The sequence below is a fragment of the Saccharothrix syringae genome (assembly GCF_009498035.1).
GTDB classification, from domain to species: domain Bacteria; phylum Actinomycetota; class Actinomycetes; order Mycobacteriales; family Pseudonocardiaceae; genus Actinosynnema; species Actinosynnema syringae.
On sequence record NZ_CP034550.1, the window covers coordinates 1 to 230686 of the forward strand.

Annotated in this window: 210 protein-coding genes, 7 tRNA genes and 2 pseudogenes (1 of these 219 cut by a window edge); 114 read left to right on the forward strand and 105 right to left on the reverse strand. The window is 73.2% G+C overall.

From position 1 onward, the window contains the following. The first annotated feature begins 44 nt into the window (after positions 1-44). From dnaA to EKG83_RS00050, 11 genes and pseudogenes are all read left to right on the forward strand, one after another. On the forward strand, positions 45-1724 hold the full coding sequence (dnaA, locus tag EKG83_RS00005) for a chromosomal replication initiator protein DnaA (protein ID WP_033428177.1): 1680 nt from the start codon (positions 45-47) through the stop codon (positions 1722-1724). 1164 nt (positions 1725-2888) lie between these two features. Further along, the gene (dnaN, locus tag EKG83_RS00010) at positions 2889-4022 is read left to right on the forward strand and encodes a DNA polymerase III subunit beta (protein ID WP_033428176.1); all 1134 of its coding nucleotides are present in this window, start codon (positions 2889-2891) and stop codon (positions 4020-4022) included. A 28-nt stretch (positions 4023-4050) separates the two neighbouring features. Next, a pseudogene (gene gnd, locus EKG83_RS00015) lies at positions 4051-4968 on the forward strand (phosphogluconate dehydrogenase (NAD(+)-dependent, decarboxylating)); the annotation flags it as partial. 4 nt (positions 4969-4972) lie between these two features. Continuing rightward, positions 4973-6088, forward strand: coding sequence for a DNA replication/repair protein RecF (recF, locus tag EKG83_RS00020; protein ID WP_033428175.1), 1116 nt, complete (start codon positions 4973-4975; stop codon positions 6086-6088). A gap of 58 nt (positions 6089-6146) precedes the next feature. After that, positions 6147-6707 (forward strand): DciA family protein, encoded by a 561-nt coding sequence (locus tag EKG83_RS00025; RefSeq protein ID WP_407690753.1) that lies wholly within the window; start codon positions 6147-6149, stop codon positions 6705-6707. Positions 6708-6947: 240 nt separating this feature from the next. Then, entirely contained in the window at positions 6948-8915 is a 1968-nt protein-coding gene (gene gyrB / locus EKG83_RS00030; RefSeq protein ID WP_033428174.1) for a DNA topoisomerase (ATP-hydrolyzing) subunit B, read from the forward strand. Positions 8916-8949: 34 nt separating this feature from the next. After that, on the forward strand, positions 8950-11475 hold the full coding sequence (gene gyrA / locus EKG83_RS00035) for a DNA gyrase subunit A (RefSeq protein WP_051764570.1): 2526 nt from the start codon (positions 8950-8952) through the stop codon (positions 11473-11475). A gap of 28 nt (positions 11476-11503) precedes the next feature. Next, positions 11504-12334: a DUF3566 domain-containing protein gene (locus tag EKG83_RS00040; protein ID WP_033428173.1), complete on the forward strand. Its 831-nt coding sequence runs from the start codon at positions 11504-11506 to the stop codon at positions 12332-12334. Between the two features lie 57 nt (positions 12335-12391). Then, a tRNA-Ile gene (locus tag EKG83_RS00045) sits at positions 12392-12465 on the forward strand. A gap of 35 nt (positions 12466-12500) precedes the next feature. Further along, positions 12501-12614, forward strand: a pseudogene (locus tag EKG83_RS47340) (DLW-39 family protein); the annotation flags it as partial. Positions 12615-12654: 40 nt separating this feature from the next. Further along, positions 12655-12727, forward strand: a tRNA-Ala gene (locus EKG83_RS00050). Between the two features lie 287 nt (positions 12728-13014). Here the strand turns inward: EKG83_RS00050 and EKG83_RS00055 are convergent. Then, positions 13015-13446: a DoxX family protein gene (locus EKG83_RS00055; protein WP_033428172.1), complete on the reverse strand. Its 432-nt coding sequence runs from the start codon at positions 13444-13446 to the stop codon at positions 13015-13017. A gap of 126 nt (positions 13447-13572) precedes the next feature. Here EKG83_RS00055 and EKG83_RS00060 point away from each other — a divergent pair, with 126 nt between their 5' ends. Further along, a complete protein-coding gene (locus EKG83_RS00060) occupies positions 13573-14124 on the forward strand; it encodes a DUF2020 domain-containing protein (protein ID WP_033428171.1) in 552 nt (183 codons plus the stop codon). A 737-nt stretch (positions 14125-14861) separates the two neighbouring features. Here EKG83_RS00060 and EKG83_RS00065 read toward each other — a convergent pair. Next, the gene (locus EKG83_RS00065) at positions 14862-15452 is read right to left on the reverse strand and encodes a hypothetical protein (protein ID WP_153277806.1); all 591 of its coding nucleotides are present in this window, start codon (positions 15450-15452) and stop codon (positions 14862-14864) included. Between the two features lie 105 nt (positions 15453-15557). Between EKG83_RS00065 and EKG83_RS00070 the strand changes: the two genes are divergently transcribed. Then, positions 15558-16115: a peptidylprolyl isomerase gene (locus EKG83_RS00070; RefSeq protein ID WP_170191762.1), complete on the forward strand. Its 558-nt coding sequence runs from the start codon at positions 15558-15560 to the stop codon at positions 16113-16115. Between the two features lie 69 nt (positions 16116-16184). Beyond that, positions 16185-17006: a rhomboid family intramembrane serine protease gene (locus EKG83_RS00075; RefSeq protein WP_228122459.1), complete on the forward strand. Its 822-nt coding sequence runs from the start codon at positions 16185-16187 to the stop codon at positions 17004-17006. 27 nt (positions 17007-17033) lie between these two features. On the opposite strand, the gene EKG83_RS00080 is transcribed toward EKG83_RS00075, so the two are convergent. Together EKG83_RS00080 and crgA are read right to left on the reverse strand one after the other, a co-directional pair. Beyond that, positions 17034-17447, reverse strand: coding sequence for a PH domain-containing protein (locus EKG83_RS00080; protein WP_033428169.1), 414 nt, complete (start codon positions 17445-17447; stop codon positions 17034-17036). Positions 17448-17663: 216 nt separating this feature from the next. Then, the gene (gene crgA / locus EKG83_RS00085; RefSeq protein ID WP_033428168.1) at positions 17664-17930 is read right to left on the reverse strand and encodes a cell division protein CrgA; all 267 of its coding nucleotides are present in this window, start codon (positions 17928-17930) and stop codon (positions 17664-17666) included. A 1102-nt stretch (positions 17931-19032) separates the two neighbouring features. Here crgA and EKG83_RS00090 point away from each other — a divergent pair. Both EKG83_RS00090 and EKG83_RS46685 read left to right on the forward strand, forming a co-directional pair. Then, positions 19033-19944: a class E sortase gene (locus EKG83_RS00090; RefSeq protein WP_228122460.1), complete on the forward strand. Its 912-nt coding sequence runs from the start codon at positions 19033-19035 to the stop codon at positions 19942-19944. Next, positions 19944-20102, forward strand: coding sequence for a hypothetical protein (locus tag EKG83_RS46685; RefSeq protein ID WP_170191761.1), 159 nt, complete (start codon positions 19944-19946; stop codon positions 20100-20102). Before EKG83_RS00090 ends, EKG83_RS46685 begins: the two co-directional genes overlap by 1 nt. A gap of 37 nt (positions 20103-20139) precedes the next feature. On the opposite strand, the gene EKG83_RS00095 is transcribed toward EKG83_RS46685, so the two are convergent. After that, a complete protein-coding gene (locus tag EKG83_RS00095; RefSeq protein ID WP_033428167.1) occupies positions 20140-21483 on the reverse strand; it encodes an FAD-dependent oxidoreductase in 1344 nt (447 codons plus the stop codon). A 66-nt stretch (positions 21484-21549) separates the two neighbouring features. On the opposite strand from EKG83_RS00095, the gene EKG83_RS00100 reads away from it, so the two are divergent. Further along, entirely contained in the window at positions 21550-22194 is a 645-nt protein-coding gene (locus EKG83_RS00100) for an aminodeoxychorismate/anthranilate synthase component II (protein WP_033428166.1), read from the forward strand. 61 nt (positions 22195-22255) lie between these two features. Here EKG83_RS00100 and pknB read toward each other — a convergent pair whose 3' ends face one another. From pknB to EKG83_RS00135, 7 genes are all read right to left on the reverse strand, one after another. Beyond that, positions 22256-24271 carry a Stk1 family PASTA domain-containing Ser/Thr kinase gene (gene pknB, locus EKG83_RS00105; protein WP_033428165.1) on the reverse strand — a complete coding sequence of 672 codons (2016 nt, stop codon included), beginning with the start codon at positions 24269-24271 and terminating at the stop codon, positions 22256-22258. Positions 24272-24337: 66 nt separating this feature from the next. Further along, a complete protein-coding gene (locus EKG83_RS00110; RefSeq protein WP_033428164.1) occupies positions 24338-25765 on the reverse strand; it encodes a serine/threonine-protein kinase in 1428 nt (475 codons plus the stop codon). Then, the gene (locus tag EKG83_RS00115; protein ID WP_033428163.1) at positions 25765-27234 is read right to left on the reverse strand and encodes a peptidoglycan D,D-transpeptidase FtsI family protein; all 1470 of its coding nucleotides are present in this window, start codon (positions 27232-27234) and stop codon (positions 25765-25767) included. Before EKG83_RS00115 ends, EKG83_RS00110 begins: the two co-directional genes overlap by 1 nt. Beyond that, positions 27231-28706 (reverse strand): FtsW/RodA/SpoVE family cell cycle protein, encoded by a 1476-nt coding sequence (locus EKG83_RS00120; protein WP_033428162.1) that lies wholly within the window; start codon positions 28704-28706, stop codon positions 27231-27233. Before EKG83_RS00120 ends, EKG83_RS00115 begins: the two co-directional genes overlap by 4 nt. Before the next feature lie 3 nt (positions 28707-28709). Next, positions 28710-30143 (reverse strand): PP2C family protein-serine/threonine phosphatase, encoded by a 1434-nt coding sequence (locus tag EKG83_RS00125; RefSeq protein ID WP_033428161.1) that lies wholly within the window; start codon positions 30141-30143, stop codon positions 28710-28712. Next, a complete protein-coding gene (locus EKG83_RS00130) occupies positions 30140-30604 on the reverse strand; it encodes an FHA domain-containing protein FhaB/FipA (protein WP_033428160.1) in 465 nt (154 codons plus the stop codon). Before EKG83_RS00130 ends, EKG83_RS00125 begins: the two co-directional genes overlap by 4 nt. Before the next feature lie 219 nt (positions 30605-30823). Beyond that, on the reverse strand, positions 30824-32005 hold the full coding sequence (locus EKG83_RS00135) for a DUF3662 and FHA domain-containing protein (RefSeq protein ID WP_033428159.1): 1182 nt from the start codon (positions 32003-32005) through the stop codon (positions 30824-30826). A 116-nt stretch (positions 32006-32121) separates the two neighbouring features. On the opposite strand from EKG83_RS00135, the gene EKG83_RS00140 reads away from it, so the two are divergent. From EKG83_RS00140 to EKG83_RS00155, 4 genes are all read left to right on the forward strand, one after another. Further along, positions 32122-32207, forward strand: a tRNA-Leu gene (locus tag EKG83_RS00140). Positions 32208-32599: 392 nt separating this feature from the next. After that, positions 32600-35302: an AfsR/SARP family transcriptional regulator gene (locus tag EKG83_RS00145; protein WP_033428681.1), complete on the forward strand. Its 2703-nt coding sequence runs from the start codon at positions 32600-32602 to the stop codon at positions 35300-35302. A 516-nt stretch (positions 35303-35818) separates the two neighbouring features. Next, positions 35819-36436 (forward strand): hypothetical protein, encoded by a 618-nt coding sequence (locus EKG83_RS00150; RefSeq protein WP_033428158.1) that lies wholly within the window; start codon positions 35819-35821, stop codon positions 36434-36436. A gap of 15 nt (positions 36437-36451) precedes the next feature. Continuing rightward, on the forward strand, positions 36452-37105 hold the full coding sequence (locus EKG83_RS00155; protein WP_033428157.1) for an NAD(P)H-binding protein: 654 nt from the start codon (positions 36452-36454) through the stop codon (positions 37103-37105). Here the strand turns inward: EKG83_RS00155 and EKG83_RS00160 are convergent. After that, positions 37039-38358, reverse strand: a complete 1320-nt coding sequence (locus tag EKG83_RS00160; RefSeq protein ID WP_051764565.1) for a D-arabinono-1,4-lactone oxidase — start codon at positions 38356-38358, stop codon at positions 37039-37041. The two genes, EKG83_RS00155 and EKG83_RS00160, sit on opposite strands and share 67 nt — an antisense overlap. 60 nt (positions 38359-38418) lie before the next feature. Here EKG83_RS00160 and EKG83_RS00165 point away from each other — a divergent pair, with 60 nt between their 5' ends. Then, on the forward strand, positions 38419-39600 hold the full coding sequence (locus tag EKG83_RS00165; protein WP_033428156.1) for an amino acid deaminase/aldolase: 1182 nt from the start codon (positions 38419-38421) through the stop codon (positions 39598-39600). A gap of 28 nt (positions 39601-39628) precedes the next feature. Here the strand turns inward: EKG83_RS00165 and EKG83_RS00170 are convergent, their stop codons facing one another. Continuing rightward, positions 39629-40243, reverse strand: a complete 615-nt coding sequence (locus EKG83_RS00170; RefSeq protein ID WP_228122461.1) for a TetR/AcrR family transcriptional regulator — start codon at positions 40241-40243, stop codon at positions 39629-39631. A 120-nt stretch (positions 40244-40363) separates the two neighbouring features. On the opposite strand from EKG83_RS00170, the gene EKG83_RS00175 reads away from it, so the two are divergent. After that, the gene (locus EKG83_RS00175) at positions 40364-41590 is read left to right on the forward strand and encodes a glycoside hydrolase family 1 protein (protein ID WP_033428155.1); all 1227 of its coding nucleotides are present in this window, start codon (positions 40364-40366) and stop codon (positions 41588-41590) included. A gap of 47 nt (positions 41591-41637) precedes the next feature. Further along, positions 41638-42810: an MFS transporter gene (locus EKG83_RS00180; protein WP_084716061.1), complete on the forward strand. Its 1173-nt coding sequence runs from the start codon at positions 41638-41640 to the stop codon at positions 42808-42810. A gap of 413 nt (positions 42811-43223) precedes the next feature. Here EKG83_RS00180 and EKG83_RS00185 read toward each other — a convergent pair whose 3' ends face one another. Together EKG83_RS00185 and EKG83_RS00190 are read right to left on the reverse strand one after the other, a co-directional pair. Beyond that, positions 43224-43586, reverse strand: a complete 363-nt coding sequence (locus tag EKG83_RS00185) for a hypothetical protein (RefSeq protein ID WP_033428153.1) — start codon at positions 43584-43586, stop codon at positions 43224-43226. A 13-nt stretch (positions 43587-43599) separates the two neighbouring features. Then, entirely contained in the window at positions 43600-43920 is a 321-nt protein-coding gene (locus tag EKG83_RS00190; RefSeq protein ID WP_033428152.1) for a hypothetical protein, read from the reverse strand. 273 nt (positions 43921-44193) lie between these two features. Between EKG83_RS00190 and EKG83_RS00195 the strand changes: the two genes are divergently transcribed. From EKG83_RS00195 to EKG83_RS00205, 3 genes are all read left to right on the forward strand, one after another. Then, entirely contained in the window at positions 44194-45516 is a 1323-nt protein-coding gene (locus tag EKG83_RS00195) for a helix-turn-helix domain-containing protein (RefSeq protein WP_228122998.1), read from the forward strand. Positions 45517-45532: 16 nt separating this feature from the next. Then, positions 45533-46423: a phosphotransferase family protein gene (locus EKG83_RS00200; RefSeq protein ID WP_033428678.1), complete on the forward strand. Its 891-nt coding sequence runs from the start codon at positions 45533-45535 to the stop codon at positions 46421-46423. Positions 46424-46513: 90 nt separating this feature from the next. Continuing rightward, positions 46514-46801, forward strand: a complete 288-nt coding sequence (locus tag EKG83_RS00205) for a hypothetical protein (RefSeq protein ID WP_228122463.1) — start codon at positions 46514-46516, stop codon at positions 46799-46801. A gap of 54 nt (positions 46802-46855) precedes the next feature. On the opposite strand, the gene EKG83_RS00210 is transcribed toward EKG83_RS00205, so the two are convergent. Further along, positions 46856-47653, reverse strand: coding sequence for an NmrA family NAD(P)-binding protein (locus tag EKG83_RS00210; protein ID WP_033428150.1), 798 nt, complete (start codon positions 47651-47653; stop codon positions 46856-46858). Positions 47654-47724: 71 nt separating this feature from the next. Here EKG83_RS00210 and EKG83_RS00215 point away from each other — a divergent pair, with 71 nt between their 5' ends. Next, positions 47725-50796 (forward strand): NACHT domain-containing protein, encoded by a 3072-nt coding sequence (locus EKG83_RS00215; protein WP_051764563.1) that lies wholly within the window; start codon positions 47725-47727, stop codon positions 50794-50796. On the opposite strand, the gene EKG83_RS00220 is transcribed toward EKG83_RS00215, so the two are convergent. From EKG83_RS00220 to EKG83_RS00240, 5 genes are all read right to left on the reverse strand, one after another. Next, positions 50793-51815, reverse strand: coding sequence for a copper resistance D family protein (locus EKG83_RS00220; RefSeq protein WP_033428149.1), 1023 nt, complete (start codon positions 51813-51815; stop codon positions 50793-50795). The two genes, EKG83_RS00215 and EKG83_RS00220, sit on opposite strands and share 4 nt — an antisense overlap. Further along, entirely contained in the window at positions 51812-52360 is a 549-nt protein-coding gene (locus tag EKG83_RS00225) for a copper resistance CopC family protein (RefSeq protein ID WP_033428148.1), read from the reverse strand. The genes EKG83_RS00220 and EKG83_RS00225 overlap by 4 nt, the downstream gene beginning before the upstream one ends. Then, a complete protein-coding gene (locus EKG83_RS00230; protein WP_033428147.1) occupies positions 52357-53112 on the reverse strand; it encodes a YcnI family copper-binding membrane protein in 756 nt (251 codons plus the stop codon). Before EKG83_RS00230 ends, EKG83_RS00225 begins: the two co-directional genes overlap by 4 nt. Positions 53113-53159: 47 nt before the next feature. Then, entirely contained in the window at positions 53160-53684 is a 525-nt protein-coding gene (locus EKG83_RS00235; RefSeq protein ID WP_051764562.1) for a hypothetical protein, read from the reverse strand. 141 nt (positions 53685-53825) lie between these two features. Beyond that, entirely contained in the window at positions 53826-54257 is a 432-nt protein-coding gene (locus EKG83_RS00240) for a DUF6474 family protein (RefSeq protein WP_033428146.1), read from the reverse strand. 107 nt (positions 54258-54364) lie between these two features. On the opposite strand from EKG83_RS00240, the gene EKG83_RS00245 reads away from it, so the two are divergent. Beyond that, positions 54365-55999, forward strand: coding sequence for a TM0106 family RecB-like putative nuclease (locus tag EKG83_RS00245; RefSeq protein ID WP_033428145.1), 1635 nt, complete (start codon positions 54365-54367; stop codon positions 55997-55999). Between the two features lie 184 nt (positions 56000-56183). Here EKG83_RS00245 and EKG83_RS00250 read toward each other — a convergent pair whose 3' ends face one another. Then, a complete protein-coding gene (locus EKG83_RS00250) occupies positions 56184-56936 on the reverse strand; it encodes an SDR family NAD(P)-dependent oxidoreductase (RefSeq protein ID WP_033428144.1) in 753 nt (250 codons plus the stop codon). Positions 56937-57225: 289 nt separating this feature from the next. Here EKG83_RS00250 and EKG83_RS00255 point away from each other — a divergent pair, with 289 nt between their 5' ends. Both EKG83_RS00255 and EKG83_RS00260 read left to right on the forward strand, forming a co-directional pair. Next, complete coding sequence (locus tag EKG83_RS00255; RefSeq protein ID WP_033428143.1) at positions 57226-58515, forward strand: UDP-glucose dehydrogenase family protein; 1290 nt, start codon at positions 57226-57228, stop codon at positions 58513-58515. Between the two features lie 84 nt (positions 58516-58599). After that, positions 58600-60387 carry a gamma-glutamyltransferase family protein gene (locus EKG83_RS00260; RefSeq protein ID WP_033428142.1) on the forward strand — a complete coding sequence of 596 codons (1788 nt, stop codon included), beginning with the start codon at positions 58600-58602 and terminating at the stop codon, positions 60385-60387. A gap of 262 nt (positions 60388-60649) precedes the next feature. Here EKG83_RS00260 and EKG83_RS47355 read toward each other — a convergent pair whose 3' ends face one another. Then, entirely contained in the window at positions 60650-60976 is a 327-nt protein-coding gene (locus EKG83_RS47355) for a hypothetical protein (RefSeq protein ID WP_033428141.1), read from the reverse strand. A 174-nt stretch (positions 60977-61150) separates the two neighbouring features. On the opposite strand from EKG83_RS47355, the gene EKG83_RS00270 reads away from it, so the two are divergent. Both EKG83_RS00270 and EKG83_RS00275 read left to right on the forward strand, forming a co-directional pair. After that, on the forward strand, positions 61151-61951 hold the full coding sequence (locus EKG83_RS00270; RefSeq protein WP_051764561.1) for a sensor histidine kinase: 801 nt from the start codon (positions 61151-61153) through the stop codon (positions 61949-61951). After that, the gene (locus EKG83_RS00275) at positions 61948-62607 is read left to right on the forward strand and encodes a response regulator transcription factor (RefSeq protein WP_033428140.1); all 660 of its coding nucleotides are present in this window, start codon (positions 61948-61950) and stop codon (positions 62605-62607) included. The genes EKG83_RS00270 and EKG83_RS00275 overlap by 4 nt, the downstream gene beginning before the upstream one ends. A 133-nt stretch (positions 62608-62740) precedes the next feature. Here the strand turns inward: EKG83_RS00275 and EKG83_RS00280 are convergent, their stop codons facing one another. Then, entirely contained in the window at positions 62741-63115 is a 375-nt protein-coding gene (locus EKG83_RS00280; protein WP_033428139.1) for a hypothetical protein, read from the reverse strand. A gap of 374 nt (positions 63116-63489) precedes the next feature. Here EKG83_RS00280 and EKG83_RS00285 point away from each other — a divergent pair, with 374 nt between their 5' ends. After that, complete coding sequence (locus tag EKG83_RS00285) at positions 63490-64779, forward strand: alginate O-acetyltransferase AlgX-related protein (protein WP_033428138.1); 1290 nt, start codon at positions 63490-63492, stop codon at positions 64777-64779. Here the strand turns inward: EKG83_RS00285 and EKG83_RS00290 are convergent. The 7 genes from EKG83_RS00290 to EKG83_RS00315 form a co-directional block, all read right to left on the reverse strand. Then, the gene (locus EKG83_RS00290) at positions 64745-66562 is read right to left on the reverse strand and encodes a glycosyltransferase family protein (RefSeq protein ID WP_051764560.1); all 1818 of its coding nucleotides are present in this window, start codon (positions 66560-66562) and stop codon (positions 64745-64747) included. The genes EKG83_RS00285 and EKG83_RS00290 overlap by 35 nt on opposite strands. Next, positions 66559-67098: a hypothetical protein gene (locus EKG83_RS00295; RefSeq protein ID WP_033428137.1), complete on the reverse strand. Its 540-nt coding sequence runs from the start codon at positions 67096-67098 to the stop codon at positions 66559-66561. Before EKG83_RS00295 ends, EKG83_RS00290 begins: the two co-directional genes overlap by 4 nt. Next, positions 67095-68987 carry a glycosyltransferase family 4 protein gene (locus EKG83_RS00300; protein WP_033428136.1) on the reverse strand — a complete coding sequence of 631 codons (1893 nt, stop codon included), beginning with the start codon at positions 68985-68987 and terminating at the stop codon, positions 67095-67097. The genes EKG83_RS00295 and EKG83_RS00300 overlap by 4 nt, the downstream gene beginning before the upstream one ends. After that, complete coding sequence (locus EKG83_RS47360) at positions 68984-69763, reverse strand: class I SAM-dependent methyltransferase (RefSeq protein WP_228122464.1); 780 nt, start codon at positions 69761-69763, stop codon at positions 68984-68986. The genes EKG83_RS00300 and EKG83_RS47360 overlap by 4 nt, the downstream gene beginning before the upstream one ends. A 10-nt stretch (positions 69764-69773) precedes the next feature. After that, the gene (locus tag EKG83_RS00305) at positions 69774-71375 is read right to left on the reverse strand and encodes a methyltransferase (RefSeq protein WP_228122465.1); all 1602 of its coding nucleotides are present in this window, start codon (positions 71373-71375) and stop codon (positions 69774-69776) included. Beyond that, positions 71375-72556 (reverse strand): hypothetical protein, encoded by a 1182-nt coding sequence (locus EKG83_RS00310; protein WP_033428135.1) that lies wholly within the window; start codon positions 72554-72556, stop codon positions 71375-71377. The genes EKG83_RS00305 and EKG83_RS00310 overlap by 1 nt, the downstream gene beginning before the upstream one ends. A gap of 83 nt (positions 72557-72639) precedes the next feature. Beyond that, complete coding sequence (locus EKG83_RS00315) at positions 72640-74307, reverse strand: DUF2079 domain-containing protein (protein WP_153277809.1); 1668 nt, start codon at positions 74305-74307, stop codon at positions 72640-72642. 372 nt (positions 74308-74679) lie between these two features. On the opposite strand from EKG83_RS00315, the gene EKG83_RS00320 reads away from it, so the two are divergent. Next, a complete protein-coding gene (locus EKG83_RS00320; RefSeq protein ID WP_033428134.1) occupies positions 74680-76434 on the forward strand; it encodes an ABC transporter ATP-binding protein in 1755 nt (584 codons plus the stop codon). A 29-nt stretch (positions 76435-76463) separates the two neighbouring features. Here the strand turns inward: EKG83_RS00320 and EKG83_RS00325 are convergent, their stop codons facing one another. The 5 genes from EKG83_RS00325 to EKG83_RS00345 all read right to left on the reverse strand — a co-directional run bounded on the left by EKG83_RS00325 (position 76464) and on the right by EKG83_RS00345 (position 78674). After that, complete coding sequence (locus EKG83_RS00325; protein WP_033428133.1) at positions 76464-77009, reverse strand: hypothetical protein; 546 nt, start codon at positions 77007-77009, stop codon at positions 76464-76466. Between the two features lie 57 nt (positions 77010-77066). Beyond that, positions 77067-77507 carry a hypothetical protein gene (locus EKG83_RS00330; protein ID WP_153277810.1) on the reverse strand — a complete coding sequence of 147 codons (441 nt, stop codon included), beginning with the start codon at positions 77505-77507 and terminating at the stop codon, positions 77067-77069. Positions 77508-77610: 103 nt separating this feature from the next. Next, entirely contained in the window at positions 77611-78036 is a 426-nt protein-coding gene (locus EKG83_RS00335; RefSeq protein WP_033428132.1) for an OsmC family protein, read from the reverse strand. A 127-nt stretch (positions 78037-78163) separates the two neighbouring features. Further along, positions 78164-78236: transfer RNA gene (locus EKG83_RS00340), tRNA-Gly, on the reverse strand. Positions 78237-78263: 27 nt separating this feature from the next. Next, positions 78264-78674, reverse strand: a complete 411-nt coding sequence (locus tag EKG83_RS00345) for a DUF7674 family protein (RefSeq protein WP_033428670.1) — start codon at positions 78672-78674, stop codon at positions 78264-78266. A gap of 250 nt (positions 78675-78924) precedes the next feature. Between EKG83_RS00345 and EKG83_RS00350 the strand changes: the two genes are divergently transcribed. From EKG83_RS00350 to EKG83_RS00370, 5 genes are all read left to right on the forward strand, one after another. Continuing rightward, entirely contained in the window at positions 78925-80343 is a 1419-nt protein-coding gene (locus EKG83_RS00350; RefSeq protein ID WP_153277811.1) for a sigma-70 family RNA polymerase sigma factor, read from the forward strand. A gap of 89 nt (positions 80344-80432) precedes the next feature. Further along, positions 80433-80867: a hypothetical protein gene (locus tag EKG83_RS00355; protein ID WP_033428131.1), complete on the forward strand. Its 435-nt coding sequence runs from the start codon at positions 80433-80435 to the stop codon at positions 80865-80867. Positions 80868-80927: 60 nt separating this feature from the next. Beyond that, complete coding sequence (locus EKG83_RS00360; protein ID WP_033428130.1) at positions 80928-81791, forward strand: Fpg/Nei family DNA glycosylase; 864 nt, start codon at positions 80928-80930, stop codon at positions 81789-81791. Between the two features lie 91 nt (positions 81792-81882). Beyond that, positions 81883-82269 (forward strand): hypothetical protein, encoded by a 387-nt coding sequence (locus tag EKG83_RS00365; RefSeq protein WP_033428129.1) that lies wholly within the window; start codon positions 81883-81885, stop codon positions 82267-82269. Positions 82270-82436: 167 nt separating this feature from the next. Continuing rightward, positions 82437-83696 carry a sensor histidine kinase gene (locus EKG83_RS00370; RefSeq protein WP_051764558.1) on the forward strand — a complete coding sequence of 420 codons (1260 nt, stop codon included), beginning with the start codon at positions 82437-82439 and terminating at the stop codon, positions 83694-83696. Positions 83697-83726: 30 nt separating this feature from the next. Here the strand turns inward: EKG83_RS00370 and EKG83_RS46690 are convergent, their stop codons facing one another. After that, a complete protein-coding gene (locus EKG83_RS46690) occupies positions 83727-83894 on the reverse strand; it encodes a hypothetical protein (protein WP_170191760.1) in 168 nt (55 codons plus the stop codon). An 89-nt stretch (positions 83895-83983) separates the two neighbouring features. Between EKG83_RS46690 and EKG83_RS00375 the strand changes: the two genes are divergently transcribed. The 9 genes from EKG83_RS00375 to EKG83_RS00415 all read left to right on the forward strand — a co-directional run bounded on the left by EKG83_RS00375 (position 83984) and on the right by EKG83_RS00415 (position 92974). Then, positions 83984-84850 carry a S49 family peptidase gene (locus EKG83_RS00375; RefSeq protein ID WP_033428128.1) on the forward strand — a complete coding sequence of 289 codons (867 nt, stop codon included), beginning with the start codon at positions 83984-83986 and terminating at the stop codon, positions 84848-84850. A 60-nt stretch (positions 84851-84910) separates the two neighbouring features. After that, on the forward strand, positions 84911-85768 hold the full coding sequence (locus EKG83_RS00380; RefSeq protein WP_051764557.1) for a LytR/AlgR family response regulator transcription factor: 858 nt from the start codon (positions 84911-84913) through the stop codon (positions 85766-85768). Continuing rightward, positions 85765-86202, forward strand: coding sequence for a hypothetical protein (locus EKG83_RS00385; RefSeq protein WP_033428126.1), 438 nt, complete (start codon positions 85765-85767; stop codon positions 86200-86202). The genes EKG83_RS00380 and EKG83_RS00385 overlap by 4 nt, the downstream gene beginning before the upstream one ends. Further along, positions 86199-87992, forward strand: a complete 1794-nt coding sequence (locus tag EKG83_RS00390) for a sodium/solute symporter (RefSeq protein ID WP_033428125.1) — start codon at positions 86199-86201, stop codon at positions 87990-87992. Before EKG83_RS00385 ends, EKG83_RS00390 begins: the two co-directional genes overlap by 4 nt. 503 nt (positions 87993-88495) lie before the next feature. After that, a complete protein-coding gene (locus tag EKG83_RS00395) occupies positions 88496-88846 on the forward strand; it encodes a DUF485 domain-containing protein (RefSeq protein ID WP_033428124.1) in 351 nt (116 codons plus the stop codon). Then, complete coding sequence (locus EKG83_RS00400) at positions 88843-90429, forward strand: solute symporter family protein (protein ID WP_033428123.1); 1587 nt, start codon at positions 88843-88845, stop codon at positions 90427-90429. Before EKG83_RS00395 ends, EKG83_RS00400 begins: the two co-directional genes overlap by 4 nt. A 90-nt stretch (positions 90430-90519) precedes the next feature. Continuing rightward, complete coding sequence (locus EKG83_RS00405) at positions 90520-90867, forward strand: rhodanese-like domain-containing protein (protein WP_033428122.1); 348 nt, start codon at positions 90520-90522, stop codon at positions 90865-90867. Position 90868: 1 nt separating this feature from the next. Beyond that, on the forward strand, positions 90869-91774 hold the full coding sequence (locus tag EKG83_RS00410) for a DUF4328 domain-containing protein (RefSeq protein ID WP_194282981.1): 906 nt from the start codon (positions 90869-90871) through the stop codon (positions 91772-91774). 183 nt (positions 91775-91957) lie between these two features. Beyond that, the gene (locus tag EKG83_RS00415; protein WP_033428121.1) at positions 91958-92974 is read left to right on the forward strand and encodes a glycerophosphodiester phosphodiesterase; all 1017 of its coding nucleotides are present in this window, start codon (positions 91958-91960) and stop codon (positions 92972-92974) included. Between the two features lie 26 nt (positions 92975-93000). On the opposite strand, the gene EKG83_RS00420 is transcribed toward EKG83_RS00415, so the two are convergent. Continuing rightward, the gene (locus EKG83_RS00420) at positions 93001-94233 is read right to left on the reverse strand and encodes a cytochrome P450 (RefSeq protein WP_051764555.1); all 1233 of its coding nucleotides are present in this window, start codon (positions 94231-94233) and stop codon (positions 93001-93003) included. Positions 94234-94326: 93 nt separating this feature from the next. Between EKG83_RS00420 and EKG83_RS00425 the strand changes: the two genes are divergently transcribed. The 3 genes from EKG83_RS00425 (at position 94327) to EKG83_RS00435 (ending at position 96386) form a co-directional block, all read left to right on the forward strand. After that, positions 94327-95034 carry a glycerophosphodiester phosphodiesterase family protein gene (locus EKG83_RS00425; protein WP_033428120.1) on the forward strand — a complete coding sequence of 236 codons (708 nt, stop codon included), beginning with the start codon at positions 94327-94329 and terminating at the stop codon, positions 95032-95034. Positions 95035-95050: 16 nt separating this feature from the next. Then, the gene (locus tag EKG83_RS00430; protein WP_033428119.1) at positions 95051-95995 is read left to right on the forward strand and encodes a DUF5926 family protein; all 945 of its coding nucleotides are present in this window, start codon (positions 95051-95053) and stop codon (positions 95993-95995) included. 64 nt (positions 95996-96059) lie between these two features. Then, positions 96060-96386, forward strand: coding sequence for a DUF952 domain-containing protein (locus tag EKG83_RS00435; RefSeq protein ID WP_033428118.1), 327 nt, complete (start codon positions 96060-96062; stop codon positions 96384-96386). A 70-nt stretch (positions 96387-96456) separates the two neighbouring features. Here the strand turns inward: EKG83_RS00435 and EKG83_RS00440 are convergent, their stop codons facing one another. Beyond that, positions 96457-97017 carry a ferritin gene (locus tag EKG83_RS00440; protein ID WP_084716013.1) on the reverse strand — a complete coding sequence of 187 codons (561 nt, stop codon included), beginning with the start codon at positions 97015-97017 and terminating at the stop codon, positions 96457-96459. A gap of 106 nt (positions 97018-97123) precedes the next feature. Further along, a complete protein-coding gene (locus EKG83_RS00445) occupies positions 97124-98371 on the reverse strand; it encodes an arginine deiminase (protein ID WP_033428117.1) in 1248 nt (415 codons plus the stop codon). 199 nt (positions 98372-98570) lie between these two features. Between EKG83_RS00445 and EKG83_RS46695 the strand changes: the two genes are divergently transcribed. Further along, on the forward strand, positions 98571-98924 hold the full coding sequence (locus tag EKG83_RS46695) for a hypothetical protein (protein ID WP_051764553.1): 354 nt from the start codon (positions 98571-98573) through the stop codon (positions 98922-98924). A 2-nt stretch (positions 98925-98926) separates the two neighbouring features. Next, positions 98927-100954, forward strand: coding sequence for a caspase, EACC1-associated type (locus EKG83_RS00450; RefSeq protein WP_051764551.1), 2028 nt, complete (start codon positions 98927-98929; stop codon positions 100952-100954). Positions 100955-100966: 12 nt separating this feature from the next. Here EKG83_RS00450 and EKG83_RS00455 read toward each other — a convergent pair whose 3' ends face one another. The 3 genes from EKG83_RS00455 to EKG83_RS00465 form a co-directional block, all read right to left on the reverse strand. After that, entirely contained in the window at positions 100967-102277 is a 1311-nt protein-coding gene (locus tag EKG83_RS00455; RefSeq protein ID WP_084716011.1) for an alpha/beta hydrolase family protein, read from the reverse strand. A gap of 89 nt (positions 102278-102366) precedes the next feature. After that, a complete protein-coding gene (locus EKG83_RS00460; RefSeq protein ID WP_033428116.1) occupies positions 102367-103131 on the reverse strand; it encodes a CPBP family intramembrane glutamic endopeptidase in 765 nt (254 codons plus the stop codon). 9 nt (positions 103132-103140) lie between these two features. Further along, positions 103141-103899 carry a DUF2470 domain-containing protein gene (locus EKG83_RS00465; protein ID WP_033428115.1) on the reverse strand — a complete coding sequence of 253 codons (759 nt, stop codon included), beginning with the start codon at positions 103897-103899 and terminating at the stop codon, positions 103141-103143. A 142-nt stretch (positions 103900-104041) separates the two neighbouring features. Between EKG83_RS00465 and EKG83_RS00470 the strand changes: the two genes are divergently transcribed. After that, positions 104042-104506 carry a hypothetical protein gene (locus EKG83_RS00470; protein WP_228122466.1) on the forward strand — a complete coding sequence of 155 codons (465 nt, stop codon included), beginning with the start codon at positions 104042-104044 and terminating at the stop codon, positions 104504-104506. Positions 104507-104568: 62 nt separating this feature from the next. After that, positions 104569-105033: a hypothetical protein gene (locus EKG83_RS00475; RefSeq protein ID WP_153277812.1), complete on the forward strand. Its 465-nt coding sequence runs from the start codon at positions 104569-104571 to the stop codon at positions 105031-105033. 49 nt (positions 105034-105082) lie between these two features. Here EKG83_RS00475 and EKG83_RS00480 read toward each other — a convergent pair whose 3' ends face one another. The 6 genes from EKG83_RS00480 to EKG83_RS00505 all read right to left on the reverse strand — a co-directional run bounded on the left by EKG83_RS00480 (position 105083) and on the right by EKG83_RS00505 (position 114268). Continuing rightward, complete coding sequence (locus EKG83_RS00480; protein WP_033428113.1) at positions 105083-106264, reverse strand: VWA domain-containing protein; 1182 nt, start codon at positions 106262-106264, stop codon at positions 105083-105085. A gap of 118 nt (positions 106265-106382) precedes the next feature. Beyond that, a complete protein-coding gene (locus EKG83_RS00485; protein WP_194282982.1) occupies positions 106383-109310 on the reverse strand; it encodes a DUF5682 family protein in 2928 nt (975 codons plus the stop codon). Beyond that, on the reverse strand, positions 109268-110356 hold the full coding sequence (locus EKG83_RS00490) for an ATP-binding protein (protein ID WP_033435132.1): 1089 nt from the start codon (positions 110354-110356) through the stop codon (positions 109268-109270). The genes EKG83_RS00485 and EKG83_RS00490 overlap by 43 nt, the downstream gene beginning before the upstream one ends. After that, positions 110353-111780, reverse strand: a complete 1428-nt coding sequence (locus EKG83_RS00495) for a DUF5691 domain-containing protein (RefSeq protein ID WP_051766892.1) — start codon at positions 111778-111780, stop codon at positions 110353-110355. The genes EKG83_RS00490 and EKG83_RS00495 overlap by 4 nt, the downstream gene beginning before the upstream one ends. After that, positions 111777-113054, reverse strand: a complete 1278-nt coding sequence (locus EKG83_RS00500) for an SWIM zinc finger family protein (protein ID WP_084717103.1) — start codon at positions 113052-113054, stop codon at positions 111777-111779. Before EKG83_RS00500 ends, EKG83_RS00495 begins: the two co-directional genes overlap by 4 nt. A 38-nt stretch (positions 113055-113092) precedes the next feature. Beyond that, positions 113093-114268 (reverse strand): homogentisate 1,2-dioxygenase, encoded by a 1176-nt coding sequence (locus EKG83_RS00505; RefSeq protein WP_033435154.1) that lies wholly within the window; start codon positions 114266-114268, stop codon positions 113093-113095. A 69-nt stretch (positions 114269-114337) separates the two neighbouring features. Here EKG83_RS00505 and EKG83_RS00510 point away from each other — a divergent pair, with 69 nt between their 5' ends. From EKG83_RS00510 to EKG83_RS00525, 4 genes are read left to right on the forward strand one after another with little or no spacing between them, the layout of a single operon-like run. Next, positions 114338-115204 carry a hypothetical protein gene (locus tag EKG83_RS00510; protein ID WP_282916600.1) on the forward strand — a complete coding sequence of 289 codons (867 nt, stop codon included), beginning with the start codon at positions 114338-114340 and terminating at the stop codon, positions 115202-115204. After that, positions 115201-116397 (forward strand): fumarylacetoacetate hydrolase family protein, encoded by a 1197-nt coding sequence (locus EKG83_RS00515; protein WP_033435130.1) that lies wholly within the window; start codon positions 115201-115203, stop codon positions 116395-116397. The genes EKG83_RS00510 and EKG83_RS00515 overlap by 4 nt, the downstream gene beginning before the upstream one ends. Next, a complete protein-coding gene (locus tag EKG83_RS00520; RefSeq protein WP_033435129.1) occupies positions 116384-117052 on the forward strand; it encodes an IclR family transcriptional regulator in 669 nt (222 codons plus the stop codon). The genes EKG83_RS00515 and EKG83_RS00520 overlap by 14 nt, the downstream gene beginning before the upstream one ends. A gap of 23 nt (positions 117053-117075) precedes the next feature. After that, positions 117076-117648: a Uma2 family endonuclease gene (locus EKG83_RS00525; protein ID WP_051766890.1), complete on the forward strand. Its 573-nt coding sequence runs from the start codon at positions 117076-117078 to the stop codon at positions 117646-117648. A gap of 19 nt (positions 117649-117667) precedes the next feature. Here the strand turns inward: EKG83_RS00525 and EKG83_RS00530 are convergent, their stop codons facing one another. Continuing rightward, entirely contained in the window at positions 117668-118252 is a 585-nt protein-coding gene (locus EKG83_RS00530) for a TMEM165/GDT1 family protein (protein ID WP_153278843.1), read from the reverse strand. Positions 118253-118617: 365 nt separating this feature from the next. On the opposite strand from EKG83_RS00530, the gene EKG83_RS00535 reads away from it, so the two are divergent. The 5 genes from EKG83_RS00535 (at position 118618) to EKG83_RS00555 (ending at position 125976) form a co-directional block, all read left to right on the forward strand. Then, on the forward strand, positions 118618-120096 hold the full coding sequence (locus EKG83_RS00535) for a cytochrome ubiquinol oxidase subunit I (protein ID WP_033435127.1): 1479 nt from the start codon (positions 118618-118620) through the stop codon (positions 120094-120096). Between the two features lie 11 nt (positions 120097-120107). Next, the gene (gene cydB / locus EKG83_RS00540; protein WP_033435126.1) at positions 120108-121124 is read left to right on the forward strand and encodes a cytochrome d ubiquinol oxidase subunit II; all 1017 of its coding nucleotides are present in this window, start codon (positions 120108-120110) and stop codon (positions 121122-121124) included. Positions 121125-121129: 5 nt separating this feature from the next. Next, positions 121130-124207: a thiol reductant ABC exporter subunit CydC gene (cydC, locus tag EKG83_RS00545; protein ID WP_033435152.1), complete on the forward strand. Its 3078-nt coding sequence runs from the start codon at positions 121130-121132 to the stop codon at positions 124205-124207. Beyond that, a complete protein-coding gene (locus EKG83_RS00550) occupies positions 124204-125340 on the forward strand; it encodes a GAF domain-containing sensor histidine kinase (RefSeq protein ID WP_153277814.1) in 1137 nt (378 codons plus the stop codon). Before cydC ends, EKG83_RS00550 begins: the two co-directional genes overlap by 4 nt. Positions 125341-125412: 72 nt before the next feature. After that, positions 125413-125976 (forward strand): HD domain-containing protein, encoded by a 564-nt coding sequence (locus tag EKG83_RS00555; protein WP_033435125.1) that lies wholly within the window; start codon positions 125413-125415, stop codon positions 125974-125976. 145 nt (positions 125977-126121) lie between these two features. Here the strand turns inward: EKG83_RS00555 and EKG83_RS00560 are convergent, their stop codons facing one another. Continuing rightward, the gene (locus tag EKG83_RS00560; protein ID WP_033435124.1) at positions 126122-126751 is read right to left on the reverse strand and encodes a response regulator; all 630 of its coding nucleotides are present in this window, start codon (positions 126749-126751) and stop codon (positions 126122-126124) included. A 60-nt stretch (positions 126752-126811) separates the two neighbouring features. Here EKG83_RS00560 and EKG83_RS00565 point away from each other — a divergent pair, with 60 nt between their 5' ends. Beyond that, positions 126812-127294: a GNAT family N-acetyltransferase gene (locus tag EKG83_RS00565; RefSeq protein WP_033435123.1), complete on the forward strand. Its 483-nt coding sequence runs from the start codon at positions 126812-126814 to the stop codon at positions 127292-127294. 46 nt (positions 127295-127340) lie between these two features. Here EKG83_RS00565 and EKG83_RS00570 read toward each other — a convergent pair whose 3' ends face one another. After that, positions 127341-127952: a macro domain-containing protein gene (locus EKG83_RS00570; RefSeq protein ID WP_051766889.1), complete on the reverse strand. Its 612-nt coding sequence runs from the start codon at positions 127950-127952 to the stop codon at positions 127341-127343. Positions 127953-128055: 103 nt separating this feature from the next. Here EKG83_RS00570 and pheA point away from each other — a divergent pair, with 103 nt between their 5' ends. The 3 genes from pheA to EKG83_RS00585 are packed head-to-tail and all read left to right on the forward strand — an operon-like array spanning position 128056 to position 130273. Next, entirely contained in the window at positions 128056-128949 is an 894-nt protein-coding gene (gene pheA / locus EKG83_RS00575) for a prephenate dehydratase (RefSeq protein WP_153277815.1), read from the forward strand. Next, on the forward strand, positions 128946-129569 hold the full coding sequence (locus EKG83_RS00580; RefSeq protein WP_033435122.1) for a histidine phosphatase family protein: 624 nt from the start codon (positions 128946-128948) through the stop codon (positions 129567-129569). Before pheA ends, EKG83_RS00580 begins: the two co-directional genes overlap by 4 nt. Beyond that, positions 129566-130273, forward strand: a complete 708-nt coding sequence (locus EKG83_RS00585; RefSeq protein ID WP_033435121.1) for an SDR family oxidoreductase — start codon at positions 129566-129568, stop codon at positions 130271-130273. The genes EKG83_RS00580 and EKG83_RS00585 overlap by 4 nt, the downstream gene beginning before the upstream one ends. A gap of 13 nt (positions 130274-130286) precedes the next feature. Here the strand turns inward: EKG83_RS00585 and EKG83_RS00590 are convergent, their stop codons facing one another. Together EKG83_RS00590 and EKG83_RS00595 are read right to left on the reverse strand one after the other, a co-directional pair. After that, complete coding sequence (locus EKG83_RS00590; RefSeq protein ID WP_033435120.1) at positions 130287-130637, reverse strand: metallopeptidase family protein; 351 nt, start codon at positions 130635-130637, stop codon at positions 130287-130289. A 4-nt stretch (positions 130638-130641) separates the two neighbouring features. Beyond that, positions 130642-131706 (reverse strand): septum formation family protein, encoded by a 1065-nt coding sequence (locus EKG83_RS00595; protein WP_228122467.1) that lies wholly within the window; start codon positions 131704-131706, stop codon positions 130642-130644. A 120-nt stretch (positions 131707-131826) separates the two neighbouring features. On the opposite strand from EKG83_RS00595, the gene EKG83_RS00600 reads away from it, so the two are divergent. The 4 genes from EKG83_RS00600 (at position 131827) to EKG83_RS00615 (ending at position 135119) form a co-directional block, all read left to right on the forward strand. Further along, positions 131827-132480 carry a hypothetical protein gene (locus EKG83_RS00600; RefSeq protein ID WP_322746626.1) on the forward strand — a complete coding sequence of 218 codons (654 nt, stop codon included), beginning with the start codon at positions 131827-131829 and terminating at the stop codon, positions 132478-132480. Further along, positions 132481-133644 (forward strand): glutathionylspermidine synthase family protein, encoded by a 1164-nt coding sequence (locus tag EKG83_RS00605; RefSeq protein WP_033435118.1) that lies wholly within the window; start codon positions 132481-132483, stop codon positions 133642-133644. Between the two features lie 82 nt (positions 133645-133726). Beyond that, positions 133727-134179 (forward strand): DUF350 domain-containing protein, encoded by a 453-nt coding sequence (locus tag EKG83_RS00610; RefSeq protein ID WP_033435117.1) that lies wholly within the window; start codon positions 133727-133729, stop codon positions 134177-134179. Positions 134180-134381: 202 nt separating this feature from the next. Continuing rightward, positions 134382-135119 carry a class I SAM-dependent methyltransferase gene (locus EKG83_RS00615; RefSeq protein WP_033435116.1) on the forward strand — a complete coding sequence of 246 codons (738 nt, stop codon included), beginning with the start codon at positions 134382-134384 and terminating at the stop codon, positions 135117-135119. A 25-nt stretch (positions 135120-135144) separates the two neighbouring features. Here the strand turns inward: EKG83_RS00615 and EKG83_RS00620 are convergent, their stop codons facing one another. After that, entirely contained in the window at positions 135145-136305 is a 1161-nt protein-coding gene (locus tag EKG83_RS00620) for a glycosyltransferase family 4 protein (protein WP_051766887.1), read from the reverse strand. A gap of 413 nt (positions 136306-136718) precedes the next feature. Here EKG83_RS00620 and serS point away from each other — a divergent pair, with 413 nt between their 5' ends. After that, positions 136719-137969, forward strand: a complete 1251-nt coding sequence (serS, locus tag EKG83_RS00625) for a serine--tRNA ligase (RefSeq protein ID WP_033435146.1) — start codon at positions 136719-136721, stop codon at positions 137967-137969. A gap of 3 nt (positions 137970-137972) precedes the next feature. Here serS and lhgO read toward each other — a convergent pair whose 3' ends face one another. Genes lhgO through EKG83_RS00640 form a run of 3 tightly spaced genes read right to left on the reverse strand, consistent with a single transcriptional unit; the run spans position 137973 to position 141213 of the window. After that, entirely contained in the window at positions 137973-139160 is a 1188-nt protein-coding gene (lhgO, locus tag EKG83_RS00630; RefSeq protein ID WP_033435115.1) for an L-2-hydroxyglutarate oxidase, read from the reverse strand. 11 nt (positions 139161-139171) lie between these two features. Then, complete coding sequence (locus EKG83_RS00635; RefSeq protein ID WP_051766886.1) at positions 139172-140299, reverse strand: glycosyltransferase family 4 protein; 1128 nt, start codon at positions 140297-140299, stop codon at positions 139172-139174. Between the two features lie 29 nt (positions 140300-140328). Further along, positions 140329-141213 carry an LLM class flavin-dependent oxidoreductase gene (locus EKG83_RS00640; RefSeq protein ID WP_033435114.1) on the reverse strand — a complete coding sequence of 295 codons (885 nt, stop codon included), beginning with the start codon at positions 141211-141213 and terminating at the stop codon, positions 140329-140331. A 34-nt stretch (positions 141214-141247) separates the two neighbouring features. Here EKG83_RS00640 and EKG83_RS00645 point away from each other — a divergent pair, with 34 nt between their 5' ends. Together EKG83_RS00645 and EKG83_RS00650 are read left to right on the forward strand one after the other, a co-directional pair. Then, positions 141248-142072 (forward strand): HAD family hydrolase, encoded by an 825-nt coding sequence (locus tag EKG83_RS00645; RefSeq protein WP_033435113.1) that lies wholly within the window; start codon positions 141248-141250, stop codon positions 142070-142072. 68 nt (positions 142073-142140) lie between these two features. Beyond that, positions 142141-143076 (forward strand): NAD-dependent epimerase/dehydratase family protein, encoded by a 936-nt coding sequence (locus EKG83_RS00650; protein ID WP_033435112.1) that lies wholly within the window; start codon positions 142141-142143, stop codon positions 143074-143076. A gap of 55 nt (positions 143077-143131) precedes the next feature. Here EKG83_RS00650 and EKG83_RS00655 read toward each other — a convergent pair whose 3' ends face one another. From EKG83_RS00655 to EKG83_RS00680, 6 genes are read right to left on the reverse strand one after another with little or no spacing between them, the layout of a single operon-like run. Beyond that, positions 143132-143704: an acyltransferase gene (locus tag EKG83_RS00655; RefSeq protein WP_033435111.1), complete on the reverse strand. Its 573-nt coding sequence runs from the start codon at positions 143702-143704 to the stop codon at positions 143132-143134. Next, positions 143701-144816 (reverse strand): DegT/DnrJ/EryC1/StrS family aminotransferase, encoded by a 1116-nt coding sequence (locus EKG83_RS00660; RefSeq protein WP_033435110.1) that lies wholly within the window; start codon positions 144814-144816, stop codon positions 143701-143703. Before EKG83_RS00660 ends, EKG83_RS00655 begins: the two co-directional genes overlap by 4 nt. Positions 144817-144820: 4 nt before the next feature. Beyond that, a complete protein-coding gene (locus EKG83_RS00665; protein WP_033435109.1) occupies positions 144821-145510 on the reverse strand; it encodes an acetyltransferase in 690 nt (229 codons plus the stop codon). Beyond that, the gene (locus EKG83_RS00670; RefSeq protein ID WP_211269287.1) at positions 145507-146640 is read right to left on the reverse strand and encodes a DegT/DnrJ/EryC1/StrS family aminotransferase; all 1134 of its coding nucleotides are present in this window, start codon (positions 146638-146640) and stop codon (positions 145507-145509) included. Before EKG83_RS00670 ends, EKG83_RS00665 begins: the two co-directional genes overlap by 4 nt. Then, positions 146637-147599, reverse strand: a complete 963-nt coding sequence (locus tag EKG83_RS00675) for an SDR family NAD(P)-dependent oxidoreductase (protein WP_153277816.1) — start codon at positions 147597-147599, stop codon at positions 146637-146639. Before EKG83_RS00675 ends, EKG83_RS00670 begins: the two co-directional genes overlap by 4 nt. Continuing rightward, positions 147599-148624 (reverse strand): Gfo/Idh/MocA family protein, encoded by a 1026-nt coding sequence (locus EKG83_RS00680; protein WP_033435108.1) that lies wholly within the window; start codon positions 148622-148624, stop codon positions 147599-147601. The genes EKG83_RS00675 and EKG83_RS00680 overlap by 1 nt, the downstream gene beginning before the upstream one ends. A 173-nt stretch (positions 148625-148797) precedes the next feature. Between EKG83_RS00680 and EKG83_RS00685 the strand changes: the two genes are divergently transcribed. Genes EKG83_RS00685 through EKG83_RS00695 form a run of 3 tightly spaced genes read left to right on the forward strand, consistent with a single transcriptional unit; the run spans position 148798 to position 150751 of the window. Further along, the gene (locus EKG83_RS00685) at positions 148798-149484 is read left to right on the forward strand and encodes a glycosyltransferase family 2 protein (RefSeq protein WP_033435107.1); all 687 of its coding nucleotides are present in this window, start codon (positions 148798-148800) and stop codon (positions 149482-149484) included. Then, positions 149481-149867 (forward strand): DUF2304 domain-containing protein, encoded by a 387-nt coding sequence (locus EKG83_RS00690; RefSeq protein WP_051766885.1) that lies wholly within the window; start codon positions 149481-149483, stop codon positions 149865-149867. The genes EKG83_RS00685 and EKG83_RS00690 overlap by 4 nt, the downstream gene beginning before the upstream one ends. Continuing rightward, entirely contained in the window at positions 149864-150751 is an 888-nt protein-coding gene (locus EKG83_RS00695; RefSeq protein WP_051766884.1) for a glycosyltransferase family 2 protein, read from the forward strand. The genes EKG83_RS00690 and EKG83_RS00695 overlap by 4 nt, the downstream gene beginning before the upstream one ends. Positions 150752-150804: 53 nt before the next feature. On the opposite strand, the gene EKG83_RS00700 is transcribed toward EKG83_RS00695, so the two are convergent. Both EKG83_RS00700 and EKG83_RS00705 read right to left on the reverse strand, forming a co-directional pair. After that, positions 150805-152094 (reverse strand): lipopolysaccharide biosynthesis protein, encoded by a 1290-nt coding sequence (locus EKG83_RS00700; protein WP_153277817.1) that lies wholly within the window; start codon positions 152092-152094, stop codon positions 150805-150807. A gap of 56 nt (positions 152095-152150) precedes the next feature. Beyond that, entirely contained in the window at positions 152151-154145 is a 1995-nt protein-coding gene (locus EKG83_RS00705) for a DUF6541 family protein (protein WP_033435105.1), read from the reverse strand. A 180-nt stretch (positions 154146-154325) separates the two neighbouring features. Here EKG83_RS00705 and glf point away from each other — a divergent pair, with 180 nt between their 5' ends. The 3 genes from glf (at position 154326) to EKG83_RS00720 (ending at position 159316) form a co-directional block, all read left to right on the forward strand. Then, positions 154326-155513, forward strand: a complete 1188-nt coding sequence (gene glf, locus EKG83_RS00710) for a UDP-galactopyranose mutase (protein ID WP_033435104.1) — start codon at positions 154326-154328, stop codon at positions 155511-155513. Positions 155514-155520: 7 nt separating this feature from the next. Continuing rightward, positions 155521-157392: a glycosyltransferase gene (locus tag EKG83_RS00715; protein ID WP_033435103.1), complete on the forward strand. Its 1872-nt coding sequence runs from the start codon at positions 155521-155523 to the stop codon at positions 157390-157392. Positions 157393-157459: 67 nt separating this feature from the next. After that, positions 157460-159316 (forward strand): glycosyltransferase, encoded by a 1857-nt coding sequence (locus EKG83_RS00720; RefSeq protein WP_051766883.1) that lies wholly within the window; start codon positions 157460-157462, stop codon positions 159314-159316. Positions 159317-159337: 21 nt separating this feature from the next. Here EKG83_RS00720 and EKG83_RS00725 read toward each other — a convergent pair whose 3' ends face one another. The 6 genes from EKG83_RS00725 to EKG83_RS00750 form a co-directional block, all read right to left on the reverse strand. Then, complete coding sequence (locus tag EKG83_RS00725) at positions 159338-159550, reverse strand: hypothetical protein (RefSeq protein WP_153277818.1); 213 nt, start codon at positions 159548-159550, stop codon at positions 159338-159340. Positions 159551-159624: 74 nt separating this feature from the next. Continuing rightward, positions 159625-160524, reverse strand: coding sequence for a galactofuranosyltransferase GlfT1 (gene glfT1 / locus EKG83_RS00730; protein ID WP_033435140.1), 900 nt, complete (start codon positions 160522-160524; stop codon positions 159625-159627). 6 nt (positions 160525-160530) lie between these two features. Continuing rightward, positions 160531-161346, reverse strand: coding sequence for a galactan export ABC transporter ATP-binding subunit Wzt/RfbE (gene wzt, locus EKG83_RS00735; protein ID WP_033435101.1), 816 nt, complete (start codon positions 161344-161346; stop codon positions 160531-160533). Between the two features lie 19 nt (positions 161347-161365). Further along, positions 161366-162286, reverse strand: a complete 921-nt coding sequence (gene wzm, locus EKG83_RS00740) for a galactan export ABC transporter permease subunit Wzm/RfbD (protein ID WP_033435100.1) — start codon at positions 162284-162286, stop codon at positions 161366-161368. Between the two features lie 59 nt (positions 162287-162345). Then, positions 162346-163218: a class I SAM-dependent methyltransferase gene (locus tag EKG83_RS00745; protein ID WP_033435099.1), complete on the reverse strand. Its 873-nt coding sequence runs from the start codon at positions 163216-163218 to the stop codon at positions 162346-162348. A gap of 108 nt (positions 163219-163326) precedes the next feature. Then, positions 163327-163857, reverse strand: coding sequence for a bacterial proteasome activator family protein (locus tag EKG83_RS00750; RefSeq protein WP_051766882.1), 531 nt, complete (start codon positions 163855-163857; stop codon positions 163327-163329). Between the two features lie 113 nt (positions 163858-163970). Here EKG83_RS00750 and EKG83_RS00755 point away from each other — a divergent pair, with 113 nt between their 5' ends. Then, positions 163971-165170 carry a cysteine desulfurase-like protein gene (locus EKG83_RS00755; protein ID WP_033435097.1) on the forward strand — a complete coding sequence of 400 codons (1200 nt, stop codon included), beginning with the start codon at positions 163971-163973 and terminating at the stop codon, positions 165168-165170. 16 nt (positions 165171-165186) lie between these two features. Then, the gene (locus EKG83_RS00760; RefSeq protein ID WP_033435096.1) at positions 165187-165828 is read left to right on the forward strand and encodes a class I SAM-dependent methyltransferase; all 642 of its coding nucleotides are present in this window, start codon (positions 165187-165189) and stop codon (positions 165826-165828) included. 102 nt (positions 165829-165930) lie between these two features. On the opposite strand, the gene EKG83_RS00765 is transcribed toward EKG83_RS00760, so the two are convergent. Further along, complete coding sequence (locus tag EKG83_RS00765; RefSeq protein ID WP_033435139.1) at positions 165931-166899, reverse strand: NAD(P)H-quinone oxidoreductase; 969 nt, start codon at positions 166897-166899, stop codon at positions 165931-165933. 56 nt (positions 166900-166955) lie between these two features. Here EKG83_RS00765 and EKG83_RS00770 point away from each other — a divergent pair, with 56 nt between their 5' ends. From EKG83_RS00770 to EKG83_RS00780, 3 genes are all read left to right on the forward strand, one after another. Further along, positions 166956-167603 carry a GNAT family N-acetyltransferase gene (locus EKG83_RS00770; RefSeq protein ID WP_033435095.1) on the forward strand — a complete coding sequence of 216 codons (648 nt, stop codon included), beginning with the start codon at positions 166956-166958 and terminating at the stop codon, positions 167601-167603. 62 nt (positions 167604-167665) lie between these two features. Beyond that, on the forward strand, positions 167666-169192 hold the full coding sequence (locus EKG83_RS00775) for a M28 family metallopeptidase (RefSeq protein ID WP_051766881.1): 1527 nt from the start codon (positions 167666-167668) through the stop codon (positions 169190-169192). Between the two features lie 155 nt (positions 169193-169347). Beyond that, the gene (locus EKG83_RS00780; protein WP_157591557.1) at positions 169348-171135 is read left to right on the forward strand and encodes an SdrD B-like domain-containing protein; all 1788 of its coding nucleotides are present in this window, start codon (positions 169348-169350) and stop codon (positions 171133-171135) included. Between the two features lie 50 nt (positions 171136-171185). Here EKG83_RS00780 and EKG83_RS00785 read toward each other — a convergent pair whose 3' ends face one another. The 3 genes from EKG83_RS00785 to EKG83_RS00795 form a co-directional block, all read right to left on the reverse strand. After that, positions 171186-171659, reverse strand: a complete 474-nt coding sequence (locus EKG83_RS00785) for a GNAT family N-acetyltransferase (RefSeq protein WP_033435093.1) — start codon at positions 171657-171659, stop codon at positions 171186-171188. Between the two features lie 136 nt (positions 171660-171795). After that, positions 171796-171880 (reverse strand) — tRNA-Ser (locus EKG83_RS00790). Between the two features lie 18 nt (positions 171881-171898). Next, complete coding sequence (locus EKG83_RS00795) at positions 171899-172369, reverse strand: MarR family winged helix-turn-helix transcriptional regulator (RefSeq protein WP_033435137.1); 471 nt, start codon at positions 172367-172369, stop codon at positions 171899-171901. Positions 172370-172503: 134 nt separating this feature from the next. On the opposite strand from EKG83_RS00795, the gene EKG83_RS00800 reads away from it, so the two are divergent. The 4 genes from EKG83_RS00800 to EKG83_RS00815 all read left to right on the forward strand — a co-directional run bounded on the left by EKG83_RS00800 (position 172504) and on the right by EKG83_RS00815 (position 180021). After that, the gene (locus EKG83_RS00800; protein ID WP_033435092.1) at positions 172504-174219 is read left to right on the forward strand and encodes a bifunctional metallophosphatase/5'-nucleotidase; all 1716 of its coding nucleotides are present in this window, start codon (positions 172504-172506) and stop codon (positions 174217-174219) included. A gap of 555 nt (positions 174220-174774) precedes the next feature. Further along, entirely contained in the window at positions 174775-175677 is a 903-nt protein-coding gene (ypfJ, locus tag EKG83_RS00805; protein ID WP_033435091.1) for a KPN_02809 family neutral zinc metallopeptidase, read from the forward strand. A 189-nt stretch (positions 175678-175866) separates the two neighbouring features. Next, positions 175867-179163: a hypothetical protein gene (locus tag EKG83_RS00810; RefSeq protein WP_153277820.1), complete on the forward strand. Its 3297-nt coding sequence runs from the start codon at positions 175867-175869 to the stop codon at positions 179161-179163. Positions 179164-179271: 108 nt separating this feature from the next. Then, complete coding sequence (locus EKG83_RS00815; protein WP_033435089.1) at positions 179272-180021, forward strand: sulfite exporter TauE/SafE family protein; 750 nt, start codon at positions 179272-179274, stop codon at positions 180019-180021. Here EKG83_RS00815 and hisC read toward each other — a convergent pair. Continuing rightward, positions 180011-181078 (reverse strand): histidinol-phosphate transaminase, encoded by a 1068-nt coding sequence (hisC, locus tag EKG83_RS00820; protein ID WP_033435088.1) that lies wholly within the window; start codon positions 181076-181078, stop codon positions 180011-180013. The two genes, EKG83_RS00815 and hisC, sit on opposite strands and share 11 nt — an antisense overlap. 120 nt (positions 181079-181198) lie before the next feature. Here hisC and EKG83_RS00825 point away from each other — a divergent pair, with 120 nt between their 5' ends. From EKG83_RS00825 to EKG83_RS00855, 7 genes are all read left to right on the forward strand, one after another. Next, complete coding sequence (locus EKG83_RS00825; RefSeq protein WP_033435087.1) at positions 181199-181873, forward strand: dienelactone hydrolase family protein; 675 nt, start codon at positions 181199-181201, stop codon at positions 181871-181873. Positions 181874-182005: 132 nt separating this feature from the next. Then, complete coding sequence (locus EKG83_RS00830) at positions 182006-182692, forward strand: hypothetical protein (protein WP_153277821.1); 687 nt, start codon at positions 182006-182008, stop codon at positions 182690-182692. Beyond that, positions 182692-183984: a PPE domain-containing protein gene (locus EKG83_RS00835; RefSeq protein WP_051766880.1), complete on the forward strand. Its 1293-nt coding sequence runs from the start codon at positions 182692-182694 to the stop codon at positions 183982-183984. The genes EKG83_RS00830 and EKG83_RS00835 overlap by 1 nt, the downstream gene beginning before the upstream one ends. Next, positions 183981-184745: an ESX secretion-associated protein EspG gene (locus EKG83_RS00840; protein ID WP_033435085.1), complete on the forward strand. Its 765-nt coding sequence runs from the start codon at positions 183981-183983 to the stop codon at positions 184743-184745. The genes EKG83_RS00835 and EKG83_RS00840 overlap by 4 nt, the downstream gene beginning before the upstream one ends. Before the next feature lie 59 nt (positions 184746-184804). Next, a complete protein-coding gene (locus EKG83_RS00845; protein ID WP_051766879.1) occupies positions 184805-186784 on the forward strand; it encodes an acetoacetate--CoA ligase in 1980 nt (659 codons plus the stop codon). A 125-nt stretch (positions 186785-186909) separates the two neighbouring features. Further along, positions 186910-186999, forward strand: a tRNA-Ser gene (locus tag EKG83_RS00850). 39 nt (positions 187000-187038) lie between these two features. Continuing rightward, positions 187039-187111, forward strand: a tRNA-Arg gene (locus tag EKG83_RS00855). A 63-nt stretch (positions 187112-187174) separates the two neighbouring features. On the opposite strand, the gene EKG83_RS00860 is transcribed toward EKG83_RS00855, so the two are convergent. From EKG83_RS00860 to EKG83_RS46700, 7 genes are all read right to left on the reverse strand, one after another. Next, entirely contained in the window at positions 187175-188407 is a 1233-nt protein-coding gene (locus tag EKG83_RS00860) for a tyrosine-type recombinase/integrase (RefSeq protein ID WP_033435084.1), read from the reverse strand. Further along, positions 188407-188589 (reverse strand): helix-turn-helix domain-containing protein, encoded by a 183-nt coding sequence (locus tag EKG83_RS00865; RefSeq protein WP_033435083.1) that lies wholly within the window; start codon positions 188587-188589, stop codon positions 188407-188409. The genes EKG83_RS00860 and EKG83_RS00865 overlap by 1 nt, the downstream gene beginning before the upstream one ends. A 17-nt stretch (positions 188590-188606) precedes the next feature. Next, positions 188607-190211: a replication initiator gene (locus tag EKG83_RS00870; protein WP_153277822.1), complete on the reverse strand. Its 1605-nt coding sequence runs from the start codon at positions 190209-190211 to the stop codon at positions 188607-188609. Beyond that, positions 190208-191680 carry an FtsK/SpoIIIE domain-containing protein gene (locus tag EKG83_RS00875; protein ID WP_033435081.1) on the reverse strand — a complete coding sequence of 491 codons (1473 nt, stop codon included), beginning with the start codon at positions 191678-191680 and terminating at the stop codon, positions 190208-190210. Before EKG83_RS00875 ends, EKG83_RS00870 begins: the two co-directional genes overlap by 4 nt. 316 nt (positions 191681-191996) lie before the next feature. Beyond that, entirely contained in the window at positions 191997-192773 is a 777-nt protein-coding gene (locus tag EKG83_RS00880; protein WP_153277823.1) for a DUF5753 domain-containing protein, read from the reverse strand. 187 nt (positions 192774-192960) lie between these two features. After that, a complete protein-coding gene (locus EKG83_RS00885) occupies positions 192961-193191 on the reverse strand; it encodes a hypothetical protein (RefSeq protein WP_033435079.1) in 231 nt (76 codons plus the stop codon). A 335-nt stretch (positions 193192-193526) separates the two neighbouring features. Next, positions 193527-193988, reverse strand: coding sequence for a hypothetical protein (locus tag EKG83_RS46700; protein ID WP_033435134.1), 462 nt, complete (start codon positions 193986-193988; stop codon positions 193527-193529). Positions 193989-194185: 197 nt separating this feature from the next. On the opposite strand from EKG83_RS46700, the gene EKG83_RS00895 reads away from it, so the two are divergent. The 4 genes from EKG83_RS00895 (at position 194186) to EKG83_RS00910 (ending at position 197974) form a co-directional block, all read left to right on the forward strand. Continuing rightward, positions 194186-195283: an IS630 family transposase gene (locus EKG83_RS00895; RefSeq protein ID WP_228122229.1), complete on the forward strand. Its 1098-nt coding sequence runs from the start codon at positions 194186-194188 to the stop codon at positions 195281-195283. 107 nt (positions 195284-195390) lie between these two features. Continuing rightward, on the forward strand, positions 195391-196230 hold the full coding sequence (locus EKG83_RS00900) for a GntR family transcriptional regulator (protein WP_194282983.1): 840 nt from the start codon (positions 195391-195393) through the stop codon (positions 196228-196230). Continuing rightward, the gene (locus EKG83_RS00905) at positions 196230-196946 is read left to right on the forward strand and encodes an HAD family hydrolase (RefSeq protein WP_084716829.1); all 717 of its coding nucleotides are present in this window, start codon (positions 196230-196232) and stop codon (positions 196944-196946) included. Before EKG83_RS00900 ends, EKG83_RS00905 begins: the two co-directional genes overlap by 1 nt. Before the next feature lie 134 nt (positions 196947-197080). After that, positions 197081-197974, forward strand: a complete 894-nt coding sequence (locus EKG83_RS00910) for an HNH endonuclease (RefSeq protein ID WP_084716830.1) — start codon at positions 197081-197083, stop codon at positions 197972-197974. An 871-nt stretch (positions 197975-198845) separates the two neighbouring features. Here EKG83_RS00910 and EKG83_RS00915 read toward each other — a convergent pair. Next, complete coding sequence (locus tag EKG83_RS00915) at positions 198846-199781, reverse strand: helix-turn-helix domain-containing protein (protein WP_033433404.1); 936 nt, start codon at positions 199779-199781, stop codon at positions 198846-198848. A gap of 102 nt (positions 199782-199883) precedes the next feature. Between EKG83_RS00915 and EKG83_RS00920 the strand changes: the two genes are divergently transcribed. After that, complete coding sequence (locus EKG83_RS00920; RefSeq protein ID WP_211269180.1) at positions 199884-200891, forward strand: saccharopine dehydrogenase NADP-binding domain-containing protein; 1008 nt, start codon at positions 199884-199886, stop codon at positions 200889-200891. 36 nt (positions 200892-200927) lie between these two features. Here EKG83_RS00920 and EKG83_RS00925 read toward each other — a convergent pair whose 3' ends face one another. From EKG83_RS00925 to EKG83_RS00985, 14 genes are all read right to left on the reverse strand, one after another. After that, positions 200928-201572, reverse strand: coding sequence for a response regulator transcription factor (locus EKG83_RS00925; protein WP_033433405.1), 645 nt, complete (start codon positions 201570-201572; stop codon positions 200928-200930). After that, the gene (locus tag EKG83_RS00930; RefSeq protein WP_228122468.1) at positions 201560-202783 is read right to left on the reverse strand and encodes a sensor histidine kinase; all 1224 of its coding nucleotides are present in this window, start codon (positions 202781-202783) and stop codon (positions 201560-201562) included. Before EKG83_RS00930 ends, EKG83_RS00925 begins: the two co-directional genes overlap by 13 nt. Before the next feature lie 9 nt (positions 202784-202792). Next, entirely contained in the window at positions 202793-205279 is a 2487-nt protein-coding gene (locus EKG83_RS00935) for an FtsX-like permease family protein (RefSeq protein WP_228122469.1), read from the reverse strand. After that, positions 205276-206025, reverse strand: coding sequence for an ABC transporter ATP-binding protein (locus EKG83_RS00940; protein WP_033433407.1), 750 nt, complete (start codon positions 206023-206025; stop codon positions 205276-205278). Before EKG83_RS00940 ends, EKG83_RS00935 begins: the two co-directional genes overlap by 4 nt. Before the next feature lie 118 nt (positions 206026-206143). After that, on the reverse strand, positions 206144-206953 hold the full coding sequence (locus EKG83_RS00945) for a TrmH family RNA methyltransferase (RefSeq protein WP_033433408.1): 810 nt from the start codon (positions 206951-206953) through the stop codon (positions 206144-206146). 84 nt (positions 206954-207037) lie between these two features. Further along, entirely contained in the window at positions 207038-208213 is a 1176-nt protein-coding gene (locus EKG83_RS00950; protein WP_051766466.1) for a JmjC domain-containing protein, read from the reverse strand. Positions 208214-208254: 41 nt separating this feature from the next. Next, on the reverse strand, positions 208255-209013 hold the full coding sequence (locus EKG83_RS00955) for an aldo/keto reductase (RefSeq protein WP_033433409.1): 759 nt from the start codon (positions 209011-209013) through the stop codon (positions 208255-208257). Then, positions 209010-210287 carry an MFS transporter gene (locus EKG83_RS00960; RefSeq protein ID WP_051766467.1) on the reverse strand — a complete coding sequence of 426 codons (1278 nt, stop codon included), beginning with the start codon at positions 210285-210287 and terminating at the stop codon, positions 209010-209012. Before EKG83_RS00960 ends, EKG83_RS00955 begins: the two co-directional genes overlap by 4 nt. Before the next feature lie 10 nt (positions 210288-210297). After that, positions 210298-211053, reverse strand: a complete 756-nt coding sequence (locus EKG83_RS00965; protein ID WP_211269182.1) for a cupin domain-containing protein — start codon at positions 211051-211053, stop codon at positions 210298-210300. Next, positions 211031-212710 (reverse strand): radical SAM protein, encoded by a 1680-nt coding sequence (locus EKG83_RS00970; RefSeq protein ID WP_051766468.1) that lies wholly within the window; start codon positions 212708-212710, stop codon positions 211031-211033. The genes EKG83_RS00965 and EKG83_RS00970 overlap by 23 nt, the downstream gene beginning before the upstream one ends. After that, positions 212707-213672: an arginase family protein gene (locus tag EKG83_RS00975; RefSeq protein WP_033433410.1), complete on the reverse strand. Its 966-nt coding sequence runs from the start codon at positions 213670-213672 to the stop codon at positions 212707-212709. The genes EKG83_RS00970 and EKG83_RS00975 overlap by 4 nt, the downstream gene beginning before the upstream one ends. Positions 213673-213754: 82 nt before the next feature. After that, positions 213755-213913 carry a hypothetical protein gene (locus tag EKG83_RS46705; protein ID WP_170191906.1) on the reverse strand — a complete coding sequence of 53 codons (159 nt, stop codon included), beginning with the start codon at positions 213911-213913 and terminating at the stop codon, positions 213755-213757. A 150-nt stretch (positions 213914-214063) separates the two neighbouring features. Beyond that, positions 214064-215080 (reverse strand): phytanoyl-CoA dioxygenase family protein, encoded by a 1017-nt coding sequence (locus EKG83_RS00980; RefSeq protein ID WP_084716831.1) that lies wholly within the window; start codon positions 215078-215080, stop codon positions 214064-214066. Continuing rightward, entirely contained in the window at positions 215080-216246 is a 1167-nt protein-coding gene (locus EKG83_RS00985; RefSeq protein ID WP_153277825.1) for a hypothetical protein, read from the reverse strand. The genes EKG83_RS00980 and EKG83_RS00985 overlap by 1 nt, the downstream gene beginning before the upstream one ends. 112 nt (positions 216247-216358) lie before the next feature. Here EKG83_RS00985 and EKG83_RS00990 point away from each other — a divergent pair, with 112 nt between their 5' ends. The 3 genes from EKG83_RS00990 to EKG83_RS01000 are packed head-to-tail and all read left to right on the forward strand — an operon-like array spanning position 216359 to position 217956. Continuing rightward, positions 216359-216775, forward strand: a complete 417-nt coding sequence (locus EKG83_RS00990) for a hypothetical protein (RefSeq protein ID WP_033433412.1) — start codon at positions 216359-216361, stop codon at positions 216773-216775. Continuing rightward, the gene (locus EKG83_RS00995) at positions 216776-217000 is read left to right on the forward strand and encodes a helix-turn-helix transcriptional regulator (protein WP_033433413.1); all 225 of its coding nucleotides are present in this window, start codon (positions 216776-216778) and stop codon (positions 216998-217000) included. Continuing rightward, a complete protein-coding gene (locus EKG83_RS01000) occupies positions 216997-217956 on the forward strand; it encodes an NAD(P)-dependent alcohol dehydrogenase (protein WP_033433414.1) in 960 nt (319 codons plus the stop codon). Before EKG83_RS00995 ends, EKG83_RS01000 begins: the two co-directional genes overlap by 4 nt. On the opposite strand, the gene EKG83_RS01005 is transcribed toward EKG83_RS01000, so the two are convergent. Continuing rightward, on the reverse strand, positions 217946-218755 hold the full coding sequence (locus EKG83_RS01005) for a serine hydrolase domain-containing protein (RefSeq protein WP_033433415.1): 810 nt from the start codon (positions 218753-218755) through the stop codon (positions 217946-217948). The genes EKG83_RS01000 and EKG83_RS01005 overlap by 11 nt on opposite strands. Positions 218756-218772: 17 nt before the next feature. Here EKG83_RS01005 and EKG83_RS01010 point away from each other — a divergent pair, with 17 nt between their 5' ends. Beyond that, on the forward strand, positions 218773-219657 hold the full coding sequence (locus EKG83_RS01010) for a ribonuclease Z (protein WP_033433416.1): 885 nt from the start codon (positions 218773-218775) through the stop codon (positions 219655-219657). A gap of 488 nt (positions 219658-220145) precedes the next feature. Further along, positions 220146-220904, forward strand: coding sequence for a hypothetical protein (locus EKG83_RS01015; RefSeq protein ID WP_033433417.1), 759 nt, complete (start codon positions 220146-220148; stop codon positions 220902-220904). A gap of 16 nt (positions 220905-220920) precedes the next feature. Here the strand turns inward: EKG83_RS01015 and EKG83_RS01020 are convergent, their stop codons facing one another. Next, a complete protein-coding gene (locus EKG83_RS01020) occupies positions 220921-221787 on the reverse strand; it encodes an NAD-dependent epimerase/dehydratase family protein (protein WP_063741414.1) in 867 nt (288 codons plus the stop codon). A 118-nt stretch (positions 221788-221905) separates the two neighbouring features. Here EKG83_RS01020 and EKG83_RS01025 point away from each other — a divergent pair, with 118 nt between their 5' ends. Continuing rightward, a complete protein-coding gene (locus tag EKG83_RS01025; RefSeq protein ID WP_153277826.1) occupies positions 221906-222118 on the forward strand; it encodes a hypothetical protein in 213 nt (70 codons plus the stop codon). A 150-nt stretch (positions 222119-222268) separates the two neighbouring features. Next, entirely contained in the window at positions 222269-223699 is a 1431-nt protein-coding gene (locus EKG83_RS01030; protein WP_033433419.1) for an ATP-grasp domain-containing protein, read from the forward strand. Here the strand turns inward: EKG83_RS01030 and EKG83_RS01035 are convergent. Beyond that, positions 223689-224453, reverse strand: coding sequence for a hypothetical protein (locus EKG83_RS01035; RefSeq protein WP_033433420.1), 765 nt, complete (start codon positions 224451-224453; stop codon positions 223689-223691). The genes EKG83_RS01030 and EKG83_RS01035 overlap by 11 nt on opposite strands. Positions 224454-224524: 71 nt before the next feature. On the opposite strand from EKG83_RS01035, the gene EKG83_RS01040 reads away from it, so the two are divergent. The 4 genes from EKG83_RS01040 to EKG83_RS01055 all read left to right on the forward strand — a co-directional run bounded on the left by EKG83_RS01040 (position 224525) and on the right by EKG83_RS01055 (position 228308). Next, positions 224525-225736 (forward strand): DNA cytosine methyltransferase, encoded by a 1212-nt coding sequence (locus EKG83_RS01040; protein ID WP_033433421.1) that lies wholly within the window; start codon positions 224525-224527, stop codon positions 225734-225736. Positions 225737-226128: 392 nt separating this feature from the next. Continuing rightward, positions 226129-227388, forward strand: a complete 1260-nt coding sequence (locus EKG83_RS01045; protein WP_033433422.1) for a thioester domain-containing protein — start codon at positions 226129-226131, stop codon at positions 227386-227388. 135 nt (positions 227389-227523) lie between these two features. Then, positions 227524-227697 (forward strand): antitoxin, encoded by a 174-nt coding sequence (locus tag EKG83_RS01050; protein ID WP_084716832.1) that lies wholly within the window; start codon positions 227524-227526, stop codon positions 227695-227697. Continuing rightward, positions 227694-228308 carry a putative glycolipid-binding domain-containing protein gene (locus tag EKG83_RS01055; protein WP_051766471.1) on the forward strand — a complete coding sequence of 205 codons (615 nt, stop codon included), beginning with the start codon at positions 227694-227696 and terminating at the stop codon, positions 228306-228308. Before EKG83_RS01050 ends, EKG83_RS01055 begins: the two co-directional genes overlap by 4 nt. A 52-nt stretch (positions 228309-228360) precedes the next feature. Here the strand turns inward: EKG83_RS01055 and EKG83_RS01060 are convergent, their stop codons facing one another. Both EKG83_RS01060 and EKG83_RS01065 read right to left on the reverse strand, forming a co-directional pair. Beyond that, positions 228361-229545: a thiolase family protein gene (locus EKG83_RS01060; protein ID WP_033433423.1), complete on the reverse strand. Its 1185-nt coding sequence runs from the start codon at positions 229543-229545 to the stop codon at positions 228361-228363. 25 nt (positions 229546-229570) lie between these two features. Then, positions 229571-230686, reverse strand: partial view of a fibronectin type III domain-containing protein gene (locus EKG83_RS01065; protein ID WP_033433424.1) — the 3' portion only. It continues 666 nt past the right edge of the window; only the last 1116 of its 1782 coding nucleotides appear in the window; the start codon falls outside the window, past its right edge; it ends in the stop codon at positions 229571-229573.

Consider the following 230686-nt stretch of genomic DNA (forward strand, 5'->3'; position numbering starts at 1 on the left):
GGGACCGGCCACGGAGCAGTCACCGAGGGGAGGGGAGCGCGGAGGTGTCCGACCACCAGACCGATCTGGGTCTCGTGTGGGAGCAGGTCGTGCAGGAGTTGGCCGCCAGCACGCTGTCCCCCCAGCAACGCGCGTGGATGCGCGTGACCAGGCCGATCGGGCTGCTCGACGGCACCGCGCTGCTGGCCGCGCCGAGCGACTTCGCCAAGGAGGCGATCGAGCGCGCCCTGCGCGAGCCCATCACCGCCGCCCTGTCCCGCCGCCTCGGCCGGGCCGTGTCGCTGGCGGTGAAGGTCGACTCGCCGGAGCCGGTGACCGCCCCGATCCCCGTGCACGCGCCCACCCCCGTGCACACCACCCCCGTGCACGCGCCGACGTCCGTGCACACCCCGACCCACGTGCCGCCGCACCCCCACCTGGCGGGCCCCCCGGTGCCCGGCCCCGTGCCGCCCGTCGTGCCCGGTCCGGTGCCGCTGCCCGTCGTGCCCAACGGCGCGCCGCTGCTCGGCGACCGGCAGGAGGGCGAGCCCGACGGCGAGCAGGAGGGCGAGGGCGACGAGGTCGACGAGCAGGCCGAGGCGCTGGCCGCCGTCACCGAGATCTGGCCCACGTTCGGCGGCGGCCAGCCGCACCAGCCGCCGAGCGGCACGCCGTTCACCAGGCCCGCGAACCCCGCGTCCTCGCAGACCCGGCTGAACGAGAAGTACAACTTCGACACCTTCGTCATCGGCGCGTCCAACCGCTTCGCCCACGCGGCGGCGGTGGCCGTGGCCGAGGCACCCGCCCGCGCGTACAACCCGCTGTTCATCTGGGGCGAGTCGGGACTGGGCAAGACGCACCTGCTGCACGCCGTCGGGCACTACGCGCAGCGGCTGTTCCCCGGCATGCGCGTGCGGTACGTGTCGACGGAGGAGTTCACCAACGACTTCATCAACTCCCTGCGCGACGACCGCAAGGTCGCCTTCCAGCGCCGCTACCGGGACATCGACGTGCTCCTCGTCGACGACATCCAGTTCCTGGAGGGCAAGGAAGGCACGCAGGAGGAGTTCTTCCACACGTTCAACACGCTGCACAACTCCAACAAGCAGATCGTGGTGTCCTCCGACCGGCCGCCCAAGCGGCTGGAGACGCTGGAGGACCGGCTGCGCACCCGGTTCGAGTGGGGCCTGATCACCGACATCCAGCCGCCCGAGTTGGAGACCCGCATCGCGATCCTGCGGAAGAAGGCGGCCCAGGACCGGCTCGCCGCGCCCGCCGAGGTGCTGGAGTTCATCGCCGCCCGGATCGAGCGGAACATCCGCGAGCTGGAGGGCGCGCTGATCCGGGTGACCGCGTTCGCCTCCCTCAACCGGCAGCCGGTGGACGTGCAGCTGGCCGAGATAGTGCTGCGCGACCTGATCCCGGACTCCCACGCGCCGGAGATCACCGCGCCGACGATCATGGCGGTCACCGCCGAGTTCTTCGGCGTGACCATCGACGACCTGTGCGGGCCGGGCAAGACGAAGGTGCTGGCCCAGGCCCGGCAGATCTCCATGTACCTGTGCCGCGAGCTGACCGACCTGTCGCTGCCGAAGATCGGCCAGACGTTCGGCGGCCGCGACCACACCACGGTCATGCACGCCGACAAGAAGATCCGCAAGGAGATGGCCGAGCGGCGGCGCGTGTACGAGCAGGTGCAGGAGCTGACCTCGCGGATCAAGCAGCGGGCGCGCCACACCCCCTGACGCCGCCGGTCCGGCCTTCCCCACGGCCGGTGCCCCTCCGCTCCGTCGTCCTTCTCGCCGGTACCGGCTGACCGGTTGTCCGTCGCGCCCGGACCGATCCCGGAGCACCCGGCCGGGCCTCGGGCTGCCCACCTCGGGACGACCCGGCCTCGGGCCTCGTCGAGGCCCGCGCCCACCTGAGCCGCCTTCCGGCTGCCCGAGACCGCCCAAGACACCCCGGACACCCCGGGACGCCTCGGACGCCCGCCTTCGGGCCCGGCCGCGGCCGCCCCGAGGCGAGCCCCTGAGCCGTCCGAGCCCGGCCGCCCGAGCCCGCTCCGGCCCGTCCCGACCCGTCCCGCACCCGGGTGCGGCACCCGGGTGCCGCGCCCCGGGGGAAACCCCCGCCGCACCCGGGTGAACGCCGCCCCGCACCCGGGTGGCCGGCACCGCCCGCCGACCCCCTGCGGACCCACCGCCGCCCCGCCGCCGGCACCCGGGTGCGACCCCCTCCCCACCGCCCCCGCACCCGGGGCAACCGCCCCTCCAGGCCCCCTCCGAGCCCCCTCCAGGCCACACCACCCGATCGGGCGCGGAAATAAAGGCGGTACACCCCCTCAAGTCCATCCGCCCAGGTCGGCACCCAGGGACGAACCGGCCGACAAGGCGTGAACCAGCGGGTTCGGGTTGTCCACAGGTCTGCTCACGTGGACCAACGGGGGAGATCCGCGCCACGATCACCCTGTGCAGCACCCGGGGAGAACTCGACCCACACCCGGGGATTACCCCGGGGACAACTCGGCCTCCCTGTGGACCGAACGGCCGAGCGCCGTAGTTCTCCCCGGGTGCGCCGACCTGTCCCCGGGTGACACCCCGTGTCCATCCACACCTCCAAGCGGGCGACGAGCAGCCAGAACGCACGTTGTCCACACAATCCACAGCCCTTACTGCTGTTGCGGTTGTCTTCCCTTGAAGAAGTGAACAAACCAAAAACAGGCCCCGGGGACACCGCTCCGCCCCGGGGGCGGACCCGAGGTGACGAAGCCCGCCCCGACGCTCTACGGTGGAGCCTCCGCACCGAAGGGTCGGACCGGTCCGGCACCGACCCGCGACGGGACGCGGCTCCCCTACCCCCACCGCAACGCGTGCTGTTGCCGCTCATGCCGACTTGAGGAAGGACGCCTCATGAAGATCCGCGTCGAGCGCGACGGCCTGGCCGACGCCGTCGCCTGGGTCGCCCGCAGCCTGCCGTCTAGGCCGCCCGTCCCGGTGCTCGGCGGCGTCCTGCTCGACGCCGGGGCGGAGGACGGCTCGGGTGAGGCGCTGACGGTCTCGGGGTTCGACTACGAGGTGTCCGCCCAGTGCGGCGTGCCGGCCACCATCGCCGACGGCGGCAAGGCGCTCGTGTCCGGCCGGCTGCTGGCCGACATCACCAAGGCGCTACCGAACCACCCGGTGGAGATCGCGGTCGACGGCGCGCGCATGACGATCTCGTGCGGCAGCGCCCGGTTCTCGCTGCCGACCATGCCGGTGGAGGACTACCCCCAGCTGCCGACCATGCCGCAGCTCGCGGGTGAGCTGCCGGGCGAGGTGTTCGGCGAGGCGGTCGCCCAGGTCGCGGTCGCGGCGGGCAAGGACGACACGCTGCCGATGCTCACCGGCGTCCGCCTGGAGATCGGCGAGGGCAAGCTGACCCTGGTCGCCACCGACCGCTTCCGGCTGGCCATGCGCGAGTTCGCGTGGGAGCCGAACGCGGGCCTGGGCGAGGTGTCCGTGCTGGTGCCGGCCAAGACCCTGAACGACTCGGCCAAGACCCTCGGCGCGTCCGGCGCGAAGGTGGAGCTGTCGCTGGGCAACGACGGCCTGCTCGGCCTGTCCGGCGCCAACCGCCGCACGACCACGCGCCTGCTCGACGCCGACTTCCCCAAGTACCGCCAGCTGCTGCCCACCGAGCACTCGGCGGCCGCGGTCATCGAGGTCGACGCGCTGGTGCAGGCGATCAAGCGCGTGTCGCTGGTCGCCGAGCGCGGCACCCAGGTGCGGCTGGAGTTCGTGGACACGGGCCTGCGCCTGTCGGCCGGCGGCGACGACGAGGGCAGCGCCGAGGAGGAGCTGCCGGTCGAGTACACCGGCGACTCGGTGACCATCGCGTTCAACCCCACCTACCTGCTGGAGGGCCTCCAGGCGGTGCGCACCCCGCGGGCGCACTTGTCCTTCACCACACCCAGCCGACCCGCGCTCCTGAAGCCGGTGGACGAAGATGGGAACGTGGCGCCGGGCTACCTCTACCTGCTGATGCCCGTGCGCCTGCCCGGCTGATCATCGAACAGACGTAGGGGAGACAACGACCGTGCAGCTCGGACTCGTCGGCCTCGGCAAGATGGGCTTCAACATGCGCGAGCGGATCCGCCGCGCCGGGCACGAGGTCGTGGGCTACGACCGCAACCCCGAAGTCACCGACGCCGACTCGCTCGCCGACATGGTGGGCAGGCTCAGCGCACCGCGCGTGGTGTGGGTCATGGTGCCCGCCGGGGACATCACCCGGCAGACCATCACCGAACTGGGTGAACTGCTGGAGCCCGGTGACCTGGTCATCGACGGCGGCAACTCGCGGTTCACCGACGACAGCAGGAACGCGCGGGCGCTCAACGACAAGGGCGTGCGCTACCTGGACTGCGGCGTGTCCGGCGGCGTGTGGGGCCTGGAGAACGGCTACGGCCTGATGGTCGGCGGCGAGCCCGAGGACGTCGAGCGCGCCATGCCGATCTTCGACGCGCTGCGCCCGGACGGGCCGCGCGAGCAGGGCTTCGCGCACGCGGGCCCGGTCGGCGCGGGCCACTTCGCGAAGATGGTGCACAACGGCATCGAGTACGGCCTGATGCAGGCGTACGCGGAGGGCTTCGAGCTGCTGGAGGCGTCCGACCTGGTCACGGACGTGCCGGCCACGATCAAGGCGTGGCAGCGCGGCACGGTGGTGCGCTCGTGGCTGCTGGACCTGCTGGTCCGCGCGCTGGAGTCCGACCCGGAGCTGGACGACCTGCGCGGCCACGTCGAGGACTCCGGCGAGGGCCGGTGGACGGTGGAGGAGGCGATCAACCACGCGGTGCCCGCGCCGGTGATCTCGGCCGCGCTGTTCGCCCGGTTCGCCTCGCGCCAGGAGGACTCGCCCGCGATGCGGGCCGTGGCGGCGCTGCGCAACCAGTTCGGCGGCCACGCCGTGGTGTCGGCGGGTCCCTCCTCCGGTTCCGGTTCGACGCAGAGCTGACCCGTTGTACGTCCGGCACCTGCAGGTCACCGACTTCAGGTCGTGGGAGCACGCGGACCTGGCGTTCGAGCCGGGCGTGAGCGTGCTGGTCGGGCGCAACGGCCAGGGCAAGACGAACCTGGTCGAGGCGCTGGGTTACGTGGCCACCCTGGGCTCGCACCGGGTGGCCACGGACGCGCCGCTGGTCCGGCACGGCGCGCCCCGCGCGGTGGTGCGCGCCGCGGTGGTCAACGACGGGCGCGAGCTGCTGGTCGAGCTGGAGATCACGCCGGGCCGGGCGAACCGGGCGCGGGTCAACCGCGGCCCGGTGCCGCGGCCGCGCGACGTGCTGGGCATCCTGCGCACGGTGCTGTTCGCGCCGGAGGACCTGGCGCTGGTGCGCGGCGACCCCGGTGAGCGGCGCAGGTTCCTCGACGAGTTGCTCACCACCCGGGCTCCTCGTTATGCCGGTGTGCGCGGCGACTACGAACGGGTGCTCAAGCAGCGGGGCGCGCTGCTCAAGAGCATGCGCTCGGCGCGCGGCGCGGACAGCGGGACCCTGGACGTGTGGGACGGCCACCTGGCCCGGCACGGCGCGGAGCTGCTGGCCGCGCGGCTGGACCTGGTGGCCGACGTCGCGCCGCACGTGGCGACCGCGTACGCCGAGGTGGCGCCGGAGTCGCGGCCCGCGCGGGTGGCGTACCGGTCGAGCCTGGGCGAGGCGTTCCCCGGCACGCACGACCGCGAGGTGCTGGAGGACGCCCTGCTGGCCGAGCTGCACCGGGTGCGGTCGCAGGAGGTGGAGCGGGGCGTGTGCCTGGTCGGGCCGCACCGCGACGACCTGGAGCTGCACCTGGGCGAGCTGCCCGCGAAGGGCTACGCGAGCCACGGCGAGTCGTGGTCGTTCGCGCTGGCGCTGCGGCTGGGCGGGTACGAGCTGCTGCGCGCCGAGGGCGCCGAGCCGGTGCTGGTGCTCGACGACGTGTTCGCCGAGCTCGACCGCGGCCGCCGGCGGCAGCTCGCGAAGGTGGCCGCGGCCGCCGAGCAGGTGCTGATCACCGCGGCGGTCGCGGAGGACGTGCCCGACGAGCTGGAGGGCCTGCGGTTCGACGTCGGCCACGGGGAGGTGCGTCGTGTCTGACGATGTCACCCGAATGGGTGTGGGACGGTACACATCTGGGGACAAACCTGTGGATGGTGTGGATAACTCAGGGGGCGAACCGGACGTATCCACACCCCAGGTCCCTCAAGAGGGTGGTCCGAGGGGTGCCGACCTGGCCCGCGCCGCGCTGGAGGCCGCCCGCGCGTCGGCCAAGCAGCGCGGGGTCCGCGGCCGGGGCCGCACCACCGGTGGCGGTGCCGTCGCCCGCCGCCGTCGCCGCTGGTCCGGCCCCGGTCCCGACGACCGCGACCCGCAGCCGCTGGGCAGGCTGGCGTCCCGGCTCGCCTCCGACCGCGGCTGGGTCGAGCGGTTGGCCGGCGGCCAGGTGTTCGGCCGGTGGCCGCAGCTGGTGGGGGAGGACGTCGCCGAGCACGCCCGGCCGGTGGCGTTCGACGACGGCGAGCTGACCGTCCAGGCCGACTCCACCGCGTGGGCCACCCAGCTGCGGCTGCTCCAGCGCGAGCTGCTCAAGCGCATCGCCGCCGGGGTCGGGGACGGCGTGGTGAAGAGGCTGAAGGTGCAGGGCCCGGCGGCGCCGAACTGGCGGTTCGGCCCCAGGCACGTTCCTGGGCGCGGACCACGTGACACCTACGGGTGAGCCCCGCTGGGGCCGCAGCGGCGATCCTGTGGCGCGGTGAGCGCTCACCAGCCGATTTTCACCCCGCTGCCCGCCGTCGGCACCCGGCGGCGTTGACTTCAGGCTCTCTGTGAGCGAGCCAGGGGTGTCCTCGACGCGTTTTTGTCGGTCCTGCCCGGTAGAATCAAGGGGTAGCGCAAGCGCTGCGTTCGCCCGGCGACGGTCTTAGTCGCTTTGAAGTCTTGAGGAGACACCAGGCCCGTGGCAGCCAAGAATGAGTACAGCGCGTCCTCGATCACCGTCCTTGAGGGCTTGGAAGCGGTCCGCAAGCGCCCCGGCATGTACATCGGGTCGACCGGCGAGCGCGGTCTGCACCACCTCATCTGGGAGGTCGTGGACAACTCGGTCGACGAGGCGATGGCGGGCTTCGCCGGCGTGGTCGACGTGACCCTGCTGGCCAACGGCGGCGTCCGGGTGATCGACGACGGTCGCGGCATCCCGGTCGACGTCCACCCGGTGGAGAAGCGGCCGACCCTGGAGGTCGTGCTGACCAAGCTCCACGCGGGCGGCAAGTTCGACAGCGACTCCTACGCGGTGTCCGGCGGTCTGCACGGCGTCGGCATCTCGGTGGTCAACGCGCTGTCCACGGCCGTCGACGTCGAGGTCAAGCGCGACGGTTTCACGTGGAACCAGCGGTTCGAGAACACCAAGCCGGCCTTCGAGCTGGTCAAGGGCGAGCCGACCGAGGAGACCGGCACCTCGATCACCTACTGGGCCGACCCGGACATCTTCGAGACCACCGAGTACAACATCGAGACGATCTCCCGCCGCCTCCAGGAGATGGCCTTCCTCAACAAGGGCCTGACCATCATCCTGCGCGACGAGCGCGTGCCGGAGACCGACGAGGAGGCCGACGCCGAGGGCCACGTGGCGGTCGTGCGCGAGCGCACCTTCCACTACCCGGGCGGCCTGGAGGACTTCGTCCGCCACCTCAACCACACCCGCGAGGCCGTCCACCAGAAGGTCGTCTCGTTCGAGGCCAAGGGCCAGGACCTCGAGGTCGAGGTCGCGATGCAGTGGAACACCGGCTACACGCCGTCGGTCTACACGTTCGCGAACACGATCAACACCCACGAGGGCGGCACCCACGAGGAGGGCTTCCGCGCCGCGCTGACCCGCGTGGTCAACGAGTACGCGCGCGAGAAGAAGCTGCTCAAGGAGAAGGACGCCAACCTCACCGGCGACGACATCCGCGAGGGCCTGGCCGCGATCATCTCGGTCAAGCTCAAGGAGCCCCAGTTCGAGGGCCAGACCAAGACCAAGCTGGGCAACAGCGAGGCCAAGTCGTTCGTGCAGAAGTCCACCAACGAGCACCTGGCCGACTGGTTCGAGCGCCACCCCAACGAGGCCAAGACCATCGTCACCAAGGCGGTGTCCTCGGCGCAGGCGCGCATCGCCGCCCGCAAGGCGCGCGAGCTGGTCCGCCGCAAGGGCGCCCTCGACATCGGCGGCCTGCCCGGCAAGCTCAAGGACTGCCGCTCCACCGACCCGGAGCGCTGCGAGATCTACGTCGTGGAGGGCGACTCCGCGGGCGGCTCGGCCAAGGAGGGCCGCGACTCGGAGTTCCAGGCGATCCTGCCCATCCGCGGCAAGATCATCAACGTGGAGAAGGCGCGCATCGACCGCGTGCTCAAGAACAACGAGGTCCAGTCGCTGATCACCGCCCTGGGCACCGGCATCCACGAGGACTTCGACCTGTCGAAGCTGCGCTACCACAAGATCGTGCTGATGGCCGACGCCGACGTCGACGGCCAGCACATCCGCACCCTGCTGCTCACCCTGCTGTTCCGCTTCATGCGGCCGCTGATCGAGCACGGCCACGTCTACCTGGCGCAGCCGCCCCTCTACAAGATCAAGTGGCAGCGGCAGGAGCCGGAGTACGCCTACTCCGACCGCGAGCGCGACGGCCTGATCGAGCAGGGCCTCGCCGCCGGCAAGAAGATCGGCAAGGACGACAACATCCAGCGCTACAAGGGCCTCGGCGAGATGAACGCCGAGGAGCTGTGGGAGACCACGATGGACCCGGCGAACCGGGTGCTGATCCAGGTGACCATGGACGACGCCGCCGCGGCCGACGAGCTGTTCAGCGTGCTGATGGGCGAGGACGTCGAAGCCCGCCGCTCGTTCATCACCCGCAACGCCAAGGGCGTCCGGTTCCTCGACGTCTGATCCCCCCTCCCCGGCTTGTGAAGGAAGAGCAACTGTGAGCGAGACGACGCTGCCCCCGGCCGGGCCCCCGACTGGCGGGGACCGCACCGAGCCGCGCGACATCCAGCAGGAGATGCAGAACTCGTACATCGACTACGCCATGAGCGTGATCGTCGGACGAGCGCTGCCCGACGTGCGCGACGGCCTCAAGCCCGTGCACGTGCGCGTGCTGTACTCGATGTTCGACTCGGGCTTCCGCCCGGACCGCAGCTACAACAAGTGCGCCCGCGTGGTCGGCGACGTGATGGGCAACTACCACCCGCACGGCGACTCGGCGATCTACGACGCGCTGGTCCGCCTGGCCCAGCCGTGGGCCATGCGCTACCCGCTGATCGACGGCCAGGGCAACTTCGGCTCGCAGGGCAACGACCCGGCGGCCGCGATGCGCTACACCGAGTGCCGGCTCACGCCGCTGGCCATGCAGATGCTGGCCGACATCGAGGAAGACACCGTCGACTTCCGCGACAACTACGACGGTCGCATCCAGGAGCCGACGGTGCTGCCGTCGCGCGTGCCGAACCTGCTGATCAACGGCAGCTCCGGCATCGCGGTCGGCATGGCGACCAACATCCCGCCGCACAACCTGCGGGAGGTCGCCGACGGCGTGGTCTGGGCGCTGGACAACCCCGACGCCTCCGACGAGGAGACGCTGGAGGCGATGATCGAGCGGGTCAAGGGACCCGACTTCCCGACCTACGGCCAGATCCTGGGCAACTCCGGCATCGAGGACGCCTACCGCACCGGCCGCGGCTCGGTGAAGATGCGCGCGGTCGTCGAGATCGACGAGGACGCCAAGGGCCGCACGATCCTGGTGGTCAGCGAGCTGCCCTACCAGGTCAACCCGGACAACCTGGTGGAGAACATCGCCACCCTGGTCCGCGACGGCAAGCTCACCGGCATCGCCAACATCGCCGACGAGTCCAACCGCCGCTCGGGCATGCGCATCGTGATCACGCTCAAGCGCGACGCGGTGGCCAAGGTGGTGCTGAACAACCTCTACAAGCACACCCAGCTGCAGTACTCGTTCGGCGTGAACATGCTGGCCCTGGTCGACGGCGTGCCCCGCACGCTGCGGCTGGACCAGATGATCCGCCACTACGTGAAGCACCAGATCGAGGTCATCGTCCGGCGCACCCGCTTCCGACTGCGCAAGGCCGAGGAGCGGGCCCACGTCCTGCGCGGCCTGGTCAAGGCGCTCGACCAGCTCGACGAGGTCATCGCGCTGATCCGCCGGTCGCCCACGCCCGAGGTGGCGCGCACCGGCCTGATGGACCTGCTGGACGTCGACGAGGTCCAGGCCAACGCGATCCTGGAGATGCAGCTGCGCCGCCTGGCGGCCCTGGAGCGGCAGAAGATCATCGACCAGCTCGCCGAGATCGAGCTGGAGATCGCCGACCTCAAGGACATCCTCGACCGGCCCGAGCGGCAGCGCGCCATCGTGCGCGAGGAGCTGCTGGCGATCGTGGAGAAGCACGGCGACGACCGGCGCACCAAGATCGTGCCGTTCGACGGCGACGTGTCGATGGAAGACCTGATCGCGGTCGAGGACGTCGTCGTCACGATCACCCGCACCGGGTACGCGAAGCGCACCAAGACCGACCTGTACCGCTCGCAGAAGCGCGGCGGCAAGGGCGTGCAGGGCGCGCAGCTCAAGCAGGACGACATCGTGCAGCACTTCTTCGTGTGCTCCACGCACGACTGGATCCTGTTCTTCACCAACAAGGGCCGGGTGTACCGGGCCAAGGCGTACGAGCTGCCCGAGGCCAACCGCAACGCGCGCGGCCAGCACGTGGCCAACCTCCTGGCGTTCCAGCCGGAGGAGGAGATCGCCCAGGTCATCGAGATCAAGAACTACCAGGTGGCCCCCTACCTGGTGCTCGCCACCAAGAAGGGCCTGGTCAAGAAGTCGAAGCTGTCGGACTTCGACTCCAACCGGGCGGGCGGCCTGATCGGCATCAACCTGCGCGACGACGACGAGCTGGTCGGCGCGGTGATGTGCTCGGCCGACGACGACCTGCTGCTGGTCTCGGCCGACGGCCAGTCGATCCGGTTCCACGCCAGCGACGAGGCGCTGCGCCCGATGGGGCGCGCCACCTCGGGCGTGCTGGGCATGCGCTTCAACAGCGGTGACGAGCTGCTGTCGATGGGTGTCGTCCAGGAGGGGCGGTTTGTTTTGGTGGCCACCGACGGTGGGTACGCCAAGCGCACGCCGATCGAGGACTACCCGGTCCAGGGTCGCGGTGGCAAGGGTGTGCTCACCATCCAGCACGACCGCAGGCGTGGGAGGCTTGTCGGGGCGCTCATCGTCGACGTCGACGACGAGCTCTACGCGATCACCTCCTCGGGCGGGGTCATCAGGACCAGCGCCAAGGAGGTGCGCAAGGCGGGTCGTCAGACGAAGGGCGTGCGGTTGATGAACCTCGGCGAAGGGACCACCCTGATCGCGGTGGCGCGCAACGCCGACGAGCCCACCGACGTCACCACTGGTGACGACGGGGACCAGGCCGACCCCGCCAACTAGCGCGCGAACGAGAGGTTGAGGACTGCTCGTGACTCCACCCGAGAAGCCAGAGGACAAGACCGCGGTGATCACCCGCCCAGGTGGGGGGTCGACACCGGCGGACGTCGCCGAGGAGAAGCCGGCGGCCGACGCCTCGGGGGCGTCCGAGCAGCCCGCCCCGGTCGGGGAGAAGGCCGGGGGACCGGTCGGGGAGAAGGAGGACCACCACACCGCCGCGCCGCCGCCCTGGCAGCGGGGTGCCGGCGAGAGCCACTACGGCGAGGCCCAGCAGGTCGGGCCGGCCGACCTGGTGGCGGGCGGTGACGACCAGCCGACCGTCGCGGTCCAGGCGCCGGTGGGCCCGGGCGGGCCCGCGTACCCGGCGACCGACCCGGACACGGTGTCCGTGGCCCGGCCGACGCCGCCCGGCGCGGCCGCGCCGCGCACCCAGGTCAACCTCGGCGGTGCCGGCGGCAGGCCGCAGGCGCCCGCGGCGTCGGCGCGCCGCCCGGGGCGCGGCCCGCGGCGGGCGAGCCTCCAGGTCAAGCGGGTCGACCCGTGGTCGGTGCTCAAGCTCGCGCTGGTGCTGAGCGTGGCGCTGTTCTTCGTGTGGCTGGTCGCGGTCGGCGTGCTGTACGGCGTGCTGAACGGCATGGGCGTGTGGGACAAGATCAACAACACCGCCAACGACCTGCTCCAGGGCAACGAGCCCAGCGGCGACCCGCTGATCAGCGCCGGGCGCGTGTTCGGCGTGGCGGCGATCGTGGGCGCGGTGAACATCGTGCTGCTCACCGCCCTGGCCACGGTCGGCTCGTTCGTCTACAACGTGTCGGCCGACCTGGCCGGTGGACTGGAGGTCACCCTCTCCGAGCGGGAGTGACACCCCCGTTTTGGAGCCGCGGCGGGCCGTGCGGTAAGGTTCTCGTCGTTGCTCCAAGGGCCTATAGCTCAGACGGTTAGAGCGCTTCACTGATAATGAAGAGGTCGGAGGTTCAAGTCCTCCTAGGCCCACCCGAGGTTTCACAGGCATGCAGAGGGGAATCGCCGTGAAGAAGATCATCGCGCTCGTTGCGGTTGCCGGTGCGGTTCTGTTCTTCGTCAAGCGCAACCGTTCGGCCAAGGCCGACGCGGACCTGTGGCGCGAGGCGACCGCTCCCACCAACTGACCGCGAGGGCGGTTGATCTGCCGCCCCTCGTGAGGGGGACGTAGCTCAATTGGCAGAGCACCGCCTTTGCAAGGCGGGGGTTAGGGGTTCGATTCCCCTCGTCTCCACGCTCCACGGCTCGTACCCTGGAAAGGGTGCGGGCCGTTCGCGTTTTTCCGGCTCGGGTGTTGTGGGCGTTGTGGGCGTTGTGTTGGGGTCGGTCGGTCTGCCGGCTTGGTTGGCTGGCTTGGTTGGCTGGCTCGGCTTGCTTGTCGGCTTGGTTGGTCTGTGCGTTCGCCGGTCGGGTCGGCCTGCGGGGTGAGGCTGGTCCGCGGGTCGGTTGGCCCGCGGGGTCAGAGGGTGAGGGCCCGCACCCAATGCCGCTGGGTGCGGGCCCTCGTCTTGGCCTCTGCCCTTATGCGTTCGCGCCCACCAGAGGTGCCTGTTCCTGCTTCCTGCGGCCGGCGATCACGTTGTCCACGGCCCAGGAGCCGGGGCCGGTGAACGCCAGCAGCAGGAACACCCACGAGTACACGGCGGCCAGCTCGCCCTTGTTCTGGATGGGCAGGAGCCCGGCGGGCTGGTGCACGGTGAAGTACGCGTAGGCCATGGCGCCGGAAGCGATCAGCGCTGCGATCCGGGTGCCGAGGCCGATGACGATCAGCGCGCCACCGACGAGTTCGATCAGACCGGCCGGGCCGGACGGCCAGTCGGTGATCGACACGGCACCCTTGGACCCCAGCACGCCGAACAGCTTCTGCGCACCGTGGCACATGAACAGCACGCCGACGACGATCCGGAAGACGGCGATGGCGTGGTCGCGACCGCGGTCAAGAAGAACGTTCATGCGAACTCAGTCCTTCACAGCAGGGGCGGCCGGCAGGGTAAGGACACGCTAACCAATATGACGTTGCGTGCCTAGGTGGTCACCCTGTCGATTCCATGAGGACACGTCTGGTTGACTGGCGGCCCTATGAAGCGACTGCTGCTCACCGCCCTGCCGTCCCTGCTGCTCCTCGGCGCGGTCGCCGCGTGCAGCGGGGAGGAGCCCTTGGCGGCCACTCCTCCCTCTTCTGCCCCTCCGGTCTCTCCGGTGGCCACGACCACTTCGGCCGGGCCGCCGCCGGTGCCGGAGCCCGTTGTCGACGGGCAGTGCCCCTACCTGGAGTCTTCAGTGGTCCAGGAGGCGAACGGGCAGTTGGTGCGGAAGGTCCGGCTCTCCGACGACCAGCCCCGGCCGGCGTGCTTCTTCTACGCGAACGCCACGGATGTGCAGCTCAGCGTGTGGGTGTTCTCGGGGGAGCCGCGGACGGCCAAGGCGGTGGTCGACCGGGCTGCGCCGGTGGCCGATTCCAACCCCGCCACGGAGCCTGCCGGGTGGGAGGGCGGGTCGTTGGTGGGGGACGAGGGGGCCGTGTACGCGGTGGCCAAGGGGGGGAGTGCGGTGGTCGTGACCAGCAATCAGCGGCAGACGATCAAGGCTCGCCAGATCGTCAAGGAGGTCGTGGCCAACCTGGGCCTGTAGCGCGGGGCTTGGGCCGGCCTGGGTCTGGTTCGGGTCGGGTCGAGGACGCGTGCACACGTCGGTCTTGGCGGAGCCTCATCCCGGTGTTCTGACTACGGCTTTGCGTCTCAACCTTCGGTCACGTCTCAACCGCCGGCGCCGGTGTATGCCCGTTGTGTGCCGGTTCATGCCCAGTTCAAGGCTTTCGTCCGGCTCGATTTGACATGGGGCCCTTACGAGCACCGGAGGCAGGCCGCAGCCGACAGGCACGGCGGGGAAAAGCGTCCCGCCGAGCCTGCCGGCTCCGACCAGCCTATGGCACTCGAACCCATGTCAAATCGGGCCTCGTCGGCCCCCACCGGCCCCAGCCCCCTCCTGGCGAGTCATGCGCCCAGCCCGCGCGAGTCATGCGTTGGGTCCGGGCGTGTCATGCGTCCAAACCGCGCGAGTCGAACCTTCAGATCCGTCGTGTCGAACGTTCCGGACCCCCGAGTTCTACGTTCAGCACCGGCGTGTCCTCCACTCCGGCACCGCGAGTCCTCCGGTCCGGCACGGCGTGTCCTCCAGTCCGGCACGGCGTGCCATGCGTTCAGGACCGGCGTGTCGTGCGGTCAAGTCGGGCGTGTCATGCGTTCAGGTCCCGCGAGTTCTGCGCTCAAGCGGGTGACTTCCGGCCGGCCCGGGGTGTTTTCGGGCATGGCCTTGCGCCCGCCTGCGGGGCGGGCGGGCGCAAGGGCTGCCGGGTCGGCTGGGGTCGGTCAGCTGCGGCTGTGGTCTACCTGGCCGTTGCGCGCCGCGTGCGGGCGGGCGGATTCGGGGGTGCTCGTGGTGGTGTCGGGCGTGGGCTCCACGACCTCCTCCTCCAGGTGCACCTCCTGCGGGCGCTTGGTCAGGGCGAGGTAACCCGCCACCGCGGCGGCGGCGAACACGCCCAGCACCCACGGCCAGCGGCGCCGCTTGGGCGCGTTGGCCCTGGCCAGGTCCTTGCGCGCCTGCTTGGCGGCCTTGCGCACGTCCTTCGCGCGCACCTTGGCCTCCTTGCGGGCCCGCTCCGTGGCCTTGGCGAGGTCCTTGCGGACGACCTTGGCCCGCTTGGCGAGCTGCTTGCGGCTGCGGCGGGTCGACTTCTCGACCTCCTCCGCCTTCTCCACCAGCAGCCCGGCCTTGTCGGCGACCACACCGCGGACGTAGTCCCTGGTCAGGCCGCGCTCGGCGAGCTTGCCCTCCGCGCGCTCCGCGAGCTGGACCGCGGCGCCCGTGCCGGCGTGACCGGCGCGGACCGCACCGCGGCGCACGGCGCGCACCGCCTTGCCGACCGACTCCCCGGCTCGCTCCCCTGCCCGGGTCATGGTGTCCACCTCATCCATATCGCGCTCCAGAAGCCGTCGGTCAGTTCCGATCGAGGCAATACCCATCCTGCCCCTTCCCCAACCGCGGCGCCCGGTGATGGCACGATGGTGTGCGTGGCTGAAAGCAACGAATCGTTCGTCGGGACCAAGGTGACGGCGACCCTGCACACCTCGCAGGGCGACATCCGCATCAACCTCTTCCCCGACCACGCCCCCAAGACGGTGGCCAACTTCGTCGGTCTGGCGGAAGGCACCAGGGCCTACACCGAGCCGAACGCCAAGGGCGAGCCCTCGGGCCCGTTCTACGACGGTGCGATCTTCCACCGGGTGATCTCCGGTTTCATGCTCCAGGGCGGCGACCCGACCGGCACCGGCCGCGGTGGGCCGGGCTACAAGTTCGCCGACGAGTTCCACCCCGAGCTCCAGTTCAACAAGCCGTACCTGCTGGCCATGGCCAACGCCGGGCCCAACACCAACGGCTCGCAGTTCTTCATCACGGTCGCCCCGACCACCTGGCTGAACTTCAAGCACACGATCTTCGGCGAGGTGGCGGACCAGGAGTCGCGCAACGTCGTGGACGCCATCGGCAACGCGCCGACCGGCTCCGGTGACCGCCCGGTCACCGACGTGGTCATCCAGAAGGTCTCGATCGAGCGGGGTTGAGTGGCCGACTCGCCGAGCTACCCGCCGCCCGGTGACCCGATCGGGGCGCAGCCAGGCCCACAGACCTGCGTGCGCCACCCCGACCGGGTCACCGGCCTGCGGTGCACCCGCTGCGACCGCCCGGCGTGCCCGGACTGCCTGCGCGAGGCGGCCGTCGGCTCCCAGTGCGTCGACTGCGTCGACCAGGGCAGGCGCACGGTGCGCCGGGCCCGCACGGTCGCCGGTGCGGAGTCCGCCGACCGCCGACCGGTCGTCACGTGGGCCCTGATCGCCCTCAACGTGGCGATGTTCCTGCTCACCGCGGTGCAGGCGGGCAGCCTGGGGCAGAACCAGTTCTCGCCGGTGTTCTACGACCTGGTGCTGTGGCCCGTGCGGGTCGTGGTGCTCGACGAGTGGTGGCGGATGCTGGGTTCCGGGTTCCTGCACTACGGGCCCGCGCACCTGGCGTTGAACATGCTCGCGCTGTACGTGCTGGGCCGGCAGCTGGAACCGGTGTTCGGCAAGCTCCGGTTCGCCGCCGTGTACCTGCTGTCGCTGCTCGGCGGCAGCGTCGCGGTGTACCTGTTCGGCGCGCTCGACTCGGGTGTGGCCGGCGCCTCGGGCGCGGTCTACGGCCTGATGGGCGCGCTGCTGGTGGGCGCGCTGGGCCGCCGGATCACCGCGGCCGGGCCGGTGGTGGGCGTGATCGGCCTGAACCTGGTGCTCAGCTTCACCCTGACGAACATCTCGCTGCTCGGGCACCTGGGCGGGCTGGCGATCGGCGCGGCGGTGACCGCGGGCCTGCTGTTCGCGCCCGCGCGGAACCGGAACGCCTACCAGGCCGCCGCCGTGGTCGGCGCGTTCCTGCTGCTCGTGGCGCTGGCGCTGGTGCGGACCGCGCAACTGGTGTGACCCGCCCCGCGCTCCGGCCGCGTCGGGTCAGGGGCGCAGGGCGTGCAGCACGTCGGCCACGTCGCGCGGGTCGGTGCCCAGGTCGAGCTGGGTGAGCACGAACAGCTGCTCGTCCTCGCCGCGGTGCCAGTCCAGCTCCAGCGTGGCGGTCTCGCGGCCCAGCCGGCGGGTGTGCACCAGCCGCACCTTCACCTCGTGCCAGGGCAGGTGCCGCGCCCCGGTGGGCGTGCGCACGGTGACGCCGGAGTCGTCCACGAGCAGCCGGGGGCGGACGAACGTGCCGTGGGTGCCCAGGGCGAGCAGCAGCAGCGTGGCCAGCCCCAGCAGCAGCCGGGTGGTCGCCTCGGAGCTGAGCACCGTGACCAGCAGCGACACCGCGGCCAGCCCCCAGGCGACGCCCACCAGGACCGGTTTCGGGGACCAGGAACGAGGAGGGTTCACGCCTTCGAGTCTCCCGTACTTGTGGACAACTGGAGCCTCCCGACCGGGGCTTGTGCAAATTGGCGCAAAGTTGTCCACAGGAGTTGTCCCCATTGGGGATGACTTACAACGCTGTGCTTCGGTGACCGGCGGGTGAACCCGGTGAACGAACGGGTAACGCGGAACGGCCCGGACGTGGTGCACGTCCGGGCCGTCGGCCACGATGCGTGGTGCCGGTCAGCGCCACTTCATGGTCATCAGCAGGCCGATGATCATCAGGGCGAAACCGATGCCGAAGTTCCAGGACCCGAGGTCCATCATCACGGGCACCCGTTCGCCCGCGATGTAGTTGACCACCAGCCACGCCAGCCCCAACAGCATCATGCCGAGCATCACGGCGACGTAGACGGGGTGCGACGGCCCCGCTGCCTTGACCTTCACCGGGGTGCGGCGATCGGCAGGCGCCGTGTAGACGGCCTTCTTGCGGACCTTGGACTTGGGCATGACGTCCTCGCCTGACGGGTGGGTAGGTCTCAGTGGCGCGGGTTCACGTCCACTGCTGGATGAACACGTTAACGTAACCAAGCAGGCCGCTAAAGCGCCGTGTAGTCCTGGAACGTTCGGCTTGGGAGGTCATCCGGTGAGCTACGACCCGCCTCCGCCGCGAGGCGGCCCGTCGGGCCGTTCGCCCCGACCCGGACCGCACCCGCCCCAGGGACCTGTCGAACCGCCCCGCGGACCCGACGAACCGCCCCGGTCCGGCTCCCGGCCGCCGACCCCGCCGGGTGGTGCCGGCGGGCCCGGCGCCGCGCCGCGGAGCGCCGACCGGCCCCCGACGCCACCGGGCGGACTGCCCCGGCACCCCACGCCACCAGGCGGTTTCCTCCCACCGGCCACGCCGTCGGGCGGTTTCCGGCGCCCGGCCACACCTCCGAGTGGGTTCGACCGGCCCGGTGCGCCGGCCGGAACGCCGGGCGGAACGCCGGGCGGGGGGTTCGACCGGCCCGGTGGTCCGGGCGGGTTCGGCGGGGTCGGTGCGCGCCCCGCCACGCCGCCCGGCGGGTTCGACCGGCCGGGACCGGTGGGGGGTGGACCGGAGCGGCCCTCGCCCGTGCCGCGCGGCCACGACCGGCCGGATTACACCCGGATGGGCGAGTCGCGGGCGGAGTGGGCGGGGGAGGGGCGGCCGGTGCCGTCGCACCGCGTGGAGGGGCCTGGGGGGACGAGTGTGCCCGGGGTGCCGGGTGCGTCCGGTGAACCGCCGCGCGCCGAGCAGCCTTCCGGGCGCCGGGCGCTGCGGGAGGACGTGGAGCCCGGTGGGCGCCGTCGCGCGCCCGAGGGGCCTCGGTCCCCGGCCGGTGCCCCGGTCCCGGCGGGGCAGCTCCCCACGGGGCAGCCGCGACCTGACCTCGCGGCCCGTCCCGGTGGGCCGTTGCCCGGTGGCGGGCGTCCCCGCCCGGCACCGGACCCCGACGCCACGCGCTACGCCCCACCGGGCCGGCCGGACGCCGACACCACCTACACCAACGCCTTCTCCGGCAGCCTCCCGCCGCCGCCCGGCGCCCGCCCGCATGCACCACCGCCCCCGCCGCGGCGCCCGCGTCCCGTGGACCCGCCGACCGAGGTCATCCCGACCGTCGAGGACGACCCCCACGACGAGTACGACGAGTACGACGACCCGGACCACGACGCCGACGACGCCGCCGACGAGCGCCCCGGCCCGCCCCCGGACACCACCGCCCGCAAGGCCGTCCGGGCGGTCGGCGAGGCGCTGATCACCATGGGCCTGGTCATCCTGCTGTTCGTGGTCTACGAGGTCTACGTCACCGACCTGATCTCCGCGGGCAAGCAGGACGACGCCACCGAAGCCCTCGACCAGGAGTGGAACGCCAACACCGTCGAGCCGTCCGACCCGCAGCGGCAGGCCAGGTACGACCTGCTCGACGGGCAGGCGTTCGCCAAGATGTACATCCCGGTCTTCGGGCCGGACTACAAGTTCTCCATCGTCGAGGGCACCACCGACAAGGACCTGGAGATCGGCCCCGGCCACTACAAGGGCACGGCGCTGCCCGGCGACCCGGGCAACTTCTCCGTGGCCGGCCACCGGGTCGGCAAGGGCGCCCCGTTCAACGACCTGGACCTGCTCGGCTCGTGCGACGCGATCGTGGTCGAGACGCAGACCCAGTGGTTCGTCTACCGGGTGCTGCCCATGGCCGACGAGCTGGGCGGCTGGGCGGAGAAGCAGGCCAACCCCCAGTGCGCGAAGGTCTCGCCGCTGGGCGCGCCCTACGACAAGACCGTCGGCCAGGAGGTCGTGCTGCCCACCCAGGGCGAGGTGATCGACCCGGTGCCCCACCACGAGGGCGAGGTGCCCGCGGCGCAGCAGGTGTCGCTGATGACGCTGACCACCTGCCACCCGCGGTTCTCGGACAAGCAGCGGCTCATCGTGCACGCGGTGCTCGCCGACAGCTACGCCAAGGCGCCCGGCTTCGTGCCCGACGCGATGAAGGAGAGCTGATGTACGGCTGGATCTGGCGCCACCTGCCCGGCCCGCTGCCGGTGCGGGTGCTGGAGGTGCTGGTGCTGGTGGCCGGGGTGGTGGCGCTGCTGATGTTCGTGGTGTTCCCGTGGGCCGAGCCGAAGCTGCCGTTCAACAACGTCACGACGCCCCAGTGACCGGTCGGCCCCCCGGCGCGCCGGGGGGCCGACCCCGTCAGTCGCGGCAGAGGCCGGTCATCTCGTCGCGCCCCACGACCTTGATCCGCTGGCGACCGCGGGCCGCGCCCAGGGCCAGCTCGTGCGCGTCCAGCCTGAGCCATCCCTCGTTCGTGGTGAACGGCACGGCGCGCTGCTCCAGGAACCGCACCACGGCCTCGGGCGCGGGCGCCTGGGCGGCCGGCAGCAGCGGCGCGTCGGCGAGCAGGCTGGTCACCGTCTCCAGCGCGTCGCCCTTGGTGTGGCCGATGAGCCCGACCGGGCCGCGCTTGACCCACCCGGTGACGTAGACGCCGGTCATGTGCTGGTCGTCCAGGTCGAGCACCCGGCCCGCCTGGTGCGGCACGGTGCCGGTGGCGTGGTCGAACGGCAGGTCCGCCAGGTGCGAGGACAGGTAGCCCACCGCCCGGTACACGGCCTGCACGGGCCAGTCGGTGTACTCGCCGGTGCCGCGCACGCCGCCCTCACCGTCCAGCTCCATCCGCTCGGTGCGCAGCCCGGTCACCGAGCCGGTGCCCAGCACCTCGACCGGCGCCTGGAGGAAGTGCAGGTGCAGGCGCCGCGGCCGGTCGCCGACGTCGCGGATGGCCCACTCCTGGAGCGTCCGCACCACCATCTCGACCTGCTTGTTCGACCGGATCAGCGCCACGCTCGCGGCGTCGAAGTCGATGCCCTCCGGGTGCACGACCACCTCGACGTTGGGCGAGTGGTCGAGCTCGCGCAGCTCCAGGGGGGTGAACTTGGCCTGGGCCGGGCCGCGGCGGCCGAACACGTGCACGTCGGTCACCGGGCTGGCCGCCAGGCCCTGGTGGACGTTGTCGGGGATCTCGGTGGTCAGCAGCTCGTCGGCGGTCTTGGCCAGCACGCGGGCCACGTCAAGTGCGACGTTGCCCACGCCGAGCACGGCCACCTGGCGGGCCCGCAGGGGCCAGGTGCGCGGCACGTCGGGGTGCCCGTCGTACCAGGAGACGAAGTCGGCCGCGCCGTAGGAGCCGTCGAGGTCGATGCCGGGGACGTCCAGGTCGCGGTCGCGGTCGGCGCCGGTGGCGAACACCACGGCGTCGTAGAAGTGCCGCAGGTCCTCCAGCTTGAGGTCGACGCCGTACTCGACGTTGCCGAAGAACCGCACGGCCGGGTGGTCCAGCACGCGCTGGAGCGCGGTGACGATGCCCTTGATGCGGGGGTGGTCCGGGGCGACGCCGTACCTGATCAGGCCGTACGGGGCGGGCAACCGCTCGAACAGGTCGACGCCCACCTCGGCGTCGGACTTGACCAGGGTGTCGGCGGCGTAGATGCCGGCGGGGCCGGCGCCGACGACGGCGACGCGCAGAGGACGACTCATGCCCTCCAGGTTAGGTTAGGCTAAAATAACTTCTGGCGAGAGGTTCGTCACGGCTACGCTGGTCCCATGCGCGTGCTCGTGGTCGACAACTACGACAGCTTCGTCTACAACCTCGTGCAGTACCTGGCCCAGCTCGGCGTGGAGTGCGTCGTGCGGCGCAACGACGCCGTGGAGCCGGCCGAGGTCGCCGAGTTCGGTGGCGTGCTGGTCAGCCCAGGTCCGAGCACGCCCGACAAGGCGGGCCGGAGCATGGACGTCATCCGCCGCTGCGCGGACTCCGGCGTCCCCGTGCTCGGCGTGTGCCTGGGCCACCAGGCCATCGGCGCGGTGTGGGGCGGCACCGTCGACCTCGCCCCCGAGCTGCTGCACGGCAAGACCAGCGTGGTCCACCACGACGGGGTGGGCGTGCTGGCGGGCGTGCCCAGCCCCTTCACCGCCACCCGGTACCACTCGCTGACCGTGCTGCCGGAGACCGTGCCGGCCGAGTTCGAGGTCACCGGCCGCACCGAGTCCGGCGTGGTGATGGCCATGCGCCACCGCGAGCTGCCGGTGGAGGGCGTCCAGTTCCACCCCGAGTCCGTGCTCACCGAGGGCGGCCACCGGATGCTCGCCAACTGGCTGCGGGTGTGCGGGCACGAGGTGCCCGAGGCGACCGTCGCGCACCTGGAGAACGGCATGCGCCAACTCGCCGCGGCCGCCGGCCAGATCTGAGAGGAGAAGAGGCCCCTCCCGGGTGAATTCACCCGGAAGGGGCCTCTTCGCGTGCCGGGGGCTACCTGGTCGTCGTCGTGGTCGGCCCGCCGATGCCGAACTCCGCCTTCATCACGTTGATCCGGGCGTTCTTGCCGGTCGGCGTGTTCGGCGCGATCTCCTGGCCGATGATCTTGTCCCGCTGGGAGACGTCCGTGGTCGGCTCGGTGTCCACGACCACCAGCTCGTTGCCGCTCCACCCGGCCTGGTTGAGCTTGCTGCGCGCCTGGTTCTCGGTCAGCCCGCGCAGGTCGGGCATGAGGAACTGGTTGTTCTTCGACACGCTCAGGGTGACCAGGGTGCCCTTCTCGACCCGACCCGGCGCGGGGTTCTGGGCCACCACCTGGTTCTCGTCCTCGGCGCTGTCGACCTCCTTGACCTGCACCTTGAACCCGCTGCCCTCCAGCGTCTCGCGGGCGTTGCCCGCGGTCTGCCCGGTGACGTCCGGCAGCTGCACCGTGTCCGGCGCCCGGCCCAGCTTCACCGTGATCGTGCCGCCCTTGGGCGCCTTGGTGCCCGCCGGCGGGTTCTGCTCGACCACCCGGCCGACCCGGGAGTCGTCCTCCACCTCGACGGTGTCGGGCGACTGCTGGAACGTCCAGCCCTCGGCCTCCAGCTTCTTCTGCGCGTCCTGCGGGCTCAGGCCGTCGACGCTGGGCACCGAGAGCTGCTCGGGGTTGCCGCCCACCAGGACCTTGACCGCCGCGCCCTTCTGCACCGACTGGTCCGCCGGCGGGTCCGTGGCCACGACCTTGCCGATCTGCTCCGCCGTGCACGCGGGCTGGCTGCCCGGCTGGCAGGGGACCGTGACGACGGTCGGGGACAGGTTCGCGTCGCGCAGCGCCGAATCGGCCGCGCCCGGCGTCATGCCCACCACCGAGGGCACCTTGACCTGCTGCGGCTGCCCCCCGGTGCCCGGGTTCTCGTCGTCACCCAGCAGGGTGGTGGTGATCCAGGTGGCCAGCCCCAGCACGGCGATGCACAGCAGGACGACCAGGGCGATCATGATCGCCTTCTTGCGCCGGGCGCGCCGCTCCTCCTCTTCCTCGGCGAGCGGGTCGTACTCGGACGCGTCCTGGCGCGCCGCCTGCGACCGGTGCCGGCCGCCACCGCCGCCGGGCACGACCTCGGTGCGCGGCGCCTGGTTCAGCATCGCGGTCCGGTCCTCGGCGGTCATCACCGCGGGCGCGGACGGGCGCTGCCCGGACAGCACGCGCACCAGGTCCGCGCGCAGCTCGGCGGCCGACTGGTAGCGGTTGGCCGGGTTCTTGGCCATCGCCTTGAGCACGATCGCGTCGAGCTGCGGGGTCACCTTCGGGTTCAGCGCCGACGGCGACTTCGGCTCCTCCCGCACGTGCTGGTAGGCCACGGCCACCGGCGAGTCGCCGGTGAACGGCGGCTCGCCGGTCAGCAGCTCGAACAGCACGCAGCCCGACGCGTACACATCCGACCGGGCGTCCACGGCTTCGCCGCGCGCCTGCTCCGGCGACAGGTACTGCGCCGTGCCGATCACCGCCGCGGTCTGGGTCACCGCCGCCTGGCCGTCGTGCACCGCGCGCGCGATGCCGAAGTCCATCACCTTCACCGCGCCGGAGCGGGTGATCATCACGTTCGCGGGCTTGACGTCGCGGTGCACGATGCCGTGCCGGTGGCTGAAGTCCAGCGCCGCCGAGACGTCGGCCATGATCTCCATGGCCCGCTTGCCGGTCAGCGGCCCCTGCGTCTTGACCATGTCGCGCAGCGTGCGACCGTCGACGAACTCCATCACGATGTAGGGCAGCGGGCCGTACTCGGTCTGCGTCTCACCGGTGTCGTAGACCGCGACGATGGCCGGGTGGTTCAGCGCCGCCGAGTTCTGGGCCTCCCGCCGGAACCGCTCCTGGAACTGGGCGTCGCGGGCGAGGTCGGCGCGCAGCACCTTGATGGCCACGTCGCGGCCGAGCCGGACGTCCCGGCCCTTGTGCACCTCCGACATACCGCCGTAGCCGAGGGTTTCACCCAGTTCGTAGCGGTTGGAGAGCAGTCGCGGAGTGCTCATCAGTGCTTCGTCCCGCTCCTCGTCAACGGTCTCACCATCAAGCCTTGCCTTCGTACCGCTGCGTGCTCACCCCGGCACACACGTCACCATCACCCGTGAGCCGATCGCAACCTCGCCGGTCGGCCGGACGTCCGACACCGAGCACCGCCCCTCGTCCCGCGGCGCGCCCCCGTCGACGGAGTGCACCTCGGGCACCAGGCGCTCGGCGGACAGCTCCCGCGCGACCTCGCCGACCGGCCGGCCGACGTAGTCCGACTTCGCGACCACCACCGTCGATCCGTCGGGGAGCCGATCGGTGGCGGCGTCGAGCCGGCGCGTGGTCGTGGTGTCGGTGCCCTGGCTCGCTCCCCCGGACACCTGCTCACCGCGCAACGCCCAGCGCAGGAAGAGCACGCCGAGCACCAGCAGCGCGACCACCAGCACAGCGACCATAACCCACAACACGGCCCGGTTGCGCCCCGGTGGTGCCGCGCCGGGTGGCAACGGACCGAAAGCGCCCGTGTGCGGACTGTTCACCCCCGGTGGGACCGGTTGGACCCCCGGGAGGGACCCCGGGGTGACCACCGGCATGCCCGGGTGGGTGTGCTGGGGCGGCAGCGGCGGCGGCGCCATCGGCGCGGCGCCCACGGCCATCGCGAGCCCCGACGGCGCGGGCAGCGGCTGGCCGGCCCGCACCGCGCCCACCGCCGCGGCGAACTCGCCGCCGTTGCGGTAGCGCTGCCGCGGGTCCTTGACCAGGGTCGCCTCGATCAGCGCGCGCGGGCCCGGCGGCACGTCCGGCGGCAGCGGCGGCGCGATGTCGCGGATGTGCATCATCGCCACCGTCACCGCGTTCTCCGACAGGAACGGCCGGTGCCCGGTCAGGCACTCGTAACCGCACACGGCCAGCGCGTACACGTCCGAGGCGGGCTCGGCGGCGTGGCCCAGGGCCTGCTCGGGCGCGATGTAGTGGGCGGTGCCCATCACCATGCCGCTGTTGGTCACCGGCGCCGCGTCGGCCGCCTTGGCGATGCCGAAGTCGGTGACCTTCACCTTGCCCTCGGGCGTCACCAGGATGTTGCCCGGCTTCACGTCCCGGTGCACCAGGCCCCGCTCGTGCGCGGCCTGCAGCGCGTTGCCCGCCTGCTCCAGCAGGTCGAGCGTGCGGTCGGCGCCCAGCCTGCCGCGGGCGATGATCGCCGCCAGCGGCTCGCCCTCGACCAGCTCCATCACCAGGTAGGCGGTGTCCTCCGGGCCGTCCGGGATCGACGCGGTCTCGCCGTAGTCGTGCACCGCGGCGATGCCCGGGTGGTTGAGCGACGCGGTCGTGCGCGCCTCGGTGCGGAACCGCTCCAGGAACTGCGGGTCGCCGCTCAGCTCGGCCTTCAGCACCTTCACCGCGACCCGGCGGTCGAGCCGGGTGTCGTCGGCCTCCCAGACCTCGCCCATGCCGCCGACGGCGATCCGCCTGCCCAGGCGGTACCGCTGGGCGAGCAACTGGCCGGAGGTCAGCATCAGCGTCCCCCGAGGTAGGCGCCGATGACCGCGCGGCCGATCGGCGCGGCCACCCGGCCACCGGTGGCGAGCTGGCCCGCCTGGCCGCCGTTCTCCACGATCACCGCGATCGCGATCTGCGGCTCCTCGGCGGGCGCGAACGCCACGTACCAGGCGTGCGGCCTGGTCTTGCTCACGTCCACGCCGTGCTCGGCGGTGCCGGTCTTGGACGCGATGGTCACGCCGTTGAGCTTGCCGCCGCCGGAGGTGTTCTTCTCCGACTCGACCATCATGTCGCGCAGCGCACGGGCGTGCTCCGGCTCCATGGCCTCGTCGACCTCGTCCGGCTCGGTCTCGCTGATCGCCTGGAGGTCGGGCGCGAGGATCTTCTGCACCAGGTGCGGCTGCATCCGCACGCCGCCGTTGGCGATGGTCGCGGCCAGCACCGCGTTGGCCATCGGCGTCACCCGGACGTCCTTCTGGCCGATGCCCGTCTGGTACAGCGACGGCTTGTCCTCGATCGGGCCGATCGTGGACGGCACCACCGACAGCGGGATGGCCAGGTCCTGCTCGCCGATGCCGAACTTGGCCGCCTGGTCGCGCAGCTTGTCCGCGCCCAGCTCGTTGGCCAGCACCGCGAACGCCGTGTTGCACGACTTGGCCAGCGCCTCCTGGAGGGTGGCCGTGGTGCCGTTGCCGCAGATGGTGTCGTTGAAGTTGGGCAGCTGGGTGTTCGTGCCCGGCAGGGTGATCGACGGCCGGCCGTCGACCTCGCTGTCCTTGGTCTTGCCCTCGGCCAGCGCCGCCGCGGCCACCACCAGCTTGAACGTCGAACCGGGCGGGTAGATCTGGTGCACCGCGCGGTTGAGCATCGGCTCGGACTCGTCGGTGGTGAGCGCCTGCCAGGACTCCTCCTGCGCGTCACCGTCGTGGGTGGCGAGCAGGTTCGGGTCGTAGGAGGGGGTGCTGGCCATGGCCAGCACCTCGCCGGTCTGCGGCCGGATGGCCACCACCGTGCCGGTCAGGCCCTGGCTCGCCAGCTGGTCGTAGGCCACCTGCTGGAGCTTGGCGTCGACGGTCAGCTGGACGCTGCCGCCCTTGGGGTCGCGGCCGGTGATCATGTCCGACACGCGGCGCGCGAACAGCCGGTCGTCCGAGCCGTTGAGCAGGTCGTCCTCGGCGCGCTCCAGGCCGCCCGCGCCGTAGATGAACGAGAAGTACCCGGTGACCGGCGCGAAGACCGGGCCGTTGGCGTAGGTGCGCAGGTACTCCAGCCGGTCGTCGGTCTTCTGCACCGCGGCCAGCGGGGTGCCGTCGGCGGCGATGATCTGGCCGCGCTCGCGCGAGTACTGGTCCAGCACCACCCGCTGGTTGAGCGGGTTCTTGCGGTAGTCGTCGGCCTTGATGACCTGCACGTACGTGGCGTTGCCCAGCAGCAGCAGGATCATCGCCATCATCGCCATGCCGACCCGGCGGAGCGGTGTGTTCATCGGGGACGCTCCACCATCACAGTGAACTGGTCGGCGATCGCCGGCTGCTGCTGCCGCGGCTTCGGCGTGCTCTTGGGCGCGCGCGCCGCGTTGGAGATGCGCAGCAGCAGCGCGACCAGGATGTAGTTGGCCAGCAGCGACGAACCGCCCTTGGACAGGAACGGCGCGGTGATGCCGGTCATCGGGATCAGCTTGGTCACGCCGCCGACGACGATGAAGATCTGGAACGCCACCGCGAACGCCAGGCCGCCGCCGAGCAGCTTGCCGAACGTGTCGCGCACGGCCAGCGCGTTGCGCAGGCCGCGCAGCGCGAACACGGTGTAGAGCAGCAGCACCGCGGACAGGCCGACGAAGCCCAGCTCCTCGCCGATGACGGCGGTGATGAAGTCGGTGTTGGCCTCGGGGATCTCGTCCGGCCGCCCGCCGCCCAGGCCCGCGCCGAACAGGCCGCCGGTGCCCAGGCCGAACAGCGACTGGAGGATCTGGTGGCCCGCGCCGTAGGGGTCGACGAACGGGTCCAGCCAGTTCTGCACGCGGACCTGCACGTGGCCGAAGATCCGCCAGGCCAGCACCGCGGCGCCGGAGAACAGCACCACGCCCACCACGACCCACGCGGCGCGCTCGGTCGCCACGTACAGCAGCACCAGCACGATGCCGAAGAACAGCAGCGACGAGCCCAGGTCCTTCTGCAGCACCATGATCGACACCACCACGGCCCACGCGGCCAGCAGCGGGCCCAGGTCGCGGGCGCGCGGCAGGTCCAGGCCGATCACCCGGCGGCCGGCGATGGTGAACAGGTCGCGCTTGGAGACCAGGAACGCGGCGAAGAACACCATCAGCAGGATCTTGGCGAACTCACCCGGCTGGATGGAGAACGCGCCGAAGCTCAGCCAGATCTTCGCGCCGTTGATCTCGGGCGCGATGAAGCTCGGCAGCACACCGGGCAGCAGCAGCGCCACCAGGCCGGCGAAGCCGAAGGTGTAGCCGTAGCGGGCCAGCGTCCGGTGGTCGGAGAGCACCTTGAGCACCGTGCAGAACAGCACGACCGCGATGGCCGTCCACAGCACCTGCTTGGACGCGGCCGGGTCCCACGTCTCGCCGTTCGGCATCTTCACGTCGGCCATGGCCAGGTCGATCCGGTGGATCATGACCAGGCCCAGGCCGTTGAGCAGCGCCACGCACGGCAGGATCACCGGGTCCGCGTAGGGCGCCCACCGGCGCACCGCCAGGTGCGCGACGGTCAGCAGCCCCAGGTAGGCCAGGCCCAACCACACGATCCGCATGGTCAGCTCTTTTTCCTGGTTGGCCTCGACCAGGATGAGCGCGCCCGTCACCAGCACGGCGGCGAAGGCGAGCATGAAGAGTTCGGTGCCCCGTCTCGTGGGCGGACTCAGACCGGGCGACGTGCTGGTCGCCGCCGAGTTGTTCGCCGCGAGAGGTGTGCCCTCCGCGCCGGGGACCGGCGAACCCATCGACTACTGACCCTTTCGGCAATCCGTGCCCGGCTTCGGCACGGGCGTGGTGAGGGGCGTGCCCTCGGTGGTGGTGGTCGGCGGCGGCTGCGCCTGGCCGGCCGACGGGTCCGCGGACGTGGTCGTCGTCGCCGCGGTGCCCGTGTTCCCCGGCGACGGTGCCGGGGTGGTGGTCGTCGCCGTCGCGGTGCCCTCCGGCGGGCAGAGCTGGAGCGTGTGCTCGGTGCGCAGCATCCGGATCGTCTCCCGCGCGCCCTCCAGGCCGTCCACGTCGGTGATGCCGTTGCGCACCACGTCGCGGGCGGAGACCTTCAGGTCGTCGACGGTGATCGGCTCGCACGCGTACGCGCCCGGCGGGCAGGAGCCCTCCTCCAGCCGGTGCAGGTCGAAGCCGAGGACGCTGCCGGTGACGCCGCGGAACACCGAGATCTCGTTGTTCTGGCCCACGCCGACGTAGTACTGCCGCAGCACGTACCAGCGGGTGGCCAGGCCGGCCGCCACGAGCATGAGCAGCAGGAACACCACCAGGGCGAGCGCCTTCAGCTTCGCGCCGCGCGCCCTGGCGGGCGGGGGCGGCGGCTGCTGCGGCGGCTCCACCCGCTGGGGCGCGGGCCTGGGCCCGGTGATGGAACTCGCCCGCGAGGCGGGCGAGTCGGGGGGTGGCGGGTCCTCGCTGCCGTCGCCGGCGGCGCCGCCCACTATCGGCGCGTCGTCCCCGAAGTCGACGTCGACCACGTCGGCGACGACGACCGTCACGTTGTCGGGGCCGCCGCCCTTGAGCGCCAGCTCGATCATCCGGTCCGCGCACGCCTGCGGGTCCGGGATGCGGATGGCCTCATCCAGCGTCTCCATGCTGACCACGCCGGACAGGCCGTCCGAGCACAGCAGGTAGCGGTCGCCCGGCCGGGCCTCCCGCACCATCAGCCTCGGCTCCACCTCGTGGCCGGTCAGCGCGCGCAGCAGCAGCGACCGCTGCGGGTGCGTGGCCGCCTCCTCCTCGGTGATCCGGCCCTCGTCGATCAGCGACTGCACGAACGTGTCGTCGTGCGTGATCTGCGTGAACACCCCGTTGCGCAGCATGTACGCGCGGGAGTCGCCGATGTGCACCATGCCCAGCCGCGTGCCCGCGAACAGCACGGCGGTGAGCGTGGTGCCCATGCCGTCCAGGTCGGGGTCGCTCTGCACCAGCTCGGAGATCGCGCCGTTGCCGGCGATCACCGCGTCCCGCAGCTGGCCGAGCAGGTCGTCGCCCGGCTCGTCGTCGTCGAGCGGGGCCAGGGCCGCGATGACGACCTTGCTGGCGACCTCGCCCGCGGCGTGGCCGCCCATGCCGTCGGCGAGCGCGAGCAGGCGCGGACCGGCGTACACGGAGTCCTGGTTGTTGGAGCGCACCAGGCCCCGGTCGCTGCGGGCGGCGTATCGGAGGACGAGGGTCATGAGCGCAGCTCGATCACGGTTTTGCCGATTCGGATCGGGGAGCCGAGCGGAACCCGCAGCGGGGTCGTGACTTTCGCCCGGTCCAGGTAGGTGCCGTTCGTGGAGCCCAGGTCCTCCACGAACCAGTCGGTGCCGCGCAGCGACAACCGCGCGTGCCGGGTCGACGCGAAATCGTCGTCCAGCACGAGCGTGGAGTCGTCGGCGCGGCCGATCAGGATCGGCCTGCCGTCCAGCGAGATCCGGGTGCCCGCCAGCGCGCCGTGCGTGACGACGAGCTGCCGGGCGGCCTTCGCACCGCCCTTGGGGGCCTTCTTCTCACCCCGGCCGAACTTCGGCGTGGGCACGCGCAACCCCGACGCCGCGTACAGGTCGGAGCGGACCACTCGAAGCGCAGCCAACACGAACAACCAGAGCAGGATGAGGAAACCCGCTCTGGTCAGCTGCATCACCAGCTCTGGCACCGGTTGTAACCGCTCCTGACTTGAGTGCCGTCACGCCACGCCGGACCCGCCTGCCCGGTCCGGCCGAACTCCACGCCGAACCCGGCACGCCGGATCGACGCCGATCCCGCGCCGGTCGACGCCCCCGGCGCCGGGTCGACGCCACCGGGCGCCGCTCGACGACGGTCCGGCGCCGGTCGGCGCTCGTCCCGCGTCGGTCGACGCGCCCCGCTCGACCGATCAGCCCTGGGTGCGGAAGACCAGTGACGAGTGGCCGATGCGGACGACGTCGCCCTCCGCGAGCTGCCAAGTCTGCACTGGCGTGCCGTTCACCGTGGTGCCGTTTGTCGAACCGAGATCAGCGAGCATGGCACTGTGCCCGTCCCAGGTGATCTCCAGGTGCCTCCTGGAGACCCCGGTGTCGGGGAGCCGGAAGTCGGCCTCCTGGCCGCGGCCGACCACGTTGCCGCCCTGCTTGAGGTTGTAGGTGCGGTTCGAGCCGTCGTCCAGGTGCAGCGTGGCGTTCAGCTGGCGGGGACCGGCCTGGACCGCCGGCGGGGCGTAGCCCTGGTCGTAGCCGGGCTGCTGGCCGTAGCCCTGCTGCCCGTAGCCCTGGTCGTAGCCCTGCTGCTGGCCGTACCCCTGGTCGTAGCCCTGCTGGCCGTAACCCTGCTGGCCGTAGCCCTGGTCGTAGCCCTGCTGGCCGTACCCCTGGTCGTAACCGCCGGGGGCGGGCTGCTGGCCGTACCCCTGGTCGTACCCGGGCTGCTGCCCGTAGCCCTGGTCGTAGCCGGCGGGCGCGGGCTGCTGGCCGTAGCCCTGGTCGTAGCCCTGCTGGCCGTACCCCTGGTCGTAACCGCCGGGGGCGGGCTGCTGGCCGTAACCCTGCTGCTGGTCGTAGCCGTGCTGCTGGCCGTAGCCGCCCTGCGCGTAGGGGTCGTAGCCGGGCTGGCCCTGTCCTTGTCCGTAGCCGGGAGGCTGGCTCATGGATCCGTCTCCTGCAGTGCGAGGTGGTGCTGACCGTCGGCTGGCAACTTTCACGTCGGGGTCGACGGACGAGCTGGTTCGGAACTGTCCGGTGTGCAGCGCGTCGGAGCGCTCCAGGGAGACTACGACGTCACCATAGGTATCCCATCCGCTCTCTTCGAGGTGCTCCCGGATGGAGTCCCCCAGAAGCTGGGTGATGCGTAGTTCATCCTGGCCGTCCCCGGCAAGCCGATCGTGGTCCTGCGGACCCAGCAGGACCTTGAAGTGGTTCGGCGCGAGCAGCCTGCCACCCGCCAACTCGCGGATGTTGCCCTCCGCCTCCCGCTGCAGTGCCTGGGCCACTTCCTGCGGGACGACGTTGCCGCCGAACACACGTGCGAAGGTGTTGCCCACGATGCCTTCGAGACGGCGCTCGAAGCGCTGTACGAGGCCCACGGCAACCCTCCGACTCGGTCGACTTCTCCCTCCGATCGTATCCGGGGTGACGTGCCGGTACACGGGGCGATTGGTAAGTCGGCGCGAAGGCGTGCTAGTGTTCCTCCCGTCGCTCCGGGCGAGTGGCGGAATGGCAGACGCGCACGGTTCAGGTCCGTGTGTCCGAAAGGACGTGGGGGTTCAACTCCCCCCTCGCCCACCAGTAGCACCGGGGCCCCGAAATGTCGGGGCCCCGGTGCTTTTTTGCGCCCCTTTTCCCCTTCCGGGTCGTTGATCTGGATCTTTCCGCGCGGGGCGCCCCCGTCCGGTCCCGCCGGGGCACCGGTGCGGCGGATCGTGCCTGGTGTCAGCTATTCGGACGCGTCCGTTCGTGTTCCGGACGACGGTGGAGGGCTTGCGTCGCCGGTACGTGTGTGAGCGGTGTGATTAGCGTTACTCCGCTTCGGGGTGGCGCAGCGCGGCCGATGGGCGGCCGGCGTGCCGACCGGACCCGGGGTGCCGGCGGCGCGCGGCTCGGCCGGTCGGCGGTGCCGGGTGGGGGCGGGTCGGGGTACTGATGGGCCGCCGGTGGCGGGTGCCCGCGGGAAGGTGCTGATGGCGGTGGAGTTCCGGGTCCTGGGCCGGGTCGGGGCCCTGGTCGGCGGCGAGCCGGTGGACGTCGGGCACGCGCGGCAGCAGTGCGTGCTGGCGGCGCTGCTGGTGGAGGCCAACCGGCCGGTCACCGCCGAGCGGCTGGTGGCGCGGGTCTGGGCCGACCGACCGCCGCACCGGGCCAGGCAGGTGCTGAGCAGCTACGTGTCCCGGCTGCGGCGGGCCGGAGTGGAGATCCGGCGGCGCGCGGGCGGGTACGTGCTGGTCGTCGAGCCCGAGCGGGTGGACCTGCACCTGTTCCGGCGACTGGTGGAACGGGCCCGCGCCGAGGGCGACGAGCGGGCTTCGGAGTTGCTGGAGCGGGCTTCGGGGTTGTGGCGCGGCGAGGCGTTCGAGGGGCTGGGCACGCCCTGGGCGGTCGCGGTGCGCGAGGCGCTGGCGCGCGAGCGGTCCGCGGCCGACGCGGCCCGGGTCGAGGTGGCCCTGCGGCTGGGCCGGCACGAGGAGGTGCTCCCCGGGCTGGTGGCGCGGGTCGCGGCGGACCCGCTGGACGAGCGGCTGGTGGGGCGGCTGGTGCTCGCGCTGGACCGCTCGGGGCGGCGCGCCGAGGCGCTGGCGGCCTACGAGCGGTTGCGGGAGCGGCTGGCCGAGGAGCTGGGCACCGATCCCGGGGTCGAGCTGCGGGAGCTGCACGAGCGGGTCCGCGGCGGCGGGTCGGTCGGCGCGGGCCCGGTGCCCCGGCAGCTGCCCGCGCCGCCCAGGGCGTTCACCGGGCGCGTCGAGGAGCTGGCCCGGCTGGACGCGGCGGTGGGTGCCGCCGCCGGCGGCGCGGTGGTGATCTCGGCCATCGGCGGTGCCGGCGGCGTGGGCAAGACCTGGTTGGCGCTGCACTGGGCCCACCGGCGGGCGGACCGCTTCCCGGACGGGCAGCTGTTCGTCGACCTGCGCGGGTTCAGCCCGGAGGGTGAACCCATGCCGCCCGCCACGGCGGTGCGGGGGTTCCTGGACGCGCTGGGCGTGGACCCCGGCCGGGTGCCCTACGACGTGCGCGCGCAGGAGGCGCTGTTCCGGGAGCTGGTGGCGGGCAGGCGGATGCTGGTGGTGCTGGACAACGCCGCCGACGCCGACCAGGTCCGGCCGCTGCTGCCGGGGAGCGGCACGTGCGCGGTGGTGGTGACCAGCCGGGTGCGGATGACCGGGCTGGGCGGGAGCGGGTCGGTCGGGCACCTGCCGCTGGACGTGCTGTCCGACCGGGAGGCCCGCGCGCTGCTGGCCGCCCGGCTGGGCGCGGCGCGGGTGGACGCCGAGCCCGCCGCGGTGGGTGAGCTGATCGGGTTCTGCGGCGGGTTCCCGCTGGCGCTGGGCATCGTGGCCGGTCGCGTGGACACTTACCCGGGGTTCCCGCTGTCCGCGTTCGTCCGGGAGCTGCGGGAGGCCGGGCTCGACGCGCTGGACGACTCCGACCCGGCGGCGAGCCTGCCCGCGGTGCTGTCCTGGTCCTGCGCGGCGCTGGAGGCGGCGCAGGCGACCGCGTTCGCCCTGCTGGGGATCGCGCCGGGGCCGGACGTCGGGCCGGCGGCGGCCGCGGAGCTGCTGGGCGTGCCGGTGGAGCGGGCCCGGGAGCTGCTGGCGGGGCTGGAGAACGCCTCGCTGGTGACCTCCGACGCGCGGGGCCGGTACCGGATGCACGACCTGATCAGGCGGTACGCGGTGGAGCGGGCCGGGTCGCTCCCCGCAGGCGGGCGGGACGCCGCGGTGCGGCGGGTGGTGGACTTCTACCGGCACACGGCGCACGCGGCCGACCGGCTGCTGTACCCGCACCGGCAGGCGGTGGACGTGGACGCGCCGGCGGGCCGGGTGGAGGAGCTGGGCGACACCGCGGCGGCGCTGCGGTGGTTCGAGGCCGAGCACGCCTGCCTGCTGGCCGCCCAGCAGGTCGCCTCGGGGCGGGGGTGGCGGCGGGCCGCGTGGCACCTGGCCTGGGCGCTGACGACGTTCCACTACCGGCGGGGGCACCGGCGGGAGGAGCTGGAGAGCTGGCACGTCGGCCTGGCCGCCGCACCCGGCGCGGTCGAGGAGGGGCTCGCCCACCGGCACCTGGGGCGGGCGTACGCCGAGGTGGGGCGGTACGAGGAGGCGATCGGGCACCAGGGGCGGGCGCTGGGGCTGGCGGCCGGCGACCTGCCCAACCAGTCGCTGGTGCACCACGCGATGGCCTGGACCTGGGCCCGGCGCGGGGACGACCGCAAGGCGCTGGAGCACGTCACCGAGGCGCTGCGCATCTCGCGGGAGCTGGACGACCCGGTCCGGGAGGCGGACGCGCTCAACGCCGTGGGGTGGTACCGGGCGCGGCTCGGCGAGCACGGGCGGGCCCGCGAGCACTGCCGGGCCGCGCTGGACCTCTACCGCGCCCACCGGGACCGGGAGGGCGAGGCGGCCGTCCTGGACAGCCTCGGGTACGTGGAGCGCGAGGCCGGGCGCTGGGGCGACGCGGTCGTGCACCACGAGCGGGCCCTCGACCTGAACCGGGAGCTGGGCAACACCTACGAGATGGCCGGCGCCCTGGACTGCATCGGCCGGTGCCGCGCCGGCCTGGGCGAGGTCGACCGCGCTCGCACCGCCTGGCGGGAGGCGCTGGAGATGTACCGCGAGCAGGGGCGCGACGAGGACGTCGAACGCGTGCGCGCCTCGCTGGCCTCCCTCTGACCCCGACGTGCCACGCCCTCAAGACCCGCGAGTCGAACCTCCAGCCCCCTCGTGTCGAACGCCCGCGACCCCCGAGTTCGACATTCGCCGACCCCTGCGCCGCGAGTAGGGGTGGTGCGGGTGGGGCTGGTGCGGTTGGCTGGTGTGAGCTGGGTCACCCGGGCTGGCGGTGCGGGACCGCCTGGTGGGGTGGTCGGTCGTTTTGGCGCGGCGAGCGGTCGGTGAAGTGCGGGGCGATGCGGGTTTCACCCCCTCGGCGCCGGGTACTCCAGGCGTCGCACGCACACTCTGAGCATGACTTTCCAGGTCCGCGGCGCCTCGGGGTCACCCGGACGGCAGCACCGCCGGACCGAAGTCGCCCGCGCCGCCGTCGACCGGTCACCGATCGGTCGACGCCGCCGATCGCAGGAGCCCGGCGGAGCCGCGAGCGGGGCAGGGGTCACCTGGTACGCCTTATCCAGAGCACGAGTCGAAACGCGGCGGACCACCCGCCGTGGTTGCCGAGGAGGCCCTGGCGTGAGCAGCACCCCAGCACGGATCGCGGACACCGACAACACCAGGGCGCTGTCGGCCACCGCGATCCCCGTTCCCGAACTGCCCGGTTCCGCCGAGGAGCTGGCCGCCGCCGCGGCGGTGCGCCTCGGCTGGCACGGCGTGGTGCTGCCCGAGATGGTCCTGATGGGGCGTCGCGTGATCGTCGTCGCCGAGCTGCTGGCCGACGCGCACGCCGAGCGCGTGTGCCTGGGCGCCGGTCCCGAGTCGGACCGGGCCACCGTGTCCACCTGGGTGTGGCCGGAGATGGACGGGCGGGTGCCGCCGGCGGCGGTCCGGATCGTGGGCGTGCTGGCGGTGGCCCGGCACTGGCGGACCGCGCTGGCCTCGGCGGTGCCGTTCGCGCGGTTCGGCAACGCGGCGGTCGTGCTGCCGTCCTCGGTGGCCTTCACGCACGACTACCTGGCGAACTGCCTGGCGCGGGTGCGTCGGTACGGCGTCTCGGTCCTGCTCGCCGACGAGGAGCGGGAGCTGAGCACCGACGTGGCCGGGCGCAACGAGACGGTGCCGGTCGAGGACACCGCGACCACCCGATGGGTGAACGAGCTGGTCTACGAGCGGGTGCTGGCCACCGCGTCCTGATCTAGCGTCTCCACCATGCGGGTAGCCATCGCGGGTGGGCACGGGAAGATCGCGTTGCGGGTGCAGCGGCTGCTGGCCGCGCGGGGGGACGGCGCCACGGCGCTGGTGCGCGACCCCGGGCACTTCGCCGACGTGCGGGACGCGGGTGGTGACCCCGTCCTCTGCGACCTGGAGGCGGCCGACGCCGCCTCGGTCGCGCGACACCTGGGGGGCGCGGACGCCGTGCTGTTCGCGGCGGGCGCCGGGCCCGGCAGCGGGATCGCCCGCAAGGACACCGTCGACCGGGGCGCCGCGGTGCTGGTGGCGGCCGCGGCGGAGGCCGCCGGGGTGCGGCGGTTCGTGCAGATCAGCAGCGGGAACGTCGGTGGCACCACCGGTGACGAGGTGTTCGACGCCTACCTGCGCGCCAAGGGCGAGGCGGAGGACGACCTGCGGGAACGCGACCTGGACTGGACGATCCTGCGGCCGGGGCGGCTGACCGACGACGAGCCGACCGGGTTGGTCGAGGTGTCCGAGCGGCGCCTGCGCGGGTCGGTGCCGCGCGGTGACGTGGCGGCGGTCGTGGTGGCGCTGCTCGACCGGCCGGGCACGGTGCGGCGCACCTACGAGCTGATCTCCGGGGACGTGCCGGTGGCCGACGCGTTCGGGCCCAGCACGCGGTCCAGGTAGGCGTTGGTGAACTTGCCGGTCGGGTCCAGGCGGGCGCGCAGCCGGCGGAAGTCGTCGAGGTGCGGGTAGTCGCCGCGCAGGTCCTCGGCGGTGCGGGTGTGCATCTTGCCCCAGTGGGGGCGCCCGCCCGCGGCCCGCGCGATTCGCTCGAAGGTGTCGAAGTACTCCCGGTACGGCATGCCCAGGTACTGGTGGACGGCGACGTAGGCGGTGTCGCGGCCCTGCGCGGTGGACAGCCAGATGTCGTCGGCCCGGGCCACCCGGACCTCGATCGGGACGATGACGCCGTGGGCGAGCCGCGGGATCGCGGTGCGCAGCTCGCGCAGCACGTCGTGCAGGGCGGCGCGGGGGACGGCGTACTCGGTCTCCACGAAGCGGACCCGGCGCGGGGTGACGAAGACGCGGTGCGAGACGTCCCGGTAGACGCGCTCGGAGACCAGCGAGCCGCAGAGCCGGTTCAGCGACCTCGTGGTGGCCGGCACGGCCCGCGCCAGGCGGCAGACCAGGCCGAAGGCGCCGTTCTCCACGACCTCGTACTCGTAGAACCGGCGGGCCGCGGAGAGCGGGGCGGGCGGCTCGTCGACGCGGTTGTTGCGCTTGAGGATGACCCGGTCGCCGTGCGGGAACCAGTGGAACTCGACGTGGTCCTCGGTGGCGGTGAGGTGGTCGAACCCGTCGAGCACCGCGTCCAGGCGGGCCGGGGACTCCCTGGCGTGCAGCACGAACGCGGGCACGCACCGCAGCGTCACGGTGCTGATCACGCCGAGCGCGCCCAGGCCCACGCGGGCGGCGTGGAACAGGTCGGGGTCCTGCTCGGCGGAGCAGCGGGCGGTGGTGCCGTCCGCGAGGACCAGCTCCAGGGCGGCGACCTGCGTGGCCAGGCCGCCCAGCGCCGCGCCGGTGCCGTGGGTGCCGGTGGAGATGGCGCCGGCGACGGTCTGGGCGTCGATGTCGCCGAGGTTGGCCAGGGCCAGGCCGAGCACGTCGAGCAGGGCGTTCAACTGGCGCAGCGTGGTGCCGGCGCGCACCGTGACCAGGGTGCCGGACACGTCGGCGATGCCGGTCCAGCCCACCAGGTCCAGGGCCGTGCCCGGCGCGACGGCGATGTCGTTGAACGAGTGCCCGCTGCCGCGCGGGCGCACGCTGGAGGCGGTCGCGACCACCTCGGCCAGCTCGTCGGCGCTCGTCGGCCGCTCGACCCGGTGCGGGGTCGCGGACGCGGTGCGCGCCCAGTTGGTCCACGGGGTGCCCAAGGCCCACCTCCGGGGAAGACGGTAGGTGAAACGCTTTCACCTTTCAAGTACGGTGAGCCCATGCGCACGCGCCTCGACACCGCGACGAAGGAGCACGACCCGCCGTTCGCGATCGTCGACCTCGACGCCTTCGACGGCAACGCGGACGACCTCGTGCGCCGCGCGGGCGGCCTGCCGATCCGGGTGGCCAGCAAGTCCGTGCGGGTGCGCGCGCTGCTGGAGCGCGTGCTCGACCGGCCCGGCTACGCGGGCGTGATGTGCTACTCGCTGGCCGAGGCGCTGTGGCTGTCGGACCACGACCTGTCCGACGACCTGCTGGTGGCCTACCCGACCGTCGACCACGGCGCGCTGCGGCGGCTGGCCGCCGACGAGCGGGCGCGCGGGCGGGTGACGATCGTGGTCGACTCGGTCGAGCACCTGGACGTGGTGCGGGCCGCCCTGGGCGCCCACCACCCGCCGATCCGGGTGTGCCTGGAGCTGGACGTGTCGTGGCGACCGGCGCCCGGCCTGCACGTCGGGCCGCGGCGGTCGCCGGTGCACACCGCCCGGGACGCCGGCGAGCTGGCCGCGGCGATCGCGCGCCGGCCGGGGTTCCGGCTGGTCGGGGTGATGGCGTACGAGGGGCAGATCGCCGGGCTGGGCGACCGCCCGCCGGGGCGGCCGGTGCGCGGCGCGGTGCTGCGGTGGGTGCAGCGCCGCTCGGCCGCCGAGCTGGTGGAGCGCCGCGGTGCCGCGGTGGCGGCGGTGCGGCGGGTGGCCGAGCTGGAGTTCGTCAACGGCGGCGGCACGGGCAGCCTGGAGGTCACCGGCGCCGACCCGGCGGTGACCGAGCTGGCGGCCGGGTCCGGGCTGGTCGGGCCGACCCTGTTCGACGGGTACCGGGGGTTCCGGCCGCGGCCCGCGGTGCTGTTCGCGCTGCCCGTGGTGCGCCGCCCGGCGCGCGGGGTGGCCACCCTGTTCGCGGGCGGCTACGTCGCGTCCGGCACGGGCACCCCCGACCGGCTGCCCAGCCCGTACCTGCCGGTGGGGCTGAAGCTGCTGCCGCTGGAGGGGGCGGGCGAGGTGCAGACCCCGGTGGTGGGCCGGGCGGCCGACTCGCTGCGCCCGGGCGACCGCGTGTGGCTGCGGCACGCCAAGGCCGGCGAGCCGGCCGAGCGGTTCACGCACTACCACCTGGTGCGCGGTGACGCGGTCGAGCGGACCGTGCCCACCTACCGGGGCGAGGGGCAGTGCTTCGGCTGACGGGGCGTTCGGCTGACCGGGTGTCCGGCTAGCCCGGCATCCTGGTCGACAGGTAGCCCCGGACCAGGGCCTTGGCCTCGTCCAGGATCCTCGGGTCGCCCGCGGCGTCCCGGCGGAAGGCGAGGTTGAGCACGCCGTCCGCCGCCTCGACCGCGATGGAGATCGGCAGCTGGATCTCCTCGAACGGGATGGCGAACTTCGCCGAGATCATCTCCGCGATGCGGTCGGAGATGACCGTGTTGTTGTCCCGCCGGTCGTCCAGCAGCCGCATGTCGACCACGTCGCCGAAGTGCAGCTTGGAGAAGGCGGGCACCTCGCGGTGCATCTGGACGTACACGTCGAAGATCGAGTCGACGGCGTCCCACCAGTGCTCCAGCGTGGTGGAGGTGAACCGGCCGTCCACGGTCTGGATGAACTTCTCCAGGTTGCGCAGGGTCAGCGCCTGCACGACGGCCCGCTTGTCCGGGAAGAACTGGTAGAGCGAACCGACCGCCACGCCCGCGCGCTCGGCGATCAGCGTTGTTGTCACCCCGTCGTAGCCGACCTCCTCGATGAGCTGGGCGCAGGCTTCGAGCATCCGCTCGACGCGCTTGGCGCTGCGCTGCTGCACCGGTTGGCGGCGCAGTGGGGTCGAACTGGTCACGGCGACTCCTGCTGGAATGGGCTGCGGGTCTCCCATAGTGCCCGCTTGCGGGCCTCCGCACTTCACTTCACGGCGCAACACGCCTACGATCCGAACCTCTTTCACGTTTGCGAGGTGCGCATGACCCTCCCGGGTGACTTCCTCTGGGGCGTGTCGACCTCCGCCTTCCAGATCGAGGGCGCGTTCACCGCCGCGGGCAGGCAGCCGTCGGTCTGGGACGCGTTCCCGGCGTTCGGGGGGCAGGACGCCTCGGTGGCCTGCGACCACTACCACCGCTACCGCGAGGACGTCGCGCTGATGCGCGCGCTGGGCGTCAACGCCTACCGGTTCTCCGTGTCCTGGCCCCGCGTGCTGGCCGGTGACCTGGGGTTCTACGACCGGTTGGTGGACGAGCTGCTCGACGCGGGCATCGCGCCGGTCGCCACGCTGTACCACTGGGACACGCCGGTGTCGGTCGAGGAGGGCGGCGGGTGGCTCGACCGCGCCACCGCGCACCGGTTCGCCGAGTACGCGGCGGTCGTCGCGCGGCGGCTGGCCGACCGGGTGGCGCTGTGGATCCCGGTCAACGAACCGGCGATGGTCACCCTGCTCGGGTACGCGACCGGGCAGCACGCGCCGGGCAAGGCGCTGCTGTTCGACGCCCTGCCGGCCGCCCACCACCTCAACCTGGCCCACGGCCTGGCCGTGGGAGCGCTGCGCGCCGCGGGGGCGCGCGCCGTGGGCACGGCCAACAACCACACGCCCGCGTGGCCCGCCTCGCCCGAGGACGCCGGGGCCGCCGCCGCGTACTCCGACCTGCACAACTGGCTGTTCGCCGACCCGCTGCTGGCCGGCCGCTACCCCGACTGGCTGGCGGACCGCCTGCCGGTCCGGGACGGCGACCTGGCGACCACCGCCGCGCCGCTCGACTTCTACGGGGTGAACTACTACAACCCCACCCGGCTGCGCGCGCCGTCGCCGGGCAACCCGCTGCCGTTCGAGCTGGTGGAGATCACCGAGCACCCGAGGACCGGGTTCGGCTGGCCGGTCGTGCCCTCGGGGCTGACCGAGGTGGTCGCTTCATTGCGAAATCGCTTTGTCGACATGCCGCCCGTGTACGTGACCGAGAGCGGGTGCAGCTACGAGCACTCCCCGGCCGACACCGCCCGCATCGAGTACCTGGACGCGCACGTCACGGCCGCGCTGGAGGCGGGCGTGCGCGGGTACTTCGTCTGGTCGCTGCTGGACAACTTCGAGTGGGACTCCGGCTACTCGCAGCGGTTCGGCCTGGTGCACGTGGACTACGAGACGCAGGCCCGCACCCCGCGCGCGTCCTTCCACTGGTACCGCGATCGGATCGGGCGGTGACCGCGGAGGCGCTGGCCGAGCCGGTCGCCCCGGTCCGCCGGTCGTGGATGGGCTTGCTGTTCCTGGCCAACCTCGGGCTGTGGCTCGGGATCTACGCGCCGATCCAGGTGCTGCTGCCGCGCCAGGCCGAACTGCTCGACGCCGGTGCCAAGGAGGCGGTGTTCGGGCTGGTCACCGGGGTGGGCGCGGTGGTGGCGCTGCTGGCGAACCCGCTGGCCGGGCTGGCCTCGGACCGCACCACGTCCCGGTTCGGCAGGCGGCACCCGTGGACGCTGGCGGGCGCCCTGCTCGGCGCGCTCGGCCTCGCGGTGCTCGCCTCGGCGACCACGGTCGCGGCCGTGGTGACCGGGTGGTGCCTGGTGCAGGCCGGGCTGAACGGGATGCTCGCGTCGCTGACCTCCGCCGTACCCGACCGGGTGCCCGTGCGGCAGCGGGCCAAGGTCGGCGGGCTGGTGGGCGTGTCCCAGATGCTCGGCACGGTGCTGGGCGCGGTCGTGGTGACCGTGCTGGTCACCGGCCTGCCCGCGGGCTACCTGGCGTGCGCGGCCGCGGTGGTGGCGGGCGCGCTGGTGTTCGTGCTGGCCACCCCGGACGCGAGGCTGCGCCGCGCCGACCGGCCGGCGCTGCGGTGGCGCGAGCTGTGGGTGTCGCCGCGCGCCCACCCGGACTTCGCGTGGGCGTGGGCCGCGCACTTCATGGTCAACCTGGGCAACGCGCTCGGCACGCTCTACCTGCTGTACTTCCTGGACGACGAGGTGGGCCACCCGGCACCCGAGGACGGCCTGCTGGTGCTGATGCTGCTCTACGGCGTGGCGCTGGTCGCGGGCGCGGCCTGGTTCGGCGCCCGGTCGGACCGCACCGGCCGCCGCAAGCCGTACGTGCCGGTCTCGACCGGGCTGATGGCGGGGGCGGCGCTGCTGCTGGTCGCCTGGCCGACGTGGCCGGCGGCCCTGGTGGCCGCCCCGCTGCTCGGCCTCGGCTTCGGCGGGTACTGGGCGGTCGCCCTGGCGCTGCTCACCCAGGTGCTGCCGGCCGCGTCCGACCGGGCCAAGGACCTGGGCGTGGTCAACATCGCCAACTCGCTGCCGCAGGTCGTGGCGCCCCTGCTGGCCACCGCCGCCCTCGGCGCGCTGGGCGGCTACCGGGGGCTGTTCGCGGCCTCGGCGGTCGCCACGCTGTGCGCGGCCGCGCTGGTGAGCCGGGTCCGCTCGGTGCGCTGACTCCCGCGGGATCGATTCGGTTGCATCCCCCGGCGCGCGGAGCGCCGAAGCGCACGACGGGCCGGTCGAGCGGACCCCGGGTGATCGGTTGCGGTGGTGGGCCGTTGCGGCGCGGGGGCCCGGACGTCGACCGGATCGGCACGTTCACCGCATCGGGTGAAAAGTGGAACCGGCCCCCGTGCCCGCGCGGGAGGAGCGGACACAGGGGCCGGACGTGGTGCCCGCGGACCAGTGCCGGTCGGGGAGGGAAGGTGTGCACAACACCGGCCCGCGGATGTCTGGATTCGGTTGTGGAGTTCGGCTGGCCGGCGGTCCGTTCGTCGCGGTCGGGGGTTCGCACGTCCCGGACCGCCGGCCAGTAGGCGGGTGCTCGACCTCGTCGCGTCGGGGGAACGACAGGTCGGGGCCGCCCGTCAGTGGGCTCGGGCCACCACCCCGCGGCGCGACCGGGTGACAGGAGGGGTCACCGGCGCCGAGCGGAGGTGCCGAGCCGGGCGCGGGGCCAAACCGCCCGCGACCAGGTGCTCGTACGCGGCGCGCCACACCGAGCAGGGGCTCTTCTGCTGCCGCCACCGGCCGGAGCACTCGGGGCAGTTGCCCTTCTGGTCCGGTTCGTGCGCGGCGAGCAGGGCCCGCCACCCCTCGGTCAGCCGGGGGAGCTCGGAGCGGGCCACCGACAGGAGGGACGGGGCGTCGGCCTCGTTGGCCAGCTCGGTGAGCAGGTCCAGCCGTTCCCACACCGCGTTGCGAAGAACTTGTCCGAGGATCTCGTCCACCGAAACGTCACCGTCACCTTTCCGCCTGCTCGGCGGCCTCACGTAGCGCGGCCCTGAGCTGTACGAGTTGGTCGGCCGACAGCACCGCCGTCTCGCCCGGCGGACCGACCAGGACCACGCGGCCCCGGTCGACCAGCACGGTGAGGCAGCGCTCCCGGTCGACCACGTCACTGCAGCGAACCCGCCACCAGTGGCGCTGCCCGGTCGTGCCGCGCCATCCGGAGCCGTGGTCGGACAGCCCCTGGACGGACACCGGAGCAAGGGGCGGAACCGGCGCGGCGGTGGCGGGCGCGTGCCCACCGGTGGTGGACCTCGTTCGCTCGACCAGCTCCACGACGTTTCCTCTCCGTGCTCACTCGCTTACCGGAACCCAGATTGCGATGATTCAACCCGGATCGGGACGTCACAGCGCTGGCCGGTGGCCCATCCACGGTAAGCGGTCAGTGGAGTTCGGCAGGGCCGATCAGCCTCGCCGATCGGTACTTCTCGCAGTTGGGGGAGTCCCCTACTCTGCCGTTGACGCCCAAGGGACTGTGAGGGGGCGCAATTGAACACCATCGGTTCGCAGAGCTCTCCTGTTACACCAGACGTCTGGGACCAGCAGGAGATGCGGGACGCGCTGGCCAGGCGCGAGATCAGCACGGTCTACCGGCTGCTCCGCCGGCACGGCGTGTCGCAGCGCCAGATCGCGGCGCTGACGGGCCAGTCGCAGTCCGAGGTCTCGGAGATCCTCAAGGGACGCCAGGTCATGGCCTACGACGTCCTCGCGCGGATCGCCCAGGGCCTGGGTGTCCCGAGGGGGTACATGGGCCTCGCCTACGACGAGGCCACGGCAGTGCGGGTGGCCGCCACGGCGGAGGCACCCCATTCTGAGGAGGACGAGTCGGTGAAGCGAAGGAAGTTCCTCGCGCACGCCGCCGCCATCACCGTGGGCGCGGCCGTGTTCGGCACGGACTCCGGGTCTTGGGCTTCGTCGCCCGCGCAGACACCGGCGCCCGGCCGCATCGGCATGACCGACGTCCGACAGGTCGAAGCCGCCACGCGAGCGCTCCGCACGCTCGACTACCAGTACGGCGGCGGCTCGTGCCGCGACGCCGTGGTCGCCCAGCTGTCGTGGGGGCAGCAGATGCTGGGCGCCAACGCCACCGACCTGGTCCGGGAACGCCTGTACGTCGCACTGGCCGACCTGCACAACCTCGCCGGCTGGACCTCGTTCGACACGGGCCTGTACGACTCGGCCCGCAACCACTTCGGGCAGGCGCTCGGCCTGGCCAAGCAGGGCAAGAAGGAAGAGCTGGTCGCCAACATCCTCTACCGGATGGGCCGCGTCTACCTGCACCAGAACGCGCCGGACGACGCGCTGAAGGTGTTCCATCTCGGCCAGCTGGCCGCGCAGAACTCCGGTTCGGAACTGGCCGTCGGCATCCTGTGCGCGAACGAGGCGTGGGCCTACGCGAAGATGGGCTCCGACGACCAGACGCTCAAGCTGCTCGGCCGGGCGCGCGACGAGTTCGCCCGCGCCAACATCGCCGAGGCGCCCGCGTGGGCCAAGTTCTTCGACGCCAACGACCTGTCCGCCATGATCGGCACCGTCCACACCGAGCTGGCCCAGATGGTCGACGCCAAGTACACGCGGACCGCCATCCCCGCGCTGACCAAGGCGATCAACGGCTACGGCGAGGACATGAGCCGCAGCCGGTCGTTCAACCTCACCTCGCTGTCGATCAACCACCTGCTCGACGGCGACATCGACCACGGCGCCCGCCTCGGCCGGCAGGCCATCGAGCTGTCCGAGGGCCTCAAGTCCGTGCGCACCAAGGACCGGATGAAGCCGCTCCTGCGCGAGGCCGAGAAGCGCCGCAACAACCCCGATGCCCGCGAGCTCGCCGAACGCGTCGCCCGGTTCACCGGCAGCGACAGCGCCGCCTGACCCGCGCGGCGCGCCCCTGGACGGCCGGTTCACCCGCGCCGCGCTGACCTCCGTGCTCCAGCGGCTGTGCGACCGGCTCGGGTTCGCGCACCGCGACGCGCGGCTGGTCAAGTTCACCAGCAACGCCGTGTTCGACCTGCCCGGCGACCGGGTCGTGGTGCGGATCGTCGGCTCGATGAACCTGCGCCACCGCGCGCACAAGGCGGTCGAGGTCGCGCGGTGGCTCGCGGCCCACGACGTGCCCGCCGTGCGCCTGGTCGAGGGGGTCGACCAGCCGCTGGCCGTCGGCGAGCACCTGGCCACCGTCTGGCACACGGTGCCCGCCACGGGCCGCCCGGTCGACGGCCGCGACCTGGGGCGGCTGCTGCGCACGCTGCACTCGCTGCCCGAACCCGGCTTCGAGCTGCCCGCGTGGGCGCCGCTGGACGACGTGCGCAGGCGGATCGCCGACGCCGAGGAGCTGGCCGACGACGACCGCCGGTTCCTGGAGGAGCGGGCCGCCGAGCTGGCCGAGCGGCTGGCCGACCTGCGCACGGCGCTCCCACCGGGCGTGGTGCACGGCGACGCGCACCTGGGCAACCTCATCCCCGGCCCGTCCGGACCGGTGATCTGCGACTTCGACTCCACCGGCATCGGGCCGCGCGAGTGGGACCTGAGCACCCTGCCCATCGGCGTCGCCCGGTTCGGTCACCCGGCCGAGTGGCACCGGCAACTGGCCGACGAGTACGGGTTCGACGTGGTCACCTGGCCGGGTTTCACGTTGTTGCGGCAGGTCAGGGAGCTGAAGCTGACCACCAGCGTGCTGCCGATCATGCGCAGCCACCCCGACGTGGGGCCGGAGCTGAAGGCCAGGCTGAGAACACTGAGGGTGGGTGACACCACCACTCGGTGGACCCCATACCGTTGAACGCGGGGGCGTGGGAGAACGAACCGGTAACGCTCGGGCTCCACGCCACGACCAACGCAACGACGGGATGGCGCGACGGGGGGCGGCGAGGTGCACGTGGTCGGGGACCTGCTCGGGGTGAAGCGCCGGCGCACCAGGCGGGCGCTGCGCGCGGCCCGCATGATCGACGAGGTCGTCGACACCCAGCTGCCGCTGCTCGCCGCGTTCGACGAGCAGCGCCGCCGCCGCTCGGCCGACTACCTGGCCGAACTGGTCAAGCTCGCGCAGGACTACCGCTGCTTCGCCAACGGCTGGATCGACGCCGCGGAACTCGACCGGCGCGGCCGGCGGGCCGTGACCGAGCTGACCAGGCTGCGCACCTCGTCGCGGTCGGCTTAGCGCGGTTCGCCGGGCCGGTGGGGCGCGTGCGGCTCGTCGCACCACGCCGACCGCTCACCGACGCCAGGCCCCCGCCGCCCACGCCTGCTCGACGTACCGCCGGAAGTCCTTGGCCGGCCGGCCCGTGACGCGCTCGACGGTGTCGGTCGCGGTGGAGGCGCCGTAGGCGTCCCAGGCGGCGATCTGGGCCTCGGCCACCTCGGCGGGGATCACCGCGCGGTAGTCGTCCGGCGTGCCCCGGTAGGTGATGGGGGTGTTCGTCCTCTCGCTGATCAGGGCCAGCGCCGCCGGGAACGACAGGACTTCCGGGCCGGTCAGCTCGTAGGTGCGGCCGTGGTGGCCCTCCTCGGTCAGCGCCCGCACGGCCACCGCCGCGATGTCGTCGGCGTCCACGAAGCCCAGCTCCCGGTCGCCGAAGGGCATCACCAGCTCGCCGGCCAGGACCGGGTCGCGGAAGAAGCCCTCGTCGAAGTTCTGGTTGAACCAGTCCGGCCGCAGGACGGTCCAGGTCGCCGTCGAGCCCTTGACCAGGGCTTCCGCTGCGAGCAGGCGTTCGTCGCGCATTTCCTCGATCGCCCGGCTGGAGAGCAGCACGAGCCTGCGGACGCCGCGCTCGACGGCCCGGGTGACGAAGTCCGGGTCGATCGGCAGCTCGTGCGGTGCCATCAGGTAGGCGCTCCCGACGCCGTCCAGGGCCGGGGGCCAGGTCGTCGGGTCGGTCCAGTCGAAGCGCACGTCGCCGCCGTGCCGGGCCGCGCGACGCACCGGGTGGCCGGCCGCGGTGAGCTGGTCGGCCACCCGGCGGCCCGTGCTGCCGGTGGCGCCCAGGACGAGGATCGGTTGGTTCGCCATGGCCCGACTGAACCACCGGGGACCGACATTTTTGCGTTGTGGCTGGTGGGGACGGGCGGTATCGCTGAGCGGTGATCGCCGAGAGCGCGGTGTTGAAGCTGGGGTCCACCATTGCCGGGCACGCGGCGAAGGCGTGGTTGCAGCGGCGGAAGACCCGGTTCGAGCGCGGTGCGTCGCTGGCCGAGCTGGCGCAGGTCGAGCTGAAGGGGCCGTTGCGGCAGCGGAAGCTGTCGAACCTGGTCGAGCGGATCGGGAACCAGGTGGCGGAGCAGGTGGCGCCGGTGATCGAGCAGCGGTTCGGGGACGTGCCGGAGCACGAGGCGGAGGCGGCCGTGCTGGCCGTGGTCGACGTGCTGGAGGGGGTGGACCTGTCGGACCGCGGGTTGCTGGCGGCCGATGCCGACGCGGAGGTGCTGGCCCGGCAGGTGCGGCGGCAGTTCCCGGGGCGGGCGGGGGCGTTGTCGGAGCGGGCCGCGTTGGTGCACGAGCTGGCGTTGGACCAGGCTTGTCGGCACCTGGTGCAGGTGGTGCGGTACCTGCCGTCGTTCCAGCCGACCGCGCTGGCCGAGGTGCTGGGGCGGTTGACCGCGCAGGCGGACCAACTGGACCAGTTGCTGGCCCGTACGCCGGTGACCAGCCTTTACGCGCCTGCGGGCACGGATCGGGACGAGGAGTTCCGGGCCGAGTACCTGCGCCACGTGGCCAACGTGCTCGACCGGCTGGAACTGCTCGGGTTGCCGGGGGACGAGCAGCCGAGGCTGGCCCTGACCGTCGCGTACCTGAGCCTGAGCGTGTCGGGTGGGGGTAGGCGGACCCGCCCGCACCCGATGCGGTGGCTGGACCGGCAACCGGGTCGGGAGGCCGAGGGCGTGCCGGTCGAGGCGGCGATCGGTGAGCGGACGAGGGTCCTGCTGCGCGGTGAGGCCGGGTCGGGCAAGACCACCCTGCTCAACTGGCTCGCGGTCAGGGCGGCGCGGGGGGAGTTGAGCGGGCCGCTGGCCGAGTGGAACGGCCGCGTCCCGTTCGTCGTCCGGCTGCGCAGCCATGCCGAGGGCGACCTGCCGATGCCGGAGCGCTTCCCCGGTGATTGCGCCGCCCCGATCGCCGACCTGGCCCCGGCGGGGTGGGTGCACCGGCTGCTGCGAGCCGGTGAGGCGATGTTGCTGGTCGACGGTGTGGACGAGGTGCCCGCCGCGCGTCGTCGAGCGGTGAAGGTCTGGTTGCGCGAACTGCTCCAGGCGTTCCCGGACGTGCGGGTGGTGGTGACTTCCCGCACTGCGGCGGCGGACAGCCGTTGGCTGGCGGACGACGGCTTTTCGGCGGTGACCCTGGAACCGATGAACTCGGCCAACATCTCGGTGTTCGTCGAGCGCTGGCACGAGGCGGCGGAGCTGCCCGGGAGCTCGGCGGAAAGGCGGATGCGGAGTCAGTTGGAGAGGCCGCACCTCCGTGAGTTGGCCGGTAGTCCACTGCTGTGCGCGATGCTGTGCGCGCTGAACCTGTCGCACCGCTCCGAGTTGCCGCGCAACCGCATGGATTTGTACGCCAAGGCGTTGGCGATGCTGTTGCACCTGCGTGACGCCGAACGCGGGATCGCCGGTTTGCTGAGCGACACCGAGAAGCGTGTGCTGCTGCGCGACCTGGCCTGGCGGCTGACGTTGGCGAACAAGGTGGAGTTCCCGGCTCCGGAGGTGTTGGAGCACATCGCGCGCAAACTGCCCGCGATGCCGGACGTCGACGCCGAGGCGGAGGTCCTGTTCAAGCACCTGCTCGAACGGAGCGGGGTGCTGCGCGAACCGGTGCCCGGTCGGATCGACTTCGTCCACCGGACCTTCCTGGAGTACCTGGCGGCGGACGAGGCGATCCAGCAGCACCACATCGGCACTCTCGTCGCCCATGCCCACCTGGACACGTGGTGGGAAACCGTGGTGATGGCCTGCGGGCACGCCACCGCGAAGCAGGCGAGCGAACTGCTGACCGGTGTCCTGAACCGCGCTGAAGAGGAGCCGAGCGGTGCTCGTCACCTCAGGCTGTTGGCCGCGGCCTGCCTGGAAACGGTGAAGGACATCAGTCCTGAAGTGCGCGCCCGCATCGACGCGATGGTCGGGGCGAAGCTCGTGCCGCCGCGCAGCTTGCGGGAGACGCAATCGCTTGCGTCCATCGGTCACCGGGTGCTCCGCTACCTGCCCACCAGCCTTGACGGCCTGTCCGAGGCCCAGGCGGCGGCAACCGTCCGTGCGGCTGCCCTGACCGCCACGACCGAAGCGCTACCGCTCCTCGGGAGGTACGCGCAGGACTCCCGCGAAAAGGTGCAGCAGGAGTTGTGGAAGGCGTGGCACTACTTCGACCCCGAGCTTTTCTCGGAAGAAGTCCTGGCCGACTCGCCGCTGCACAACGGCCGGCTTCGGATCGATTCGACGCGCTTCCTGGAGCATGTGCACAGGGTTCGCTCGTTGTCTTCGCTCGAAGTGTTCCTACCTGCTTACCGGCCAGTTCGCGACCTGAACTTCACGAGCGGTGTTCCCCGTCTGACCGCGCTGAAGTTCTGGTCTGCATCCGTGATCGACTTGGCGTCGTTGGGCGTTCATGCGGAACTCGTCAGGCTGGAGGTGTCGCATGCTTCAGGATTCGATGGGATGAGTGCGCTCGGTGAATTGCCGCTGAGGTTGTTGTCGCTGGGTTCGCTGGCTGGGCAAACGGACCTGGCTCCGATTGGAGAGATGGCGACTCTTCGGACGCTTCACCTGGAAAAAGCTACTGTCGAAGGAATTCGGTCTCTAGGGGAAATGTCGCACATCGGCTGGGCGAGCCTGTTCAACTGTGACATCTCACCCGATTCGGTGGTGAGAGCGTTTCCGTTGGCACGCGGTCTGAACTGCGTGCATGGCGCTCCACTCGACCTGGCCCGCTTCGTGGAACTGCCTCTGGAGTTCCTGATCCTCCAGAACGTGGAGATCGAAGACCTTTCGGCGGTGACCCGCATGGCCGGACTGCGCGAGTTGTCGTTGTGGAGGGTCAATTTCGACCGCGACTTGACGCCCCTGCGCGACACGAACCTCAAGAAGTTGACGCTGCCGCTTGGTGAGGAATTCCTAGGGCTGGGCGCGCTGTCCCCATCATTGAAGATCAGCTACTGGGGCTAGGCCACCGGCGCCCGTGACAGCACAACCGCCAGCCCGAACGCCACCCCCATGATCGCCAGCTCCACCGCCGCCCACCCCACGAGCGCCGTCGGCTTGTGCTGGGCGATGTGCGGCAGCATGCGCCACCGGATGTTCGCCCCCAGCACCGCCAACCCCGCCGCGCACACCACCTTCCCCAGCAGCACCAACCCGTACGACGTGGTGAACAGCGACCCCGGCAGGGTGACGACCGGGTTCAGGGCCAGCTCCAGGATTCCGTTGAACAACCCGGTCACCGACACCAGCACCAGCGACACCGTCGCCAGCTTGGAGAACTTCGGCAGCGCCTCGGCCAGCAGCCCGCGCCGGTGGGCGACCAGCGCCACCAGCACCGCCAGCCCGCCGGTCCACGCGGCCGCGCCGAGCACGTGCAGCTCCATCGAGATCATGGAGTAGTCGTGGTACTTCCAGTTCGACGCGTGACCGGTCACCGGCAGCGGCAGCAGGCCGAACATCGAGATCAGGATGCGCAGCTCCGCGGGCACGCTCTCGCCCCGCCGCACGGCCAGCACGCCGATCCACAGGGAGACCAGCGCGCACGCGGCGCTGAACAGCAGGCCCTGGCCGGCACCGACCCGCCGCACGTAGTCCACCACCATGGGCATGGTCAGGTCGGCGTCCGGCCTCGTCTCGTAGGCCCTGATCACGATCGACAGCAGCGCGGTGAACGCCCACACCGCCGCCCCGACCACGGCGGCCGGCCTGGCGACCCGCAGCACCGGTTCGGTGATGGCCGGGCGGTCGAAGCCCAGCAGCTTCGGCAGCAGGGAGCAGCCGACCACGAACGTCGCGGCCAGGTCCAGCAGCACCCGCACGACCGGGTGGCCGAACCGGACCACCGCCCCCGGGTCGGTGACCCCGACCACCTCGGGGGTGGTCGACAGGCCCAGGCCCAGCAGCACGCCGACGACGCCGCCCGCGAGCAGCCCGCCAACGACCCAGTACCTGTTGGAGGGGGTGGTGGTCCGGTTCACCGTCATCGGGACGAGGGCTCCCCGCCGCCGCGCAGGGCGAAGAACACGCCGCCCGCGAGGAGCACCACCGCGCCCGCGATCCACACCCAGATGGGCACGCCGCCCCCGCCGTCCTCCCCGGCCGCGTCCTCGGCGGCCGTCGCCGCGGCGGGTGCCGGGGTGCCGTCACCCGCCTCGGTCAGGGTGAACTTGAGCGAGCCGGTGACGGGGTGGCCGTCCGCCGACAGGACCCGGTAGCCGACCGTGTACTCGGCCGCCGGGCCCAGGGGGCGCACCGGGAAGGTGACGCTGTTGTCCCGGACCGTCGGCTCGCCGTCCGCCTCCCAGCGCGTGCCCTCGGGCCCGGTGACGGTGACCGTGTTGAACTTCTCCCCGGCCTGCACCGGCTGGTCGAAGGTCAAGGTGACCGCGGTCGGGCCCTGCGCCAACGACGACCCGTCCTTCGGGTCGCTGCTGATGAGCACGTTGTGCGCCAGCGCGGGCGCGGCGGTGCCGAGCAGCACCGCGCCCGCGACCAGGCCGGTCAGCAGCAGCGAGGCGACGCGCCTCATGCCGTCGGCCTGCCCGCGCGGCGGGACCGCAGCACGGCGCCCGCGCCGAGGCCCAGGCCGAGCGCGCCGACCGCCAGGCCCGCGCCGCCCAGCCAGCGGGCGGTGTCGTCGGTGGCCGACGCCGAGGCGTGGTCGTCGTCCGCCGACGCCGCGGTCGTGGCCGAGACGCCGTGGTCGTCGTCACCGCTCGCGGCGACCAGCTTCAGCACCGGCGCGGGGTGCTCCGGCTCGTCGGCGCCCTCGGCGGGCGGCGCGGCGTTCCAGTCCACGACCTCGCCGCTGTCGTAGGTCTGCTTGGTCGGCAGGAGGAGCTGGTCGGTGTTGTCCGGCAGCGGGCCGACGGACAGGTCGAACTCGTTGAACTGGCCGGGCTCGATGCGGGTGCCCGGCTCGGCGGTCCAGGTCACGGTCTGCACCGCCTCGGTGATCTGGCGGCCGTGCGCCTCGATCGGGGTGGCCAGCTTCTGCTTGACCGCCTCGGCCTTCCAGCCGGGCACGGGCCTGGTGCTGACCGAGGCCAGCGGGTACTCGGCGGGCAGGGTCACCTCCAGCTTCACCGTGCCCGCGTCGGGGCGCTCGTTGGGCACCCGCAGCGTGACCTTGGTGTAGCCGCCCTTGGCGGCCGGGCCCGGGGTGGACGCCGTGACGTGCGCGGCCGCGACGCCCGCGGTGCCCAGCGCGAACAGGACGGCGGTGGCCAGCGCCGCGCCGGCCTTGGCGAGCGTGCGCACGCCGGAACGATTCGTCGACATGAAATTGTGCTCCTGAGATGACCAGAGGTGTCGGGGGACTCGGGTGATCAGGAGGACGGGGGCCCGCGGCGGCCGTGCACGCGCCGCAGCAGCACCGGGACCAGCCGGTTCGCCACTCGGGCCGGAATCGGCGCGCGCGGCACGTCGACCGCCGGCAGCGGGCTGGGCGGCACCGGCAGCAGCCGGGCCGCGGCCGTGGCCAGCGCGTGCAGCACGGCGTCGGCGCGGGCCAGCAGCAGGCCGGTGAGCAGCGCGGCGACCGCGTGCGCGCCCGCCATGCCGGCCGGGCTGAAGCCGAGGCCGGGGCCGTCGGCGGTGTGGTGGCCCAGGTCGAGCAGCGCGTGCTGGGCGAGCTGGGCGGCGCCCAGGGTGGCCGGGACCGCCCACGGGCGGCGGCCGCGCTCGGCGAGCGCGGTGCCCGCGAACGCGATCAGCAGGGTCAGCGGCAGCGCGGGCGCGAACTCGGTGACGTGGCCACCGGCGGCGCCGTGCGCGGTGGTGCTGAGCGCGGCGGACGTGACGGCGAGCAGCGCTGCCCGCGCGAAGCGGGGCGAGGCCGGCCGTCTGGTCACACCCGAGAGCCTAGGAGGTCGGGGGCACCGACGTGAGCACCCACCCGTCGGGTCTTGGCGGACCGCCGGTCCGCCCACCCGGTGGGAGCGGTCGAGCCGGTGCCGTCCCGCGCGTCGGGTGGGCCGTGGCCGGGGTGCGGCTCACACACCCAGGCGCTTGAGCAGTTCGGCCTCCAGGCCGTCGAGGTCGGCCGAGACGGCGCGGTGCGCCGCCTTGCGCCGCGCGGCCGGCATCCGCTCCGCCGCGCGCACGGCCGCCAGCAGCTGACCGAGCCGCTTCTCCGTGACCTCCACGTACGCCCGCTCGGTCTCGCGCAACTGCTCCAACGCCTCGCCGAAGCCGACGATGCGGGCGTGCAGCCCCGCCCCGCGCCCCGAGTACCTGCTCAGCTGGTCGACCGGCACGCCGAGCCGCCCCGCGCGGTAGTGGTCGTAGCGGTCGCTGACCAGCGCGGCGGCGCGCGCGGCCATCGGCGCGACCACCGGGATCAGCGCCGGCGCCAGCACCTTGGCCACGCCGACGAGGTTCTTCGCCCTGCTCGGGGTGAACCCCTTGCCCTTCGCGCGAGCCATGGCCGCACCTCCTCAACCGCAAACCCTAGGGCCGCCGGGGCAAAAGATCGACTCCGGTCCGCCAGGTTGCCGGTACGGGAACGCAAGCGGCGGCTTACCCTGCAACAGTGACTTCCCAGGTGCAACTCGACGCCGGCGTGGTCACTCGTTGCCGGCGGCGGGTGCACCTCGAACACGATCCCGGCATGCGCGAGGTGCCCAGGCTGCCCCCGGACCCCACCGGTCAGCAGCGCAAGGCCGACGCCACCGAGCACCGGCGGGCCGTGGTCACGGCGCTGGGCCGGTTCGTCGGGTCGGACCTGATGGAGATCCCGCAGGACGTCCCGTCGGCCGACCGGGAGCGGGTGACCGCCGCCGCCATGGCGGCCGGGGTGCCGTTCATCTGGGGCGCGGCCCTGCCGCGCGACCCGCTGGGCGGCCGGCGCGGCGGCATCGACCTGCTGGTCCGGGACACCACCGGGTACGTGCCGATCCTGGTGGTCCGGCACAAGGTCAGCGACCCGGGCCAGGGCGCGCGCACGTCGCCGCTGGCCCACCCGCTGCCCGGCGGCGCCCGCGTCGACCCGCTGCGCAAGGTGCGCCCGCAGCCGCGCGACCAGCTCCGGCTCGCCCACGCCCAGCGCCAGCTCCAGGCCGCCGGGTACGCGGTGCGCGGGCGGGCGACCGGCGGCGTGATCGGGATGGACGCCGACGTGGTCGTGTGGCACGACCTGGAGGCCCCGAACTGGCCGAACGGCCGCACCGCGCTGTCGGAGTACGACTCGCGGTTCTCCGACCGGCTGGCCGTGGCGGCGGCCGCGGCCAACGGCGCCGAGCCGCTGGCCCGGCCGACGCGGATCGTGGAGTGCCGCAGCTGCCCGTGGTGGCCGGTGTGCGAGGAGGACCTGCGCGACGCGCGGGACGTCAGCCTGGTGGTGCGCGGCGAGGACGCCGTGGCGCTGCGCAAGGTCGGCGTCACCACGGTCGACGAGCTGGCGCGGCTCGACCCGGCCGAGCAGGTGACGCCGCTGGTCGGGATGCTGCACGAGGACGCGGTCATCCTGGCCCGCGCCTGGCTGCGCGACCTGGCCGTGGTGCGGCGGGTGTCGAAGATGGACGTGCCGCGCGCCGACGTCGAGGTCGACGTGGACATGGAGAGCTTCGGCGACCTCGGCGCCTACATGTGGGGCTGCCTGCTCAGCGGCGCGGACGTGGGCGAGGAGCCGGGCTACCGGGCGTTCGCCACCTGGGAGGCGCTGCCCTGCGACGACGAGGCCCGCTCGTTCGCCGAGTTCTGGGGCTGGCTGACCGGCGTCCGCCTGCGCGCCCGCGCCCGCGGCCTGACCTTCCGCGCCTACTGCTACAACGAGCTGGCCGAGAACCGCTGGCTGCTCGGGTCGGCCGCGCGGTTCAAGGGGCGACCCGGCATCCCGACCGTCGGCCAGGTGAAGGAGTTCATCAACTCCGACGCGTGGATCGACCTGTTCGGCATCGTCCAGGACCAGTTCCTGTGCGCGCACGGCAAGGGCCTGAAGACGATCGCCCCGGTGGCGGGCTTCACCTGGCGCGACCCGGAGGCGGGCGGCGAGAACTCGATGCGCTGGTACCGCGACGCGGTGGGCATGGACGGCCGGCCGCCGAACCCGGCCCAGCGCGACCGCCTGCTGGTCTACAACGAGGACGACGTCCGGGCCACCCACGCCCTGCGGGAGTGGATGACCTCGGACGCCATGGACGACCTGCCCTTCGCCGGCGACCTGTGACCGCGAGTCGAACCTCCGGACCCCGCGAGTCGAACCTCCGGACCCGCCGAGTTCAACGCCCAGGTCCCCCGAGTTCGACGTTCACGCGGCCGGGAGGCCGGTCGAGCGGGACCTGAACGTGGAACTCAGGGGTCGTGAGCGTTCGACACGAGGGGGCTGGAGGTTCGACTCGCGCGGGGGTGGGTTAGCGCGGGGCCATGCGGAGGGCGCCGTCCATGCGGATCACCTCGCCGTTCAGGTAGTCGTGCTCCACGATCGAGACGGCCAGCTGCGCGAACTCCTCGGGGAGCGCCAGGCGCTTCGGGAACGGCACGCCCGCGGCCAGGCCGGCGCGGAACTCCTCCGACACCGTCGCCAGCATCGGGGTGTCCACGATGCCCGGCGCGATGGTCATCACCCGCACGCCCACCGACGACAGGTCGCGCGCCGCCGGCAGCGTCATCCCGGCCACCGCCGCCTTGGACGCCGCGTACGCGACCTGCCCGATCTGCCCGTCGAACGCCGCCACCGACGCGGTGTTGACCACGACGCCGCGCTGCCCGTGCTCCAGCGGCTCGGTCTTGCCGATCGCCGCCGCCGCGAGGCGCAGTACGTTGAACGTCCCGACCAGGTTGACGTCGATGACCTTGCGGTACAGGTCCAGCGGGTGCGGGCCCGACTTGCCCACGGTCCGCGCCGACGGCCCGATGCCCGCGCAGTTCACCACCACCCGCAGCGGCGCGCCACCACCGGCGGCCGTGTCCACGGCGGCCTGGACGTCCTCTTCCGACGTCACGTCCGCCGCCAGGTAGGTCACGCCGTCGACCGCCGGCGCCCCCTCGACCGCCAGGTCGAGCGCGTACACGGCCGCACCGCGCGCGGCCAGCGCCCGTGCCGTCGCCGCGCCCAACCCGGACGCGCCACCCGTGACGATCGCCGCGATACCCGAGATCTCCATGCCATCCTCCCCGTCCACCGGACCGGGAAGGAGGTTAACGGTCGTTCATCGGCTGCCGCTCGGAGAGGTGCAGCAGGGCCACCAGCGGCACGGCGGCCAGCAGCGCCAACCCCACGAACAGCAGTGCGATCAGGACGAGTTCCATGAACAAGACACTGCTCCGTTCCCGGCGGATCGCGCGTCCGCCGCGAGAGGTGTTCGCGCGTACCCCCAGGGGACTACCCACCTCACTCTCCGCATACAACTCGCGTTTGATCCGCGGCCAACTTCAGCCGGCACCGTGACCTGCATGTTCGTCCGGCGGATCGCGGTCGTGGGAACGGGTTACGTGGGCCTGACGACGGGGGCGTGCCTGGCCTCCCTCGGGCATCGGGTCGAGTGCGCCGACGTGGACGCGCTGAAGGTCAACCGGCTGCGCGCCGGTCAGGTCGACATCCTCGAACCGGGCCTGGCGGAGCTGGTCGCGCGGGGCCGGGCCACGGGCGGGCTGACCTTCGTCGAGGGCGCCCGCGGCGCCGTGGCCGACGCCGAGGTGGTGTTCCTCTGCCTGCCCACGCCCATGGGCGCGGGCGGCGCGGCGGACCTCGGCGCGGTGGAGGCGGTGGCCCGGGAGATCCGCGACGTGCTGCCGCGCGACGCGGTCGTCGTGTGCAAGTCCACCGTCCCGGTCGGCACCTCGGTCCGGCTGGCCGCGCTGCTCGGCCGCGAGGACGTGGCCGTGGTGTCCAACCCGGAGTTCCTGCGCGAGGGCAGCGCGGTCCACGACTTCCTGCACCCCGACCGCGTCGTGGTCGGCTCGGACTCGCCGCGGGCCGCCGAGCGCGTCGCCGCCCTGTTCGCCGGGCTCGGCGCGCCCACCGTGCTGATGGACGCGGCCAGCGCCGAGATGGTCAAGTACGCGGCCAACTGCTTCCTGGCCATGAAGCTGTCCTACGTCAACGCGGTCGCCGAGCTGTGCGAGCTGGTCGGCGCGGACGTCACCTCGGTCACCGAGGGCATGGGCCACGACCGGCGCATCGGCCAGGCGTTCCTCAAGCCGGGTCCGGGCTGGGGCGGCTCGTGCCTGCCCAAGGACGCCCACGCCATGCTGCGCGTCGCGGACGCGGTCGGCGTCGACTTCCCGCTGCTCAGGGCCACCGTCGAGACCAACGCGCGGCAGCAGCGGCGGGTGGTGGACAAGGTCCGCCGGGCGGTCGGCGCGCTGGCCGGCGCGCGGATCGGCGTGCTGGGCCTGGTGTTCAAGGCGGGCACGAACGACCTGCGCGACTCGCCGGCGCTGGCCGTCGCCGAGCTGCTGGCGCTGGAGGGCGCCGAGCTGGTCGCGCACGACCCGCAGGTCGACCGGCCGCTGCCGGGGATGACCGTGGTGGACGACCCGTACGCGGCGGTGCGCGGCGCGGACGCCGTGGTGCTGCTCACCGAGTGGCCCGAGTTCCGCGCCCTGGACTGGGCGCGGGTCGCGGCCCTGATGGCCGGGTCGACCGTGCTGGACACCCGCAACCACCTGGACCCGGACGCCCTGCTCAGGGCGGGTCTGGTGCTCGACGGGACGGGGCGCGTGCACCGCGTCACGGCATGAGGGTCCATCGACTTCAGTAGATCTTCAGCACACACCTCCTTAGCAGGGGTAACAAAACCGGTCACCTGGACGTACTTTTGCGGGATGTTCACCACCCGCCCCGAACTCGTCGGCACGCACGGCATGGTCGCGTCCACGCACTGGCTCGCCTCCGGCGCGGGCATGGCCGTCCTGGAGGACGGTGGCAACGCCTTCGACGCCGCGGTCGCCGTCGGCTTCGTGCTCCAGGTGGTGGAACCGCACCTCAACGGGCCCGGCGGCGAGGTGCCCGTGGTGTTCGCCGCGGCCGGCGAGAGCGCGCCGCGCGTGCTGTGCGGCCAGGGCGTGGCGCCCGCCGGCGCGACCGCCGCCCACTACCGCGACCTCGGCCTGGACCTCGTGCCCGGCAGCGGCCTGCTCGCCGCCACCGTGCCCGGCGCGTGGGACGGCTGGCTGACGCTGCTGCGCGACTACGGCACCAAGTCGCTGCGCGACGTGCTGGGGTACGCCATCGGCTACGCCCGCGACGGGTTCCCGCTGCTGGAGCGCGCGTCGTTCACCATCGGCACGGTCGCCGACCTGTTCCGCGAGCACTGGACGACCTCCGCGCAGCTGTGGCTGCCCGGCGGCAGGCCGCCCGCGGCCGGGACCCGGTTCCGCAACCCGGTGCTGGCCGACACCTGGGAGTGGCTGCTGGCCGCCGCCGAGGCCGCCGGGTCGGACCGGGACGCCCAGATCGAGGCCGCGCGGCGGGCGTGGTCGCAGGGGTTCGTCGCGGCGCAGGTGGACGAGTTCTGCCGCAAGACCTGGCGGGACGACTCGGGCGCCGACCACGCCGGGGTGCTCACCGGCGAGGACATGGCGTCGTGGGAGGCGTCCTACGAGGACCCGGTGTCGGTGGACCTCGGCCCGTGGACCGTGGTCAAGCCGGGCGCGTGGACGCAGGGACCGGTGCTGCTGCAGCAGTTGCTGCTGCTGGAGGGCTTCGCGGACCGCCTGGCCTACGCCGACGGCGGGCCCACGGCGGAGACCGTGCACCTGGCCGTGGAGTGCGCCAAGCTCGCGTTCGCCGACCGGGAGGCGTGGTACGGCGACGGCGGCGAGGTGCCGCTGGACGCGCTGCTGTCCCGGGCGTACGCGGACGCGCGGCGGGCCCTGGTCACCGAGCACGCCTCGCTCGACCTGCGCCCCGGCTCGCCGCTGGGCGCCGACCCGCTGCTCCCGGCGCACGTCCGGCGCGGCCCGGTGCGGTCGGACGACGAGCCGGGCGGCGCGCTCGGCGAGCCCACCGTGGCCCGCACCGGCTCGGTCAAGGGCGACACCGTCCACGTGGACGTGGTCGACCGCTGGGGCAACATCGTCTCGGCCACCCCGTCCGGCGGCTGGCTCCAGTCGTCGCCGACCATCCCGTCGCTCGGCTTCTGCCTGGGCAGCCGGGCGCAGATGTTCTGGCTGGACGAGGGGCTGCCGAACTCGCTGGCGCCGGGCAGGCGGCCCCGGATCACGCTGTCCCCGACGCTCGCCCTGCGCGACGGGCTGCCCGCGATGGCGTTCGGCACGCCCGGCGGCGACCAGCAGGACCAGTGGCAGCTCGGGTTCTGGCTCGCGCACACCGTCGGCGGGATGGACCTCCAGGCGGCCATCGACTCGCCGATGTGGCACACCAACGCGTTCCCCAGCTCGTTCTACCCGCGCTCGTGGACGCCCGGCGAGGTCGTGGTGGAGTCGCGGTTCACCGGGGCGGACGAGCTGCGCGAGCGCGGGCACCGGGTGGTGGACGCGGGGCCGTGGGCGCTGGGGCGGATGTCGGCGGTGGCCCGGGACGCGCGCGACGGGCTGCTGCGGGCGGCGGCCAACCCGCGCGGCGCCCAGGGGTACGCGGTCGGGCGGTGACCGGATCGCGCGGCCGGGTGACGGGGCCGGTGGCCGGGACGAGGCGGTGGGGCGGGAGGCGGTGAGGCCGGTGGCCCGGCCGAGGCGGTGAGGCCGGTGGCCCGGCCCCGCGGCCCGGACGAGGCGGTGAGGACGGTGGCCGGACGAGGCGGTGAGCCCCGCGGCCCGGACCGGGCGGCGCGGCCGGGGACCGGCAAGAGGTCGGAACGGCCCCGGCCCGAGGGGGAGGGGGCCGGGACCGTTCCGGCTCGGGGTCGGCTCGTCAGGAGCCGAGGCGCAGGTCCAGGTCGACCGGCAGGTCGCGCCTGACCTGCTCTTCCAGCTGCGGGGCGACCCGGCGCTGGAGGTGCCTGCCCAGGCCCTCCAGGCTGAGGTCGCGCGGCTTGAGCGCCTCCACGCGCTGGGCCAGCTCGTTGGTGTCCACGTCCACCAGGTCGCCGACGCGCGCCAGTTGGCCGGGCTCCGCCTCGACGTCCGGCCGCGCCTCCGCGCCGACCTCGGCCGCGTGCGCGGTGCCGCCCAGGCCGAGCGCTGCGACGGTGCTGCCCAGGCCGAGCGTGACACCCGCGATGGTCTTCCTGAGGTTCATGGGCGGGAAAGTTTCGCAAGTGGGGGCACCGCTTCAAGCTCCGCAATCCGGACGGGTGGATTTGTTCACCTGATCCAGTGGCCCCGCGAGCCCCCGCGTACGTCGCCCGACGTACCCGCGGCAGCCGCCCGCGGACCGACGCCGACCGGCCCCCGCCTCCCGTACCGTCGCCCCGTGGGGTGGTTGACGTGGGTCTGGTTCGCGGCGACGTTCGCGCCGCTGCTCTGGCGCGGGCGCTTCCCCGTGGCCGTGGTCGCCGTCACCGGGGTCTCCACCTGGCTGTACTACGTCACCGGCCACTGGGGCCCGCTGATCGCCGCCCCGGCCGCCGCCGTGGTGTCGCTCGCGCGGGTGCGCGGCACCGAGCGGCGCGCCCGCCAGGTGGAGGAGGAGCGGCTGCGCATCGCGCGCGAGGTGCACGACGTGGTCGCCCACAGCCTGGCCATGATCAACGTGCAGGCCGGGGTGGCCGCGCACGTCGCCGACCGCCGCCCGGAGGAGGCCGTCAAGGCGCTGCGGGCCATCAAGGAGGCCAGCGGCCGGGCGCTGGACGACCTGCGCGCCACCCTGGGCGTCCTGCGCACCGGCGAGGGCACCGCCCCGGTGCCCGGCCTGGCCCGGCTCGACGAGCTGGTCCGCTCCGTCCCGGGGACCGTGGTGCGCGGTGAGCCCGGCGAGCTGCCCGCGCCGGTCGACGCGGCCGCCTACCGGGTGGTGCAGGAGTCGCTGACCAACGCGGTGCGCTACGCGCCGGGCGCCACCGCCGTGGTGGTCGAGTTCCGGCGCGCGGAGCGGTCCCTGGAGCTGACCGTCACCGACGACGGCGCCGGCGGCGACCGCCCCGCCCAGGGCTCGGGCGCGGGCATCCGGGGCATGCGGGAACGGGTCGAGGCGCTGGGTGGCACGCTGGAGGCAGGTCCGACGGCCACCGGCTTCGCCGTGCGGGCCGTCCTGCCGGTGGGGGGTCCGCGGTGATCAGGGTGGTGCTGGCCGACGACCAGGCGCTGGTGCGGGCGGGGTTCCGCCTGCTGCTGGAGACCGAGGACGGCTTCGAGGTGGTCGGCGAGGCGGGCGACGGCGCGGAGGCCGTGCGCGTGGCCCGCGAGCGGCGGCCGGACGTGGTGGTCATGGACGTCCGCATGCCCGGCACCGACGGGCTGGTCGCCACCCGGCAGGTCTGCGCCGAGCTGCCCGGCGTGCGCGTCCTGGTGCTGACCACCTTCAACGCGGACGAGTACGTGTTCGAGGCGCTGCGCGCCGGCGCGTCCGGCTTCCTGCTCAAGGACACCGACCCGGTGGAGCTGCTGCACGCCCTGCGCGTGGTCGCGCGGGGGGAGGCGCTGCTCGCGCCGAGCGTCACCCGGAGGCTGATCGAGGAGTTCGCCGCCCGCCCGGAGCACCGCCGGCCCGACCCGCGGGCCCTGCGCGAGCTGACCGCCCGGGAGCGCGAGGTCCTGGCCCTCGTCGCGGCGGGGATGTCGAACGACGAGATCGCCGACCACCTGGTGATCAGCCCGGCCACCGCGCGGACCCACGTCAGCCGCGTGATGACGAAACTGGCCGCTCGCGATCGCGCGCAACTCGTGGTGCTCGCCTATGAATCGGGATTGGTGTCCCCGCGCCGGGGGTGAATATTACTGGTTCCGCCCCCGCGTAATGGCCCCGAACATAAGTCCACGGAATTGCGAAACAATTACCCACAGTGACGAAAAACGGCTACCCGCCGCATTTCGTGTGCGGCGGGTGACGTTAACGGGGGATGAACTAGGCGATCGCGCCGGGCGGCAGCTTGAGGCTGAACGGCAGCGTGGTCACCACGGCGAGGTCCGACGCCGTCTTGCGCATGAGCGTCGGCGCGTTGCGGGTGCCGGGCTCGGGCAGGTCGAGCAGCCGGTCCACGGCCTCGACCAGCGGACCCTCGTAGATCCACACGGCCTGGGAGCTCCGGTTGGTCTCCCGGACGGCCGGCAGCCTGCCCGCGCGGGCCTCGGTCTCCGACCAGAACAGGATGGAGTCGATGAACCCCTTGCGCTGCTTGAACGCCATGATGCGGTCGAGCTGGCCGTCCTCGTCCCGGAGGTGGAGGAACTGGAACCCGCTTTCGCGAAGCTCGATGACCTTGCTGAGAGCGAGATCCATGACGCACCTACCTCTTGTTCCGAGGTCCCCTAGCAGGCACAGGTTCGGACAACTTGTTGAAAATGATCGTACGGCAACCCGACAATCCGCCATAGGGACTAGACCGGTGGGGCGGTCTCAATACGGTCACCCGCACCGGAGTTTTGGTTGTGGCTCGCAGGAAGGTAACGGTCGCCGCGAAATATGCGCGGTCGCGAGGTGACGAGGGTCACAACACTGCTCGGGCCACTGGTCCGCTCCTCCCGCCGGTAGATCCACTCCTCCCCGCTGAAGACGCGGGGCACCAGCCGGGGGTTGCACCGATGCCGCCCCCTGAACCCGCCGGTGCCGCCAACCCACGAACGAGTGACCGGGTCGCCAACTACCCTGCTGGCGTGAGCAGCGAGCGGATCAAGGGCCTCCCCGTCCTGCACGAGTCGTTCCTGCCCCGCGAGCACGCCCTCTACCGGCCCCGGCACGGCGACCGCCAGCGCCCCGCGCTCGTCGCGGCCCTCGTCTTCTTCTGCGCGCCGCTGCTCCTGCTCGGCGTCGGCGTCCGCCCGGCCGAGTTCGAGAACCGCGAGCTGGCCCCGTTCCCCTCGGTCACCGACGGCTGGGCCTTCTTCACCGGCCTCGGCGCCTGGGCCGACGACCACGTCCCGCTGCGGGACGCGGCGGTGGCCGCGGCCGACGGCGTCAGCCGCGGCGTGTTCGGCGAGCCGCTGCCGCGGCCGGAGCACGGGCGGGAGGTCGCCGGGCCCATCCAGGTCCCGCCGCCCAAGGACCCCTCGCTGGACCGGCCCGAGCCCACCGCCTACGTCGACGTCATCGAGGGCAAGGGCGACTGGCTCTACCTGGGCTTCGACGTCAAGGGCGCCTGCGAGCCGGCCCTGCCGCCCGACGAGGTGTTCGCCCGGCTGGCCCGGCTGCGCCGGGCGGTCGAGACCTCCGGGCGGCGGTTCGTGCTGCTCGTCGCGCCCAACAAGAGCACCGCGGTGCCGGAGAACCTGCCCGCCCGCTACTTCGGCCGGGCGTGCGCGGACCGGGCCCGCGACCAGTTCTGGAGCCGGCTGGTCGGGCGCACCGGCGCGCTGGACGTGCGGTCCGCCCTCCGGCAGGCCGCGGCGGAGTCCGGCGGGCCGCTCTACACCGACCTGGACACGCACTGGAACCACCAGGGCGGCGTGGTGGCCGCCCGCGCCGTCGCCGAGGCGGTGCGGCCCGGCGTCACCCGCGACTGGGAGGTCAACCCCACCACCAGGGTCAGGCTGCCCGCCGACCTGCCGCTGCTGCTCGGCCGCAAGGGCGAGGTGGAGGTGCAGCAGTACGAGATCGAGCCGGACGGGCAGCACGGGCGCACCGAGCTGCTCCGGGGCGACCCGTACACGCCCCAGCGCGTCACCCGCCCCGCCATCCCCGGCGTGGTGGACGAGAAGGTGGGCCTGCTCGGCGACTCCTTCGCCTTCTACGTGGCGCAGTACCTCGTCGCGGGCTTCGCCGACATCACCCTCCAGCACGGCGACGCGGTCAACGCCGACCCGCACGCGGTCGCGCGGATGCTCGCCGAGCAGGACGTGGTGGTGTTCGAGGCCGCCGAGCGCAACCTGGTCGGCGGCATCAACCCGCTGCTCCAGCCGCAGGTCCTCGACGTCATCGAGGGCGAGCTGGCGAAGAGCCCCCGCTAGCGCCCGCGGCCAGCGCCCGCGCCCAGGACCGCGCCGGGTGCAGGTCCAGCGGCCGGACCGGGCCGTCCGGCCGGCCGCGCCGCAGCAGCACCTGCTGCACCAGCGACGACGGCACCTCCCGGCCCGCCACCCGCAGCCAGAACACGTGGTCCTCCAACCCGTCCAGCAGCGGGTCCTCCACCCACCCGCCGAACGAGTCCACCACCGACCGCCGCACCAGGTAGCCCGAGCCCAGGTAGGGCAGCCGGCGCAACCGGCGCCCCTCCGCGGGCAGGGCGCCCACCAGGCCCTCCACCGGGTCGCCGACCGGGCAGTGCGCCACGTCCGCGTCCGCCGCCAGCAGCCTCTCCAGCAGGCGCCGGGACGCGCGCAGCCCGGCGTCCAGGACCAGCAGCCACTTCGCGGTCGACCGCTCCAGCAGGCCGTTGCGCGCCACCCCGCGCCCCAGCGGCATCTCGTGCTCCAGCACGGCGGTGGCCCGGCTGCGCGAGGGCAGCGGCGAGCCGTCCGCGCACAGCAGCACCCGGCCGGGCCGGACCGTGCCGTTGAGCAGGTCGAGCACCAGCTCGTCCGGGTCCGGCTCGCCGGGCCGGTGCACCACCAGCGCGTCCACGTCCCCGTCCACGCCCCACCCGCCGCCCGGGTCCACCGGGGGCAGGTCGTGCCAGCGGCGGCCGGACGCCCGCTGGGCGAACGTGGTCCGCTCCACGGCCAGCGCCGCGGCGGTCGCCTCCAGCCCGCCGACCTCGTGGTCGGCCGCCGGGGCGCCCGCGAACCTCGGGTCCCACGAGGGGGTGTCCACCGCCAGCGGGCGCTCCACCGCCTCGGCCTGCGGCACGGGCAGGTCGGGCAGCGGCGCGGGCACCGACCCGCCCGCCAGCGCGGCCGCCGCGACCTCGACCAGGGTGCGCGCCGAGGCGAGCAGGTCCAGGCCGTTGCGCACGAAGTCGTAGCCGGCCAGCCGCAGGTCGCGCTCCCGCGCCGGGTCCGCGACCAGGCCCGCGGCCACCGCGCCCAGCGACGCCGTGCGCGCCACCACCAGGTGCTCGCCCGGCACCAGCGGCTCGACGTCGGTCGACGGCTCGGTGAGCACCACGCAGCCGTTGGTCAGCGCCTCCAGCACCCGCACCCACTCCAGCGCCCGGGACCGCTCGCGGTGCAGGTTGACCAGCACCCGGGAGTCGGCCAGGTGCCGGAACTTCGCCTCGCCGGGCAGGAAGTCGACCCGCTCGTCGACCATCGGCTCGTGCGGCGGGGTCAGCAGCCGCACCCGCAGGTCCTCCAGGTCCGGCGCGTACGAGTCGAGCAGCACCGACCGGCGGCGCTCGGCCGTGCCCAGGTAGGTCACGTCGACGTGCCGCTCGGAGTCCGGGTCACCGCCCCAGCGGTCCCACAGGGGCGTGTAGCCGAGCTGGAAGCGCTCCACCGCGAACCCGCGGCGGCGCAGCTCGGCGGTCGAGTCGTCGTTGATGTCCACCGCGCCCGCCAGCGAGCCGAGCAGGCCCGCGGTGCGCTCGAAGGTCATCGTGCCGGGGTGCTCCACGCAGAACGCGACGGTCCGGGCGCGCTGCTCCGCCGACGGCCGGTCGGCCACCGGCGTGACGTAGAAGTACTCGTGCGGCACCACCACGTACGCGGTGTCGTCGGCGGGCTCGGGGAACCGGCCGACCGCCGTGCGGGCCCGGCCGCCCGCCCGGCGCACCGCGTCGGCGACGACCTCGAACAGCTCCTCCATGAACGCCGACCCGCCCGCGGCGGAGACCAGGCACAGGTCGGGGGTCACCGCGCCCGGCCCCGGCGCCGCACGGCGCGCAGCGGCGCGGTCACCCGCCAGCTGACCGTCGCCCGGGTCGCGGCCAGCTCGCGGGCCAGGTGCGCGGCCTGCGCCTCGGCGGCGGCGACCCGGTCGTTGTCGCCGGCCGCGGAGGTCGGCGCGGCCGCGACGGGGGTCGGGGTGGCGCCCGCCAGGGCCAGCTCGGCGTCGAGCAGCCGCAGCCGGAGCCGGTCGCGCTCGGCGCGGGTGCGGGACACCTCCGCGCGCAGCGCGTCCCGCTCGGTGCGGGCGCTCGCCAGCTCGGCGCGCAGCGCCGCGTCCTGGGCCTCCTGCTCGTCGGCGTCGAGCACCCGGCCCTCGAACTCCGCCACCCGCGCGGCGAGCCGGTCGCGGTCGGCCAGCAGCGCCCGGCCGTTCTCGTCGGCCTCGCGCAGCTGCGCCAGCAGCTTCTCCCGCTCCGCGACGAAGACGACCCGCTCCGCGCGGAGCCTGGTCAGCTCGGCGCGCACCGGGCCGGGCAGGTCGCTGAGGTCCTCGTCGGTCATGCCGTCGTCCCTTGGGTCGCGATGGTGGAGAGCACTTCGGAGTACTCGTCGGCGTAGCCGGTGGGGTCCAGCCAGTCCCGCAGCCGCGCGAAGGCGGCCTCGGCCACCTCGCGCCTGCGGTCCCGGGGCGTCTCCAGGGCGCGCAGCAGCGCCACGGTCAGCGCGTCCACGTCGTTCGGCTCGAACAGCCAGCCGGTGGCGCCGTCGTCGATCATCTCGCGGGCGCCGAACACGTCGCTGGCCAGCACCGGCAGGCCGCAGCACACGGCCTCCAGGATCGAGCGCGGCAGCGACTCGACGTCCGAGCTGTTGACGAACAGGTCCGCGGCGTGGAACCAGGGCGTCGGGTCGCGCTGGATCGGCACCAGCCGCACGGCGTCGGCCAGGTCGCCCCGCTCGACCAGCTCGTCCAGCGCCAGGCCGTAGGGCGTGGGGTGCTGGCCGACCACGGCGAGCCGCAGGTCCGGGAACAGCCGCCGGATGCGCCCGACCGCCGCGATCAGCGCCGCCTGGCCCTTGCGCGGCTCCACCACGCCCACGTTGAGCAGCAGCAGCGCGTCCTGCGGCACGCCCAGCTCCGCGCGCGCCTCGCGCCGCCGGTGCTCGCTGATCCGGCCGCCGAAGCGGACCATCGGCGTGCCGTAGCGGATGGTGCGGCAGCGGTGCGGCCGCGAGCGGGGCGCGAACATCTCGCGGGTGGCGTCGGCGACGAACAGCAGCCGGTCCACCTCGCCCAGGCTGTGCTCCCACCGCTGCTTCACGGCGGGCGCGAGCCCGGCCGGGCCCCAGTTCAGGAACGAGAAGTCGGCCAGCTCGAAGCTCTCGTGCACCACCCACGCGGTGGGCAGGCCCGCGCGCTTGGCCGCGTCCGCCGCGCCGAACGCGCCGAGCGTGTTCACCAGCGCCACGCCCGCGCCGGACGCCTTGGCCAGCAGCGCCAGCTCGCCCACGTGCCCCTCGTAGGAGGCGATGTCGGAGGTCCGGTAGTGCGAGGTCAGGTGCACCGGCACGCCGAGCGCGGCGCAGTCGTCGCGCAGCGGGCCGTCGATCGGGGTCACCACGGTCGCCGACCAGTCGTGCTTGTCCACCAGGCCGGTCAGCAGCTCCTGGAGCCACAGCTGGCCGCCGCCGATGGCCAGGCTGTGCGTGAACACCAGCACGTGCCGGGGGTCGGTGCGCGGTTCGACGCGCGCCAGCATCCGCCCGGTCTGCTCGACCAGCCGCCGCGCGAGCAGGTCGTCCGACGCGCCGCCCGCCGGGTTGCGCACGGTGGCGAAGCGCACCGGGGCGGACCACTCGCCGACCCCGGCGGTGGACATCCGCACCCGCACCGACACCCGCCGGTCCGCGCCGGGCGGCAGGTCCACCGGCACCCTGGCCTCGAACCCGCTGACCCCGGCCTCGGGGAAGTCGGGGTAGGCGGCGGCCACGTCCGGGCGCGGCAGCCGGGTGCGGGCCCGCGTCACCGGGCTGCCCTCGACGTAGACCTCCACCAGGCTCGGCGCCCGGCTGTCGAGCAGGCCCCAGCCGCTGACCAGCACCAGGTCGCCGGTCACGGTCGCGTCCGCGGCGGGGCTGTCCAGGTCCGCCAGCCACAGCGGGCCCTCGCCGTCGGCGGCGCCCACCTCCACCACCGCGGTGGTCAGCAGCGCGCCGCCCGGGCCGCGCACGGTCACCGGCTGCAGGCCGCTCGGCACCGCCGACGTGGTGGCCGCGACCCACCCCGAGGCGCCCTCCGGCGCGCCCGGGAAGTCGGCCTCGCGCACCGCGGCGGGCCGGTCCGCGACGTGCACCACCAGCTCGCCCGCCGAACCCACGCCGGTGGCCCAGCCGCGCAGCTCGAACCAGTGGCCGACCGGGCGGTCGGGCAGCTCGACGAACGCCGTCACCGGTGCACCTTCAGCACCGCGTCCGCGTCCTTGGCCAGCACGAGCACGTCCTGGTGCTGGTCCCACGCCGCCTCGCGGTAGCCGACCAGCCGCAGCCCCGGCGCCTCCAGCGCCTTGTCCGCGGCCCAGCCCGGGCTGCTCAGGGAGATGCCGTAGCCGTCCTGGCCCGGGTAGTCGCCGTAGCCGAACCCGGCCGCGTAGTAGGTGGCCAGCACGCGGTTGAGCACCTGCTCGGTCAGGCCGTAGGTGCGCTCGGCGACGTTCTGCATCCGCCACGCCACGCGCCGGCCGTGCGTGGTGACCACGGCGATGCCGCCCGGCCGCAGGGCGCGGGCGAAGTACCGCAGCACCGGCCCCCACTGCGGCGCGTCGAGGTGGGTGAGCACCGAGCCGCACCACACCAGGTCGACCTCGCGCACCTGCTCGATCTCGTCCACGTCGACCGAGGCGGCCAGCGGCACGGCGGCGTAGGCCGCCACGCACCGGGCGACCGCGGCGGGGTCGAGGTCGCAGGCCACCAGCTCGGCCTCCGGGAACGCGGCGCGCAAGGTCCGCAGCACCCGGCCGTAGCCGCAGCCGAAGTCCAGCACCCGGGCGGGCGCCGGCCGGCTCGCGCCGTGCAGCGCGTCCAGCACGGCGCGCAACGCGTCGCGCCCGACCCCGAAGTAGTGCTCGTCGTTGCCGCCGTACATCGAGTCGTGCTCGACGATCTCCCGGTCGACCCCCGCCATGACCCCGTCGACCAGCGCGGTCAGCTCGTCGCCCCGCAGGCTCATCCCGATCCCTTCAGCTCCCGGCGACCGCTTCGTCCAGTCGGGTCCGCCACGCCGCCCTCAAGTAGTCCTGCTCGCGGCGCAGCCCGGCGCCCGAGGTCGTGCCGCTGATCCGCACGGCCTGGAAGCGGGCCTCCCGCTCGGCCGCCCGGTCCACGTAGGCCGGCGCGTGGCCAAGCAGCACGCCGAGCCAGCCCGCCAGGTCGCGCACGGTGGTGCGCTCACCCGCGCCGCGCCAGCCGTCGCGGGCGAGCCGGTCGGCGGCCAGCAGCAGGCCGCGCTCCTCCACCTCGACCGCGGTCACCCCCTCCACCCGCCACTCCAGGTCGATCGCGCGCAGCCCGGCCGCGGTGACCACGACGTTGTGCGGCACCAGGTCCCAGTGGTCCGCGACCGGCCCGTCGCCGCCGCGCAGCAGGCCGCGCCAGCCGTGCAGCAGCTCCTCCAGCCGCCACGGCTCGTCGGCCAGCACCGACAGCAGCGGCACGCCCTCCAGCACCGGCTCCTCGTAGCCGCGCACGGACACCCCGTCCGGGCGCTGCGCCACCAGCGGGCCGCGCCGGACGCGGTCGCCGACCACCTCGGCGCGCGTGCACCAGCGGGCGGCGCGCTCGGTGTTGAAGTAGACGCCGAGCCGGTCCGCGGGCCACAGCTCCGGCGCGGCCCCGTCGACGTCGGCCACCACCAGGAAGCTGTTCCACGCCTGGTCCGCGAGCCCCGCGGTGATCAGCTCGTCCCACAACCGCGCCTCGTCCACCGGCCGCGGCTCGTCGTGGCCCCAGTCGGGGCTGGGGAAGCTCGGGATGCCGCGCGCCAGCTGCGGGTGCCGCTCGACCAGGTCGTCGGTCAGCACCGCGCGGGTGATCTTGTAGTCGGGGAAGCAGCCGAGCACGTGCCGGACGCCGTAGCCGGACCGCGCGAGCAGCCGCTCCAGCGGCCGGCGGGCGAACGTGCGCGCCGGCGCGCCGTCGGGGTAGCCCTGCACCCCGTCCCACCGCTTGCCGCTGTGGTCCTCGTGGCCGCCGGCCAGGTACTTCACCCCGAGCCGGTTCTCGATCGCGAGCACCAGCGCCCCACCCGGCCGCAGCCGGCGGCGCAACCCCCGCAGGAACTCCTCGTACGGCTCGTCGGAGGCGCTGCCCGCGCCGACGTACTCCAGCACGCCGACCACCAGCACCAGGTCGTAGGCGGGCTCGTCCGGCACGTCGTCGAGCAGGCCGACGAACACCCGCACGCCCGGCAGGTCGGCGGTGCGCCGCGCGGCGACCCGGGCCCGGGCGGCGACCGGCTCCACCGCGTCGACCGCGGCGACGCGCTCGCCCAGGTGCCGGGTGATCGCGCCGCACCCGGCGCCGACCTCCAGCACGACCGCGTCGGCGGGCAGGTCGAGGGCGCGCAGCGCGTTCGCGCGCCCCCGGTCCAGGTGGTAGCGCTCGGCCCAGGTGCGGCCGGCGAGGTGGAGCTCGTCGCTGAGCGAGCCGAGGTCGCCCGCCTCCGCGACGATCGCGCCGACCAGCCGCTCGGCGCCGTCGAGGTAGTCGACGCCCGGGGCGTCGCCGAGGAGCAGGCACCCGTCCTCGGCGGTGAGCTCCAGCTCCCGCAGGGGTGTGGTCATCAAGCCGCGGGGAAGGTCTTGAGCACCAGGTGCACCTGCCGCTGGTAGCTGCCGCTCAGCCCGGCCTCGCCCGTCATCGGGTACTGGTCCACGTTGACGCGCACCAGGTTCTTGCCCGAGGCCCAGATGCCCCGGTACAGCGCCAGGTCCGGCTCGACCTTCTTCTCGAACACCAGCTGCGGCGGCATGTCCGGCAGCGGGTCCTTGATGAAGACCAGGCCGCCCCGGGTCTCCTGGTAGAGCTTCAGGTCCTGCACCGCCTTCTGCGCCGCGGCCTCGTCGGCCATCGGCACCACCACGATGGAGAACCGGTCGGGCGTCGGGCCGAACTCGTCGGCCTGCTTGTTGCCCGCCTTCCAGGCCACCTTGGTCGCGCCGCCCGCGGCGAGCAGGTCCGCCTCGCCCTGCTCCATGACCTGCTCGGTCACCACCTCGCTCATGTCGAGCACCTCGGCGCGCTGGTTGTCCTTGCCGCCGGGCTCGGGCACCTGCTCCAGCAGGATCTCGAACGGGTCGGTCGGCTTCGGCTTCTCGGTGGTCGTGGTCGTGCTCGCCGCGGTCGACGTGCCCCCGGTCCCGCCGTTGGCGTTCGGGTCCTCGCCACCGCCCCGCGTGAAGTACCAGACGCCGAAGCCGATGCCCGCGAGGACGACGACGACCACGAGGATCGCCAGGACCCGCTTGCCCGCGCCCGAGGGCTTGTCCTCGAACACCTCCGGGCCCTGGGCGATCCAGCTCGGGTTCTGCTCGCCGGCGAAGTCGGTCGAACCCCACGGCGGCGCGCCACCGCCCTGCCACGGTGGCGGCGGCGGGGGTGCGACGGGGCGGACGTACTGGGTGCGCTCGGAGTCCGGGTTGCCGCCGGCCTGCCGGGCGTTGACGACCTGCGTGGCGTCCTGGTTGGGGACCTGCTGCCCGACGGACGGGTTCGACACGACCTGCGTGGCGTCCGTGTTCGGCGGCGGCTGCTGCTGGGCGTTGGGGTTCACCGCTTCCCAGCGGAGCGGCGGCGCGAACGGGCTGCCCTGCTGTGCCGGCGGCGGGAACTGGGGTTGCACCTGCGGGACCTGCGGTGCCGCGGTCGACAGCACGTTGTCGCGCTGCTGCCGGTACTCGTCGGCGGAGATGCGCCCCTCGGCGAGGGCCGTGTCGAGCTCTCGCAGCTCGTCTTGCCAGGACATCGTCCGGGTCCCTTCACGTTTGCTGAGCGGACACCATTGTTGCTTAGGGGCGGGGCGCCTCGTCAGGCCGCTCCGCCGGGGGGTCACCCGAGTTCCGGCACCCGGTAGAGCACACCGCCGGCCAGCACCAGGACGACGCCGTCCTGCGTACCGGGCTTCGCGACGGCGACCCAGCCCGCCCGGCCCGTCGCCCGGGTGAACTGCATGATGTCGCCGCGCGGCACGCCGACCGCACCGCCGCCGACGACCTCGCCCGCCTGGTCCACCACGAGCACGCAGTCGGCGGCCCGGCCGTCCACCACGGCCCAGCCGGAGATCTGCGCGTCGCCGACCACCGGGCCCGCCTCGACCGCGCCGGTCGTCAGACCGCCACCATAGGCGGGCAGGTCGAGCTGCTTCGCCGAGGCCAGGTCGACCCGGGAGCCGAGCTCCGGACCGCCGCAACCGAGGGTGAAGTCGTCGGTGAACGGGTAGACGCCCATCGAGCGCAGCACCGGCAGCACCGCGGGGTTGGCCATCATCCGGGACATCTGCCCGGTCGCCTCGACCCGCATCGCCACGGCGAGCACGGGCTGCGTGGGGTACTTCTCGCGCACCGCCATCGCCTGGCCGTTGCCGACCGCGAAGGTGGCCAGGCCGACCACCACGACCAGCGGCACGGCGCGGGCCGTCAGCTGCCGCGGACCGCGGGAGAGCAGCAGCACGAGCACGGCCGCCGCGCCGACCAGGGCGACCATCGCGTAGCGGGGGCTCAGCCCGTCCGCCGCGCCGTAGTGGCCGCGGCTCAGCCCGATCATCACGGCGACCAGCAGCGCCAGCAGCGCCACGCCGAACCAGCCCGCCTGCGGCACCCGGTCGGCCAGCACCCGGCGTTCCCGGACCGCGCCGGCGAACAGCACCACGACCAGGCCGACGGTCGCCGCACCCGCGACGAACGCGAGGTCGAGGTCCTTGGCCGACCAGATCTGGCCGAGCATCGCCAGGCCCGAGCCGAGGTAGGTGTCCGCGCCCAGCAGCATCGGGGCGGGGAAGCCCGGCGGGCGCGCCGGGAGCAGCCACAGCACGAACGTCACCGCGCCCAGGCCGATCGGCAGCAGCACCCGCCACAGGGCGTCCCGGCGCAGCCACGCCACCGCGGCCAGCGCGATCCACACCGGGAACGCGGCACCGTGGCCCATGCTGCCGATCACCGCGAAGAGCACCGCGGGCACGGTCAGGCCGCGGTGGGCGAAGGCGAGGGCAACCACGGCCGGGACGATGCCCAGCAGCCAGTGCATGCCGCTCATCCCGATGCCGAAGTACTCCGTCGCGGTGGAGGAGAACAGCAGCGCGGACAGGCCCAGCGCCGCGGCGCCGCGCTGCACCGCGGTGAGCGACCGGGGGAGCATCGTGACCATCGCGGCGAACATCACGGCGACCAGGCCGACCGAGGCGAAGCCCAGGCCGTGGTTCGTCCCGCCGAAGAAGGTGCCGTTCACCCAGAACACGAGGCCGACCAGGACCGCGGGGTGGTCGTTGTGCAGGACGAACAGCTCGGCCGGCTTCAGCGCGCCCTCCGGGGTGGAGATGCGGGCCAGGATGCCCCAGAAGTCGGCGAAGTTGAGCCGCGGTGAGCGGTACGCCTCGGCGAGGGCCAGCAGGAACGGGATCGCGGCGGCGCCCCACAGCAGCAGGGGCCCGATCGGCGGGCGACGGCGTTCCGGGCGCGCGGCCACCACGGGCTCGACCTGCTGGGTCACCTCTGCGCTCACCTGATCACCATGTCCTCGTGTGCCTGGCGGCCATAAGGTACCGGCCGCTGTCGACATGACGTTCGGAAATGACGGATCGTTACACGCGGGGGACGCTGCTCACACGTGGTCCTTCGGGGTATGCCGGGTCACCGGCCCGGTCCTGGCGTGACAAAACGCGGATCGCCGGTCCGGCGCGCGGTGCCCCGGGCCCCGGCAGGTGGCACCGACCGCCCTCGGGCACCCCCGCTGCCCCGGTCCCGGCGCGGCGCCCACCCCGGGACGGAGCGCCGTCCGCCTGCGGAAACGCGGTGGATCGCCCACCTAGGATGTGGGAGCGCTCCCCACACGGCGCGGTGTGGGCGTCCCCTGCCCACCCCCGAGGAGCCACGCATGCCCCACGGTCCCCTCGACCACCGCTACCGCGGCGAGCACCCCGTCCGCACGCTCCTCTACCTCTACCGCGAGGACCGGTTCCGGCTCGCCCTCGGCGCCGCCGCCTTCTTCGTCAAGCACAGCCCCACCTGGCTGACCCCGGTCGTCACCGCGCACGTGGTGGACGTGGTGGTGGAGCACCGCCCGGTGGCCGGCATCTGGGTCGGCTCGGGCCTGCTGCTGCTCGTGCTGGCCCTCAACTACCCGTTCGCCATCCTCTACACGCGCTGGTGGTACGGCAGCGCCCGCCGGCTGGGGATGCGGATGCGGTACGCGCTCAGCCGCCGCATGCAGCAGTTGTCGATCGGGTTCCACGCGCGGGTCAGCGCGGGGGTGCTGCAGACCAAGGTGATCCGCGACGTGGAGGGCATCGAGACCTCCACCCAGCAGGTCGGCGACCAGGGGCTGGCCGCGCTGGCCACGCTCGGCGGCGCGCTGGCGGTGATCTCGTTCGGCGCGCCCGCGTTCCTGCCGGTGTTCCTGCTGGTGGTGCCCGCCGCGTCGGTGCTGGTGATGTGGCTGCGGGGCCGGCTGCGCGCGTACAACGAGTCGTTCCGGCAGGAGGTCGAGCGGCTGTCCTCGCGGGTCGGGGAGATGACCACGCTCATCCCGATCACCCGCGCGCACGGCCTGGAGCGCACCGCCCTCACCCGCATGGACGGCACGCTGCGCCAGGTCTTCCACGCGGGCATGCGCCTCGACGGCCTGAACGTCCGGTTCGGCGCCCTGGCCTGGATCCTGCTCAACGCCCTGGGCGTCGGCTGCCTGGCGGGCGCGGCGCTGGCCGCCTACCGCGGTTGGCTCGCCGTCACCCCCGGTGACGTGGTCATGCTCAGCGCCTACTTCGCCTCGCTGACCGGCGCGGTCACCACGCTGATGAGCCTGACCCCGCTGATCAGCAGGGGCCTGGAGTCCGTGCGGTCGCTCGGCGAGGTGCTGGAGGCGCCCGACGTCGAGCACAACGAGGGCAAGGCGCGGGTGGACGCGGTGCGGGGGCACGTGCGGTTCGAGGGCGTCGGCTACTCCTACCCGGGCTCGCCGCGCGGCTCCGTGACCGACTTCACCCTCGACGTCCGGCCCGGCGAGACGGTCGCCCTGGTCGGCGCGTCCGGCGCGGGCAAGTCCACGGCGCTGAACCTGGTCATCGGCTTCCTGCGGCCGACCGAGGGCCGCATCCTGCTCGACGGCGCCGACCTGGAGGACCTGGACCTGCGCAGCTACCGCCGGTTCCTGTCGGTGGTGCCGCAGGAGTCGGTGCTGTTCGAGGGCACGATCCGGGACAACGTCACCTACGGGCTGGAGGACGTGTCCGAGGACGCGCTGCGCCGGGCCCTCGCCGACGCCAACGCGCTGGAGTTCGTCGACCGGCTGCCGGGCGGCCTGGACACCGTGGTCGGCGACCGCGGCGCGCGCCTGTCCGGCGGGCAGAAGCAGCGGCTGGCCATCGCCCGCGCCCTGGTCCGCGACCCGCGGGTGCTCGTGCTGGACGAGGCGACCTCCGCGCTGGACAACCGGTCCGAGGCCCTGGTGCAGGAGGCGCTGGCCCGGCTGGTGCGCGGGCGGACCGTGTTCGTGGTGGCGCACCGGCTGTCCACGATCCGCAACGCCGACCGCATCGTGGTGATGGAGGACGGGCGGATCGCGGAGGTCGGCTCGCACGACGAGCTGCTGCGCTCGGGCGGGCTCTACGCCGCCCAGGCCCGGTCCGCCTGAACCGGGCCGCGTGAACCGGGCCGAACCGGTCAGCCCTTCTTGGTGAGCAGGGTGGGGCCGACGATCCGGCGCGCGATGCGGCGCCACTTGCTGCGCTGCACGGCCGGCTTGGCGGCGGACGCGGCCGTCGCCGCGGACGTGGTGGGTGCCGCGGGGGTGGCGGCGGGCGCGGGAACGGCCCCGGGCGCGGTGGGCGCGGAGGCGGGCACGGAGGTGGGCACGGAGGTGGGCACGGCGCCGGCGGGCACGAAGCCGGGCGCGACGGCCTGCTGCCCCGGGGCGGCCGGCGAACCGGGTGCCGGGGGAGCGACGGGAATGGGTGCGGTGGGCGCGGCCGGTGCGACCACCCCGGGCGCGGCCTGCGCGGGCGCCGTCGGCAGCTGACCGGCGATCCCCGGCGCGACCGGCGGGACGACCACGGGCTCCAGCTTGGTGGTGAGAGCCGTGACGGGGGTCAGGTCGGTCGCGGTCATCGGCTCGGCGGTCGGCCACGCGGGCTCGGCGACGGCCCGGATGCGGATGGTGGGGGTGTCGTTGCTTCGCTGGGGCTGGGTGGGCACCTGGCTGGACGTCACGGCCCGATCTTGCCAAAACACGCTTCGTCACCCTTCACTCGGGGAATCGGCGGGCGATCAGCAGAAGATCAGCCCGCACGGTCTGCGAGTCGTCGTCGTGGGGGTCGTGGTGGTCGGCCGCCGCGAGGTGGTGGTGGTCGTCGTCGTGGTCGGCCGGGTGGTGGTCGGCCGGGTCGTGGTGGTCGCGGTGGTGGTCGTCGCCGAGGTCGTTGTGGTGCTCGTCACCGAAGTGGTCGAGGACGACGGCGCCGTCGTGGAAGAGGACGTCGTGGTGGTAGTCGAGGTTGCGGTGCCCTCCGGGGCGGCGGTGCCCGCGACGCCGGCGGTGCGGCCGGGCTGCTCGCTGCCCCTCACCACCACGATGTGCCCCACGTCGGACCGCTCCGGTCCGGGGGACGGCGGGTCGACCACCGCGGTGAAGCCGACCAGGGCGGCCAGTGCCGAGCCGATCAGCGCACCCAGGGCGAGCCGCCCCGGACCACGCAACTCGGTGAGCATCCACCACGACTACCCGGCATCACCCGAGCGGGTCAAATTCGACACGGCCACTGGCACCGGCCCGACACTTCGGGTATCAGGCCGGTACCAGGGGTCCGGGCGCTCAGGCCAGGGTGGCCGTCAGCGTGATCTCGGTGCCCGCCAGCGCCTTGCTGACCGGGCAGTTCTGCTTGGCGTTCTCGGCGGCCGCGGCGAAGCCCTCGGCGTCCAGGCCCGGCACGTCGGCGGTGACGGTCAGGTGGATGCCGGTGATGCCGGTGCCCGGCTGGAACGTCACCTCGGCGGAGGTGTCGACCGTCCGCGGCGGGGTGCCCGCCTGCGCGAGGCCGTGGGAGAGCGCCATCGAGTAGCAGGACGAGTGCGCGGCCGCGATCAGCTCCTCCGGGCTGGTCTTGCCGTTGGCCTGCTCGGCGCGGGAGGGCCAGCTCACGTCGTAGGTGCCGATGCCCGACGACTCCAGCGCGACGCTGCCGCTGCCCTCCAGCAGGTTGCCTTCCCAGTGCGTGGTCGCCTTGCGGGTGGTGGCCATGTTCGAAACTCCGTCTTCGAGGAGGAACCCAACGCCCGCCAACCTAGTGGGGATCACCGGGGCGCGCCGCAGGGCGTGATCGAAAACGTGCGAAGGGCCCCGGTGCGAACACCGGGGCCCTTCGAAGAGCGGATGACGAGACTCGAACTCGCGACCCTCACCTTGGCAAGGTGATGCGCTACCAACTGCGCTACATCCGCCTGACACGAAGAACTATAGACCATCCCTCAAACGGGTTTCGAACCGGGGGGTGCCACCCCGGGCGCGGGGCCCGCGAGCAGGCGGTCCACCTCGACCAACCGCTCCTGCGGCCACCGCCACTCCCACAGCGGCCGGACCCGCGCGACGACCTCCGCGGGCAGCCACGGCGCGACCTCGTCGCGCAGCTCCCACTCGTCGAACACGTGCTCGTAGAAGCTGACCACCGAGGCGTCGGACAGGAACCGCTCGGGCTGCCGGAAGCACCAGTGCGCGAACGAGTAGGCCCGCCGCAGCACGTCGTGCTCGCCGTCGCGGTGCGCCTCCAGGGCGAGCTGCCACAGCTCCGCCAGGAACACGTGGCACGACCAGGACTCGCGCTCGACCACGGCACTCAGCTCGGGGACGAGGGCGGAAGCCCTTGCGCGCCAGTCGACCACGCGGCAGGAGGTTACCCGGCGCGGGGACCGGCGCCGCCCGGTCGCCCACCACCTGACGCCCACCCGTGACCGGCTCGTCACCGACCGCGAGGCCCGCGGCGCTGCGCGGGGCGGACCCGCGGCGTGCTCCGGACGGCCCACACCACCCGGGGGGTCTTCGGTATCGGGTCGCTATCGGTTCGGGCGGCCCGGAGCCGGTTGTGGCATCTTGACCTGCGGACCACTGGGCGGGCGGGAGGTGCCGGGCGGGATGGCCGGAGATGCCGATTTCGACCGGGAGCTGCTGGCCAGGGTCCGCGCCGGCGACGACGCCGCGTTCGGCGAGCTGTTCACCCAGCACGCCGACGCCGTCCGCCGGTTCGCCCTCCGGCACGTGCGCGAGCACGCCGAGGCCGACGACCTGACCGCGGAGGCGTTCTTCCGCGTGCTCCAGGCGATCCGCCGGGGCACCGGCCCGACCGACCACGTCCGGACCTACCTGCTGACCGTCGCGCGCCGGGTGGCGTGGGAGTGGAGCGGGCGGCGGCGGGACGTGCCGGTGGAGGACGAGGAGCTGAGCAGGCGCGTCGAGCCGTTCCCGGACGTTACCGCGAGCCGGCCGGAGCACGCGCTGATCTCCCGCGCGTTCACCAGCCTGCCCGAGCGGTGGCGCACGGTGCTGTGGCAGGTCGAGGTGGAGGGCGCGCGGCCGGCGGCGGTGGCGCCGAGCTTCGGCCTGAGCCCCAACGCGATGGCGGCGCTGGCCCGCCGGGCCCGGGAGGGCCTGCGCGCGGCCTACCTGCAGGCGCACCTGGCCGAGGACACCGGGCCGCGGGCGTGCAGCTCGGTGGTGGCCAAGCTGGGCACCTACGTGGCGGGCGGGGTGCAGGGCGCGGAGCACCGGCGCATCCGCAAGCACCTGCAGACGTGCTCGTCGTGCAACGCGCTGCACGCGGAGCTGACCGAGGTGTGCTCGACGCTGCGGGCCCACGCGGCGTCGGTGGCCGTGCCGGTCGCGGTGACCGCGCTGGTCGCGCCCGCGGTGGTGGGCAAGGCGGCGCTGCTGACCGGGCGGGTGAAGCTGGTGCTCGCCGCGGCCGCGTCGGCCGCCGCGGTGGGGCTGTTCGGGGTGCTGGCGGGCACGTTCACCGGCGCGCCCGGCCCCGCGCTGCTCCAGCCGGGCCCGGACGGCGCGCCCGGCGGGAACGTGCTGGCGCTGTGCACCCCCGAGGTGACCGCCACCGGCACGGCCACCAGCGAGCCGTCGCCGGTGGCCGCGCAGCGGGTCGTGCACACCAGGACCGCCGGGCGGTCGGCCGGGCCGACGCCCCCGGCGCCGACGACGACCGGCCGGGCCGCCGCGGCCGACACCGCGGTGCCCGCCGACCCGCCGGCGGCCGGGACCGCCGAGACCGCCGCCGAGCCGCGGTCGATGGTGCTGACCTCGGCCGACGTCACCGACGCGTCGACCACGACCACCACCACCGGGCCGGGGTCGACGAAGCCCGAGCCGACGAAGCCGGAGTCGACCGACCCGACGGGGACCGACCCGACCTCGGCCGAACCGCCCCGGCAGGCCGCGTCCGGGACCACCGGGCCGGAACCCACCGGACCGGCTCCCACCGGCGCGGACCCCACCGGGACGATCAAGGCGCCGACCACCACGACCGCCGCGCTCGACCCGGCGTAACCGCACCTTTCACCCGCGAGGTGCAAGACTTTGCCGGTAGCGTTGAGCCACGCTCGGTGACCGGTCGAGAGACCTTGAGGGAGACGGTGATGACGCGGCTGGTGCGCGGCGCGGACGGCCGGATGTGGACGGTGCGCAGCCAGGTGCAGTGGCGCAACCCGGCGGCCGACGCCGACTTCGAGCACGACGTGAGCGGCGGCTCCGGTCCGGGCGTGCTGATGCTGGCCATCGTGATCGTGATGGCCGCGGTGCTGGTGGCCTGGACGCCGGAGGACGTCGTGGTGCCGGCGTGGCTGGTCGTGGCGCTGGTGCTGGTGTTCCTGTTCTTCCCGGTGCGCTGGGTGATCCGGCGGCCGTGGCTGGTGGCGGCCGAGTCGAAGAAGACCGAGGAGCTGCCGCCGGAGCGGTGGGTCGGCACCGTGCGCGGGTTCCTGACCGTGCGGGACGAGGTGCGCAACGTGGCCCGCAAGATCGAGATGTACTCGCTGCCGGACCTCGACGGGCCGCTCCAGCCGGTCGACTGATCGCCGCCCGCGGACAACAGCCGGTCGACTGATCGCCGCCCGGCGGGGAACACTGGGCGGGTGCCCGAACTGCCCGAGGTCGAAGCCCTCGCCCACCACCTGCGCGAGCACGCCGTGGGGCGGCGCGTGCACCGGGTCGACATCGCCTCGCCCCAGGTGCTCAAGACCTTCACCCCGCCGTGGACCGACCTCCAGGGCCGCGAGGTGACCGGTGCCGGCCGGTTCGGCAAGCACCTGGACCTCGACTGCGACGGCCTGCACCTGGTGGTGCACCTGGCGCGCGCCGGGTGGCTGCGCTGGTCGGGGACCACGGCCGCCGCACCGCCCAGGCCCGGCCGGGGGCCGCTGGCGCTGCGCGTGCACCTCGGGCCGCCGGGGGAGGGGCCCGGCTTCGACCTGACCGAGGCGGGCACCAAGAAGGGCCTGGCCGCCTGGGTGGTGCGCGACCCGGCGGAGGTGCCGGGGATCGCGCGGCTCGGCCCCGACGCGCTGTCGGTGACCCGGGCGCGGCTGGAGGACCTGTTCGCCGGCCGGTCCGAGCGGCTGAAGACCGCGCTGACCGACCAGGCCCTGCTCGCGGGCATCGGCAACGCCTACTCGGACGAGGTCATGCACGTGGCCCGGCTGTCGCCGTACGCGACCGCGGGCAGGCTGCCCGCGGAGGCGCTGGACCGGCTGCACGAGGCGATCACCACCGTGCTGACCGACGCGGTGGCGCGGTCGGTGGGGCAGTCGGCGGCGACGCTGAAGGGCGAGAAGCGGTCGGGCCTGCGGGTGCACGGGCGGACCGGGCTGCCGTGCCCGGTGTGCGGGGACGCGGTGCGCGAGGTCTCCTTCGCCGACCGGGCCTTCCAGTACTGCGCCACGTGCCAGACCGGGGGCAGGCCGCTGGCCGACCGGCGCCTGTCCCGGCTGCTCAAGTAAGTCACACGACCGGGTGGGTTTGCGCCCGTCGCGGTCCACGCCGCCCCTTCCGGGAACTCCTCCAGGTGTCCGCCGACCACATGGAGGAGTCGTGAACAAGCGCATCGCCGCCGCGCTGACCGGTGCCGCCCTGAGCGTGACGACCCTGGCCGGGGTCGCCCTGGCCGCCCCCGCCGAGGAACCGAAGCAGCAGCCCTCGGACGAGACCCGCGACGTGATCTGCCGGGTGCTGGAGGAGCTGGACGGCCTGGAGGGCGTCGACCTGAAGGACATCCTCAAGGACCTCAAGTGCGACGAGGACGACCCGACCGAGACCTCGACCACGACGTCGGTGGCCCTGGGCGCGGCCGCCGAGCGCTACCGGCCGCAGAACCCCAACCACTACCTCGACATCCCGAAGCCGAACGACTACCTGGACGTCCCCAAGCCGAACGACTACCTGGACGTCCCGAAGCCCAACGACTACCTCGACATCTGAGGGGCCGGGGGCGCGGCCCGGCACCCGGGTCGCGCCCACTGCGCGTGATGTTGGCCGCCGGTCCTCACTCGATCGGGTAAACGTGCTGCCACGGTTGCCGCCAATTCACCGGTTGTGCACCCCAACGGCCTCCGATCCCCTTGCCTCCCGGCCCCGCACGGCACAGCATGGACACCGTGCGTGACCTCCTGACCGAGCGGGCCGTGCTCGGGCTCATCGCGACCCTGGCCGTCCTGGGCCTGTTCGTGATGCTCTGCCGCGCCCGCAGGGTGAGCACGTCGGTCGAGGACGCCGTGATGGACATGCTGCACCGCATGTCCAAGGCGTCGGCCGACCTGCGCGAGGGCCTGACCGAGGACGCCGCCAACAAGGCGACCCCCCACCTGCGGGAGATGCTGCGCTGCGTCGCGGTCGGCATCACCGACCACGAGGGGACCCTGCTGTCCTGGGACGGCGAGGCGGGCGACCACTACGAGTTCCTGCGCGCCTACATCGAGCGGGCCATCGGCGAGGGGCACAAGGAGCACGTCGAGCACCGCAAGCTGGACTGCGAGCTGCCCGGCCCGTGCCTGCTGCACACCGCGGTGATCGTGCCGCTGGAGGTCGAGCACGACGTGGCGGGCACGCTGATCGTGGTCAGCGGCGTGGCGAACAAGCGGCAGATCCGGATGGCCGAGGAGACCGCGCGGTTCGTCTCCACCCAGCTGGAGCTGGAGGTGCTGCAGAAGTCCCGGCAGGCGCTGGCGCAGGCCGAGGTGAAGGCGCTGCGCGCGCAGATCTCGCCGCACTTCGTCTACAACGCGCTGAACACGATCTCCTCGCTGATCCGCACGGACCCCAAGCACGCGCGGGAGCTGCTCCAGGAGTTCGCCGAGTTCACCCGCTACTCCTTCCGCACCGACGGGTTCTTCACCACCCTCGCCGACGAGCTGACCAACATCCACCGCTACCTGACCATCGAGCAGGCGCGGTACGGGTCGCGGCTCAACGTCCGGCTCAAGATCGCGCCCGAGGTGCTGCAGGTCGTGCTGCCGTTCCTGGTGCTCCAGCCGCTGGTGGAGAACGCCGTCCGGCACGGCCTGGCCAAGAAGCCCGGCGGCGGCCTGCTCACCATCATCGCCGAGGACAACGGCGCGGAGGCGCTGATCTCGGTCGAGGACGACGGCGTCGGCATGGACCCCGACCGGCTGTTCGAGGACCTGAAGGACGCCCACCAGACCGGTGCGCACGTGGGCCTGGGCAACATCAACCACCGCATGCGGGCGGTCTTCGGCGACGACTACGCGCTGGTCGTGGAGACCGCGCCCGAGGCGGGCATGAAGATCATCCTGAAGATCCCGAAGTACCGGCCGGGCGTGCAGACCAACCTGCCGCTGGTGCCGCCGAAGCTGGAGGACACCGCCGAGCAGGCCGCGATCCGCGCCTAGCGGGTCCGGCCGGTCGGGCCGCCCGGCCGGTCAGGCGGCGGCCACCGCCAGCACCGCGACCACCATCACGGCGCACACCGACCACGTGACCCACATCCAGTAGACGTGCATGGTGCTCGGGCCGTCCGCGTTCTGGCGGCCCCGGTCGTCCCACCACTCGACGTAGCGTTCGAGCCACCGGATCGGGTTGAACGTCACCGGCCGATGTTAGCCCCGCGGCGCCGACTTCAGGGCGCGCGCGGGTCGGTGCGCCCCCCGCGCCGGGGCCGGCACGTAAGGTCGGGGGCATGAGCGTGACGGACAAGATCGCGGCCCGGCTGCCCAAGATCGTCAGCGAGCGGACCGAGCGCGGCCCCGTGGTCGCCGCCGTCCGCCTGCACGGGGTCATCACCCCGACCCCCACGCCGATGGCCCGCAACACCATCAGCATGCAGACCGTCGAGACCGCGCTGACCCGCGCGTTCGACCACGACCGCCTGGTCGCGGTCGCCCTGCTGGTCAACTCGCCGGGCGGCGCGCCCACCCAGTCGGCGCTGGTCGCCGAGCGCGTCCGCGAGCTCGCGGCCAAGAAGAAGGTGCCGGTGCTGGCCTTCTGCGAGGACCTGGCGGCCTCGGGCGGCTACTGGCTGGCGTGCGCGGGCGACGAGATCTACGCCCACGGCACGTCGCTGGTCGGCTCGATCGGCGTGGTCAGCGCCGGGTTCGGCCTCAACGGCCTGATCGAGCGCTACGGCGTCGAGCGCCGCGTCTACACCGCGGGCGAGAACAAGGTCCGCCTCGACCCGTTCCGGCCGGAGAAGGCCGAGGACGTCGAGTGGCTCAAGGGCCTCCAGGCGCAGCTGCACGACCAGTTCACCGACTGGGTGAAACTGCGGCGCGGCGACAAGCTGCGGGCGAGCGACGACGAGCTGTTCAACGGCGAGGTGTGGACCGGTGCCCGCGCGCTCGAACTCGGCCTGGTGGACGGGATCGGGACGCTGCGCGGCGTCGTCGCGCAGCGCTACCCGGACGCCGAGATCGCCGTCGCCGAGCCCCGCCGCCCCCTCCTGGCACGCCTCGGCCTCGCCGGCGCAACCACCCGATCGGGCGATCTGCTGCTGGAGGGGCTGGCCGCCCTGGAGGAGCGGGCGCGCTGGTCGCGATTCGGGTTGTGAGGTCACGGGCGCGGCGCGGTCCGGTGACCGGCGTAGACAGCGACCCGCTCGATCGGCAAGATGCGCGGCACAGTGAGTACTTCGAAGAACCCCAGTGACAACGCCGGCCTCCTCGTTCTCGCGGTGGACGACGAGGCACCGGGCCTGAGCGAGATCAAGTACCTGCTCGAGAGCAGCCCGCACATCAGGCGCGTGATCACCGCCTTCGACGCGGCCGAGGCGCTGCGCATCCTGCGCGGCGACTACGACAACGAGGTGAAGGAGCGCGCGGACTCCGGGGTGCCGCCGGTGGACGCGGTCTTCGCCGACATCAACATGCCCGGCCTGAGCGGCACGGACCTCGCGCGCGTGCTCGGCGCGTTCCGCGCACCGCCGGCGCTGGTGTTCGTCACCGGCGTCGAGCACTCGGAGGCCGTGGTGGCCTTCGAGGTCGGCGCGCTGGACTTCGTGACCAAGCCGATCAACGAGGACCGGGTCAACAAGGCGATCTCGCGCGTGGTGGAGCGCGTCGCCTCGACCCCGGTGGCCGCGCCCGAGCCCGTCACCGCCGAACCGCAGGACGACGAGGTGATCCCGGTCGAGCTGGGCGGCACGATCAAGCTGGTGCCCAGGGCCACCGTCCGCTACGTCGAGGCCCAGGGCGACTACGCCCGCCTGCACACCAGCGACGGCGCGAGCCACCTGGTGCGCATCCCCCTGGCGCAGCTGGAGGAGCGCTGGGAGAACGCCGGGTTCGTGCGCATCCACCGCTCCTACCTGGTGGCGCTGCCGCTGGTGACCGAGCTGCGGATGACGTCGAACGGGTACGCGGTGGTGATCGGCTCCGGCGAGGGCGCGAAGGAGCTGCCGGTGAGCCGGCGGCACACGCGGGACCTGAAGGAGCGGATCGTGCGTCCCCCCAAGAGCAGTTGGGGATGACCAAGAACTCCGGCCCCCCGGGGCAACCCGACCAGCCGCAGCCGGCGGGGCGCGACGTCCCGCTGTCCGCGCCGATGCGCAAGCGCCGCAGGCGCGTGGTGCTGGCCGACCCGCGCGGCCGCGGGCGGGTGCTGCGCACGATCATCGAGCTGGAGGAGCAGACCAGCGTCGGCGAGAAGCTGATCCGCGACCTGATCCGGCAGCAGATGCGCACCGCGCTGGTGCTGGGCGGCGGCACGCTGCTGCTGCTCGCGCTGATGCCCGCGGCGTTCTACGCGTTCCCGGTGCTGGCGGACGTGCAGGTGGTGGGCGTGCACCTGCCGTGGCTGCTGATGGCCCTGCTGCCGTTCCCGCTGTGCTACGCGGTGGGGTACGCGTACCGGAGGGTGGCCGAGCGGCACGAGCAGGACTTCGTGAACTCGGTGGACAGGTGATCCCGAACGTGTGGAGCCTGGGTCTGGTCGTCGTGGTCGCGGTGCTGACGTTCCTGCTCGGCTACGTCGGCTCGCGCCGCGCCAACACCACGCCGGACTTCCTGGTGGCCCGGCGGGCCGTCCCGGCCACCCGCAACGCCGCCGCGATCTCCGGCGAGTACCTGTCCGCGGCCTCGTTCCTGGGCGTCGCGGGGCTGGTGCTCAAGGACGGCATCGACGCGCTGTGGTACCCGATCGGCTTCACCGCCGGGTACCTGGCGATGATGCTGTTCGTCGCCGCGCCGCTGCGGCGGTCGGGCGCCTACACCCTGCCGGACTTCGCCGAGGCGCGGCTGGGCTCGTCGAACCTGCGCCGGTTCTGCACGTTCTTCGTGATCTGCATCGGCGTGCTGTACCTGGTGCCGCAGCTCCAGTCGGCCGGGCTGACGCTGAACACGATCACCGGCCTGCCCGCGTGGCTCGGCGGCGCGCTGGTGACCGCGATCGTGGTGGTCAACGTCCTCGGCGGCGGCATGCGGGCGATCACGCTGGTGCAGGCGTTCCAGTACTGGGGCAAGCTGTTCGCCATCGCCGCGCCCACGTTCGTGCTGTTCACGCTGTTCCTGACCGGGCCGGGCAGCGGCGCCCAGGCGGTCGACGACTCGGGCGTGCTGCGGTTCCACGACGACGTCGCGGTCACCACGGTCGACCCGGTGCGGGTGCAGGTCGAGCACGCGGTGCGGCTGTCCGCGACCGGCGAGGTCAACGGCGCGCCCGCCGACGGCGAGGTGTACTGGCCGGCCGGCGTGCACTCGGTCGGCGCGGAGACCGAGCTGCGGTTCACCGAGGGCTCGCCGGTGCCGGTGGTGCTGGGCTCGCCCACCGACAACGCCCGGTGGCTGCGGCCGCAGACCGAGGGCCTGAAGGGCCTGTTCGAGACCTACTCGCTGATCTTCGCGACGTTCCTGGGGACGATGGGCCTGCCGCACGTGCTGGTGCGGTTCTACACCAACCCCGACGGCCGGGCGGCGCGGCGGACCGCGCTGCACGTGCTGTACCTGCTGGGGCTGTTCTACCTGTTCCCGACCGTGCTCGGGGTGATCGCGCGCCAGTACCTGCCGCAGCTGCTGGTGACCGGCAAGACGGACGCGGCGGTGCTGCTGCTGCCGACCACCATGCAGCCCAACCTGCTGGGCCAGCTGCTGGGCGCGGTGGTGGCGGCCGGCGCGTTCGCGGCGTTCCTGTCCACGTCCTCGGGGCTGGTGGTGTCGGTCGCCGGGGTGGTGTCGACGGACATCCTGCCGGGGAAGGTGCGGGACTTCCGCTGGGCGACCGTGCTGACCGGCGCGGTGGCGATCGGCCTGGCGCTGCTGCTGCCGCGCTCGGACGCGTCGCTGACGGTGGCGATGTCGTTCGCGCTGGCCGCGTCGACGTTCTGCCCGCTGCTGCTGCTGGGCATCTGGTGGCGCGGGCTGACCTGGGTGGGCGCCATGGCGGGCATGGTCGTCGGCGGCGGGCTGGTGCTCGGGTCCCTGGTGGTGACGGTGGTCAGCTCCTACACCGGGGGGTGGGCGCCGTCGGTGTTCTCGCAGCCGGCGCTGCTGACCGTGCCGGTGGCGTTCCTGGCCATGGTCATGATCAGCAAGCTGACCGCGCGGCGCACCCCCGAGGACGTCAACCAGATCCTGCTGCGCTTCCACGCGCCCGACCCCCTGGGCTTCATGCGCGACCGCGACGTGCAGCGCTTCGGCACCACCGAGGAGAAGCTCCGCCTGGAGGAGGGCAAGCACCGGGGCCACCCGGCCCCCTGACCCCGCGAGTCCTCCACTCCGACACCGCGAGTCCTCCACCCCGACACCGCGAGTCGAACCTCCGGGCCCGTCGTGTCGAACCCTCGGGCCCGTCGTGTCGAACGTTCGCGACCCCCGAGTTCGACGTTCGGGAACCCCGAGTTCCGCGTTCCGGCCGCTCCCCGCACCCCCGTTCGGCGAGTAGCTTGTGAAGTGCGTCACCGGCACCCCGCTCTCCGACCGGGCCGTGGACGCCCCTCAGGGGCGGTAGCAGGGAGTTGTTGTAGATCTCGAACGGGTGAAGAAACACCCACCGATCCGGTTACCGGTGATTTCGATCACCCGAGTGGCAGTTCGTCTCAGCATCCCTACCGCTCATCGCATCACTCGACTGTTGAGCGCAAGTCCACGCCTGGGGTCTTTCAGGCGTGACCCACGTCTCCCTACGGTGCACGGCGAACCAGGAACGGACCAGGAGGCTTACGTGCCGTTCACACCGTCGTCAAGCACGCGAGGAGGGGACCGTGAGCACCTCTGAGCAGCACACCCCCACCGAGACCCAGCACGAGCACAACTGGGTCGAGGTGCAGGAAAGCCCTGAATTCCGCCAACTCCGCCGGCGGTTGCGCAACTTCGTGTTCCCGATGGCCGGCCTCTTCCTGGCCTGGTACCTGCTCTACGTGCTCCTCGCCGACTACGCCCACGACTTCATGTCGCAGAAGGTCGTCGGCAACATCAACGTGGGCCTGATCCTCGGCCTGCTCCAGTTCGTGTCGACGTTCGCCATCACCACGCTCTACGTGCGGCACGCCAACAAGAACCTCGACCCCACGGCCGAGAAGATCCGCGAAGAGCTGGAAGGGGGTCGTCGGTGAACAACAACGCCCTGCTGAACATCGGCATCTTCGCCGTTTTCGTCGTCGCCACCCTGGTCGTCGTCATCCGCGCGAGCCGCAACACCAAGACCGCGGCCGACTACCTGGCCGCCGGCCGCGCGTTCACCGGTCCCCAGAACGGCGTGGCGATCGCGGGCGACTACCTGTCCGCCGCGTCCTTCCTGGGCATCGCGGGCGCGATCGCGCTCAACGGCTACGACGGCTTCCTGTACTCCATCGGCTTCCTGGTCGCGTGGCTGGTCGCCCTGCTGCTGGTCGCGGAGCTGCTGCGCAACACCGGCAAGTACACGATGGGCGACGTCCTGAGCTTCCGCATGCGCCAGCGCCCCGTGCGCGCCGCGGCGGCGACGTCGACCATGGCCGTGTCCTTCTTCTACCTGCTGGCGCAGATGGCGGGCGCGGGCGGCCTGGTCGCCCTGCTGCTGGGCATCACCGGCAAGCTCGGCCAGGCGGTCGTGATCGCCATCGTCGGCGCGCTGATGATCGCCTACGTCCTCATCGGCGGCATGAAGGGCACCACCTGGGTGCAGATCATCAAGGCGGTGCTGCTGATCATCGGCGCCGGCGTGATGACCCTGTGGGTGCTCGGCAAGTTCGGCCTGAACCTGTCCAGCCTGCTCGGCGCGGCCGTGGACAACGCGCCGAAGGCCGGCGAGCGGCTGCTCGGCCCGGGCCTGCAGTACGGCGCGACCGGCACGTCGAAGCTGGACTTCCTGTCGCTGGCCCTCGCGCTGGTGCTCGGCACGGCCGGCCTGCCGCACATCCTGATGCGCTTCTACACCGTGCCGACCGCCAAGGAGGCCCGCCGCTCGGTGGTCTGGGCGATCTGGCTGATCGGCCTGTTCTACCTGTTCACGCTGGTCCTGGGCTACGGCGCGGCGGCGCTGGTCGGCCCCGAGAAGATCAACGCGGCGCCCGGCAAGGCGAACTCGGCGGCTCCGCTGCTCGCCGAGGCACTGGGCGGGCCGCTGCTGCTGGGCCTGATCGCGGCGGTCGCGTTCGCCACGATCCTCGCCGTGGTGGCGGGCCTGACGATCACGGCGTCGGCGTCGTTCGCGCACGACATCTACGCCAACATCATCAAGAAGGGCGCGGCGGAGGACAAGGACGCCGAGGTCAAGGTCGCGCGGCGCACGGCGATCGTGATCGGCATCGTGTCGATCCTCGGCGGCATCGCGGCCAACGGCCAGAACATCGCGTTCCTGGTGGCCCTGGCGTTCGCGGTGGCGGCGTCGGCGAACCTGCCGACCATCCTCTACTCGCTGTTCTGGAAGCGGTTCAACACCTCCGGCGCCCTGTGGAGCATCTACGGCGGCCTCACGGTGACGATCACGCTGATCGTGCTGTCGCCCGCGGTCTCGGGCAAGCCGTCGTCGATGTTCCCGAACGCCGACTTCGACCTGTTCCCGCTGGCCAACCCGGGCATCGTGTCGATCCCGGTGGCGTTCGCGCTCGGCTACCTCGGCACGGTGCTGTCGAAGGAGCACGACCGCGACAAGTACGCCGAGATGGAGGTGCGGGCGCTCACCGGCGTCGGCGCCGAGAAGGCCGTCTCGCACTGATCCGCGCCAGGACCGCGCCGGCCGCCGCCCCCGTTCGTGGGATCGGCGGCCGGCGTGCTCTTAACCCCGTTTTATTACGTCCGTGGCAGCATGTTCCCCGTGACCGTTCCCAGCGTTGAAGTGTCCGAGGTGCCCGCGCGGCTCCCGGACGGCAAGGTGCTCCTCGACGTGCGCGAGCCCGACGAGTGGGCCGCGGGCCACGCCCCCGGTGCCCTGCACATCCCGATGAGCGAGCTGGCGGGCCGGCTCGGCGAGCTGCCCGCGGACGCCGACCTGTACGTCGTGTGCCGGGCGGGCGGCAGGTCCGCGCGGGTGGTGCAGTACCTGAACGCCAACGGCTGGGACGCCACCAACGTCGACGGCGGCATGCAGGTGTGGGCCGCGCAGGGCCGGCCGCTGGTCGCCGAGGTCGACGGCGCGGAGCCCGAGGTCATCTGACGTGGCGCTGAGGCCCCTGCGCGTGGACTGGGTGGCCACCCCGCCGCCCGGCGCCTACCCGCACCGCCGGCTGGGCGCCCCGCCCAGGCCCTACGCGGGTCCGCCGTCCTACCCGGTCCCGCCGCGCTGGGGCTTCCCGCTGCTGGCGTGGCGGTGGCCCACGTCGCTGGCGACCGCCGACGAGCGGCCCGCCGACGCGGTCGACCACGTCCAGCGGCTGTCCCGCACCGCCTCGCACGCGCTCGGCCTGGCCGCGCTCACCGCGCTGTGGGCGGCCGGCAGCGAGATCTGGCGCTACGTCCTGCTGCTGCTCAGCCGCTACGGCGCGCTCTCGGCGACGACGGTCGGCGTGTCGGACGCCATGGTCGTGTCCTCCGCCGTGGTCGCGCTGGTGGCGGGCGTCATGGCCCTGGTGTTCACGCTGCTGTGGCTGCGCCGGGCGCGCAACGCCGCCGCGTCGGCCGCGGGGTACGCCCCGTCGCGCTCGGACACCGAGGTGCTGGTCGGCCTGGTGGTGCCCGGGGTGAACCTGGTGGTGCCCGGCTCGGTGCTGGCCGAGCTGGAGCACGCGGCCCTGCGCCAACCGGTCACCGCCCGCCCCCGGCCGTCCCGGCTGCTGCGCTGGTGGTGGGGCCTGTGGGTGGGCACCGGCCTGGTCACCGCGTTCACCGCGGCCTGGTCGTTCCGGTCGAGCGTGCAGGCCATGGCGGACGGCGTGGTGCTGCACGCGGTCGCCGACCTGCTGGCCGCCGCCACGGCCGTCGTGACCGCCGTCGTGGTCCGCCGCGTCACCACGCTCCTGCTGCCGGTGGACCCGGCCGCGATCCGCCGGATGCGCGTGGTCGACGTCAAGGACGCCCCGCCCCCCGTGCTGCGCCCGACCCGCCCCTCCGGCTCCCCCCGCTGACCACCACCCGGCGTGTCCTGCGCCCAAGCCGCGCGTGTCATGCGCCCAGGACCGGCGTGTCCTGCGTCCAGGACCCCCGAGTTCGACGTCCGGCACGTCCGCGACCACTCCCGACGCCGTTCGCCGCCGGTCTGTTCAGCTCCCGTACTCCCCTCCGTCGAAAACGTCTGCCACCGTGGTCCCATGCGGGTACTCGCGGTGGCCCTGGTCCTGTCCCTGCTGGTGGCGGGGGTGGCGAACGCGCACCCCGGGAGGAAGGGGTTCGACCTCCAGGCGCACCGGGGTGGCATCGGCCTGACCGTCGAGGCCACGCTCGCCGCGTTCGCCAGGGCCCTCGAACTCGGCGTCACGACCCTCGAACTCGACGTGCAGATCACCGCGGACGGCCGCGAGGTGGTCACCCACGACCGCCGGACCAACCCGGCCAAGTGCCGCGACACCGCGCCCGCCACGCCCGGCGACCCGGACTTCCCCTACGTGGGCAAGTACGTCAAAGACCTGACGTTCGCGCAGGTCCGCACCCTGGACTGCGGTTCGCAGCGCCTGCCCCAGTACCCCGACCAGGAGCTGTCGCCGGGCGCGCGGATGCCGACGCTGGCCGAGGTGTTCGCGCTGGCCCGCCGCTACCGCGCGCACGGGGTGAAGTTCAACGTCGAGACGAAGGTCGAGGCCGCCGCGCCGCACGAGACCGCGCCGCGCGAGCAGTTCGTCGACGTCACCTACCGCGAGATCCGCAGGTCGGGCTTCTTCCACAACGTCACCGTCCAGTCCTTCGACTGGGGCACCCTGATGCTGTGGCGGGAGAAGGACCGCCGCGTCCCGCTGGTCGCCCTGACCCAGCCGGAGTTCCTGCGCCCGGGCTCGCCGTGGACGGGCGGCCTGGACCTGGCCGACTTCGGCGGCAGCGTGGTGCGGGCGGTGAAGAGCTTCGGCGCGTCCGCGCTGTCCCCGGTGCACGGCAACCCGCAGGGCGGCGGCGTCGGCGACCCCGGCTACGTCCCGTTCACCACGAAGGCCCTGGTCGACGAGGCCCACGCGCACGGCTTGAAGGTCATCCCCTGGACGGTCGACGACAAGGCCACCATGAACAAGCTGATCGACGACGGCGTGGACGGCCTCATCACCGACTACCCGGACCGGCTGCGCGAGGTCCTGGCCGAGCGCGGGTTCGAGCTGCCCAGGGCGTACCGGGCGCGCTGAGCGCCCGGTCATCGGCCGCCGGCGGACTACCCGTCGGTCAGGGGCAGTTCGTGCAGGCCGCGCATGACGAACTCCGCGCGCCGCCGGGGTTCGGCGGCCAGCCGCGCGCCCGGCAGCTTCCTGGTCAGCGCCGACAGGGCCGCCTGCACCTCGATCCGCGCCAGCGGCGCGCCCAGGCAGTAGTGGATGCCCGCGCCGAACCCCAGGTGCGGGTTGGGGTTGCGGCCGACGTCCAGCGCGTCGGGCGAGGCGAACACCCGCGGGTCGCGCGCCGCCGCGCCGAGCAGCGCGGCGATCTTGCGGCCCGGCTCCACCGCGTACCCGGCGATCTCCACGGGCTCGGTGGCGGTGCGCTCGAAGAGCTGGAGCGGCGAGTCGTAGCGGATGAGCTCCTCCACGGCCGTGGGCAGCAGCGCCGGCGAGCCGACCAGCCGCCGCCACTGGTCGGGGTGCTTCATCAGGGCGAGCACGCCGTTGCCGATGACGTTGACGGTGGCCTCGTGCCCGGCCATCAGCAGCAGCACCGCGGTGGCCACCAGCTCGTCCTCGGTGAGCTTCGCGCCGTCGGCGTCGGTGACCGCCACCAGGTCCGACACCAGGTCGTCACCGGGGGAGGCGCGGCGCAGCGCGACGAGGTCGCGCAGGTAGGCGATGAACTCGGCGGCGGCGCGCTCGGCGGCCGACCGCTTGTCCTCGGGCAGGCCGTACTCGTACATCTTCACGATCGCGTTGGACCACGGCTGGAGCAGCGGGCGGTCCGGCGCGGGCACGCCCAGCAGCTCCGCGATCACCTCGACCGGCAGCGGCGCGGCCACGTGGGACAGCAGGTCGGCCGAGCCCTCCGACCGGACCTTGGCCACCAGCTCGTCGACCAGCCGGTCGGCCAGCTCCGCGACCCACGGCCGCAGGCGCTCCACGTGCCCGCGGCCGAACGCGGCGGCCACCAGCCGGCGCAGCCGGGTGTGCGTGGGCGGCTCGTTCTCCAGCAGCGAGTTGCGGTGCAGCAGGTTGAACGCGGTGAACCGCTCGACCGGCAGGGCGTCCGACCAGATCCGGCCGAGGGAGCGGTGCCGCAGCACCGCCGACGCCGCCGCGTGCGACACGGCCAGCGCGATGCCCATGCCCTCGTGCCAGTGCACCTCGCCTTCCGCGCGCAGGGCGGCGAAGTCGGGGTACGGGTCGGCGATGAAGGCGGGGTCGTGCTGGTCGAACGACGTCACGGTCACGGACGGTAGGTCTTGAGCCTGCCTCGCGTCCATCCGAGTGTGCTTGTTCCGGCAAACATTCAGGGAGCTGTGACATGACGTAGTCGGGTTGACCGGGGAGTTGCGCCACCAGGAGCATTGCCCGTCGTGCCGCCCGACATCGTCGCCCACCGGGGCGCCTCCACCCGCCGCCCCGAGCACACCCTGGCCGCCTACGAGCTGGCCCTGGACCAGGGCGCCGACGGCCTGGAGTGCGACGTGCGGCTGACCCGCGACGGCCACCTGGTCTGCGTCCACGACCGCAGGATCAACCGGACGAGTGACGGCGTGGGCGTGCTCAGCACGATGACGCTCGCGCAGCTCCGCGGGCACGACTTCGGTTCCTGGCACGGCGGCGAGCCCGCCGGGGTGCTCACCCTGGAGGAGCTGCTGGGCCTGGCCCACGACCGCGGCGCGCGCCTGTTCGTCGAGACCAAGCACCCCGTGCGGTACGGGGCGCAGGTCGAGCGCGTGCTGGCCGCCGTGCTCGGCCGGTACCGGGTCGAGGCGGTGATGATGTCGTTCTCCGTGCTGGCCGTGCACCGCTTCAAGAAGCTCAAGCCGGACGTGCCCACCGTGCTGCTCTACGACCGGCTGTGGCCGAGGAACCTGCCCCGGTTCGCCGACTACGCAGGTCCCGGTGTTCACCTGCTCAGGCGTCACCCGGACCGGGGACGCGATACCTACGTGTGGACCGTCGACGACCCCGCGGACGTGGCGTTGTGCCGTGAGCGGGGTGTTCGCTTCCTCGCCACCAACAACCCGGGCGAGACGCGCCGGCTGCTTGCGGCTAACTTGACGCCCGACCAGCCCTGACCACGAGGAGGCGGCGGTGGCCAAGCGGACGGCCGTGAAGAACAAGCCGGCGGACGGGATCAACCCCCGCCAGCCGTGCCCGTGCGGTTCGGGCAAGCGCTACAAGGCGTGCCACGGCGGCGCCGGCGGCGCGGCGGACGTGATCGTCGCCCGCCCGTTCGAGGGCCTGGCCGCCGAGGCCGAGCTGATCGCGCTGCGCGAGTTCGTGCCCTCGGCCACGGCGCGGCTGCCGCTCAAGGACGGCGGGCGCGAGATCACCCTGGCCACCGTGCTGCCGATGGCCGCGGCCGGCCTGGTCCGCGCCGACGGCACCGCGTTCGTCGGCCTCCAGGTGCAGGTCCGCTCCGGCGACCTGAGCCGCGACCTGGCGCGCGCCGTGCAGTGGGCGCTGACCGCCGAGACCGGCGAGGCGCTGGCCGTCGTCGGCCCCGACAACGGGGAGAACCCCGGCCGGCTCCAGGACCTGCTCGACCCGGACGCGACGCTGAGCCCCGAGCTGCACGCCGACTTCGCGTGGTGGCTGCCGCCGGAGAACGAGCCCACCGGCGACGTCGCGCTGTCCCTGGAGCGGGCCAACGCCGCCATCCTGCCCACCGAGCGCGTGGACGCGCCGGGCGTGCGGGCCGCCTACTGGGTCGACGCGGGCGACAAGGCGCACCTGCGCTGGGTCCGCCCGGAACCGGAGGAGGCGCTGCTCGCGGCGCTGGCCCGGCTGTCCGTGCGCGGCGAGCTGGACCTGGGCGAGGGCTCCCGGTACGCGGGCTCGTTCCGCGCCCACGGCCTGCTCGTGCCGGTGTGGGACCTGGACCGCGAGCTGCACTCCAGCGAGTGGGCGCCGGGCGCCGAGGCGCTGGGCAAGCGCCTGGCGGACGCCCTGGCCGGCCTGGACGGCGAGCCGCTCACCGAGGCCGAGCGGCGGGCCCGGGACGGCCTGCGCGGCCGGCAGATCACCCTGCGCTGACGGGCTCTGTCCACAGGCACCCCCCAACCTGTCCACAGGTACCTGTGGACAACCAGGAGGCCGCGTGATCCTGCGGATCAGCAGCAGGGACGACTGGGCGCGCGACCGCGAGGCCGGCGCGATCCCGCTCGACCCGGACGGGTTCGTGCACTGCTCGGACCCCGGCACGGTGCACCTGCCCGCGAACCGGCTGTACGCGGGCAGGCACGACCTCGTGCTGCTGGTGGTCGACCCGGGCGGCCTGCCGGTGCTGTGGGAACCGGGCGAGGCGGGCGAGGCCGGCCCGTGGTTCCCGCACGTCTACGGGCCGATCCCGGCCGACCAGGTGGTGGCCGTGCACGAGTTCGCCCCGGACGCCGACGGCGCGTTCCGGCCGCTGCCCGTGCTGTGACCCGAACCCGGGCAAACGACGCCGGCGCCCCGCCACCGCGAACGGTGGCGGGGCGCCGGGGCGTGCTGTCCTAGAGGGCGCCGCCCGCGGCGCGCGGGGCGGTCGGGTCGGTCCCCTCGGCCACGGCCTCGCGGGCCAGGAATGCCTCCACGTGGAACAGGTTGCCCTCGGCCCGGTCCACGACGGTGAGCAGCGTGCTCATCGACGCGACCTCCTCGACCTGCTCCTTGAGGAACCACTGGAGGAACTGCTCGCCGAGGTAGTCGCCCTCGTCGCGGGCGGTCTTGGCGAGCGCCACGACCTGCTCGGTGACCGCCTTCTCCTGCTCCAGCGCCAGCGCGACCGGCTCGCGCGGGGCGGCGAAGTCGTTGCGCACCTCGTCCACGCCCGGAATGGTCACCGGCAGCCCGCTGTCCAGCAGGTACTGCACGATCATCATCGCGTGGTTGCGCTCTTCGAGGGCCTGCTTGTAGAAGTGCGCGGCCAGCCTGGGCAGGTCGTTGCCGTCGTACCACACCGCGATGGCCACGTACTGCTGCGAGGCGGTGAACTCGTTGCGAACCTGCGCCCGCAGCAGGTCGTGGAACTTCGACTCGCGCGCGGAGGAAATCTTCGTCAGGTTGAGGGCCATGGTCGAAGAATAACCCGCGATACGATTCAATGCATTGAAGGCAAGGCTGCGCAAAATTAGGAAAGGGTTGCCGAAGAAAGCTTAGGCAACCCTTTCGGGACTGCTCTCACACGAGTGGCGCGCGGTCGATCGGGCACGACATGCAGCGCGGCCCGCCGCGGCCGGAGCCCAGTTCGGAGCCGCTGATCCGCAGCACCTCCACGCCGGCGTCCTCCAGGCGCGCGTTGGTCTCCACGTTCCGCTCGTAGGCCACGACCAGGCCGGGCGCCACGGCCAGGGTGTTGTTGCCGTCGTCCCACTGCTCGCGCTCGGCGGTCACCGGGTCCAGGCCGGTGTCGATCACGCGCAGCCGCTCGATGCCCATCGCCTCGGCCGCCGCCTCCAGGAACGGCCGCCGGTCGTCCACCACGACCCCGCCGGCGCCGTCGGACCGCACCGGGTAGGCGTCCAGGGTGTCGCGCACCGCCGGGTACATCACCACGGCGTCGCGGTCGACCATCGTGCACACCGTGTCCAGGTGCATGGTCGCCCGCTCCTGCGTGATCGGCACCGCCAGCACGGTGTGCGCCAGGCCGTCGGCCAGCGCGGACCGGGCGAACGACTCGGCGCCCGCGGGCGTGGTGCGCTCGCCGACGCCGATGGCCAGCACGCCCGGCGCGAGCAGCAGCACGTCGCCGCCCTCGACCGGCGCGGAGTGCGCCCCGTAGGCGCGGCCGGTCCGGCGGAACCGCGGGTGGTAGGCGTAGATCAGGTCGGTCAGCGCGGTCTCCCGGTCGCGCGCGGGCAGCGCCAGCGACGTGATCGCCACCCGGTCGCCCACCCACACCGACGAGTCGCGGGTGAACAGCAGGTTGGGCAGCGGGGCCACCGCGAAGTCGTGCGGGTGGTGCATCTTGCGCACCAGCGACGCGCCCTCGGCCGCCGGCAGCTCCTCGAACGTCATGCCGGTCATCAGCGCGGTGGCCAGCGGCTCCGGGCCGATCGAGGCGAGGTGGGAGCGCAGCGCGTCGGCCAGGTCGATGCCCAGCCGCCGCTCGTCGACCGCGCTGTGGATGCCCGCGATCCGCGCCCGGTCGTCGTGCAGGGCGGCGACCAGCAGGTCCGACAGCAGCAGCACCTCCGCGCCGCGCCCGCGCAGCACCTCGGCGAACGCGTCGTGCTCCTCCTGGGCCCGGTCGACCCACGGCACGCCGTCGAACAGCAGCTGGTCGTTGTTGCGCGGGGTCAGCCGCTTCAGCTCGGCGCCGGGGCGGTGCAGCAGCACCGTGCGCAGGGGGCCGACCTCGCTGTCGACCCGGGGTGCCGGGGCGGGGGCGGCGTCGGGGGCCGCGGTCTGGGCGATGTGCGCAGTCACGTCCCCGAGGGTAACCCCGGAGCGGCGGTAACAGCAGCTCGACAGGGCCTGTTGCGACAAACTCGATCGCACTTTGGTCTGAAAGTAGCGATTCGTTGTGCGATTCGACTGGGTGAACACCTGTTTGTTGCGATGTGACATGGACTGGCGGGCGACCGGGGCGACTGCGGGATGATCAGTGCTCTACAGGGGAGGCTCCGTGGCGGAAATCCGCTTACTGGTCGACACGCCCGGCGGTGCGGCGTCGGCGACGAACCTGCTGCTCCAGGAGTTGGTGAGGGGTGCGCGCGTGGACGCGCGGCACGCGCCCGCCGACCTGCCGGAGGGCGCCAAGAGCGGCAGCGGCACGACCATCGCCGAACTCGTCCTCAACGGCACGCTCAGCGCGGCCGCGGCGGGCGCGGTGGCGTCGGTGGTCTCCGCGTTCGTGCAGCGCGGCAGCGCCCGCAAGATCACCGTCAAGTCCGGCGAGGACGAGATCAGCCTGGAGGGCGTGGACGCGGCGTCGCAGAAGGCGCTGCTGGAGGCGTGGCTGCGGGAGCGCGGGGACTAGCCGTGGGCAGGCACGCCCTGCTGGTCGCGACCGGCGAGTACTCCGACGTGCGGCTGAGCCGGCTGCGCGCGCCCGGGCAGGACGTGGAACGGCTCGCCGCCGTGCTGGAGGACCCCGACGTCGGCGGGTTCACCTCCGTCGAGGTGCTGCGGGACCGGCCCGACGACGAGGTCCGGCGCGCGGTGGAGGACCTGCTCGCGCCCCGCGCCCCCGACGACCTGGTGCTGCTGTACTTCTCGTGCCACGGCCTGGTCACCCCCCAGCGGCGCCTGTACTTCGCCGCGGCCAACACCGTGAGCGACCGGCCCGCGGGCACCGCGATCCCGCGGTCGTTCCTCAACGAGCAGTTGGAGGACTGCCGGGCGGCCGGGCGCGTGCTGGTGCTCGACTGCTGCTTCAGCGGCGCGTTCGTCGAGGGCTTCAAGGGCGAGGCCGCGGTCCTGGACGACGTGGGCGAGGGGTACGTGGTGATGACCGCGTCCAACGCCTACGAGTACGCCTTCGAGCAGGACTCGCTGTCGCTGGACGCGCCGGTGGCGTCGCTGTTCACCGACGTGCTGATCGAGGGCCTGGCCGGTGGCGGCGCCGACCTCGACGGCGACGGGTGGGTCGACGTGGCCGAGCTGTTCCGGTACGCGCGGGAGCAGGTGCGGGTCCGCCGGCCCGACCAGACGCCGCAGTTCTTCGCGCACGGGGCGTCCGCGCCGGTGCGGATCGCGCGTGCCGGGGCTCCGTCGAGGCGCGTGCCGCGGCGCGCGGCCTCGTACACGGCCGGTCAGCTGCTGGTGCTGCGCGGGTTCCGGGCGGCGGCCGACCCGGTGTGCCGGACGCTGGGGCCGATGGGGCGGCGGGCCGTGGTGTTCGTCGACGGCCGGCCGGAGGAGATGGCGGATTCGTCGGCCATCGTCGCGGCGTACCGGCCCGACGACCCGCGCGACTCGCTGGGCGCCTCCTACGTGCGGGAGTTGGTGGAGGAGGTGCGGCGGGAGGCCGGTGACGGGGCGGCGTCGGCGGTGGCCGTGGCGCGCGGGGCGCTCGGCGGGCTGGTCGAGGCGATGCGCGAGGGCCACAACCCGGTGCGGTTGATGCGCGGGGTGGAGGCGGCGGCGGCGCGGGCGGTGGAGCTGGTCGGGGCGGCGGCCGTGCCGTTGGGGGAGGAGGACGTGCGCACGCTCGCCACGACCGCTTCCGGCAGCGAGCGGATCGGGGCGGTGGTCGCGACCGTGTCCGGCAGGGTCGGGTGGCGGGGGCCGGTCCTGGTCGAGGAGGGCAGGGGCTTCGGCCTGGAGTTCGAGATCGGTCGTGGGCTGCGGATCGACGCGGGGTACGCGTCCGGCGGGTTCGTCACCGACCCGGTGCGGCGCGAGGTGGTGCTGGACAACCCGGTGGTGCTGCTGCACGCCGGGTACCTGACCGACGACGTGATCAGGGAGATGCCGGACGAGGACCTGCTGGTCGTGTGCGAAGGGCTGTCCCACGAGGCCCTGGTGGCGCTGCTGCGGCCCGGTGGGGAGCGGGCGGTCGCCGCCGTGGTCGTCGACCCCGCCGAGCGCACCCGACTGGCCCGGGTGGTCCTCGACCGGGGCGTGCTGGAGGTGGCGGCGACGACGTCGCGCGGGCGGGCCGGGAAAGCGGTGGTCACCGCGCACGACACGGTGGTGTTCACCGGGTGGCCGTCGGACGAGCACCCGGCCGGCCTGATCCGCGCGGGCGGTGCGGAAGTCGGGGTGGTGGAGCGCGCCGTGCGCGCGGTGCGCGGCGCGGCCACCTCGGGGGTCATCCGGGGCGGCGGGGTGGCGTTGGCCGAGGTCGGCGCGCGGGTGGCGGCCGAGGCGACCGGCACGGAGGAGGAGGTCGCGGGGTGGCGGGCGTTCGCCGCTGCGCTGGCCGAGCCCTCCGCGCGGATCGCGGAGAACGCGGCGCTGGCCGTGGCGGACCTGGACCCGTCCCGGCTCGACTCGGCCGGCACGGCCCGGGTCGTGGTGGCCGCCGCGGCCCGCACCGCGTCCCGCTTCCTGCTGGTCGCCTGACCGCTCAGGCGCTCACCCGACCAGGTGGACGTCCGGGTGGCGCGGTGAGTCGCCGCGGAACAGGCCGGTGGGCCGTCCCTTCAGGTGCAGGTCGAAGTAGGCGGCCAGGTAGTCGCGCTGCGCTTCCAGCGAGCGCCCGGGGTCGATCGTGCCGACGATCGCCTGCTGCTGCTCCGGGGTGAGCACGCCGCCGAGCTGCGGGATGGCGAACTGGAGGTCGGTGAAGCTGTTGTGCCTGCTGCCCTCGAAGAACAGGTCGCGCTTCCAGCCGCGCTGGTTCGGCCAGAAGTCCGCCCACGTCGGGTCGACCGCGCGCTCGCGGTGGGTGTGCGGGACCCGCGCGCCGGTGTCCGAGTCCACGAGTTCGCTGCCCACCAGCAGGAACGGCCGGTCGAGGCCCCGGGTGACCACCTCGCCGGGCTGGTAGTCGGCCTCGTCGGTGGACACGGCCAGCGCGCCGTCGAGGTTGGCGCCGACGTCGATGCGCCGGTCGCGCACCATGGTCTCGCCCGCGGTGAAGCCGCCGTACGAGTGGCCGAACGCGCCGACCCGCGACAGGTCCGCGTGGTCGAACCGGGCCAGCTCGTCGAGGACGAACCGGGTGTCGGCGATCCGCGCCTCGATGGCGGTGCGGCGGTCCTCCGGGTCTTCCACGTCGAGCAGCGGCGGTTCGACCCGCCCGTCGGGGAACTCGACCGCGACCGACTCGTGCGTGTGCGACATCGACACCACCACGTAGCCGCGGCTGGCCAGGTCGTCGGTCACGCCCGCGTGCAGCTCGCGCACCGAGCCGAGGCCCGGCGAGAACAGCAGGACCGGCCACCGCCCGCGGGCCGGAGGCGCGTCGGTCCGGGCGTGCCGGCGGGGCGAGGCCCAGTCCACCGCGCCCGGCGGCGTGCCGAAGAGCGCCGAGGCGAGCTGGTCCACGCCCGCGGCCACGCCGGGTGCCATCCACGGTGCGCGCGGGGCGTGGGAGCGCTCGGCGGGGTAGGCGATGGTGGCCATGACCTCGCGGGGGCGGTCCGGGCGCCACGGGTCGGGCCGGTCGTCGACCAGGTGCAGCTCCGCGGTGCCGACCGCGTACCGGCCGGTCGGTTCGGGCACGGTGATCCGCGCGGCGGCTGCGGTGGTGGCCGGGGTGGCTGGGCCGGCGGTGGCTGGGCCGGCGCTGGTCAGGCCGGCGGTGGCTAGGCCGGCGGTGGCTGAGCTGACCGTGGTCGGGTCCGCGTTGGTCGGGGTGGCGTTGGCCGGGGTGGCGGTGAGGAGTGCGGCCAGCGTGGCGGCGGTTGCGGCGGTGGCCGCGGTCAACACTTTCGTGCGCATCGGCAGATTCCCTCTGTCGGGTGACAACCCCTCGGATGCTGGCCGCCCCCGGCATCAGCGCGCGTCGTCCCCCGGGGTGATCGCCGGTCTTACGGCAACCAGTCGACGCGCCCGCGCAGCAGCGAGTAGCCGACGAACGCGACCACGTCGAGCAGGGTGTGCGCGACGACCAGCACCCACAGCCGGTTGGTCCGCTGCCACACCTTGCCGAACACCAGGCCCATCACCACGTTGCCGACGAACCCGCCGAAGCCCTGGTAGAGGTGGTAAGAGCCGCGCAGCACGGCGCTGGCCAGCAGGGCCGTGCCCTCGCGCCACCCGAGCTGCCGCAACCGCGTGATCAGGTAGCCGACGACCAGCACCTCCTCCGCCCACGCGTTGCCCGCCGCGGACAGGATCAGCACCGCGCCGCGCCACCACGACTCGTCGAGCGTGGACGGCTGCACCGCCAGGTTCAGGCCCAGGTTCCAGGCGACCAGGTAGAACACCACGCCCGGGATGCCGATGACGGCGGCCAGCCCGAGGCTGCCCAGCGCGTCCGGCCCGACGCGGGTGCGGTCGAGCCCGAGGGCCCGCAGCCGCACCCCGCCGCGCCACAGCAGGTACAGGCCGAGCCCGCCCCACGCGGCCAGCTGCACCACGCCCAGCAGCTGCGCGAGCAGGTCGAGCAGGTCGAACCGCGCCTGCGGGACGTTGATCGCGACCTTCTGCTCGTTGAGCGGCACGGGGTTGAGCAGGCTGTCCAGCAGGCGCACCAGGCTGCGCAGCCCGGACAGGCCGAGCGTCATCGCGAAGACGAGCAGCAGCTCGACCTGGTAACCGCGGCGCTCCCGGGCGTCGAGTGGTTCGATCACCCGCGTACGTTAACGGCGCTGCGCCAGGAACGGGCAGCCCATCAGCCGGCGCAGCTCGACGGCCAGCTCCTGCGAGGTGCCGACCGGGCGGGAGAACGCGATCCGCACGTCGTGGTCCTCGTCGGCCATCTCCACCCGCAGCCGCAGGCCGAAGCGGTCCAGGCCCAGCGGGCGCACGTGGCCGCCCCGCAGGTGCTCGGGCAGGTGCTGGGAGAGCAGGCCCACCACGTCCCGGTGCGACAGCTCCAGGTGCCGCAGCCAGTGGTCCTCGTGCGCGGCGAACGGGTCGGGCTCGGCCTGCGCGAACAGCTCCGGGCGCAGCGACGTGGTGCTCTCCGCGTCGGCCACCACCAGCGACGCCGGGACCAGCCTGACCACGCTCACGCCGTGCCCGACGTCCAGCAGGCGCGGGTCCGGGCGCTCGTCGGCCACCTCCAGCGCCGCCTCGCGGGCCTCCCGCCCGTCGAGCGCGCGCAGCCAGCCGGTGAGCCACAGCAGGCCGCGCACGGGCTCCCGCAGCGGCACCGGCGCGTGGTCGGCGACCTCCAGCATCGCGGTCACCTCGGCCGCGCGGAGCGCCCCGACCAGCGGGTGCTCGTCGCGCAGCAGGAGCGTCGCGTCCCCGCGCGGGTGCACGTGGTGCAGCAGCGGCGTCACCCGGCTCTCGGAGCCGTCCGACGGCAACAGGGCCGCGCGCCCACCCCGGGCGGCGATCGTGCGCGCTCGCTCCGCCGGGTGCGGGGCGGGCGGTCGACGCGTCTCGTTCACCGCTCACCTCCCAACTTAGGGCAGCCTAACTTGATGCGGGCGGGGTGGGAAGTCCCACGACCGGTGCGAGTGCACCGGATGGCCGCTCCCCCTGCTTACCCGACCGCCGTAGCCTGGTCACGCCCCGTGCGGAGGTGGCTGCGTGGCCGTGCCCGACAAGCCGTCCACCGAAGGAGCGGCCCTGGACGACCCGTGGACCCGGCACTGCCTGGAGGTGGCCGACCGCCGGGCGTTCGGCTGGGTCGTCCTCGGCGCGCTCGCGTTCGCCCTCCAGTTGGCACTCGTGTTCGTCTTCGAGGTCTCCTCGTCCCTGCCGGCCGTGCTGCTGCTGTTCGCCGCGGCCGCGCTCGGCCTCGTCCTCACCCGGCGGCAGCCGGTGCTCGGCGACCGCGAGTGGGTCCACGTGCGCGTCCACTGGCGCCGCGGGCGGCTCGTCGTGCACGGCACCCGGCAGTTCGTGCTCGACGTCAGCGCCGGCCCGCTGGTCCGCGGCCGCATCAGCCGCCACCGCCGGGCCTGGGTCGTGGTCCCCGACCGGGCGGGCAACACGGTGGTGACGTTCCGCGGCGTGCCCAGGCTGTTTCCCGCGAAGGTGTCACGCGGCTGAGTTTCGCGCGCGGGTCAACAGGCAACCCGGAAGTGGGAAAGTCTGGTTTGCTGGGAGCGGTGGTGGGCGAGGCTTGGGTGCACAAGTGCCTGACCGGGGCGGATCGTCGCGCGGTCGGGTTCATCGGGCTGGCCGGGATCGCCTTCGTCGTGCTGTGGCTGCTCTCCCAGTGGGTCGGGTCCAAGTGGGTGTTCGTGCTCACCCCGCTGTGCGTCGAGTTCGCCGTGCCCGGCCTGCGGCACTTCTGCTCGCGCCGCAGCCTGCGGAAGCTGCTCGCCACCTACCCGCGGCACCCCGTTTCGGTGAACTTCGTGCCCGGGCGGACCAGGGTGGGGCGGCAGGCGTACCTGGAGACCGACGGGTCCGACCGGACGTTCCTGCGGCTGTTCGAGGTGCCCGAGCGGGTGCGTGACAACATCCGCCGCGGGGGCAAGGTGTGGATGGCCGGGCCCGACGCGCGCGGCCGGGCCGTCGTGCTCACCCGCGGCGCGCCGTTCCTGACCCTGGGGCGGGTCGTCATCCGATAAGGGATCTCATCGGCTTTCGCGTGCTCACCGGCTCACGGCTCTCGTGGGTTCACCTGCCGACGGGGATGCCGCTCTGCTCGGCCCAGGCGGCCACGTCCTCCCGGCGCAGCGCGGTCGCCAACAGCTCCGGGAACCGGTCCGGCGTGCACGCGAACGCGGGCGCCCCCAGCTCCGACAACCGCGCCGCCAACTCGTGGTCGTACGACGGCGTACCGCTGTCGGACAACGCGAGCAGCACCACGACCGTCACCCCGCTGCTCACCAGCTCCCGCACCCGGCGCTGCAGCTCGCGCGCCACCCCGCCCTCGTAGAGGTCGCTGATCAGCACCATCACCGTGTCCGTGGGCCGCCGCACCAGCGACTGCCCGTAGGCCACCGCCCGGTTGATGTCGGTGCCCCCGCCCAGCTGCGTGGAGAACAGCAGGTCGACCGGGTCCCGCAGCTGCTCGGTCAGGTCGACCACCTCGGTGTCGAACACGACCAGCCGCGTCTCCACCGACTTCAACGAGGCCAGCGAAGCGCCCAGCACCGCCGAGTAGACCACCGACTCGGCCATCGACCCCGACTGGTCGACCAGCAGCACGACGTCCCGCAGCGAAGCCTGCCTGCTGCGCCGGCTGTTGCCCACCAGGTCCTGCACCACCACGGTCCGCTGCTCCGGCTGGTAGTGCCGCAGGTTCGCCCGGATCGTGCGCCCCCAGTCCACATCGGACAGACGAGGCCGGCTCGTCCGGCGCGAGTGGTCGATCGCCCCCCGGACGGCCGCGAGCAGCCGGTCGGCCAACCGCCGCTCGATGTCCTCGACCACGCGGCGCACCACGGCGCGAGCGGTCTCCCGGGTCCGCGCGGGGATGGCGTTGGACAGCGAGACGAGCGTCCCGACCAGACTCACGTCGGGTTCGACCGCGGACAGCAACTCCGGCTCCAGCAGCAACTGGCGCAACCCCAACCGCTCCACCGCGTCCCGCTGCATGACCTGGACGACCGAGCTGGGGAAGTACGTGCGGATGTCCCCCAGCCACCGGTGCAGCACCGGCGAAGAACCCCCCAACCCGGCACTGCGCTTGCCGCCGGCCTCGGGCGCGTCACCCCCACCCCCGCCGCCGTAGAGGCCGGTCAACGCCGAGTCCCGGCGCCGGTCGTCATCGCCGAGCACCCCGAGATCACCGGCCGCCCCACCGAGCAGCAACCGCCACCGGCGCTGGCGCTCACCTGCGGTATCGTGGCTCACGAGCCCTCCCCAGGGCACCCGATGGCAGACACGATCGGGTGATCATCGGCCGAAAATGTACGAAAACAGCGTTCCCGATCATCGGTTGGAACATGAGGAACGCCGACCACACCCCGCATCACCCATCCACCCCCACCCCGCCCGCGGCTTCGACCATCCCGACCCCGGAACCCACCACCGGCCCCGGACGTGACGCCGCCCCGGGACTCGCAGCCGCCCCAGGGTCTGCTGCCGGCCTGGAACCCGCAGCCTGGCCTGTCGCCGCCGCGCCGGATGCCGCCGGGCCAGGCACAGACACCGGGCCAGGCACAGACACCGGGCCAGGCACAGACACCGGGCCAGGCTCGATCGCCAGGCCGGCGCCGGCCACCAGAGCAGCCCCGGCCACCGGGCCGGCCTCGACTGTCGCTGGACCCGTCGCAGCCGGACCTGCTGCCGTCGGACCTGCCGCAGCCGGACCTGCCGCCGTCGGATCGGCCCCTGTTGCCGCCTGACCGGTTGCTGCCGGACCAGCGCCACTTGCCGCCGGATCGGTTGCCGCGGAGTTGGCTGCTGCCAGGCCGGGCGCCGCTTCGCCCGGCACCCCCGCCGGCACCTCCGCCAGCAACGCCCGCACGTGGGCGACCAGACGCCCCGCCAGCGCCTCGTCCCAGTCACCCGAGCCGGCCGACGACCCGGGTGCCGTGCCCCGGACCCGGTCGCCGAGCATCCGCCGCTCCGCCGCGCTGAACTCGGCCACGGCGCGGCGCAGCAGCGGCAGCGCGGCCTCGAAGTCCGCGCCGGACAGGCCGGTCAGCCACTCGTCGACCACGCCGAAGAGCTTGGGGTCGGCGGTGAGCAGCGCCGCCGACCCGCGCAGGAAGCCGGCTACGAACGACGTGGCGCCTGTTGAAGTCGTTGTGCCGGCTGCGAGTGGCGGGTGCGGCGGCGGGTGTTGGCCCGCCGGCACCGCGGAGCCGACCGAGACGGCGCGGTGCAGGCGGGTGGCCACCGCGTCCGAGTCGAGCACGCCCGCCTCCCACAGCAGGCGGGTGGCGCGGCCGGTGGGGAGGCCGTGGGCGTCGGGCATGGCGACCAGGGCCTGGAGCGCGCGTTGCCACGTGTCGCGGTGCTCGTCGTCGGCTGCGAGGCGGACGGCGTCGTCGGCGCCGTCCACGGCTCTGAGGGCGCGTTCGGCCGTGTCGTCGTCGACGCCTCGGCAGGCCAGGGGGAGGCCCACCGCGCCGCGGGCCAGCAGGCCGTGCAGGGCCACCCGCAGGAGGTCCGGGTCCGTGCCGCGGACCGAGCCGTAGCGGACGGTGGTGGCCAGGTCCGGCAGGGCGGTCAGGAGTTCCAGGGCGTCGGTCGCGGCCGCGGCGCAGCGGTCCAGGGCTCGGCGCGCCGCGGTGACGGCTTCGGGGATCTCGCAGCCCACGGCGCGGCTGAGGGTGTCGGCGGCGTCGACCACGCGGGTCGCTTCGGCGGCGCGGGTGGCGAGGACCCGGCCGGCGGCGGCTTCGACGGTGGTGCCGTGGCGGGCGGCGACGGCCAGGGACACGGCGAACTCCGGGCGCCAGTGCAGCTGCCACGCCTCGGCGAACGTGCCCAGGCTGCGCGTGGTGTCCGGGGTGCCCCACGGGACGTCGAGGACTTCCAGGCGCCGCAGGAGCTTCGAGCGTTCGCGGTCGGTGTCCTTGCGCAGGTCCAGGCGGATCGGCTTGGCGGTGGCGGTGGGGTGCAGGCGCAGCTTCCGCTGCAGGCGCGCCAGGTCCGCGGCCAGGGGGGAGGTGGGGACGTCGTCGCCGACCTCGCCCAGGCGTTCGCCCACCACCAGTCGTTCGTGGACCAGGCGCAGCGGGGTTTCGTCACCGCCGCACAGGACCGCCAGGGCCGCTTCCGTCACCTCGGACAGGCCGGGGGACGGGCGGCCGCGCAGGGCGGCGAGGGTGTCGGCCAGGCGGACCGCCTCGACGGCGCTCGCGGTCGAGGCGGGGAGGTCTTCCTCGCGCAGCACGGCGCAGGCGCGGGCGAACCAGCGCGGTACCGCGTCGCCGCGGTCGGCGCACTCCCACAGGTGCGCGTACCAGCCGGGGGAGTCGATGCCCGCGCCGTAACCGGAGGCGGCGGCCAGGCGGCCGTGGCTCCAGGGGACCCACGTGCCGGAGATCCTGCCGCGGGGCAGGCCCTTGAGGGCGGCGGCGTCCACCGAGGCGGGCGGGAGGGTGCGCAGGGCCGGGACGTGCCAGGCGCCGGCCACCACGGCGATCGGGCCGGGGAAGTCCTTGAGGGCCTGGCGCAGGTTCTGGCGCATGGCGGCCTCCCGGCGCAGCGTCCGGGAGTCGATCTGGTCGGCGAACTCCTCGCGCAGCGCGCCCATCGCCTCCGCCACCGCCTCGGGGAGGTCGGCCGGGTCGGTGTGGTGCTCGACCACGTCCTCCCACCAGCGCTCCGGGTCGTCGAAGCCCGCTGCCTCGGCCAGCACGCCCAGGGGGTCGATGGCCGCGCTGGGGATGGCGTCGGAGGTGATGTCGGGATCGGCGGGAAGGGAGGAGGGGGAAGGGGGAGGAGAGGAGGGGGAGAGGGGAGGAGGGGAGGGAGAGGGGGCGGCGGGGGAAGGCGGGGTGGAGGCCGGCTGGCCCGGAGAAGGCTGGCCCGGAGAAGGCTGGCCCGAGGCCGGCGGGGTGGGGGAGTCGTTCAGGGACGCGGCGGCGGGCAGGTCGAAGAAGCGGACCGGGACGTCGTGCCGGTGTGCCCACGTCATGGCCCGCCACTCGGGGGAGAACTCGGCGAACGGCCAGAACGCCGCCCGCGCGGGCTCCGCCTCGTCGTGCAGCAGCAGCGCGACGGGCGGGACCAGGTGCGGCACGTGCGGCAGCAGGGCGTCGCCCTCCGGCGGCCCCTCGATCAGCACCACCTCCGGCCGCACGGCGTCCAGCGCCGCCGCGACCATGCGCGCCGACCCGGGGCCGTGGTGCCGGATGCCGAGCAGGGTGACCCGCTCGGGCAGGGGTTGTTCGCGCGCCATCAGCCCACCAGGTCCCGGCACGCCCGGTACAGGTCGCGCCACTCGGCGCGCTCCTTGACCACCGCCTCCAGGTACTCCTGCCACGCCGCGGTGTCGGACACGCGGTCCTTCACCACCGCGCCCAGCAGGCCGGACGCCAGTTCGTCGGCGGTGATGCGGCCGTCGCCGAAGTGGCCGGCCAGGGCCATGCCGCTGGTCACCACCGAGATGGCCTCGGCGGTGGACAGGCTGCCGCTGGGGCGCTTCAGCTGCGTTCGACCGTCCGCGGTGGACCCGTTGCGCAGCTCGCGGAAGATGCGCACCACGCGGCGCACCTCCTCCAGCGCGGGCGGCTCGGCGGGCAGCTCCAGCGCGCGGCCGAGCTGCGCCGCGCGCGCGGACACGATCTCCACCTCGGCGTCCTCGGTCGCGGGCGGCGGCAGCACGACCGTGTTGAACCGGCGCGCCAGCGCCGACGACATCTGGTTCACACCCCGGTCGCGGTCGTTGGCCGTGGCGATCACGGTGAACCCGGGCACGGCCTGCACCTGGATGCCCAGCTCCGGCACGGGCAGCGTCTTCTCCGACAGGACGGTGATGAACGAGTCCTGCACCTCGGCGGGCATCCGGGTCAGCTCCTCGACCCGCACCACCGCGCCGGTGCGCATGCCGGTCATCACCGGGCTGGCCACCAGCGCCGCCTCCGACGGGCCCTCGGCGATCAGCCGCGCGTAGTTCCAGCCGTAGCGGACCTGGTCCTCGCCGGTGCCCGCGGTGCCCTGCACGACCAGCGTGGAGTTGCCGCTCACGGCCGCCGCCAGGTGCTCGGACAGCCACGACTTGGCCGTGCCGGGCACGCCGACCAGCAGCAGCGCCCGGTCGGTGACCAGGGTGCCGACCGCGACCTCGACCAGCCGCCGGTCGCCGACGTACTTGGGGGTGATCACGGTGCCGTCCGGCAGGGTGCCGCCGAGCACGTAGGTGACCACGGCCCGGGGCGAGAGCCGCCAGCGCGGCGGCCGGGGCCGGTCGTCGGCGGCGGCCAGGGCGGCCAGCTCGGCGGCGTACTGCTGTTCCGCGGCGGGCCGCAGCACGGTCTCGGTGGTCACTGGTCTTCCTCCCGGGGGTTGAACGCCTCGCGCAGCCGCATGCGCAGGCGCAGGACGTCGAGTTCGACGGTGTGTTCGGGCCACCGCTCGGTGATGCGCGCCCAGTTCGCGCCGAGCACCTCGGCGTCACCCCTGGCCAGCAGCACGGCGGGTGGCCGGCCGGCGCGCCACCTCGGGTCGCGCGTCGCCGCGTAGCGGTCGAGCAGGTCGGCGGTCGCCCGCGGGCCCCACGGCGCGGGCAGCTGCGAGCAGGCGTGGTCGAGCAGGTCGTAGTTCCACTGCCGGGACACCTCGACGACGGTGCGGGCGGCCAGCTCGGCGGGCAGCCCGGCCAGCATCTCCAGCTGCTCCATGCCGGTCAGCGCGCGGGTGGCCGCGACCGCCCACGGCCGGGCGTCGTCGGCGAGCCGCAGGTTCTGCGCCACGCCCCGCAGCAGCGCCGAGGCCCACGGCCCGCGGGCCAGCTCGGCGGCGGCGCCCTCGTCGTCGGTGCGCAGCCGGCCGGTCCAGTGCCGCGGCGGCACGCTCGCCGCCGCGCCGCGGATGCGGCCCGCCACGCCGGTCTCCGAGCCGTCCTTGAGCAGGTCCCTGGCCTCCTCGGGCTCGGGGGCCAGCTCGGTCCACAGCTCGTCGGTCTGCACGTCGAACCCGTCGGCGGTCAGCCACAGGCCGCGGTGCAGGCGCTCGGCGGCGCGGGCGGCGAGGGCCGACCCGGGCAGGGTGCGCAGCAGGCGCAGCGCCTCGTCGTGCACGCCGATCGCGCGGTCGTCCAGGGCGCGTTCGAGCAGCGGTTCGTCGTCCGGGCCGAGGTTGACCTCCAGGGCGGCGACCAGCGCCTGCCGGTCGCCCGCGCGGCGCTGCCCGTCGAACCGGGCGGCCAGGAACTCCCGGGTGCCCGCCGGGTCCTGGGCGCGGGCGCGCCGCAGCGCCTCCAGGCGGGCGGGTCCGGGCAGGTCGAGGGCCGCGTCCAGGTCGACCGCCTCGACGGCCTCGGCGGCGGCCGCCCACGCCCAGGCCGGCCGCAGGGTCGCCAGCCACCGGCCGCGGGCGCCGAGCACGGCGGTGACCGCCGGGCGCAGGCCGGTGTGCGCGGTGCCCAGCGCCAGCAGGGCGGGCAGCTCGCGGTGGTCGGCGACCAGCCGCGCGGCCTTGGCCAGGCCGCACCACTCGGTGAGCAGCACCTGGTCCTCCAGGGCGAGGACCTGCGCCAGCACGTCCCGAGCCGCCGGGTGGACCCGCGCGTCCCCCGACGCGGGCGCCGGTGCCAGCAGCGGCGCGTCCACCACCGGCGGCAGCCGCGCGGCGTGCGCGGCCGGGCCCAGCGCGGCGCACCGGTCGAGCAGTTCGGCGGGCGTGGTGCCGGAGCGGTGCGCGCCGACCAGCGCGGCCTGCACCGCCTCGTCCCACTCGCTGCGCAGGCTCATCCCACGACCTCCGGCGCCCCACCCGGCCGGGCCACCGCGCCCAGGCGCAGCTCGCGGCCGTTCCACAGCCCCCACGCGTCGAACGGCGCGCCGCCGGTCAGCGCGAGCGCCCGTTCCAGGCCGAGGTCGTCGCGCACGGGCACGCCCCGCCCCTCGGCGTCCACCAGCGCCCGGGTGTCCGCGGTGGGCCGCACCGCCGCGCAGCCCAGCGGGTGCAGGCGCTGCCACGGGTCGGCCCGCAGCACGTCCTCCAGGGCGGCCAGCGCGGTCCGCCACGACGCCGGCGCGGGCACCGGCCCGGCGGGCTGCTCCAGCACCTCGCCCACGGCCACGCGGTGGGGCGGCGCGCCCGGGTAGGGGTGCAGCACCCCCTGGACCTGCACCCCGTGCGCCAGCGGCAGCCCCGGGCGCGCCCCTCCCCCCGCGTGCCGCACCGCGACCACCCAGCCGCGGGTGCGCCCCCACACCCACTGCCGCGCGGTGCGCACCAGGCCGTCGTCGGTCTCCAGCGCCAGCAGCGGCACCCAGTGGTCCGACCAGCCGGGGCGGGCGCGGACCTCCTCCTCGGGCACCGGGAACCCGAGCCTGGGGCGCACCACGTCGGCGAACCCCGGCGCCTCGGCCAGCCGCACCAGCAGGTGCAGGCCGCCCAGCCGGTCGGCGGTGTCGTGCGCCCACGCCGGCCCGCCGGCCGCGACGAGGTCGCGCACCTCCTCCACGGCCGAGGCCAGGCCCCTGGCCTGCGCGTCCACCATGCGCGCGCCGATCGCCCGCCACCACGCCGCGTCGCGCGCGGGCAACCCGGCGATGCCCGCCCCCGCCACGTCGGCCAGCCAGTCGGACAGCGCCGCCACGCCCGCCCGCACCGCCTCGCGCCGCGCGAGCGCCGTCTTCTCCCTGGCCCTCGCCCGGCGCGCCCCGGCCTCCGGCGAGTCGTCCGGCGCGGCGGGCGCGGCGCGCTCCCGCCGCCTGGTCAGCCACTGCGCCACCCAGTCGGGCGGCTCGCCCGCCGGCAGCGGTTCGCGCACGTCGCGCAGCTGGAGCGCGATCGCGTGCTTGCAGGGGAACTTCCGCGACGGGCACGAGCACTTCGCCGCCCGGTCGCCGAGGTCGACGCACACCTGGTAGGGGTTCTTGCCGCTGCCCTTGCACAGCCCCCACAGGGCCGTGTCGTCGCGACCCGTCCCCTGCCAGCCGGAGGACCCGGCCAGCCGGGTGGCGGCGCTCGCCACCCCGCTGTCCGGAGCCAGCTCCAGAACCGCTCGTGCGTCCATGCCGGCAGACGTTAGGGCCGACCACCGACAAACGTGGATCAATCCAGGTCAGGACCCCGGCGAGCCCAGGACCAGGCGTACTTCGGGTCCTCGGCGGCCAGCGCCGCCTCGCCCAGCTCCAGCGGCCGGAACGTGTCGACCATGACCGCGGTCTCGTCGAACCGCTCCGCGCCCAGGGACGCCTCCACCGCGCCCGGCTGCGGGCCGTGCGTGCAGCCCGAGGGGTGCAGCGACAGCGAGCCGATGCCGATGCCCGAGCCCTTGCGCGCCTCGTAGTCGCCGCCCACGTAGAACATCAGCTCGTCCGAGTCCACGTTCGCGTGGTTGTAGGGCACCGGGACCGACAGCGGGTGGTAGTCGACCTTGCGCGGCACGAACGAGCACACCACGAAGTTCGGGCCCTCGAAGGTCTGGTGCACGGGCGGCGGCTGGTGCACGCGGCCCGTGATCGGCTCGAAGTCGCGGATGTTGAACGCCCACGGGTACAGGCAGCCGTCCCAGCCGACCACGTCGAACGGGTGGTTGGCGTAGGTGAACCGGGTCAGGCCCGCCCGGTGCCGCACCAGCACGTCCACGTCCTCGCCGTCCACCAGCAGCGGCTCCGCGGGCCCGCGCACGTCGCGCTCGCAGTACGGGGAGTGCTCCAGGAACTGGCCCTTGGCCGACAGGTAGCGCCGGGGCGGGCCGACGTGGCCGGACGCCTCCAGCACGAGGACGTCCATCGGCCCCTCCGGCACCACCCGATAGGTGCAAGAAGTCGGCAACACGACGTAGTCGCCCTCACCCACCGGGAGGGCGCCGTAGATCGTCTCGACCACGCCCTCGCCGGTCCGCACGTACAGCAGCTCGTCGCCCCTGGCGTTGCGGTAGAGCGGGCTGGGCGCGGAGGCGCGGACGAACGCGACGGTGACGTCGGCGTTGCCGAACAGCACGCGCCGACCGGTCACCGCGTCGGTGTCGTCGTCCCAGGTCAGGGCAGGTGTCCGGAAGTGCCGGGGCTTGAGCGGCAGGTTCGGCGCCAGGGTGCCGCGGTCCTCCTCGACGGTCACCGCGTCGACGATCGCCGTGGGCAGGTGGCGGTGGTAGAGCAGCGCCGAGTCGGCCGAGAAGCCCTCCACGCCCATCAGCTCTTCCGCGTAGAGCCCGCCCTCCGGCGTGCGGAACTGCGTGTGGCGCTTTCGGGGGATCTCACCCACCTGGCGGTAGTACGCCATCATCTTCTCCGGGCGTTCGATAGTCGGACATCTTTGTTCATTGACCGGTACGCCACTAGCGTGTCAGCCGTGTCAAGCGCCTTCGAACTCCGTGCGCCCGGTCCACGCGGCACTCCGCCCCTGCTCGCGAGGCTTGTCGACGACGCCGCCCTGTTCCCGCCGGGTAACGCGACCATGCCCGACGCCGTGCGCGGCCACCTCGACGCGCGCGCCGGGGAGTGGGCGGGAGCCGTGGGGCTCTTCCTGTGCCCCGCGTCGCGGCTGGCCGAGCTGATCACCGAGCTGATCAAGGTCAAGCCGGTCAAGCCGATCGCCCTGTCGCTGGTCATCGACACCGGCCTGGGCGGGGTGCCCAAGGCGGTGTCGATCGTCGAGTCCCGCAGCGAGCTGCTGGCGCTGCGGATGGTCGAGATGCCCGCGCCGTCCGACGTGGACGAGGTGTGGCTGGAACGCGTCTCGGAGTTCGTGCCCGAGGACGTCATCCGGGTGGTCGAGCCGCGCCGCGGCGGCGAGGGCTGGCTCGACGGCGTGCGCCGCGTCATCGAGCACGGCAGCTGGCCCAAGCTGCGCTGCGGCGGCCTGAGCCGGGAGAACTTCCCGAGCGTCGACGAGGTCGCCGACTTCCTGGCCGTGGTCAGCGGCGGCGGCGTGGCCTTCAAGGCGACGGCGGGCCTGCACCACGCCGTCCGCCGCACCGACCCGGCGACCGGGTTCACCCACCACGGGTTCCTCAACCTGCTGGTGGCCACCGCGCGGGCCCTGTCGGGCGGTGACGTGCGCGGCGCGCTGGCCAGCACGGACGCCGCGGCGCTCGGCGAGGAGGCCGCGTCGCTGTCCGACCAGGCCGCGCACGCCGTCCGCGGCGTGTTCGCCTCGTACGGGTCGTGCTCGCTGGACGAGCCGATCACCGACCTGGGGGAGCTGGGGCTGCTGTGAGCTGGATCGACGACCCGGCGTTCGCGCCGGACGAGCCGTTCGGGCCCCAGACCCTGCCCTACGGCGTGCTGCCCGGGCACGGCGTCGCGGTGCGCGTGGGCGACCACGCCCTGCCGCTGCGCGGGCTGTCCCTGGGCGAGCGCCTGGCGCCGCTGGTGGCGGGGGAGTCCCTGGACGCCCTGCTGGCCGCCGGGCGGCCCGCGTGGAGCGAGCTGCGGGCCCGGCTGGTGGAGGTCGTGTCGGCCACGTCCGCGCCGCGCGGGGCGGACCTGGTCGGCCTGGCGGGCGCGGTGCTGCCGTTCACCGTCGCCGACTACGTCGACTTCTACTCGTCGCGCCACCACGCGGAGAACGTCGGCCGCATCTTCCGGCCCGACGGCGAGCCGCTGCTGCCGAACTGGACGCACCTGCCCGTCGGCTACCACGGGCGGGCGGGCACGGTCGTCGTCTCCGGCACGCCCGTGGTGCGCCCGCACGGCCAGCGGCGCTCGTCGGCGGGACCGGTGTTCGGGCCCAGCGGGCGGCTCGACATCGAGGCCGAGGTCGGGTTCGTGTGCGGCGGGCCGGTCGCCTCCCGGCTGACCCCGTCGCAGGCCGCCGACCACGTGTTCGGCGTGGTGCTGGTCAACGACTGGTCCGCGCGCGACGTCCAGGCGTGGGAGTACCAGCCGCTCGGGCCGTTCCTGGGCAAGTCGTTCGCGACCTCGGTGTCGGCGTGGATCACGCCGCTGGAGGCGTTCGCGGTGGCCCGGGTCGCGCCGCCGCCGCTGGGCAACGACCTGCTGCCCTACCTGGTCGAGGAGCGCACCTGGGGCCTCGACATCGCCATCGAGGTCGAGTGGAACGGCACCGTGGTGTCCCGGCCGCCGTTCCGCGAGATGTCGTGGACCTTCGCCCAGCAGCTCGCGCACCTGTCGGCCAACGGCGCTACGGTCCGTCCGGGCGACCTGATCGCGTCGGGCACCGTGTCCGGGCCGAACCGCGACGAGCGCGGCTCCTTCCTGGAGCTGAGCTGGGGCGGCAAGGAGCCGGTGCGGCTGGCCGACGGCGCGGAGCGGACGTTCCTGGAGGACGGCGACGAGGTGCGGATCACCGCGACGGCCCCCGGGGAGGGCGGTTCGGTCGTCGGGCTGGCCGAGGTGGTCGGCCGGATCGCACCCGCCGACGGGAGGCAGGACGTTGGTCAGACCTGACCCGCGCGGCCGGCTGCCGGTGCCGGCCTCGAAGGAGAGCTCGCTGACCCTGGAGCGGGGCCTGGCCCTGCTCCAGGCGGTGGCCGACGCCGAGTCGGAGGCGCCGTCGATCAGCGAGCTGGCCGCGGCCATCGGCGCGTCGCGGGCCGCCGTGTACCGGCTGCTGGTGCCGTTGCAGGCCCGCGGCCTGGTGCGGCGCGAGGGCTCGAAGGTGCGGCTGGGGCTGGGCGTGCTGCGGCTGGCGTCCAACGTGCTGCCGCAGCTGCGGCTGGCCGCGCAGCCCGCGCTGCGGACCCTGGCCGAGCACGTGGGCGCGACCGCGCACCTGACCGTGGCCGACGGGACCGAGGCGCAGGCCGTGGCCGTGGTGGAGCCCTCCTGGACGGCGTACCACGTGGCCTACCGGGTGGGGTCGCGGCACCCGGTGCACCGGGGCGCGGCGGGCAAGGCCATCGGGCTGTCGACCGAGGGGCGGCAGTGGGTGCACTCGACCGGGGAGCTCCAGCCGGGTGCGTTCGGGGTGGCGGCGCCGGTGCGCGGGGTGCCCGGGTTGCGGGCCAGCGTGGGTGTGGTGGCCTTGGAGAAGCTGGACGGCGACGTGGTGGGGCCGCAGGTGGTGCGGGCGGCCCAGGAGGTCGCCGACGCGTTGCGGTGAGGCAACTGGAACGCTCGGCGCGGATGAAGGACGAGACGACCGCCCTCCGGCAGCCGCGCCTGTTCACGGTCGCCGAGTACGCCGCGCTCGGAGAGGTCGAGCCCGGTTACTCGGAGCTGTGGGAAGGTCGCCTCCTGGTGGCACCGACCCCCGGTCCGCGCCACGCGCTCGCCCTGGGTGAGCTGTACTTCCGGCTGTGGCACCGGTTGCCGGGCGACCTGGCGGTGCTCCACAACACCGATGTCGACCTCGAACTCGCCGAGCCGGACGAGCCCGGGTTCTCCCGCCGCCCCGACCTGGTGGTCACCACGCGCGAGGCGGCCAGGGGCGAGAGGATGCTCCGGGCGTCCGAGGTGCTGGTCGTGTGCGAGATCGTCTCGCCCGGCTCCAAGCGCACGGACCGGGTCGTCAAGCGCGCCGAGTACGCCGACGCCGGCATCCCGCACTACTGGATCGTCGACCTGGACGAGCCGACCTCGCTGACCCCCTGCCACCTGGCCGGCGACTTCGGGTACCAGGACCCCGGTGACGTGACCGGCACGTTCACCACCGGGGTCCCGTTCCCCGTCACCATCGACCTCGAACAGCTCGGCTGAGGGCCTACCCCAGCACCGCCTACCCCAGCACCGCCTGCCACAGCGCCACCAGCGCGAACGCCGCGAACAGGAAGCCGCTCACCCGCTGCACCAGCCGCGTCGGGATGCGGGACGCCAGCTTGCGCCCCACCAGCACCGCGATCGCCGCCACCGTGGTCAGCGCCAGGAACGCGCCCAAACCCACGAACACCGGCGTGCCGTACCGCGCCGCCAACCCGGCCGTCGCCAGCTGCGAGGCATCGCCCCACTCCGCCGCGAACAGCACGCCGAACGACGTCAGCGCCGCCCGCAGGAAGCTCACCTGCCCCGTCCCGCCCGACGCGGCGTCGGTCTCGTCGTCGCCGCCGGAGAAGCCCTCCTTGAGCAGCAGGAACGCGCCCACGCCGAACAGGGCCGCCACCACGCCCGCGACCACCCGGTCGGGCAGCAGGGTCAGCACGCCGCCGAAGGAGGCGGCCACCGCGCACTGCAGCGCGAACGCCGCGGTGACGCCGGCGAACACCGGCCACGCCCGGTAGCGCGTGGTCAGGACCAGGGTGGCGACCATCGTCTTGTCCGGCAGCTCGGCCAGGAAGATGACCGCGAAAGCGGTCGCCGCCGCCATGAGTTCGGGTGCCACTGGAGTACCTCCGACGTCCGATGAACCCGGACGGAGGCAGCACGACCCCGACCGGGCGTGGTGCACCTGCCCGGCCGGAGGTCTCGTTCGCCCGCTGACAAGAGCGGGTGAGGGACCGGATCCCGGAGGATCAGTCTGTCGATCACCTCGCCCCGACCCGCGCGGGGTCGGGGGAACTACTCCCCTCTGGCACCACCATGGTAGCCGCCGGAGGGGCCGGGCGTCCTGTGACGGTACCCACGCCCCGTCCTGCCTGCTCAGGGCCGGTCCCGAGGACGGGACCTAGGTCCTGGGCCAGGGGGGACCCTCGTACCTGAACCGGGACCCCCGGGAGACCTAGCTTCGTAGCCGTGGACGTCCTAGACCTGGCGCGGTGGCAGTTCGGCATCACCACCGTCTACCACTTCCTGATGGTGCCGCTGACGATCGGCCTGTCGCTGCTCGTCGCCGGGATGCAGACGGCGTGGGTGCGCACGGGCGACCGCAAGTACCTGGCCATGACGAAGTTCTGGGGCAAGCTGCTGCTGATCAACTTCGCCATGGGCGTGGTGACCGGCATCGTGCAGGAGTTCCAGTTCGGCATGACCTGGAGCGCCTACTCGCGGTTCGTCGGCGACGTGTTCGGCGCGCCGCTGGCCATGGAGGGGCTGGTCGCCTTCTTCGTGGAGTCGACCTTCCTGGGCCTGTGGATCTTCGGCTGGGACCGCCTGCCGAAGAAGGTCCACCTCGCCTGCGCCTGGGCGTTCTCGCTGGCCACCATCGCGTCGGCGTACTTCATCCTGGCCGCCAACTCCTGGATGCAGCACCCCGTGGGCGCGGAGCTGGTGGACGGGCGGCCGCGGCTCACCTCGATCTGGGCCGTGCTGGGCAACAACACCGTGCTGGCCGCGTTCCCGCACACGATCTTCGGGGCGTTCGCCGTCGCGGGGTCGTTCCTGGTGGGCATCGCGGCCTGGCACCTGTGGCGGCGGACCGAAGAGGGAGCGGTCTGGCGCGCGTCGGTGAAGCTCGGCACGTGGGTCGGGGTGGCCGCGTTCGCCGGCCTCGCGGTCAGCGGCGACGTCCAGGGCAAGCTGATGTTCGAGCAGCAGCCGATGAAGATGGCCGCGGCCGAGGCGCTGTGCCACACCGAGCAGCCCGCGTCGTTCTCGGTGTTCGCCATCGGCGACGTCCGGCGGCAGGACTGCGAGAGCGTCAAGAGCGTCACGGTGCCCGCGCTGCTGTCGTTCCTGGCGCACAACGACTTCTCCACCGAGGTCAAGGGCATCGAGGACCTGGTGCCGATGTACCAGGAGAAGTACGGGGCCAACTACCCGGAGGACCCGCGGCTCGGCGAGCTGTCGGGCAAGCCGATCGACTACGTGCCGAACCTGCCGGTCACCTACTGGGGCTTCCGGCTGATGATCGGGTTCGGCGCGCTCGCGGCGGGCGCGGGCCTGCTGGTCCTGTGGCTGACGCGCGGTGGCCGGGTGCCGCGCGGGCGGTGGTTCCGCCTGCTCGCGCTCGGCTCGATCGCCACGCCGTTCCTGGCCAACAGCTTCGGCTGGATCTTCACCGAGATGGGCCGGCAGCCGTTCGTGGTGGTGCCCAACCCCAGCGGGGTGGACGGCGTGTGGATGTTCACCGCGCGGGCCGTGTCGTCGTCGACACCGGGGGAGGTGTTGACGTCGCTGATCGCCTTGACGCTCGTGTACGGGGTGCTCGCGTGCGTCGAGGTGTTCCTGGTCCGGCGGTACGTCCGCGCGGGGGTCGCGGGCGTGCTGCCGGCCCCGGGACCGGACGAGACCAAGAGCGACAAGGGCGATGACGTCCTGTCGTTCGCCTACTGAAGCGGGGAGCCGTGGAGACGTTCTGGTTCTGCGTGATCGCCCTGCTGTGGCTGGGCTACCTGTTCCTGGAGGGCTTCGACTTCGGCGTCGGCATGCTGCTGCCCGTGCTCGGGCGCGACGAGGCCGAGCGCCGGGTGCTGATCAACACCATCGGCCCGGTGTGGGACGGCAACGAGGTGTGGCTGCTGGTGGCGGGCGGCGCGACGTTCGCCGCGTTCCCCGACTGGTACGCCTCGCTGTTCAGCTCCGCCTACCTGCCGCTGACGCTGTTCCTGCTCGCCCTGATCGGGCGCGGGGTGGCGTTCGAGTACCGCGGCAAGGTCGACTCGGCGCGCTGGCGGCGGGTGTGGGACACCGTGATCGTGGCCGGTTCGTGGACCGCCGCGCTGGGCGTGGGCCTGATCCTGTCGGCCACCGTGTTCGGCCTGCCGCTGGACGCGGCCGGCGACCGGGTCGGCTCGCCGTTCGCCGCGGTCAGCCCGGAGACGCTGCTCGGTGCGGTGGCCGTGGCCGGGTACGCGCTGGTGCACGGCGCGGTGTTCCTGAGCCTCAAGACCGAGGGGCAGGTGCGGCTGCGCGCCCGCGGGCTGGCGCTGAAGGTCGCCCCGTTCGCCCTGCTGCCGCTGCTGGTGCTGCTGCTGACCGTGCAGCTGCGCTTCGGCAGCGCGTGGACGTGGGCCGCGTCGATCGTGGTCGCGCTGGCCGCCCTGGGCGCCTACGCGCGGCTCGTGCTGGGGCGCGAGGGGCAGGCGTTCGCGCTGATGGGCGTCGCGGTGGCGGCGACCGTGGCGGCGCTGTTCGGCGCGCTGTACCCGAACGTGCTGCCGTCCACCCTGGACCCGGCGTGGTCGCTGACCGTGGCCGGCGCGGCGTCCAGCCCGTACACGCTCACCGTGATGACGTGGGTCGCCGGGTTCGGCACGCCCGCCGTGCTGGTCTACCAGGGGTGGACCTACTGGGTGTTCCGCAGGCGCATCGGCACCCGCCACATCCCGCCGGTGCACGTCCCGGCCGGTCGGGAGCCGTGAACCCCGTGAGCCTCCCCGGCGCCCCTTCCGCCAAGAAGCCGGGGACGGGTCCGCTCGGCGCGCTGCCCACCCTCTCGCGGTCGGCGCGCCGGGCGCTGGCCTGGTGCGCGGCGCTGGCCGTGGCGACCTCCGGTGCCCTGGTCTGGCAGGCCGTGGCGCTGGCCGAGGCCATCGTGGCGGGCGGCTCGCTGTGGGCGCTCGCCGCCGCCGTGGTGCTGCGGGCGCTGCTGGCGTGGGCCACCGAGTCCGTCGCCGCCCGCGCCGCCGCCGGCGCCAAGGAGGAGCTGCGGGCCGCGGTGCTGGACCGCGCGCTGGGGCTGGGGCCGTCGTGGATCACCGCGCGCGGGCCCGCCGGGCTGGCGGTGACCGCGACCAGGGGCCTGGACGCGCTGGACGCCTACTTCACCCGCTACCTGCCCGCCCTGGTCACCACCGCGGTGGTGCCGGTGCTGGTGGGCGGGTGGGTCCTGTGGACCGACCCCACCTCGGCGGTGCTGATCGCGGTGACCCTGCCGCTGATCCCGGTGTTCGCGATCCTGATCGGCAGGTTCACCTCCGCGCGCGTCGCCGCGGCCGCCACGGCGCTGGAGCGGCTGTCCGGCCGGCTGGCCGAGCTGGTGCGGGTGCTGCCGGTGCTCACCGCGTTCGGGCGGGCGGCGGCGCAGGCCGACGCCGTGCGCGAGGTCGGCGAGCGCTACCGGCGGGCCACCATGGGCACGCTGCGGGTGGCGTTCCTGTCGGCGCTGGTGCTGGAGATCGCGGCGTCGCTGTCGGTGGCGCTGATCGCCGTGGGCATCGGGCTGCGGCTCGTGTCGGGCGAGATGACGCTGGTCGTCGGGCTCGTGGTGCTGATCCTGGCGCCCGAGTGCTACCTGCCGCTGCGGGCGGCGGGCGCCGCGCACCACGCGTCCGAGGACGGCGTGGAGGCCGTGCGGCGGGTCTCGGAGATCCCGGTGCCCGCGCCGCGGCCCCCCGCGCGGCGCGTGACCGGCGTGGAGGTGCGCGACCTGCGCGTGCGGCGGCGGGACCGGTTCGCGCCGGACGGGGTGGGCTTCCGGGTCCGGCCGGGCGAGGTGCACCGGCTGGACGCGCCCAGCGGCGCGGGCAAGTCCACGCTGTTCGGGGTGCTGCTCGGGTTCGTGGAGCCCGACGGCGGCTCGGTGTCGGTCGACCGGGACGCCATCGCCTGGGTGCCGCAGCGGCCCGCGTTCGCCGGCCGCACGGTCGCCGACGAGCTGGAGCTGACCACCGGCCGGGTCGACCTGGACGTGCTGGCCTCGGTGGCGGCCGACCACCTGGTGGCGCGGCCGGTCGCCGAGCTGTCGACCGGCGAGCGGCAGCGGGTGGCCGTGGCGCGGGCGCTGACCCGGGTCCGGGACGGCGCGTCCGTGCTGCTGCTGGACGAGCCCACCGCCCACCTCGACCCGGCCACCGCGGCGAAGGTCATGGCCGCGGTCGAGCGGGCCGCGGCCGGTGGCGCCGCGGTCGTGCTGGCCAGGCACCGCGAGGTCGAGGGGGCCGCCGACGCCGGGGCGGCGCGGCCCGTCGAGCGCCTGGCGCGGCGCCCGGCGGTGCCGCGCTCGCCCCGGCCCACCGCCCGGCTGCTGGCCGGTGCCGCCCTGGGCACGGCCGCCGCGCTCAGCGGCGTGGCGCTGACCGCCCTGGCCGCGCACCTGATCGCCAAGGCGGCCACCCAGCCGCCGATCCTGACGCTGTCCGTGCTGGTCGTGGGCGTGCGGACGTTCGCGCTGGCCAAGGGGGTGCTCCGGTACCTGGAGCGGCTGGTCACGCACGACGCCGCGTTCCGGTTCGCCGAGGCGCTGCGGGTCCGGCTGTGGCGGGGCCTGCGGCCGGGGCGGGCCGAGCTGACCGGCCTGGTGGACGACGTGGACGCGGTGCGCGACCTGGTGCCGCGCGTGCTCCAGCCGCCGCTGGTGGCGGCGGGCGCGTCGGCGGCCGCGGTGCTGCTGTTCGCGCTGGTCCAGCCGTGGGCCGGGCTGGCACTGGCGGTGGCGCTGGTGGTCGGCGGGACGCTGGCGCCCGCGGTCGCCGTGCTCACCGAGCGCCGGGCCACGGCCGTGCTGGCGCGCGGGCGGCGGGAGGTGTCCGAGCGGGTGCTGACGCTGCTCACGGCCGCACCGGACCTCATCGCGTTCGGCGCCGACCGGGTGGTGCGCGCCGAGTTGGCCGAGCGCGACGCCGCCCTGGCCCGGCTGGCGCGGCGGCAGGCGCTCGGCGCGGGCGCGGCGACCGGCGTGGTGCACCTGACCACCGGCCTGGCCGCGGCGGTGTGCGTCGGCCTGTCCGGCGGCGTCGACCCGCTGCTGGTGCCGGTGCTCGGGCTGGTGCCCCTGGCGCTGGCCGAGGTGCTGGGCGCGCTGCCCGCCGCCGCGCAGCACCGGGCCGCGCTGCGCGAGGCGTACGGCCGGGTCGTCGACCAGGCCCGCGGCGGCGCGACCCGGGTGCGCACGGCGCCCGGCGTCTCGCTCGACCACGTCACCCTGCGGTGGCCGGGGAGTGCCGAGCCGGTGCTGGACGACGTGACCCTGCGCCTGCCCGCCGGGGCGAGGGTCGCCGTGGTCGGGCCGTCGGGCGCGGGCAAGTCGAGCCTGCTCGCGCTGCTCCTGGGCTTCCTGGAGGCCGAGCGCGGCGAGGTGGCGCGGCCCGCGCGGGTGGCGTGGTGCCCGCAGGAGCCGATGCTGGCGTCCACGACCGTGCGCGAGAACCTGCGGCTGGGCGACCCGCACGCCGACGACGCGCGGCTGCGGTGGGCCCTGGACGTGGCCGGCGTGCCGCTCGACCTGGACACCGCGATCGGGCCGACCCTGCTCTCCGGCGGCGAGGCGCAGCGGGTGGCGCTGGCGCGGGCGCTGCTGCACGACGCGGACCTCGTGCTGCTCGACGAGCCGACCGCGCACCTCGACGAGCCCACCGCGCGGGCGCTGCTGGCGCGGCTGGACGACGTGCTGGCCGACCGCGCGGTCGTGCACGTCACCCACCGGCCCGAGGAGGCCGACCGCGCCGACCTGGTGCTGGAGGTCGACGCCGGTCGGGTGGCGGTGCGCGCCGGGGCCTACCGTTGATCCCCGTGGACCCCGCGCGCGTGCTCGCCGCGTCGACCGAGATCACCTCGGCGGCGCTCGCCGGCGACGACCCCGACGCCGTGCTGCCGCTCGTGGTGCGCAGCGCGGTCGAGCTGGCCGAGGCCGACCTCGGCCTGGCCATGGTCACCGCCGACGACGGCACGATGACCGTGGAGGCGTCCTCCGGCGAGGCGTCCTCCGGGGACGACGACCCGGTGGGCGTGGTGCTGTCCAGCCGCTCCTCGGCGGCGCGCGCGGCCCGGACCGGCGTGCCCGTGGTGGCCGACGACTTCACCACCGACCCGCGCACCGCGCCGTACGTGCCCAAGGCGCTGCGCGGGTACGGGCCGTTCGCGGTGGCGCCGTTCGGGACGCGGGAGCGGCGGATCGGGGCGCTGGCGGTGTACCGGCGCAAGGGCGCGCCGCCGTTCCGGCCGGACACGGTGGACGTGCTCGCCGCGTTCGCCGCGCAGGCTGGCCTGGCCGTGGTGCTGGCCGAGGGCTCCACGGCGCGGCAGCGGGTCGCGGTCTACCAGGAGCGCGAGCGCATCGCGCGCGACCTGCACGACGTGATCATCCAGCGGCTCTACGCGACGGGCGTGCAGCTGGACCTGCTCGACCGGCGGCTCAAGCTGGAGGGCCGCGAGGCGCGGCGGCTGGCCGAGGCGGTGGACCAGCTCGACCAGACCATGGCCGAGGTGCGGGCCACCGTGCGGGCGCTGCGCAGCGCCGACCCCGGCTCGCCCGCCGAGGCCGACCTGAGGCGGTCGGTGCTGGCCGAGGCGCGGACCGCGGGCGAGCTGCTGGGCTTCGAACCGGAGGTGCGCACCGAGGGCGACCTGGTGGACGTGCCCGCCGAGCTGGCCGACCACGCGCGGGCGGCGCTGCGCGAGGCGCTGTCCAACGTGGTGCGGCACTCCGGCGCGCGGCGCGTGGGCATCGCGGTGCGCCGCACCCCCGACCGGCTGGACCTGGAGGTCACCGACGACGGCTGCGGCATCCCGCGCGGGGTGGCCAAGCGCGGGCTGCGGCACCTGGGCGAGCGGGCGCTGGCCGCCGGGGGCGCCTGCGAGATCACCTCGTCGCCGCGCACCGGGACCACGATCCACTGGCACGTGCCGCTGCGCGCCTGAATCCCCCCGAACGGCTGCGGACCGCGCGCCGATCCCCGAGGATGCACCCCACGACTACCAGGGGAGCACGAGTTGGCGGACGACGACGCCGCGGCCATCGCCGCGTTCGGCTACGAGTTGGGCGTGCTCAAGCGGGTGCGCCGCACCGGGTGGTGGCACGCCGGCGTGCGCGACCCCGAGTCGGTGGCCGAGCACACCGCGCGGGTCGCCCAGCTCGCCGCGCTGATCGCGGTCGAGGAGGGCGCCGACCCGGCCCGCGCGTCGCTGCTGGCGCTGTGGCACGACACCCAGGAGACCCGCACCGGGGACCTGCCCCACACGGCCGCCGACTACCTGGTCAAGCCGGACCCGCGGGCCATCACCGCCGACCAGACCGCCGGGCTGCCGCCGCGCGTGCGCGACGCCGTCCGGGACGCGGTGGACGAGTACGAGGCCCGGGAGTCCGCCGAGGCGCGGTGCGCGAGCGACGCGGACAAGCTGGAGATGCTGCTCCAGGCCGTCGAGTACCGGGACGTCGGCGTGCGGCGCGTGGACGAGTGGGTCGAGTCCGCCCGCGGGCGCCTGACCACGGGGACCGCCCGCCGGATCGCGGAGGCGGCGCTGAGCACGTCGACCCTGGCCTGGCGGGACCGCTGAGACCTCGGCGCGGTGGCCGGGGACTCCGGGGCTTCGGCGCGGCGGTCGGGGACTCCGGCGCGGCGGTCGGGGACTCCGGCGCGGCGGTCGGGGACTCCGGGGCTTCGGCGCGGTGGCCGGGGACTTCGGCGCGACCGCCGGAACCTCAGCGCGACCGCCGCGCCACCCAGGCCGCCGCCTGCGTGCGCCGTTCCATGCCGAGCTTCGACAGCACCGCGGTCACGTAGTTCTTCACCGTCTTCTCGGCCAGGAACAGCCGCTCGGCGATCTGCCGGTTGGTCAGCCCCTCGCCGATCAGGTCGAGCACCCGCCGCTCCTGCTCGGTCAGCGCGTCGAGCACGTCGACCTCGGCCGGGCGGCGCAGCCGGTCCAGCACCCGGGCGGTGGTCTGCGGGTCCAGCAGCGACCGTCCCGCCGCCACCTCGCGCACCGCGTTCACCAGGTCCTGGCCCCGCACCTGCTTGAGCAGGTACCCCGACGCGCCCGCCATGATCGCGCCGACCAGCGCCTCCTCGTCGTCGAACGCGGTCAGCACCAGGCACCGGGGGCCGTCGGGCAGCGAGCGCAGCCGGCGGCACAGGTCGACGCCGCCGCCGTCGGGCAGCCGGACGTCCACCACCGCCACGTCGGGCCGGGTCGCCGAGGCGCGCACCAGCGCCTCCCCCACCCCGCCCGCCTCGGCCACCACCGAGATGTCGTCCTCGTCCTCCAGCAGTTCGCGGAGGCCCCTGCGAACCACCTCGTGGTCGTCCACGAGCAACACTCGCACCGGCACGAACCAACCATAGGTCGAATGCCGGTACCCACCGCGCGCGGTCACCAAGACAGTGCAGGAATGTTCGTACGCGCGATCGAGGAAGCCGACCGGATCGTGGTGGGCCGGTTGGTGCTGGAGCTGTGGGGCTCGCACACGGCCGTCGCCCACGGGCACGTCTTCTTCCCCGCCAGCCTGCCGGGTTTCCTGGTGGAGCAGCAGGAGCAGGTGGTCGGCCTGCTCACCTACACCACGGCCGACGGCCACCTGGAGATCGTCACCATCGACGCGTTGCGGCGCGGCCGGGGCGTGGGCAGCTCGCTGGTCGACGCCGCGGTGCGGCGCGCGCGCCAGCTCGGCTGCACGCGCGTCCGCCTCACCACCACCAACGACAACCTGGACGCCCTGCGCTTCTACCAGCGCCGGGGGTTCCGGCTCACCGCGCTGCGGCCCGACGCGGTGCGCGAGTCGCGCCGGCTCAAACCGGAGATCCCCAGCGTCGGCGACTACGGCATCCCCATCACCGACGAGCTCGACCTGGAGCGCTGGGTCGCACCGCGCTAGTTGTCCACAACGGTCCCCAGGTTGTCCACAAGGTTGTCCACAAGGGTCACCGGCGGGGGAGCGGGCTGAACACCTCGTCCCACGCGGCCGCGACCTGGCGCGCGCACGTGGTCGGCGCGACGCCGCCCACACCCGTGCCCAGGCCCGGCATGGCGATGGTGCGCACGGCCTGGCGCACGAACCTGCCGTCCTCCAGCCGCCCGTGCAGCCACAGCCGCAGCACGGCGCGGGCCGCCAGGTAGGGGTGGACGGTGTCACCGGGCAGCAGCTCGCCGGGCCGGCGCATGGTCGGCGCGCTGATCAGCCACTGCGGCTCGGTCTCGCCGGTCGGCACGACCAGCGCCTCGCCCACCGGCAGCTCGCCGCCGTGCAGGGCCAGCACGGCACCGCGCACGTTGTCCTCGACCTGCGGGAACGCCCGCGCGTACACCGCGTCGATCCCCCCGCGCATCCAGCCGAGGGAGTTCGCGGGACTCACCACGGCCTCGGCGACGATGTCGAGCACCGAGCCCCGGTGCACCTCGACGCCCGGCCTGCCCTCGGCCACCGCGAGCCAGGCGAGGGCCAGCGGTTCGTCGACGGCGCACAGCACCAGACGGGGAACTGCTACCGGAGCGTTGATCTCACCCTCCGTATCGGCGGACACGAACACCAGCATTCCAGGAGAACCCGTTGCTGCGGAACGGGGGCGGGCACCCACCGGGCGGGTGATCCTCGCCTCAACCCCGATCACGAACCGTGCTCCTCGTATCGTTGCGGCCGTGCTCGCCTATTTCGGACCGCGGGGAACCTTCACGGAGCAGGCCGCACGCGGCTTCGCCACCCCGCAGCAGGAGCTCGTGCCCTTCGACACCGTGCCCGCCGCCCTGACCGCCACCAGACGGGGTGAGACGGAGGCCGCGTGCGTGCCGGTGGAGAACTCCGTCGAGGGCGCGGTGCCGGCGACCATGGACGCGCTGACCGAGGGGGAGCCGCTGGTCGCGGTGGCCGAGGCGGTGCTGCCGGTGCGGTTCAGCGTGCTGCGGCGGCCCGGCGGCGGCCCGGTGCGCACGGTGGCCAGCCACCCGCACGCGCTGGCGCAGGTGCGCCACTGGCTGGCCGAGCACCTGCCGGACGCCGAGGTGGTCGCCACGACGTCCACGTCCGCCGCGGCGCGCGCCGTGCTGAACGGCGACTTCGACGCGGCGGTGAGCGCCCCGGTGGCGGTGCGGCACTACCCGCTGGAGGTGATGGCCACCGACGTGGCCGACGTGCGCGACGCCAAGACCCGGTTCCTGCTGTTCCGCAGGCCCGGCCCGCTGCCCGAGCCGACCGGCCACGACCGCACCTCCGTGGTCTGCACGGCGGCCGACCGCGTCGGCGCGCTGGCGGACCTGCTGGCCGAGCTGGCGCTGCGCGGCATCAACCTGACCCGCATCGAGTCGCGGCCCACCAAGGACCGGCTCGGCGAGTACCGCTTCTACATCGACCTGGACGGCCACGCCGCCGAGCCCCGGGTGGGCGACGCGCTGGCCGGCCTGCACCGGCACTGCCAGCACATCCGGTTCCTCGGCTCCTACCCGAAGGCCGAGCCGGGCGGCGTGCCCGCGGGCAACGACGCCTTCGTCTCCGCCGCCGGGTGGGTGGCCGACATCAGGGAGGGGAGGGGCGCGTGAAGCTGGTCCTGGTCCGCCACGGCGAGACCTCGTCCAACGTGCGGATGGTCCTGGACTCGAGACCGCCCGGGCCGCCGCTGACCGAGGCGGGCCGGGCGCAGGCCGCCGCCCTGGCCGAGGCGCTGGCCGCCGAGCCCGTGGCCGGCGTCTACGCCAGCACGGCCCTGCGCGCGCGGCAGACCGCCGAGCCCGTCGCCGCCGCGCACGGCCTGGAGGTCGAGGTCGTCGAGGGCGTGCAGGAGATCTTCTGCGGCGACCTGGAGGGCCGGCACGACCGCGCCGCGTTCGAGGAGTTCATCGCGGTGGTGCGGCGGTGGGGCGAGGGCGAGGTGGACGTGCCGGTGCCCGGCGGCGAGACCGCCCGCCAGGTGCTCGACCGCTTCCTGGTCGCGGTCGACCGGGTCGCCGCCCGGCACGCCGACGGCGAGACCGCCGTGCTCGTCAGCCACGGCGGCGCGCTGCGGATGGCCGCGCTGGCGCTGGCGGCCAACGTGCGGCCCGCGCTCGCCGAGGCGGGCCTGCTGCCCAACACCGGCCGCGTCGTGCTGGAGCGGACCCCCGGCGGCTGGCTGTGCACGTCGTGGACCGGCGTGGACGTGGCGGAGGGGTTACCGCGGTGAGGATCCCCGGCTCCACCGCCCTGGTGACGGGCGCCAACCGCGGCATCGGCAGGCACTTCGCCCGCCAGCTGCTCGACCGGGGCGCCGCGAAGGTGTACGCGACCGCGCGCGACCCGGAGGGCGTGGACCTGCCGGGCGCCCACGTGCTCCGGCTGGACGTCACCGACCCGGCGTCGGTGACCGCCGCGGCCCGCGCCGCCGGGGACGTCACCCTGCTGGTCAACAACGCGGGCATCAACACCGGGCAGAACCTGGTCACCGGCGACCTGGCCAAGATCCGCCTGGAGATGGACACCCACTTCTACGGCACGCTGGAGGTGGTCCGCGCCTTCGCCCCCGTGCTGGCCGCCAACGGCGGCGGCGCGATCGTCAACGTGCTGTCGGCGCTGTCGTGGTTCTCCGCGCCGGGCACCAGCGCCTACGCCGCCGCCAAGGCCGCCCAGTGGAGCCTGACCAACGGCATCCGCCTCGAACTGGCCGGCCAGGGCACCCAGGTCACCGCGCTGCACCTGGGCACGGCCGACACGGACATGATCGCGGGCACCGGCCTGGAGCCGCTGAACCAGCCGGGTGACGTGGCGCGCGCCGCCCTCGACGGTGTCGAGGCCGGTGAGCTGGAGGTCGTGGTCGACGACTGGAGCGCGCACGTGAAGGCGTCGCTGGCGGGCGACCCGGCGGCGTTCTACCGGGACCTGGCGGGCTGACCCCGGGACCCGGCTACCCCCAGCCCAGCTCGTGCAGCCTGTCGTCGTCGATGCCGAAGTGGTGGGCGATCTCGTGGACCACGGTGATCGCGACCTCGTCCACCACGTCGTCCTCGTCCTGGCAGATGTCCAGGATCGCCTCGCGGTAGACGGTGATCCGGTCCGGCAGCACCCCGCCGTAGTCCGAGGTGCGCCGGGTCAGCGCGATGCCGTGGTAGAGGCCGAGCAGCCCCGGTTCCTCCGGGTGGCGGTCCTCGACCAGCACGACCACGTTGTCCATCGCCGAGGCGAAGGCGGGCGGGATCAGGTCCAGCGCCTCGGCGACCAGGTCCTCGAACCGCTGACGGGACATCTCCACCGGCACGTGGTCACCTCGATGCGCTCGTCTCGGTCGTGCTCGTGGGCGCGCTCGACGCGCTCTCCGGGTTCGACGACGGCGGCGCGGCCGACGACGACTCGGTGTTGGACGCCGAGTGCAGCGGCGCGCCGGTCGGCTCGTCCTGCCGCACGGTGGTGGTCTGCGGCGGGTTCGACGTGGTCAGCGGCGGCGCGTCCGGGTTGCGCACGCTGCCCTCCCAGGCCACCAGCCCGTCGGTGGGCACGGCGCCCACCTTGCAGTTGGTCAGCCGCGAGCCGGCGGCCCAGCTCTCCGGCGCCCTGGTGTCCCAGGTGACCACGAGGTTGCGCGCCTTGAGGTCGGCCCCGCCGGTGTACTCCTTGGCGATCCGGTCGCACTCGCCGGCCAGCAGCTGGTCCTGCTGCTCGGGCGCCGGGTAGTCGCCCGGCGGCATCGGCACCACGCCGACGATCTCGAACGTGTGCGGCTTGGCGCACTCCACCGGGTCGCCCACCGACCGGGCCTCGGTGATGCCCAGGCACACGCCCGGGTCGTAGACGTCGGACTGGTCCTGGGTGCGGGCGCTGCCGTAGGCCGGCAGCAGGCCGCCCGCCGGGCCCGCGACCTGCAGGCCGCAGCGCAGCGTCCGCTGACCCTCGCCCCACAGCCGCTCGCCCGGGTTGAGCGGGCCGACGGTGTACTTGCCGAACGGGTCGAACCGGCCGCCGAGGAAGTCCATCGACACCTTGGTGCAGTGCTCCTGGCTGACCTGCTGCCACTGCGCGTCGTCGGGGAAGGGCGCCTGCGGGCCGTGCGAGGACGAGATGTCCACCACCCCGGTGACCTCGAACAGGTGCTGGGCGGCGCAGTCGACCTTGGCCACGTCGGCCAGGTCCTGGCGCGTCCAGTTCAGGCAGTCGCCCGCCTGGGCGGTCAGCACCGGGTTGACCTGCGTCGACCCGCCCGACAGGGAACCGCCCGCGCCCACCGGCCACGAGGTGAAGGTGCTGAGCGCCAGCAGGGCGAAGGCGCCCGCGAACGCGCCGAGCATGACGACGTGGTCACCTCGGCGAAACCAGCGAGCGCTCATGGACATCTACTCCATGATGCCTGTGCCGACCGAGGAGCCCACCGGGCGGGTGCCGAGTGTTGCTAATTGGACACTCGTCACCCAAATGGCGGCCGATCTCTGTACCGTCCCCGCCGGGAGTGGCTGATGACTGAGAACGACAACACCGGGAACGCCCCGACGCCGGGGCCGGCCGGAACCGACCGGCCGCAGGCGCCGGGCGGTGGCGCGGCGCCGCCGCCGTACGTGCCCGCGCCGGCACCCGGGGCACCGCAGCAGGTCGGCCGCGGCAAGGTCCGCAGCCAGGAGCCGGGGCGCACCAGGCCGCGCCCGGCCACCGTGGCCGAGCAGCGCGCGCGTGCCCTGGCCATCCAGCAGGAGCGCGACGCCGAGGCGGCCCGCGAGGCCGAGGAGAAGCGGCGCAAGAAGCTGCGCAAGCGCCTGCTCATCGGCGGTGGCGTGGCCGTCGGCGTGGTCGGTGTGGTGGCCATCTGGTACGCCGTGGCCAGCCCCGACGAGGTCGACGCCCAGTGCACCATGGACGGTGTCGTGGTCGACGACGACTACTGCGACGACAACTACGTTCGCAGCCACGGCGGCTACTCCAGCGGCGGCTTCTTCTACATCGGGGGCAACTCCTACCGCTACCACTACGGCGGGCCCAGCACGCCGGTCGGCCAGAAGGTCTCCGGCGGCAGCTACACCCTGCCCAAGGGCGCGAACGTCAGCACGTCCTCGGGCAAGGTGATCCAGCGCGGCGGCTTCGGCGTCTCCGGCGGCAGCAAGAGCGGGAGCAGCTGAGTGCGCCGGGAGACCTCCACCCCCCGACCGAACTGGCAGCGCACCGTCTCCGACCAGGGCCTGGTGTTCGGCGCGCCCGGCAGGAACGCCGACGGCAGCCCCCGGCCGTACTGGGACGAGTCCGCGCACTACGTGTTCGACATGAGCGAGGTCCTGTCCCTGGAGGCGGACGTCGAGCTGCTGCACGGCATGTGCCTGGAGGCCGTCGACAACGTCGTGCTCACCGAGCGCTACCGGGACTTCGGCATCGCCGAGTGGCTGTGGCCCGCGATCGCCGAGTCGTGGAAGCGCCGCGACCCGCACGTCTACGGGCGGTTCGACCTGCGCTACGACGGCGGCGGCCCGGCCAAGCTGCTGGAGTACAACGCCGACACGCCCACCTCCCTGCTGGAGGCGTCGGTGGTCCAGTGGAACTGGAAGACCGACCTGTTCCCCGACGACGACCAGTGGAACTCCGTGCACGAGAAGCTGGTGGAGCGCTGGGCGGAGATCGGCTCCCGGCTGCCGTCCAACGAGGTGCACTTCACCTGGTCCGGCGCGGAGCCCTCGGGCGAGGACCACGTCACCGTGGCCTACCTGCAGGAGACCGCGGCCGAGGCGGGCATGGACACCGTGGGCCTGGCCATCGAGGAGATCGGCTGGGACCCGGTGCTCAACCGGTTCGTCGACCTCGAAGAGGCCCCGATGGGCACGGTGGTGAAGCTCTACCCGTGGGAGTGGGTGGTCGAGGAGGAGTTCGGCCGCCACGCCGTGGCCGGCCTGCCCACCACCCTGTGGCTCGAACCGCTGTGGAAGATGCTGCTGTCGAACAAGGCGCTGCTGGCGGTGCTGTGGGAGATGTACCCCGGCCACCCCAACCTCCTGCCCGCGTTCCTGGACGACCCCGGTCTCCTCACGGAGTACGTGCGCAAGCCGCGGCTGGGTCGGGAGGGCGCCAACATCCAGATCGTCGCCCCCGGCTACGAGACCAGCACCGGCGGGGTCTACGGCAAGGAGGGCTTCGTCTACCAGCTGTTCGACCCGCTGCCCGAGTTCGACGGCTACCGGCCGGCGCTGGGCGCCTGGGTCGTGGGCGACGCCTCGGCGGGCCTGGGCATCCGCGAGACCGTCGGCCTGGTCACCGACGACGGCGCGACGTTCGTGCCGCACCGGGTCGTGGGGTGAGCGCACGCCCGGCCCGACCCACTCCGTCACCGGCTCCTTCACCGGCGGCGCACACCCCCAACCCGCACCCCCTGGAGGATCAGTGATCACCAACCTCGCGTTGGACCCCGGCTTCGGCAGCAGCATCGGCCAGGGCGTCGGCGCCATCGCGCTCTACGCCGTCGTCGGCCTGCTGCTGATGGTCTTCGGCTTCTACGCGATCGACTGGACCACGCCGGGCAAGCTCAGCACCCTGGTGCGCGACGGCCACCCGAACGCGGTCATCGTGACCTCGGCCGGCCTGGTCAGCATGGCCATGATCGTCGTGGTGGCGATCTACAGCTCGGCGGGCAAGCTGGACGAGGGCCTGCTGTCGGCGCTGATCTTCGGCCTGGTCGGCATCGTGGTCCAGGTGCTCGCGGTGCGGCTGCTGGAGTGGGTGACCCGGCTCGACATCGGCGCCCTGATCCAGTCCGACCGGTTCGCCCCGGCCAGCGTCGTGGTCGCCGCCGCGCACGTCGCGCTGGGCCTCGTGGTCGCCGTCGCGATCTCCTGACCGGTGCCGCCGGCCGGACGCCTGCCCGCAGCCGTGGAAAAGCCCTCCCGAATTGGAATATCGGGAGGGCTTTTCGGTACTTTCACGTGCTGGATTCACGGGGGGCGACCCGTTTCGCGGTAACCCCCTCCCGGTGACCGGAACAGGGCTAGGGTCGAACGGTCAACCGCCCCGGGTCGAGCGCCGCACAGGGAGGAAGCCCGTGCCCAACATCCACGTCCTGCGCACGGAACTGGACCGGACGATCAGCGGCCTGCGCGAATCCGTGCGCGACAAAGGCGTGGTCCCGACCGCCCGCCGGGTCGCCGCGGTGGCGGCCGGCCAGGTGGCGTTCCCGATGACCAGGGTCGTGCGGCGCGACGAGCGCTTCGGCTTCCTCGGCGAGGAGCTGCCGTACACCTTCCTCCGCTACAACAACGCGTTCCTCAACGAGCGGGCCGTGGAGATCTCGATCGCCCGCTGGTTCCTGTCCCACCGGCGCGGCCGGGTGCTGGAGGTCGGCAACGTGCTCGCGCACTACGGCTTCCGGGCGCACGCGGTGGTCGACAAGTACGAGGTCGTCCCCGGTGTGCTCAACGCCGACGTCGTCGACTACCGGCCGGCCGAGCCGTTCGACTCGGTCGTGGCGATCTCCACCCTGGAGCACGTGGGCTGGGACGAGAGCCCCCGCGAGCCGGACAAGGTGTTCCGGGCGATCGAGAACGTCAGGAACTGCGCCGCGCCCGAGGGGCGCGTGCTGGTGACCATGCCGATCGGGCACAACCAGGCCCTCGACGCCGGGCTGCGCGACGGCCGGGTGGCGTTCCCGCGCGAGAGCTGGCTGGTGCGCGACAGCCGGCGCAACGAGTGGCGCGAGACCACGGCGGACGAGGCCCTGACCAAGCGGTACGGGCACCCCTACACCGGCGCGAACGGCCTGTACGTCGGCATGGTGCTCTGAGGACGACCCGACGGGCCCGCCGCGCTCACCGCCGGGCGGCGGCGGCTCCGGCCAGCCGGTCCAGGATCTGCAGGGCACTGGCCCGGACGGTGTGGGTCCGGCTCACCCGCAGGTACCAGTCGTGGGTCGACTTGCGCATCGCCTCGCCGGCCGAGACCACGTCCACGATCGCCGCGCCCAGCTCCGCGGGGTCGGTCGTCCGGGCCACCAGCCCGTTGACGCCCGGCTCGACCAGCTCGGTGGACGAGTTGTCGGCGCCCTCCACCAGCACGACCGGCGTGCCGACCGCGCACGACTCGACCACGACCAGGCCGTAGCCCTCCCGCTGCGACGGGTTGACCAGGACCGCCGCCGTGCGGATGCCCTCGTCCAGCTCCTCCTGGTCGACGAAGCCGGGGGTGCGGACGACGTCGCCCAGGCCGAGGCGCTCGACCTCGGCGAGCACGGCGGCGCGGCCGGCGCCGTCGCCGAAGATGGTGGCCTCCAGGTCGGGGACCTGCTTGCGGGCCTCGGCGACGGCCGCCGGGATGGTCTCGACCCGCTTGTCCGCGATGTGCCTGCCGACGAAGACCACGCGCGGGGGCGAGGTGACCGCCGTGTTCGGCTCCACGTCCTCGCGCGGCTCGATCAGGCCGGGGCTGACGACCGGCTCGCCGCGCAGCCCGGCGGCCCTGAGCCGGCCGGCGTGGAGCCGCGAGTGGCACGACGCGGTGGGGCTGAGCTTCACGGCGAGCCACTGGAGCGCGTTGGCCACCCGGCCGACGACCGGGCCGGCGTAGGCGCGCCACTGGTCCGGGCGCCACACCTCCAGCCAGTCGACGTCGATCGCGACGCCCGAGCCCAGCAGCGCGGCGCGCACGGCGGGCACGTTGGTGCTCGGCACGGCGCACACCAGCACCGCGTCGTACCTGTTCCGGTTGGCCAGCAGGTGCCCGGCCAGGCCGCGGGCGTAGCGCAGGGCGGGGCCGAGGGTGCGCACGCCGTTCTCGTCGTAGAGGTCGCGGTCCCGGCTGACCGCGATGACCTCGATGCCCTCGATCACCGGCGGCTCGTCCCACTGCAGGCGGGTCAGGTAGGTGACCTCGTGGCCCTCGGCGACGAACGCCTCGGCGAAGCCCCGGTACAGGCGTTCGCCGCCGCCCTTGGTCCAGGGGAACAGGCAGTCGAAGGCGATGGCGATGCGCACTGGCGCTCCTCTTGATCGCATTTCGGAGTGGTGCTGCCGACTCGCCGGATCGGCGGTCGGGTGGCGGCATTGCACAGACGGGAAACCGTACTCGGCTGTTGTAACGCAAATGAGTCGCGTGGATGTCCGCGACCGGGAGTTGCGCGTTACATTCACGCGAAAGGGTTAAGCTGATTGTCTTTCTGCCCGTTCGGGCAGGGTTTGTCCCGCGCTGTGTTTTCGGTTGGGTGAAAAGTCGTTTCCGCCGGATCTTTCACCGGTGGTCCGATCACCGGCAACCGGTCGTTTCCGCCGGGGTGCACCGGCGGCGCGCCGCGGGCCGCGCGAACACGGCCGCGAGCGGCGTGGACCCGGGTCGGGCCGAGCCGCACCGCCCCGGAAACGGCTGGGTGACGGGTACTACCCTGACCGGTGTGATTGACCTCAAGGCACTGCGCGAGAACCCGGAAGCCGTCCGCGCGTCGCAACGCGCGCGCGGCGAGGACGAAGCCGTGGTCGACGCGCTGCTGTCCGCCGACGAGCGCCGCCGGGCCGCCATCGCCCGCGCCGACGCGCTGCGCGGCGAGCAGAAGGCGTTCGGCAAGCAGGTCGGCCGGGCCAGGGGCGAGGAGCGCGACGCGCTGCTGGCCAAGGGCAAGGAGCTGGCCGCCGAGGTCAAGGCCGCCGAGGTCGAGCAGTCCGCCGCCGAGGCCGAGCTGGCCGAGCTGCACCGCGCCGTGCCGAACGTGGTCCACCCGGACGCCCCGCACGGCGGCGAGGACGACTACGTGGTGGTCAAGCACGTCGGGGAGCCGCGCGCGTTCGACTTCGAGCCGCTGGACCACCTCGACCTGGGCACCCGGCTCGGCGCGATCGACATGGAGCGCGGCGCGAAGGTGTCGGGCTCGCGCTTCTACTTCCTGACCGGCGTCGGCGCGCAGCTGGAGCTGGCGCTGCTGAACCTGGCCGTCGCCCAGGCCACCGCCGCCGGCTTCACGCTGATGACCACGCCGACGCTGGTGCGGCCGGAGATCATGGGCGGCACCGGGTTCCTCGGCGCGCACGCGAGCGAGGTCTACCGCCTGGAGGCCGACGACCTGTACCTGGTCGGCACCTCGGAGGTCCCGCTGGCGGGCTACCACGCCGACGAGATCCTGGACGGCCCGAAGCGCTACGCGGGCTGGTCGTCGTGCTACCGCCGCGAGGCCGGCTCGTACGGCAAGGACACCCGCGGCATCATCCGCGTGCACCAGTTCAACAAGGTCGAGATGTTCTCCTACGTCGCGCCGGAGGACGCCGAGGCCGAGCACGCCCGGCTGCTGGCCTGGGAGGAGGAGATGCTGGCCAAGGTCGAGGTCCCGTACCGGGTCATCGACACCGCGGCCGGCGACCTGGGCAGCAGCGCGGCCCGCAAGTTCGACTGCGAGGCGTGGATCCCGAGCCAGCGGGCGTACCGGGAGCTGACCTCCACCTCGAACTGCACCACCTTCCAGGCGCGCCGGCTCAACATCCGCCACCGCGACGAGAACGGCAGGCCGCAGGTCGCCGCCACGCTCAACGGCACCCTGGCCACCACCCGCTGGCTCGTGGCGATCCTGGAGAACCACCAGCAGGCCGACGGCTCGGTCGTCGTCCCGCGGGCGCTGCGCCCGTTCGTCGGCAGGGACGTCCTCACGCCCGCCTGACGGTCAGGACCAGCTCAGCTCCACCTCGCCCGCCACGTGCCGGCCGATCTCCAGGGCGGAGGTCGCGGCGGGCGAGGGCGCGTTGAGCACGTGCACCTGCCGCGGCGCGGTGTCGATCAGGAAGTCGTCCACCAGCGACCCGTCCGGGCGCATCGCCTGCGCCCGGACCCCCGCCGAGGCGGGCACCAGGTCGTCCTCGGTGACGGCGGGCACCAGCCGGGCCAGGCTCGCCGCGAAGCGCCGCCGCGACAGCGAGCGCAGCACCTCGTCCACGCCGGTCCGGGCGAACCGGCGGGCCAGCCGCCACGTGCCGGGGAACCGGGCCACGTCGAACACGTCGGACGCGGAGAAGTCGCGCCACCGGTAGCCCTCGCGGCGCAGCGCGAGCACCGCGTTCGGGCCCGCGTGCACGCTGCCGTCGAGCATGCGGGTCAGGTGCACGCCCAGGAACGGCAGCGCCGGGTCGGGCACCGGGTAGATCAGCCCGCGCACCAGGTGCCGCCGGTCGTGCCGCAGCTCGTGGTACTCGCCCCGGAACGGCACGATCGCCGCCGACGGCGTGACGCCGGCCAGCCGCGCGATCCGGTCGCTGTGCAGCCCCGCGCAGTTGACCAGCGCGTCCGCCCGCACCACGCCGCCCGGCGTGGCCACCTCGACCCCGCCGCCGGTGCGGGCGCGCCGGATGCCCAGCGCGGGCGAGTGCAGGCGCAGGTCGTGCCCGCTCAGCTCGCGCACCAGGGCCGCGCACACGGCCGGGAAGTCGATGATGCCGGTGCTCTCCACCCGCAGCGCCGCCACCGCCGCGACCTCGGGTTCGTAGGAGCGCGCCTCGTCGGGCCCGATCCGCCGCGCCGGCACGCCGTTGGCCGCCGCCCGCTCGGCCAGCGCCTCCAGGCGGGGCAGCTCGTCGGCCGAGGTGGCGACGACGAGCTTGCCGCACACCTCCACCGGCACGCCGTGCTCGCGCGCGTACGCGACGATCGAGGCGTTGCCGGCCACCGACATGCGCGCCTTCAGCGACCCCGGCTTGTAGTACAGGCCCGCGTGCACCACGTTGCTGTTGTGCCCGGTCTGGTGGGCCGCCCAGTGCGGTTCCTTCTCCAGCACCACCACGTCGTGCCCGCGCCGCGCCAGCTCCCGCGCCGTCGCCAGGCCGACGATCCCACCACCGATCACCACGACTCGTCGCACAGGCGCAGACTCTAACCCGGCGTTCCGGCGGCCGACTCCCGCGGGCGCGACCCGGCCACCCGGCGGTAGACCTCGGCGGTGGCGTCCGCGCTGCGCCGCCAGGTGAAGGTCGCGGCACGCCTGCGCCCGGCCGCCGCCATCGCGGCCCGCGCGCCCGGGTCGCCGACGACCCGGCGGACCGCGGCGGCGATGGCGGCGGGGTCGCGCGGGTCGAAGTACGCCATGTCGTCGCCGCCGACCTCGCGCAGCACCGGGATGTCCGAGCCGACCACCGGGCAGCCGCGCGCCATCGCCTCCAGCACCGGCAGCCCGAAACCCTCGAACAGGGTCGGGAACGCGTACGCGCTCGCCCCGTCGTAGAGGGCGGCCAGCTCCTCGGGGCTCACCCACTCGCGCAGCTCGACGTCACCGCCCAGGTCCAGGCGCTCCACCACCGGCCGCAGCGGGTCGTCGCCGTGGCTGCCGGTGACGACCAGCCTCGGGCGCTCGGCGGCCGGGATGAGCGCCCACGCCTCCAGCAGCCGGTCGAAGTTCTTGTGCGGCATCCGGTTGCCGCCGGTCAGCACGTACGGCCGCCCGGCGGGCGCGGCGGGCGCGGTGTCGACCACCCGGTCGACGCCGTTGTGGACGACGTCGATGTCGGCCGTCGGCCGGCCCAGCAGCTCGTGCACGTCCGCGGCGGTGGCGTGGCTGACGACGACGACCCGGTTCGCCGTCCGCACCGCCGCCCTGGTCAGCACCTGCACGCCGCGCGCCTGGCGCCGCCCGCCGGGCACCCACTCCGGGTGCCGGATCGCCTGGACGTCGTGCACCGTGACCACCGTCGGCAGCAGCCGCACCAGCGGCGCGAAGTTCGTCGGGCAGTGCAGCAGGTCCGCGCCGAGGGACCGGGCCCGCGGCCCGACGGCGAACGCCACCGCCGCCGCCCACGCCGCGCGGTTCTCCCCCGACACGGGCAGCGGCACGACCTCGCCGGGGAACCAGTCCACCGCCCGCCCGGCCAGCTCGCGGTTGCCGATGCCGACGAACCGCAGGTCGTCGTGCGCGGCGAGGGCCTGGAACAGGCCGCGGGCGTAGCTCTCGGTACCGCCCTTGCGACCGGTGTAGTAGACGAGGTCGACCGCGATGCGGAGTGGCACGGCGCTCATCGTAGGGCCGTGCCCCCCGGTCAGCCCGGCCGGTTGCCCACCAGCTCCGGCAGCACGTCGGCCGCGACGCGCTCCAGCACGGCCTCGCTGCCCGCGTACACGCCCTCCGCGCGCGGCCAGTGCGAGATCAGGTCGGTGAAGCCCAGCGCCCGGGCCCGGCCGACGACCTCGCGGAACCGCTCCACGCTGGTCATCGAGTACACCGGGCACGAGTCGGCGTTGAGGTGGAAGTCGACGGTGTGGTGGGCGCGGCCGATCGCGTCCAGCTCGTCCCGGAACCGCCGGGCCATCCGCTCGACGCCCGCCCACCACTCGGCGTCGTCGTCGGTCTCCGGTCCCGTGGTGACCCAGCCGGTGCCGTACCTCGCGGCCACCGCCATCGCCTTCGGCCCGTTCGCGGCCACCACGAACGGCAGCCGGGGCCGCTGCACGCAGCCGGGGTGGCCGCGGGCCTCCCGGGCCTCGTAGTACTCGCCCCGGAAGGTGGTGCGCTCCCGGGTCAGCAGCTGGTCCAGGAGTGTGACGAACTCCTCGAAGCGCCCCTGGCGCGACCGGGGCGCCGTGTCGCCCATCACCTGTGTGTCGTACCCCATGCCGCCGGCCCCGACGCCGAGGGTGAAGCGGCCGTCGGAGATGTCGTCGAGGGCCGTCAGCTCCCGCGCGAACGGCACGGGGTGGCGGAAGTTCGGCGAGGCCACGAGCGTGCCGAGCCTGATCCGCTCGGTCACCGCGGCGGCCGCCGCCAGCAGCGGGACCGCGCCGAACCACGGCCCGTCGACGAGCGACCGCCACCCCACGTGGTCATAGGTCCACGCGTGGTGGAAGCCGTACTCCTCGGCGGCCTTCCACTTGTGTTCAGCCCACCACCAGCGGTGTTCGGGCAGGATCACGATCCCGGTGCGCACGCCGCGACCGTATCCGACGAGGCACGATGGGTGCGTGCAGAGACCTTCGCTCGTGGCATCAGACGTCGACGGCACCCTGTTGGACCCCCTCGGCCGGGTCAGCCCGCGCACCGCCGAGGTGGTCGGCCGCGTGCTGGCCGCGGACGTCCCGTTCGTGCTGGCCACCGGCCGCCCGCCGCGCTGGGTGCCGGAGGTGGCGGACGCGACGGGGCTGACCGGGTACGCGGTCTGCTCCAACGGCGCCGTGCTCTACGACATCGGCGCCGACCGCGTCGTGTCGGCCGAGCTGCTGACCCCCGTGCAGCTGCACGACCTGGCCGCCGTGCTGGACGAGGCGCTGCCCGGCTGCTCGATGGCGTCCGAGCGGGTGGCCGACGGCGTGCGCGACGGCGCGCCGGTCGACGCCGAGTTCATCTCCGACGAGCACTACCTGCACCCGTGGGACGAGGGCGCGCAGCCGCTGCCCGGCCACCAGCGGGCCCAGCTGCTCGGCCTGCCCGCGGTGAAGCTGCTGGTCCGGCACCCGCGCATGACCTCGGAGGAGATGGCGCTGGCGGTCGGGCCGCTGGTCGGCGACCGGGTGGCGATGACGTACTCGACCAACGAGGGCCTGCTGGAGTTCGCCGCGCCCGGTGTGAGCAAGGCCACCGGGCTGGCGGCGGTGGCGGAGCGGCTGGGCGTGCCCGCGTCCGGGGTGCTGGCGTTCGGCGACATGCCCAACGACGTGCCGATGCTCGCGTGGGCCGGGCACGGGGTCGCGATGGGCAACGCCCACCCCGACGCGAAGGCGGCCGCCGCCGAGGTCACCGCGGCCAACGCCGACGACGGTGTGGCGCTCGTCCTGGAGCGCTGGTTCTGAAGCGGTGCCGGTCGGACCGGCGCCTAGGCTGTTCCCACAGGCACCCCACGTTGAGGAGACGTTTTCTCGTGCGCGCACTTGTGACCGGCGGCGCCGGTTTCATCGGCTCCACCCTGGTCGACCGGCTGCTGCGGGACGGCCACGAGGTCCGGGTCGTGGACGACCTGAGCCGCGGCACGCGGACCGCGCCCGCCGACCCGGCCGCCGCCGACCGGTACTCGTTCTCGCGGGTCGACATCACCTCGTCCGAGCTGGTCGACGTGGTCGGCGAGTTCGCCCCCGAGGTGGTGTTCCACCTGGCCGCGCAGATCGACGTGCGGGTCTCGGTGGCCGAGCCGCTGCTGGACGCGACCAAGAACGTGCTGGGCACGGTCAACCTGGCGGAGGCCGCGCGCCGCGCCGGGGCCCGCAAGGTCGTGTTCGCCTCGTCCGGCGGGTCGATCTACGGCACGCCCGACGAGCTGCCGGTGTCGGAGGCCGTGCCGATCAACCCGAAGTCGCCGTACGCGGCGTCCAAGGTCTCCGGCGAGGTCTACCTCAACACCTACCGGCAGCTCTACGGCCTGGAGTGCACGCACCTGGCGCTGGCCAACGTGTACGGGCCGCGGCAGGACCCGCACGGCGAGGCGGGCGTGGTGGCGATCTTCGCCTCCGCGCTGCTGGCCGGCCGCCCCACCAAGGTCTTCGGCGACGGCGGCAACACCCGCGACTACGTCTACGTGGAGGACGTGGTGTCGGCGTTCGTCGCGGCGTCCGGCGAGGCCGGTGGCGGCAAGCGCTACAACATCGGCACGGGCCACCAGGTCTCGGACCGCGAGCTGCACACCCTGGTCGCCAAGGCCGCCGGGGCGGCGGACGCGCCCGAGCACGCGCCGGCCCGGCTGGGCGACCTGCGCGCGTCGGCGCTCGACGCCTCCGCCGCGGCCCGCGACCTGGGCTGGACGCCGCGGGTGGACATCGAGACCGGGGTCCGCAACACCGTGGAGTACTTCCGCACCGCCTGAACGGCGACGGCCCCGTCCCCGGGTCGCCGGGGACGGGGCCGCGCGGGTCCGCCGGCTAGCCCTTCGCCGCGAGGCCCTCGGACTCCGAGACCAGCTCGTACTCCTTGCCGCACGCGGGGCAGCGCAGGTCGTCGTCCAGGCGGGTGGCGCAGCGGCACACCCAGCCCTTCCGCCGCGCCGGGTTGCCCACCGCGAACGCGTGCGCGGGCACGTCGGCGGTGACGACCGAGCCGGCGCCGACGAACGCGTCGTGGCCGATCGTCGTCCCGCACACCACGACCACGCCCGCGCCGAGCGTCGCGCCCTCGCGCACCAGCGTGGGCAGCAGCTGGTCCGCGCCCAGCTTCTGGTGCGCCCGCGGCCGCATGTCGTTGGTGAACACCGCGTTCGGCCCGAGGAACACGTTGTCCTCGCACGTCACGCCGTTGTAGACCAGCACGTTGTTCTTCACCGTGACGTTGTCGCCGAGCACGGCCTCGTTCTCGACGAACGCGCCGTCGCAGATGTTGCAGTCCCGGCCCACGCGGGCGCCCGGGAGCACGTGCGCGAACGCCCAGACGCGGGTGCCCTCGCCCACGGTCTCGCTCTCGCACAGCCCCTTGGGGTGGACGAACACGCCGGTGCTCACCGCACCGCCTCGGCCAGCACCTCGACCACGCGCTCCTGCTGCCCGCGGGTGATGCCCGGGTACATCGGCAGGCTCAGGATCTCGCCCGCCACCCGCTCCGCGTTCGGGAACGAGCCCTCGCCGAGCGCGTCGGACGCGAACGGCGCGGCCAGGTGGATCGGGGTCGGGTAGTGGATCGCGCCGCCCACGCCGTTGTCCTGGAGGTGCTTGAGCACCCGGTCGCGCTCGGCCACCCGCACCACGTACAGGTGCCACACGTGCTCGTTGCCCTCCAGCACCTTCGGCGGCACGACGCCCTCGACGCCCGCCAGCAGCTCGCCGTAGTAGTCGGCGGCGGCCCGGCGCAGCTCGTTCCAGGCGTCCAGGCGGCGCAGCTTCGCCGACAGCACCACGGCCTGGATCGTGTCCAGGCGGCTGTTGAAGCCCAGGTGGCTGTGCACGTACTTCTGCAGCGAGCCGTGCTGGCCCAGCAGCCGCACGGCGGTGGCCAGCTCCTCGTCGTTCGTGGTGACGCCGCCCGCGTCGCCGTACGCGCCGAGGTTCTTGCCGGGGTAGAAGCTGGTGCCCGCGAGGTGGCCGAGCGAGCCGGACACGGCGCCGTTGCGGCGGGCGCCCTGCGACTGCGCGGCGTCCTCGACGAGGAACACGCCCTGCTCGTCGCACGCGGCCTTCAGCTCCTCCACCGGCGCCATCTGGCCGTAGAGGTGCACGGGCAGCACGGCCTTGGTGCGCTCGGTGAACGCCGCCAGCGCCGCCTTGGTGTCGATCAGGTACGTGTCCGGGTCGCAGTCCACGAACACCGGGGTGGCGCCGGTGCGGGCCACGGCCTCGGCGGTGGCGATGAACGAGTTCGTCGGCAGCACGCACTCGTCGCCGGGGCCCACGCCGACCGCGCGCAGGGCCAGCTCCAGGGCGTCGGTGCCGTTCGCCACGCCGACGCAGTGGGCGACACCGCTGTACTCGGCGTACGCGCGCTCGAACTCGCCGACGGCGGGGCCGCCCACGAACGCGGTCCGCTCCAGGACGGCCGCCCAGCCGGCGGCCACCTCCTCGGCGACCTCGGCGTGCTGGTACTTCAGGTCGACGGGCGGGATCGGGGCCGGGTTGGTCATGTGCTCATCCTCGTGAGATCGCTTGGGGACCGCTGGACTGGTCGAGCGCCCGCAGGCGCCGGGCGGGGTTGCCCGCCCACACCTCGAACGGGGGAACGTCGGTGAGCACGACCGCGCCCATGCCGACGAGGGCGCCCGCCCCGACGGAGAGCCCCTCCCGGACCAGCGCGCCGCTGCCCAGGTAGGCGGCCTCGCCCACCGAAACACCGCCGGCCAGGGCGACCCGCGCGGCGAAGGTGACGTGGTCGGCGACCGAGTCGTCGTGCGTGATGGTCACGTGCGGCATGACCACCACGTGCGAGCCGATCACCTGGGGCGCCGTCACCGCGACGAACGCGAGCAGCACCGACCCGGCGCCGACCTCGACGCCGGGCGCGACGCTCGCCAGGGGGTGGACGACCGTGGCGTACCGCTCCGCGGGCAGGCCGAGCCGCGCGGCGACCTGCCGGCGGCCGGCCTGGTTGCGGGCGCTCGCGACGCACAGGACGACCTGGGCGTCGGGGTGGTCGGCCACGGCGTCCGCCGGGCCGAGCACCGGCACGCCGTCCACCAGGTCGCCGTGCCGCGCCGGGTTGTCGTCCAGCATGCCCAGGACGTCCCAGGTCGGCGTGGCGGAGTTGACCGCGGCGACCGCGGCCAGCACCTCCCGCGCCAGCCCGCCCGCGCCGACGAGCAGCAGCGGACGAGCCGTCACCTCGTCCCCCGGAGGGCGTCGACCAGCCCGGACACCACGGTGTCCTGCTCGGCCTCGGTCATCTGGTGGTAGAGCGGCAGGATGATCGAGCGCCGGGTCAGGTGCTCGGTCACCGGCAGGTCCGCCTTCGGCGCGTCGGCGTAGGCGGGCTCCAGGTGCGAGGCCATGATGCCGCGGCGGCCCGACACGCCCCGCGCCTGCAGCGCGGTCAGCACGTCGACGGAGGTGCCGGCGTAGTCGTCCGGCAGCACCACCCAGAACGACTGGTAGTTGGTCGTGCCGTACTCGGGGTCGGCCACGCAGCGCAGGCCGTCCACCTCGCCCAGCAGCTTGTGGTAGCGCCCGGCCAGCTCCCGGCGCCGGGCGATGACGTCCGGCAGCTTGCGCAGCTGGATCAGGCCGACGGCGGCCTGCATGTCGGTCATCCGGAAGTTGAAGCCGACCTCCTCGTACGCCTCCAGCTTCACGCTGCCCTGCGCGTGGCGGTCCGCCGCGGACACGCTCATGCCGTGCTCGCGCAGCTTGCGCAGCCGGGTCGCCCACTCGGCGTCCTCCGCCGTCACCATGCCGCCCTCACCGGTGGTGAGCAGCTTGCGGGGGTGGAACGACCAGGCGGCCAGGGCGGCGCCGGAGCTGACCGGCCGGCCGCGGTAGGTGGAGCCGGCCGCGCACGCGGAGTCGTGCACCAGCGGGATGCCCCGCCGGTCGCACAGCGCCCGCACCGCGTCCACGTCGAACGGCACGCCGCCCTGGTGGACGGCGATGACGGCGGTGGTGCGCGGGGTGATGACCGCGTCGAGCGTCTCCGGCGTCACGTTGCCCGTGGCCGGGTCGACGTCGGCGAACACCGGGGTCGCGCCCACGTACTTCGCCGCGTTGGCGGTGGCGATGAACGAGAACGACGGCACCACGACCTCGTCGCCGGGGCCGACGCCGAGCAGGTGCAGCGCCAGGTGCAGGCCGGTGGTGCAGTTCGACACCGCGATGCCGTGGCCGGCGCCCGCGTACCCCGCGAACGCCTGCTCGAACTCGGCCACCCGCGGGCCCTGGGCCACCCAGCCGGAGCGGACGACCTCGGCCGCGGCCAGGGCCTCCTCCTCGCCGAGGAAGGGCTTGATGACGGGGATCAACGCTGCGTCCTCCACCACTGGACGAGGTCCCGCAGGCCCTCTTCCAGGGAGATCGTGGGCTTCCAGCCGAGGTCGCGCTCGGCGGCGGAGATGTCGGCCAGCCGGCGGGTCACCGAGTTCACCGAGCGGGCCGGGCCGAACTCCAGCGGCAGGGTGGAGCCCATCACCCGCTGGAGGGCCTCGGCCAGCTCCAGCAGCGACGTCTCGGTCGCGGTGGCGATGTTGTAGACGGTGTCGGTGACGTCCGCCTGCGCGGCCAGGATGTTGGCGCGCGCGATGTCGCGCACGTCCACGAAGTCCATGGTCTGCAGGCCGTCGCCCAGGATCAGCGGCGACTGGCCGTCGGCGATGCGCTCCATCCAGCGGATGAGCACCTCGGTGTACTTGCCGTGGGCGTCCATGCGCGGGCCGTAGACGTTGAAGTAGCGCAGCGCCACGTAGTCCAGGTCGTGCATGGCCTTGAAGCTGCGCAGCATGCCCTCGTTGAACGCCTTGGCCGCGCCGTAGAACGTGTCGTTGTTGTACGGGTGGTGGCGCTCGGTGGTCGGGAACTCCTCGGCCAGGCCGTACACCGACGCGGTGGAGGAGGCGACGACCTTCTTCACGCCGGCCTCGACGGACGCCTCGATGATGTTGAAGGTGCCGTCGACCAGCACCTCCAGCGCCACGCGGGGCTCGGCGGCGCAGCGCGTGATGCGCAGCGCGGCGAGGTGGAACACCAGGTCCGCGCCCTCGATCGTCTTCTTCACGAGCGGGATGTCGCGGATGTCACCCTCGACGAGCTTCACCCGTTCGGGGGCCCGCTCCAGGGCCTCGGCGATGTTGTCCACCCGGCCGCGGCTCAGGTCGTCGATCACGACGACCTCGCGCGCGCCGGCGTCCAACAGCTGGTCGACGACGTGCGAGCCGATCGTGCCGGCGCCGCCCGTCACCACGGCCCGCTGGTCGTTCAGGTCCATCAGAGAGTTCCTCCGTTCACGTCCGCGAGCGGCACGAACGTGCCACCCGCGGCAAGGCTGGCCGACGCGGCCTCCAACTGGGCCAGCACGCGCAGGCCGGCGCGCCCGTCGGTGAGCGGCGCCCGCTTCTCCAGGATCGACGCGGCGAACTCCGCCATTACCCCGCGCAGCGCCTCGCCGCCCTGGAGGGCGGGGGCGACCATGTCGCCGATGCGGTACGAGACCCGCAGGCTCTCGTCGTCGGGGCGGTCCACGCCGCGGTCGTACACGGCCAGCGGCTGCGTCGGGTCGAGGTCGTTCCACACGGCCGTGCGGTTGGAGCCGCCGACGATCATCGTGCGGATCTTGGTGGGGGACAGCCAGTTCACGTGGGCGTGCGCGATGGCACCGTTGGACAGCTGCACCGAGAGGTACGCCACACAGGCGCGGCCGACCCGCACCGGGTCCGACCCGTGCGCGGCCACGGCGACCGGCGTCACGCCGGCGGGCAGGATCGAGTCGAGGATGGACAGGTCGTGCGGGGCGAGGTCCCACAGCACGTCGATGTCCGGCTGCACCAGGCCGAGGTTGATCCGCACCGAGTCGATGTACTGGATGTCGCCCAGCTCACCCGCGTGCACCAGCTCGCGCAGCCGCCGCACCACCGGCGTGTAGCAGAACGTGTGGTCGAGCATGAGGGTCAGCCCGCGCTCCTCGGCGAGCTCGACCAGCTTGAGCCCGTCCGCGTAGTTCGCGGCCAGCGGCTTCTCCACCAGCACGTGCTTGCCGGCCTCCAGCGCGGCCTGCGCGACCGGGAGGTGCGTGGCCGCGGGCGTCGCGACCGCGACCGCCTCGACCTCGGGGTCCGCCAGGACCTCGTCCAACGACGACGTCGCCCGCACCGTGCTGTAGCGGCCGAGGACGGCCTTGGCGCGCTCCACGTCGAGGTCGCAGAGGGTCACGAGTCGCAGGTCCGGGGTCGCCTGGATGTTGCGGACCAGGTTCGGCCCCCAGTAACCGGCGCCGATGACGGCCACACCAACCATCGGGATCCTTCCGGGTTGATTCGGATCGGTCAGCACTGCCCCGCCTGCGGCTCGGACTGCCGACCAGGTGCCGGGGGGCGGCTGGGAACTACCCGAGGCAGTGTAGTTGGCCGGGGCTGCAGTACTCTCCGAGCACCTTCACCCGCCTCTGACGTGGTATCTGGAGACCTCTTGTGACCGACTGGTCGGAAGTGTGGCTGATCGTCCCGGTCTACAACGAGGGACAGGTCATCGCGGACGTCGTCCGCCACGCGCGCCAGACGTTCCCGAACATCGTGTGCGTCGACGACGGCAGCAAGGACGACTCCGCCGAGGGCATCCGCGCGGGCGGCGCGCACCTCGTGCAGCACCCGGTCAACCTGGGCCAGGGCGCCGCGATCCAGACGGGCGTCGAGTACGCCCGCCGCCAGCCGGGCGCCGAGTACTTCGTCACCTTCGACGCCGACGGCCAGCACCGCGTCGAGGACGTGCTGTCGATGCTGGAGCGGCTGCGGTCGGAGCCGGTCGACATCGTGGTGGGCACCCGCTTCCACGGCCGCAGCGAGAACATCCCGTGGATCAAGCGGTTCGTGCTCAAGACGGTCGTCATGCTCAGCCGCCGCACCCGCAGGCTGGGCCTGACCGACGCGCACAACGGCCTGCGGGTGTTCAACCGCACCGTGGCCGAGCAGCTGGACATCACCCTCAACGGCATGGGCCACGCGTCGGAGATCGTGGAGATGATCGACCACCGCAAGTGGCGCGTGGTCGAGGAGCCGGTGACCATCCTCTACACCGAGTACTCCATGGCCAAGGGCCAGTCGCTCATCAACGGGGTCAACATCCTGTTCGACACCATGCTCAAGAGCAAGGCGCGATGATCATGCTGATCCAGTACGTCCTCGTCCTGTTCTCGATCGCCCTGCTGGTGCTGTTCCTGCGCAAGCGGGGCACCACGAAGTCCGCGGCCGGGGTGAAGCTCGCCTTCCTGCTGTTCGTCGCGTTCGGCATCTACGCGGTGCTGCGGCCGGGCGACGTGACCGTGGTGGCCGGCTGGCTCGGCGTCGGCCGCGGCACCGACCTGCTGCTGTACGCGCTGGTCGTGGTGTTCACCTTCGCCACGCTCAACGTCTACCTGAGGTTCAAGGAGCTGGAGCTGCGCTACGCCCGGCTCGCCCGGTCCATCGCGCTGCGCAACGCCGAGCCGCCGCACCACGCCGAACCGCACCGCCACCCCGTCCCCTCGACCCCCGAGCAGCCGTGAGCATCCACTTCGTCGTCCCCTACTACCTCGACCCGCGCTTCCTGGTGGAGCTGGTCGACAGCGTGCGCGCGCAGACCAGCGACCGCTGGCGCCTGACGATCGTCGACGACCGGTACCCCGACACCACCGCCGAGGAGTACGTCCGCGGCCTCGGCGACCCGCGCATCGAGTACGTGCGCAACGAGCGGAACCTCGGCGCCACCGGCAACGTGTGCAAGTGCATGACGCTGGGCAAGGAGGAGTACCTGGTCGTCATGGGCGCCGACGACGCGCTGGAGCCCCGGTACGTCGAGGTGGTGCTGGAGGCGTTCCGGCGCCACCCGGACGCCGTCATGGTGCACCCCGGCGTGGTCGTCGTCGACGGGCAGGGCAGGCCGACCGACAGCCTGGCCGACCGGATCAAGCGGATGGCGGCCCGCTCGGCCTGGAAGCACGCCGAGCTGGACGGCCCGGCCGCCGCGACGAGCCTGATGAACGGCAACTGGCTGTACGTGCCGGCGATGGCGTTCCGCAACGACGCCGTGCCGAGGATCAAGCGGCTCGGCGAGTTCGGCTCCATCGCCGACCTGGCCTGGTGCATCGACATGCTCATCGGCGGCGGCACCCTGGCGCTCGACCAGACCCCGGTGTTCCGGTACCGGCGGCACGCGGAGAGCCACTCGTCCCTCGGCGCGAAGAACGTGCAGCGCTTCGACGAGGAGCAGCGCTACTACGCGGCGGCGGCCGAGCAGCTGGAGGAGGCGGGCTGGCACAAGGCCGCGCGCGCGGCGAAGTTCCACCTGCTGTGCCGCGGGCACATCACCAAGTCGGCGCTGGACGCCGCGGTGGCCCGCGACCTGAAGCTGGCGAAGTCCCTGGTCGAACGCGCGGTCCGGCGCGTCTGAACGACCCGCGCGGCACCGGGCGGCCACCCCCGCGGGTGGCCGCCCGTCCGCGTTCAGGGGGTCGGGCGGGGCGTTTCCGCGGGTTCCCCGGCCCGCATGCCCCGCAGGGCCGTGCGCAGCCCCAGCAGGATGACCAGCATCGTCAGCGCCGGGCCGACCGCCTGCGCCAGCGCCGCCACGAACGGCGGGTCGCCCGGCAGCACCACCAGCGCCAGGGTCACCGCCGACCCGAGCGCCCAGCCGAGCGTCACCACGTTGTCCCGCCGCAGCGCCACCAGCGCGGGCTGGGCCGCGAACGCCCCGACCAGCACCACCGTGCTCAGCGCCAGCAGCAGCGTCACCGACGCGTCCGGGTCCACCGGCGCGCCCATGAACGTCCGCAGCACCCACGGCCCGAGCAGCGTGAACAGCACGGCGTACACCGCGCCGAACAGCGCCACCGCGCCGAACAGCAGCCGCATCCGCCGCGCCACGAACCCCCGGTCGCCCCTGGCCACGGCCGCGGTCAGGCTGGGCAGCAGCATCGTCTGGACGGGGAACAGCGCCATCAGCGGGATGCGGGCGACCACGACGGCCTGCCCGAACACCAGCGCCACCGCGCTGTCCAGCGGCAGCCGGGAGTTCACCGCCAGCGGGGCCAGGTTGGGCAGCAGCTGCGCCAGCAGGGTCGCCACGGCGAGCGTCACCAGCGCCCGGCCCACCGGCGGGGGCGCGACCTGCTCGCCGGTGTGCGCCCGCGGCAGCAGGGCCAGGCCCAGCACCGCGGCCACGACGGACGAGCCCAGGTAGGCCAGCCCGAACACCCAGGCGTCCCCGACCCCCAGCGCGACCAGCAGCAGGCACAGCGCGATCCGCACGCCGCCCTCGACGGTCAGCGTCGCGGCGTAGGCGCCGAACCGCTGGGTGCCCGCGAGCACGCCGCGCACCGCGCTCAGCGCGGCGATGATCACCGGGGTGGCCAGGATCTCGGCGAACAGCGCCCAGTCGCCGCCGAGCGTCCGGTCGACGGCGAACGGCGCCAGCAGCAGGAGCACGGCCGTGACCACGGCGACCAGCCCGGCGCCCGATCGGGCGACCCGGCGGATGACGGGCCCGAGGGAGTGGCCGGACGCGGTGGCGGTGCTCATCGCGCGGCTGGCCACCTGCTCCAGGGCGGCGAAGACGCCGGGCCCGATCACGTTCACCAGGAAGTACAGGACGACCGTCAGGTTGGCCTGGTCGGTGGCGAGCGTGTGCCCGGTCAGCGCCACGAACAGGTAGCCGGCCAGGCCGAACACACCGAGCCCGGCGACCATCTGGACGGGTGGGCTGATCAACCGGCGTGCGCTCATCGAGGTGGACACCCGACACACGGTAGGAGGGCGGGTGGGCGGGCCCGGCGACCGGGGTCGGGCACCGGTCAGCGCGACGACGTGCCGGGCCGCTCCTCGCAGTCGATCCGGTACAGCTTGACCGACCCGTCCCGGGCCACCAGCTCGAACGCCGGGTCCGAACCGGGGTCGGCCAGGCCGGGGTAGTCCTTGTTCCGGTTGTCGTGCGGCCAGAACGTGCGGTTGGCCACCAGCAGGTACTCCACGCCCAGCCGGTCGGCGGCGTGGCACACCTCGGGGTCGCGGCCGGCGTCGTCCAGGCTCCGGGCCAGCAGCCGCTGGTCCTCGCTCCAGGGGATGTCGGCGTGCGGGAACAGCGCCCGGCGGCCCACCTCCGCGAGCATCACGGCGCTGCCGTCCCACGGGTTGTTGGCCACCAGGGCGTCCTCGGGGACCCGCTCCTCCAGCTCGGGCAGGAACCCCTTCTCGACGTCGTCGACCAGCGTCGAGCCCGTCGGCACCGGCTCGACCCGGTAGGTGCCCGCCATCCACGCGGAGTTGTGCTCGACGTAGAAGAACCTGGTCAGCGGCGCGAGGACGAGCAGGACGAGCAGGCTCAGCACGAGCGGCGTGCGGACCAGCGCGAGCCGCGAGCCCGCCCGCGGCCGGTCCCCGAGCAGTCCGCCCAGCCGCTCCGCGAGCCGGGTGACGCCGAGGACCGCGAGCGGCACCGCGGCGATGGGGACCATCGCGGCCAGCCGGAACGAGTCGTTGTACCAGTACCCGGTGATGAACTGGGTGTCCGGCCGGTTGATCGCCGCGGTGAGCACGTAGAGGAGGCCGGAGCCGGCGAACGCGGCCACCAGCCAGCGGTTGGTCCGCGTCCGCCACGCCACCACCGCGCCGACCACGACCAGGACGGACAGCGCCCACAGCGCGGGCCGGCCGTTGGTCGCGTTGAGCAGCACCTCGCCGATCGCGCGGGCGGGCGTCTCGAACGGCGGCCAGTAGAAGGTGCGGACGCCCGCGAACGCCGGGGTCGTGGCCACGAAGCGCCACGCGCCCAGGAACACCAGCAGGAACGCGGCGACGCCCAGCGCGCCCCGGAGCGTGCGGCCCTCGCGGTGCCGCCGCACCGCCCACCGCAGCACGCTGGTGGCCATCGCGAACAGCGCGACCACCAGGAAGCTGAACACCGCGTTGGGGTGGGCGAAGCCGCAGGCCACGAGCACGAGCGGGGCCAGGACGAGGGCCCGGCGGCGCCCGATGACGTCCTCCCTGGCCAGCGACACGGCCGCCAGCACCATCGCCACGCCGGCCGGCGCCAGGCTCAGGCCCAGCAGGTTCGGCCACAGCACGCCGAAGCTCATCAGGCCCCAGGGGAACGCGGTGAACGCCACGGCCACCACGCCGGTGACGGCCATCGCGGCGGTGGAGGGGCCGACCACCTGCCGCACCAGCAGCATGCAGCTCAGCGACCACACCAGCATCGCGATGACCGCGGAGGTGAGGTTCGCGGCCACCGCGACCGGCGCGCCGGTGGTCAGCGAGACCAGCGAGGTCACGTCGTGCCAGGCCGCCGGGTAGAACACCGGCTGCGTGGCCGGGTTGCCGAGCGTGCCCATGGTCAGCGAGGAGGCGTCGCCGCTGTCCAGGACGTGGGCGATCGCGCTGTAGTGGAAGATCGCGTCGTAGGTCTGGGAGAGCTGGTCCGGTCGGCCCATGCCGTTGACCATCACGTACCAGCCGATGGCGACGGTGGGCACCAGGCCGAGGGCGGCGGCGATCAGCACCCGGCGGGGGTCGCTGCGGCGCGGCGGCGCGACCCGGTGCAGCGCCAGGGCCGCGATGCCGGCGACCGCCACCACGGCCGCGGTCGCGATCAGCACCACGACGGGGGACCACGGGATGCCGAGCCGGCCCGCCACCACCGCGGTGAAGGCGGTGATGAGGGTGCTGAAGGTCGGGGCCATGCCCCAGGCGGACAGGCCGCGCAGCCCGATGGCGTACGCGAGGGCCGCGCCGGGGCCGACCAGCCACCCCGCGGCGGCGAGCGCGACCGGCACCACCTCGAACCAGCTCATGTCCCTGCTACCCCGCTTCGACCGAGTAAGTGACGGGCGGCTCCACCGGCTGGTCGCGGTGCGACGCGCGTCCGCGCCGCAACGGCCGGACACGTGTGGTGAACCCCGGCGCAGTGTACGGAGCGGACTAGTGACGCCCGCCCGGAGGGCGCGACCCCGAGGGGACTACCCTGATGGGCCGTGAGCTTCGCAGGGTATGACCTGATCGTGGTCGGTTCCGGTTTCTACGGCCTGACCGTCGCCGAGCGCGTCGCCAGCCAGCTGGACAAGCGCGTCCTGGTGATCGAGCGCCGGTCGCACATCGGCGGCAACGCCTACTCGGAGGCCGAGCCGGAGACGGGCATCGAGGTGCACCGCTACGGGGCGCACCTCTTCCACACCTCCAACAAGCGGGTGTGGGACTACGTCAACCAGTTCACCGAGTTCACCGGCTACCAGCACCGCGTGTTCGCCATGCACGGCGGCCAGGCGTACCAGTTCCCGATGGGCCTGGGCCTGATCTCCCAGTTCGTGGGCCGCTACCTCAGCCCCGAGGAGGCCCGGGCGTGGGTGGCGGAGCAGGCCGCCGAGATCGACTCCAAGGACGCGAAGAACCTGGAGGAGAAGGCGATCTCGCTGATCGGCCGCCCGCTCTACGAGGCGTTCGTGCGCGACTACACCGCGAAGCAGTGGCAGACCGACCCGAAGGAGCTGCCCGCGGCGGTCATCAGCCGCCTGCCGGTGCGCTACACCTTCGACAACCGGTACTTCAACGACACCTACGAGGGCCTGCCCGTCGACGGCTACACCGCGTGGCTGGAGAAGATGGCCGACCACCCGAACATCGAGGTGCGGCTGGACACCGACTTCTTCGACGTGCGCGACGAGATCCCGGCCGGCACCCCGATCGTCTACACGGGCCCGGTCGACCGCTACTTCGACTACAGCGAGGGCTGGCTCGGCTGGCGCACGCTGGACTTCGAGCAGGAGGTCCTGCCGGTCGGGGACTTCCAGGGCACCCCGGTGATGAACTACAACGACGCCGACGTGCCCTACACTCGGATCCACGAGTTCCGCCACTTCCACCCGGAACGGGACTACCCCGCGGACCGCACGGTCATCGTCCGCGAGTACTCCCGCTCGGCCGAGAAGGACGACGAGCCCTACTACCCGATCAACACGCCCGAGGACCGCGCGAAGCTGGAGCGCTACCGGCAGCTGGCCAAGCAGGAGGCCGCCGAGCGCAACGTGGTCTTCGGTGGCAGGCTCGGCACGTACAAGTACCTGGACATGCACATGGCCATCGGTTCGGCGTTGACCGTGTTCGAGAACAAGATCGCCCCGCACCTGACCTCCGGTCGGGCGCTGGACGGTTCGCTGGAGGATTGAGTCGGACATGTCGGGCAACTCCCCGCTCGTCGAGCACGAGGCACCGGAGAGGCTGCTGGCCCAGCGCGGGCTGTTCGCGGGTCCGTCGCCGATCGTCTCGGAAGACCTCTACGCGGAGGTCTCCCGGGGCGTCGCCGACCGCGAGCGGCAGCGGCTGGTGCTGCACCCGCACGCCGCGGTGTCGATGAACACGTACTTCGGGCGCTTCCCGGCCACCTACTGGCAGCGGTGGTGCGTCAGCCCCGAGGTCGAGCTGAGCCTGGTGCTCACCGGCTCCGGGCAGGTCTCGGTCGTGGCCTCGGACGCCGAGGGGGAGCCCCGCACCGTCGCGGCGCGGTCCGTCGAGGGCGCCGAGGACGAGCTGGTCCGGCTCACCGCCAAGATCGACAAGTTCACCGACGGCGGCGGCCTGTGGTTCGACGTCTCCACCGGTGACGACCAGCTGGTGGTCGAGCAGGTCCGGTGGACCGTCGCGCCGCCCCGAAAGGTGCGCCCGACCGCGGTCGTCATCTGCACGTTCAACCGCGTCGAGGACTGCCTCAACACGATGGCCGCGCTGGCCTCCGACCGCGAGCCGCTGGACCTCGTCGACGCGATCTACGTCGTCGACCAGGGCAGCGACCCGGTGGAGTCCCGGCCGCGCTTCGCCGAGGTCGCCGCCCAGCTCGGCGACAAGCTGCGCTACGTCCGCCAGCCCAACCTCGGCGGCGCGGGCGGCTTCACCCGCGGCCTCTACGAGGTCACCGAGGTCGACGGCGCCGAGCACGCCAACGTGCTGTTCATGGACGACGACGTGCTGTGCGAGCCGGAGATCGTGGTCCGCACGACCGCGTTCGCCAACCGCACCGCCCAGCCGGTGATCGTCGGCGGCCAGATGCTGTACCTGCTGCACCCCAACCACCTGCACGTGGGCGCCGAGTACGCCAACCTCGACACGCTGGCCCCCGGCCAGGTCGTCGACGGTGCCCTGCACAACGCCGACCTCACCGGGTACGACGAGGAGACCGGCAAGAAGAACACGCAGGACCGCCGGGTGGACGCGGGCTACAACGGCTGGTGGTCGTGCCTGATCCCGTCCGAGATCGTCAAGGCGATCGGCTACCCGCTGCCGATGTTCTTCCAGTGGGACGACATCGAGTACGGCTACCGCGCGCGGGCCCACGGGTTCGCCACGGTCACCCTGCCCGGCGCCGGCGTCTGGCACGCGGACTTCCACTGGAAGGACTGGGACGACTGGCACCGGTACTTCAACCTGCGCAACGCCATGATCACCTCGGCGCTGCACAGCCGGTTCGAGCCCAAGCGCATCTGCCGGTCGATGGCGGCCCAGCTCGCCACCTACCTGGTGGCCATGCAGTACGGCCTGGCCGCCACCCAGCTCAAGGCCATCGAGGACTTCCTCAAGGGCCCGGAGATGCTGCACGACGGCGGCGTGCAGGCGGCCGCCGAGATCCGCAAGCTGCGCGCGGAGTACCCGGAGACGGTGCGCCACCCGGCGTCGGAGGTGCCCGGCATCCCCTCGGGCGACCTGCCGCTGGTCCCGGCGCCGCCCGCGCCGCGGCTGTTCGCGCCGGTGCTGGTCAAGCGGGTCATGTACCAGCTGCTGGGCAAGAACGTGCACGACGTCGGCGCGGTGACCGCCGGTGACGCGGCCTGGTGGCACGTGTCGCTGTTCAACACCGCGGTGGTGACCGACGCGTCCCAGGAGGGCGTGCGGGTCCGCCGCCGCGACCGCGAGCTGGCGATCCGCCTGGGCAGGGAAGGCGCCAGGCTCATCAAGGAGCTGTACAACCGGGCGCCCGAGCTGCAGCGCGAGTACCGCGCCGCGATGGGCGGGCTGACCAGCCGGGACAACTGGCGCCGGCTGTACGACCTGTGACCCCGTGATTCGCGGCGGGGCGGTCCCGGACGGGGCCGCCCCGCTTCCCGTATCGGAGGAAACCACTGTGGACGCGGTGCACCGGATCGTCCTGCCGAGGGACGACGACCCGCTCGACGTCCGGCCGCTGTACCTGGACGAGCCGGAGAACGTGCACTGCCAGGTGGGCTCCCGCCGCCTGCTGACGGTGCCGGAGCACGCCAAGGTGTCGTTCGCGACGTACTTCAACGCCTTCCCGGCGAGCTACTGGAAGCGCTGGACGGTCGTCGACGAGGTCGTGCTGCGCCTCCAGGTGCGCGGTTCCGGCCGGCTCGACGTGTACCGCTCCAAGCCGAGCGGCGACGTCGTGCACCTGGAGGGCGAGTTCGTCCGGGACGCGGCGGAGTGGACGGCGCTGGAGTTCCCGGTGTCGCTCAAGCCGTTCGAGGACGGCGGGCTGATCTGGTTCGACGCGTTCACCCACGAGGCGCCCCTGGAGATCCGGGACGCCGAGTGGGCGGTGCGGCAGCCGCTGCCGCGGAAGAAGGTCGCGGTCGCCATCACCACCATGCGCCCGCACGACGCGGTCGGCGCGCTGCGCGCCCTGGCGGGCGACCCGGCCGTGCTCGACGTGGTGGACAAGGTCTTCGTCGCCGACCAGGGCGCGGTGAAGGTGCGCTCGGTCGAGGGCTTCGCGGCGGCCGCCGCGGGCCTGGGCGACCGGCTGGAGGTCGTCGAGCAGGACAACCTGGGCGGGTCCGGCGGGTTCACCCGGGGCATGTTCGAGGCGATCGAGCACACCGACGCCGACCAGGTCATGCTCATGGACGACGACATCCGGCTGGAGCCGGAGGCGGTGCTGCGGTCCAACGCCTTCGCCAGGGCGGCGGCGTCGCCGGTCATCGTCGGCAGCCACATGCTGAACCTCCAGGCCCGCACCCGCATCCACAGCACCGCCGAGGTCGTGGACCTGGGCTCGTGCTTCTGGCGCGCCGCGCCGGGCGCGGTCACCGACCACGACTTCGCCACGTCGTCGCTGCGCGAGACGCCCGCGCTGCACGCCAGGGTCGACGCCACCTACAACGGCTGGTGGATGTGCCTGATCCCGCGCGAGGTGGTGGAGCGGACCGGCTATCCGCTGCCGCTGTTCATCAAGTGGGACGACGCCGAGTACTCGCTGCGGGCCCTGGAGCGCGGCTTCCCGACGGTGTCGCTGCCGGGTTCGGCGGTGTGGCACATGCCGTGGACCGACAAGAACGACTCGACGGACTGGCAGGCGTACTTCCACACCCGCAACCGCCTGGTGCTGGCCGCCCTGCACAGCCCGTACGACGTGCGGAACACGATCGTCAAGCACGGCCTGAAGCTGTCGCTGCGGCACCTGCTGTCCATGGAGTACTCGACGGTGGCGTTGCAGCAGAAGGCCGTCGAGGACTTCCTGGCGGGCCCCGAGGCGCTGTTCGACTCGCTGCGCACCGCGCTGCCGGAGGTGCGCCGCATCCGCGAGCGCTACAGCGACGCCCGGCGCCTGGAGTCGGCCCGCGAGGTCCCGCCGCCCACGTTCGACCTGGTGCGCGCGGAGGCCCTGCTCCAGCCGTCGCGGGGCAGGGCCGCGATCGCGGTGCGCGCGGCGAAGTCGGTGCTGCACAACCTGCGCCCGCCGCAGCCGGGGACGGCGGACCGCCCCCAGCTCAACGTGCCCGCCCTCAACGCCCGCTGGTTCCTGCTGGGCAACCTGGACAGCGCCACCGTGTCCGCCGCGGACGGCACGGGCGTGGCGTTCTACAAGCGCGACCCCGAGCAGTTCCGGGTGCTGATGGCCAGGGCGGTGCGGAACTACCGCAGGCTGGGCCGGGAGTGGCCGCGGCTGCGCGCCCGGTACCGGGAGGCGCTGCCCGACCTCACCTCCGCCGAGGGGTGGCGCAAGGTGTTCGAGAACGACTGACCGCGGCGGTGGCCGCGCGCTTCACGCGAAGTGCGCGGCCACCACGTGGCTGAAGTTCACCACGAACTCCTTGCCGTCCTCGGTCGGTATCGCCTGGGTGTGCCCGTTGCGCACGACCTGGATCAGGCGTGGCGCGAGGTCGGCGGCGGTCTCCTCGGAGAGCCTGATCGAGATCGGGTTCGGGTTCGCGGCCAGGTGCAGCACCAGGGACCTCTTGCGCGTTTCGGCAACCATGGGCACAGCCCACCGCACGGTCGCTGACCTGGCAAGACGGGTTCGCCGTCAGCGATTCCGCGCGGAGCTGAACCTCACTTGCGGAAGAAGCGCTCCCGCTGCCCCAGCCGCACCAGCCGCAGCCACTCCAGGAACGCCCGCGGGTCCCGCCGCACCCCGATGAAGTACAGCCCGAACCGGAACGCCTCCAGCAGCCCCAGCTTGCGCATCCCCGGCTGCGACAGCAGGTACCCGCGGTTGCGGTAGGTGTAGTACCGCTTGACCTCGTTCTCCGGGTCCTGGGCGTGGAACCGGCCGCCGAGCATCGGCTTGAACTCGTCCGACCCGTCCGGGTGCAGGTAGGCGACCTTCAGCGAGGTGCCGAACGGCAGCCCGCTGCGCACCAGCCGCCGGTGGATCTCCACCTCGTCGCCGCGGAAGAACAGGCGGTAGTCCGGCACGCCGATCACGTCGACCGTGGACGCCTTGAACAGCGCGCCGTTGAACAGCGACGCGATGCCCGGCAGGAAGTCCGCGCCGAGGTCGGACGTGCGCCGCTTCCAGGTCAGGCCCCGCCGCAGCGGGAAGGCCAGCTTGTCCGGCCGCTCGATGTTGGCCACCACGGGCGAGACGGCCGCGAGGCCGCGCCGGGACGCCTCCTCCAGCAGCACCGCGAGCACCGTCTCGTCGGCCGGCCTGCCGTCGTCGTCGGCGAGCCACAGCCAGTCCGCGCCGAGCGCCAGCGCGTGCAGCATGCCCAGCGCGAACCCGCCCGCGCCGCCGAGGTTGCGGTGCGAGGCCAGGTAGGTGGTGGGGATGGGGCACTGCGCGACGAGGTCGTCGACCGGCTGGTCCGGTCCGTTGTCCACGACCACCAGGTGGTCGAGCGGCCGCGTCTGCGAGGCCAGCACCTTCAACGAGTCGGCCAGGAGCTCCCGCCGGTGGCGGGTCACCACGACGCCGACCACCGAGCCCTGGGGCAGTGCCCTCACCATGCCCACCTACTCGCCACCGTTCCCGCTCAGCACCCGCGGCTGACCGATCCGCTCCAGCGTCTCCGGGCTCAGGTGCTCGAACGGGTCACGGCCCTTGTAGGCGGTGACCACCTCGCGCAGCGAGCCGTGCATCTTCACGTGCCCCTCGTCCATCCAGATGGCCGTGTTGCAGAACTCGACCAGGAAGTCGTCGGAGTGGTTCGCGAACACCAGGATGCCCGACCGCTTCACCAGGTCGTTCAGCCGGTCCCTGGCCTTGGCCATGAACGCCGCGTCGACCGCGCCGATGCCCTCGTCGAGCAGCAGGATCTCCGGGTTGATCGAGGTCACCACGCCCAGCGCGAGCCGCACCCGCATGCCGGTCGAGTAGGTGCGCAGCGGCATCGACAGGTAGTCGCCCAGCTCGGTGAACTCGGCGATGTCGTCGACCCGCTTCTCCATCTCCTTGCGGCTCATGCCGAGGAACAGGCCGCGGATCATGATGTTGTCGTACCCGGAGATCTCCGGGTCCATGCCGACGCCGAGGTCGAACACCGGCGCGACCTTGCCCACGATCCGCGAGCTGCCGCGGGTCGGCTCGTAGATGCCCGCGAGCAGGCGCAGCAGCGTGGACTTGCCCGCGCCGTTGTGCCCGACCAGGCCGACCCGGTCACCGTGCCGCAGCGAGATGGTGATGTCGTGCAGGGCCTCGATGATCGGGACGCGGCCCTCCGAGCCGATCTTGCCGCCGACCTTGCCCAGGGCGAGCTTCTTCAGCGACCTCGACTTGGCGTCGAAGATCGGGAAGTCGACCGAGGCGTTCCAGACGTCGATGCTGACCATGATTGTTTCTCGGCCTCACTCAGACCCAGTAGGAGACGCGGGCACGGTAGTTGCGCATGGCGAACAACGCCAGTGTCCACCCGACGACGGTGAACGCGCCCACCACCACCCAGTGGTGCCAGTCCTGGGCGTGGCCCAGCAGCGGCGCGCGCACGATCTCGACGTAGTGGTAGAGCGGGTTCAGCTCGGCGATGAGCACCCGCCAGTCGTTCGTGCTCCCGCCACCCCCGGTGACCTTCTGGAGCACGCCCACGTGCCACACGATCGGCGTCATGAAGAAGACCAGGTTGATGAAGCTGTGGATCACCGGCGGGATGTCGCGGAACCGGGTGCTGATGATGCCGAACAGCAGCGCGATCCACACCGCGTTGGCCACCAGCAGCGCGAACGCCGGGACGACCAGCAGCACCGCCCAGGACAGGCCGGGGTGCTCCAGGTCCCAGCCCGCCATCTTGTACGGCTTGGCCAGCTCCGGGAAGAAGATCACCAGGACGACGACGTAGACCGCCAGGTTGTGCAGGAAGAACAGCACCTGGCGCCACACCATGCGCAGCACGTGCACGGTGACCGGCGACGGCAGGTGCTTGATCAGCCCCTCGTTGGCGATGAAGACCTCGGTGCCCTCGGTGACCACGCCGAGGATGAAGTTCCAGATGACGAACCCGGCCGTGACGTACGGCAGGAACGTCGCGATCTCCTGACCGAACAGCTGCGAGTACAGCAGGCCGAGCGCGAGCGCCGTGGTGCCCATCGAGATGGTGATCCACAGCGGACCGATCACCGAACGGCGGTAGCGCTGCTTGATGTCCTGCCAGCCCAGGTGCGCCCAGAGCTCCCGCTGGTGCCACGCGTCGCGAAGGTCGGCGAACGCCCGCCCGAAGGTGCGGGAGTCGGGGGCCTGGGGTGCCGCTGGTCGGTCGACCGTACTCGTGGGTTGCACGAGTGTTGAGACTACCGGCGACGTGGTGGTGCGGCTGTCGCCGGGCTATCACGGTGAGGTCACCCCTCTCGCACGGGGTGGGGGGCCCCGGTCACCTTCACGATCACCTGTTCGTGGTCATAGGTGTACCCCACGTAGTCAAAAGCGATCCCCGTGCGGGCGACGTACTCCGTCCAGGCTTTGTGCTCGTGGTCCTGCCAACCGGGGAAGTTGAAGTACTCGTCGAACACCACGACGCTGCCGGGCACCAGCCGCGGCCCGACCAGCTCCAGGACGGTCCTGGTCGAGGAGTACAGGTCGCAGTCGACGTGCAGGAACGCCACCGGGCCGGGGTGGGAGCCGAGGAACCCGGGCAGGGTGTCGTCGAACCAGCCGACCACCAGCTCCGCGCCGTCGACCTCGGGCAGGCCGTCCACGTCGAAGGTGCCCGCCGGGAAGCCGTTGCGCCAGTCCTCGGGCAGGCCCTGGAACGAGTCGAAGCCGTAGACGTCCCGGCCGCCGCGCGCGGTGGCGATCAGCTTCAGCGTGCTGCCGGTGTAGACGCCGAACTCCAGCGCCATGCCGTCGGCCTCGACCAGGCCCAGGGCGTGCTCCAGCGTCGCGTGCGGGTGCCCGAAGTGCGGCGCCGTGGGCATGTGGGCGCGCACGAAGCGGGCGCTCTGCAGCGCCGCCTCCTGCTCACCCGCGAACACCAGGTCGCGCCGGGCCCGGATCTCGGACTGGATGGTCGTGTCGACCGCCCGGTCGACCTGGTGCCGCAGGTCGTCGTTCTGCTTGCGCAGCTCGGCGACCTCGCCGCGCAGCCGCTCGATGCGGTCGGCCTGGTCGTCGTGGTACCGGCGGACGACCTCGTCGACCGCGCGGACCAGCTTCCCGCGGACCCGTCTGCGGACCTCACCGAGAAGCGGGTTGTGGCGAACTCGATCCAGCACCGGACGGCTCCTCTCGCGGGTGGGCGCCCGTGCGGCGGGAGGGGGGCCGCCGTGGCCCGGGCGCACGGCCGGAACGCCGTGGAGGAGAACGTTACAAGCAGGCGAAGATCACAAGTACTGGCCCGTGCCCCGCAGGTGCGTGCCCTCCTGCCCGCCGGCCCCGGGCCCGGCCGGCAGCGCCCGGCCCCGCATCTGCTCCAGCTGCACGCGGGCCGCCATCTGCTGGGCGAACAGCGCCGTCTGGATGCCGTGGAACAGGCCCTCCAGCCACCCCACCAGCTGGGCCTGGGCGATCCGCAGCTCCGCGTCCGACGGGGTCCCCTCCTCGGTGAACGGCAGGGAGAGCCGCTCCAGCTCGTCGCGCAGCTCCGGCGCCAGCCCGTCCTCCAGCTCCTCGATCGACCGCTTGTGGATCTCCTTGAGCCGGTTGCGGCTGGCCTCGTCCAGGGGTGCGGCCCGGACCTCCTCCAGCAGCTGCTTGATCATCGTGCCGATCCGCATGACCTTGGCCGGCTGCTCGACCAGGTCGGTCACGTCCTGGCCGCCCTCGCCGTCACCGGCCGGCACCCGCGCGGCGCCCACGGGCGTGCCGTCCGGGCCGACCACGACCACGTGCCGCTCGTTCTCCTGCTCGCTCATGGTCCCCATCCTGGCTCGATCGGGCCCCGCGCGGCGAACCGGGTCACGGATCGGGTGGCAAACCCGCAGCCCCTGCTGTCGGCGCGGCGGACCTCCTCCGTACGGTGTGCGGCATGGCGTTCGACGTCGCACGAGTTCGCGGCCTGTTCCCCGCGCTCGGCGACGGCTGGGTTCATCTGGACGCTCCTGCGGGGATGCAAGTACCCGAACAGGTGGCCACGGCCGTCTCCACCGCGCTGCGCGCACCCGTCTCCGGCCCGGGTGGCATCTTCCCCGCCTCGCAACGCGCCGAGGCCATCGTCGACGCGGCCCGGCGGGCCGTGGCGGACCTGGTGGGCGCCGACCCCGCCGGGGTCGTGCTCGGCCCCAGCTCCGCGGTGCTGCTGCAACGGCTGTCCGACGCGCTGTCGGACGGCTGGTTCCTCGGCGACGAGGTCGTGGTGTCCCGCCTGGACCACCCGGCCAACATCGCGCCGTGGCAGCGGGCCGCCCAGCGCACCGGCAGCGTGGTCCGGTGGGCCGAGGTCGACATCGAGACCTGCGAGCTGCCCGCGTGGCAGTACGACGAGCTGATCACGCCCAGGTGCAAGCTGGTCGCGGTCACCGCCGCGTCCGGCTCCGTGGGCACCCGCCCGGACCTGCGCAAGATCGCCGAGGCCGCCCGCCGCACCGACGCCCTGGTCGTCGTGGACGCCTCCGCGGCCGCGCCGTTCGTGCCGCTGGACATCACGTCGATGGACGCCGACGTGGTGGCGGTGTCGGCGAACAACTGGGGCGGCCCCCCGGTCGGCGCGCTGGTGTTCCGCGACCCGTCCATGCTCGACCTGCTGCCGTCGGTGGCCGTCGAGCCCGGCGCCCGCGGCCCCGAGCGGCTGGAGCTCGGCCCCCACGCCTACCCGCTGCTGGCCGGCCTGGTCGCCTCGGTGGAGTACCTGGCCGGCCTGGACGACGCCGCGATCGGCCCCCGCCGGGAGCGCTTGCTCACATCCCTGGGGTCGGTGAAGGCGTACCAGGCGGGTTTGCTGGCTAATCTCATCAACGAACTGCGATCACTCCGTCACGTCATGGTGATCGGTGACGCGATGCGGCGGGTCCCCGCCCTGGCGTTCACGGTGGCCGGCGTGAAGGCGTCCGACGGCGTCGAGCACCTGTCCGAGCGGGGCGTGTGCGCGTTCGCCGACTCGGGCCAGCACGGCGTGTTCTCGGTGCTGGGGGTGGGCGAGGTCGGCGGTGCGATCCGCGTCGGGCTCGCGCACTACACGAACGCGGTCGAAGTGGACGAGCTCGTGCGGGCGGTCGCCGAGCTGGGGTGAGAGGCGGCGCCGGGGTATGGACGACCTGCTGTCCCGGGAGCTCGCGGACCTGGCCGCGCTGCACCGCCTGGCCCCGCTGATGTCGGAGTACCTGCCGACCACCGCGCACGAGCTGCGGCCCGCCGCGCTGGCCGCCGTGGTCGACGAGGTGCTGCTCGGCTCGCGCACGGTGGTCGTCGAGTGCGGCTGCGGCGCGTCCTCGGTGATCCTGGCGCGCCTGCTGGCCCGCCGCGGCTTCGGCCACCTGCTGTCCATCGAGCACGACGAGCGCACCGCCGCGTTCGTGGCCAGCCAGCTGCGCCGGGAGGGGCTCGGCCACGTGGCCAGGGTCGTCCACGCCCCGCTGGCACCCCACCCGGCGGCCCTGGGCAGCGCGCAGTGGTACCACCCCGGGCTCGTGCACGACGAGGTGTCCGCGTTCGTCGAGCGCTACGGCCTGCTGGACCTGCTGCTGGTGGACGGCCCGCTGCTGGGCGACGCCCGCTACCCGGCGCTGCCCGTGTTCCGCGGCGTGCTGGCGCCGGGGGCGGCGGTGCTGGTGGACGACGCCGAGCGGCCCGGTGAGCAGACCGTGCTGGTGCGGTGGGCGGAGGAGTTCGCCCTGCGGTTCCGCACGACGCCGAGAACGTTCCTGGCCACGGCGACGGCTCTCGACTGAGGCGGGTCGGGGCGCGGGCTTCGCAGGGGTCGCCCACCAGGGGACCCCTGTCTTGAGCTTAGCGCGGGGGACCGACGAGTTCGGCCGACCCCGCGCCCGGCCTCAGACCTCCAGCACCACCTTGCCGAACACGTCACCGCCCTCCAGCGCCCGGTGCGCCTCCCCGGCCTCCCGCACCGGCAGCACCCGGTCCACCACCGGCCGCACCCGCCCGTCCGCCACCATCGGCCACAGCCGCTCCCGCACCTCCGCGACCACGGCCCCCTTCCCGCTCGGCCCGTCCACCGGCCGGAACCGCAACCCGGTCGCGCTGACCGACGCCCGCTTCGCCAGCAGCTTGCCGATGTTCAGCTCGCCCTTCACCCCGCCCTGCATCCCGATGATCACCAGCCGCCCGTCGGGCGCGAGCACGTCCACGTTCCGGTCCAGGTAGGCCGCGCCCATGTTGTCCAGCACCACGTCCGCCCGCCCGACCTCGGCGACGAAGTCCTGGGACCGGTAGTCCACCAGCACGTCCGCCCCCAGCTCGGCGCACCGCGCCAGCCGCTCCGCCGACCCCGCCGTCACCGCGACCCGCGCGCCCAGCGCCTTGGCCACCTGGATGGCGTGCGTGCCGATGCCACCGGCCCCGCCGTGCACCAGGAACGTCTCCCCGGCCGACAGCCGGGCCAGCATCACCACGTTCGACCACACCGTGCACGCGACCTCCGGCAGCGACGCCGCCGCGACCAGGTCCACGCCGCCGGGCACGGGCAGCAGCTGCGGTGCCGGGACGACGACCAGCTCCGCGTACCCGCCACCGGCGAGCAGCGCGCACACCTCGTCGCCGACCTCCCACCCGGTGACCCCGGGCCCGAGCGCGGCGACCGTGCCCGAGCACTCCAGCCCCGGCACGTCCGTGGTGCCCTTCGGCGGTGGGTAGTGCCCCTGCCGCTGGAGCAGGTCGGCCCGGTTGACGGCGGTCGCCGCCACCCGCACCAGCACCTCGCCGGGCCCCGGCTCCGGGTCCGGCACCTCCGCCCACTCCAGCACGTCCGGTCCGCCGGGTTCCCGAATGGTGATCGCGCGCATGCACCCGACGTTAATCCGCTCGCCGGGGCGCCGCGCGGTCACCACCATCGACGGGTGTGAAGCACTGGCCCTTCCACGACCTGGTCCTGCGCACGCCCCGCCTCGAACTGCGCCCCGACGACGACGAGTCCCTGGGCGAGCTGGCCGACCTGGCGGTGCGCGGCATCCACCACCCGGACTGGACGCCGTTCGGCGTCGAGTGGACCGACGCGCCACCGCGCGAGGTGGCGCGCAACGTGCTCCAGTACCACTGGCGCGAGCGCGCGTCCCTGTCGCCGACCCGCTGGACGCTGAACTTCGTGGTCCGGCTGGCCGGCCGGGTGATCGGCGTGCAGGGCCTGGGCGCCGACGACTTCCCGGTGCTGCGCGAGGTGACCAGCGGCTCGTGGCTCGGGCTCGCCCACCAGGGCAGGGGATTCGGCACGGAGATGCGGACGGCCGTGCTGGCGTTCGCCTTCGACCACCTCGGCGCGCTGGCCGCGCGGTCGAGCGCGTTCGACGACAACCTGCCGTCGCTGGCCGTGAGCCGGAAGCTCGGCTACCGCCCGGACGGGACGTTCCCGCACGTCAGACGGGGTGAGCGGGCCGTGCAGACGCGGTTGCTGGTGACGCCGGGGACGTTCCGGCGGCCCGACTGGGAGCTGCGGGTGAGTGGCGTCACAGCCTGCTTGCCCCTGCTCACAGGTCGAGAACCCGCCGAGTGACGGATTGATTTAACCCCCGCCGCTTGTGAGGGTTCGGCATCCGAGGAATTAGGGGTACTCGAATGTCAGCTAGAACCGGGATCCGACGCGCGGCGATCCTCGCGGCGTCCGCTTCCCTCGCACTGGTCGCCGCGCAGCCGGTGGGCGCCGCGCCGAGCGCGCCCGACGGACCGCAGTTGGCGAAGAAGCTCACCAAGGACGTCACCCTGGAAGGGGTCAACCGCCACCTGATCGCCTTCCAGCGCATCGCCGACCGCAACGGCGGGACGCGCGCGGCGGGCACGCCGGGCTACGACGCGAGCGTGGACTACGTGGCCGGCAAGCTGCGCGCCGCCGGGTTCGACGTCACCACGCCGACGTTCAACTACCCGGTGCAGATCACCGACGCGGCCGCGGCGACCGTCGGCGGCACCACCTACGAGGCCATCGCGATGGAGTTCTCGCCGCAGACCCCGGTCGGTGGCGTCACCGGGCCGCTGCGCGCGGTGGCCGAGGACGGCACGCCGGGCTGCGAGGCGTCCGACTTCGCCGGCCAGGACTTCACCGGCGCGGTCGCCCTGATCCGCCGCGGCGCGTGCACGTTCGACCAGAAGCACCGCAACGCCGCCGCCGCGGGCGCGATCGCCGTGATCGTCTACAACAACACCCCCGGCGCGAAGCTGGAGGGCGTGACCCTGGGCCAGCCGGGCGTCGTGCCGACCGGCGGCGTGACCGCCGAGGACGGCGCCGCGCTGGCCGCCCGCGCCGGCCAGTCGGTGACGGTCGACCTGCGCTACCACACCGAGGAGCGCCCCTCGCGCAACGTCATCGCGCAGACCCGCACGGGCCGCAAGGACAACGTCGTGATGGCGGGCTCCCACCTCGACAGCGTCGAGGCCGGCGCGGGCATCAACGACAACGGCAGCGGCTCGGCCGGCCTGCTGGAGACCGCGCTGCAGCTCGGCGGCTCGCCGAAGGTCAACAACGCGGTGCGGTTCGCCTGGTGGGGCGCCGAGGAGCTGGGCCTGGTCGGCTCGGAGAAGTACGTGCAGGGCCTGACGTTCGAGCAGCAGCTCGACATCGCGCTGTACCTGAACTTCGACATGATCGGCTCGCCGAACGCGGCGTACTTCGTCTACGACGGCGACGACTCCGACGCGGTCGGCGCGGGCGCGGGCCCGTACGGCTCGGCGCAGATCGAGCAGGCGTTCGTCGACTACCTCCAGGGCGCCAGGGGCGTGCCGACCGAGGGCACCGACTTCACCGGTCGCTCGGACTACGGCGAGTTCATCCTCAACGGCATCCCGGCCGGCGGCCTGTTCACCGGTGCCGAGGGCGTCAAGACCGAGGCGCAGGCGGCCAAGTGGGGCGGCACGGCGGGGCAGGCGTACGACCCGAACTACCACGGGGCGGGCGACAACCTGGGCAACATCGACCGCAAGGCGCTGGACGTCAACTCCGACGCGCTGGCCTGGGTGACCGCGTCGTACGCGATCAGCACCGAGTCGGTCAACGGCGTCCCGCCGCGCGCGAAGCGGGCCGACGCCCGGTCCGCGGCGAAGCGCTCGGTGCGCGTGGCCGAGCACCACTCGCACGCCGAGGCGCAGTGACGATCCGCTGAACGGCGGGGGTGCGGCCGGGACCGGTCGCACCCCCGCCGCTGCGTCGGTCGGACAAGATCGCATCGTTTCAGGTGAATTCCCCCGGAGCCGGTGTCGCGGTCAGTTAGCGTGCGATCACCATTCGCTTCAGGGGGGACCTGACGATGACTCTCTTGGCGCGCCGTGCCGCGCGCAGATCCTTGGCCTTGGCGGCGGCCTTCGCGCTCACCGCGACCTTCTCCGCCACGGCGCACGCCCGGGAGCCGGACGCCCCGGTCACCGGGATCGCGGAGCCCGCGCCGACGAGCGCGGCCGACGCCCCGCCCGTGGCAGCGCAGCCGGAAGCGCAGCCCGCCGAGCCGTCACCTGCCGAGCCGCCCGCCGATATCCCGCCCGCCGAGGCGCAACCGGTCGAGACCCGCCCCGCCGGGTCCCGGCAGGCCGGCCCACCGGACGTCCCGGTGGTGGTCCCGGCCGCGGAGTTGGCCATCACCGCCACCGTCGGCACCGGCCCGTTCCTGGTGGGGCAGACCATCCCGGTGCGGGTGACCGTCGCCAACACCGGTGGCGCGGACTCCCCGGCCGTGACGGTGGGCCAGTCCAGCGCCGGGACCGGCTCCTCCTTCCACGTGCCGACCGCCGAGTGGGGCGACCTGGCCGCCGGCCCGGGCCCGGGCATGGTCGTGCCCGCCGGGTACGAGCTGGTCGTCACCGTCCACGGCCAGGTCCGGCAGTGGCGCGGCGCCGCCCCGCTGGTCCGGTTCGACCTCCGGGCGGGCGGCCGCACGCTCGACGTCTTCGAGCTGCCGATCCCGCTGGTCGACCCGACCTCCACCACGGACGACGCGGCCGGCCTGGTCTACGGCGACCGCAACGGCAACGGCGCGCCGGACGCGGGCGAGGGGCTCGCCGGCGTCGACGTGCGGCTGGGCGGCGTGGACCCGGCCCCGACCGCGAAGACCGACGCCGAGGGCCGGTTCCGGTTCGCGGACCTGCCCGCCCGGGTCTACCTGCTCTCGGTCGCCAACGCACCGGACGGCTGGGTCGTGCGGCCCCGGGACCGGGAGGTCGAGGTCGACGGCCGGGGCTCGGCGGCGGACCTGGTGCTGCGCGGCGACCGACCGCTGACCGACCACCTGACCGCGACCATGCGGTTCACCGGGGACCTCTACCAGGTGGGCGACCGGGCCGAGGTCCGGGTGACGCTGACCAACACCGGCACCGCGGACCTGACCGGCCTCAAGGCGTACTGCGACCGCAGCGGCGGCGAGGGCCCCGAGCTGCGCGACGTCGACCTGGGCGAGCTGGCCCCGGACGCGGCGGGCGTCACGGTGCCCGCGGGCCAGACCCGCACGTTCGCCTTCAGCGGCGGCGTCTCGGACGAGACCGCCCAGTACGGCGCGGTGACGTACGCCTGCGACTTCGGCCCGGAGGACGAGCCCGAGGACCACCCGGGGGCCAGGGCCGTGGCCAGGGTCCCCGCCCCGCCGGCGGACGTGCGCATCGCCCTGCATCACGACCGCGACGGCGACCAGGCGTTCGACGCCGGCGAGGAACTGCCCGACGTGGTGGTCGGCCTGAAGGACGCCATCAGCGGCGTGCTGGTGGCCAAGGCCCGCAGCGACGCCGAGGGGCGCGTGCTCTTCGAGGACGTGCCCGCCGGCCCGTACGAGGTGCGCGTCTACGGCCCGTGGCGGTTCCGCGACGGGGGAGTGGTCCTGTTCGCCGGCAGCTGCGGGAACTGCCAGGCCGAGCGCTGGATCGCCCTCGTGCCGGGCCCGGACGTGCCGGAGGAGGAGCTGCCGGCACCGGCCCCCTCGGGCGGGGGCAGCCACACCACCACGCCCCTGGCGCGGACCGGCGCGAGCGTGCGCGAGCTGACCGGCCTGGGCGTGCTGGCCCTGGTCGCCGGGTGCGGCGCGCTGGTGGCGGGCCGCAGGCGAACCGCCTGACCGGGCGGCCCCTCCACGCGAGGGGCCGCCCGTTTTTCGTTCGGGGGCGGCTAACCGAGGCGCAGGACGGTTTCCTCGATCTCGGCGTTGCGCGCGTTCGCGTACGAGACCTCCGTGCCGACGATCGCGAAGCCCGCCTTGTGCAGGACCCTGAGCGACCCGGCGTTGTCACTGGCCGCGCGGGCGTACAGGGGCCGGACCGGGACCAGGTCGAGGAGGAGGCCGAGGGCCGCGCTCGCGACGCCCCGCCCCCAGGCGGAGCGGTCGACCCAGTAGGTGACCTCGGTGTCGCCCTCGACGACGAAACTGGAGATGGTGCCGACCAGGCGCCCTTGGTGGGTCACCGCGCGCAGGGTGATGTCGGGCGAGGCCCGCAACTTCGCCATGTGGCGGTCGAACGCCCCGCGGTCGTCGGGGTCCGCGGCGGTGAAGGCGGCCATCCGGACCGACTCGGGATCGCGCATCTGGTCGAACAGCGCGTCGAGGTCGGCGTCGTCGATCGGCCGCAGGGCCACGTCGGCCACCGGTGTTCCCCCCACCTGAGCCCGTCCCCGGGCCCGCGCGGCGAACGTACCAGCGGCCTACGACAATTCCGGCCCGCGTCTCGCGCGAAGGGGGCGCGGCCGGCGCCCACAGACCAGCCGTGCCCCCTCCGACCTGCGGAAGCGGAGGGATTTGAACCCCCGGACGGTTGCCCGTCTCCCGCTTTCAAGGCGGGTGCATTCGGCCGCTCTGCCACGCTTCCCGGTGTGCCCGCAGCAGGCTACCCGTCCACCCCGCGCAGGTGCGCGATGACCCGGTCGAACACCTTCGCCAACACCTCCTGCTCCTCCCGCGACAACAGGTCGATCATGTGCTCCCGCACCCCCTCGACGTGCGTCGGCGCGGAACCCTCCAGCACCGCCATCCCCTTGTCGGTCAGCTCGGCGAACACCCCGCGCCCGTCCTCCGGGCACTCGCGCCGCCGCAGCAGCCCCTCGCGCTCCATCCGCGCCACCTGGTGCGACACCCTGCTCTTCGACGACGCCACGTCGTCCGCCAGCTGCGACATCCGCATCCGCCGCCCGCGGCGCTCGGACAGGCGCACCAGCACCTCGTAGTCGGCCAACGACACCCCGTGCCGCTCCTGCAGCTCGCGGTGCAACCGGTCCCCCAACATCGACGCCCCGACCACGTAGTTGCGCCAGGCGCGCATCTCCCCGTCATCGAGCCAGCGCGGCTCCCGCTCAGTCACCTCCACAGGCTATGCCCGCACATCTCCGTTAACGGACGATCCACGCACATGTCTGGTGCGCTTCAGCTCGGCGGGGCAAACTCCTCCGCCGTAGTGCGCCCTCCTACCGGGGCGCAGCCAGGGAGGACCCCCAGATGACCACGCTCAGACGGACTGCGGCGCTCGCGGTCACCGCCGCCGCGGCCTTCGCGGTCACCGTCGCGCAAAGCCCGGCACAGGCCGACAACAAGCCGTCACGGACGGTGGACGTCCGGTTGATCGGCATCAACGACCTGCACGGCAACATCGAGCCGCCCACGGGTTCCTCCGGCCGGGTGACGCTGTCCGACGGCACGCAGGTGGAGGCCGGTGGCGCCGCGTACAACGCCACCCACATCAAGCAGCTCCGGGCGCAGGTGCGCAACTCGATCGTAGTGGGCCAGGGCGACCTGATCGGCGCCTCGCCGATCGTGTCCGCCCTCTTCCACGACGAGCCGACGATCGAGGTGCTCAACCAGGTCGGCCTGGACACCACGGCGGCCGGCAACCACGAGTTCGACGAGGGCTACCGGGAGCTGCTGCGCGTGCAGCGCGGCGGCTGCCACCCGACCGACGGCTGCCAGTTCCGCGAGGGCTACGACGGCGCCGACTTCCCGATCCTCGGCGCGAACGTCACCCTCGCCAAGAACGACCGGCCCGCGCTGCCGCCGTTCTGGGTGGAGTTCCGCGACGGCGTGCCGATCGGCTTCATCGGCATGCCGCTGAAGGACGTGCCGATCCTGGTCGACCCGAACGGCATCAAGGAGCTGGAGTTCGGCGACGAGGTCGCCGCGGCCAACCGGTACGCGGACCTGCTGAACCGGCTGGGCGTCAAGTCGATCGTGCTGCTGATCCACCAGGGCGACAACACCAGCGGCGGCGGCCCGGACGACTGCCGCACCGTCGCGGGCGGCCCCGGCCGCAGGATCGCCGAGCAGGTCAGCCCGAAGATCGACGCGGTCTTCTCCGGCCACAGCCACCAGCACTACAACTGCACGGTCACCGACCCGGCCGGCAACCCGCGCCCGTTCATCGAGGGCCTGGCGTTCGGCCGCGAGCTGTCCGTGGTCGACCTGAAGATCGACAAGCGCACCCGCGAGGTCGTGCGGAGCGCCACGGTCGCCCGCAACCACGTGGTCACCAAGACCGTCACCCCGGACCCGGCCGTCCAGTCGGTCATCGACCTGGCCAAGGCCAAGTCCGGCCCGATCGCCAACCGCGCCGTCGGCACCATCTCGCAGGACATCCCGCGGGCGCAGAACGCGGCCGGCGAGTCGCCCCTGGGCAACCTGATCGCCGACGGCCAGCTCGACGCCACCCGGGGCAACGGCGCGGTCATCGCGTTCATGAACCCCGGCGGCGTGCGCGCCGACCTGACCTACGCCTCCTCGCCCGCGGGCGAGGGCGACGGCGTGGTGACCTACGGCGAGGCGTTCACCGTGCAGCCGTTCGGCAACATCCTCCAGACGGTCACGCTCACCGGCACCCAGATCAAGCAGGCGCTGGAGCAGCAGTGGCAGGTCGTCAACAACCAGCCGCGGCAGATCGTCCTGCAGCCGTCCCGGGGCTTCACCTACACCTGGTCGGCGTCCGCGCCGATCGGCTCGAAGGTGTCGGCCATGGCCCTGGACGGCACCCCGATCGACCCGAACGCGAACTACCGGGTCACGATCAACAGCTTCCTGCAGGGCGGCGGTGACGGCTTCGGCGCCTTCACCGGCGGCGGGGAGATCACCGGCGGCGGCATCGACCTCGACGCGTTCGGGGCGTACCTGACCGCGAACCCGAACACCGCGCCGCCGGCGCTCGGGCGCATCACCACCACGCCGTGAGGACGGGGGGCCGGTACGCGCGCGCACCGGCCCCCCCACCTGCCGCAACGGGCGGAAATCCACCTGCCGCGACAGGCGGTAATCGCATTTCACCAGTTCAGGGCGTTGCCGGGGGCTTGCGACGGGCGGCGATCACGAGCATCCTCGAAGCAGGACCTGCTGACGGCGGAAAGCCCGAGCCAACCGCCGGGGCACGCCCGGAAGGGGTAGGTGGTGCGGTGCGGACAAGAACCAAGGGTGATGGACCGCGTTCGACCGCGACCTCGCGGGTGGCACGGCCAGGACCGTCCCGATCGCGACCGTGAGCGGTGAGCACGGGGTTTCGGGCGCGTGGCACCACTACTGGTGAGCTCGACGCGCTTGACGCTGTTGACCCGGTTGCCTCAGGGTGTCGTCTCGGGAGTCGGCACCGACCGAGGTCCACGCCGACCCCGTGGTGAACGGTTTCGTCACCTCCACAACTGGAAAACCCGGGTGCGGTGCCCCGACGTCGGGCTCCGCACCCGGGGCTTTGTCGTGCGGGCGCCCTTGAGCCCCCCTTGCCTGGAGGACGCGGTGCAGTTCAACGAGGACGCCGAGCTCGACACGTCACAGGTCAGCGACCAGCGGGGCGTCGGGGGCCGGGTCGCCCTCGGCGGTGGTGGGCTGGGCATCGTCGGCCTGATCATCTACTTCGTGCTCTCCCAGCTCGGCGGCGGCGCCCAGCTGCCCGGCGGGTCGGGCTTCGGCGACGTCGGCCGGGACCAGCAGGTCGACTCCCAGGCCATCGCGGAGAAGTGCAAGACCGGCGCGGACGCCAACCGGGAGACCGACTGCCGGGCGGTCGCGTTCATCAACTCGATCCAGGGCTTCTGGAGCGACCAGTTCGCCCGCTCGGGCCGCACCTACGAGCAGGCCAAGACCAACTTCTTCTCCGGCGGCGTGCAGACCCGCTGCGGCAACGCCACCTCGGCGGTCGGCCCCTTCTACTGCCCCGCCGACGGGCAGGTCTACATCGACCTGACCTTCTACCAGGAGCTGCAGCAGAAGTTCGGCGCGACCGGCGGCCCGTTCGTGGAGGCGTACATCCTGGCCCACGAGTACGGCCACCACGTCCAGAACCTGCTCGGCACCTCCGACCGGGTCGGCCAGGAGTCGGGCCCCACCTCCGGCTCGGTGCGGCTGGAGCTGCAGGCCGACTGCTACGCGGGCGCCTGGGCCAACCACGCGCAGACCGTGCCCACCGGCTCGGGCAAGCCGCTGATCACCGGCGTGACGCGGGACGACGTGAACGCGGCGCTCGACGCGGCGGCGCGCATCGGCGACGACTACATCCAGAGCGAGCTGGGCGGCGGCCGGGTCGACACGACCCAGTTCACCCACGGCTCGTCGGCGCAGCGCCAGAAGTGGTACTCCACCGGCTACGAGTCCGGCGACCCGGCGCGCTGCAACACCTTCGACACCAACAACCTCGGCTGAACCGCGGGACATCACGTCCGGGTGCCGGATCTCCTTTGTGGACGTGATGCCCGCGTTAACCCCTACCGGTCGGGCCCCGTGGCGGGGTAGCTTCCCGAAGTTCGTTCACATCAGCCCTGCGCGGCGACGACTTCGGGGGACGTCGGCTTCCCGCCGCGGGCACTGACCTGATCCAGTGGGGGGACGTACTTGTCCAGCAGTGCTGTCGCGCGCCCGAACGGCGCGAGACGAATCCTGCGCGCGGCCACGGCGGGCCTGTTGGCCGCGGCCGTCGCGATGAGCGGCCCGGTCGCGCACGCCCAGGAGACCGGGGCCCCGGTGGTCGAGACCACCGGGACCACCGCGCCGACCGAGACCACCACCCCGGCGCCGTCGGACGAGCCGACGCCGTCGGGAACCCCTTCGGGGACCGAGACCCCGACCGAAACGCCGACGGGCACGCCGCCGGAGACGCAGGCCCCGGCGGAGGCCCCGGCGGAAACCCCGACCGAGACCGGCACGCCCGAGCAGGCCCCGACCGAGGAGGCCGGGAAGCCCGCCGAGGAGCCGCTGGGCACGCGGGCGCTCCCGCCGACCCACCGCCCGGACCTGGCCGTCACCGCGGCCTTCGACCGCGCCGAGTACACGCTGGACTCGGTCGTCGGCCTGACGGTCACCGTGCGCAACAAGGGCAACGCCGCCGCGCACGACGTCCGCTTCGAGCTCAACAACTTCACCTCGTACGGGCTCAGCGGCGCGGAGCTGACCCGCGTACCCGGCCCCAGCCTCGAAGTGGGCGAGAGCCGGACCTACCACCTGACCGGCCGGCTGGAGTACGCCGGCAGTGACCTGCTCTCCACGTCCGTGAGCGTCGACGTCGGCCCGCAGCGCTCCCCGAGCCTCGACCCGACCCCCGTCGACAATTACGCCTACGCCACGGCACGCCTGCCGAAGCCGGGCACCGTGACCGGCGTCCTCTACCGCGACGCCAACGGCAACGGCCGGTTCGACAACGGCGAGGCGCTGACGAACCGGTCGGTGACCGCCCGCCGCGGCAACGAGTCCGCGGGAGTGGGTGCCTACGCCGACTCGACCGGGCGGTTCACCTTCAGCTACATCTCCCCCGGCACCTACCGGGTCTACGCCGACACCTACCCGAACCAGTGGGTCGTGGCGCCCGCCGCCGCGAGCTTCACCGTGGGCGCGGGCGAGTCCGTCACCCACGACCTGCCGGTGGTCGACCCGGTGTACCCGGTGCTGGAGCCCCTGATCGAGTTCGATCGCGACTCCTACGTCAGCACCGACGCGGTCGGGGTGAAGGTCACCGTCAAGAACACCGGGGCGGCACCGCTGACCAACGTGGTCGGCGTGTGCGACACGAGCGCCGGTCGGATCGTCCCCACCGGCCCCGACTGGGCGCCGCTGGACCCCGACGGCCCGGGCACCACGCTGGTCGCCGGTGAGACCAGGGTGTTCACCCTGACCGAGGCCGTCCCGGCGAGCGCGGTCGAGGCCGGCACCGTCTCCATCTCGTGCAGCTTCGGCAACGCGGGCCGCAGCATCGCCGGCTACCCGGGTTCGTCGGACAGCGCGAAGGTGAACGACCTGTACGGCGCCGTCGAGGGCACCGTGCTGCTCGACTCCGGCAACGGCGCGCCCGCGCCGCTGGTCAACACCGGTGTCGCCGTGATCGACCCGCGCGCCGGGCTGGCCGCGGAGACGGCCGTGACGCGCGACGGCGGCCGGTTCTCCTTCGGGCGGCTCCGGGTGGGCACCTACCGCGTCCTCGTGCTCGGCGCCTACCGGGACCGCGCGACCGGCAACGGCTGGTTCACCGTCGACGTCACCGCAGGCGGTGACGCGCGCGTGGAGTTCGTCGTCGAGCCCGGCCCGCTGGTCACCACCCCGCAGGCGGTCCAGAAGGTGGACGTGGAGGTGGCCTTCGACAAGACCTCCTACGACGTCTCCGACCCGGTGCGGGTGAAGGTCAAGGTCACCAACTCGGGCAACGGCTGGGGCACCCGGGTGTACTTCCAGCCCGACTGGAGCAGCTACCTCGGCGTCCTGAGCTACGACATGGTCCAGTGGGGTCGCCTCTACCCGTACGGGAGCGGCCAACCCGCGCTGGACCTGTGGCCGGGCGAGTCCTACGAGGTCGAGCTGGTCGGCAAGGTGCCGAGCATGCTGCCCCTGGACAACAAGGTCCGGCTCAAGGGCGTCATCTACGGCAACTACAGCCTGAACGGCCACCCGGTCGACCTGGCCGCGGACGTGACCGTCCGGCGTGGCGACATCGCGGTCGTGACCTTCGCCGACGCCAACGGCAACGGCGTGCTCGACGCCGGCGAGGAACTGCCCGGCGCCGACGTCCGCTTCTACGGCGGCGTGCCGAACACCTCGACCAGCACCAGGACCGACGCGACCGGCCGCGGCCGCGGCGAGGACCTGCCGGCCGGCGTCTACGAGGTCTCCGCGTCCCACGACGACTGGGTGCAGGCGTTCGACCACTACGGCAAGCTCCGGGTCGAGGCCGACGCCGAGGCGACCCTGGAAATCCCGATGATTCGGTCGTTCAAGGACTCGCTGGTGGTCGAGGCGGCGTTCGACAAGGCGTCGTACCTGCCGACCGACCGGCCGGGCCTGAACCTGAAGCTGACCAACAACACCGGCCGGGACATCGCCGTCCACGCGTACTGCAACGGCTACGGCTGGGCCCACGGGATCTTCCCGGGCCCCGGCTGGGGCGCGCTGGACGGCGACGGCCTGCCGCTGGCGGCCGGCGCCACCTGGACCGGCACCGTCACCTCGGACATGCCCGAACCGGCGGCCGACTACGGCCAGGTCTCCGCGGACTGCGAGTTCGGCCCGCTGGACGTCACCGCCGGCCGCGTCTGGAGCGGCAGCCCGTTCGTCCGGGCCCGGGCGAAGGTGCTCGGCCTCAAGTGGGACACCACCGGCCGCGTCGAGCTGGCCAACCGGTACCCGCAGGTGGCCGTGCCCAACGTGACGCTGGTGCTGCTCGACCCGGCCACCGGCAAGCCGGTGGCCCGCACCACCACGGGCGCGGACGGCTCGTTCCTCTTCCCGGACCTGCCGGTCGGCGCGTACACGCCGGTCGTCGTGGGCCCGTGGAAGCTGGTGGTCAACCGCTCGGGCCCGCCGTTCGAGGCGGTCCACGGGGCGCGGTACCCGGTCCTGGTCTTCGTCGAGCCGGGGCCGGAGGTCGCGGACCCGGGCCCGGTCGAGCCGACCGAGCCGACCGAGCCGTCGGACCCGGCCGACCCGGGCCAGGGCACCACGGCCCCGGCCACCCCGGCTCCCACCACCACGACGGCGCAGCCGGCCGCCGTGCTGGGCGCGCCGGGCCCCGGCCCGACCCCCGGCCCGACCGGCGGCGCCGAGGTGCTGGCCTCGACGGGCGCGAGCGTGCTGGGCATCGGCCTGCTCGGCCTGCTGGTGCTGGCGGCGGGTGTGGCCACGCGCGTGCGCGGCCGACGCCCGGCCTGATCGACCCCCTCGGGCGGGGCGCGGTGTAGGAAGGACCACACCGCGCTCCGCCCGACGCGGTGTTAACGTCCGCTGATCGGACTAACCGCGACGACGGGGGGATCGGCCGTGACGACGCTGGAGGCGGTCCTCGTCGTCCTCGCGGGGGTGTTCGCGGGCGGCATCAACACGGTGGTCGGCTCCGGCACCCTGGTGACGTTCCCGGTGCTGCTCGCGGTGGGCTACCCGCCCGTGGTGGCCAACGTCTCCAACTGCCTCGGCCTGGTGCCCGGCTCGCTCAGCGGCGCGTACGGCTACCGGCGCGAGCTGGTCGGCCAGGGCCGCCGGATCAAGCGGCTGCTGCCCGCCTCGCTGCTCGGCGGCGTGCTCGGCGCGGTCCTGCTGGTGCTGCTGCCCGAGGACGCGTTCTCCGCGATCGTGCCGGTGCTGATCGCGGTCGCGCTGGTGCTGGTGGTCTTCCAGCCGTGGCTCAACCGCAAGCTCGCCGAGCGCGAGCGCCACGAGCACGGCGGCCTCGCGCTGTGGCTGGGCGTCTTCTTCGCCGGCGTCTACGGCGGGTACTTCGGCGCGGCCCAGGGCGTGCTGGTGATGGGCCTGATGGGCGTGCTGATGGACGAGCACATCCAGCGGATGAACGCCCTGAAGAACCTGTTGACCGGCCTGGTGAACCTCATCGCCGGCGTGCTGTTCATCTTCATCGCGGACGTGGCGTGGCCCGCCGTGCTGCTGCTGGCGCTGGGCTCGGTGGTGGGCGGCCAGATCGGCGCGAAGGTCGGCCGCCGACTCCCACCGACCGCGCTGCGCGCGGTGATCGTGCTGGTGGGAGTCGTGGCCATCGTCCAACTGCTCACCCGGTGAACGAGCGGGCCGCCGCCAGGAACGCGTCGTTCTCGGCCGGTTCGCCGATGGTGACCCGGGCGCCGTCGCCGTCGAACGCCCGCACGACCACCTTGTGCGCCAGGCAGTGCTCGTTGAACGCCCCGGTCCGCCCGGCCAGCGGCAGCCACACGAAGTTCGCCTGCGACTCGGGCACCTCGAACCCGGCGGCCAGCAGCTCCGACCGCACCCGCGCCCGCTCGGCCACCACGCCGCGGCAGCGCTCCAGCAGCTCGTCCTCGGCGTCCAGCGACGCCAGCGCCGCGACCTGCGCCAGCGCGTTCACGCTGAACGGCACGGAGACCTTGCGCAGCGTCTCGGCCACCTGCGGCGAGGCCGCCGCGTAGCCGACGCGCAGCCCGGCCAGCCCGTACGCCTTGGAGAACGTGCGCAGCACGGCCACGTTGTCCCGGCCCGCCGCCCACTGGGCCTTGGCGAACTCCACGCCGTCGGGCACCTCGGGGTCGTCGACGAACTCCCGGTACGCCTCGTCGACGACGACCAGCACGTCCGACGGCACCCGGTCGACGAACCGCCGCACCTCGTCGGCCTTGAGCGCGGTGCCGGTGGGGTTGTTGGGGTTGCACAGGAACACCAGCCGCGTCCGGTCGGTGATCGCGTCGGCCATCGCGTCGACGTCCAGGCCGTGGCCCGCGGTCAGCGGCACCCGGTGCTGCGCGGCCCCGACCACGGCGGTGACGATCGGGTACGCCTCGAACGAGCGCCACGCGAACACCACCTCGTCCGCGTCGGTGCAGGTGGCCTGCACCAGCTGCTGGCACAGGGTCACCGAGCCGCAGCCGACGGCCAGCTGGTCGACGGGCACGTCGAGCTTGTCGCCCAGGCGCGCCACGAGGTCGGTGACGCCGTTGTCGGGGTAGCGGTTCACGGCGGTGGCCGCGTCCGCGATCGCCCGGACCACGCTGGGCAGCGGTCCGGCCGACACCTCGTTGCTGGCCAGCTTGATCGCGCCGGGAACGGTCCTGCCGGGCACGTAGCTGGGCAAGGCGACGAGGTCGGCGCGGGTTCGCACGGTCATCCAGGGACTCCCTTCGGGGTTCTGAGCCGGACGTTAGCCGCTGGTTCCGCCAAACGGGCACACCTGTGGTCTGGTTGCTCACGTTGACTGGCGTTCACCCCCACGTGGAAGGGTTGACCCATGACACCTACCCGCACCGAGACGATCTCCCTCACCGACGGCCGCGAGCTGACGCTGACCGTCGCCGAGCCGGAGAACGCCGTCCGCGGCGGCCTGGTCGTGCTGCACGAGGCGCGCGGGGTGACCGACACCGTGCACGGCCTGGTGGGCGGGCTGGCGGCCGAGGGGTGGCTGGCGGTGGCGCCGCACCTCTACGACGAGGTGTCCGGCGAGGACGCGCCCGCCGTGGTGAGCGGGTTGTCGGGCGAGGCGCTGCTGGCCGACACCGACGTGGCGTTCGTCTGGTTGGAGCAGCGCGGCGTGGGTCGGGACCGCGTCGGCGTGGTCGGGTTCGACCTCGGCGGGACGGTCGCGATGGTGGTTGCGGGAAGCCGAACCATCGGGGCCGCGGTCACCGTCGGTGGCGGCGGGATCGTCGAGCCGCTGGCCGCGGGGCTGCCGGCGCTGGTGGAGGTCGCCGAGGAGCTGACCTGCCCGTGGCTGGGTCTCTACGGGGACGACGACACGATCCCGGTCGGCGATGTGGAGAAGCTGCGCGACGCGGCGGCCGCGGCGCCGGTGGCGACCGACGTGGTCCGGTTCACCGACTCCAGCAACCGCTTCGACACCAACGCGGCGGTCAGCGCGGAGGCTTGGCAGCGGGCCCTGAACTGGTTCGACTCGCACCTGCGCTAAGCCTCTTGTCGGCGGCTTGGAACCGGACGGGCCACCCGGTACATCTAAGGGGAGCGTCCGGAACGCCTGGTTCGGTCGTGGCCGGCTAACGCCCGGAGCGGCTGCGGCGAATCGCAGTGCAGGGGGTAAGTGATGAGCGACGGGTACACGGTTCCTCTGGCCATGGGAGCACCCGCGGTGCAGGTCCCGCCCGGCTTCACGCCGTCCGCGGCGGTGCCGCCGGCCGTGGTGCCGCCGGTCGCGGCGCAGCCGACCGTGGTGCAGCCGACCGTGGTGCAGCCGGCCGTGGTGCCGCCGCCCGCGGTGGCCCAGCCGGCCGTGGCGCCACCCACCGCCGCGGTGCCCGACCCGGGGGGCACGACCGTGACCCTGCCCGCGCCGGTGACGACCGGGGGATCGGCCCCGGTGCCCGCGGAGAGCTTCGCCGAGGCCGCGCAGACGGACCTGGACAAGGCCAACGTCGCGCTGGACGCGGTGGACAAGCAGGCCGTGCAGCTGGACCTGGACCGGCAGGGCGTCGAGGACCTGGTCAAGCTGATCGCGAAGGCGCGCGGCCTGGTGGACAGCGTGTACGCCAAGGCCGTCAGCAACCTCGACGTCGAGCTGAAGTTCGGCAACAACTGGGTGAGCGAGGCGATCAGCCGGCGGCTGCGCGAGGTCGCGGTGGGCGACGAGGCGTCGGCGGTCAACGTGATCGGTGACTTCATGCAGGTGCTGTTCGAGGTCGAGGAGACCGTCCGCAAGGCGGCGCGCAACCTCGAAGAGGCCGACGACGACGCGGCGGACGCCTTCGGGTCCGCCGGGGAGGTCCAGGGCTGATGGGCAACGACAACCACCCCTACCACGGCGGTCAGGACCGGCCCGTCGACCTCGGCCAGCAGGTCGACTGGATGACCTACTCCCACCAGCGGCTGTGGGAGATGATCAACACCGGGGTCGACCTCAAGGCCGCGAGCAACGCCCAGGCCGACTGGATCACGGTGAGCCAGGCCCTGGCCGACGTGCGCGAGCTGCTCGCCAACGCGATCGACCGCTCGTCGCGGGCGTGGGAGGGCGAGACGGCCGACCGGGCGCGCGAGGCGCTGGAGTCGGTCGAGAAGTGGGCGCTCAACACCAGCGAGCACGCCGAGAACGTGGCCAAGTGCATCGGCACCGAGATCGACCACGTGCAGACCGCGCGCGAGCTGATGCCGCCGCCCGCGCCCGCGCCGCCGGTGGTCACCCCGGTCGGCGGGACCGCGGTCGCGCCGGTGCCCGCGCCGGCGCCGGTCGCCACCGCGCCCCGGTCGACGTTCCCGGGCGAGCGGGTCGTGGGCGACCGCCTGGTCGGCGAGCGGGTGGCGGCCGAGTCCGGGTACGACGTGCTGACCCCGGAGCCCACCGCTTCCTCGCGCCGGACCAGCCCGTTCACCGGCATCGACGCCATCGCCGCGCCCGCGGTCGAGTCGGTGGTGGCCGCCGACGCGACGCACCGCCAGGCCGCCGAAGTCATGGCGATGTTCCAGCAGAACTCCTACGCGGTCGACCGCACCGTGCCCTCGTTCAGCCCGCCGACCAACCCGGTCGCGCCGCCACCGCCGCCCGTCGTGGCGCCGCCGGTCGGGACCACCCCGCCGCCGTCGACCGGCGGCGGTGACGGCGGCCCGGTCGTGCTGAACAACGGCGGCGCCACCGGCACCCAGGGCCGGCAGCAGGAGGCGGCCAAGCCGGGCGGTCGCGTCGCCGGCGGCACGGCGCAGTCCGGCCGCGGCGGCTTCGCCGGGCGCGGCACGGGCGGCTTCGGCGGTCGCGGGGGCGTGCCCGCGCCCGTCACCGCGGGCGGCGCCGGTGGTGGCGGCGCCCTGCCGACCGCCCCCGGCCCGATCAGCGGCGCGGTGACCGAGCGCGGCGGGTCCGGGGCCAACCCGGGCAGCGTGACCAGCTCGTTCCAGGCGCCGAAGGCGGTGACGCCGCAGGCGGGCATGATCGGCGCCGCGCCGATCGCCGCACCGCCGCCCGTCGCCGGTGGCGGCGGCAACGAGCGCGACCACAACCGCCCCAACTACCTGGAGGACGACGAGAACGTCTTCGGTGTCGACCGCAAGGCAGCACCACCGGTGATCGGGCTGTGACCGAGCGCTTCTTCAAGCTCAGCGAAGCGGAGTTCTTCCTGCTCTGGGAGGCCGTCCACCGCGGCGCCCACCCGGTGCCGCTCGGCACCAGGCACTTCGGGCACACCCGGGCGGAGCGGGACCGGCTCGTCGAGACCGCGTCCCGCGACCTCGCCGCCCGCGGCCTGGGCACGGTGCACCGGCCCGACGAGGAGCTGTACGGGCTGCTGCGCGGCCTGGCCGAGTTCGAGGTGGGCCTGGAGGTCTTCTTCACCCTCAACGGCGTCCAGGCGCGCGGCCTGGCCACCGCCGCGTGGCACGGCGCGTTCGCGGGCCGGCTCGGCAACCAGGTGCAGGTCACCGGTTTCCGGCCGACCGCGCTCGCCGCCACCGCGGTCAACACCCTGCCGCCCGCGCCGCCCGGCGGCGGCCGGTCGGTCAACGTGCGGTGGGACGACTACCTCGCCGCGGGCCGGGCCGGCGAGGTCGACGGCTCCGAGGGCTTCCTGGACGTCCTGCGCGGCGTCGGCCTGCGCGAGCCGGAGGCCAACACCCTGATGCGCGCGGTGACCACGCGCAGCGGCGGCGGCCAGGTCGGCGTGATCGCCCGCAACCGGGCCGGCTACCTCCACCCGACCGGCGCGGTGGTGTCCTGGCTGGACACCGCCGAGGGCCGCTACCTGGTGCGCCGCGACGGCGGGTGGCTCGTGGTGGCGCCCACCGACCCGCCCCGGCTGATCTCCGCGGTCGAGCAACTGGTGGTCGGCGCCGGCCGGAACTGACCCGGTGTGTGGGTGCCACCTGTGGTTCCGGGCCGTCGGATCGGCTAGGAACTGCAGGTATGACCGAGATGCGTGCCGGCACCGCCGCCGGCGAGGCGGAAGTCCTGTGGCGCCCGGACCCCGACCGGGTCGCGGCGAGCCGGATGGCCGCGTTCCGCTCCTGGGTGGCCGACCGCCGGGGCCTGGAGCTGCCCGACTACGAGTCGCTGTGGCGGTGGTCCACCTCCGACCTGGAGGCGTTCTGGGGCGCCGTGGCCGAGTTCTTCGAGGTGTCGTTCCACGACCGGCCCGACCGCGTGCTGCCCGCCGAGGTGATGCCCGGGGCGACGTGGTTCCCCGGCGCGACGCTCAACTACGCGGAGCACGCCCTGCGCGGCCCTGAGGACGCCGTGGCGGTCGTGTTCCGGCGGGAGGACGGTCTCACCGCGGAGCTGACCCACGGTGAGCTCAGGCGGCGCGTGGCGGCCGTGCGGGCCGGGTTCCGGGAGCTGGGGGTCGGCGTCGGCGACCGGGTGGTGGCCCTGGTGCCGAACTCGCCCGAGGCGCTGATCGCGTTCCTGGCCGCGGCGTCGCTGGGCGCGACCTGGTCGTCGTGCTCGCCGGACTTCGGCGCCAGGGCCGTGGCCGACAGGTTCACCCAGGTCGAGCCCAAGGTCCTGGTGGCGGTGGACGGCTACCGGTACAACGGGCGGGCGTTCGACGTGCGGCCGACCGTGGAGAGGCTGAGGGCGGAGATCCCGTCCCTGACGGCCACGGTCGTGGTCGACTACGTCGGCGGCACCCCGCTGCCCGGGGCGGTCCGGTGGGAGTCCCTGCTGGCCGACCACGAGGGCGCGGAGTTGGAGTTCACCCCGGTGCCGTTCGACCACCCGCTGTGGGTGCTGTACTCGTCGGGGACGACGGGGCTGCCCAAGGGCATCGTCCAGGGGCACGGCGGCATCGTGCTGGAGCACCTGAAGATGCTGGCCCTGCACGGGGACCTGGGCCCGGACGACAGGTTCTTCTGGTTCACCACCACCGGCTGGATGATGTGGAACTTCCTCATCTCGGGCCTGCTGGTCGGCTCGACGGTCGTCCTGTTCGACGGCAGCCCCGCGCACCCGGACCTCGACGTGCTGTGGCGGCTGGCGGAGGAGGAGCGGGTGACGTACTTCGGCACGTCCGCCCCGTACATCCAGTCGTGCCTGAAGGAGGGCCTGACCCCCGCCGCGAGCCACGACCTGGGTGCGTTGCGGGTCGTCGGCTCCACGGGGGCGCCCCTGACCCCCGAGGGCTTCCGCTGGATCGCCGACGCGGTGGGCGAGGACGTCCAGATCGCCTCGGTGTCCGGTGGGACGGACCTGTGCACGGCCTTCGTGGCGGCCGCGCCGGACGTCCCGGTCTGGCTGGGCGAGCTGTCGTGCCGGGCCCTGGGCGCGGCGGTCGAGTCGTACTCGGAGGCGGGGGAGCCGGTGGTCGACGAGGTCGGCGAGCTGGTGATCACCAAGCCGATGCCGTCGATGCCGGTGTTCTTCTGGGGCGACGAGGACGGCGCGAAGCTCCACGACGCCTACTTCTCGACCTTCGAGGGCATCTGGCGCCACGGCGACTGGATCCGGATCACCGACCGCGGTTCGGCGGTCATCTACGGCCGGAGCGACTCGACCCTGAACCGCGGCGGGGTCCGCATGGGCACCAGCGAGTTCTACCGCGTGGTGGAAACCACACCGGGCGTCCTCGACTCACTGGTGATCGACACCTCGGGCGCGGGGCGGACCGACGGCGAGCTCCTGTGCTTCCTGGTCCTGGAGCCGGGGGTGGCGCTGGAGGACGTGGAAGTGACTTTGCGCACGGAACTCAGGGCCAACCTGTCGCCCCGGCACGTGCCCAACAGGTTCATCGTGGTGGAAGAGGTCCCCAGGACCCTCAACGGCAAGAAGTGCGAGGTCCCGGTCAAGAAGATCCTCGGCGGCACCCCGCCCGAGCGGGCGGTGAGCCTGGACGCCCTGCGCAACCCGGCGTCCCTGCGGCCTTTCCTCGACCTGGTGACCCGCCCCTGAACCCCGGGGAACGCCCCCCGCCTGACTGGCACCGTGCCTGACCTGCGGTGATGCGGTTAGGAGGGGGGCGTTTTGCTAACCGGTTGGGGGCATGTGTAATCTATGCGTCGTAGCCGAGGGCTCCGGGAGGCTTCGCCTAGTCTGGTCTATGGCGCCGCACTGCTAATGCGGTTTGGGTTTACCGCCCATCCCGGGTTCAAATCCCGGAGCCTCCGCAACACCCTGCTACAATGGGGTGACAACTGAACACCGATGCGCTCGTAGCTCAACGGATAGAGCATCTGACTACGGATCAGAAGGTTGCAGGTTCGAATCCTGCCGAGCGCGCACTGGTCAGAGGCCCGGTCGAGATCATTCGACCGGGCCTCTGACCGCATTTGTGACCGCAGTTCACTTCTCAGCGGCGTCCTCGAACAGCACGCCCATGCGGTCGACCGCATCCCGCTGCACGCTCTCGATCACTTCGATGTATGTGCCGGTTGTCACACTGATCGAGCTGTGCCGCAAGATCCGCTGCACGGTGGCCGCGTCCACGCCCATGGCGAAGAGGACCGTCGCGGCGGTGTGGCGCATGTCATGCACCCGGATCACGCGGACTCCCGCCTTCCGGCACAGGGCCTCGAACGCCCGGTTGATGTTGCGCGGCTCGATCGGCGTGCCGTGCGGCGTGGTGAACACCAGGCCCGTGTCCCGCCACCTCGGTCCGGCCGCCAGGCGGTCACCGGCCTGGAGCGCCTTGTGCCGCTGCAGCACGGAGACCAGGGGAGCGGGCAGCGGAACCGTGGCCGCCGACGCCTCGGTCTTCACCTCGTCCAAGGTCAGCTTGCCGTCCACCCGGTGCAGGGCCTGGGCGATCGTCACCCTGCCGCCGGCCAGGTCGACGTCCTCCCAGCGCAGCCCCAGCGCCTCACCGCGCCGCAGGCCGATACCGAGCCCTACCGCCCACAGGGCGTACAGGCGGTGATCCTTGGCCGTGGCGAGGAACTGCCTGGCCTCCTTCAGGCTCCAGGCCCGGTGCTGCCGCTTGCCCGAGCCCGGGAGCTTCACCAGCGTGGCGACGTTCCGCGTGAGGATGTCCTCCTCCACCGCGTCCTGGAGCGCGGCCCGCAGCAGTCGCAGCAGGTAGCGGAGGCTCGCCGGAGCCGGGAACGACTTGCAGCACTCCTTTGGCTGCCTGGCGCAACAACGCGGCTTGCGATCCGGCTTCTCCGCCCATTTGGCGTCTTTGCCCTGGGCGCAGCACTGGCACGTCTTGCCCACCGCGTTGAGCCACGCGCGAATGTGCTGGGCGGTCAACTTCTTCTTGCCCAGGCCGGGGACGATGTAGAGCCGGGTAAGCCCTTCGTAGGAGCTGAACGTGGTCCGCCGAACGGACGGCTCCGCGACCTCGTGCAGCCAGTACGCGAAGTAGTCCGCGACCGTCAGCTTGGTCGTGGCGACCGGAATTCCCCGCCGGTTGGCGTCCTGGAGCTCGACCTTCTTGTTGTTGCACTCCTCCCAGGTCTTCCCGTAGACGCTCTTGCGCTTCCACTGCCCGTCAGGCGTGCGGACGAACACCTGCGCCTCGTACCGGCCGTCCTTGCGCTGCTTGATCGTCCCTTCGCCGTTCGCCCTGCGCCCCATCAGGCCGCCTCCTCAAGCAGTGCGCCGAGATATTCGTCCAGGGCTGCCTGAGGTACCCGCCGGCACCGACCGACCTGGACCGAGCGGAGTTCGCCGTCCCAGATCAGCCGGTAGACCGTCCACCGGCTGACCGACAGCACTTCCGCGACCGTCTGGACTGACAAGAGCTGGTTGTTCGACATGCGATCCCCCCGAGTGATCAAGCTGCGAGCTGGGTTGCCGAAAGATCTGGTGAGCCGGTCGCGGCGAGCAGGGCCCGGTCGTACTCGGCTCTCCACGTGACCCGTTGGGCTATGGCGTGCATGAGCAGGTGCGCCCGTGGTGGGACGTTGGGGTCTCCGGGGCGGACCTTGTGCCACACGAGCTGGGCGGTGTCCTGCTCCGGCTTCTCGATGCCCACGGCTTTGAGGGCTTCGAGGACGAAGCGCTTCCGGTCGGCGCGGTGGTCGGCCAGGGTCTTGCCGGACCACTTGCGGGAGACCAGGACGCGGCGGCCGGGCAGGCCGAGGGTGGTTCGGCGGTGCGCGCGGCCCTTGCAGTGACCGGGGGTGGTGCGGGAGTTGGCTCCGCGTGGTTGGACGCCGTAGAGCAGCCACACCGGGCAGCGCTCCGAGCACGGGGTGACCGCCAACTCGTCGGCCAGGCGGTCCGCGTGCCGGCGCTGTCGGTCGGTGCGTTGTTCGACCACCTCACCGATGGACTTGGTGAGGTACTTGGTCAGGTAGCCGATGTGCCGTCCTGCCTCCTGTGAGCCGCCGAGGATGCCCTTGGAGTGCACTTGGCGGCCGAACCGCACCACGTGCGCCGGCTCCTCCACCCTCGCCACCGCCTCAGCCCAGGGCGTAAGCGGCCGGCGGGTGTCGGGGTCGACGAACGCCTCGGCCCGTGCGTCCCACACCGGCAGGTGATCACCGGAGTAGAGGCGCTGGTCGTGCGCAGGCCACCACACCTGGTGGTAGGTGGCCGCGGTGACCAGGCGGATGATCTCGTGCGGGATGGAACCGCGGACTGCGGCGTGCAGGTGCGGCGCCGCCCGTCGCTGGGGTTCGACGGTGGCGAAGTACTGCACGTCCCAGCCGACGACGCGGCGCAGGTTCTGCCACCAGCGGTCGACCAGGGAGGCGAAGTGCACCGCGTCCCGGGCCGCCCGCCGGTAGTCGTAGGTGTTCGGGTCTACCGGGGTGCCGTCGTCGCGCACCTTGCCGTAGGTGTCGAGGGTGAGCGTGACGAACATCGAGGGCCGGAAGCCGCCCGCGTACTCCCGCCCGACCGTGCGCTTCTCCACTCGTCGCCGGGGCAGGTCGGGGGCGTCCTGGCGGCGCTTGGTCGACCGCTTCACCGACCGCTTGTCCGGTGCGTCCGGCGAGGGCAACCGACCCCGTACGCCGAGCTGCCGCAACTCCGCGTCCACCGAGTGGATCTCTTCCCGCAGTTCGTCGGCATGGCCCGCTTCACCGGCCTCGACCGCATCCCGGTATGCCTTGACCAGGTCGACACGGAAGGTCAGCAGCTCCGTCTGGTCCTGGGTGGGCGGGACCGGGGTGAAGTCGGGTTCCTCGGTCAGGTGCCAGCCCTCCCGGCACTGGGCCATCCGCAGCGCCTTGGCCTTGCGCGCGCAGGGCGCACAGGTGCTCTCCACCGTCGACCCGCACGGCACGGCGACATAGCGGACTTCGTAGGTGGTCCGGTCCTCCACCTCCATGGTGAACGGCCGCACGCATACGCCGTGCTGTTCAGCGGCGGCTTTGGCCACGTCCAGCGCCATCGGCTGTCGCATCCGCTCAGCCCGCGTACCGGTGGTCATGCCGCCACCCCCTCGGCACCGCCGGGCATGGTCGGGAACGGCCGCACCTCAGCGGGACGGAAGTAGTCCCGCAGCGCCGCCAGGTCGTTGTCGGTGACGTGGAAGGCCCGCGCCCGGTCCGGCTCCCGCTGCCCGTCCTGCTTCACCCAGGCGACACCGGGCGTGTCCTCCGGGATCTCGTGAGCCGCCGCACCGCGCTGCCGGACACCATCTCCAAGCACCATGTCCACTTGCTGTGGCTCGTCCAGCCGCAGCGCAACCCGCGTGGTGAATAGGTGCCGGAAGCCCACGACCTCCTTGCGCGGGTCCTGCACCAGGCCCACGAGCACGTAGCCGGGTGCACGCCCCTGCGAAGCGATCGTCTGCACCGCCCGTGCCGCCCGCTCCCGAAGCTGCCGGTCCGGCTGGTAGGCGATCACGTCCGCCAGCTCATCCACGATCAGCACCGTCAACGGCTCACCGGTGTCCCTGGCCCACAGCCGGCGAATGCCCCGGTAACGCGAAGCCCGCTCCTTCACCTCCTGGGCGATTTCCTCCAACAGCTCGACCGCGTCAGCGCCGTTGCCGAACACCAGCCGATCGAAGGCGTCGGGGCACTGCCCGAGTTCCATACCGCCCTTGGGATCGATGCCCACCAGGCGCACCAGGCCCGCCCGAACCACCGGGGCGAGCTGCCACACGATCGACCACAACACCGAGCCCTTACCAGCACCGGGCACACCGACCACCAGGAGCTGAGAGCCGAGCAGGCGCAGCCGCCACGGCTTGCCCGTCTCGGTCCGCCCGACAACCACCCGCTTGAGATCCACCTCAACCGAACCCAAGGCGGGCACCGCCACTGGCCGCACGAGCGGATCGGCGTGCACGAAGTCCAGCTCAAGCAGCCGAGGCCGCAGCACCCGCACCCGGCAGGAACGAGCACCGAAGGAGTGAGCAAGGTTGTCGCGCCGCAGCTCCCACGCCTCTGGTGACTGAGCCGGGATCATCCGCACCCGGACCCGATCCCGCCATCCCTCCGACCGCACCCGCCGAAGCCGTGGCCGGTACTCACGCCCACGCTCCCGCTTGGCCAGATCCGACAACCGCATCACCGATCGCCAGCGCGGCACGTACACCGTGGCCCGCCGCCATTCGGTGACCAGCCGGTACCAGCAGTGCCGCAGGAACGACGCCCGATCCAGCCCCGACCAGATGATCAACGCGGCGACCAGCGACAACAGCGCCAGCACCAGCGGCGAGAGGCCGAAGCGCCACCAGCACCAGGCCGCCGACACCGGCACCAGCACAACCACCGGATACCGAACCACGACGAGCACCAGGCGCACAGCCAGCACGACCGCCAGCCACACCAGCGCCACCAGGGCGGCGAGCCACTTCGCCTTGCCCGGCACCAGCACCCACCACGGCACCCGAGGCCGAGCACCCTCGAACGGAGCCAGGTCCACCCACTTGCCGTTGCCGCTATTCATCACGCACGCCCCACAGGGGCGAAAATCAGCGGCAGCCACCCCAGACACGCACAGCAAACAAGCTGATTAGGGGCATAGACGCCGAAACGTCGACATTGACCACAGGGGCGACCATTGCGCAACTTCCACACATTCGGGTTAACCGCACGACTTGACGCACGTCCCCCGACGACAGATACCCTCGACACGACTGGAATCCTTCGTATTCGACGCACGGTTGAGACCGGTCGCGTGAGTCGTCGGGAAACAGACCAAGCCCGCCAAAGCTTCCGGCCTGTTTCCCGCGACTCACGCCCACCAACAACAGCAGGCCGACTCAGTTGCCCGAGTCCACCAGCTCACGCCTCTGTTCGGCCAGGTTCGTGATCAGCTTCTGCGACTCGCCCACGCTCATGGCGTTGCCGAGCAACAGTCGCGCCATCTCCTCGTACGCCTCAGACTCCGCGGGATCGTCGAGGAACAGGCTGAACGGCGTGGTATCGACGTGCACCACTGGCCGAAACTCCGGTGTGCGCGTGAGCGTGAATGGATACTGCCCCTGATAGCCGTACGGCACGTCGCAGCCGATCACCCGCACGCTCACCTTCTCGGAATTGGCGAGCCAGAACAGGTTCATCAACTGTCCCCACACCGCGTCGTGCCCACCGGGCAGGTGTCGCAACGTCAACTCCCGGACCACGAACGTGCACTTCACGCCACTGCGCGGGTGCAGGATGCGCTGACGCACCTTGCGCGCCTTCACGCGCCGCTCGACGTCGTCCGTCGACAACCGATCATCCCAACTCAAGACCTGACGCAAGTAGTCTTCGGACTGCGCAAGGGCAGGAATGGAAACCGGCTCATAGGAGAAGAGTTCCCGCGCCGTCACCTCGTTCGCAAGCACCACCGGCACTTCATCCACACCGCCCACGTCGTGCATCCAGATCAAGCGCCCGTCATCAACCTCCCGATACAAGGACATCACCTTGTTGAAGGTCGCCAGATCGACGCGGTAGATGCCCAAAAGACGAGCAATATTGACTGCATCAGTTCGCCGAACCCCCACCTCCAACTTCGCCAACGACGAGCTTGAAACCCCCGTCACCTGCGACACAGTGCTGAACTTGGTCTTCGACTGACGCCGAGCCGCCCTCAGATGAGCGCCCAGCGTTCTACTCCTCACGGTCGATCCCAACCGTGGATCGTCAACATCAGCCACAACAGATCACCACACCGAATCCGGGCATGGCTCCGCCCCGAGCACGGATGCCACTGCATTGGTTGCTCTCGCCGCACGAGAGTTAGACGACTTCGAACAAATCCTCAAACGTCATAGGAGCCAGCGCCCTCAACGCGCCCGCGATGAAAGCCGGTCCCGGCTGGATAAAACCAGCTCTGACCCGTGTCACGGTCGACCGGTTGAGCCTCATCGCACGCGCAAGCGCGTAGTCCGACTCGAACTTCGCGAGGCTCGCAGCCCTGCCGAACGCCGCAGTCCGGAGCTTGACGGTGTACCCACGCTCCCGCGTCACCCGACACCACCTCCACGGCAGGCAGCGCCGGCACCACAAACGACCTTCCGCTTGTCGCTCATGCGTTGCCCCTGACGGAACCGACACGCGCGTACTCGACCCGCGCCCGCCGATCGAACTCCTCGAAGGCGACAGCACAGGCATGACGAGCCCACAACGGCACTCCAAGATCAGCGGCCAACACCCGCCACGCCTGCGCCACCGCCAAGTAGCCATCAGCCAACCGAAGCACCGTCACCGGCCCGTCCACAGTGGACGCAGCGAACAACGCTTCGACATGCTCCGCGTACGCCAGGTTCCACCGAGCGACCGCCTCACGAGACGGCCGCGCCACCTCAAGCGGCCTTCGGCTCGCCCTGGGGCTTCTCGCCCGCCCGCTTGGGAGCCGCCCCAGCCTGCGGCGACACGAACCCCGCAGCCCGGATCACGAACCCCAAGTACTTGTACCGATCCCCCATCACCCGCGGCTCGACCGTCAGCCCCTCGAACCCCACCGGCCGCACCTCAACCCCAGGCATCACCGACACCGCCTGCGGCGGCACCGGCTGCACGTCCGCCAACAGCGTCACCGTCACCGACGCGTCCCGCTCCTTCTCGGCGGACGGATCGGTCACCACAACCTTCCACTGCCGCTTGCCGGTCACCTCGTCGACCCGCTGTTTGGCCTGCCGACCACGCGCCTTGTCCTCCGCGCTCATGTACTCCATGTCCGGCGCCACCTCACCGACCATCAGCGCCCCCATGGGGAAGACCTGGTCAAACGACGCCTCGAACCGCGTCCCATACGGAACCGCCACGCTAGCCACCTCCGTCACTACGCCAGCCCGCCTATACGAGCTAGACAAGTAGTCAAGGTAGCCAGCTTGGCTAGACAGGTCAAGTAGTCGTCACTCGAACGGGCGAGCTAGTGCTGCATCTCGGAACGTTGACCCGGTAATCGGTCCGGTGGGCTTACGGTCCAGGCTGGTCCTCCCATGTCGAGCGGGAGGTGGTCGTGGGTCGTCGTCCGGAGGTGTTCGTCCGGTCGTTGTCGATGGAGGAGGGCCGGAAGTTGGCCCGGATCGGCAGGACGGCCAAGGATCCGGTGCGGTTGCGTCGGGCGATCGTGGTCCTGATGTCCGCCCAGGGGCAGGCGGTGCCGGACATCACGTCGTTGATGCAGGTCAGCGCCGATTACGTGCGTGATGTGATCCACGCGTTCAACGAGCGGGGGTTCGCGGCGCTGGACCCAAAATGGAGCGGGGGACGCCCGAGGGTGATCGGTGAGGCGATCCGTGAGCGGATCTGCCTGATCGCCCGGACGTCCCCCGCATCCCGGGGCATCACGGCGTTCTCGACCTGGTCGCTGTCCAAGCTGCGCGACCATCTGCTCGACCGCGGCACCGTCGCGGCGATCAGCCGGGAGACCCTGCGCCGCATCCTGCACGCCGGCGGCGTGTCCTGGCAGAGCACCTCCACCTGGAAGGCCTCCACCGACCCGGACTTCCTGGTGAAGATGCACCGAATCCTGGACCTCTACGACCACCCTCCCGATAACGGCCGGGTGATCTGCATCGACGAGTTCGGACCGCTGAACCTGATGCCGCGCAAGGGCAAGGCATGGCGGCCGACCGGGGCGCCGCGCCGATTACGCGCCACCTACAACCGCCACCACGGCGTGATGCACATGCTCGCCGCCCTGGACCTGACCACCGGGAAGATCCACTACCGCATCCGCCGCCGCAAGCGGCACGGCGAGCTTCTGGAGCTGCTCAGAAGCCTGCGGACACGGTGGCCGGGCCAACGCCTCCACCTGGTCATGGACAACTTCTCGCCCCACCGTCACCCCGACGTCCACGCCTGGGCCACCGACAACGACGTCGAGTTGGTGTTCCTGCCCACCTACTCCAGCTGGTTGAACTGGATCGAGGCCGAGTTCACCGCCCTGCGCTACTTCACCCTCAACGGCACCGACCACCACAGCCACGCCGAGCAGAACGCCGCGATCGCGGCCTACATCCGCTGGCGCAACGCCCGAGCCCGACCCAAGACCGGCTTCGCCACCGACTCACCCATCCGCACCTGGACCCATTACCCGACCAAGGCTGCGTGACGCAGCACTAGCTCCCTAGACGAGCTAGACAAGTCTCATACGCTGGGGTCCGTACAGATCCACACGCATATAACGGCGTCATATTCGGCCCGCGAGATGAGGACGGCATGGCACTCGACCCGAACGACCCGCGACCGCCATACGTGCAGGTGGCGAACGCCCTACGGGCAGCCATCCTGACCAAGGTCTTCAAGGCCGGGGACAAGCTTCCCTCCCGCGCCGAACTGGCCAAGAAGTACGACGTAGCCCCGATGACCGTGCAGAGCGCCCTGCGCGAGTTGCGCGACGAGGGCCTGATCGTCTCCAGACAGGGCAGCGGAGTCTTCGTCCGAGAGCGCACCGAACGCCCGGTAGGACTGCGCCCTCACATCGAACGAGCCTTCGAGGCCGACCACGTCACCATCGACTTCTCAGGCTTCTCCGGCGAGACCCTGCACGGCGTCATCCAGGAGCCACTGGACAAGATCCGCATCGGCCGCCTCACCCCCGAGACGATCCACGTCCGCATCCTCGTCCCGGACCCCACCGTCCCGTGGTCGGTCCCCTGCACCGTCGACGACCACGCCGACAGCCCAGCCTTCCGTGACCGCGCTGCCGACATCATGCGCCGCCACACCCTGGCCATCGTCGACAACGTCACTGAGCTGGCCGCCCTGGGCCTGGTCAAGGAAGCCACCGCGGAAGTCCGCGTCCACCGAGCCGCCCCGCTGTTCAAGCTTTACCTGATCAACAACAACGAAGCCTTCTTCGGCTTCTACCCAGTCCGCGAACACGTCCTCACCCTCGACGGCCAACCCCAAGCCATCTACGACCTCATGGGCAAAGACGCGATCCTCTTCCACCACAGCACCACCGACGACGACACCAGCACCGGCAGTCAATACGTCGAGCAGGCCCACACTTGGTTCAATAGTATCTGGGACACCATTGCAACGGGGCGCAAGTAATGAGCAGCGATCGGGAACTCGCAGATGATCTTGAATTTCTGCATTACATTCTAGCTGACACCCGAGTACTTCTATTGGACTTCGACGGTCCAATCTGCTCGATTTTCTCGGGAATGTCTGCTGATTGCATAGCAAGTCGGCTTTCTCGAATGTTGTCCGAAAAGGAGCGCGTCGACCCGCCGCCTCATGTCAAAAATACTAGCGACCCTTTCGAAGTGTTCAAGTATGCATTCACTCTTGGGCAAAGCAGTGCGCGATACGTAGAGGCCGCGCTCCGTGAATACGAAGCAGAAGCCGTTGCAACCAGTAAGCCCACTCCCTTTGCGCACCAACTGCTGAACACTTGGGCCGCAACCGGTCGAAACCTTGTAGTTGTAAGCAACAATTCTTCCGTAGCTATTGAAGCTTATATCAATCTACATGGACTGCAAACCCTCATCGACGACGTTGTTGGTCGCACTTCGCACCGACCAGACGAACTCAAACCCAACCCCTACTTTCTCCGCCTAGCTCTCCAATTGATGCGAGCGAATCCAGGCGAAGCTACCTTTGTGGGCGATTCGATTACTGACACACATGCTGCAAAAGCCGCGAATATGCGCTTCATTGGATACGCCAACAAGCCCGGCAAGTCTGGTCTGTTTGTCAAGGCGAAGGCAGATATCGTAGTGCGAAGTATGAGACTCCTGGTTGAATCGGTCACAAACTCATGCTAAACGCTTCAACGAGATCTTGAAATTCGATCAACATGCACAGTAGAGTAGAATGGAAAGGTTAATTGGCAACTGGTCAACTTGCGGCACCGCCTGGTCACCGTATTGAGCTACGATTCGACGGAACTTACTACTTTGTGTACTCGCTCGACGCGTTCATGTCGCGCGATAGTATTGTTACGCGAGCTTTCTCCGATCACTTCCATGAAGGTCTTGAATATTATGTGACTCCGTTCCAGAGGTGGACAACTCTGCATGTATTCACCGACTTCTTTATCGACCAGATTATTTTTGAGGATTTCGACCGAGCGTCGCGCACTAAATACATTCCTCGCACGGCATGCCGTAATACTTATTGCAGGGCAACTCCAGCATGGCTTCTGGCCGCAGATCTCATGCAAAGCTACGGATTCGATGTGTCGGAGGTCATGTCAGAGTTGGGAAAGTGGGTCGAGGCCGGTGCGCCCTGTTGCCCTACAACATACGAGCAGCAGTCGGGGCCGAATTTTGATGTCTGGGATAGCATCGATTCGAGTGAATATAGCGAACTGCTCCAGCAGTTGACCGAGGAAGTCTTTTTCGTTCTTTTCGCTAATCGCACCTTCCTTCATAAATTCAATGCCCATCTTGTATCGTGGGTTCGCAACTCGGAGCCTGATGAATGGCTTGAGAACAATAACCTGTTTCGAAAAAGCGGCAGAGACGGTGCAACATTGAAGCGGGTTTCGATTCCCGCTTGGGCCAAGCGTGCAGTATTCTTTCGCGACCGGGGCCGTTGTTGTGTGTGTGAACGCGATCTGGGAGGAACTTATAGTCCTGTAAATAGGGCGCAATATGACCATATTGTCCCGCTTGCCGGAGGTGGGCTGAACGACGTCAGCAACCTTCAGCTGCTCTGCGAAAACTGTAACAACAAGAAGCGGGCAAACCGTCACGAGCCGAGTCGTATTTATGAGCGCTGGTTCCCTATCGGAAATCAGTATAAAACTCGTCGAGTGCCTACGCTGGCAGATATCGTACAGACGCTTTAGGAAGTCCCTTTCGTGCGATACCATCGCCATGTGTGCGAAAACTTAAGCGCAACTTAAGAATAGAGTGCAAATTCAGTTGGCGGCGGCGGTGACGATTGCTCGCCGCAATCGAATAAAGCGCGCTTCTGCCGAATTTGGCTCTAGAAAATCAAGGCGCGCCGCCGTCGGCGGCGCGCGGGGCCTGTCGCGCTGGCACCGGGTCCACATCCATCCCGGCTCGCCGGGCTCCCGCTTCGCTCACGCCCGGCGGCCGGGCGGCGCGGGCCGAGCTGTGCGGGGCAGCGCGCCGTCGACGGCGACAAGTTAGCCAAGAGCTTCCGGCGTCCACGGCTTGGACCGATCGCGCGATGGGTCACCGCGGACTTGCTGGGCGCGGCGATCGACGCCCGCCGTCGCTCCGCGCCAGCGGCCAACGGCACATGTGGCCCACTGGAGAAGTCGGGACAGGCCGAGTACCGGGGGAGATGCGGCCTGAGGTCGACCGCAGTCGTGACCGCAACGGGATGCCATCGAGGGCTACTCATGCACCACCTGCACCAACGCCACCCACAGAGGAACGCCTGGTCAGCACACCGACCGGTTCCTACGGATCAGAAGGTTGCAGGTTCGAATCCTGCCGAGCGCGCAAGTCGAGAGGGCCGGTACCGGTTGGTACCGGCCCTCTGCCGTTGTCGGCACCCGTTCCGGCCTGCGTGGGTTGATCGTGTGGGCAAGGTCACCTTTGTTCCTGTGGCGGGTAATTCCGTCCGATCGGGGATTTCGCCGCGGCGCGGGAACTCGCCGGATCGAATCCGGTCGAGCGCGCACCGGTCGGGCCGGCGTGGAATCACCACGCCGGCCCGACCGCATTCACGGTCCCGGAACCGCCGCCTCACGCCCGGAACGTGCGCCGGTAGGCGTCCGGTGGCACGCCGACCGCGCGGTGGAAGTGGCGGCGCAGCGTGGTCGCCGTGCCCATGCCCGCGGCCGCGGCGATGGTGTCGACGCTGTCGTCGGTGTTCTCCAGCAGTTCCTGGGCGCGGCGGATCCGCTGGGCCAGCAGCCACTGCAGCGGGGTGGTGCCGGTCACCGACCGGAAGTGGCGGGCCAGGTGGCGGGAGCTCATGTTCGCCCGCCGGGCCAGGTCCTCCACGGTGAGCGGCCGGTCCAGCCGCCGCATCGCCCAGGGGAGCAGGTCGGCCAGGGGGTGGTCGTCGCGGGCGGGCACCGGGGTGGTGACGAACTGGGCCTGGCCGCCGGCCCGGTGGGGCGGCACGACCAGGCGCCGCGCGACCACGTTGGCGACCGCCGGGCCGTGGTCGCGGCGGACCAGGTGCAGGCACAGGTCCATCGCCGCGGCCTTGCCCGCGGACGTGAGCACGCTGCCGTTGTCGACGTAGAGCACGTCCGGGTCGACCTCCACCCGCGGGTAGCGGGCGGCGAGCTGCCCGGTGTGGGCCCAGTGCGTGGTCGCGCGCAGGCCGTCCAGGAGACCCGCGGCGGCGAGCACGAACGCGCCCGTGCACAGGGAGACCACCCGCGCGCCCGCGTCGTGGGCCGCGCGCACCGCCTCGACCAGGTCGGCAGGCGGGTCCTCGTCGACGTCCGCCAGGGCGGGCACGACCACGGTCGCGGCGCGCGCCAGCCGGTCGAGGCCGCCGTCCGGTTCGAGCAGGAACCGGCCGACCCGGACCGGGCGCGTGCCGCACACCGCGACCTCGTACCAGGGGATCGCCAGGGCGTCCGGCGGCGGGCCGAAGACCTCGCAGGCCAGGGCCAGCTCGAAGTGCAGCATCCCGTCGGTGGCGGCGACCGCGACAGACCTCATGTCGGAAACTGTACGGGTCGTGTCGTTCCGGACACTGGGCGGGAACGCGCCGAGCGGACAGGATTCACCGCGGTGGATCACTTCGAGCACGTGGGAGCGGCTGTGGAGCGGAACGTGGCGGTGTTCGGCGCTTACGGGCACACCGGGCGGTTCGTCGTCGAGGAGTTGCGCGAGCGCGGGTACGCCCCGCTGCCGCTGGGCCGCGACCTGGACAGGCTGCGCGCGCTGGGCCCGCGGGCGCGGCAGGCGTCGGTCGACGACCCCGCCTCGCTCGACCGCGCGCTGGACGGCGCGGCCGCCGTGGTCAACTGCGCCGGGCCCTTCGCCACGACCGCCGCCCCGGTGGTCGAGGCGGCGTTGCGCGCCGGCATCCCCTACGTCGACGTGGCGGCCGAGATCGAGGCCAACGTCGACACGTTCGCGCACTTCGCGGACCGCGCCCGCACCCCGGTCGTCCCGGCGATGGCCTTCTACGGCGGCCTCGGCGACCTGCTGGCCACCGCCGCGACGGGCGACTGGGCGGCGGCGGACGAGGTGCACATCGCCTACGGCCTGAGCAGCTGGCACCCCACCGCCGGCACGCTCGCCGCGGGCGCGGTCTCCCGGGATCGGCGGGCCGGCCGCCGCGTCCGCCACACCGGCGGCCGGCTGGAGTACCACGACGACGCCCTGCCGACCCTGGAGTGGCCCTTCCCCGACCCGCTGGGCCCCCGGGACGTCATCGCCGACTTCGCCATGGCCGACATCGTCACCGTGCCCAGCCACCTGGCCGTCCCGCGGGTGAGCACCTACATGACCACCAAGGCGGCCGCGGACCTGGCCGCCCCCGACGCCCAGCCGCCGACCGCCGTGGACGAGCGCGGCCGCTCCGCGCAGACCTTCGTCGTCGACGTCCTGGTCCGCTCCGGCGGCGCGGAACGCCGCGCGGTCGCCTCCGGCCGGGACATCTACGCCATCAGCGCGCCGCTCGCGGTGGAGGCCGTCGACCGCCTCCTCACCGGGCGGACCAGGACCACCGGCGTCGCCTCGGCGGGCGCGATGTTCGACGCCCCGGACTTCCTGCGCGCCCTGTCCGCGCACCTCTCGGTCGACCTGCCCGCCGGCCGGTAGGGACGCCGGCCGGGATGAGCCCCACCGGCTCGGGCCTCACTGGTTCAGGTACGCCAGCACGGCCCGGACGCGGCGGTTGGTGTTGTCGGACGGGGGCAGGTCCAGCTTGGACAGGATGTTGCCGATGTGCTTCTCCACCGACGGCGGCGCGAGGGTCAGCGCGTCGCAGATCGCCGAGTTGGACAGGCCCTGGGCCATCAGCGCCAGGACCTCGCGCTCGCGCGCGGTCAGCGCGTTCATCCCCCGGTCGCGGGTGTTGCGGGCGAACAGCTGCCGGATCACCTCGGCGTCCATGGCCGTCCCGCCCGCGGCGACCCGGTCGAGCGCGTCGAGGAAGTCGTCCAGGGCGGTCACCCGGTCCTTCAGCAGGTAGCCGATGGCGCCGTTGCCGTCGGCCAGCAGCTCCGCGGCGTAGGTGCGCTCCACGTACTGCGAGAGGATGAGGATCGGCGCCCTCGGCTCGCGAGCCCGGACCGCCAGGGCCGCCTTCAGGCCCTCGTCGCGGAAGTTCGGCGGCAGCCGGACGTCCACTATGGACAGGTCCGGCCCGTGCTCCAGGACGGCCCGCTCGAAGTCCGGTCCGCTGTCCACCGCGGCGACGACGGTGTGGCCGGTGTCGGTCAGCATCCGGATCAGACCGTCGCGCAGCAGCAACAGGTCTTCGGCGATCACGATGCGCATGGGAACTCCGCGGTGACGGTGGTCGGGCCACCCGGTGGGCTGGTGACGTCCATCCTGCCGTCCAGCGCCTCCACCCGGCGTCGCAGGCCGTCCAGGCCGGAGCCCGCCGGGTCGGCGCCGCCCCGGCCGTCGTCCCGCACGGTCACGGCCAGGCCGCCGTCGGCGGTGCGGGCGGCCTCGACCTCGCACGCCGCCGCCCCGGCGTGCTTGACGGCGTTGGCCAGGGCCTCGGCGACCACGAAGTAGGCCGCGGCCTCCACGGCGGGCGGCAGGTCGCCCAGGTCGTCGGCGCGCGCGGTGACGGGGAACGGGGCGTCGGCCGCCAGCGCGGCGACGGCGGCGGCCAGGCCGCGGTCGGCCAGGATCGGCGGGTAGATGCCCCGCACGAGCCTGCGCAGCTCGACCAGGGCGTCGTCCAGCTGGCGGCGGGCGTTGAGGACGTCGGCGCGCGCCGGGTCGTCGGCCAGGCCCGCGGCGCGCAGCCTGCGGTCGGCCAGGGCCAGCGTCATGCCGGCGGCCACGATGCGGGCCTGCGCGCCGTCGTGCAGGTCGCGCTCGATGCGCCGGAGCTCGGCGGCCTGCGCGTCCACCACGCGCAGCCGGGTGGCGCGCAGCTCGACCACCTGGCGGCGCGGGTCGGGGCCGAGGAGCCGGGCGGCGACCGACGCCTGGAGCCGCGACAGCGCGGGGACCAGGCGCAGCGCCAGGGGCGCGGCCGCGAGGCCCAGCGCGCTGAACGCGAACCGGCCGGGGACGGTGTTGAACAGCCAGTGCGCCGCCGGGTGCAGGTGCGGGTTCGGCACGGCCCACAGCCACACCGGCGCCAGCACCGCGCCCAGGTCCACCACCGCGACGACCAGCCCGACCACACCGGTCAGGCCGCCCACCGGGAACGACAGCCCCAGCCACGCCAGGTCGCGCCACGTGGCGGGGTCCCGGGTCAGCGCGCGGCCCCGCCGCCACGGGTGGCCGGCGACGGGCTCGTACGGGTTCGGTACGGCGACGCCCAGCACCCAGCCCGCGCGCAGCCGCTCGAACCGGGCGACCCGCCTGCTGACCCACGTCACCACCAGGAACAGCGGCAGGCCCACGTAGGTGAACGACAGCACGGCGGTGGCCAGCGTGGTGGCCACCGCCCACGCGAAGGCGAGCGGGCCGACCACCACGCCGGCGAACAGGTGCGCCACGGCGCGGCCCATGCGGGGGAACACGGGGGCAACCTAGCCGTTCAGGCCGGCCCGGGACCGGTTCCCGATCACCGCGCGGGCCGGCGCCCACCCGGCCACCACGCCGAGCAGCCCGACGCCCGCCACCAGGGCCAGGTAGCGCAGCGGATCGGCGAACAGCCGCCACCGCCCGTCCAGCGCGACGCTGAACGCGCCGACCACCACCCCGCTGATCGCGCACCCCAGCACCAGGCCGACGACCGCGGTGACCAGCGCCTCCCGGGTGACGAGCGCGCGCACCTGCCGCGGCGTCGCGCCGATCAGCCGCAGCCCGGCGAACTCCCGGCGGCGGGCGCCGACGGCCATGGCGGAGGCGTTGACCACGGCGATCGCGGTGAAACCGAGCGTGATGACGACCATCAGCTCCCACGCCGCCTGCTGGTTGCGCGGGTCGGCCGCGCCGCCGCGCGGGTCGGCCGCGGTCGTCGCCGCCAGCTCGGGCCACGCGCCCAGGTCCGGCGCGCCGCGCAGGTAGAGGGCGCCGACGAGGCCGCGCGGGTCGTGCGCGGAGACCAGGTCGGCGGGCAGCACGAGCTCGCCGAACCCGCGCCAGAGCCCGAACACCGCGACCACGGTCAACGCCACGCGCGTGCCGTCGGCCAGCCAGAGCTCCGGCCGGTCGCCCACCCGCCAGCCCCGCGCCGCGGCGAGCGGCGCGCTCACCGCCACCCCGCCGGCGGCCAGGCCGGCCAGGTCGCCCGCTGTGACGCCGAGGTCCAGCGCCGGTTCGCCGGCCAGCCGCAGGCCCTGCGCCGGGTGGTCCTCGGGCTTGCCGCCCTCGTCGAGGACCACCCTCGTGCCGACGGTCAGCGCCGAGCCGGTGACCCCGGCCGACGCGGCGACCCGGTCGGCGGTGGCCAGGGGCAGGCCCGGCGCGTTCGTGGCGGCCACCCGGACGGTGGCTGGCGCGGCGCGGTCGGCCTGCTGCGCGGCGGTCACCGAGGCCAGCAGGTCGCCGTTGGTGAGCACGGTGGCGTTGACCGCGAACACCAGCGCCAGCGGGACGGCCACCCCGGTGACCCGGCGGCTCTCGGCCCGGGTCACCGCGCCCGCCACCCGGCCCAGCGCCCCCAGCGCCCCGACCGGCCGGGACAGCACGGCCGTCAGCGCGCCCACCAGGACCGGCCCGAGCGCCGCGGCGGCGCACAGCAGCAGCGCGGCCGAGACGAAGCCCATGCCCATGCCCAGGTCGCCGCCCAGCGGTACCAGGACCAGGATGGCCGTCGCGCCCCCGGCGAGCACCGCGGCCGGCACGACCCGCGGCGCGCGGCCGCCGGTGGGCGCGGTCACCGCCTCCCGCAACGCCTGCGTCGGTGCGATCCGCACGGCCCGCCGCGCCGCGACCGCGGTCGCCGCCCAGCAGACGAGCAGCCCGAGCGCGGTGGCGGCGACGAGCACCGCGGGGTGCGCCGCGACGGCGAACCCGGCGGGCACGGCACCGAGGTCGCGGAACCGGCCGGCCACCACGTGGGCCACCACGACGCCCGCGGGCAGCCCCGGCGCCGCCGAGGCGAGCGCGACCAGGGTGGTCTCGGCGAGGAGCAGGCGGTGCAGCGCGCCCGGGGTCGCACCCGCCGTGCGCAGCAGCGCGAGTTCCCGCAGCCGCTGCCCGATCCCCAGCGACACCGTGCCGATCAGCGCGAACACCGCCGCGAACCCGGTGATGCCCAGGACGAAGCCGAAGACGGAGACCGCCCCGGTGAAGTCCGGCACGGCGCCGGGCAGGTCCGCGTGCGCCTTGTCGGCGCCGGCGCGCACGGTCAGCGCCGGGTCGAGCCGCCCGCGCAGCGCCGCCGCCACCCCGGCGGGGTCGGCGCCGGGGGCGAGCCGGACCGCCACGGCCGTCGGCCCGGCCAGCCCGGACAGGTCGGCCACCCGCTCGTCGGCCACGAACACCGCCGACTGCCCCGGCACACCGCCCGCCACGGTCCCGGCGACCCGCAGCTCGCGGGCGCCCGTCCGGCTGGTCAGCCGCACCACGCCGCCGACCGGCAGGCCCAGCGACGCCTCCACCACGACGTCGTCCCGCCCCGGCGCGACGCCGTCGTGCAGCGGGTGCGGCGTGAGGGGCGCCGAGCGCCAGCCGTGGGCCACCACGTTCCCGGGGACCGGCGTGCCGGCCACGTCCAGCGAGACGGGGAAGGCCGCGTCCGGCACGGCCTCGGCCACGCCGGGGGTCGCGGCGACCGCGTCGAGGACCCCGGCGGGCAGCGTCGGCGCGCCGGGCAGGCGCTCGCCCTTGGTCTTCACCTTGACCTCGTCGCCCTTGTCCCGGGTCGTGGTGAGCTCGACCGACCGGGGCGCGGCGACGACGAGGTCGGCTGCGGCGAACCGGCCCGGTCCGGGGGAGGCGGCCAGCGCCGAGTGGAGCAGCAGCCCGCCGCCGGAGAGCAGCGCGAAGGCGAGGAACGCGGTCAGGAGCGTGCCGGCGAACGCGCCGGGCCGGCGCCGCACGCCCGCCAGGGCCAGGGAGGCGGTCACCGGGTCGGCTCCGCCAGCCGGGCCGCGACCCGCGCGGCGGTCGGCGCGACCAGGTCGCCGGCGAGCCGGCCGTCGGCGAGGAACACCACGCGGTCCGCCCACGCCGCCGCGGCCGGGTCGTGCGTCACCATCACCACCGTGGTGGCGGAGTCGTCGACGAACCGGCGCAGCAGCGCCAGCACGCCCCGCCCCGCGGCCAGGTCCAGCGCGCCGGTCGGCTCGTCGCCGAACACCACCTCGGGCCGGCCCGCCAGGGCCCGCGCCAGCGCCACCCGCTGCTGCTGGCCGCCGGACAGCTCGCCGGGCCGCGCGCCCGCGCGGTCGCCCAGCCCGACCCGGGCCGGCACCTCCCGGGCCCACGCCACGTCCGGGCGGGCGCCCGCGAGCCGCTGGGGCAGCAGGACGTTGTCCCACACCGACAGCGCGTCGACCAGGTTGAAGGACTGGAACACGAACCCGACGCGCCGCCGCCGCACCGCGGTGAGCCGCGGCTCGCGCAGCGCGCCGATGTCCCGCCCCGCCAGCACGACCCGGCCGGCGGTGGGCAGGTCCAACCCGGCCGCGCAGTGCAGCAGCGTCGACTTGCCCGACCCGGACGGCCCCATCACGGCCGTGAACGACCCCCTGGCGAAGCCGACCGTGACCCCGTCCAACGCCCGGACGCCGACCTGGCCGGGGTGGACCTTCGTCACCCCGGTCAACGCCACCACGTCCGTTCCCACCCGCGGTTCCAGCACTGTGACCATGCCGGGAACCCTGCCGGGCGGGCGAGTGCGAACCCACCGGGCGGGCTCTGGTCTTCGGGGTATGGCAGGCCCTACCGACCACCGCGGGAGGTCCGCCGTCCGCTGTGGAGCCGGCCGGTCACGCGCCGGTCTCGCGGAACCGCCACAGGTCGTAGAGCAGCACCGAGGTGGCGACCGCCAGGTTCAGCGACTCGGCCGTGCCGACCATCGGGATGGACACCCGCAGGTCGCCGCGCTCGACCACGTCGTCGGCCAGGCCGTCGCCCTCGGTGCCCATCAGCAGGGCCACGCGCTCGGGGTACTCGGTCCGCCAGAGCCGGTGCGGCGCCTTCGCCGACGTGGTCACCACGGCGACCCCGCGCTCGCGCGCCCACGCGAACAGCTCGTCCACATCGGACACCCGCGCCACCGGCACGTTGAAGATGGCGCCCATGCTGGCCTTGATCGCGGCCGGGTCGAACGGGTCCGCCGTCGGGCCCACCAGCAGCACGCCGGCCGCGCCCGTGGCGTCGGCGGTGCGGACGATCGTGCCCAGGTTGCCGGGGTTGGCGACCCGGTCCAGCGCGACGACCGAGGCCCGGCCGGTGCCCGGCGCCACCTCCGCGGCGTCGGCGAGCCGGACGCGCACGATCGCGGCCAGGCCGGTCGGGCGGTCCCGGTCGGACAGGCGGGCGAACAGCTCCCCGGTCACGGTGGTGACCCTGGTGCCCCGCTCCCGCTGCTCGGCCACGAACCGGGCGGTGCCCTCGCGCAGCAGCTCCGGCGCGACGACCAGGTTCTCCACCTCGAACCCGGCCTCGACGGCCTGCCGGACCGGCTGGGTGCCGTGCACCACGGCGGCGCCCTCGCGCTGCCGGTGCTTGCGCTGGTCCAACGCCCGCATCCGCTTCACCACGGGGTTCGTCGCACTCGAGACCACGACGTCCATGCGCGCGCGTCCAGACCTTCCCTCGGCTACCGGTCGCTGGAGTGTAGCCACCGGGGGAGTTACCCCCGACCCGGCGGCCCGCGGTCAGGACACCGTGACCAGCCGGGTCCGCAGCAGCGCCGCGACCAGTGCGCCCGTCTCGGCGACCGGGGTGCCGGAGCGCTCGGCCAGCTCACCGACGGTGAGGCGCCGCTCCCGGACCAGGTGCTCGCACGCCGTCCGGAACCGGCCGGGCACGCCGATCACCTGGCCGAACGCCGTGAACACCACCTGGTCGCCCGCGACCTCCAGCACCGGCGGCAGCACGGTGGCCAGCTCGACGACCGCCGTCGCCGGCGGGTGCTCGTCGCGGGCGGTCCACGGCAGGGAGGCCAGGTCGCGGCCCCCCGCGTGCCGGTGCTCGGCGGCGAAGAAGTCGTCCAGCGACAGTTCCGAGGACTTCTCGGTGAACGCCCGCACCAGCCGTTGCGCCTGGGCGCGCTTCTGCTCGGCGGTGCCCGCGCGGGCCAGGCTCTCCCGCACGTCGGCCTCCGGCAGCAGCTGCGTGACGACCCACCGCAGCCAGTCGACCCCGGTGCGGCGGGTGAACGCGAACGTCAGGTGCAGGCTCGCGCCACCGCCGCCGCGCACGGTGTGCCACCAGCCGCGTGGCACGTGGATCACGTCGCCGGGTTCCAGGACCTTGTCGAACAGCACCTCCTCCGGGCACCGCGCCGGGTCGCTGTCGCCGTACTCGGGCAGCGGGAAGTCCTCCGACGGACCGTGCACCTGCCAGCTCTTGGTGCCCAGCACCTGGACCACGAACGTGTCGACCTCGTCGTAGTGGCTGGTGAACGCCTGGGAGTGCCCGAACGTGACGAACAGGTTGCACGAGGCGGTCTCGCCGACCAGGCGCATCACGTCGTCCGTGGCCCGCCGGATCCCGGGGTGGACGCGGTCGAGCGAGTCGATCAGCAGGCTGGCGCCGTCGCGGACCAGTTCGTCGACCCGTCGCAGGTCCAGCACGCGGTGCCCGCCGCCGGCGGTGGTGGTGTACAGGTGCTCGGGGAGCACCCGGCCGCCGGAGGCCAGCTTGAACTCCGCGGGCTCCACCCACCCCCGGGACAGGACCTCGTTCAGGTCGGCCCAGGAGAAGTGCGCCGCGGGCACCCGCGGGTCGATCCGGCCGAAGACCACCTCCCGGCTGAGCCCGTTCGCCACGAACCCGGCCCCGAACACCGACCCGAGCGCCTTGCCGAGTCCCGACAGCAACACCGACATCCGACTTCGCCTCCCTCGTCCTCCGCCGACCCCGCCGAGCGCTACGCCGCGCCGAGCCGGTCGACAGCCGCCACCTCGGCCGGCGTGAGCGCCAACCCGACGCCGCGCAGGTTCTCCGCGAGCCGCCGCGGCGAGGCGGACTTCGCGACCACCGGCACGCCGTGCGCCCGGTGCCAACCCAGCACGACCTGGTGCGTGTCGCACCCGTGCCGCTCGGCGACCTCCACCAGCACCGGGTCGTCCATGCGGTTCTCGCTGAACGGGCTGTGGGCCTCCAGCACCACCCCGCGCGCGGCGTGCGCCGGCCCGAGCCCCGGCTCGAAGTAGTGCGGCCCGAACGCGGTCTGGTTCACCGCGGGCGCCACCCCGGTCGCCGCGGTCAGCCCGTCCAACTGCCCGACGGTGAAGTTGCAGACCCCGATGGCGCGCACCAGGCCCTCGGCCCGGGCGTCGACGAAGTGCCGCCAGATCGCGGCGGTCCGCCCGGCGTCGGGGGCCGGCCCGTGCAGCAGCCACAGGTCCAGGTGCGCCACGCCGAGCAGGGCGAGGCTGCGCCGCAGGACCCGGCGCTCGGCGCCCGCCGCCTCCTCGGGGAACTTGGTGACCACGAGCAGGTCGCCGCGGGGCACCCCCGAGGCCCGGATGCCCTCCCCGACGGCCTCCTCGTTGGCGTAGGCGGTCGCGGTGTCGACGTGCCGGTAACCCAGCTCCAGCGCGGTCCGCACGGTGCGGACGGCCTCCGCGCCGGTCAGCTGCCAGGTGCCCAGGCCGAGTGCGGGGAAGGTGAACGGCAGGCTCACGGCGCCCGCCCCCCGTCGACCGGCGCGTGCTCGTCGGCACGGGAGAGGAAGACCCCCGCCAGCAGCCAGGCCCCCGACGCGTAGACGCCGGCGCTGGAGACCAGCACGGCCGTGCGGACGTCCCAGACGCCGACCAGCACCGCCGCGCCCGCCGCGCCCGCCGTCGCGGCGATGCCGGTGAACCACCGGCCGACCGCGCCGACCCGGCCCAGCAGCTCGCGGGGCACCGTGCGCTGCCGGTAGGTCACCACGGCGGTGGCGTAGACGACCGAGCTCAGCGCGTACCAGAACCAGCCGACCAGGTAGAACGCGACGCCGGCGCCGGGCGTGGCCAGCGGCAGCAGCAGCACGGGCGCGGACAGCAGCAGCTGGCTGACCACGATGACCCGCACCGGTCCGAAGCGGCGGCGGAGCCGGCCGAACACCAGGCCGCCGACGACGCCCCCGACCGCGGTGACCGAGTACGCCGCGCCGACGCCCCAGGGCGCCACGCGCAGCTCGCGCACCAGGAACAGCACCTCGACCGTGCCCGCCATGGTGGCGAACAGGTTCGACGTGGTGGAGGTGGCCAGCAGCCGGAGCAGCCGCTCGTCGGAGCGCACCGCGGTGAAGCCCGCCGCGAGGTCCCGCGCGATGCCGCGCGGGCCGCGGCGCTCACGGGCGACCGGTGCCCTCGGCCGCACCGGCACCCGGGCCAGCAGCACCGCGGACACCAGGAAGGAGACCGCGTCCACCAGGAGCCCGGCGAACACGTTCAGCGCGCTGACGATCAGCCCGCCGAGGCCGGGGCCGCCCACCGACGACACCGACCGCGCCGTGTTGAGCAGGCCGTTGGCGGAGTCCAGCACCCCGTCCGGCACCACGTCCGGCATGATCGTCTCGGCGCACACCGCGTGCAGGGTGGTGAAGAAGCCCAGCACCGCGGCGACGGCCAGCACCACGCCCAGGTTCAGCAGGTCCAGGGCCCACAGGACCGGGACCGCGGTGATCGTCGCGGCGCAGACCAGGTCGGCCGAGACCAGGACCCGCTTGCGGTCGAGGCGGTCGGCGAGCAGGCCGATGGGCAGCGTGAACAGCAGCATGCACACGTACGCAGCGGCCTCCAGCGCGGCGACCCACGTGTCGCTCGCCTGGAGCACGGTGATCGCGATCAGGGGCAGCGCGACCCCGCTGATCTCGGTGCCGACGCTGCTGATCGTGACCGACCCGACCAGGGGCGGCACGCCGCGGTGGGTCCAGGGCCGCGACCGTCCGGTGATCTCCTGTGCGGTCAACGCGGCGCCCTCAGCGGTGCCCGAAGGACGCGCCCACGGCGGTGAGCAGGTCCCGGCTCGCCTCGTCGCCGACGAGGTCGAAGTACCGCAGGGCGAAGTCCAGGTTGCCGCCGTTGACGAAGTTGGCGGTGATCGAGACGGTCCCGGTGAGGTTGACGACCTCGTGCGCCCAGCCGCTGGGGGTCACCACCACGTCGCCGGGCTCCTGGACGAGCTCGACGGGTTCGGCGCCGCGGTCGTCACCGGCGCACCCGGCGGGGAGCAGGTGCCACTCCTCGGCCCGGCGCCGCGGGTGGAACGCCCACCGCTTCCGACCGGCGCACAGCAGGTTCCACGCGGCGCTGGCCGCGACGTCCACGTGCATCGGCGACCGGGTGCCCGCGGCGCCGATCATGACCCACGCCCAGTCGGGCCGGACGTCCTCGGGCAGCGCGGACAGCCAGTTGTGCCTGCGCACGCCGCGCGGCACCAGCGCCCACAGCCCCGGGTCGAACTCCGAGACGAGCTGGTGGCGCAGGTACAGCCCGCGCGGGTCGGGCGCGGACAGCTCGTCCAGCACCTCCGACAGCCGTGCGGTCACCGTCCGGCCCTCGGCGTCCTCGACCTCGACCGGGCGGTCCTCGCGCTGCCGCAGCGCGGGTTCCTGGAGCGCGGCGAACACCGGCCAGCCCAGGCCGAGGCCGCGGTGGACGACGGGCCGGTCCGCGGTCAGCTCGACGTCCGACCCGGGGGTGCCGGCGGGGTCAGAGGTAGAAGTGGTCGACACGACTGCCACCTTCCTTCTGCCGGTCCCAGTCGTCGCGGTGACCGGCCAGCGCCTCGTCGGCGTGCAGGGCCTCGATGTCCACCCGCGCCCGCAGCGCCTGGGCCAGGTTCCGGCGCTCGGACCGGCACCGCGCCCGCTTGCCCGCGACCTTGGCCCGGACCTCGTCGGGTGAGTCGGTGGCGCGGAACGGGCTCTCCGGCACGGTCACCGTGCACAGCGGCGCCGCCCAGCACGTGCCGCACGAGCTCGCCTGCACGGCGTCGCGGAACATGCGCAGCTGGGCGAGGCCCGCGTCGAGGTCGATGCCCCGGGACGCGTGACCCACCTCGAAGGCGGGTGACTGGTACTCGTACGACGAGTACAGCGTGCCGTCCGAACCCAGCACCAGGTACTCCGTGCCCGGCACCAGTTGCACCCCGAGCAGGTGGCCCAGGTCCGGGCCGCCGTCGCGCCCGGGGCTGTTGAGCGCGCGGTGGAAGCTGCGGTGCAGGAAGCCGCAGCTGAACGCGAACCGGTACCGGCCGGACGCCTCGCGCTCCGCGTGGGGCAGCTCGTGCGCGTCGACGAAGAGGTCCCAGATCCGGTCCTGCGCCGCGAACATCTCCTCGAACTCGGTGTAGGACTCCTCGCCGCCGGGCAGCAGCAGGTCGAAGTCCCACGCCAGCGCCTGCCGCGCGGCGGGCCACTCGGCGAAGAACCGGTACAGGCCCGCCGGGTCGAGGGGGGAGGACAGCACGCAGATGATCGCCACGCGGTTCGCGAAGTACTCGGGCTGCGCGGCGGCGAGCCAGTCGACCCGCTCCCTGACCCGGTCGAGGGTGCCCCGGCCGCGCCGGTCGACGCGGTAGCGGTCGTGGTTGGGGCCGTCCACCGACACGTTGAGGTAGATCCCCTTGGCCACCAGGAACTCGACGATCTCCTCGTTGAGCAGCATCCCGTTGGTGTTGACCTGCACGACCAGGTTGTCCATGGCGGCGCCGGTCCGCGCGATCCGCTCCTCCAGCCTGGTGTAGGCGTCCCGGAGCTGCCGGAAGGCCATCAGCGGCTCGCCGCCGAAGAAGTACACGGCCCGGTGCGCGTCGGCGAGCCGGTCCTCGCCGGTGACGAACAGGTCGATGGCCGCCTCGACGAAGTCGGCCGACGGCGATGCGGTCTGGTGGGGGCGGGTGCCCGGGTAGGCGCCGCCGTAGTAGCAGTAGGTGCACCGGATGTTGCACTGCTCGGTCGGGTTGAGCATGAGCACGCGCACGCGCGGCGGGCCGTCCGCGCGCACCTCCTCGGGCACCGTCGGGAACCGCCAGCCCGGCGCCTCGAACGGCTGGACCAGGGCCTCCAGGGCGGCCAGCCCGGGCTGGTCCGCCGCGGTCCAGGACTCCCGCCGCAGCAGGGCCGCCTGGCCGGCGGTCACCCGGTGGACCCGGCCGGTGGCGGGCGCGTACAGGCTGAACAGGCCGGGTACCCGGGTGCTCTCCCAGGTCTTGTAGATCCAGGTGCGCCCCTCGTGGCGGCGGATCGTCACGTCGTCCTCGCCCACGTTGGAGCCGGAGCGCCCGTCGGCGGACCAGCGGGGCTGTTCGAGCTCTTCGACCAGGCGGACCTGCCACTCGGCCAGCCGCCGGTTCGCGGTCGCGTTCCGGATGTGGACCGGGATGCTCATGCGTCACCTTCCGCTTCGTCCGGTTCTTCCAGCAGTGCGCGCAGGCAGGTCATCAGCACGGTGGCGATGGTGGTGCCGGTGACGCGGTTCGCGTGTTCCTCGTACGTGGCCTCCACGATGTCCACGCCCACCACGCGGCGCGTGCGGCACACGTGCCCGACGGCGGCCAGCAGCTCCCGCAGGCGGTAGCCACCCGGCTCGGGGTGACCGGTGCCGGGGAACTCGGCGGGGTCGATGACGTCGAGGTCGACGGATAGGTGCACCGGCGCCGCACCGGGGTGCGGCGCCGGTTCGAACGCGTACCGCGAGGTGACCTCCGGCGGCACGGGGCCCGCCTCGGCGGGCAGGTAGGCGCGCACGCCGTGGACGTCCGCGCGCGCGATCGCGCCGACCTGGAGCAGGTGGCCGATGAAGTCGGCATGGGTCAGGTCCGCGAAGTCGGGGATGGGCCGCGAGTGGAAGTCGAGGTGCGCGTCGAAGCAGACCAGGTCCAGGGGCCCGTGGACGTCGGCCAGGCCGGTCGCGATCGGACCGGTGACGCTGTGGTCGCCGCCGATGAACACCGGCACGCGGGTGTGGTCGGCCAGCTGCGCCGACAGCTCGCGCAGGGTGCGGTAGTACGCCGCGCGCGGCACCCGCGGGTCGATCGGCACCGACCCGAGGTCGCCGAGGTCGAACACGCGGCGGCCGGTCAGGACACCGCGCCGCGAGACCGGGTCGAGCACACCGCCCAGCCGGCCCGCGCCGTCGACCTCCCAGGGGTGGCTCGGGCTGTGGTGGCGCAGCAGTTCGGGGCCGTGGCGCTGGCCGGGCAGGCCGGGCACGCCGCCGTCGAACGGGACGCCGAGGACCACCGCGTCGGCGGTGAGCCCACCGGTGAGCAGGGCGTCGAGGTCCGCGGCGGGCAGTCCGAGGACGCCCGCGGCGGGGCGGAACGGTGCGGTCGCTTCGGTTGCCGCCATGGTCGGCGCGCCTCCAGCCGTCGGAAGGGGGTCGCGGGCACGGTGGCCGTGCCCGCGACCTTCTGGCATCACCGGATGTGGGTCACTTGCCGTTGAAGATGTCGGCGAAGTTGGCCACGGCCGGGCGGTTGTGGGTCTTGGCCAGGGTGGCCCGCGAACGCTGGGTGATCGGCGCCACGGAGACGGCGACCTCCGGGAACTCGTTGGCCACGACCGACTTGGCGTTGTTCTCCTTGCGCATTTCTCGTCCTTTCGTTCGGGCAGTCGAAAAGCGATCGTGATCGCACACCGCCCGCGCGGCCGCTGCCGGGAATTCGCGCGCGGACGCCCCCCGCCCCGGGCCCGGGGCGGGCAGTTCTTCGGTGGATTCCGCCCGGAGCGCGGTCGCGCGCTACACGGGCTCCCCGCCGCGCAACAGCGGCAGGTCGGCGAAGGCGTAGTCGTACGGTTCGACCTCGACCGCGGACGCGCTCTTGTACTCCTGCAACAGGATGGACCGGTCCTGCCGGGTCCGGTTCATGCTGAGGGAGTGCACGGTGAGGGAGTGCAGGAACAGCACCGAACCGGCCGGCACGGTCACCGGGACGTACTCACCGTCCTCGGGGACGGTGACCGGGCGCGGCTCCAGGGTGCCCTCGACCAGTCGGTCGCGGTGGCTGCCGGGCACGACCAGCGTCGGGCCGGAGTCCGGTGTCATCTCGTCCAGGTACAGGATGGCCGTGACGAGGTCGGTGCTGGTGTGCCGGTCCTCGGAGAAGTCGCAGTGCCAGCCCTCGTGCACCTGCAGACCGGGAACGCGCTGGTGGAGCCACCCCATCAGGAAGTTCACGTCCGGTCCCACCAGGTCGGCGGCGACGCCGAGGATGCGCGGCTCGCGCATCATGTCGAACCAGAAGTCGTTGATGAGCGGCGTGTTGAACACCTTGAACACGCCGTACGGGTTGACCGGGTCGAGGTGCGCGCCCGGCTCGTCCAGGGCGGCGCGCTTGATCACCCGCGGGTGGTCGCTCGTCGGCGTCGCGAGCAGCGGGCGGATCTCCTCCTTGATGTCCGACACCTCGTCGGCGTCGAACATCCGGAGGACGATGAAACCGTCGCGCTCATACGCGGAGAACTGGTCGTCGGAAAGGATTCGGCGCGCCGGGGCGCGCCGCTCGGTGTTCAGCAAAAGCCCCCCAATAAAGAGTACCGCCGTCTCCGCCTGTATTTGTCGAACAGGTGGAAAACATTTTTCGCCGTACCTTCTCCTCGACCGTAGCAGTCGTTCGTGGGGGCTGCAATCAATTCCAGGGGATCGTCGCGCGTTGCCGGCCTCCCGACCGGGCGGCCACGTGCGCATTGACCTGACCGGTGCGCGCATTTGGTGCGGCCGGGCGCGGATCGCGTCCCGCGGGCGGGACGCGGGCATCAGTCGGCGAGCAGTTCCCAGGGCTGGCCGTCGTGGGCGGGGGCCAGCGCCACCACGGTCCGCCCGTGGGCGGTCACCGCCAGGTCGCCCGCCGCGAAGCGGTCGTCGCCGGCGCGGTGCCGCGAGCGCCACCGGTGGGCCGTCGCCGACGCCTCGTCCGCGGGCAGCGGCTCGTCCAGCAGGGCCAGCAGCACCGACCCGCGGGCACCGGTGACCGGGTCCACCGGGACCCACCGGCCCCGCGCGGTCCGGCCGGCCAGGCGCACGGGCGCGACCGGCGCGGTCTCGGCCAGCTGCTCCTCGACCGCCCGCAGCGCGCTCGTGCCCACCTCGAACAGGCTCAGCGGCGAGAGGCGGTCCGGGTGCGGGCGGTGCGCCTCGGGTTCGGGCCCGGGGTCCGGCACCGGGTCGGGGGCGGGCACCCGGTCCGCGACCTCGCGCAGCGCCACCTGCTCCGCGGGCGGCAGGCGCAGCGCGGACGCCGGGTGCTCCGCCTCCTCGGGCGCGCCGACGGCACCGCGCAGCCACTCCACCCCGTCGGCCGGGGCGAACAGGTCGACGGTCACGCCGGTCCCGTCGAGGTAGGCCCACGTCATGACCAGCGGGTGGCGGTGCACGTGCGCCCACGGCAGGAGCCGGTCCAGGCGCTCCCGCGGCAGCCTCGTCGACCGCGGCGGCCGGCCGGAGCGCCCCCTGGCCTCGCCCGCGAGCAGCAGCTCCGGCGCCTGGAACAGCAGGTCCGGCCGCACGCCCCGCTTGGCGAACGACGCGGCGAGCGTCATCGGCAGCGCGTGGAACCCGCTCAGCGCGCCGGTGCCCGCGGTCCACTCGTAGGCGGCCTGGACCGCGGCGGTGAGCATGCCCAGCCCGAACGACTCGCTGACGAACCGCCGGACGTGCGGCGAGCTGGACCGGAACTCGTCCTGGCGCAGCCGCACGGGCCTGCCGGGCGCCACGCCCAGGTAGTTGGCCAGCAGCCGCAGCTCGTTGACCCGCGTGTCGTACCTGACCCTGGCGGGCGCGGCCGGGGCCATCGCGTTGACGTAGACGATCTCGGCGACGTTCACCGGCAGCCGCTGCCGCCCGCTCAGCGGGTGGATCGCCTCGACCCGGGGGTAGCCGTCCACACCGGTCCGGCTGGTCCAGCGGTGCTGGCGAACGCTCACCCAACTCACCGGCGCAGTCTAGGGGCGGCGGTGATGTCAAAGATCCTTGACATGGTGTCAGGTCCGCCGGACACTGGCCATGTCAAGTCCGCTTTACATCAGGGGGACGTCGATGTCGTACGAGGAGACAGGCGTCCGGGTGTACCTGGCGGTCACCCTGGCGACCTACGCCGCCTACGTGGTGGTGCTGCTGGCGCGGGCGCGCGGCGACCTGGCCGCGACGCCGTACGCGGGGCCCATGCTGGCCTGCATCGGGGCCTCGATCGCGCTCTCGATCGTGCTCCGGGTCGTGCTGGGGATCGCCCTGCCCGGCGACCGGCACCGCGCCGACGAGCGCGACCGCGGCATCAACCGGCTGGGCGAGCACGTCGGCGGCCTGGTGCTGGGCACCGGCATGGTCGTGCCGTTCGCGCTGACCCTGGCCGGTGCGCCGCACTTCTGGATCGCCAACGCCATGTACGCCGCGTTCACGCTGTGGGCGATCGTCGTCGCCTCGGTCAAGCTCGTCGCCTACCGGAGGGGGTTCTGAGTGGTCAGGCCCACGAGGATCACCAACTCCATCCGGGCGCTGCGGTTCGCGCACGGGGAGATGACCCAGGCCGAGCTGGCCCGGCGGGTCAACGTCACCCGGCAGACGATCATCGCCATCGAGCAGGGCAGGTACTCGCCCTCGCTGGAGACCGCGTTCCGCATCGCGCGGGTCTTCGGGGTGCAGCTCGGTGACGTCTTCCACTACCCCGGGGAGGACTCGTGAAGGCCATCGTGCAGGACGCCTACGGCGACCCGGGTGACGTGCTGCGATTAGCCGAGGTCGACAAGCCGTCGCCCGGCCGCGGCGAGGTGCTGGTGCGCGTCCGCGCCGCACCGGTGGTCGGCGGCGACTGGCACCTGCTGCGCGGCCTGCCCTACGCCGCCCGGCCGGTCACCGGCCTGCGCCGGCCGCGCAGCCGCGTGCCGGGGCTGGAGGTGGCGGGCGCGGTCGCGGAGGTCGGCCCCGGCGTGACCGCGCTGCGCGTCGGGCAGGAGGTGTTCGGCTGGTGCACCGGCGCGTTCCAGGAGTACGTCGTCGTGCCCGAGCGCCAACTGGCCGCCAAGCCCGTCAACCTGACGCCCGAGCAGGCCGCGGCCGTGCCGATCTCCGGGTTCACCGCCCTGCAGGCGGTCCGCGACCTGGGCCGGGTCGGCGCCGGGACGAGGGTGCTGGTCCACGGCGCCACCGGCTGCGTCGGCAGCTACGCCGTGCAGCTGGCCAAGGCGTTCGGCGCCGAGGTCACGGCGGTGTGCGGCGCGGCGAAGGCCGACCTGGCGCGGCGGCTGGGCGCCGACCACGTGCACGACTACGCCACCGGCGAGCCGCCCGGCGGGTTCGACGTGCTGCTCGACGTCTACGGCAACCCGTCACTGCGCACCTGCCGCCGCCTGGTGCGGCGGGGCGGCACGGTGGTGTTCGTCGGCGGCACGGGCGGCCGCTGGTTCATGGGCACCGACCGCTGGCTGCGCGCGCTGGTGGCCGGGCCCCTCCTGGGTTTCCGGGCCCGGCCGCTGGTGCACAAGGACCGGCACGAGGACCTGGTCTACCTGCGCGTGCTGATCGAGTCCGGCCGGGTGCTGCCCGTGCTGGACCGGACCTACCCGCTGGCCGAGGTCGCCCGCGCGGTGGAGGACGTGCGGCACGGGCGGGTGCGCGGGCAGGTCGTGGTCACGCCGTGAGCTCCGCCAGGATCCCGTCGGTGAACGGGGTCCACGCCCGCACCGCCCAGTCGCCGAACGCCCGGTCGGTCAGCGCCACGCACGCCGCGCCCGCGTCCGGGTCCACCCACAGGAACGTGCCGGTCTGTCCGAAGTGCCCGAACGTGCGCGGTGAGCTGGTGGTGCCCGTCCAGTGCGGGGACTTGTCGGCCCGGACCTCGAACCCGAGGCCCCAGTCGTTGTGCCGCTGCACCCCGTACCCGGGCAGCACCCCGCGCAGCCCCGGGAACACCACCGAGGTCGCCTCCGCCACCAGCCCCTCCGACACCAGCTTCGGCGCCTGGAGCTCGGCGGCGAACCGCACCAGGTCCGACACCGTCGACGTGGCGCCCGCGGCCGGCGAACCGTCCAAAGAGGAGGAGGTCATGCCCAGCGGCGCGAACACGGCCTCCGCGAGGTAGGCGTCGAACGGGATCTCCGTCGCCTCCTGCACGGCGCGCGCGAGCAGCTCGAACCCGGTGTTGGAGTAGATCCGCCTGGTCCCCGGCGCGGCCTGCGCGTCCGCGGAGTCGAACGCCAGCCCCGAGGCGTGCGCGACGAGGTGCCGCAGCGTGGCGGGCCCGGCCGGCTGGTCCCACTCGACCGCGCCCTCCTCCACCGCCACCAGCACCGCGTACGCGGTCAGCAGCTTGGTCACCGACGCCAGGGGGAACCGGTGGTCGACCGGCCCGTGCGCGCCGACCACCCCGCCGTCCGCGCGCACCACGGCGGCCGCCGCGGTCCCCACCGGCCAGGACGACATCACCCGCAAGCTCTCCATGCCGCAGACTCTGCCACGTGTCACCCCGAGAGCTGGTCGTCCTGGGCACCGCGAGCCAGGTGCCCACCCGCACCCGCAACCACAACGGGTACCTGCTGCGCTGGGACGCGGAGGGCTTCCTGTTCGACCCCGGCGAGGGCACCCAGCGCCAGATGCTGCGGGCGGGCGTGGCCGCGGGCGACGTCACCGGGCTGTTCATCACCCACTTCCACGGCGACCACTGCCTGGGCGTGCCCGGGGTGGTGCAGCGCATGTCCCTCGACCGCGTGGCGCACCCCGTGCACGCCCACTACCCGGTCGAGGGCGCCCACTTCTTCGCACGGCTCCGGCACGCCACCTCGTTCCACGACGCGGTCGACGTGCGGGAGCACCCGGTCACCGGGCCGGGCGTGGTCGCGGAGGGCGTGTTCGGCGTGGTGGAGGCCCGCCGCCTCGACCACGTGCTGCCCACCTACGGGTACCGCCTGGTCGAACCGGACGGCCGCACGATGGTCCCCGAGCTGCTGGAGGAGCACGGGATCCGCGGGCCCGCGGTCCGCGCCGTGCGGTCGCCGCTGCTGGAGCGGGTCAGCGTGCCGCGCCGGGGGCAGCGGTTCGCGTTCGTGATGGACACCCGGCTGTGCGACGGGGTGTACGAGCTGGCCGAGGGCGCGGACCTGCTGGTGATCGAGTCGACGTTCCTGCACGCCGACGAGGCGCTGGCGGTCGAGTACGGGCACCTGACCGCCCGGCAGGCCGCGCGGGTGGCGGCCGAGAGCGGGGTGCGCAAGCTCGTGCTCACGCACTTCTCGCAGCGCTACCCGGACCCGTCGGCGTTCCGCGCCGAGGCGGCCGAGGTGTTCGGCGGGGAGGTCGTGGTGGCCGCCGACCTCGACCGGGTGGCGGTGCCGAAGCGGCGGTGAGGACCCCGCGCGGTGCTCGACGACCACCGGCCACAGCCGCACCGTGACGTCGCCCAGCAGGTGCAGCGCGCCGGTGGTGATCGCCACCAGGGCCAGGCCGACCGGCAGGCGCAGCAGCGCGGACCAGTTGCCCGGGTCGGGAAGGGGCATCTCCTCCTCCTGCGGATCGGCTTCCACGGAGCCGGGTGAACGGGGTCCGGGCGGTGTCGACCATTCCTTTCGGCGGAAATGCGGCGGCAAATTCCAGGCCGCTCGGAAGCGGAGTACCTGTGCGCGTTCACCAAACCGGTGCTGCCGGCCGGGTTCCGGCGTCGGACGGGCGCGCCCCGCGGTGCCGCGGCCGCCGCGGTGGGCCGGCGCCTGATCCGCCTGCTGGTCGGCGCGGGCGGGGTCGGGCTGGCGCTCAACCCGGTGGTGGGCGGTGCCCGGACGACCTGCTGGACCGCGGCGGAAGTGGCCGCGAGGCGGTCGGGCGGAGGGGTGAGGCGGTGCGTGCCGGCTTCTCGGTCGACCCGGCCGGGCTGGAGGACCTGGCCAGGCGGTTCCTCGACGTGGGCGACGCGGTGCGCGGCGACGTGGTGTGGCGCTTCGGGGTGGACACCGGGCAGCTCGCCCCGGACCACCCGCTGCGCGCGGCGGTCACCGCCTACCAGGACAGCCTGCGGCGCGCGATGGAGCGGCTGTGCGGCGGTGCCGACCGGGTCGCCGCGGCGCTGTTCGACGTCGCTGCCTACCGCGTCGCGGACCGGGAACTCGCCGCGCGCCTGACCGCGGTCGACACCCACGACGCGGTGGTGCGCCTGCTGGACGGCTGCAACCCCTTCGTCCACGAGCTGCAGCACCTGTGGGAGACGGACCGGGACGACCCGGCCGCCCGGCGGCACACGCTGGAGGTCTACGACCGGGCGACCGCGAACCTCGCGCAGGAGCTGCACAGCTGGGCCGCCGAGCTGGACGCGGTCGCCGCGCGGCCGGACGCCGGGGGAGGGCCGGAGGTCGGGCCGGGGTCCTTCGCCGAGCCGGAAAGCGGGCCGGAATCCGGGTCGGAGCCGGAACCCGGGCCCGAGACCGGCCCCGGGTCCGAAGCGGAACCCCGGACGGAGTCGCGGCCGGAACCCGGGGCGGACGCCCCGCCCGCCGACGCGCGGCTCTCGCCCGGCTTGCGCGTCAACGCGAGGCTCGACGCCCTGGTCCTCCAGGGCGAGCGGCGGGCCTGGATCGCCTGGGACGACGGGCCCGCCGCCTGAACCCGCGCCCCGCGCGTCACCCCCGCGCGGCTCCCTCCCGCCCAGCCGCCTCCCGCCCCACCTCGGCCGCCCACTGGTCGCGCACCACGTCCGCCAACCCCGAGCACCGCGGCACCCAGCCCAGCGCCCGCAACCGCGTCGTGTCCGCCCGCAGCTCCCGCACCTCGCCGGGGTGCGCGGCCCGCCGCACGACCGGCACCTCCCGCCCGCTCACCCGCCCCACCTCGGCCAGCACCCCGGTCACGGACGCGGGCGTCGCGCCGACGTTGAACACCTCGTACCCGGCCCCGCCGCCCCCCACCGCCACCACGAACGCCCGCGCCACGTCCCGCACGTGCACGAAGTCCCGCACCGCCGACCCGTCGCCGAACACCTCCACCGGCGGCAGCCGCCCGGACGCCGCGCCGCACGCCCTGGTGACCACCCGCGTGTCGTCCCGGTCGCCGCCGCCCACCACGTTGAACAGCCGCAGCACCACCGCCGACACCAGGCCCGCCCGCGCGGCCCACGCCAGGGCGTCCTCGGCCGCCGCCTTCGACGCCGCGTACGGGTTGCCCGGCGACCGGGGCGCGTCCTCCGCCACCAGCCCGGTCGGCGGCGCGCCGTACACCCCGGCGGTGGAGGCCAGCACGAACCGCGGCGGCGGGTGCCGGAGCAGGTTCAGCGTGCCGCCCACGTTCACGTCGTAGTACCGCACCGGCTCCTCGAACGACTCGCGCACGCGCGCGAGCCCCGCCAGGTGCACCACCGCGTCCACGTCCGGGACCGGGCCGCAGGTCCGGACATCACCCACCAGTGGGACGGGCACGTGACCGGCGGTCGCCAGCTCCTCGACGACCACCCGACCGACGTACCCCGAGGCTCCGCTCACCAGCACGCGCATGGTCGACATCCCAGCACGCGTCGCCCGGCCGGGGGTCGGGTGATCCGGTGAAAAATTGACCCTAAAGGTGTGGACCGGCGGTACCGATACAACCCGAGTGAGTTACCCGCACCCAGCCATGCGCACGAGCATCGAGGTCGTGCTCGCGGAGCACGCCGTGCACGAGGCCGAGCGGCAGCGCTTCCTGGAGACGGCCGCGGCGATCGTCGCCGCCGCGCCGCCGTCGATCGACGACACGCTGCTCGGGCTCACCCTGCCGTTCCCCGGCCCGAGGGGCGCGCGGGCCTTCCTCAACCGGGTTGACCAGGTACTTCGCGACGCCGCTCGATGATCTCGCGCGCCCGGCGCGCAACCCATCGGCAAGTTTCATCCGGTCGTTGCCCGACCGTGCTGGGCCGATCCCATCGCCTGCCTCTACAGTTCGTGGCACCCGGCGCTCGCCGGCTGTCTCGTCTGCTTCTCATAAAGCGAGTTCTCGGCGATGGATCACGTCTTCCACGCGCTCCAAGCGCGCCTCCGCACCCTGTTCGGCGACCGGCTGGTCGTGCTCGCGGGCGGCACCCGGCTCAGTAGTCGCGTGGGCGAGCTCCACCAGCTGGGGGCCCGCCGCACGCTCGTGCTCTCGACGGACGACCACGCGCCCCTGCACGACTCCGAGGTCGCCCGCTGGGTGCCGCTGGGCATCGCGGGCGGGTTCGTCGCGGTCGAGCAGAACCGCCTGACCAAGCTGCTGACCTCGCCGAACCGGGCGGTCTGCGACGTGCTCGCGGACTTCGACCCGGCCGGCGAGGCGCTGGTGATCAGCACCCCGTACGTGCACACGCCCAGCTTCGCGGGCCGGCCCGTGCTCAACGCCCGCCGCCCCGCGTGGGTGGAGCTGGAGAACAAGACCACCATCGACGCGCTGTGGGACGAGCTGTCCGCGCCCCGCGCGCCCGCCGAGGTGCTGGGCCTGGACTTCGAGGCGCTGTGGGCGGCGACCCTGCGGCTCGACCGGGGCGCGGGCGCGGTGTGGTCCGGCGACGGCCCCGCGATCAACGGCGGCGCGAACTTCGTGCGCCGGGTCCGCGACCGGCAGGAGGCGCGGGAGGCGTTCGACGTGCTCGCCGCCAAGTGCGAGTTCGTCCGGGTGATGCCGTTCCTGGAGGGCATCCCGGTGAGCGTGCACGGGATCGTGTTCCCCGACGGCACCGCGGTGCTGCGACCGGTGGAGATGGTCGTGCCGCGCCGCGCGGGCCAGGCCCGGTTCCTGTACGCGGGCTGCGCGTCGCACTACGACCCGCCCGCCCGCATCCGCGAGCAGATGCGCAACCTGGCCCGCCGGGTCGGCGAGCGGCTGCGCGAGACCGTGGACTACCGGGGCACCTTCACCCTGGACGGCATCGCCACGGCCGACGGCTTCCTGCCCACCGAGATCAACACCCGCTACGGCGGCGCGATGGTGTGCTTCGAGGACGCCCTGCCGCAGCTCCCGCTGGCGCTGGTGCAGGTCGCCCTGGTCGCCGGGCACGACCTGGGCGTGTCGTCCATCGAGTTCGAGGAGCTGCTGGTCTCGGCGGCGGACACCTACCGGCACGGGTCGGTCGGCGCGAACGTGCGCGCCCTTCACCCGACCGAGGTGGTGGAACGCCCGATCGTGTTCACCGAGTGGTCCTGCCGGTGGGCGCACCCCGAGGAGGTGCCGCACGGCGTGCTGCGGCTGCGTCCGTCGCCGCTGGGCGCCCGGCTGGAGCTGGACTTCGTGGCCGAGCAGCTGCCGCCGGGCCGGCCCGTGGTGGCGCTGACCGTGGCCGCGTTCGCGCTGGCGGACCAGGACTGGGGCACGTCGCTGGGCCCGCTGGAGCCGGCCGTGCCGGTCGACGACGACGAGCTGGTCGCCCCGGTGGTCGAGCTGGGCGCCGTCACGGCGTGACCCCCGGCTCGCCGTACGCGGCGAGCCGGGCGTACCGGTAACCCATGAGCTGCACGGTCACCCCGGGCGGCTGGTTCGGCGGGAACCCCCCGTTCTCGTACGCGCGCAACACGTCCGGGTGACCTTGCGCGGTGACGTAGGCCCACACGTCGTCGGTCTCGCCGCCGGCCAGCAGGTGCAGGGCGGTGGTCGCGGCGTCCACCAGCAGCGGGGGGAACGTGCCCGCGAACGCGATGCCGCGGGCGACGTCGGTGACGTGCGGTGGCGCGACCTCGGGCACGGCGACGGCCAGCGCCAGGGCGCACGCCACCTCGGCGCCGCCCAGCGCCTCGAACACCTTCGGGGCGTCCTTGGCCACCGCGTACCGGGTCTGCGTGATCCAGTCGGGGCTGCGCCGGGGCAGCTCGCGGCGCAGCCGGTTCCACCGGCGGCGGGTGCGGCGGCCGCCGTCGGTGAAGCCCGCGCCCGCCAGCGCCAGGCCGGCCAGCAGGAAGATGACGCGGTCGCGCACCGCGCCCGGCACCTTGTAGGACGCGCCCAGCTCCGCCAGGAACGGCGCGGCGTGCGCGCTGGCCTCGGACACGGTGTCGTCGTCGAGCAGCCGCCGCTCCAGGGCGTCGCACGCGGTCAGGTCGCCCTCGGCGGCGCCGCGCAGCATCGCGTCCACCCCGCGCCCGCGCGCCAGGTCGGCCCACGGCACCTTCCCCAGGCCGCGCAACGGGTCCGGGCGTTGCCAGGCGGCGGGCAGCTCCATGCCGCGCAAGCTACGTGATCCCGCCGGGGATCACCCGCCGGCGGTCGGGCGGCGCACCGTACGATCGCGCGGTGCGCGGACCCACCTTCAAGGTCGTCGACCTGTTCTCCGGTGCCGGTGGCATGAGCCTGGGCTTCCAAGCGCACCGGGACTTCACCATCGTCGGCGCCGCCGACGCCCAGATCGGCAAGCCGTCCTCCCGGCTGGGCTCGTTGCGCTGCAACGGGATCTACCGGGACAACATCGGCGTCGACCCGCTCCAGGTCGACCTCGGCCGGCTCGACCCGGCCGTGCTGCGGCAGGTGTGGGGCCTGGAGCGGGGCGAGCTGGACGTGCTGGTGGCGTGCCCGCCGTGCTCGGGCTTCACCCGGATCGCGCCCGCGAACCACCTGCGCGACGACCCGCGCAACTCCCTGGTGGGCCGGGTCGCGGCGTACGTGGCCGAGTTCCGGCCGCGGGTGATGGTGCTGGAGAACGCGCGCGAGCTGGTCAAGGGCAAGCAGCGGCACCACCTGGAGGGGTTGGCCGAGCAGCTGCTGGAGCTGGGCTACGAGGTGGACGCCTCGACGCACATGTTCTCCCGGTTCGGCCTGCCGCAGCTGCGCGAGCGGGCCATGGTGGTGGCGGTCGACGCGGGCGTGCCGCTGCGCACGCTGGAGGACGTGTGGGCCGGCTGGGAGGTCAAGCCCGGCGCGGTGACCGTGCGGCGGGCGATCGGCAGGCTGCCGCACGTGGAGGCGGGCGAGGCGCACCCGGACGACCCGATGCACGTGTCGCCGTCGTTCCGCCGGGACCGGTCGCTGGAGCGGATGCGGGCCATCCCGGCCGACGGCGGGTCGTGGGGCGACCTGGTCGGGTCGGCGGCGGAGCTGCTGCTGAACCCCGCCCAGCGCAAGATCATCACCGAGGGCAAGTGGGGCTCTCACCCGGACGTGTACGGCCGGATGTGGTGGGACGAGCCCGCGCGCACGATCAAGCGGGAGTGCGGCCACGTCGGCAACGGGCGGTACGCCCACCCCGTGCAGCACCGGCTGTGCACGGTGCGGGAGATGGCCCTGCTGCAGGGGTTCCCGCGCAGGTTCCGGTTCGACGTGTCGGTGATCGGCAACGCCTACCGGCACCTCGGCGACGCCGTGCCGCCGCTGATCTCGTTCCAGCTCGCCGCCCTCGTGAAGTGGATGCTGACCGGTCAGGCGCCCACGGCGAAGGACCTCTGCCTGCCCGGGACCTCGTTGCGGGTGGGTGACGTCCGGCCGGTCACGCCGTCCGCACTGGTCGCCTAGGTCACCGTTTGACAACGGTGTGGACTCGAAACGGATCACCGAGGTTTTCCGTCCCCTGTGGACAACTCCGCTGAACTGCGGAAATCAACTTGTCCACAGCCTGTGGACAGACATTTCGCCTTGTTCCGAAACGGACTCCGGGTCTCGGTTCTCGACGCGGTGTCGATCCCTTGGATCATCCACAGTGGAGTCCCGGCGGAGGTTTCCGCACGTCAGTCCCGGTGTAGCGATGTCGGTCTCTTGTGCCTGATCGGGTGACACCCGATCGGATATTGTTCCGCCCGATTCTGTCGATCCGGTGTCGAACCCACGCGGAGGCGTTCCGCCGCGTCCGACAGACCCCGCCGCCTTGCACCCCACATCGGGCTACCTCGCGAGCCTCAAGGAGACACATGGCATCCCGGTTGACTTCGAAGCGCATCGGGACCGCGGTCCTCGGCGCCTCGGTCGTGCTGACGACCGCCGCCCTGCCCGCGCTCGCCGACGCGGTGGAGATCATCCCGATCGAGCGCCACGTCAACGGCAAGGACAACCCCGAGTTCTTCAAGCACCACGAGGAGGGCATCGAGGTCGGCCTGAAGAACCAGGGGCGCGACTGGTTCGACGCCAACCTCATCCCGCTGTACGTGGTCGAGGACGGTGAGAAGACCGTCGTCAAGGCGTACTGCGTGGAGCTGCCGACCGTGCTCAAGGACGGCACGAAGCTGCACGAGGTGCCGTGGGACAAGCACCCCAACCCGAAGACCAAGTTCACCGAGAACGCCGCCAAGGTGAACTGGATCCTGCACCACAGCTACCCGCAGCTGGACGTCTCGGCCCTGTCGACGGCGACCGGCCGGGACATCGAGGAGCGCGAGGCCATCGCCGCCACCCAGGCCGCGATCTGGCACTTCAGCGACGGCGTCGACCTGAAGACCGGCGCCGACGCGACCAAGGACGACCGGGACGAGGTCGACCAGGACGTCCGCGCGGTCTACGACTACCTGACCGGCAGCGAGAACGTCGGCGAGGCCCAGGCGCCCGCGCCGACGCTGAAGATCGAGGCGCCCGAGGTGACCGCGGGCGAGGCCGGCGGCAAGCTGATCGGGCCGTTCAAGATCACCACCACGGCCGCCTCGGTCACCCTGGAGGTGGACGCGCCCGCCGGCGTCACCCTGACCGACAAGGACGGCACCCCGCTGCCCCAGGCCGACGGCGGCTTCCAGGCGCAGGCCCAGACGCAGATCGCCGAGGTCTACGTCAAGGTCGCGGCCGGCACCCCGGCCGGTGAGGTCGAGTTCTCCGTCAAGGCCGACGCCCAGCTCCAGCACGGTCGCCTGTTCGTGTCGGTCTCCTCGGACCAGAAGACCCAGTCGCTGGTGATCGCCAAGCAGACCCAGGTCGCCGTCGAGGCCGACGCCAAGGCCAGCTGGACCGCGAGCACCGTCGTGACCACCACGACCACGCCGGCCGAGACGACCTCCGCCACGCCGACGACCACCACCGAGGCCCCGACGACCACCACCACCAGCGCGGTGGCGTCCTCCGGCGGCAACAACGACGACCTGGCCAGCACCGGTGCGTCGATCTTCGTGCCGCTGCTGGTGGGCCTCGGCCTGCTGGGCGCCGGCGCGGCCGCCCTGCTGGTCGTGCGCCGCAAGCGCACCGCGTAACCGCGACCCCCTGGCGAAGGCCCCCTCGGACGCCCCGAGGGGGCCTTCGCCGTGCCCGGCCCCGGTGGTGCGGTTTGTCCCTGGGGACGGCGGGGCGGTTCGGGTAGCCTGCCTGGTGGAGTGCGAAGGAGCACCATGAACTTCGATGAGATCAAGGGCAAGGCGGCCGAGCTGCTCGAACAGCACCACGAGCAGGTCGACGCCGGGATCGACCGGGTGGCGGGGCTCGTCGCCGACCGGATCGGTCACGAGGAGCAGGTGAAGTCGGTGGCCGAGATGGCCAAGGACATCCTCCCGGGTGGGCAGTGAACACGGCCGAGCAGGCGGCGCCGACCGGTGAGACCCGGTCCCCCGCCGCGCAGATGGTGACCTGGCAGGGCTACGACGTGCCCAGGCTGGAGCAGGTGAGGTTCCTGCTCTCGGAGCGCAAGCTGCGCGCCTCCGGCCGCCTGGTGACCGCGGGCCCGGCCGGGCAGTTCAGCGGTTCCTACGAGGTGTCGGTCGGCGAGACGGGCGCGGTCAAGCGGGTGCTGCTGCGCACCGCCACGCTGTCCGAGGAGCGCCACGTCTCGATCAGCCGCTCGTCCGAGGGCACCTGGCTGGTCGACCACGGCCAGGGCGCGGAGCGGGCCGACTTCGACGGCGCGGTGGACGTGGACGTGCAGTTCGCCGTCCTGTTCAACGCCATCCCGGTGCGCCGGCTCAACCTCCAGCTGGAGGAGGGCGAGCACGAGCTGCCGGTGGTCTACGTGACCCTGCCGGACCTGTCCGTGCAGCTCGTCCGCCAGCGGTACCGCACGGTGTCGATCGGCGACGACCGGTCGGTGGTCTCCTTCACCCACGGCGAGTTCCGGCAGGACATCACGTTCGACCGGACCGGCCTGGTGGTGGACTACCCCCGGATCTCCTACCGGATCTGAGGGCCCCGCACCCCGGGAACCCGCACCCGGACGGCCCCGCACGCGGACGGCGTCACGCCCGGACGGCGATCGCCATCCCCTGCCCGACGCCGACGCAGGCCGCGGCCACGCCGACCCCGCCGCCGCGCGCCCGCAGGTGCCGGCACAGGTCCACCACCACCCGCGGCAGGGAAGCGCCCAGCGGGTGCCCGTAGGCGATCGCGCCGCCGTGCACGTTCACCTTCTCCGGGTCGACCTCCGGCAGGTGGTGCAGCACGGACAGCGCCACCGCCGCGAACGCCTCGTTGACCTCCCACAGGTCGACGTCCCCGACGGGCACCCCCAGCCGCTCCACCAGCTTCCGGATCGCGGCCACCGGCGCCAGGGCGGACAGCTGCGGCTCGGCCGCGGTCACCGCCGAGCCCAGGAACTCGGCCAGCGGCGTGACGCCCAGCGACTCCGCCGCGCCCTCGTCGCCCATCAGCAGCGCCACCGCCCCGTCGCCCGGCGGCGACGCGTTGCCCGCGGTCACCGGCCCGCCCGCGGAGAACGCCGGCCGGAGCCGCGCCAGCCTCTCCGGCGACGCCTCCGGCCGCACGGACTCGTCCCGCCGCACCCGCGACCCGTCCGGCAGCCGCACCGGGAACGCGAACCCGTCGTGCACCCCCGCGTCCCACGCCGCCGACGCGCGCCGGTGCGACCGCAGCGCGAACGCGTCCATCCGCTCCCGGGTGATGCCCAGCGACACCGCGACGTCCTCGGCGGCCCGCCCCAGCGGCACGGTCCAGTCGGCCCTCAGCCGCGGGTTCACCAGCCGCCACCCCTGCGCCGTGGACACCGCCTCCAGCCGGTCGGCGAACGCCCGCTCCGGCCGCGGCACCACGAACGGCGCCCGGGTCATGCCCTCCACGCCGCCGGCGACCAGCAGCGACGCGTCGCCCAGCGCCAGCGCCCGGGCGGCCTGCACGACCGCCTCGCCGCCCGACGCGCACAGCCGGTTGACCGCCACCCCCGGCACGGAGGCCGGCAGCCCGGCCAGCAGGGCCGCCATCCGGCCGACGTCCCGGTTCTCCTCGCCCGCGCCGTTGGTGTTGCCCAGCAGCACGTCGTCCACCCGCGCCGGGTCGAGGCCGGGGTGCCGCCGCAGCAGCTCGGTGATCGGCAGCGCCGCCAGGTCGTCGACCCGCACGCCGGACAGCCCGCCGCGGTAGCGGCCGAACGGGGTGCGGGCGGCGTCGAGGACCAGGGGCCGTGGCATGGGCCCATCGTGGCACCGGTCGCCGTCACCGGCCGATGAAGAAGTGCACGAACGCCGAGGTCGAGCGGGTGTCACCCGAGGTGCCGAACAACCGCACCTCGATCAGGTGAGGCCCGGCGGTGAACCCGGAGGTGTTCAGCGCGAACCGGTACCGCCCGGCCACGCCCGGCCCGGCCCGGTCGGTCGGCAGGGCCGCGACCCGGTCGCCGTCCACCCGCAGGGTGAACCCGGCCAGCCCGGCCAGCGGCACGCCCGGCCGACCGCTCAGCAGCACGTCGAACACCAGCCGCCCGGGCGGCACCGCCGCGCCCTGGGGCACGGCCAGCCCGCCGGCGTCCAGCACCGTCCCGTCGATCCGCGCCAGCTCCGGCTCCACCGGCACGACGGCGTCCGGCCGCGCCGCCGGGCCGGGCGTGCCGGTCAGCTCCAGGTCCACGTGCGTCACCTGCACCCGCAGCCCGGTCAGCAGCGTCACCGCGAGCTTCGGCGAGGCCACCCGCAGCGCCTCGACCGGCAGGTCGGCCACCACCGGGTAGGCCGCGCCCGGCCGCCACGGCGCCCCCGGCACGGCCGCCCGCAGCGGCACCCGCACGCCCGCGACCGACACCTCCAGCGCGGGCGCCCCGGGTGACGCGTCGCTGTGCAGCAGCGCCATCCGCAGCTGCCCGCCGGTCACCCCGGGCAGCGCCGCCCACGACCGGTCCGGCGGCGGCCGGTCCGCCACCGAGACCTCCACCTCGGGGCCGGGCACCAGCGGCGGCGGCGAGGCGGGCGCCGAGTCGAGCGCGACCAGGCTGAACGCGGCGCGCTGCGCGGTCGGCCCGGACACCGACACCAGCGCGGTCGCCTCCGCCCACCGCGGCACGGCCGGGCTGGTCGCCACCAGCCCGCCGTCGAACAGCACCCGCGCCCCGTCGCGCCGCAGCACCAGCTCCCACCGGTGGCTCAGGCCCGGGTCGAGGCGCGGCACCTCGCGCACCGGCTCGGTCGGCGCGCCGTCCGCGGTCTGCACCCGCACCGACGTCGACCCGTTGCCGGTGGCCACCAGCAGCCGCACCGAGCCCGGCGGCAGGCCGTCCCCGCCGCCCACCGACACCGGTCCGGGCACGAGGTCGAGCGCCAGCTCGCCGTCCGAGCCGGG

Bases quoted from the DNA above. Each gene is read 5' to 3' on its own strand.
- EKG83_RS00870 (WP_153277822.1), bottom strand. From the start codon at position 190,211: ATGACCACCGGTACGCGGGCTGAGCGGATGCGACAGCCGATGGCGCTG.
- EKG83_RS00350 (WP_153277811.1), top strand. From the start codon at position 78,925: ATGGCCGGAGATGCCGATTTCGACCGGGAGCTGCTGGCCAGGGTCCGC.
- EKG83_RS00760 (WP_033435096.1), top strand. From the start codon at position 165,187: ATGGACGACCTGCTGTCCCGGGAGCTCGCGGACCTGGCCGCGCTGCAC.
- EKG83_RS00165 (WP_033428156.1), top strand. From the start codon at position 38,419: ATGCGCACGCGCCTCGACACCGCGACGAAGGAGCACGACCCGCCGTTC.
- EKG83_RS00845 (WP_051766879.1), top strand. From the start codon at position 184,805: ATGACCGAGATGCGTGCCGGCACCGCCGCCGGCGAGGCGGAAGTCCTG.
- wzt (WP_033435101.1), bottom strand. From the start codon at position 161,346: ATGGTCAGCATCGACGTCTGGAACGCCTCGGTCGACTTCCCGATCTTC.
- EKG83_RS00755 (WP_033435097.1), top strand. From the start codon at position 163,971: ATGGCGTTCGACGTCGCACGAGTTCGCGGCCTGTTCCCCGCGCTCGGC.
- EKG83_RS00950 (WP_051766466.1), bottom strand. From the start codon at position 208,213: ATGTCGGTGTTGCTGTCGGGACTCGGCAAGGCGCTCGGGTCGGTGTTC.
- EKG83_RS00220 (WP_033428149.1), bottom strand. From the start codon at position 51,815: ATGACGGTGAACCGGACCACCACCCCCTCCAACAGGTACTGGGTCGTT.
- EKG83_RS00875 (WP_033435081.1), bottom strand. From the start codon at position 191,680: ATGAATAGCGGCAACGGCAAGTGGGTGGACCTGGCTCCGTTCGAGGGT.
- EKG83_RS00835 (WP_051766880.1), top strand. From the start codon at position 182,692: ATGGGCAACGACAACCACCCCTACCACGGCGGTCAGGACCGGCCCGTC.
- EKG83_RS00570 (WP_051766889.1), bottom strand. From the start codon at position 127,952: ATGCTGGTGTTCGTGTCCGCCGATACGGAGGGTGAGATCAACGCTCCG.
- EKG83_RS00440 (WP_084716013.1), bottom strand. From the start codon at position 97,017: ATGGCCCTCAACCTGACGAAGATTTCCTCCGCGCGCGAGTCGAAGTTC.
- EKG83_RS00780 (WP_157591557.1), top strand. From the start codon at position 169,348: ATGACTCTCTTGGCGCGCCGTGCCGCGCGCAGATCCTTGGCCTTGGCG.
- EKG83_RS00055 (WP_033428172.1), bottom strand. From the start codon at position 13,446: ATGAACGTTCTTCTTGACCGCGGTCGCGACCACGCCATCGCCGTCTTC.
- EKG83_RS01035 (WP_033433420.1), bottom strand. From the start codon at position 224,453: ATGGAGCTGCCCGCCGCCTGGCAACGCCCGGACCCGTTGCGCGGCCTG.
- EKG83_RS00260 (WP_033428142.1), top strand. From the start codon at position 58,600: ATGTTCACCACCCGCCCCGAACTCGTCGGCACGCACGGCATGGTCGCG.
- EKG83_RS00370 (WP_051764558.1), top strand. From the start codon at position 82,437: ATGGACACCGTGCGTGACCTCCTGACCGAGCGGGCCGTGCTCGGGCTC.
- EKG83_RS00180 (WP_084716061.1), top strand. From the start codon at position 41,638: ATGGGCTTGCTGTTCCTGGCCAACCTCGGGCTGTGGCTCGGGATCTAC.
- EKG83_RS00320 (WP_033428134.1), top strand. From the start codon at position 74,680: ATGCCCCACGGTCCCCTCGACCACCGCTACCGCGGCGAGCACCCCGTC.
- EKG83_RS01060 (WP_033433423.1), bottom strand. From the start codon at position 229,545: ATGCCACGGCCCCTGGTCCTCGACGCCGCCCGCACCCCGTTCGGCCGC.
- EKG83_RS00155 (WP_033428157.1), top strand. From the start codon at position 36,452: ATGCGGGTAGCCATCGCGGGTGGGCACGGGAAGATCGCGTTGCGGGTG.
- EKG83_RS00295 (WP_033428137.1), bottom strand. From the start codon at position 67,098: ATGACCGACGAGGACCTCAGCGACCTGCCCGGCCCGGTGCGCGCCGAG.
- EKG83_RS00595 (WP_228122467.1), bottom strand. From the start codon at position 131,706: ATGTCCATGAGCGCTCGCTGGTTTCGCCGAGGTGACCACGTCGTCATG.
- EKG83_RS00195 (WP_228122998.1), top strand. From the start codon at position 44,194: ATGCGGGACGCGCTGGCCAGGCGCGAGATCAGCACGGTCTACCGGCTG.
- EKG83_RS00525 (WP_051766890.1), top strand. From the start codon at position 117,076: ATGAAGGACGAGACGACCGCCCTCCGGCAGCCGCGCCTGTTCACGGTC.
- EKG83_RS00225 (WP_033428148.1), bottom strand. From the start codon at position 52,360: ATGAGGCGCGTCGCCTCGCTGCTGCTGACCGGCCTGGTCGCGGGCGCG.
- EKG83_RS00230 (WP_033428147.1), bottom strand. From the start codon at position 53,112: ATGTCGACGAATCGTTCCGGCGTGCGCACGCTCGCCAAGGCCGGCGCG.
- EKG83_RS00775 (WP_051766881.1), top strand. From the start codon at position 167,666: ATGTCAGCTAGAACCGGGATCCGACGCGCGGCGATCCTCGCGGCGTCC.
- EKG83_RS00070 (WP_170191762.1), top strand. From the start codon at position 15,558: ATGGTGTGCGTGGCTGAAAGCAACGAATCGTTCGTCGGGACCAAGGTG.
- EKG83_RS00380 (WP_051764557.1), top strand. From the start codon at position 84,911: ATGCGCGGCACAGTGAGTACTTCGAAGAACCCCAGTGACAACGCCGGC.
- EKG83_RS00095 (WP_033428167.1), bottom strand. From the start codon at position 21,483: ATGAGTCGTCCTCTGCGCGTCGCCGTCGTCGGCGCCGGCCCCGCCGGC.
- EKG83_RS00690 (WP_051766885.1), top strand. From the start codon at position 149,481: ATGATCATGCTGATCCAGTACGTCCTCGTCCTGTTCTCGATCGCCCTG.
- EKG83_RS00830 (WP_153277821.1), top strand. From the start codon at position 182,006: ATGAGCGACGGGTACACGGTTCCTCTGGCCATGGGAGCACCCGCGGTG.
- EKG83_RS01030 (WP_033433419.1), top strand. From the start codon at position 222,269: ATGGATCACGTCTTCCACGCGCTCCAAGCGCGCCTCCGCACCCTGTTC.
- EKG83_RS00210 (WP_033428150.1), bottom strand. From the start codon at position 47,653: ATGGCGAACCAACCGATCCTCGTCCTGGGCGCCACCGGCAGCACGGGC.
- EKG83_RS00145 (WP_033428681.1), top strand. From the start codon at position 32,600: ATGGCGGTGGAGTTCCGGGTCCTGGGCCGGGTCGGGGCCCTGGTCGGC.
- EKG83_RS00060 (WP_033428171.1), top strand. From the start codon at position 13,573: ATGAAGCGACTGCTGCTCACCGCCCTGCCGTCCCTGCTGCTCCTCGGC.
- EKG83_RS00565 (WP_033435123.1), top strand. From the start codon at position 126,812: ATGTTCGTACGCGCGATCGAGGAAGCCGACCGGATCGTGGTGGGCCGG.
- EKG83_RS00250 (WP_033428144.1), bottom strand. From the start codon at position 56,936: ATGGAGATCTCGGGTATCGCGGCGATCGTCACGGGTGGCGCGTCCGGG.
- EKG83_RS00330 (WP_153277810.1), bottom strand. From the start codon at position 77,507: ATGCTCACCGAGTTGCGTGGTCCGGGGCGGCTCGCCCTGGGTGCGCTG.
- EKG83_RS00865 (WP_033435083.1), bottom strand. From the start codon at position 188,589: ATGTCGAACAACCAGCTCTTGTCAGTCCAGACGGTCGCGGAAGTGCTG.
- EKG83_RS01045 (WP_033433422.1), top strand. From the start codon at position 226,129: ATGGCATCCCGGTTGACTTCGAAGCGCATCGGGACCGCGGTCCTCGGC.
- EKG83_RS00715 (WP_033435103.1), top strand. From the start codon at position 155,521: ATGTCGGGCAACTCCCCGCTCGTCGAGCACGAGGCACCGGAGAGGCTG.
- EKG83_RS00100 (WP_033428166.1), top strand. From the start codon at position 21,550: ATGCGCGTGCTCGTGGTCGACAACTACGACAGCTTCGTCTACAACCTC.
- EKG83_RS46685 (WP_170191761.1), top strand. From the start codon at position 19,944: ATGTACGGCTGGATCTGGCGCCACCTGCCCGGCCCGCTGCCGGTGCGG.
- EKG83_RS47355 (WP_033428141.1), bottom strand. From the start codon at position 60,976: ATGAACCTCAGGAAGACCATCGCGGGTGTCACGCTCGGCCTGGGCAGC.
- EKG83_RS00385 (WP_033428126.1), top strand. From the start codon at position 85,765: ATGACCAAGAACTCCGGCCCCCCGGGGCAACCCGACCAGCCGCAGCCG.
- EKG83_RS00800 (WP_033435092.1), top strand. From the start codon at position 172,504: ATGACCACGCTCAGACGGACTGCGGCGCTCGCGGTCACCGCCGCCGCG.
- EKG83_RS00420 (WP_051764555.1), bottom strand. From the start codon at position 94,233: ATGGACGCGAGGCAGGCTCAAGACCTACCGTCCGTGACCGTGACGTCG.
- EKG83_RS01050 (WP_084716832.1), top strand. From the start codon at position 227,524: ATGAACTTCGATGAGATCAAGGGCAAGGCGGCCGAGCTGCTCGAACAG.
- EKG83_RS00125 (WP_033428161.1), bottom strand. From the start codon at position 30,143: ATGACCCTCGTCCTCCGATACGCCGCCCGCAGCGACCGGGGCCTGGTG.
- EKG83_RS00255 (WP_033428143.1), top strand. From the start codon at position 57,226: ATGTTCGTCCGGCGGATCGCGGTCGTGGGAACGGGTTACGTGGGCCTG.
- pknB (WP_033428165.1), bottom strand. From the start codon at position 24,271: ATGAGCACTCCGCGACTGCTCTCCAACCGCTACGAACTGGGTGAAACC.
- EKG83_RS00305 (WP_228122465.1), bottom strand. From the start codon at position 71,375: ATGACCACACCCCTGCGGGAGCTGGAGCTCACCGCCGAGGACGGGTGC.
- EKG83_RS00825 (WP_033435087.1), top strand. From the start codon at position 181,199: ATGACACCTACCCGCACCGAGACGATCTCCCTCACCGACGGCCGCGAG.
- crgA (WP_033428168.1), bottom strand. From the start codon at position 17,930: ATGCCCAAGTCCAAGGTCCGCAAGAAGGCCGTCTACACGGCGCCTGCC.
- EKG83_RS00530 (WP_153278843.1), bottom strand. From the start codon at position 118,252: ATGGCGGCGGCGACCGCTTTCGCGGTCATCTTCCTGGCCGAGCTGCCG.
- EKG83_RS01005 (WP_033433415.1), bottom strand. From the start codon at position 218,755: ATGGAGAGCTTGCGGGTGATGTCGTCCTGGCCGGTGGGGACCGCGGCG.
- EKG83_RS00405 (WP_033428122.1), top strand. From the start codon at position 90,520: ATGTTCCCCGTGACCGTTCCCAGCGTTGAAGTGTCCGAGGTGCCCGCG.
- EKG83_RS00750 (WP_051766882.1), bottom strand. From the start codon at position 163,857: ATGAGCGAGCAGGAGAACGAGCGGCACGTGGTCGTGGTCGGCCCGGAC.
- EKG83_RS00065 (WP_153277806.1), bottom strand. From the start codon at position 15,452: ATGACCCGGGCAGGGGAGCGAGCCGGGGAGTCGGTCGGCAAGGCGGTG.
- EKG83_RS00925 (WP_033433405.1), bottom strand. From the start codon at position 201,572: ATGCGCATCGTGATCGCCGAAGACCTGTTGCTGCTGCGCGACGGTCTG.
- EKG83_RS00970 (WP_051766468.1), bottom strand. From the start codon at position 212,710: ATGAGCATCCCGGTCCACATCCGGAACGCGACCGCGAACCGGCGGCTG.
- EKG83_RS01020 (WP_063741414.1), bottom strand. From the start codon at position 221,787: ATGCGCGTGCTGGTGAGCGGAGCCTCGGGGTACGTCGGTCGGGTGGTC.
- EKG83_RS00660 (WP_033435110.1), bottom strand. From the start codon at position 144,816: ATGACCAACCCGGCCCCGATCCCGCCCGTCGACCTGAAGTACCAGCAC.
- EKG83_RS00975 (WP_033433410.1), bottom strand. From the start codon at position 213,672: ATGGCGGCAACCGAAGCGACCGCACCGTTCCGCCCCGCCGCGGGCGTC.
- EKG83_RS00375 (WP_033428128.1), top strand. From the start codon at position 83,984: ATGAGCGTGACGGACAAGATCGCGGCCCGGCTGCCCAAGATCGTCAGC.
- EKG83_RS47360 (WP_228122464.1), bottom strand. From the start codon at position 69,763: ATGAGCCTGCGGGGCGACGAGCTGACCGCGCTGGTCGACGGGGTCATG.
- dnaN (WP_033428176.1), top strand. From the start codon at position 2,889: ATGAAGATCCGCGTCGAGCGCGACGGCCTGGCCGACGCCGTCGCCTGG.
- EKG83_RS00940 (WP_033433407.1), bottom strand. From the start codon at position 206,025: ATGGTCACAGTGCTGGAACCGCGGGTGGGAACGGACGTGGTGGCGTTG.
- EKG83_RS00900 (WP_194282983.1), top strand. From the start codon at position 195,391: ATGGCACTCGACCCGAACGACCCGCGACCGCCATACGTGCAGGTGGCG.
- EKG83_RS00675 (WP_153277816.1), bottom strand. From the start codon at position 147,599: ATGGACCTGAACGACCAGCGGGCCGTGGTGACGGGCGGCGCCGGCACG.
- EKG83_RS00600 (WP_322746626.1), top strand. From the start codon at position 131,827: ATGACTGAGAACGACAACACCGGGAACGCCCCGACGCCGGGGCCGGCC.
- EKG83_RS00110 (WP_033428164.1), bottom strand. From the start codon at position 25,765: ATGCTGACCTCCGGCCAGTTGCTCGCCCAGCGGTACCGCCTGGGCAGG.
- EKG83_RS00725 (WP_153277818.1), bottom strand. From the start codon at position 159,550: ATGGTTGCCGAAACGCGCAAGAGGTCCCTGGTGCTGCACCTGGCCGCG.
- EKG83_RS00500 (WP_084717103.1), bottom strand. From the start codon at position 113,054: ATGGACGCACGAGCGGTTCTGGAGCTGGCTCCGGACAGCGGGGTGGCG.
- EKG83_RS00705 (WP_033435105.1), bottom strand. From the start codon at position 154,145: ATGAGCTGGTTCGAGGTGGTGCCGGTCGCGCTCGCCGCCGCGGGGTGG.
- EKG83_RS00280 (WP_033428139.1), bottom strand. From the start codon at position 63,115: ATGGATCTCGCTCTCAGCAAGGTCATCGAGCTTCGCGAAAGCGGGTTC.
- EKG83_RS00860 (WP_033435084.1), bottom strand. From the start codon at position 188,407: ATGGGGCGCAGGGCGAACGGCGAAGGGACGATCAAGCAGCGCAAGGAC.
- EKG83_RS00680 (WP_033435108.1), bottom strand. From the start codon at position 148,624: ATGGTTGGTGTGGCCGTCATCGGCGCCGGTTACTGGGGGCCGAACCTG.
- EKG83_RS00335 (WP_033428132.1), bottom strand. From the start codon at position 78,036: ATGGCCACCACCCGCAAGGCGACCACGCACTGGGAAGGCAACCTGCTG.
- EKG83_RS00310 (WP_033428135.1), bottom strand. From the start codon at position 72,556: ATGTCCTGGCAAGACGAGCTGCGAGAGCTCGACACGGCCCTCGCCGAG.
- EKG83_RS00175 (WP_033428155.1), top strand. From the start codon at position 40,364: ATGACCCTCCCGGGTGACTTCCTCTGGGGCGTGTCGACCTCCGCCTTC.
- EKG83_RS00980 (WP_084716831.1), bottom strand. From the start codon at position 215,080: ATGCCCGCGTCCCGCCCGCGGGACGCGATCCGCGCCCGGCCGCACCAA.
- glfT1 (WP_033435140.1), bottom strand. From the start codon at position 160,524: ATGGTGAGGGCACTGCCCCAGGGCTCGGTGGTCGGCGTCGTGGTGACC.
- EKG83_RS00495 (WP_051766892.1), bottom strand. From the start codon at position 111,780: ATGAGCCTGCGCAGCGAGTGGGACGAGGCGGTGCAGGCCGCGCTGGTC.
- hisC (WP_033435088.1), bottom strand. From the start codon at position 181,078: ATGACCGTGCGAACCCGCGCCGACCTCGTCGCCTTGCCCAGCTACGTG.
- EKG83_RS01025 (WP_153277826.1), top strand. From the start codon at position 221,906: ATGCGCACGAGCATCGAGGTCGTGCTCGCGGAGCACGCCGTGCACGAG.
- EKG83_RS00240 (WP_033428146.1), bottom strand. From the start codon at position 54,257: ATGGCTCGCGCGAAGGGCAAGGGGTTCACCCCGAGCAGGGCGAAGAAC.
- EKG83_RS00455 (WP_084716011.1), bottom strand. From the start codon at position 102,277: ATGCGCACGAAAGTGTTGACCGCGGCCACCGCCGCAACCGCCGCCACG.
- EKG83_RS00945 (WP_033433408.1), bottom strand. From the start codon at position 206,953: ATGGACGTCGTGGTCTCGAGTGCGACGAACCCCGTGGTGAAGCGGATG.
- EKG83_RS00120 (WP_033428162.1), bottom strand. From the start codon at position 28,706: ATGGGTTCGCCGGTCCCCGGCGCGGAGGGCACACCTCTCGCGGCGAAC.
- EKG83_RS00505 (WP_033435154.1), bottom strand. From the start codon at position 114,268: ATGGCGTACTACCGCCAGGTGGGTGAGATCCCCCGAAAGCGCCACACG.
- EKG83_RS00915 (WP_033433404.1), bottom strand. From the start codon at position 199,781: ATGAGGTCTGTCGCGGTCGCCGCCACCGACGGGATGCTGCACTTCGAG.
- EKG83_RS00415 (WP_033428121.1), top strand. From the start codon at position 91,958: ATGCGGGTACTCGCGGTGGCCCTGGTCCTGTCCCTGCTGGTGGCGGGG.
- EKG83_RS00990 (WP_033433412.1), top strand. From the start codon at position 216,359: ATGTCGTACGAGGAGACAGGCGTCCGGGTGTACCTGGCGGTCACCCTG.
- EKG83_RS00765 (WP_033435139.1), bottom strand. From the start codon at position 166,899: ATGCGCGCGATCACCATTCGGGAACCCGGCGGACCGGACGTGCTGGAG.
- EKG83_RS00355 (WP_033428131.1), top strand. From the start codon at position 80,433: ATGACGCGGCTGGTGCGCGGCGCGGACGGCCGGATGTGGACGGTGCGC.
- EKG83_RS00905 (WP_084716829.1), top strand. From the start codon at position 196,230: ATGAGCAGCGATCGGGAACTCGCAGATGATCTTGAATTTCTGCATTAC.
- EKG83_RS00115 (WP_033428163.1), bottom strand. From the start codon at position 27,234: ATGAACACACCGCTCCGCCGGGTCGGCATGGCGATGATGGCGATGATC.
- EKG83_RS46705 (WP_170191906.1), bottom strand. From the start codon at position 213,913: ATGCGCAAGGAGAACAACGCCAAGTCGGTCGTGGCCAACGAGTTCCCG.